This window comes from Kitasatospora sp. NPDC048715 (assembly GCF_043198905.1).
Lineage (GTDB): Bacteria > Actinomycetota > Actinomycetes > Streptomycetales > Streptomycetaceae > Kitasatospora > Kitasatospora lactacystinica.
The window spans coordinates 20,266-250,951 of record NZ_JBICVH010000019.1 but is presented as its reverse complement, the minus strand read 5'-3'; the positions used below and the strand labels follow the sequence as shown (position 1 = coordinate 250,951).

Annotated in this window: 170 protein-coding genes and 2 riboswitches (1 of these 172 cut by a window edge); of the genes, 70 read left to right on the top strand and 100 right to left on the bottom strand. The window is 74.4% G+C overall.

The window, feature by feature from the left end:
* On the bottom strand, positions 1 to 380 hold the 5' portion of the coding sequence (locus tag ACGFSC_RS32265; protein ID WP_359911405.1) for a GNAT family N-acetyltransferase. The gene continues 166 nt to the left of window position 1, outside the view; only the first 380 of its 546 coding nucleotides appear in the window; the start codon lies at positions 378 to 380; the stop codon falls past the left edge of the window.
* 208 nt (positions 381 to 588) lie between these two features.
* On the opposite strand from ACGFSC_RS32265, the gene ACGFSC_RS32260 reads away from it, so the two are divergent.
* Positions 589 to 1,665: a HEAT repeat domain-containing protein gene (locus ACGFSC_RS32260; protein WP_359911402.1), complete on the top strand. Its 1,077-nt coding sequence runs from the start codon at positions 589 to 591 to the stop codon at positions 1,663 to 1,665.
* An 80-nt stretch (positions 1,666 to 1,745) separates the two neighbouring features.
* On the opposite strand, the gene ACGFSC_RS32255 is transcribed toward ACGFSC_RS32260, so the two are convergent.
* Both ACGFSC_RS32255 and ACGFSC_RS32250 read right to left on the bottom strand, forming a co-directional pair.
* A complete protein-coding gene (locus tag ACGFSC_RS32255; RefSeq protein ID WP_359911399.1) occupies positions 1,746 to 2,252 on the bottom strand; it encodes a hypothetical protein in 507 nt (168 codons plus the stop codon).
* 98 nt (positions 2,253 to 2,350) lie between these two features.
* Positions 2,351 to 3,349 (bottom strand): winged helix-turn-helix domain-containing protein, encoded by a 999-nt coding sequence (locus ACGFSC_RS32250; RefSeq protein WP_359911396.1) that lies wholly within the window; start codon positions 3,347 to 3,349, stop codon positions 2,351 to 2,353.
* A 285-nt stretch (positions 3,350 to 3,634) separates the two neighbouring features.
* Here ACGFSC_RS32250 and ACGFSC_RS32245 point away from each other — a divergent pair, with 285 nt between their 5' ends.
* Together ACGFSC_RS32245 and ACGFSC_RS32240 are read left to right on the top strand one after the other, a co-directional pair.
* Positions 3,635 to 4,177, top strand: a complete 543-nt coding sequence (locus tag ACGFSC_RS32245) for an RICIN domain-containing protein (RefSeq protein ID WP_359911393.1) — start codon at positions 3,635 to 3,637, stop codon at positions 4,175 to 4,177.
* A gap of 326 nt (positions 4,178 to 4,503) precedes the next feature.
* Positions 4,504 to 5,082 (top strand): hypothetical protein, encoded by a 579-nt coding sequence (locus ACGFSC_RS32240; protein ID WP_359911391.1) that lies wholly within the window; start codon positions 4,504 to 4,506, stop codon positions 5,080 to 5,082.
* A 286-nt stretch (positions 5,083 to 5,368) separates the two neighbouring features.
* Here the strand turns inward: ACGFSC_RS32240 and ACGFSC_RS32235 are convergent, their stop codons facing one another.
* Positions 5,369 to 5,839 (bottom strand): DIP1984 family protein, encoded by a 471-nt coding sequence (locus tag ACGFSC_RS32235; protein ID WP_359911388.1) that lies wholly within the window; start codon positions 5,837 to 5,839, stop codon positions 5,369 to 5,371.
* 131 nt (positions 5,840 to 5,970) lie between these two features.
* A complete protein-coding gene (locus tag ACGFSC_RS32230; RefSeq protein ID WP_359911428.1) occupies positions 5,971 to 6,921 on the bottom strand; it encodes a helix-turn-helix domain-containing protein in 951 nt (316 codons plus the stop codon).
* Positions 6,922 to 7,102: 181 nt separating this feature from the next.
* Between ACGFSC_RS32230 and ACGFSC_RS32225 the strand changes: the two genes are divergently transcribed.
* Together ACGFSC_RS32225 and ACGFSC_RS32220 are read left to right on the top strand one after the other, a co-directional pair.
* Positions 7,103 to 8,053 carry an NADP-dependent oxidoreductase gene (locus ACGFSC_RS32225; RefSeq protein ID WP_359911385.1) on the top strand — a complete coding sequence of 317 codons (951 nt, stop codon included), beginning with the start codon at positions 7,103 to 7,105 and terminating at the stop codon, positions 8,051 to 8,053.
* 94 nt (positions 8,054 to 8,147) lie between these two features.
* On the top strand, positions 8,148 to 9,401 hold the full coding sequence (locus ACGFSC_RS32220; RefSeq protein WP_359911383.1) for a threonine/serine exporter family protein: 1,254 nt from the start codon (positions 8,148 to 8,150) through the stop codon (positions 9,399 to 9,401).
* Between the two features lie 42 nt (positions 9,402 to 9,443).
* Here the strand turns inward: ACGFSC_RS32220 and ACGFSC_RS32215 are convergent, their stop codons facing one another.
* Complete coding sequence (locus ACGFSC_RS32215) at positions 9,444 to 10,157, bottom strand: IclR family transcriptional regulator (RefSeq protein ID WP_359911426.1); 714 nt, start codon at positions 10,155 to 10,157, stop codon at positions 9,444 to 9,446.
* Between the two features lie 200 nt (positions 10,158 to 10,357).
* Positions 10,358 to 10,500, bottom strand: a riboswitch (SAM riboswitch).
* A gap of 86 nt (positions 10,501 to 10,586) precedes the next feature.
* Entirely contained in the window at positions 10,587 to 11,660 is a 1,074-nt protein-coding gene (locus tag ACGFSC_RS32210; protein WP_359911380.1) for a hypothetical protein, read from the bottom strand.
* A gap of 260 nt (positions 11,661 to 11,920) precedes the next feature.
* On the opposite strand from ACGFSC_RS32210, the gene ACGFSC_RS32205 reads away from it, so the two are divergent.
* A complete protein-coding gene (locus ACGFSC_RS32205) occupies positions 11,921 to 15,130 on the top strand; it encodes a BTAD domain-containing putative transcriptional regulator (protein ID WP_359911377.1) in 3,210 nt (1,069 codons plus the stop codon).
* A 63-nt stretch (positions 15,131 to 15,193) separates the two neighbouring features.
* Here ACGFSC_RS32205 and ACGFSC_RS32200 read toward each other — a convergent pair whose 3' ends face one another.
* The 18 genes from ACGFSC_RS32200 to ACGFSC_RS32115 form a co-directional block, all read right to left on the bottom strand.
* Positions 15,194 to 15,427, bottom strand: a complete 234-nt coding sequence (locus ACGFSC_RS32200; RefSeq protein WP_359911374.1) for a hypothetical protein — start codon at positions 15,425 to 15,427, stop codon at positions 15,194 to 15,196.
* A gap of 145 nt (positions 15,428 to 15,572) precedes the next feature.
* On the bottom strand, positions 15,573 to 16,421 hold the full coding sequence (ddaH, locus tag ACGFSC_RS32195; RefSeq protein ID WP_359911371.1) for a dimethylargininase: 849 nt from the start codon (positions 16,419 to 16,421) through the stop codon (positions 15,573 to 15,575).
* A 69-nt stretch (positions 16,422 to 16,490) separates the two neighbouring features.
* The gene (locus tag ACGFSC_RS32190) at positions 16,491 to 17,786 is read right to left on the bottom strand and encodes an MFS transporter (RefSeq protein WP_359911369.1); all 1,296 of its coding nucleotides are present in this window, start codon (positions 17,784 to 17,786) and stop codon (positions 16,491 to 16,493) included.
* 6 nt (positions 17,787 to 17,792) lie between these two features.
* Entirely contained in the window at positions 17,793 to 31,133 is a 13,341-nt protein-coding gene (locus ACGFSC_RS32185; RefSeq protein ID WP_392864333.1) for an amino acid adenylation domain-containing protein, read from the bottom strand.
* A gap of 66 nt (positions 31,134 to 31,199) precedes the next feature.
* A complete protein-coding gene (locus tag ACGFSC_RS32180; protein WP_359898259.1) occupies positions 31,200 to 32,195 on the bottom strand; it encodes a TauD/TfdA family dioxygenase in 996 nt (331 codons plus the stop codon).
* 8 nt (positions 32,196 to 32,203) lie between these two features.
* Positions 32,204 to 32,416: an MbtH family protein gene (locus ACGFSC_RS32175; RefSeq protein WP_189922088.1), complete on the bottom strand. Its 213-nt coding sequence runs from the start codon at positions 32,414 to 32,416 to the stop codon at positions 32,204 to 32,206.
* Positions 32,417 to 32,525: 109 nt separating this feature from the next.
* On the bottom strand, positions 32,526 to 33,710 hold the full coding sequence (locus tag ACGFSC_RS32170; protein ID WP_359898260.1) for a cytochrome P450: 1,185 nt from the start codon (positions 33,708 to 33,710) through the stop codon (positions 32,526 to 32,528).
* Positions 33,710 to 34,489, bottom strand: a complete 780-nt coding sequence (locus ACGFSC_RS32165) for a thioesterase domain-containing protein (RefSeq protein WP_359898261.1) — start codon at positions 34,487 to 34,489, stop codon at positions 33,710 to 33,712. Before ACGFSC_RS32165 ends, ACGFSC_RS32170 begins: the two co-directional genes overlap by 1 nt.
* Positions 34,486 to 36,240 carry a non-ribosomal peptide synthetase gene (locus ACGFSC_RS32160; protein WP_359898262.1) on the bottom strand — a complete coding sequence of 585 codons (1,755 nt, stop codon included), beginning with the start codon at positions 36,238 to 36,240 and terminating at the stop codon, positions 34,486 to 34,488. The genes ACGFSC_RS32165 and ACGFSC_RS32160 overlap by 4 nt, the downstream gene beginning before the upstream one ends.
* A 9-nt stretch (positions 36,241 to 36,249) precedes the next feature.
* Positions 36,250 to 40,701, bottom strand: a complete 4,452-nt coding sequence (locus ACGFSC_RS32155) for an amino acid adenylation domain-containing protein (RefSeq protein ID WP_359898263.1) — start codon at positions 40,699 to 40,701, stop codon at positions 36,250 to 36,252.
* A gap of 32 nt (positions 40,702 to 40,733) precedes the next feature.
* Positions 40,734 to 45,473: an amino acid adenylation domain-containing protein gene (locus ACGFSC_RS32150; RefSeq protein WP_359898264.1), complete on the bottom strand. Its 4,740-nt coding sequence runs from the start codon at positions 45,471 to 45,473 to the stop codon at positions 40,734 to 40,736.
* Between the two features lie 144 nt (positions 45,474 to 45,617).
* The gene (locus ACGFSC_RS32145) at positions 45,618 to 46,862 is read right to left on the bottom strand and encodes a glutamate synthase-related protein (protein WP_359898340.1); all 1,245 of its coding nucleotides are present in this window, start codon (positions 46,860 to 46,862) and stop codon (positions 45,618 to 45,620) included.
* 50 nt (positions 46,863 to 46,912) lie between these two features.
* Entirely contained in the window at positions 46,913 to 47,905 is a 993-nt protein-coding gene (locus ACGFSC_RS32140) for an asparagine synthetase A (protein ID WP_359898265.1), read from the bottom strand.
* 162 nt (positions 47,906 to 48,067) lie between these two features.
* A complete protein-coding gene (locus ACGFSC_RS32135; protein WP_359898266.1) occupies positions 48,068 to 49,399 on the bottom strand; it encodes a methylaspartate mutase in 1,332 nt (443 codons plus the stop codon).
* Positions 49,400 to 49,440: 41 nt separating this feature from the next.
* Entirely contained in the window at positions 49,441 to 49,884 is a 444-nt protein-coding gene (locus ACGFSC_RS32130; RefSeq protein WP_359898267.1) for a cobalamin-dependent protein, read from the bottom strand.
* Positions 49,885 to 50,048: 164 nt separating this feature from the next.
* Positions 50,049 to 51,323: a helix-turn-helix domain-containing protein gene (locus ACGFSC_RS32125; protein ID WP_359898268.1), complete on the bottom strand. Its 1,275-nt coding sequence runs from the start codon at positions 51,321 to 51,323 to the stop codon at positions 50,049 to 50,051.
* Between the two features lie 398 nt (positions 51,324 to 51,721).
* Entirely contained in the window at positions 51,722 to 52,156 is a 435-nt protein-coding gene (locus tag ACGFSC_RS32120; protein WP_359898269.1) for a hypothetical protein, read from the bottom strand.
* A 153-nt stretch (positions 52,157 to 52,309) separates the two neighbouring features.
* Positions 52,310 to 53,635, bottom strand: coding sequence for a hypothetical protein (locus tag ACGFSC_RS32115; RefSeq protein WP_359898270.1), 1,326 nt, complete (start codon positions 53,633 to 53,635; stop codon positions 52,310 to 52,312).
* A gap of 396 nt (positions 53,636 to 54,031) precedes the next feature.
* Between ACGFSC_RS32115 and ACGFSC_RS32110 the strand changes: the two genes are divergently transcribed.
* Both ACGFSC_RS32110 and ACGFSC_RS32105 read left to right on the top strand, forming a co-directional pair.
* On the top strand, positions 54,032 to 54,523 hold the full coding sequence (locus ACGFSC_RS32110) for a DUF6325 family protein (RefSeq protein WP_359898271.1): 492 nt from the start codon (positions 54,032 to 54,034) through the stop codon (positions 54,521 to 54,523).
* A gap of 55 nt (positions 54,524 to 54,578) precedes the next feature.
* Positions 54,579 to 54,878 (top strand): SHOCT domain-containing protein, encoded by a 300-nt coding sequence (locus ACGFSC_RS32105; RefSeq protein ID WP_359898272.1) that lies wholly within the window; start codon positions 54,579 to 54,581, stop codon positions 54,876 to 54,878.
* A gap of 61 nt (positions 54,879 to 54,939) precedes the next feature.
* On the opposite strand, the gene ACGFSC_RS32100 is transcribed toward ACGFSC_RS32105, so the two are convergent.
* Positions 54,940 to 55,461, bottom strand: a complete 522-nt coding sequence (locus ACGFSC_RS32100) for a hypothetical protein (protein ID WP_359898273.1) — start codon at positions 55,459 to 55,461, stop codon at positions 54,940 to 54,942.
* A gap of 182 nt (positions 55,462 to 55,643) precedes the next feature.
* Here ACGFSC_RS32100 and ACGFSC_RS32095 point away from each other — a divergent pair, with 182 nt between their 5' ends.
* Both ACGFSC_RS32095 and ACGFSC_RS32090 read left to right on the top strand, forming a co-directional pair.
* Positions 55,644 to 55,997, top strand: a complete 354-nt coding sequence (locus ACGFSC_RS32095) for a hypothetical protein (RefSeq protein ID WP_359898274.1) — start codon at positions 55,644 to 55,646, stop codon at positions 55,995 to 55,997.
* The gene (locus ACGFSC_RS32090; RefSeq protein ID WP_359898275.1) at positions 55,994 to 57,400 is read left to right on the top strand and encodes a DUF2252 domain-containing protein; all 1,407 of its coding nucleotides are present in this window, start codon (positions 55,994 to 55,996) and stop codon (positions 57,398 to 57,400) included. The genes ACGFSC_RS32095 and ACGFSC_RS32090 overlap by 4 nt, the downstream gene beginning before the upstream one ends.
* A 72-nt stretch (positions 57,401 to 57,472) precedes the next feature.
* On the opposite strand, the gene ACGFSC_RS32085 is transcribed toward ACGFSC_RS32090, so the two are convergent.
* The gene (locus tag ACGFSC_RS32085; RefSeq protein WP_359898276.1) at positions 57,473 to 59,098 is read right to left on the bottom strand and encodes an MFS transporter; all 1,626 of its coding nucleotides are present in this window, start codon (positions 59,096 to 59,098) and stop codon (positions 57,473 to 57,475) included.
* 317 nt (positions 59,099 to 59,415) lie between these two features.
* Here ACGFSC_RS32085 and ACGFSC_RS32080 point away from each other — a divergent pair, with 317 nt between their 5' ends.
* Both ACGFSC_RS32080 and ACGFSC_RS32075 read left to right on the top strand, forming a co-directional pair.
* Positions 59,416 to 60,306 carry a YhjD/YihY/BrkB family envelope integrity protein gene (locus tag ACGFSC_RS32080; protein ID WP_359898277.1) on the top strand — a complete coding sequence of 297 codons (891 nt, stop codon included), beginning with the start codon at positions 59,416 to 59,418 and terminating at the stop codon, positions 60,304 to 60,306.
* A 147-nt stretch (positions 60,307 to 60,453) separates the two neighbouring features.
* Positions 60,454 to 63,177, top strand: a complete 2,724-nt coding sequence (locus ACGFSC_RS32075) for a LuxR C-terminal-related transcriptional regulator (protein WP_359898278.1) — start codon at positions 60,454 to 60,456, stop codon at positions 63,175 to 63,177.
* A gap of 33 nt (positions 63,178 to 63,210) precedes the next feature.
* Here ACGFSC_RS32075 and ACGFSC_RS32070 read toward each other — a convergent pair whose 3' ends face one another.
* Positions 63,211 to 64,074: a hypothetical protein gene (locus tag ACGFSC_RS32070; RefSeq protein WP_359898279.1), complete on the bottom strand. Its 864-nt coding sequence runs from the start codon at positions 64,072 to 64,074 to the stop codon at positions 63,211 to 63,213.
* A gap of 307 nt (positions 64,075 to 64,381) precedes the next feature.
* On the opposite strand from ACGFSC_RS32070, the gene ACGFSC_RS32065 reads away from it, so the two are divergent.
* The 4 genes from ACGFSC_RS32065 (at position 64,382) to ACGFSC_RS32050 (ending at position 67,852) form a co-directional block, all read left to right on the top strand.
* A complete protein-coding gene (locus ACGFSC_RS32065) occupies positions 64,382 to 64,777 on the top strand; it encodes an SHOCT domain-containing protein (protein ID WP_359898280.1) in 396 nt (131 codons plus the stop codon).
* A gap of 89 nt (positions 64,778 to 64,866) precedes the next feature.
* Positions 64,867 to 65,538, top strand: a complete 672-nt coding sequence (locus tag ACGFSC_RS32060; protein WP_359898281.1) for a HEAT repeat domain-containing protein — start codon at positions 64,867 to 64,869, stop codon at positions 65,536 to 65,538.
* A 3-nt stretch (positions 65,539 to 65,541) separates the two neighbouring features.
* Positions 65,542 to 66,546: a HEAT repeat domain-containing protein gene (locus tag ACGFSC_RS32055; protein ID WP_359898282.1), complete on the top strand. Its 1,005-nt coding sequence runs from the start codon at positions 65,542 to 65,544 to the stop codon at positions 66,544 to 66,546.
* Positions 66,547 to 66,610: 64 nt separating this feature from the next.
* On the top strand, positions 66,611 to 67,852 hold the full coding sequence (locus ACGFSC_RS32050; RefSeq protein WP_359898283.1) for an MFS transporter: 1,242 nt from the start codon (positions 66,611 to 66,613) through the stop codon (positions 67,850 to 67,852).
* Positions 67,853 to 67,973: 121 nt separating this feature from the next.
* Here the strand turns inward: ACGFSC_RS32050 and ACGFSC_RS32045 are convergent, their stop codons facing one another.
* Both ACGFSC_RS32045 and ACGFSC_RS32040 read right to left on the bottom strand, forming a co-directional pair.
* Positions 67,974 to 68,789 carry a hypothetical protein gene (locus tag ACGFSC_RS32045; RefSeq protein ID WP_359898284.1) on the bottom strand — a complete coding sequence of 272 codons (816 nt, stop codon included), beginning with the start codon at positions 68,787 to 68,789 and terminating at the stop codon, positions 67,974 to 67,976.
* Between the two features lie 281 nt (positions 68,790 to 69,070).
* Positions 69,071 to 70,057 carry a LuxR C-terminal-related transcriptional regulator gene (locus ACGFSC_RS32040; protein WP_359898285.1) on the bottom strand — a complete coding sequence of 329 codons (987 nt, stop codon included), beginning with the start codon at positions 70,055 to 70,057 and terminating at the stop codon, positions 69,071 to 69,073.
* Positions 70,058 to 70,391: 334 nt separating this feature from the next.
* On the opposite strand from ACGFSC_RS32040, the gene ACGFSC_RS32035 reads away from it, so the two are divergent.
* The 5 genes from ACGFSC_RS32035 to ACGFSC_RS32015 all read left to right on the top strand — a co-directional run bounded on the left by ACGFSC_RS32035 (position 70,392) and on the right by ACGFSC_RS32015 (position 81,562).
* Positions 70,392 to 70,628, top strand: a complete 237-nt coding sequence (locus tag ACGFSC_RS32035; protein WP_359898286.1) for a hypothetical protein — start codon at positions 70,392 to 70,394, stop codon at positions 70,626 to 70,628.
* Between the two features lie 15 nt (positions 70,629 to 70,643).
* The gene (locus ACGFSC_RS32030; RefSeq protein ID WP_359898287.1) at positions 70,644 to 70,898 is read left to right on the top strand and encodes a hypothetical protein; all 255 of its coding nucleotides are present in this window, start codon (positions 70,644 to 70,646) and stop codon (positions 70,896 to 70,898) included.
* Positions 70,899 to 71,115: 217 nt separating this feature from the next.
* The gene (locus tag ACGFSC_RS32025; RefSeq protein ID WP_359898288.1) at positions 71,116 to 77,319 is read left to right on the top strand and encodes a DNRLRE domain-containing protein; all 6,204 of its coding nucleotides are present in this window, start codon (positions 71,116 to 71,118) and stop codon (positions 77,317 to 77,319) included.
* A gap of 147 nt (positions 77,320 to 77,466) precedes the next feature.
* Positions 77,467 to 78,021: a hypothetical protein gene (locus tag ACGFSC_RS32020; protein ID WP_359898289.1), complete on the top strand. Its 555-nt coding sequence runs from the start codon at positions 77,467 to 77,469 to the stop codon at positions 78,019 to 78,021.
* Between the two features lie 232 nt (positions 78,022 to 78,253).
* Positions 78,254 to 81,562, top strand: a complete 3,309-nt coding sequence (locus tag ACGFSC_RS32015) for an SdrD B-like domain-containing protein (protein ID WP_359898290.1) — start codon at positions 78,254 to 78,256, stop codon at positions 81,560 to 81,562.
* A gap of 86 nt (positions 81,563 to 81,648) precedes the next feature.
* Here ACGFSC_RS32015 and ACGFSC_RS32010 read toward each other — a convergent pair whose 3' ends face one another.
* Positions 81,649 to 82,125: a hypothetical protein gene (locus tag ACGFSC_RS32010; RefSeq protein ID WP_359898341.1), complete on the bottom strand. Its 477-nt coding sequence runs from the start codon at positions 82,123 to 82,125 to the stop codon at positions 81,649 to 81,651.
* A gap of 433 nt (positions 82,126 to 82,558) precedes the next feature.
* Between ACGFSC_RS32010 and ACGFSC_RS32005 the strand changes: the two genes are divergently transcribed.
* Positions 82,559 to 83,326 (top strand): alpha/beta fold hydrolase, encoded by a 768-nt coding sequence (locus ACGFSC_RS32005; protein WP_359898291.1) that lies wholly within the window; start codon positions 82,559 to 82,561, stop codon positions 83,324 to 83,326.
* A gap of 69 nt (positions 83,327 to 83,395) precedes the next feature.
* On the opposite strand, the gene ACGFSC_RS32000 is transcribed toward ACGFSC_RS32005, so the two are convergent.
* On the bottom strand, positions 83,396 to 83,800 hold the full coding sequence (locus ACGFSC_RS32000) for a cupin (RefSeq protein WP_359898292.1): 405 nt from the start codon (positions 83,798 to 83,800) through the stop codon (positions 83,396 to 83,398).
* Positions 83,797 to 85,266, bottom strand: coding sequence for an MFS transporter (locus ACGFSC_RS31995; protein ID WP_359898293.1), 1,470 nt, complete (start codon positions 85,264 to 85,266; stop codon positions 83,797 to 83,799). Before ACGFSC_RS31995 ends, ACGFSC_RS32000 begins: the two co-directional genes overlap by 4 nt.
* 222 nt (positions 85,267 to 85,488) lie before the next feature.
* Between ACGFSC_RS31995 and ACGFSC_RS31990 the strand changes: the two genes are divergently transcribed.
* Positions 85,489 to 86,109, top strand: a complete 621-nt coding sequence (locus ACGFSC_RS31990) for a TetR/AcrR family transcriptional regulator (RefSeq protein WP_359898342.1) — start codon at positions 85,489 to 85,491, stop codon at positions 86,107 to 86,109.
* 48 nt (positions 86,110 to 86,157) lie between these two features.
* Here ACGFSC_RS31990 and ACGFSC_RS31985 read toward each other — a convergent pair whose 3' ends face one another.
* The 8 genes from ACGFSC_RS31985 to ACGFSC_RS31950 form a co-directional block, all read right to left on the bottom strand.
* On the bottom strand, positions 86,158 to 86,931 hold the full coding sequence (locus ACGFSC_RS31985; RefSeq protein ID WP_359898294.1) for an SDR family NAD(P)-dependent oxidoreductase: 774 nt from the start codon (positions 86,929 to 86,931) through the stop codon (positions 86,158 to 86,160).
* A gap of 128 nt (positions 86,932 to 87,059) precedes the next feature.
* Positions 87,060 to 87,860: a metal-dependent hydrolase gene (locus tag ACGFSC_RS31980; RefSeq protein WP_359898295.1), complete on the bottom strand. Its 801-nt coding sequence runs from the start codon at positions 87,858 to 87,860 to the stop codon at positions 87,060 to 87,062.
* Between the two features lie 186 nt (positions 87,861 to 88,046).
* Positions 88,047 to 88,868, bottom strand: coding sequence for a lipase family protein (locus tag ACGFSC_RS31975; RefSeq protein WP_359898296.1), 822 nt, complete (start codon positions 88,866 to 88,868; stop codon positions 88,047 to 88,049).
* Positions 88,869 to 89,190: 322 nt separating this feature from the next.
* A complete protein-coding gene (locus tag ACGFSC_RS31970) occupies positions 89,191 to 91,626 on the bottom strand; it encodes a tetratricopeptide repeat protein (protein WP_359898297.1) in 2,436 nt (811 codons plus the stop codon).
* A 12-nt stretch (positions 91,627 to 91,638) separates the two neighbouring features.
* The gene (locus tag ACGFSC_RS31965) at positions 91,639 to 92,256 is read right to left on the bottom strand and encodes a DUF6879 family protein (RefSeq protein WP_359898298.1); all 618 of its coding nucleotides are present in this window, start codon (positions 92,254 to 92,256) and stop codon (positions 91,639 to 91,641) included.
* Positions 92,249 to 92,518: a hypothetical protein gene (locus tag ACGFSC_RS31960; protein ID WP_359898299.1), complete on the bottom strand. Its 270-nt coding sequence runs from the start codon at positions 92,516 to 92,518 to the stop codon at positions 92,249 to 92,251. The genes ACGFSC_RS31965 and ACGFSC_RS31960 overlap by 8 nt, the downstream gene beginning before the upstream one ends.
* A gap of 428 nt (positions 92,519 to 92,946) precedes the next feature.
* A complete protein-coding gene (locus tag ACGFSC_RS31955) occupies positions 92,947 to 93,603 on the bottom strand; it encodes a response regulator transcription factor (protein ID WP_359898300.1) in 657 nt (218 codons plus the stop codon).
* The gene (locus ACGFSC_RS31950; protein ID WP_359898301.1) at positions 93,567 to 94,979 is read right to left on the bottom strand and encodes a sensor histidine kinase; all 1,413 of its coding nucleotides are present in this window, start codon (positions 94,977 to 94,979) and stop codon (positions 93,567 to 93,569) included. Before ACGFSC_RS31950 ends, ACGFSC_RS31955 begins: the two co-directional genes overlap by 37 nt.
* A 530-nt stretch (positions 94,980 to 95,509) precedes the next feature.
* On the opposite strand from ACGFSC_RS31950, the gene ACGFSC_RS31945 reads away from it, so the two are divergent.
* Positions 95,510 to 95,749, top strand: coding sequence for a hypothetical protein (locus tag ACGFSC_RS31945; RefSeq protein WP_359898302.1), 240 nt, complete (start codon positions 95,510 to 95,512; stop codon positions 95,747 to 95,749).
* 20 nt (positions 95,750 to 95,769) lie between these two features.
* Here the strand turns inward: ACGFSC_RS31945 and ACGFSC_RS31940 are convergent, their stop codons facing one another.
* Both ACGFSC_RS31940 and ACGFSC_RS31935 read right to left on the bottom strand, forming a co-directional pair.
* Complete coding sequence (locus ACGFSC_RS31940; RefSeq protein WP_359898303.1) at positions 95,770 to 96,309, bottom strand: hypothetical protein; 540 nt, start codon at positions 96,307 to 96,309, stop codon at positions 95,770 to 95,772.
* 122 nt (positions 96,310 to 96,431) lie between these two features.
* Positions 96,432 to 97,010 carry a restriction endonuclease gene (locus tag ACGFSC_RS31935; RefSeq protein ID WP_359898304.1) on the bottom strand — a complete coding sequence of 193 codons (579 nt, stop codon included), beginning with the start codon at positions 97,008 to 97,010 and terminating at the stop codon, positions 96,432 to 96,434.
* A 460-nt stretch (positions 97,011 to 97,470) separates the two neighbouring features.
* Here ACGFSC_RS31935 and ACGFSC_RS31930 point away from each other — a divergent pair, with 460 nt between their 5' ends.
* Positions 97,471 to 97,881, top strand: a complete 411-nt coding sequence (locus ACGFSC_RS31930; protein WP_359898305.1) for a hypothetical protein — start codon at positions 97,471 to 97,473, stop codon at positions 97,879 to 97,881.
* A gap of 72 nt (positions 97,882 to 97,953) precedes the next feature.
* On the opposite strand, the gene ACGFSC_RS31925 is transcribed toward ACGFSC_RS31930, so the two are convergent.
* From ACGFSC_RS31925 to ACGFSC_RS31885, 9 genes are all read right to left on the bottom strand, one after another.
* A complete protein-coding gene (locus tag ACGFSC_RS31925; protein WP_359898306.1) occupies positions 97,954 to 98,394 on the bottom strand; it encodes an SRPBCC family protein in 441 nt (146 codons plus the stop codon).
* Positions 98,395 to 98,565: 171 nt separating this feature from the next.
* Positions 98,566 to 99,477: a DUF5133 domain-containing protein gene (locus ACGFSC_RS31920; RefSeq protein ID WP_359898307.1), complete on the bottom strand. Its 912-nt coding sequence runs from the start codon at positions 99,475 to 99,477 to the stop codon at positions 98,566 to 98,568.
* A gap of 142 nt (positions 99,478 to 99,619) precedes the next feature.
* The gene (locus tag ACGFSC_RS31915; RefSeq protein WP_359898308.1) at positions 99,620 to 99,940 is read right to left on the bottom strand and encodes a hypothetical protein; all 321 of its coding nucleotides are present in this window, start codon (positions 99,938 to 99,940) and stop codon (positions 99,620 to 99,622) included.
* Positions 99,941 to 100,098: 158 nt separating this feature from the next.
* Entirely contained in the window at positions 100,099 to 101,034 is a 936-nt protein-coding gene (locus ACGFSC_RS31910; protein ID WP_392864316.1) for a SigB/SigF/SigG family RNA polymerase sigma factor, read from the bottom strand.
* Between the two features lie 333 nt (positions 101,035 to 101,367).
* Positions 101,368 to 103,059, bottom strand: coding sequence for a multicopper oxidase family protein (locus tag ACGFSC_RS31905; protein ID WP_359898310.1), 1,692 nt, complete (start codon positions 103,057 to 103,059; stop codon positions 101,368 to 101,370).
* An 83-nt stretch (positions 103,060 to 103,142) separates the two neighbouring features.
* On the bottom strand, positions 103,143 to 104,351 hold the full coding sequence (locus ACGFSC_RS31900; protein ID WP_359898311.1) for a sn-glycerol-3-phosphate ABC transporter ATP-binding protein UgpC: 1,209 nt from the start codon (positions 104,349 to 104,351) through the stop codon (positions 103,143 to 103,145).
* Positions 104,352 to 104,450: 99 nt separating this feature from the next.
* The gene (locus ACGFSC_RS31895) at positions 104,451 to 105,284 is read right to left on the bottom strand and encodes a carbohydrate ABC transporter permease (protein ID WP_359898312.1); all 834 of its coding nucleotides are present in this window, start codon (positions 105,282 to 105,284) and stop codon (positions 104,451 to 104,453) included.
* Positions 105,281 to 106,213, bottom strand: coding sequence for a sugar ABC transporter permease (locus ACGFSC_RS31890; protein ID WP_359898313.1), 933 nt, complete (start codon positions 106,211 to 106,213; stop codon positions 105,281 to 105,283). Before ACGFSC_RS31890 ends, ACGFSC_RS31895 begins: the two co-directional genes overlap by 4 nt.
* Positions 106,210 to 107,487, bottom strand: coding sequence for an ABC transporter substrate-binding protein (locus ACGFSC_RS31885; protein WP_359898314.1), 1,278 nt, complete (start codon positions 107,485 to 107,487; stop codon positions 106,210 to 106,212). The genes ACGFSC_RS31890 and ACGFSC_RS31885 overlap by 4 nt, the downstream gene beginning before the upstream one ends.
* 210 nt (positions 107,488 to 107,697) lie before the next feature.
* Between ACGFSC_RS31885 and ACGFSC_RS31880 the strand changes: the two genes are divergently transcribed.
* Entirely contained in the window at positions 107,698 to 108,546 is an 849-nt protein-coding gene (locus ACGFSC_RS31880; protein ID WP_359898315.1) for a universal stress protein, read from the top strand.
* Positions 108,547 to 108,582: 36 nt separating this feature from the next.
* Positions 108,583 to 109,146 carry a YbaK/EbsC family protein gene (locus ACGFSC_RS31875; RefSeq protein ID WP_359898316.1) on the top strand — a complete coding sequence of 188 codons (564 nt, stop codon included), beginning with the start codon at positions 108,583 to 108,585 and terminating at the stop codon, positions 109,144 to 109,146.
* 57 nt (positions 109,147 to 109,203) lie between these two features.
* Here ACGFSC_RS31875 and ACGFSC_RS31870 read toward each other — a convergent pair whose 3' ends face one another.
* Genes ACGFSC_RS31870 through ACGFSC_RS31860 form a run of 3 tightly spaced genes read right to left on the bottom strand, consistent with a single transcriptional unit; the run spans position 109,204 to position 112,168 of the window.
* Positions 109,204 to 110,055, bottom strand: coding sequence for an ABC transporter ATP-binding protein (locus ACGFSC_RS31870; protein WP_359898317.1), 852 nt, complete (start codon positions 110,053 to 110,055; stop codon positions 109,204 to 109,206).
* Positions 110,052 to 111,173 (bottom strand): iron ABC transporter permease, encoded by a 1,122-nt coding sequence (locus ACGFSC_RS31865; protein WP_359898318.1) that lies wholly within the window; start codon positions 111,171 to 111,173, stop codon positions 110,052 to 110,054. The genes ACGFSC_RS31870 and ACGFSC_RS31865 overlap by 4 nt, the downstream gene beginning before the upstream one ends.
* Positions 111,170 to 112,168, bottom strand: a complete 999-nt coding sequence (locus tag ACGFSC_RS31860) for an iron ABC transporter permease (protein WP_359898319.1) — start codon at positions 112,166 to 112,168, stop codon at positions 111,170 to 111,172. Before ACGFSC_RS31860 ends, ACGFSC_RS31865 begins: the two co-directional genes overlap by 4 nt.
* Positions 112,169 to 112,258: 90 nt before the next feature.
* Here ACGFSC_RS31860 and ACGFSC_RS31855 point away from each other — a divergent pair, with 90 nt between their 5' ends.
* Entirely contained in the window at positions 112,259 to 113,218 is a 960-nt protein-coding gene (locus tag ACGFSC_RS31855; protein WP_359898320.1) for an ABC transporter substrate-binding protein, read from the top strand.
* Positions 113,219 to 113,379: 161 nt separating this feature from the next.
* Here ACGFSC_RS31855 and ACGFSC_RS31850 read toward each other — a convergent pair whose 3' ends face one another.
* Positions 113,380 to 113,799: a MarR family transcriptional regulator gene (locus ACGFSC_RS31850; protein WP_359898321.1), complete on the bottom strand. Its 420-nt coding sequence runs from the start codon at positions 113,797 to 113,799 to the stop codon at positions 113,380 to 113,382.
* Positions 113,800 to 113,868: 69 nt separating this feature from the next.
* Between ACGFSC_RS31850 and ACGFSC_RS31845 the strand changes: the two genes are divergently transcribed.
* Positions 113,869 to 114,720, top strand: a complete 852-nt coding sequence (locus tag ACGFSC_RS31845) for an SDR family oxidoreductase (RefSeq protein ID WP_359898322.1) — start codon at positions 113,869 to 113,871, stop codon at positions 114,718 to 114,720.
* 15 nt (positions 114,721 to 114,735) lie between these two features.
* Here the strand turns inward: ACGFSC_RS31845 and ACGFSC_RS31840 are convergent, their stop codons facing one another.
* On the bottom strand, positions 114,736 to 115,506 hold the full coding sequence (locus ACGFSC_RS31840; protein WP_359898323.1) for an adenosylcobinamide amidohydrolase: 771 nt from the start codon (positions 115,504 to 115,506) through the stop codon (positions 114,736 to 114,738).
* A 268-nt stretch (positions 115,507 to 115,774) separates the two neighbouring features.
* Entirely contained in the window at positions 115,775 to 118,090 is a 2,316-nt protein-coding gene (gene metE / locus ACGFSC_RS31835) for a 5-methyltetrahydropteroyltriglutamate--homocysteine S-methyltransferase (RefSeq protein ID WP_359898324.1), read from the bottom strand.
* Between the two features lie 155 nt (positions 118,091 to 118,245).
* A riboswitch (cobalamin riboswitch) is annotated at positions 118,246 to 118,475 on the bottom strand.
* A gap of 115 nt (positions 118,476 to 118,590) precedes the next feature.
* Between metE and cobF the strand changes: the two genes are divergently transcribed.
* The gene (cobF, locus tag ACGFSC_RS31830) at positions 118,591 to 119,349 is read left to right on the top strand and encodes a precorrin-6A synthase (deacetylating) (RefSeq protein WP_359898325.1); all 759 of its coding nucleotides are present in this window, start codon (positions 118,591 to 118,593) and stop codon (positions 119,347 to 119,349) included.
* Positions 119,350 to 119,721: 372 nt separating this feature from the next.
* Here the strand turns inward: cobF and ACGFSC_RS31825 are convergent, their stop codons facing one another.
* The 5 genes from ACGFSC_RS31825 to ACGFSC_RS31805 form a co-directional block, all read right to left on the bottom strand.
* Positions 119,722 to 120,174, bottom strand: coding sequence for a MarR family transcriptional regulator (locus ACGFSC_RS31825; RefSeq protein WP_359898326.1), 453 nt, complete (start codon positions 120,172 to 120,174; stop codon positions 119,722 to 119,724).
* Entirely contained in the window at positions 120,174 to 121,637 is a 1,464-nt protein-coding gene (locus tag ACGFSC_RS31820) for an MFS transporter (RefSeq protein ID WP_359898327.1), read from the bottom strand. Before ACGFSC_RS31820 ends, ACGFSC_RS31825 begins: the two co-directional genes overlap by 1 nt.
* 152 nt (positions 121,638 to 121,789) lie before the next feature.
* A complete protein-coding gene (locus ACGFSC_RS31815; RefSeq protein WP_359898328.1) occupies positions 121,790 to 122,146 on the bottom strand; it encodes a zinc ribbon domain-containing protein YjdM in 357 nt (118 codons plus the stop codon).
* Positions 122,147 to 122,304: 158 nt separating this feature from the next.
* Positions 122,305 to 124,437, bottom strand: coding sequence for an AAA family ATPase (locus tag ACGFSC_RS31810; protein WP_359898329.1), 2,133 nt, complete (start codon positions 124,435 to 124,437; stop codon positions 122,305 to 122,307).
* Between the two features lie 117 nt (positions 124,438 to 124,554).
* Positions 124,555 to 126,174 (bottom strand): ADP-ribosyltransferase domain-containing protein, encoded by a 1,620-nt coding sequence (locus tag ACGFSC_RS31805; protein ID WP_359898330.1) that lies wholly within the window; start codon positions 126,172 to 126,174, stop codon positions 124,555 to 124,557.
* Positions 126,175 to 126,437: 263 nt separating this feature from the next.
* Between ACGFSC_RS31805 and ACGFSC_RS31800 the strand changes: the two genes are divergently transcribed.
* The gene (locus ACGFSC_RS31800; RefSeq protein ID WP_359898331.1) at positions 126,438 to 127,124 is read left to right on the top strand and encodes a macro domain-containing protein; all 687 of its coding nucleotides are present in this window, start codon (positions 126,438 to 126,440) and stop codon (positions 127,122 to 127,124) included.
* Between the two features lie 123 nt (positions 127,125 to 127,247).
* Here ACGFSC_RS31800 and ACGFSC_RS31795 read toward each other — a convergent pair whose 3' ends face one another.
* Positions 127,248 to 127,910 (bottom strand): TetR family transcriptional regulator, encoded by a 663-nt coding sequence (locus ACGFSC_RS31795; RefSeq protein ID WP_359898332.1) that lies wholly within the window; start codon positions 127,908 to 127,910, stop codon positions 127,248 to 127,250.
* A gap of 98 nt (positions 127,911 to 128,008) precedes the next feature.
* On the opposite strand from ACGFSC_RS31795, the gene ACGFSC_RS31790 reads away from it, so the two are divergent.
* From ACGFSC_RS31790 to ACGFSC_RS31770, 5 genes are all read left to right on the top strand, one after another.
* Positions 128,009 to 129,022 carry a zinc-binding dehydrogenase gene (locus ACGFSC_RS31790; RefSeq protein WP_359898333.1) on the top strand — a complete coding sequence of 338 codons (1,014 nt, stop codon included), beginning with the start codon at positions 128,009 to 128,011 and terminating at the stop codon, positions 129,020 to 129,022.
* Positions 129,023 to 129,367: 345 nt separating this feature from the next.
* A complete protein-coding gene (locus tag ACGFSC_RS31785) occupies positions 129,368 to 132,184 on the top strand; it encodes a penicillin acylase family protein (protein ID WP_359898334.1) in 2,817 nt (938 codons plus the stop codon).
* Positions 132,185 to 132,457: 273 nt separating this feature from the next.
* On the top strand, positions 132,458 to 133,009 hold the full coding sequence (locus tag ACGFSC_RS31780; RefSeq protein WP_359898343.1) for a YceI family protein: 552 nt from the start codon (positions 132,458 to 132,460) through the stop codon (positions 133,007 to 133,009).
* A gap of 102 nt (positions 133,010 to 133,111) precedes the next feature.
* On the top strand, positions 133,112 to 134,329 hold the full coding sequence (locus ACGFSC_RS31775) for a pyridoxal-phosphate dependent enzyme (RefSeq protein ID WP_359898335.1): 1,218 nt from the start codon (positions 133,112 to 133,114) through the stop codon (positions 134,327 to 134,329).
* Between the two features lie 140 nt (positions 134,330 to 134,469).
* A complete protein-coding gene (locus ACGFSC_RS31770; RefSeq protein ID WP_380356937.1) occupies positions 134,470 to 135,855 on the top strand; it encodes a hypothetical protein in 1,386 nt (461 codons plus the stop codon).
* A 78-nt stretch (positions 135,856 to 135,933) separates the two neighbouring features.
* On the opposite strand, the gene ACGFSC_RS31765 is transcribed toward ACGFSC_RS31770, so the two are convergent.
* From ACGFSC_RS31765 to ACGFSC_RS31740, 6 genes are all read right to left on the bottom strand, one after another.
* Positions 135,934 to 136,989: an NADP-dependent oxidoreductase gene (locus ACGFSC_RS31765; protein WP_359898336.1), complete on the bottom strand. Its 1,056-nt coding sequence runs from the start codon at positions 136,987 to 136,989 to the stop codon at positions 135,934 to 135,936.
* Positions 136,986 to 138,650 (bottom strand): NAD(P)/FAD-dependent oxidoreductase, encoded by a 1,665-nt coding sequence (locus ACGFSC_RS31760; RefSeq protein WP_359898345.1) that lies wholly within the window; start codon positions 138,648 to 138,650, stop codon positions 136,986 to 136,988. The genes ACGFSC_RS31765 and ACGFSC_RS31760 overlap by 4 nt, the downstream gene beginning before the upstream one ends.
* A 29-nt stretch (positions 138,651 to 138,679) precedes the next feature.
* Positions 138,680 to 140,374 carry an NAD(P)/FAD-dependent oxidoreductase gene (locus ACGFSC_RS31755; RefSeq protein WP_359898337.1) on the bottom strand — a complete coding sequence of 565 codons (1,695 nt, stop codon included), beginning with the start codon at positions 140,372 to 140,374 and terminating at the stop codon, positions 138,680 to 138,682.
* The gene (locus tag ACGFSC_RS31750) at positions 140,361 to 149,606 is read right to left on the bottom strand and encodes a non-ribosomal peptide synthetase/type I polyketide synthase (protein ID WP_359898338.1); all 9,246 of its coding nucleotides are present in this window, start codon (positions 149,604 to 149,606) and stop codon (positions 140,361 to 140,363) included. The genes ACGFSC_RS31755 and ACGFSC_RS31750 overlap by 14 nt, the downstream gene beginning before the upstream one ends.
* A gap of 70 nt (positions 149,607 to 149,676) precedes the next feature.
* The gene (locus ACGFSC_RS31745) at positions 149,677 to 150,534 is read right to left on the bottom strand and encodes a sterol desaturase family protein (RefSeq protein WP_380358803.1); all 858 of its coding nucleotides are present in this window, start codon (positions 150,532 to 150,534) and stop codon (positions 149,677 to 149,679) included.
* 308 nt (positions 150,535 to 150,842) lie between these two features.
* Complete coding sequence (locus ACGFSC_RS31740) at positions 150,843 to 152,276, bottom strand: helix-turn-helix transcriptional regulator (protein WP_359898339.1); 1,434 nt, start codon at positions 152,274 to 152,276, stop codon at positions 150,843 to 150,845.
* Positions 152,277 to 152,633: 357 nt separating this feature from the next.
* On the opposite strand from ACGFSC_RS31740, the gene ACGFSC_RS31735 reads away from it, so the two are divergent.
* Complete coding sequence (locus ACGFSC_RS31735) at positions 152,634 to 155,840, top strand: M28 family peptidase (protein WP_392864304.1); 3,207 nt, start codon at positions 152,634 to 152,636, stop codon at positions 155,838 to 155,840.
* Between the two features lie 108 nt (positions 155,841 to 155,948).
* Here ACGFSC_RS31735 and ACGFSC_RS31730 read toward each other — a convergent pair whose 3' ends face one another.
* Both ACGFSC_RS31730 and ACGFSC_RS31725 read right to left on the bottom strand, forming a co-directional pair.
* Complete coding sequence (locus ACGFSC_RS31730) at positions 155,949 to 156,659, bottom strand: hypothetical protein (protein WP_359915295.1); 711 nt, start codon at positions 156,657 to 156,659, stop codon at positions 155,949 to 155,951.
* Positions 156,660 to 156,838: 179 nt separating this feature from the next.
* Positions 156,839 to 157,486, bottom strand: coding sequence for a hypothetical protein (locus tag ACGFSC_RS31725; RefSeq protein WP_359915293.1), 648 nt, complete (start codon positions 157,484 to 157,486; stop codon positions 156,839 to 156,841).
* A gap of 195 nt (positions 157,487 to 157,681) precedes the next feature.
* Between ACGFSC_RS31725 and ACGFSC_RS31720 the strand changes: the two genes are divergently transcribed.
* Positions 157,682 to 158,920, top strand: a complete 1,239-nt coding sequence (locus tag ACGFSC_RS31720) for a cytochrome P450 (protein WP_359915291.1) — start codon at positions 157,682 to 157,684, stop codon at positions 158,918 to 158,920.
* Positions 158,921 to 158,926: 6 nt separating this feature from the next.
* On the opposite strand, the gene ACGFSC_RS31715 is transcribed toward ACGFSC_RS31720, so the two are convergent.
* Positions 158,927 to 159,385, bottom strand: coding sequence for a MerR family transcriptional regulator (locus ACGFSC_RS31715; protein WP_359915289.1), 459 nt, complete (start codon positions 159,383 to 159,385; stop codon positions 158,927 to 158,929).
* A gap of 175 nt (positions 159,386 to 159,560) precedes the next feature.
* On the opposite strand from ACGFSC_RS31715, the gene ACGFSC_RS31710 reads away from it, so the two are divergent.
* From ACGFSC_RS31710 to ACGFSC_RS31700, 3 genes are all read left to right on the top strand, one after another.
* Positions 159,561 to 160,823 carry an MFS transporter gene (locus ACGFSC_RS31710; RefSeq protein ID WP_359915287.1) on the top strand — a complete coding sequence of 421 codons (1,263 nt, stop codon included), beginning with the start codon at positions 159,561 to 159,563 and terminating at the stop codon, positions 160,821 to 160,823.
* A 43-nt stretch (positions 160,824 to 160,866) separates the two neighbouring features.
* Entirely contained in the window at positions 160,867 to 161,373 is a 507-nt protein-coding gene (locus ACGFSC_RS31705) for a carboxymuconolactone decarboxylase family protein (RefSeq protein WP_359915285.1), read from the top strand.
* Positions 161,374 to 161,558: 185 nt separating this feature from the next.
* Positions 161,559 to 163,484 (top strand): penicillin-binding transpeptidase domain-containing protein, encoded by a 1,926-nt coding sequence (locus ACGFSC_RS31700; protein WP_359915283.1) that lies wholly within the window; start codon positions 161,559 to 161,561, stop codon positions 163,482 to 163,484.
* A 116-nt stretch (positions 163,485 to 163,600) separates the two neighbouring features.
* Here ACGFSC_RS31700 and ACGFSC_RS31695 read toward each other — a convergent pair whose 3' ends face one another.
* A complete protein-coding gene (locus tag ACGFSC_RS31695) occupies positions 163,601 to 163,894 on the bottom strand; it encodes a hypothetical protein (RefSeq protein WP_359915281.1) in 294 nt (97 codons plus the stop codon).
* A 301-nt stretch (positions 163,895 to 164,195) separates the two neighbouring features.
* Here ACGFSC_RS31695 and ACGFSC_RS31690 point away from each other — a divergent pair, with 301 nt between their 5' ends.
* Entirely contained in the window at positions 164,196 to 165,104 is a 909-nt protein-coding gene (locus tag ACGFSC_RS31690; protein WP_359915279.1) for a UTP--glucose-1-phosphate uridylyltransferase, read from the top strand.
* Between the two features lie 76 nt (positions 165,105 to 165,180).
* Here ACGFSC_RS31690 and ACGFSC_RS31685 read toward each other — a convergent pair whose 3' ends face one another.
* On the bottom strand, positions 165,181 to 166,437 hold the full coding sequence (locus ACGFSC_RS31685) for an FAD-dependent monooxygenase (protein ID WP_359914843.1): 1,257 nt from the start codon (positions 166,435 to 166,437) through the stop codon (positions 165,181 to 165,183).
* Positions 166,438 to 166,732: 295 nt separating this feature from the next.
* On the opposite strand from ACGFSC_RS31685, the gene ACGFSC_RS31680 reads away from it, so the two are divergent.
* The 6 genes from ACGFSC_RS31680 to ACGFSC_RS31655 all read left to right on the top strand — a co-directional run bounded on the left by ACGFSC_RS31680 (position 166,733) and on the right by ACGFSC_RS31655 (position 172,075).
* Complete coding sequence (locus ACGFSC_RS31680) at positions 166,733 to 167,068, top strand: hypothetical protein (protein WP_359914846.1); 336 nt, start codon at positions 166,733 to 166,735, stop codon at positions 167,066 to 167,068.
* 158 nt (positions 167,069 to 167,226) lie between these two features.
* Complete coding sequence (locus ACGFSC_RS31675) at positions 167,227 to 168,804, top strand: peptidoglycan-binding protein (protein WP_359914849.1); 1,578 nt, start codon at positions 167,227 to 167,229, stop codon at positions 168,802 to 168,804.
* A 14-nt stretch (positions 168,805 to 168,818) separates the two neighbouring features.
* The gene (locus ACGFSC_RS31670; protein ID WP_359914852.1) at positions 168,819 to 169,274 is read left to right on the top strand and encodes a protease inhibitor I42 family protein; all 456 of its coding nucleotides are present in this window, start codon (positions 168,819 to 168,821) and stop codon (positions 169,272 to 169,274) included.
* Entirely contained in the window at positions 169,271 to 169,675 is a 405-nt protein-coding gene (locus ACGFSC_RS31665; RefSeq protein ID WP_359914855.1) for a hypothetical protein, read from the top strand. Before ACGFSC_RS31670 ends, ACGFSC_RS31665 begins: the two co-directional genes overlap by 4 nt.
* 151 nt (positions 169,676 to 169,826) lie before the next feature.
* Positions 169,827 to 170,657 (top strand): glycerophosphodiester phosphodiesterase, encoded by an 831-nt coding sequence (locus ACGFSC_RS31660; protein ID WP_359914858.1) that lies wholly within the window; start codon positions 169,827 to 169,829, stop codon positions 170,655 to 170,657.
* Positions 170,654 to 172,075 (top strand): MFS transporter, encoded by a 1,422-nt coding sequence (locus ACGFSC_RS31655; RefSeq protein ID WP_359914861.1) that lies wholly within the window; start codon positions 170,654 to 170,656, stop codon positions 172,073 to 172,075. The genes ACGFSC_RS31660 and ACGFSC_RS31655 overlap by 4 nt, the downstream gene beginning before the upstream one ends.
* A gap of 103 nt (positions 172,076 to 172,178) precedes the next feature.
* On the opposite strand, the gene ACGFSC_RS31650 is transcribed toward ACGFSC_RS31655, so the two are convergent.
* The 6 genes from ACGFSC_RS31650 to ACGFSC_RS31625 form a co-directional block, all read right to left on the bottom strand.
* Entirely contained in the window at positions 172,179 to 174,029 is a 1,851-nt protein-coding gene (locus tag ACGFSC_RS31650; protein ID WP_359914864.1) for a trypsin-like serine protease, read from the bottom strand.
* Between the two features lie 93 nt (positions 174,030 to 174,122).
* Positions 174,123 to 175,862 (bottom strand): trypsin-like serine protease, encoded by a 1,740-nt coding sequence (locus ACGFSC_RS31645; protein ID WP_359914867.1) that lies wholly within the window; start codon positions 175,860 to 175,862, stop codon positions 174,123 to 174,125.
* Positions 175,863 to 175,951: 89 nt separating this feature from the next.
* The gene (locus ACGFSC_RS31640) at positions 175,952 to 177,526 is read right to left on the bottom strand and encodes a trypsin-like serine protease (RefSeq protein WP_359914870.1); all 1,575 of its coding nucleotides are present in this window, start codon (positions 177,524 to 177,526) and stop codon (positions 175,952 to 175,954) included.
* Between the two features lie 93 nt (positions 177,527 to 177,619).
* Positions 177,620 to 179,230 (bottom strand): trypsin-like serine protease, encoded by a 1,611-nt coding sequence (locus ACGFSC_RS31635; RefSeq protein WP_359914873.1) that lies wholly within the window; start codon positions 179,228 to 179,230, stop codon positions 177,620 to 177,622.
* Between the two features lie 45 nt (positions 179,231 to 179,275).
* A complete protein-coding gene (locus ACGFSC_RS31630) occupies positions 179,276 to 179,779 on the bottom strand; it encodes a hypothetical protein (protein ID WP_392864297.1) in 504 nt (167 codons plus the stop codon).
* A gap of 47 nt (positions 179,780 to 179,826) precedes the next feature.
* Positions 179,827 to 180,318, bottom strand: a complete 492-nt coding sequence (locus ACGFSC_RS31625) for a hypothetical protein (RefSeq protein ID WP_380358978.1) — start codon at positions 180,316 to 180,318, stop codon at positions 179,827 to 179,829.
* Positions 180,319 to 180,796: 478 nt separating this feature from the next.
* Here ACGFSC_RS31625 and ACGFSC_RS31620 point away from each other — a divergent pair, with 478 nt between their 5' ends.
* A complete protein-coding gene (locus ACGFSC_RS31620; protein ID WP_392864295.1) occupies positions 180,797 to 184,858 on the top strand; it encodes a polymorphic toxin-type HINT domain-containing protein in 4,062 nt (1,353 codons plus the stop codon).
* A gap of 14 nt (positions 184,859 to 184,872) precedes the next feature.
* Complete coding sequence (locus ACGFSC_RS31615) at positions 184,873 to 185,223, top strand: hypothetical protein (RefSeq protein ID WP_392864293.1); 351 nt, start codon at positions 184,873 to 184,875, stop codon at positions 185,221 to 185,223.
* Between the two features lie 377 nt (positions 185,224 to 185,600).
* Here ACGFSC_RS31615 and ACGFSC_RS31610 read toward each other — a convergent pair whose 3' ends face one another.
* Entirely contained in the window at positions 185,601 to 185,966 is a 366-nt protein-coding gene (locus tag ACGFSC_RS31610) for a hypothetical protein (RefSeq protein WP_359904740.1), read from the bottom strand.
* A 313-nt stretch (positions 185,967 to 186,279) separates the two neighbouring features.
* Positions 186,280 to 186,885 (bottom strand): CGNR zinc finger domain-containing protein, encoded by a 606-nt coding sequence (locus tag ACGFSC_RS31605; protein ID WP_359904743.1) that lies wholly within the window; start codon positions 186,883 to 186,885, stop codon positions 186,280 to 186,282.
* Positions 186,886 to 186,970: 85 nt separating this feature from the next.
* Between ACGFSC_RS31605 and ACGFSC_RS31600 the strand changes: the two genes are divergently transcribed.
* Together ACGFSC_RS31600 and ACGFSC_RS31595 are read left to right on the top strand one after the other, a co-directional pair.
* Positions 186,971 to 188,545, top strand: a complete 1,575-nt coding sequence (locus tag ACGFSC_RS31600) for an FAD-dependent monooxygenase (RefSeq protein WP_359904746.1) — start codon at positions 186,971 to 186,973, stop codon at positions 188,543 to 188,545.
* Between the two features lie 278 nt (positions 188,546 to 188,823).
* Positions 188,824 to 190,053 (top strand): serine hydrolase domain-containing protein, encoded by a 1,230-nt coding sequence (locus ACGFSC_RS31595; protein ID WP_359904749.1) that lies wholly within the window; start codon positions 188,824 to 188,826, stop codon positions 190,051 to 190,053.
* Positions 190,054 to 190,159: 106 nt separating this feature from the next.
* Here the strand turns inward: ACGFSC_RS31595 and ACGFSC_RS31590 are convergent, their stop codons facing one another.
* Positions 190,160 to 191,206, bottom strand: a complete 1,047-nt coding sequence (locus ACGFSC_RS31590; protein WP_359904752.1) for an alcohol dehydrogenase catalytic domain-containing protein — start codon at positions 191,204 to 191,206, stop codon at positions 190,160 to 190,162.
* Between the two features lie 292 nt (positions 191,207 to 191,498).
* On the opposite strand from ACGFSC_RS31590, the gene ACGFSC_RS31585 reads away from it, so the two are divergent.
* Positions 191,499 to 192,056, top strand: a complete 558-nt coding sequence (locus ACGFSC_RS31585; protein ID WP_359904754.1) for a DUF6879 family protein — start codon at positions 191,499 to 191,501, stop codon at positions 192,054 to 192,056.
* Positions 192,057 to 192,177: 121 nt separating this feature from the next.
* On the opposite strand, the gene ACGFSC_RS31580 is transcribed toward ACGFSC_RS31585, so the two are convergent.
* From ACGFSC_RS31580 to ACGFSC_RS31565, 4 genes are all read right to left on the bottom strand, one after another.
* Positions 192,178 to 192,876 carry a hypothetical protein gene (locus ACGFSC_RS31580; protein ID WP_359904757.1) on the bottom strand — a complete coding sequence of 233 codons (699 nt, stop codon included), beginning with the start codon at positions 192,874 to 192,876 and terminating at the stop codon, positions 192,178 to 192,180.
* Entirely contained in the window at positions 192,873 to 197,126 is a 4,254-nt protein-coding gene (locus ACGFSC_RS31575) for an NEW3 domain-containing protein (protein ID WP_359904760.1), read from the bottom strand. The genes ACGFSC_RS31580 and ACGFSC_RS31575 overlap by 4 nt, the downstream gene beginning before the upstream one ends.
* A 45-nt stretch (positions 197,127 to 197,171) precedes the next feature.
* Positions 197,172 to 199,616, bottom strand: coding sequence for a discoidin domain-containing protein (locus ACGFSC_RS31570; protein WP_359904762.1), 2,445 nt, complete (start codon positions 199,614 to 199,616; stop codon positions 197,172 to 197,174).
* 244 nt (positions 199,617 to 199,860) lie between these two features.
* Positions 199,861 to 201,063 (bottom strand): LacI family DNA-binding transcriptional regulator, encoded by a 1,203-nt coding sequence (locus ACGFSC_RS31565; RefSeq protein WP_359904765.1) that lies wholly within the window; start codon positions 201,061 to 201,063, stop codon positions 199,861 to 199,863.
* 151 nt (positions 201,064 to 201,214) lie between these two features.
* Between ACGFSC_RS31565 and ACGFSC_RS31560 the strand changes: the two genes are divergently transcribed.
* The 7 genes from ACGFSC_RS31560 (at position 201,215) to manA (ending at position 211,302) form a co-directional block, all read left to right on the top strand.
* The gene (locus ACGFSC_RS31560; RefSeq protein WP_359904768.1) at positions 201,215 to 202,504 is read left to right on the top strand and encodes a sugar ABC transporter substrate-binding protein; all 1,290 of its coding nucleotides are present in this window, start codon (positions 201,215 to 201,217) and stop codon (positions 202,502 to 202,504) included.
* A gap of 231 nt (positions 202,505 to 202,735) precedes the next feature.
* Positions 202,736 to 203,608 (top strand): sugar ABC transporter permease, encoded by an 873-nt coding sequence (locus ACGFSC_RS31555; protein WP_359904771.1) that lies wholly within the window; start codon positions 202,736 to 202,738, stop codon positions 203,606 to 203,608.
* A 6-nt stretch (positions 203,609 to 203,614) separates the two neighbouring features.
* Entirely contained in the window at positions 203,615 to 204,538 is a 924-nt protein-coding gene (locus tag ACGFSC_RS31550) for a carbohydrate ABC transporter permease (protein ID WP_359904774.1), read from the top strand.
* A 58-nt stretch (positions 204,539 to 204,596) separates the two neighbouring features.
* A complete protein-coding gene (locus ACGFSC_RS31545; protein ID WP_359904777.1) occupies positions 204,597 to 205,853 on the top strand; it encodes a glycosyl hydrolase in 1,257 nt (418 codons plus the stop codon).
* A 44-nt stretch (positions 205,854 to 205,897) separates the two neighbouring features.
* Entirely contained in the window at positions 205,898 to 208,939 is a 3,042-nt protein-coding gene (locus ACGFSC_RS31540; protein ID WP_359904779.1) for a glycoside hydrolase family 38 C-terminal domain-containing protein, read from the top strand.
* Between the two features lie 66 nt (positions 208,940 to 209,005).
* Entirely contained in the window at positions 209,006 to 209,938 is a 933-nt protein-coding gene (locus ACGFSC_RS31535) for an ROK family protein (protein ID WP_359904782.1), read from the top strand.
* Between the two features lie 20 nt (positions 209,939 to 209,958).
* Complete coding sequence (manA, locus tag ACGFSC_RS31530) at positions 209,959 to 211,302, top strand: mannose-6-phosphate isomerase, class I (protein ID WP_359904785.1); 1,344 nt, start codon at positions 209,959 to 209,961, stop codon at positions 211,300 to 211,302.
* A 43-nt stretch (positions 211,303 to 211,345) separates the two neighbouring features.
* Here the strand turns inward: manA and ACGFSC_RS31525 are convergent, their stop codons facing one another.
* The 6 genes from ACGFSC_RS31525 to ACGFSC_RS31500 all read right to left on the bottom strand — a co-directional run bounded on the left by ACGFSC_RS31525 (position 211,346) and on the right by ACGFSC_RS31500 (position 216,592).
* On the bottom strand, positions 211,346 to 211,741 hold the full coding sequence (locus ACGFSC_RS31525; RefSeq protein WP_359904788.1) for a DUF2267 domain-containing protein: 396 nt from the start codon (positions 211,739 to 211,741) through the stop codon (positions 211,346 to 211,348).
* A gap of 367 nt (positions 211,742 to 212,108) precedes the next feature.
* A complete protein-coding gene (locus ACGFSC_RS31520) occupies positions 212,109 to 212,735 on the bottom strand; it encodes an acyl-CoA thioesterase (protein WP_392864287.1) in 627 nt (208 codons plus the stop codon).
* A gap of 17 nt (positions 212,736 to 212,752) precedes the next feature.
* The gene (locus ACGFSC_RS31515) at positions 212,753 to 213,058 is read right to left on the bottom strand and encodes a hypothetical protein (RefSeq protein ID WP_359904794.1); all 306 of its coding nucleotides are present in this window, start codon (positions 213,056 to 213,058) and stop codon (positions 212,753 to 212,755) included.
* Between the two features lie 263 nt (positions 213,059 to 213,321).
* Entirely contained in the window at positions 213,322 to 214,284 is a 963-nt protein-coding gene (locus ACGFSC_RS31510; RefSeq protein WP_359904797.1) for a DUF6528 family protein, read from the bottom strand.
* Positions 214,285 to 214,598: 314 nt separating this feature from the next.
* A complete protein-coding gene (locus ACGFSC_RS31505; protein WP_359904800.1) occupies positions 214,599 to 215,987 on the bottom strand; it encodes an FAD-binding oxidoreductase in 1,389 nt (462 codons plus the stop codon).
* Between the two features lie 107 nt (positions 215,988 to 216,094).
* Positions 216,095 to 216,592 carry a flavoprotein gene (locus ACGFSC_RS31500; protein ID WP_359904803.1) on the bottom strand — a complete coding sequence of 166 codons (498 nt, stop codon included), beginning with the start codon at positions 216,590 to 216,592 and terminating at the stop codon, positions 216,095 to 216,097.
* Positions 216,593 to 216,648: 56 nt separating this feature from the next.
* Here ACGFSC_RS31500 and ACGFSC_RS31495 point away from each other — a divergent pair, with 56 nt between their 5' ends.
* Positions 216,649 to 217,278, top strand: coding sequence for an HAD family hydrolase (locus ACGFSC_RS31495; RefSeq protein WP_359904806.1), 630 nt, complete (start codon positions 216,649 to 216,651; stop codon positions 217,276 to 217,278).
* A gap of 100 nt (positions 217,279 to 217,378) precedes the next feature.
* Here the strand turns inward: ACGFSC_RS31495 and ACGFSC_RS31490 are convergent, their stop codons facing one another.
* Positions 217,379 to 218,791, bottom strand: a complete 1,413-nt coding sequence (locus ACGFSC_RS31490; RefSeq protein ID WP_359904808.1) for a hypothetical protein — start codon at positions 218,789 to 218,791, stop codon at positions 217,379 to 217,381.
* Between the two features lie 354 nt (positions 218,792 to 219,145).
* Here ACGFSC_RS31490 and ACGFSC_RS31485 point away from each other — a divergent pair, with 354 nt between their 5' ends.
* The gene (locus tag ACGFSC_RS31485) at positions 219,146 to 219,409 is read left to right on the top strand and encodes a hypothetical protein (RefSeq protein ID WP_359904810.1); all 264 of its coding nucleotides are present in this window, start codon (positions 219,146 to 219,148) and stop codon (positions 219,407 to 219,409) included.
* A 52-nt stretch (positions 219,410 to 219,461) separates the two neighbouring features.
* On the opposite strand, the gene ACGFSC_RS31480 is transcribed toward ACGFSC_RS31485, so the two are convergent.
* Both ACGFSC_RS31480 and ACGFSC_RS31475 read right to left on the bottom strand, forming a co-directional pair.
* On the bottom strand, positions 219,462 to 219,953 hold the full coding sequence (locus tag ACGFSC_RS31480) for a hypothetical protein (RefSeq protein ID WP_359904813.1): 492 nt from the start codon (positions 219,951 to 219,953) through the stop codon (positions 219,462 to 219,464).
* Between the two features lie 208 nt (positions 219,954 to 220,161).
* Entirely contained in the window at positions 220,162 to 221,106 is a 945-nt protein-coding gene (locus ACGFSC_RS31475; RefSeq protein ID WP_359904815.1) for an FAD-dependent oxidoreductase, read from the bottom strand.
* Positions 221,107 to 221,233: 127 nt separating this feature from the next.
* Between ACGFSC_RS31475 and ACGFSC_RS31470 the strand changes: the two genes are divergently transcribed.
* Positions 221,234 to 222,178, top strand: coding sequence for a LysR substrate-binding domain-containing protein (locus tag ACGFSC_RS31470; protein ID WP_359904817.1), 945 nt, complete (start codon positions 221,234 to 221,236; stop codon positions 222,176 to 222,178).
* 136 nt (positions 222,179 to 222,314) lie between these two features.
* Here the strand turns inward: ACGFSC_RS31470 and ACGFSC_RS31465 are convergent, their stop codons facing one another.
* Positions 222,315 to 222,800, bottom strand: coding sequence for a cysteine/serine endopeptidase inhibitor (locus tag ACGFSC_RS31465; protein WP_359904819.1), 486 nt, complete (start codon positions 222,798 to 222,800; stop codon positions 222,315 to 222,317).
* A gap of 274 nt (positions 222,801 to 223,074) precedes the next feature.
* On the opposite strand from ACGFSC_RS31465, the gene ACGFSC_RS31460 reads away from it, so the two are divergent.
* The 3 genes from ACGFSC_RS31460 to ACGFSC_RS31450 all read left to right on the top strand — a co-directional run bounded on the left by ACGFSC_RS31460 (position 223,075) and on the right by ACGFSC_RS31450 (position 224,601).
* Positions 223,075 to 223,266 (top strand): hypothetical protein, encoded by a 192-nt coding sequence (locus ACGFSC_RS31460; protein ID WP_359904821.1) that lies wholly within the window; start codon positions 223,075 to 223,077, stop codon positions 223,264 to 223,266.
* Positions 223,267 to 223,413: 147 nt separating this feature from the next.
* Positions 223,414 to 224,067 (top strand): 4'-phosphopantetheinyl transferase superfamily protein, encoded by a 654-nt coding sequence (locus ACGFSC_RS31455; protein WP_359904823.1) that lies wholly within the window; start codon positions 223,414 to 223,416, stop codon positions 224,065 to 224,067.
* A 150-nt stretch (positions 224,068 to 224,217) separates the two neighbouring features.
* Positions 224,218 to 224,601, top strand: a complete 384-nt coding sequence (locus ACGFSC_RS31450; RefSeq protein ID WP_359904826.1) for a barstar family protein — start codon at positions 224,218 to 224,220, stop codon at positions 224,599 to 224,601.
* Between the two features lie 65 nt (positions 224,602 to 224,666).
* Here the strand turns inward: ACGFSC_RS31450 and ACGFSC_RS31445 are convergent, their stop codons facing one another.
* Positions 224,667 to 225,635: a polysaccharide deacetylase family protein gene (locus ACGFSC_RS31445; RefSeq protein ID WP_359904829.1), complete on the bottom strand. Its 969-nt coding sequence runs from the start codon at positions 225,633 to 225,635 to the stop codon at positions 224,667 to 224,669.
* Positions 225,636 to 225,839: 204 nt separating this feature from the next.
* Between ACGFSC_RS31445 and ACGFSC_RS31440 the strand changes: the two genes are divergently transcribed.
* Together ACGFSC_RS31440 and ACGFSC_RS31435 are read left to right on the top strand one after the other, a co-directional pair.
* Positions 225,840 to 227,537 (top strand): CehA/McbA family metallohydrolase, encoded by a 1,698-nt coding sequence (locus tag ACGFSC_RS31440; RefSeq protein ID WP_359904832.1) that lies wholly within the window; start codon positions 225,840 to 225,842, stop codon positions 227,535 to 227,537.
* 296 nt (positions 227,538 to 227,833) lie between these two features.
* Positions 227,834 to 228,328, top strand: a complete 495-nt coding sequence (locus ACGFSC_RS31435) for an ATP-binding protein (RefSeq protein ID WP_359904835.1) — start codon at positions 227,834 to 227,836, stop codon at positions 228,326 to 228,328.
* A gap of 57 nt (positions 228,329 to 228,385) precedes the next feature.
* On the opposite strand, the gene ACGFSC_RS31430 is transcribed toward ACGFSC_RS31435, so the two are convergent.
* Complete coding sequence (locus ACGFSC_RS31430; RefSeq protein ID WP_380353898.1) at positions 228,386 to 228,844, bottom strand: DinB family protein; 459 nt, start codon at positions 228,842 to 228,844, stop codon at positions 228,386 to 228,388.
* 245 nt (positions 228,845 to 229,089) lie between these two features.
* Here ACGFSC_RS31430 and ACGFSC_RS31425 point away from each other — a divergent pair, with 245 nt between their 5' ends.
* Together ACGFSC_RS31425 and ACGFSC_RS31420 are read left to right on the top strand one after the other, a co-directional pair.
* Positions 229,090 to 229,677 (top strand): carboxymuconolactone decarboxylase family protein, encoded by a 588-nt coding sequence (locus tag ACGFSC_RS31425; protein ID WP_359904837.1) that lies wholly within the window; start codon positions 229,090 to 229,092, stop codon positions 229,675 to 229,677.
* A complete protein-coding gene (locus ACGFSC_RS31420) occupies positions 229,674 to 230,540 on the top strand; it encodes an RNA polymerase sigma-70 factor (protein WP_359904840.1) in 867 nt (288 codons plus the stop codon). Before ACGFSC_RS31425 ends, ACGFSC_RS31420 begins: the two co-directional genes overlap by 4 nt.
* Positions 230,541 to 230,686: the final 146 nt, after the last annotated feature.

Here is a 230,686-nt window from a genome sequence, read left to right as displayed (position 1 = left end):
CCCCACGCCCATTCCATCCGGCGCCGGGTCAGCAGCCTCGCGATTCCACAACGCCGCCAGGCGGGATCCACCGTGACACCGGTCAGGTAGTGGCCGGCCGGGGCACCGTCCCCGACGTGCTCGGGCAGGAACGCCGCGCTCGCGTACCCGACGGCCTCACCGGACACCTTCGCGGTGATCACCAGGCTGCGCTCAGCACACAGCGCCCGCCGGATTCGGTCCGCCCATGCGCCCGCCGAACCACCGCGCGCCCGGGCCTGGATCGCGGCCAGCCCCGGCACATCGTCCCCGGTTGCCTCCGCCACCACCGCGGTCACCGGAGCAGGCCGCTCGGCCGGGTCCGGAGCGTAGGCGGCGAACCGCGCGTCCTGCCCTGCCATGTCGCCTCCCCCGCCACCCGGCCCTCGCCCCGACCCCGGATCCGGCCCCGGCCCCGGCCCCGGCCCCGGCCCACCGGAGCGGAACGCCCGGCCGCCGGGCCGGGCCACGTGCGGGGCCGAGGTACGGGGGGCGGAAGCCGCCGTGCGCGGGGCGGGCGCCGTACGCGAGACTGCCGGGATGAACAGGGACGGGGATACGGCGGAACCGGTGACGGAGCTGGTCGGGCAGGCCCTCGGCGCGCAGGACCGGCACGCGTGCGAGGGACTGCTGCGGCGGGCCGCCGAGGCCGACGGGCGCGGGGCGGTGGCGCGCGCGCTGGACCTGCTCGGTTCGCCTCGGCCGGTGGAACGGGCCCTGGGCTGCGACCTGTTGGGGTTCGCGAGCGACGCGCACGAGGACGTCCGGGCCGGGGCGGCCGACGCCCTGGTCGCCCTGGCCGCGCGGGAGTCCGAGCCCGAAGTCCTCCGCTCGCTGGCCCGGGCCCTGGATCGGACCCAGGACCGGCGGGCCGTGCCCGTCCTGGTGGCCCTGGCCGGGCACCGGGACCCCGAGGTGCGGCAGCGGACGGCCATCGCCCTCGGGGGCTTCGACAGCGGGCTGCCCGACGGGCCGGACGTCCGCGCGCTGATCGCCCTCGCCCGGGACCCGGACCCGGAGGTGCGCAACTGGGCCACGTTCTCGCTCGGCTTCCAGTCCGGGGCCGACACCCCGGCGGTCCGGGCGGCCCTCTGGGAACGAACCCGGGACGCGGGCCCGGACGTCCGCGCGGAGGGCGTCCGCGGTCTGGCGCGGCGGCGCGACCCGCGCGCCACCGCGCCCCTGAGCGAACTGCTGGCGGATCCGGACGGCGCGGAGGTCCTCACCTTCCGGGCGGCGGAGATCCTCGGAGCCCCCGAACTGCTGCCGCTGCTGGAGGACTACGACCCGGACGACCACGGGGTGGCCGAGGCCCTCGCCGCCTGCGATCCGGCACGGAAGGCCCGGCTCGACGAGGCCGCCTGGGCGCTGGTGCGCGCCCTGGAGCGGCTGCGGCCCGAGCTGTCGGCCGCGGTCTGGGCGACCCGCTGCGAACCCGGCCTGACGCTCGGCCTCGGCAGCGGCCCCGACGCGCCGGGCTACGACGCACCGGGCGCCGGCACGCCGGGCCCCGACGCACCCGGCTACGACGTCGGGGCACTGCTCGCACGCGCGGGCCACGATCCGCTGCGGGCGGCCGAACTGGTCTGCGGCGACCACCCGGTGACGCGGTCGGACCGCACGGCCACCGGCCACCGGAAGGATTGAACTCCCCCTAGGGTGAAGGCAGTTGGCGATCAAGTGGAGGTCGGTCCAGCTGCGGCCCGAGGAGCCGGGCCGGCCGCCCGTCAGCAGGCGGAGCAGTCGGGAACAGGGGGAATCGTCGGGAAGGTGTCGTTCCCGAGGAGCCAGTCCGTGAGCCATTCCGCCAGGGTGACGTCCTGCGGGGAGGCGTAGTGGTGGTCGCAGGCGTTCTCGTCCATGCCCCACATGGCGCCCTGCGGGGTACTGAGGTCGAGGCACCACCAGATGACACCGCCGAGGGTCACCAACGGCACCACGCCGGGCGGAAAGCCCGGCTCGGTGGCCCATTTCCGGTAGGCGCGCGCCAGGGACCCTTCGTGGCTGAACCGCCGCTTCGACTCGGTGAGCGAGACGACGCCGCCGTACGGCCCGAAGCCGCCGTCGGCGACCTCGCAGTAGATCCTCCGCAGCAGCGGCGCCATCGGAAACCCGGTGAGGGCCTCGAACTCGTCGGCGGCCTTCGTCGGCGCGGGCAGGGGAAGACCGCGGGCCTCGGCGAACTCGTGGAGGCCGGCGACGATCTCGTCATCGGTCCAGGCGGGAGAAGTCACGGAGGAACCGTAGCGGCATGATCGCCGGTGCGTCCTCGCGGGTCGTCACAGCTCACCGCGGGAGGACGCGGAGGGTCGCGGCCCCGTCCCGGCGGGGTTCAGGGGCGGTCCTGGAGGAGCGCCTCGCCGAGCGGGGTCAGGGCGTGGCGGACGCCGGGGCCGGTGCGTTCGGTGGTGAGCAGGCCTGCGGCCCGCAGGACGGTGGCGTGGTGGCTCGCGGTGGCGGGCGAGGTGCCGGTGCGGCGGGCGAGTTCGGCCGTGCCCGCCGGGTCGGCCGCCGCCCGCAGGGTGCGGGCGCGGGTGGCGCCGAGCAGGGCGACGAGCGCGCCGCCCGGTTCCGCCGCGGCGGCCGGGGCCCAGACCGACCGGTAGGTGCCGAGGTCGCGGGCCAGCGGGTAGTGGAGCACGGGAGGGTGCTCGGGGCCGCGGTTGTCGGTCATCGCCATCGGCTCGGGCCAGAAGAAGGTGGGCGCGAGCACGATGCCGGTGCCCCGCAACCGCAGGTCCGCGTCGACGGGACAGGGCAGTTCCAGCACCGGCGACTCCCACCGGATGTCGGGGTGCAGCGAGCCGAGCAGGCCGTCCAGCCCGGAGTCCGCCGCGAGCAGCGCCCGCGCGGTGCGCTCGGTGTGCGCGGCGGCGAGCAGTTGGGACCAGTACGGGGCGATCGCGACGGAGTGGTACCCGCGCAGGCCGCGGCCGACGAAGGCGCGCCATTCGCGGTCGCCCCGGTGCAGCTCGCGGATCCAGCGGGGCACCCTCGGCCGGATGCGTTCCAGGATCCGCAGGTCCGCCGCCCACAGCCGGCCGGGCAGCGACCAGGTGTGGTCCAGGCTGTCCGCCAGGGTGGTGGCGTCGGCGTGCAGGAAGGCCTCCGGGGCCTGCGCCGCGCCGGCGGCGGTCGCCAGCTCGAACAGGAGCCGCGACTCGGGGCCCAGGAGCGTGCGGGTCCGGCTGCGCCAGCCCTCCAACGCCACCCCGCCCACGCCGCGGGCCTGCACCAGGGACAGGCTCAGGACCGTCTCGGTGAGCGGGTCGGGTGCCCGCGTGATCCGAACCCTGGTCAGGTCGTCGGGGGTGAAGTGGATGCGCAGCAATCCTGCTCCTCGCGTCACGGGGGCTCCCGAGGGTGCGGCCGCGTCCCGGCACCGGCCCCCCGCCGGGCCTCCGCCCCCTGCGGCCTTCCGCCCACCGTAGACGGACGGCTCCGGCTCGCGGTGGCGTTGCCCGGCTCTGACCGGATCTTGGCGTTTCGGCGGACGACGGGCGCCCGGATTCGATGGAACCCGAAGGGTCTTGGGAGCGAGCACAGCGCTTCGTGAGACTGGCCGCCGAGGGCGCCCCGAGGTGGCGCCCCGACTCTGGTGAGGAGTGAAACCGTCATGCGATTCACCCGTCAGTCCGTCGCCCGTTCCCTCGTCGTCCGCTCCCTCGTCGTCCGCTCCCTCGTCGCCACCGGCACGGTGCTCGCCGCCGCCACCACGCTGGCCACCCCCGCCCAGGCCGACCCGGTGCAGCACCGCTACGCCAACGTCTCCGCCTACAACAAGTGCCTCGACATCCGCGGCGGCTCCACCTCCGAGGGCGCGCTGCTCCAGCAGTTCGACTGCAAGCTCGCCTCGAACCAGTCGTTCTGGACGGACACCTACCTCGGCGACCCGTCCACCGACATGAAGGCCGCGAACTCCGGCCTCTGCCTCGAACCGACCGGCATGGACGCCGGCGCCACCATCATCCAGCGCCGCTGCAACTACAGCCAGGGCCAGCGCTGGGAGCACGTCGCCCAGGCCAGCGGGGTGATCGCCATCAAGAACCGGGCGACCGGCCTGTGCCTCGCGGACGCGGGCGCGCCGTCGGGCAGCCGGCGCGAGGTGCGTCAGCAGCCGTGCGACGGCACCACCACGCAGCTCTGGGTGGTGCGCTGAGTCCGGTCGACCACGACCCCGGCCGGGGGCGTTCGGACGTCCGGACGTCCCCGGCCGGGACGGCGGTTCGGGCGCAGACGTGCTCGTAGGAGACGAGCTTCCTGCCGACGACGCTCCCGAAGCCCACCTGATCGGCCGCGGTGCAGGAGGCCGGCGCGAGCCCGACGACCCCTGGAGCGGCGGCATCACGGCGCCGCGGGACAAGCCTCATCGCTTCCCCCCGGTTCACGACTGCTTCGAACCTAAAGTCAACTCCCCTGTGCGGAAACGGGAACGGCATACCGGGATCGCCGAGGCCCGCCCGGCCCGTTGATAGCGTGATCGCCATGACGGAGCTGGAAGAGTCGGAAGAACTGGAAGCGCTGGTCCTGACCCCCGACGAGCGGGCACGGGGAGTCCGGGTCGACCGGGTGATGTTCACCATGGACTGGACCGGCGAGGACCACCCGGGACAGCTGGCGGCATTCGTGGCCGGCCGGGTACGGGCCTTCGGGGCAGAACCGGCGGGCATCGACACCGAGGTGGTCCACCGGGCGGCCGAGGCCGACCCGACACTGCGCCGCGGTGACCTCCCGGTCCGCCAGCTCGACCACCTCGCCGGCGTGCTGGCGGACCTCGGCCGCACGCTCCTGGTGCGGGAGAACGGCACCGACACCTACGAACTGCTGGTCGCGCTGACCGGTGGGCACGAGCCGACCGGGCTGCTGCACGAGGGCCTCCCGGTGCGGGCCTGGGGCTCGGAGCCCGAGGAGACCGTGGTCAGCCTGAACTGCCCGGACTGCTCGCAGATGCTGGTGTGGGAGCTGCCGCCCACCGAGACCCTCGCCGACGAGCACTGCGACTGCGGCGCCGCCTTGTTCGACACCGAAGGCCGCCCGCTGCCCCACGTCACGCTCCACGCCTGAGCCGGGCAGGCGCGCCGCGCAGGACGTCGGGCCCGCCGACTTCCTGCGCGGAGCTGCGATGTGGAATGCCCCGAACCCGCCCTCGCCGCCTCGGACCTGCACGTGGTGATGTGCTGTGTGCTGTGCACGGTTACCTGTACGCGGTGCTGAGCTGCACTGTTGATGGGGAGTCGAACCCCGCGTTGCTCTTCACGCGCCAGGAGTGGGCCGGAATACCGCCGGCCCTCGGTGTGTGCACGCCTCCGAAGCTGCTACCTGCTCCACATCGTCCGAACATGCCGGACCGTCAGTCCAGCAGATCGACCTCCCAGTTCGTGCGCTGGATCCGCACATCGACCTCGCGGATCTCCCGCGCGAGCGCGTCCGCCTGGCCGCGCAGTTCGGCGACCGGGAGCGCGGAGAGCATCATCAGCTCGGACCGGAGCTGCCGGCCGTATCCCCGGTCACCCGTCCCCGCCGCCGCGTCCGCCGCCGCGGTGACCACGGAGTGACGCAACCGCAGGACGTCCCGGCGCGCGAGGGCATCGGTGAGCGTGCCGTCCGGACCCATCTCCACGGTGGCGTTGGTCCGGTTGATCCGCCGGATCAACGTCTCCAGGGCGTCCAGCACCTCGCCGACCTCGGCCAACAGCTGGGCCGCGTCCTCGGCGGGCGTCTCCCCCTCCTGGTGGCGCGCACTGCTGACGATGCGCGCCCGCAGCTGTTCCGTGCGGCGCGTCGCCTCCGCGCGTTCTGCCAGTGCCTCGGCAAGCTTCATTTCCGCACCTCCCCCTCTCTGAGCTCGCACGAGTATACGAGTGCGAACCGGCCCGTCCGCACCTGGTTTTCCGCTCCGCCGGGGCCCTGACCAGCGACAGAGCCGGAGCGGGCAGCCGGGCCGATGGCTGCTCAGGCCTCGCTCGGGGCGGCGGCCCGGCCGCGGAAGGTGGCGCGGTAGGCCTGGGGCGACACCCCGATCGCCGCGTGCAGGTGCTGGCGCAGCGAGGCACCGGTGGCGAAGCCGATCTCGGTGGCGATCCGGTCGACCGGGAGGTCGCTGGTCTCCAGCAGGTGGCGGGCGCGGTGCAGCCGTTGCTGGATCAGCCAGCGGCCGGGGCTGGTGCCGGTCTCCTCCTGGAAGCGGCGGGCGAAGGTGCGCGGGCTCATCCGCGCGTGCGCGGCCAGCTCCCGCAGGGCGAGCGGGCGGTCGAGGCGTTCCAGGGCCCAGGCCTGGGTCGCGGCGGTGCCGTTGGCGCCCTCCGGCGGCACCGGTTGTTCGATGTACTGGGCCTGGCCGCCCTCGCGCCAGGGCGGCACCACGCAGTGCCGGGCGACCTGGTTGGCGACGGCGCTGCCGTGGTCGGAGCGCACCACGTGCAGGCACACGTCGAGGCCGGAGGCGGCGCCCGCCGAGGTGAGGATGTCGCCGTCGTCGACGAACAGCACGTCGGCGTCCAGGGCGACGCGGGGGAACATCCGGCGGAAGGCCGGCGCCAGCGCCCAGTGGGTGGTGGCGGGGCGTCCGTCGAGCAGGCCGGCGGCGGCCAGGGCGAACGCGCCGGTGCAGATGGAGACGATGCGGGTGCCGGGGCGGATCCGGGCGAGGGCCGCGCGCTCGGCCTCCGGCAGGTCGGCGGTGACGCGGTGCAGGGCGTAGGGCGGGATGACGACCGTGTCGGCGCTCTCCAGCGCCTCGGGCCCGTGCCCGACGGTGATCGTGAAGTCGGCGTCGGTGGCGACCGTCCGGTCGTCGGTCGCGGCGCACGTCACCACCTCGTACGCTCCCGGCACGCCGGGGAAGACCCGGTTGGGGATGCCCAGTTCGAAGGGGTACACGCCGTCGAGGGCGAGGACGACCACGCGGTGCGGCGGCCGGTCGCCGGGGAGACCGCGGGCGCCGCGGAGACCAGAGGTGCCGCGGAGACCAGGGGCTCCGGAGCCGCGGTGGCCGCGGGGTGCGATCGCAGACATGGCACGATCCTATCGGTCTTTGGCAATCTTGCCATTTCGCAGGTCAGGGCCCCGGTCGCAGGCTTGGTCCATGACCACGAACACGATGCGAGCCGTCACCCAGACCACCCTCGGCGCCCCGGGCGTCCTCCACGAGGCCGAGGTCGAACGGCCCACGCCCGGCGTCGGCCAGATCCTCGTCGCCGTCCACGCCGCCGGGGTCAACCCCACCGACTGGAAGCACCGCGAGCGCGGCATCTTCCTCGGGCAGCCCCCGTTCACCCTCGGCTGGGACGTCTCCGGGACCGTCGAGGCGGTGGGCCTCGGCGTCTCGCTCTTCGCCCCGGGCGACGAGGTCTTCGGCATGCTGCCCTACCCGTACGGCGCCGGCTCGCACGCCGAGTACGTCACCGGCCCCGCCCGCGCCTTCGCGCCCAAGCCCGCCGCACTGACCCACGTCGAGGCGGGCGCGCTCCCGCTGGTGGCGCTCACCGCCTGGCAGGCCCTCGTCGACACCGCCGGGGTCCGGCCCGGGCAGCGGGTCCTGGTGCACGCGGCGGCCGGCGGCGTGGGACACGTCGCCGTGCAGATCGCCAAGGCGCGCGGCGCGTACGTCATCGGCACCGCGTCCGCCGCCAAGCACGACTTCGCCCGGGCCCTGGGCGCGGACGAGGTGATCGACTACCGCACCGCCGACTTCGTGCAGGAGGCCCGGGACGTCGACGTGGTCCTCGACCCGCTCGGCGGGGAGGACCGGCTGCGCTCCCTGGAGACGCTGCGGCCCGGCGGCGTCCTGGTGTCGATCCTGCCCCACGACCTCGACGGGCTGGCCGAGCGTGCCGCCGAGTTGGGCGTGACGGCGAAGACCCTGCTGGTCGAGCACGACCGGGCCGGGATGGCCGCGATCGCCGCCCTCGCCGAGTCCGGACAGCTGCGCGTGCACGTCTCCGGCACCTACCCGCTCGCCGAGGCCGCCGAGGCCCACGCCGAGGGCGAGACGGGCCGGGTCACGGGGAAGCTGGTGCTCACCGTCCGCCCGTGACAGCGCCCGGCGGTGTCACGGGCGGACGGTGAGCAGAACCGATCAGACCGGGGCAGAGTCGGACCGATTCGGGCGGGATGGGACGATACCTGCCATGCCAAGCAAGTCTCCCCCGGTCCGGGGCATCGACGCCCCGCCCGACCCGCTCCGCCGTCTGCTGCTCGAACTGGGCGAAGCCCTGCTGGGCGGCGGCCTGCCCGTCCATGACGTCGAAGAGGAACTCCACTGGCTGGGGCGGGCGCTGGGGGCGCCGGACGTACGGGTCGCCGCCCTGACCAACGGGCTCTTCGTCGCGCTGGGGCCGGACGACGCCACCCGGTTCCAGCCGGTCGGCACCGCGCTGCGGTTCGAGCAGACGGCCGACGTCCTCCACCTGGTGCACCGGCTGCGGGCGGGCGAGCTCGACGGGCCCCGGGCGCTCGCCGAGCTGGACGGGATCCGGCGGGCGCCGGCCCGCCGGCCCGCGTGGGTGTCGGACCTCGGGGCGCTGCCGGTCGGGGTGGGGGTCTGTCTCTTCCTGCAGCCGGTGGCGGCGAACGTGCTGGCGGCCGGGCTCGGCTCGCTGATCGTCGTGGGGCTGACCGTGCTCGCCCGGCGGCTGCCGTACCTGCGGCCGCTGCTGCCCGTCACCGCCGGTTTCCTGGTCGCGCTGCTGGTCCTCTCGCTCGCCCGGGCCGGGCTGCTGGAGGGCCCGCTGCGGACCATCGTGGCCACGCTGGCGATCCTGCTGCCGGGCGGACTGCTCGTCACCGGGCTGTCGGAGATCGCCGCGGGTGCGTCCAGCGCGGGTACGGCCCGGCTGGTGTCCGGTGCGGTGCAGCTGGCGCTGTTCCTCGCCGGGGTGGCCGCGGCCGCGACGGCGGCCGGCGTGCCGGCCGCCGCGCTGGCCGACGTACAGGTCGCCAGGCCGAGCTGGTGGGTGATCGCGCTGGGGCTGGCGCTCGCGGTGGCGGGCGTGGTGGTCAGCGTGAACACCCCGCCCTCGGCCGTCCCGTGGATCGTCGTGGTGATCGCGGTCAGCGTCACGGTCCAGGTGGTGGTGGGGTCGGCGCACGGCGCGGCGGTCGGCGGCCTGGCCGGCGCGGTCACCGCCGCGGCCGCGGCCACCCTGGTGCACTGGCTGCCGGGCGGTCCGCTCTGGCAGGTGCTCTACCTCCCGGCGTTCTGGATCGTGGTACCGGGCTCCTTCGGCCTGCTGCACACCGCGCAGATCGAGGTCGGGAACGGCGCGCAGTCGGTGCTGACGGCCGTGTCGGCGGTCTTCGGGGTGTCGATCGGCACCCTGATCGGCTCGGTGATCAGCCGGATCCCGCGTCCCTCCCGCGCCGTGCTGCTGCCCCGGGCCTGAGCCCGGGGCAGGCGGGGCCCCCGACGCGGGCGGAGCCCCCGCTCAGGGGTGGCGCAGGGCCTCGGTGAGCCGGTGGGCGGCCTCGACGACGGCCTGGGAGAGGTGGGCGCCGGGGTGCCGGGTGAGGCGTTCGATCGGGCCGGAGACCGTGACGGCGGCGACCACCCGGTTGGACTGGCCGCGGACCGGCGCGGAAACGGAGGCGACCCCGAGTTCGCGCTCGCCGACCGACTGGGCCCAGCCCCGGCGCCGCACCCCGCTCAGCGCGGTGGCGGTGAAGCGGGCGCCCTGCAGTCCGCGGTGGAGCCGTTCGGGCTCCTCCCAGGCGAGCAGGATCTGGGCGGCGGCGCCGACCTTCATGGGGAGGGTGACGCCCACCGGAACGGTGTCGCGCAGGCCGGTGAGGCGCTCGGCCGCGGCCACGCAGATCCGCACCTCGCCCTGCCGGCGGTAGAGCTGGGCGCTCTCGCCGGTGATGTCGCGCAGCTGGGTGAGGACCGAGCCGGCCGCGGCCAGCAGCCGGTCCTCCCCGGCCGCCGTCGCGAGCTCGCCGAGCCGCGGGCCGAGCATGAACCGGCCCTGGGTGTCCCGGCTGACCAGGCGGTGGTGTTCGAGTGCGACGGCCAGCCGGTGGGCGGTGGGCCGCGCCATGCCGGTGGCGGCGACCAGGCCGCCCAGCGTGACGGGGCCGGCCTCCAGGGTGCCGAGGATCGAGGTGACCTTGTCGAGCACGCCGACGCCGCTCGTGTTCTCCATGTGGGGGTACTCCAGTCTCGGGGCCCGGAGCAGCGGACGGTCGCTGCTCACGGCGGCTCCTGGCGGGGAGCCGGGGGGTGTGGTCAGCGAGGACGGGCCGGGGGAAACGGCCGAATGCCTGCGCCGGGCACGAGACGGGTACGCGAAAGCGCCGGGGCGGGAAGCGCCCGGGCGAAGGACAGCACAGAGAGCACCGTGTCTCCTCATCTTTCCCGCGCCACAGTGGCGACAGGCCGGAGTTGGCACTGCCCCCGGACGGCACGGCGCGTACTTCGGACGCCGGGTCGAACGGGGAGTTGCCGGGGCTTCGTAGGGCCGGTCCCTCCACCCCTCTGGATGATTCGCCAGGAACGATACAAGACTTCCCGGGCCGCTCGGCAAGCCCCCCCACCTCCGGCCCCCACCCCCGGCCGCCGCCCGCGGGCCCGCTCAGCGGTGGCGCGGCTCCGACAGGCCGGTGCACGGGGCCCGGTCCGGGCCGCCGGGGGCGGTGGCGTCCCAGGCATTCAGGGCGTCGAGGGCGGCGGCGCGTTCGGAGGCCGTCGGCCGGGTGCCCTCGGGGCCGAGCAGGTAGTCGGCGACCGGGGTGAGCAGCAGGGTCGCGTCGCCGGCCGGGAGCAGCAGGGCCTCGTCCCACCGGTGCCGGATGACGGTGCGGCGCAGCAGGGTGCCGTGGCGCGGCCGGAGCGGGCGGTGGCGGCCGCGGCGGCGGCGCCGTTCGGGGGCGACCTCGGTCTCCAGGACGGTGCGCACGTCCCGCAGGGAGCCGAGCGGCACGTGTTCGGCGGCGAGGTCGAGGAGGGCGGCGGCCTCCGGGGCGAGCCGGTAGGCGGCGACCACCGCGGCGGTCTCGACGGGGTCGAAGGGCTGCCCGGCGAGCTGGGCCACGTCGATCACGTCGCCCGCGAGGAAGGCCCGCCCGAGCCCCTCCTCGGCGAGGGCGATCAGGCATTCCACGTGGTCGTCGGCGGCCAGGTAGGGGCGGACCGGGACGGTGGCGAGGTCGCCGGTGAGCGCGGCGGTGGCGACCCGTACCTGGTACCACGGGTCCAGCAGCGGGTCCTCGCCCGGCCAGCGCAGGGTGACGGCGGTGTGCCGGGGCCGCTCGCCGAACAGGGTGACCTCCACGGACTCCACCGGGTGATCGGTGACCAGCCGGTTGACGGCCTGCCAGAGCGTGGCCTCGGTGGGGCTGACGAGGCCGAGCTCGGCCAGCGGCCGGGGCAGGTCGGGCGGGTAGTAGCCGGCCAGTGGCAGGTCGCGGATCGGACGGACCCCGGTGGCGTCGGCGAGGTCGCGCGCGACGCCCGCGTAGCACTCGGCCCGGTCGCGGGCGCGCTGCAGCTCGGCGCGGGCGTGCCGGCCCATCCGGACGCCGTCCCGGGCGAGCGCGGCGAGCACCAGGTACGGGAGGTGGCGCTCGCCCCGGGCGCGGTGGAGCAGGTCGACCGGTCCGGCGGCCGGGTCGACGTCGAGCAGCCGGTGGAGCAGGTCGGTGTTCATGGGGGTCCGCCTCCGAGAGCCGTGGTGGTCGGCCGGACGGCGGCCGGGCGACCGGGGACGTGGCGGGTCCGGCGGTCGGGGCCGGGCCGACTGCGGGCGCCACACCGTCGATTGTGGTCACGGCCGATCAACGCCGGATCACCACCGGGTCGATGATCCCTCGACATCCGCGGGGTGCCGTGGGTTGATAGGGGCTCATCGAATCGGGGGGCGGCACGTGCGCGGACGGGGGCGAGCACATGAGGCGGGCAGGTGCAGGGATGGATGATTTCCGGTTCTCGGTGCTGGGACTGATGAGAGCGCAGCGCGGCGCGACCGCGCTGAAGGTGGGCAGCCCCCAGCAGCAGGCGATGCTGGCGGTGCTGCTGCTGCGGCCGGGCCACGGCGCGAGCGCCACCGACCTGATCGACGCCCTGTGGGGCGAGGAGCCGCCGGGCACCGCGATGACGACGGTGCGCACGTACGCCTGGCGGTGGCGCAAGGTGCTGCACGGCGAGGAACCGGACGCTCCGACCGTACTGACCTCGGTCGGGGACGGCTACCGGCTGGTGCTGCCCAAGCACGCGGTGGACGCCGCGCAGGCGGAGGAGCTGGCGGCGCAGGCCGAGCGCACGGCGGCCGCCGGGCAGCCGCAGCAGGCACGTGATCTGCTGAACCAGGCACTGGAGTTGTGGCAGGGCGAGCCGCTGGCCGGCATCCCCGGCCCGTTCGCGCAGCGCCAGCGCCAGCGGCTCCAGGAGCTGCGGCTGACCCTGCTGGAGGAGCGGATCGCCCTGGACCTGGCGCTCGGCCGCTACTCCCGGTGCATCCCGGAGCTGACCTCGCTGACCACCGAACACCCGCTGCACGAGCGGGCGTACGGGCTGCTGATGCGCGCGCTGTACCAGGCCGGGCGGCAGGCGGACGCGCTGGCGGTGTTCCGCGGCGCGCGTCAGCTGTTCCTGGCCGAGCTGGGCGTGGCGCCCGGAGCGGAGCTGGACCTGCTGCACCAGCGGATCCTGGAGGGCGACCCGGCGCTGGCCGCCCCGGCGCCGGTCCTGCGGCCGGTGTCCGCCCTGCCCGGGCCGGCCGCGCCCGTGCCCGGCCCGGCGGAGCGGACCGCGCCCGGGGCCGGATCGCCGGAGCCGGCCGGCGGACCCGCGGCGCCGGACGCACCCGCCGCCGCCCCGGCCGGGAACGGCGTGCCGGCCCCCAGACCGGCCCAGCTCCCGCCCGACGCGGCCGACTTCACCGGCCGTACGGTGCTGGTGGAGCGGCTGGGCGGGGCCCTCGGCGCGCCCGGCCAGCAGGCGCTGGCGATCGCGACCGTGGTCGGCATGGGCGGGGTCGGCAAGACCGCGCTGGCCCTGCACGTCGCCCACCGGGTGCGCGAGGCCTACCCGGACGGGCAGCTCTACGTCGACCTGCGGGGCGCCGACGCCACCCCGGCCGACCCGGAGGCGGTGCTCAGCGGCTTCCTGGTGGCGCTCGGCGTGCCGGCCGACGCGGTGCCGGACGGACTGGACGCCCGCTCGGCGCTGTTCCGCTCGGTGGTGGACGGCCGGCGGCTGCTGCTGGTGCTCGACAACGTCCACGACACGGCGCAGATCAGACCGCTGCTGCCGGGCGCGGTCGGCTGCGCCGTGCTCACCACCAGCCGCACCCGGCTGTCCGGACTGCCCGCGACCGTCCAGGCCGACCTGGGCGTCTTCGAACCCGAGGAGGCGCTCGAACTGCTGGGCCGCACCATCGGCGCCGAACGGCTGTCCGCCGAGGCCGAGGCCGCCCGGGAGCTGCTGCTCGTCTGCGGCCACCTCCCGCTCGCGGTGCGGATCGTGGCGGCCAGGCTGGCCGCCCGGCCGAGCTGGACGGTGCAGACGCTGGGCCGCCGGCTGGCGGTCGAGCGCCGCCGGATCGACGAGCTGCGCATCGGCGACCTGGAGGTGGCGGCCGCCTTCGAGCTGAGCTACCGCCAGTTGACGCCCGCCCAGGCCCGGGCGTTCCGGCTGGCCGCCTCGGTGGACGGTCCGGACCTCGGACTGCAGGCCGCGGCCGCCCTGCTGGACCTCGACGAGTACGACGCCGAGGACCTGCTGGAGGCCCTGGTGGACGTGGCGATGATGGAGTCGCCCTTCCCCGGCCGCTACCGCTTCCACGACCTGCTGCGCGCGTTCGCCCGGCGCCGTCCGGACGATCCCGGCGCGGCGGTGGCGGCCCGCGACCGGATGCTCGACCACCTGCTGGCCACCGCGTGCACGGCCTTCCAGCACGCCGTTCCCGGGGATCCGGCGGCCGGCGCGCTGGGGCCCGCCCGCAGCGCGGGCGTTCCGCTGGACGGCCCGGACGGGGCGCGGGCCTGGGCCGAGGCGGAGGGTTCCGGGGCGATCGCGCTGGCCGCCCAGGTGGCGGGCTGGACCGTCGCGGACGACGCCGCGGCCGCCCCACCCACCGCTGCCGACGGCCGTGCGCCGGGGCAGGGGCCTGGGCCCGAGCCGCTGCGCGCCGCGATCGATCTGCTGATCGCGCTCACGCCGTTCGTCCTCGCCCCGCCCAGCCGTCAGCTGGCCACCACCGCACAGGCCCTGGCCGCCGCCGCGGTCCACCGCGCCGACCACCGGGCAGCTGGCCGGGCGCACTTCCTCCGCGGCAACGTCGCCCTGGCCGCCACCCGGCTGGAGGAGGCGGAGGCGGCCTCCCGGCTGGCGGTGGCCGCCTCCCGCTCGGCGGGCGACACGGTGATCCTGCGCCAGGCGCTGAACGACCTCGGCCTGGTCTGCCAGTTCCTCAGCCGCTACGACGAGGCCGTCGGGCACTACGACGAGGCACTGCTGCTGGCCCGCGAACTCGGCCACCGCTCCGGGGCGCTGGTGACGACGGTGAACGCGGCGCTGGCCCGGGTGCGCAGCGGGCGGGCCGCCGAGGCGGTGCCGATCTGCCACGAGGCGCTGGCCGAACTGCGGACCCGGCACGACGATCCGGGCCGGGCGTACACGCTGTACGTGCTGGGGCTGGCGCTGCACGGGCTGGGGCGGCACGAGGAGGCGGTCACCTGGTTCGGCGAGTGCCTGGCGGTGGCCTCGGCGGCCGGTCTGCGGGCCCGGGCGGCGCACGCCCGCTACCGGATGGCGGACAGTCTGCGGTCGCTGGGCCGGACGGACGAGGCGCTGGAGCACGCCGGGCAGTCGCTGGAGCTGTGCGAGGAGCTGGGTGCCGAACGGGACCAGGGCCACGCGCTGGTGGTGCTGGGCCGGACCCTGGCCGACCTCGGGCGGGAGGCCGAGGCGGGCGGCCGGCTGCGGGAGGCGCACCGGATCTTCGTCCGGCTGGGGCTGCCGGAGGCGGCGGAGGTGGCGGGGCTGCTGTCCCCGCGGGAGGGTTCTGCCGCATCGGCCGCGTCGGCTCCGTCGGCCGGATCGGCTCCGTCGGTCCCGTCGGCTCCCTCGGTTCCGAAGGGGCGGCGGGCCGCCGACCGGCTGTCGTCGGGCTGCTGAAGAATCGATCCTGCGCCCGGCTTCGGCGCGCTCAGGAACCTGCGTGCACGGGGCCCGGCACGCTCAGGAACCGGTGCTGTTCCAGTCGCCGGTGCTGCCGTGCCCGGTGCTGGTCGGGGTCGGGGTGGGGACGGCCGTCGGCGTCGCGTCGCCGCTCACCACCGTCGCCGTCCCGGTGCCGGCCGACTCCGCCACGGCGACCGTGGCGGAGAGGCCCGCGCCCAGGGCGACGACCACCCCGAGGCCGACCGTGAACAGCCGCAGGCGGGTACGGGCGGTGGCCGGACGCTGCGTCATCTCTGGTGCTCCCTTGGGTCGCTTCCCCGGGGGGAAGGGGTTCCGTCGTGGTGTGGCACCAGTCTGGCCGGGGGCGGTCAACGGCCGATCTACAGCCGAGCACCGGTGGTCACCACTGATCACCGGTGCCCGGCCGAGCCGCTTCTCAGACCTCCGAACGGAACTCCGAACGAATCTCCGAACGGTTCTCCGAACGAATCTCCAGGGTGCAGCACTTCACGCTGCCGCCGCCCTTGAGCAGCTCGCTGAGGTCCATCCCGATCGGCCGGAAGCCGCGCTCGCGCAGCCGCGCGGCCAGGCCGACGGCCGCCTCCGGCAGCACCACGTGCAGGCCGTCGCTCACCGCGTTGAGGCCGAACACCGCCGCGTCCTCGCCGCCCACCAGCAGCGCGTCCGGGAACAGCCGCCGCAGGACGGCACGGCTGCCGGCCGAGAAGGCCTCCGGGTTGTACATGATCTCGTCGCCGTCGAGCACGGCGAGCGCGGTGTCCAGGTGGTAGTAGCGCGGGTCGACCAGCTCCAGCCCGATCACCGGCCGGCCGAAGAACTCCTGGGCCTCCGCGTGCCCGTCGGCCACGCTGCGAAAGCCCCGCCCGGCCAGCACGGAGCCCGCGGTCAGCAGCAGGTCCCCCTCGCCCTCGTTGACGTGCTCCGGATCGCGCGTCTCGTAGCCCCGGGCGCGGAACCACTCCAGGTAGGCCGGGCCCTCCGCGGCCCGCTCGGCGTTGCGGAAGCGCGCGCCGAGCACCTTGCCGTCCACCACGGTGGCGCCGTTGGCCGCGTAGACCATGTCGGGCAGGCCGGGCAGCGGGTCGATCAGGTCGACCCGGTGGCCGAGCTCGCCGTAGAGGGCGTACAGCCGCTCCCACTGGGCGACGGCGAGGTCGGTGTCCACGGGCTTGGCGGGGTCCATCCACGGGTTGATCGCGTAGCTGACCTCGAAGTGGGTCGGACGGCACATCAGGTAGTGGCGCGGGCGGGCGGTGCGGGTCATCGGGGCCTCCGGGTGAGGGCGGATCGGGAGGTGGCGCGAGGTGGCGCGGGATGGGGCGGGGCGGCGCGGTCAGGCGGCGGGGTCCGACGGCCGGGTCGGGAAGTCGCGCAGGCCGCGCAGCGGGCTGGCCAGCAGCACCCCGCCGGCCGAGAGCAGCACGCCCGCCATCAGCCAGATGGTGCCGCGGGCGCCGATCACCTCGCCGAGCCAGCCGCCGAGCAGGGCTCCCACCGGGATCGCGCTGTAGTTGAGGGTCGCGGAGCTGGCCCTGATCCGGCCGATCATCTCGGGCGGGCAGTAGGCCTGGGAGAAGCTGCCGGCCAGGACGTTGCCCGCCACCACGCCGCAGACCGCGACGGCCCAGGCGAGTGCGCTGACCACGAGCGGCAGCCGCTCGCCCGCCAGCGGCAGCAGCAGGATGAAGGGCGCGACCACCAGCTCGCAGACCAGCAGCCCGCGCGCGGTGCCCAGCCTGCGGGCGATCCGCCCGGCCAGCATCGCACCGGCCAGCCCGCCGACGCTCACCAGCGCGAACACCGCGCCCACCGCGCCCGGTTCGATCCCCACGCTGCGCACCAGGAAGACCGTCTGCACGGCCTGGATGCCGTTCAGTCCCAGGTTGCCGACCGCCGCGAAGCAGGCGAACGTGCGCAGGTAGGGATCGCGCAGCAGGAACCGGACGCCCTCGCCGATCTCGCGCGGGATGCCGCGCCGTTCGGACACCGGCGGGGGGCGCTCCTCCGTCCTGATCCGCCGCAGGCAGAACGCCGACACCAGGTAGGTGAGCGAGTCGGCGAGCATCCCGCTGGCGGCGCCGAAGGCCTGCGCGAGCAGACCGGCCGCGCCCGGGCCGGCGATCTCCGCCGCCGAGGCCCCGGAGCGCAGCTTGACGTTGGCCTCCAGCAGGTCGGCCTTCGCCACCAGGGTGGGCAGCACCGCCCCGTAGGCGGTGGAGAAGAACACCTTCACCGCCCCGGTCAGCAGGGCCACCACCACCAGCTGGGCGAGGGAGAGCGCCCCCAGCCACGCGGACACCGGGACGCTGGCGAAGAGGACGAGCAGCAGCAGGTCGCAGACCAGCATCACCCGCAGCCGGGGCCAGCGGTCCACCCAGGCTCCGGCCGGCAGGCCGAGGAACAGCCAGGGCAGCCAGGCGGCGGCGTTGATCACGCCCACCGCGAAGGGGCCGGCGCCCAGGGTGACCACGGCCACCAGGGACAGCGCCACGCTTCCGACGGCCGTGCCGAGGGTGCTGGTGGTCTCACCGATCCAGAGCCGGCGGAAGTCCCCCTGGGCCCACAGGCCCCACCGGCCGCGCGGCCGCTCCGGCCGCGCCGGTGATTCGATCGGGACGGTGGTGGTCATCGCGGGTCACGCTCCCGGCTTCTGGGTGTGCGGCTTCTCGGTGTGCGGCTTCTCGGTGTGCAGCTTCTCGGTCAGCACGGCGGCGATCCGTGCGAGGGGTTGCGGCCGGGTCAGCTCGCCGTGGGCGCAGGCCAGGCGGTGGCTCTCGATCCGGCCGTCCAGGTACGGCCGCCAGCTCTGCTCGTACGGCCAGTCGGCGGGCTTGCCGGTGGTCGCCCCGAAGAAGACGGCGTCCCCCCGGTAGCGGGCCGGCACGTGCTCGGCCATCAGCTTGCGGTGCCGGTCGAAGACCTCCGGCAGCACGGCCACGGCCTCCCCGAGCACGGCCCGCAGATCGGCGAGTCCCCGGCCGTCCGCCGGGTCGTGGCCGAGCGAGTGCAGCAACTCCGCGAGGGTGTCGGCGGTTTCGACGGGCGGGGCGTCGGCGGTGCGGACCGCCGGGGCGCCGTCGAGCAGGGCCAGCAGGCCGACCTCGGCGCCCTCGGCCCGCAGCCGCACGGCCATCTCCTGCGCGACCACCGCGCCGAAGGACCAGCCCAGCAGGTGGTACGGGCCGTCGGGACGCACCGCGCGGATCTGCCGCACGTAGTCCTCGGCGATCTCGGCGACGCTCGCCGGCGCGTCGCCGCGCAGGCCCCGGGCCTGGAGGCCGTACACCGGCTGCTCGGGGCCGAGGTGGCGCAGCAGCCCGGAGTAGACCCAGCTGATGCCGGCCGCCGGGTGGACGCAGAACAGCGGGGGCCGGTCGCCGCCGGCGCGCAGCGGCAGCAGGACGTCCAGCGCGTCGGGCGCCGGGCCGTGGCCGAGCCGTCGGGCGAGCCCGGCCACGGTGGGTGTCTCGAACAGCGCCCGCATGCCGGGGTCCGTGCCGAGGGCGCCGCGGACCTCGGCGAGCAGCTTCATGGCGAGCAGGGAGTGGCCGCCGAGGTCGAAGAAGTCGTCGTCGATGCCGACGGCCTCCAGGCCGAGCACCTCCGCGAACAGCCCGCACAGGATCGACTCCTGCGGCGTCCGGGCGGCGCGGCCGCCGGCGAGCTGCCCGAAGTCCGGTGCGGGCAGCGCCGTCCGGTCGAGCTTGCCGCTGCCGGTGAGCGGCAGCGCGGCCAGCGGGACGACGGCGGCGGGCAGCATGTAGCCGGGCAGGTGGCCGGCGGCGAAGGCGCGCAGTTCGGCGGGGTCGAGCGGGCCGTCGGCCACCACGTAGGCGACCAGGCGCAGTCCGTCCGCGGCGGGCAGCACGGCGGCGGCGCCGACCCGCGGGTGGAGCGTCAGCACGTGCTCGATCTCGCCGAGTTCGATCCGGAAGCCGCGGATCTTCACCTGGTGGTCGGTGCGGCCGAGGTACTCCAGCTCCCCGTCGCGGGTGCGGCGGGCCAGGTCCCCGGTGCGGTACATGCGCACGCCCGGTTCGAACGGGCAGGCGACGAAGCGTTCCGCCGTCAGGCCGGGGCGGCCCAGGTAGCCGCGGGCCAGGCCCGGGCCGGCCAGGTACAGCTCCCCGGGCACGCCCGCCGGGACGGGGTTGAGGTACTCGTCCAGGAGGTACGCCCGCACCCCGGCGACCGGGCCGCCGAGACCGGGGCGCTCCGCCCCGCCGAGCGGCCGGCCGAGGGCGTAGACGGTGGCCTCGGTCGGGCCGTACAGGTTGTAGGCGGTGGTGCCCGGCGCCGCGCGCAGGCTCGTCCAGAGCTGCTGGCCGACGGCCTCGCCGCCCAGCACCAGGACGGCCGGGGCGGCGCCCTCCAGCAGGCCCTCGGCGAGGAGCTGCTCGGCGTAGGACGGGGTGACGTCCATGGCGCCGATGCCCTCCGCGCGCACGTACCGCACCAGCGCGGCCGGGTCGCGGCGCAGTTCGTCGCCGATCAGGTGCAGCTCGTGCCCGGCGAACAGCCAGAGCAGGCTCTCCAGCGACCCGTCGAAGCAGAGCGAGGCGGTGAGCGCGACGCGCAGTCGGCCGTGCGCGGCCTCGGCGGCGGCGATCGGCCCGGCCCGGTGGACGGCCAGCAGGGCGGCGAGGCTGCTGTGCTGGACGACGACGCCCTTGGGGCGGCCGGTGGAGCCGGAGGTGTAGATCAGGTAGGCGGCGTGGCCGGCCGAGGCGCGCGGGGCCGGGTCGGTGTCCGGCCCGGTGGCCTCGGCGAGGGCCAGCACGGGGGTGCCGGCCAGCGCCTCGGGCCGGGGCCAGCCGTCGTCGGTGAGGACGAGGGCGGGGGCCGCGTCGGCGAGGGTGCGGGCGGTGCGGTCGGCCGGGTGGTCGGCGTCCAGCGGCAGGTAGGCGCCGCCGGCCTTGTGCACGGCGAGCATGGCGACCACCGTCTCCGCCGAGCGCGGCAGGGCGAGGGCGACCACGGACTCGGGTCCGATGCCCCGCCCGATCAGGTGGTGGGCGAGCCGGTTGGCGCGGGCGTTCAGCTCGGCGAAGGTCAGCCGGACCTCGCCGCAGACCAGCGCGACCGCCTCCGGGGTGCGGGCGGCCTGGGCCGCGAAGGCGGCCGGGACCAGCGGGAGTTCGTCCGGCAGGGCGGCGCCGGCCGCCGGGAGCGCGGCGCGCTCCTCGGCCGACAGCAGCTCGATCCGGCCGATCGGCAGCTCGGGCCGGGCGGCCACCGCCGCCAGCAGCCGGCCGAGGCGCACGGCGATCGCCTCGACGGTCTCCCGGTCGAAGAGGTCGGTGGCGAAGTCGATCGCGCACTCCAGGCCGGCGGGTGCGCCGTCCGCGTCGAAGGACTCGCCGAGGCCCACGCTCAGGTCGAACTTGGCGACCGTCCCGGCGGAGGACACCGCCGAGGCGTCCAGGCCGGCCGCGGCGAGCGGCGCCGAGTCGCCCCGGCCCTCCAGCAGCAGCATCACCTGGAAGAGCGGGTGACGGGCCAGCGAGCGGGCCGGGTTCAGCTCCTCCACCAGGCGTTCGAAGGGCACGTCCTGGTGGGCGTGGGCGTCGAGTTGGGTCTCCCGGACGCGGGCCAGCAGCTCGGTGAAGCTCGGATCGTCGGACGTGTCGGTGCGCAGGACCAGGGTGTTGACGAAGAAGCCGACCAGCTCGTCCAGCGCCTCGTCGCCGCGCCCGGCCACCACCGAGCCGATCGGGATGTCGGTGCCCGCGCCGAGGCGGGTGAGCAGCGCGGCGAGGGCCGCCTGCACCGTCATGAACATCGTCACCCGGTGCCGGCGCGACAACTCGCCGAGAGCGCGGTGGAGTTCCGCGCCGTACGGGACGACGACCCGCTCGCCGCGGTGCGAGGCGGCCGCGCGGCGCGGCCGGTCGACGGGCAGCGACAGCTCCTCGGGCAGGCCGGCCAGCGCCTCGCGCCAGTGGCCGAGCTGGCGGGCGAGCAGGCTCTCCCCGTCCTCCTCCCGGCCGAGCAGTTCGCGCTGCCAGAGCGCGTAGTCGGCGTACTGGACGGGCAGCGGCGCCCACTGCGGGGCCGCGCCGCCGGTGCGGGCCGCGTAGGCCGTGGCGAGGTCGCGCAGCAGCGGGCCCATCGACCAGCCGTCCCCGGCGATGTGGTGCAGGACGAGGGCGAGCAGGTGCTCCCCGGGCCCGGCCGGGATGACGTGGGCGCGGACGGGCAGGTCGGCGGCCAGGTCGAAGGGACGGTCCGTGCAGCTCGCCGGCTCGGTGCCGGGCGGCAGCAGCTCGACCCGGACGCGGGCCTGCTCGACGGGCAGGATCCGCTGGTAGGGGGTGCCGTCGAACTCCTCGATCAGGGTGCGCAGGCTCTCGTGCCGGGCGACCACGTCGCCGAGGGCGAGCTCCAGCGCGGCGGCGTCCAGCTCGCCCGCCACGCGCAGGACGAGCGGCAGGTTGTAGAGGGCGCTCGGGCCTTCCATCCGGTCGATGAGCCACAGGCGCTGCTGGGCGAAGGACAGCGGGACGCGCTCCGGGCGTTCGCCCGCCGCGCTCAGTGCCGGTCGCCGCGAGCCGGTGCCGAGGCGGGCGGCCAGCCCGGCCGCGCTCGGCGCCTCGAAGACGTCCCGGATCCCCAACTCGGCACCCAGCGCCGCCCGCACCCGGCTGAGCAGCTTGGTGGCGAGCAGCGAGTGGCCGCCCAGGTCGAAGAAGTCGTCGTCGATACCGACGCCCTCCAGGCCGAGCACCTCAGCGAACAGCCCGCACAGGATCTCCTCCTGCGGGGTGCGCGCCGCCCGGCCGGCCGACAGCGCCCCGAAGTCCGGTTCGGGCAGCGCCCGGTGGTCGACCTTGCCGCTGCCCGTCAGGGGCAGGGTGTCGAGCAGGACGACGGCGGCCGGCACCATGTAGCCGGGCAGCGCCCCGGCGGCGAAGCGCCGCAGTTCGACGGCGAGTTCGGGCGTCTCCCGGCCCGCCGCGCGGTGGCCCACCGCGCAGTGGGCGACCAGGCGCCGGTCGCCGGTGTCGCTCTCCCGGACGGTGACCACGGCCTGGCGGACGGCGGGGTGGCGGGCCAGCACCTGCTCGATCTCGCCGGGTTCGATCCGGAAGCCGCGGATCTTCACCTGGTGGTCGGTGCGGCCGAGGTACTCGAAGCCGCCGTCGCGGGTGCGGCGGGCCAGGTCCCCGGTGCGGTAGAGGCGCGCGCCCGGCTCGAAGGGGCAGGCGACGAAGCGTTCCGCCGTCATTCCCGGCCGCGCCAGGTAGCCGCGGGCCAGGCCGGCGCCCGCGAGGTACAGCTCCCCCGGCACCCCCACCGGGACGGGGTTGAGGTACTCGTCCAGGAGGTACGCCCGCACCCCGGCGATCGGGCCGCCGAGCCCGGGGCGCCGCGCCGCGTCGAACGGCTGGGTCAGCGCGTAGACGGTCGCCTCGGTCGGACCGTAGAAGTTGTGGCCGGCGGTGTCGGGGTGCTCCCGCAGCCGCTGCCACAGCGCCTGGCCGACGGCCTCGCCGCCGAGCAGCAGGAGGCGCGGCGCGGGTGCGTCCAGCAGCCCCTCCTCGATCAGCTGCTCGGTGTAGGACGGGGTGAGGTGCAGGGCGTCGATCCCGGCGGCGGCCGTGTGGCGGACCAGCGCCGCCGGGTCGCGGCGCAGCTCGTCGCCGATCAGGTGCAGCTCGTGCCCGGCGAACATCCAGAGCAGGGGCTCCAGGGAGGCGTCGAAGCAGAGCGAGGCGGTGAGCGCGATCCGCTGCCGGCCGTGGGCCTCCTCGGTGCCCCGGATCAGGGCGGCGCGGTGGGCGGCGAGCAGGGCGGCGACGGCGCCGTGCGGCACCACGACGCCCTTGGGGCGGCCGGTGGAGCCGGAGGTGTAGATGACGTAGGCGGCGTCGCCCGGGTCGAGGGCGCACCACCCCGGGTCGGGCGCGGCGCCCTCGGCGTCCTCGGCCGGCGGGGCGACGTCGGACGGCGGGGCGGCGTCCAGGACGGCCTGGCCGGCCAGCACCTCGGGCAGCGGCCAGCGGTCGTCGGTGAGGACGAGCGCCGGGCGGGCGTCGGCGAGCATGTGGGCGGTGCGCTCGGCCGGGTACTCGGCGTCCAGCGGCAGGTAGGCGCCGCCGGCCTTGTGCACGGCGAGCATGGCGACCACCGTCTCCGCCGAGCGCGGAAGGGCGAGGGCGACCACCGACTCCCGCCCGGCGCCCGCGGCCCGCAGGCGGTGGGCGAGCCGCTCGGCCCGGGTGTCCAGCTCGGCGAAGGTCAGCCGGACCTCGCCGCAGACCAGCGCGACGGCCTCCGGGGTGCGGGCGGCCTGGGCCGCGAAAGCGGCGGGCAGCAGCGGGAGTTCGTCCGGCAGGGCGGCGCCGGCCGCCGGGAGCGCGGCGCGCTCCTCGGCCGACAGCAGCTCGATCCGGCCGATCGGCAGCTCGGGCCGGGCGGCCACCGCCGCCAGCAGCCGGCCGAGGCGCACGGCGACGGCCTCGACGGTCTCCCGGTCGAAGAGGTCGGTGGCGTAGTCGAGGGCGCAGTCGATCCCGGCGGGCTCGCCGTCGGGGCCGAAGGACTCCTCGGCGATCAGGCTGAGGTCGAACTTGGCGGAGCCGTTGCCCGCCGCGAGCGGCTCGACGTGCAGGCCCGCCGTGGCCGGCTCGGCCCGCTCATTGCTCTGGAGCACCAGCATGATCTGGAACAGCGGGTGGCGGGCCAGCGAGCGGGCCGGCCTGAGCTCCTCCACCAGGCGCTCGAACGGCACGTCCTGGTGGGCGTAGGCGCCGAGGGCGGTCTCCCGGGCGCGGCCGAGCAGTTCGGCGAAGCTCGGGTTCCCGGACGTGTCGGTGCGCAGCACCAGGGTGTTGACGAAGAAGCCGACCAGCTCGTCCAGCGCCTCGTCGGAGCGCCCGGCCACCACCGAGCCGATCGGGACGTCGGTGCCCGCGCCGAGGCGGGTGAGCAGCGCGGCGAGGGCCGCCTGCACGGTCATGAACAGGGTGACCCGGTGGGCCCGGGAGAGGGCGACCAGTTCGCGGTGGCACTCGGCGTCCAGGGTGAGCGCCACCCGGTCGCCGCGGTGGGAGGCGACGGGCGGGCGGGGGCGGTCCAGCGGCAGCGTCGCCTCGTCCGGGAGGTCCGCCAGGGTCTCGCGCCAGTGGGCGAGCTGGCGGGCCGCCAGGCTCTCGGGGTCGCTCTCCTCGCCGAGCAGCTCGCGCTGCCAGAGCGCGTAGTCGGCGTACTGGACGGGCAGCGGCGCCCGGCCGGGGGCGGTGCCCTCGGTGCGGGCCGCGTAGGCGCCGGTGAGGTCGCGGACCAGCGGGCCGAGGGACCAGCCGTCGCTGGCGATGTGGTGCAGCGCCAGGACCAGCACGTGCTCCTCGGCCGCGACCCGCAGCAGGGCGGCGCGGACGGGGAGTTCGGTGCGCAGGTCGAAGGCGTGGCGGCACAGCCCGGCCACCGTGGCGGCCACCTCGTCGGCGGGGCAGTCCCGGGTGTCGAGCGGGACCACGGCCTCCCCGGCCGGAAGGACGCGCTGGTAGGGGGTGCCGTCGAACTCCTCGATCAGGGTGCGCAGGCTCTCGTGCCGGGCGACCACGTCGCCGAGGGCGAGCTCCAGCGCGGCGGCGTCCAGCTCCCCCGTCAGGCGCAGCGCCAGCGGCGCGTTGTAGAGGGCGCTCGGGCCTTCCATCCGGTCGATCAGCCACAGGCGCTGCTGGGCGAAGGACAGCGGGACGCGGTCGGGGCGCTCACGGCCCGTACCGAGCGCCGCCCGCTCGGAGCCGGCGCCCAGGCGGGCGGCCAGCCCGGCCGCGCTCGGCGCCTCGAAGACGTCCCGGATGCCCAACTCGGCACCCAGCGCCGCCCGCACCCGGCTGAGCAGCTTGGTGGCCAGCAGCGAGTGGCCGCCGAGGTCGAAGAAGTCGTCGTCGATACCGACGCCCTCCAGGCCGAGCACCTCCGCGAACAGCCCGCACAGGATCTCCTCCTGCGGGGTGCGCGCCGCACGACCGGCCGACAGCGCCCCGAAGTCCGGTGCCGGGAGGGCGGACCGGTCCAGCTTGCCGTTGGCGTTCAGCGGCAGCGCGTCCAGCGGCACGATCGCGGCCGGCAGCATGTAGCCGGGCAGCGTCCGGGCGGCGGTGGCGCGCAGCTCGGCCGGGTCGAGCGGGCCGTCGGCGACCACGTACGCGACCAGGCGCAGCCCGTCCCCGTCGGGCAGGACGGCCGCCTGGAGCACCCGCGGGTGGGCGGTCAGGGCGCGCTCGATCTCGCCCAGTTCGATCCGGAAGCCGCGGATCTTCACCTGGTGGTCGGTGCGGCCGAGGTACTCCAGCTCCCCGTCACGGGTGCGGCGCACCAGGTCCCCGGTGCGGTACATGCGCGCGCCCGGCTCGAACGGGCAGGCCACGAAGCGCTCCGCCGTCAGGCCCGGCCGCGCCAGGTAGCCGCGGGCCAGGCCGGCGCCCGCGAGGTACAGCTCCCCCGGCACCCCCGCCGGGACGGGGTTGAGGTACTCGTCGAGGACGTGGCAGCGGGTGCCGGCGACGGTGCGTCCGAGGACGGGCCGCCCGGTGGCCTCCAGCGGGTGGGTCAGGGCGTCGACGGTGCACTCGGTCGGGCCGTAGAGGTTGTGGGCGGCGGTGCCCGGGGCCTCGCGCAGCCGCGTCCAGAGCGCCTGGCCGACGGCCTCGCCGCCGAGCAGCACCAGGGCCGGCGCGGGCTCCTCCAGCAGGCCCTCCTCGATCAGCTGCTCGGCGTAGGAGGGCGTCACCTCCAGGACGCCGATGCCCTGCCGGCGCGTGTGGCGGACCAGGGCCCGGGCGTCGCGCCGCACGTCGCCGCCGATCAGGTGCAGCTCGTGGCCGGCGACCAGCCACAGCAGGCCGTCCCAGGAGGCGTCGAAGCAGAGCGAGGCGGTGAGCGCGACGCGCTGCCGGGCGACCCCGGCCATCACGCCCGCGCGGTGGGCGGCGAGCAGGGCGGCGATGCCGCCGTGCGGCACCACGACGCCCTTGGGGCGGCCGGTGGAGCCGGAGGTGAAGATGACGTAGGCGGCGTCGGCCGCCGTGGCCCGCGGGGCCGGGTCGGTCTGCGGGCCTTCCGCGCCCTCGGCGAGGTCGAGCGCGGGGTGCCCGTCGAGCACCTCGGGCAGCGGCCAGCGGTCGTCGGTGAGCACCAGCGCCGGGCGGGCCTCGGCCAGCATGTGCGCCGTCCGCTCGGCCGGGTACTCGGCGTCCAGCGGCAGGTGGGCGCCGCCGGCCTTGAGCACCGCGAGGACGGCCACCACCGTCTCGGCCGAGCGCGGCAGGGCCAGCGCCACCACGCGCTCGGGGCCGATGCCCCGGGCGATCAGCGCGTGGGCGAGCCGGTTGGCGCGGGCGTTCAGCTCGGCGAAGGTCAGCGAGAGCTCGCCGCAGACCAGGGCCACCGCGTCCGGGGTGGCCGCGGCCTGTGCCTCGAAGACGGCCGGCACCAGGGGCACCGTCGCGGGCGGCGGGGTGTGGTCGGCCGCCTCCGCGGCGCGCCGCCCGGCGGGCAGGACGTCCAGCTCGGCGACGGACCGCCGGGGGTCGGCGGCGACCTGGCGGAGGACCGACTCCAGGGCGGCGGCCAGCTGTTCGGCGCTCTCGCGGTCGAACAGGTCGGTGGCGTACTCCAGGACGCCGGCCAGCCCCGCGGCGGCGCCCTCGGCGCCCTGCCGCTCGACCAGGCGCAGGGTGAGGTCGAAGGTGGCCGTCCCGAAGTCGACCGGCTCCTCCGTCACCGTCACGCCGGGCAGGTCCGGGCCGTCCTCGGCGGCGCCCGCGAAGGCCAGCATCACCTGGAACAGCGGGTGGCAGGCGGTCGAGCGGGTCGGGTTCAGCTCCTCCACCAGGCGCTCGAAGGGCACGTCCTGGTGGGCGTGGGCGGCCAGGTCGCTCTCCCGGACCCTCGCCAGCAGCTCGGCGAAGCTCGGGCGGCCGGACAGGTCGGTGCGCAGCACCAGGGTGTTGGCGAAGAAGCCGACCAGCTCCTGCACGGCCTCGTCGAGGCGGCCGGCCAGCGGGGTGCCGATGGGCAGGTCGGTGCCCGCGCCGAAGCGGTGCAGCAGGGTGGCGTACGCGGCCCGCAGGACCATGAAGAGGGTCACGCCGTGCTCGGCGGCGAGCGCGGTGAGCCGGGCGTGCAGGTCGGCGTCGAACTCCAGCGGGACGACCGCGCCGCGGTGGGTGGCGACCGGCGGGCGGGGGCGGTCCAGCGGCAGCGGGAGTTCCTCGGGCGCGCCGGCCAGCGCCTCGCGCCAGTGGGCGAGCTGGCGGGAGAGCGGGCTCTCGGGGTCGTCCTCGTCGCCGAGCAGTTCGTGCTGCCAGAGCGCGTAGTCGGCGTACTGGACGGGCAGCGGCTCCCACGGCGGGGCGTCGCCGGCGAGGCGGGCCCGGTAGGCGTCGGTGAGGTCGCGGTAGAGCGGGCCCAGCGAGGCGCCGTCCCCGGCGATGTGGTGGACGACCAGGACCAGCACGTGCTCCTCGGCCCCCTCGGGCCGCAGGTAGGCGTGGACCGGGAGGTCGGTGGCGAGGTCGAAGGTGTGGCCGGCGAGTTCGTCGCTCGGGCGGTCGGTGACGGTGAGCAGGCCGGTCGCGGGGGCGTCGAGGACGCGCTGGTACGGGGTGCCGTCGTGCTCGCCGAAGACGGTGCGCAGGGCCTCGTGCCGGTGCACGACGTCGCCGAGGGCGGCCTCCAGGGCGGCGGGGTCGAGCGGGCCGCGCAGCCGCAGGGCGAGGGTGACGTTGTAGGTGGCCGAGGGGCCGTCGGCCCGGGCCAGGAACCAGAGCCGGCGCTGGGCGAAGGAGAGCGGCACCCGCTCGGGCCGGACGACGGGCCGCAGCGCCGGGCGGGCCGGGGCGGGGGTGCCGGTCGCGCGGTCGGCGAGCCGGTCGGCGAGCCCGGCGACGGTCGGGGCCTGGAAGAGGTCGCCGATGGCGAGTTCGACGCCGAGCTCGGTGCGGGCCCGGCCGACCAGGCGGGTGGCGAGCAGGGAGTGGCCGCCGAGGGCGAAGAAGTCGTCGTCGATGGTGATGTCGTCGATGCCGAGGAGTTCGCCGTAGAGCTCGCAGAGCACCCGTTCGCGCTCGTCGCGGGGGGCGCGCCCGGTGTCGTCGGCGGCGAGGTCGGGGGCGGGCAGGGCGCGGCGGTCGACCTTGCCGTTGGCGTTGAGCGGCAGCGCGTCCAGCAGGACGACCACGGCGGGGACCATGTAGCCGGGCAGCGCGGTGCCGGCGAAGGCGCGCAGCTCGGCCGGGGCGAGCGAGTCCTCGGCGGTGCAGTAGGCGACCAGCCGGGTGTCGCCGGGGCGGTCCTCGCGGGCGATCACGATGACCTGGCGGACGGCGGGGTGGCGGGACAGCGCCGCCTCGATCTCGCCGAGTTCGATCCGGAAGCCGCGCAGCTTGACCTGCCCGTCGATCCGGCCGAGGAACTCCACGGCGCCGTCGGCGCGCAGCCGCACCAGGTCCCCGGTGCGGTACATACGGCCGCCGGGCAGGTACGGGCAGGCGACGAAGCGTTCGGCGGTCAGGCCGGGACGGCCCAGGTAGCCGCGGGCCAGGCCGGCGCCGGCGAGGTACAGCTCGCCGGGGACGCCGGGCGGGACGGGGCGCAGCCGGGCGTCGAGGACGTAGCTGCGCATGTTGTCGAGCGGGCCGCCGATCGGCACCCGGGGGCCGTCGAGGTCGGCGGGGGCGAGCGGGTGGTGGGTGGCGAAGGTGGTGGTCTCGGTGGGGCCGTAGACGTGGGCGAGCAGCAGCCCGGGGCAGGCCTCCAGGACCCGGCGCAGCAGCACCCCGGAGGCGGCCTCGCCGCCGGTGCAGACGACGCGCAGGGCGGCGAAGGTCTCCGGGGCCTGTTCGGCGACGAGGTCGAACAGGGCCTTGGTGAGGAAGACGGCGGTGACGTCGTGGCGGGTGGTGACGGCGTGCAGGGCGGTGGCGTCGAGGGCGCCGGGCGGGGCGACCACGACGGTGCCGCCGGCCAGCAGCGGCGTCCAGATCTCATAGGTGGCGGCGTCGAAGGCGTGCGGGGAGTGCAGCAGGACGCGCTGGTGGCGGCCGTCCTGCCAGCGCCGGTCGGCGGCGAGGTCGAGCACGTCGCGGTGGCGCACGGCGACGCCCTTGGGGCGGCCGGTGGAGCCGGAGGTGTACATCGCGTAGGCGAGCTGGTCCGGGTGGACGGGCACGCCGGGGCGGTGGGCCGGGGCGCCGGCCTCGTCGCCGGGGCGGACCACGGCGGCGCCGTGCGGGAAGCCCGGGTCGGCGCGGTCGGTGAGCAGCACGGGGGCGCCGGTGTCGGCGAGCACGCCGGCCATCCGCTCGGGCGGCAGGCCGGGGTGCATGGGGACGTAGCAGCCGCCGGCCTTGAGGACGGCCAGGGTGGCGACGACGACGTCGGCGGAGCGCTCCATCAGCATCGCGACGGGGGTCTCGGGGCCGACGCCGAGGGCGGTGAGGTGGTGGGCGAGGCGGTTGGCGCGGGTGTCGAGTTCGGCGTAGGTCAGGGTGCCGCCGTCGTGGACGAGGGCGGTGGCGTGCGGGGTGCGGTCGGCCCGGCGCTCGAAGGACTCGACGAGGGTGCCGCTCCACCGGGGGGCGTCGGTGGCGTTCCATTCGACGAGGATGCGGGTGCGCTCCTCGGGGGCGAGCACGTCCAGGGTGGCGATGGGCGCGTGCGGGTCGGCGGCGGCGCCGGCCAGCAGCCTGCCGAGCCGGTCGGCGAGGGCGGTGACGGTGGCGCGGTCGTAGAGGTCGGCGGCGTACTCGATGGAGCCGGTGAGCCCGGCGGGGGCGCCGTCCGGGCCGTGCTGTTCGGCGATGCCGATGTTGAGGTCGAACTTGGCGACGCGCAGGCCGATCGGTTCCGGTGCGCTCTCCAGCCCGGGCAGGTCGGGTGCGGCGTCCTGCCCGTGGTTCTGCAGCACCAGCAGGGTCTGGAACAGCGGGTGGCGGCCGAGCGCGCGGGGCGGGTTGAGCTCCTCGACGAGGCGCTCGAAGGGGAGGTCCTGGTGGGCGAAGGCGTCGAGCTGGGCCTCCCGGACCCGGCCGAGCAGCTCGGCGAAGCTCGGGTCGCCGGACGTGTCGGCCCTCAGCACCAGGGAGTTGACGAAGAAGCCGACCAGGTCGTCCAGGGCCTCGTCGGCGCGCCCGGCGACGCCGGTGCCGAGCGGGATGTCGGTGCCGGCGCCGAGCCGGGTGAACAGGGCGGCCAGGCCGGCCTGGAGGACGGTGAACAGGGTGGTGCGGTGGGTGCGGGCGAGGGTGAGCAGGGCGGTGTGCAGGCCGGCGTCCCAGGCGAGGTCGACGGAGTCGGCGGCGCCGGTGGGGGCGGGCGGTCGGGGGCGGTCGGTCGGCAGCTCCAGTTCCTCCGGCAGGCCCGCCAACGCGGTCCGCCAGTAGTCGAGTTGACGGGCGAGCAGGCTCTCGGGGTCGCGCTCGTCGCCGAGCAGGTCGCGCTGCCAGAGCGCGTAGTCGGCGTACTGGATCGGCAGCGGATCCCACGACGGGGCGCCGCCGGCGAGGCGGGCCCGGTAGGCCTCGGCGAGGTCGCGCAGCAGGGGGCCGAGCGACCAGCCGTCGCCGGCGATGTGGTGGAGCACGACGAGCAGCACGTGCTCGGTCGGGGAGAGGGTGAACACCGTGACCCGGATGGGCAGTTCGCGGCTCAGGTCGAAGGTCTCGGCGGCGGCCGCGTCCCGGTGGGCGGGGTAGTCGGCCGGTGCGCGGTCCAGCACCAGGAAGCGCGGCCGCGCCTCCTCGGCGGGCAGGATCCGCTGCACCGGGACTCCCCCGACCACCGGGAACACCGTGCGGAGGGCCTCGTGCCGGGCGACCACGTCCGCCGTCGCGGCGCGCAGCGCGGCGGTGTCGAGCTCGCCGCGCAGGCGCAGGGCGAACGGCAGGTTGTACAGCGCGGTCGGCCCCTCGATCTGGTCGATCAGCCAGAGACGCTGTTGGGCGTACGAAACCGGGATCACGGTGCTTCCTCTACTCACGTCACGGCACGGCACGGGGTGTTCGGGATGGGGGCGGTCGGTCGGCGGTCAGACGGCGGCCAGGTCCGGGCGGACGCTGGGCCGGCAGTCCAGGACGTCGACCGGCTGTCCCATCGAGACGGCGATCCTGCGGTCGCCTCGGTACGGGTCCCGGCCGTGTGCGCAGAGCACGTTGTCGACCAGCATCACGTCGCCGACCTGCCACCGCTCGCGAACGGTCGCGGCGTGGTACGCCTCGTTGAGGGCGTCGACGTCGGCGCTCCCGAGCGGTTCGGCGTCACCGAATCCGGTGTTGAACGGCAGGCCGTCCGGGCCGAACTCCTCGGTCATCGCCTCGTGGATGTCCGGGTCGAGCGACCACTCGTTCCAGAACGCGAGGTGGTTGAACCAGACCTCCTCACCCGTGCGCGGGTGGTGGATGGTGGCGGGGCGCAGCTGGCTGGTGCGCAGGTTGCCGTCCGGGCGCCACTCGCAGGTGATGCCGTTCTCCCGGCAGTAGGCCTCGACCTCGGCGGGGTCCTCGGTGGCGAAGGCGGTGCGCCAGCCGAGGGAGACGTAGTCCGAGTAGGCGCGGGTGAGCGTCCAGCCGGAGGTCCGCCCCCGCTCGACCAGGTGTGCCGGCAGGTGGTCGAGCACCTTGCGGCAGTCGGCGGTCGGGGTGGCCCCGCCCTCCTCGGGGGCGATCAGGCAGGCGAAGAGCAGCCGGCCGGGGAACGTGAGGGTGTAGCTGTTCTCGTTGTGCATCCGGATCGGCTGGGCCGGCGGCAGGTCGGTCGAGGAGAAGACCCCGTTGCCGTAGTCGCTGCGCGGGGTGGCCTTCTCGCGGTAGGGGGTGCGCTCGGGGATGAGCACGTCGCGCACGGCCGCGACGTCCTCGGTGCTCGCGACCGGCAGGCCGCGCAGGAAGATCGTGCCGTGGCGGTGCAGGGCGTCGGTGAGCTCGGTCTCGTTCTCCCGCAGCCAGTCGCAGGCCTCGCCGAGGTCGGCGGTGCGCGGGGCGTGGGCGAGGGCCGGGCGGCCGGGGTTCAGTTCCCAGGTCGGCATGGCGGCGCTCACTGGTGGGCGAGGGAGGCGACCAGGCTGGCCGGCCTGATGTCGGTCCAGTTGGCCTCGATGTAGTCGAGGCAGCCCTGGCGGGTGTCCTCGCCGTGGACGGTGGTCCAGCCGGCGGGCACGTCGATCCAGACCGGCCAGAGGGAGTGCTGGTTCTCGTCGTTGGCCAGGACCAGGTAGCCGGCGTTGTCGTCCTCGAACGGGTTGCTCATGGTGTCCTCCTTGGGTTGATTCGAAGGTACGGGCGGCCCGGGGCCCGCAACGGCAGGAGGCGAGGCAGGTACGCGGCAGTTCGGTGCGGGTGGCTGCCGGCGCCGGACGTCAGCGCGGGAGGAGGCGGACCGGGAAGCGGTCCAGGCCGAAGTTGATGATCGAGCGGTTGTGGGTGACCGGCCCGGTCGGTTCGATGACGGCGACGCGTTCCAGCATCGCCGTGAACAGGGCGCCGAGTTCGGCCTTGGCCAGCGGTGCGCCGATGCAGTAGTGGGCGCCGAGGCCGAGGGCGAGGTGCTTGTTGGGGCTGCGGTCGAGCAGGATCTCCTCGGGCCGGTCGAAGGCCTCCGGGTCCCGGTTGGCGGACCACACCCAGACGGCGACCCGGTCGCCGCGCCGGATGGTGTGGCCGTCGAGTTCGGTGTCCCGGCTCGCGGTGCGCAGGGTGTGCAGCCCGACCGAGGTCCAGCGCAGGAGTTCGTCCAGGGCCGAGTCCATGCCGACCTCGCCGCGCTGCAGCTTCCGCCACAGTTCCGGGTTCCGGGTGAGGGTGTGCAGGCCCATGGCGGCGGTGTGACGGACCGTCTGGACGCCGCCGACCACGATGTTGTCCAGGTTGAGCACGACGTCCTCGACCGGCAGCAGCTTGCCGCCGACCCGGTAGGTCGCCATCTTGCTGATCAGGTCGTCCTTCGGGTTCGTCCGGCGCAGCATCACCTGGTGCAGCAGGTACGGGATGAGCTGCTGGTGGCCGGCCCGGCGCTCCTCGGGGGTGTTGCCGAGGAACGCGACGTCGCAGACCCGTTCGACCATCTCGCGGTCCTGCTCGGGGACGTCCAGGAGGTCGCACATGACGGACAGCGGGAGGGCGGAGACGGCGTCGACGAGGTCGACCTCGCCCAGTTCGACGGCCTTCTCGACGATCGAGGCGGCGAGGTCGGTGATGCCGCGGGCGGCGCCGCGCACCGGGCCGGGGGCGAAGAACGGGTTGGCGGGGGCGCGCAGTTCGCGGTGCCGGGGCGGGTCGGTGAGGGCCATCATCCGGCCGGAGCCGACCGGGACGTTGCCCTCGCCGGCGCCGAGCAGCGAGCCCTGTTCGGAGCTGTAGAGGGCGGCGTTGCGCAGCACCTCGGCGGAGTGCCGGTAGGAGAGCACCGACCAGACCTGCCCGTCGTCGACGGTGTCGGTGCGGTGGACGGCGGACTCCCGGCGCAGCTCCGCGACCAGCGCGGGGGTGTCGGGGCGGGCCCACAGGTCGGGGTCGGTGAGGTCGACCGCGGTGGTGGTTGGCATCAGTGCTCCGTCGTGGACTGGTGGGCGGCGCCGGGCCGCGCGATGAGGGAGGAGAGCAGGTCGACCGGGCCGGGCCGGTCGACGGTGGCGAGCAGGTGGCCGCCGGGGACGACGTGGTGGCCGGAGCCGCCGCGGGTGTGGGCGGCCCAGCCTTCGAGGCCGCCCACGGCGAGGAGGGGGTCCTCGACGCCGACGACGGTGTGCAGGGCGGAGCCGATCGGCGGGTGGGGCCGGGGCCGGTAGGTGTCGACCACGGCCAGGTCGGTGCGGATGCCGCGCAGCGCGTTCTCCTTCAGGTCGGCGTCGCCCTCGACGAGTTCGCCCATCCCGGCCAGCCGCAGCAGTTCGTCGGCGGTGTACCGGGGGCGGTCCGCCCCGGCCCAGGCGGCGGGCGGCGAGGCGGCGGCGGCGACGACCAGCTCGGGGCGCCGCTCGGCGGGCAGCGCCCGGGCGACCTCGTAGCCGAGCAGGGCGCCGAAGCTCTGCCCGTAGAAGCCGAACCGGCCGGTCAGGTGCGGGGTGAGGGCCTCCAGGACGGCGTCGACCAGCAGGTCGAAGCTCGCGGGCATCGGGTGGCCGAGCCGGCCGCCGCGGGCCGGCGGTCGCAGTGCCCAGACCTCGGCGGCCGGGGCGAGGGCGCGGGCCAGCGGGGTGTAGGCGGTGGCGTCGCCCCCGGCGTGCGGGAAGCAGAACAGCCGGTAGGGGCGGTGGGGTTGGGGCACTGGGACGAACAGCCAGTCCCCCTCGACGCGGGGCCGCACCCGCAGCGCGGTGGTCATGCGCCGGCCGCCCGGGCGCGGGCGGTCAGGGCGGGCCGGGGGGCGGCGGCGCCGGCCGCGGCGGCCTGCCCGACGGTGGCGGTGAAGGCGGCCAGGTCGGCGGAGTCGAGCAGGTGGCGCAGCTGGAGTTCGATGCCGAGCCGGCGGCGCAGCAGGTGGACGACCCGCAGCGCGGCGATCGAGTGGCCGCCGAGCGAGAAGAAGTCGTCGGTGGGCCGGACGCCGGTGACGCCGAGCACGGTGCTCCAGACCTCGGCGACCTGCTCCGCCAGTCCGCCGGTGCCGGCCGCCGCCTCCTGCGCGGGGGCGGCGGGGGCGACGGGGACGGGCAGCGCCGCCAGGTCGACCTTGCCGTTGGGGGTGAGCGGCAGGGCGTCCAGCACGGTGATCACCGAGGGCACCAGGTGGGCGGGCACGGTGGCCCGCAGCCGCTCGGTCAGCTCGGCGGCGGTGACGGCGCCGGTGACGTAGCCGGCCAGGCGCCGGTCGCCGGGGGCGGGCTCGTGGACGGTGACGGCGGCGGCCTGGACGCCCGTCAGCCGGGCCAGGGCGTGCTCGACCTCGCCGAGCTCGATCCGGTAGCCGCGCAGCTTGACCTGGCGGTCCACCCGGCCGACGTACTCCAGCCGGCCGCCCTCGCCGCGCCGGGCCTGGTCGCCGGTGCGGTACATCCGGGCTCCCGGCCCGCCGGACGGGTCGGCGACGAAGCGCTCGGCGGTCAGTGCGGGCCGGCCGACGTAGCCGTGGGCGAGTCCGGGCCCGGCCAGGTACAGCTCGCCGACGACGCCGTCGGGGACGGCGGCGAGCTTCTCGTCCAGCAGGTGCAGGCGCACCCCGGGCAGCGGTTCGCCCAGGTGCGGCCCGGGGCCGCTGATCGGCGCGGTGACGGCGTCGACGGTGCACTCGGTGGGCCCGTACAGGTTGAGCGCGTCGATGCCGCCGTCGGCCAGCTCCCGCCAGGTGCGCTCGGGGACGGGCTCGCCGCCCATGAACAGCCGCGGCACCCGGGCGCTGGCGAGCGGCTCGCGCAGCAGCTCCCAGTGCGAGGGGGTCAGGTCGAGGTCGGTGACGGCGTGCTCGGCCAGCAGGGCGGCGACCCGGGCCGGGTCGGCGCGGTGCTCCTCGCCGATGACCAGGACGGTGTCGCCGCGGCAGATCCGGGCCCACTGCTGGACGGAGGCGTCGAAGGAGACGCTGGCGTTCCAGCCGACCACGCCGGGCTCGGCGCGGTAGGCGCCGGTGGCCTCCAGGGCCTCGACCAGGGCGGCGACGGCGCCGCGCGGCACCTCGACGCCCTTGGGGCGGCCGGTGGAGCCGGAGGTGTGGATGACGTAGGCCGGGTCGAGCGGGTGCGCCCCGGTCGGCAGGTCGGGCCCGTCGGCGGCGGCGTCCGGGCGCAGCACCGGCACGCCCTCGGCGGCCGGGAGGCCGTCGGCGCTGATCAGGGCGGCGAGCCCGGCGTCGGTGGCCATGAAGGCGAGCCGCTCGGCGGGGTAGGCCGGGTCGAGCGGGACGTAGGCGGCGCCGGCCCGCCAGACGGCGAGCAGGGCGACCGGCAGGTCGGCGGTGCGGCCGAGGTGGACGCCGACCCGGTCGCCGCGGCCGACGCCGAGGGCGCGCAGGGCGCGGGCCAGGGCGGCGGTGCGGCGGTCGAGTTCGGCGAAGTCCAGGCGGTCGGCGCCGGCCAGCACGGCGGTGCGCCCGGGGTGGGCGGCGACGGTGGCGCACAGGCGGTCCAGCAGATCGGTCATGACGGGTCCTCAGAGGTCTCGGGCGGCGGCGGCCATGATGTGCAGGGCGGTGGCGTAGGTGTCGATGAACTGCTCGGCGGTGCTGTCGGTGACCAGCGAGCGCTGGTGGTCCACCGCGAGCAGCACCCGCTGGGTGACCGGGTCCTGGATCACCGAGGCGCCGAAGGCGAAGCTGTTGGGTTCGTGGCGCAGGGTCGGCTCGGTGCCGATCCGGCCGTCCACGATGCGGGCCGAGCTGAGCCGGCCGAGGGCGTGGAAGCGCAGGTAGCCGAACTGGCTGTCCAGCGCGGTGTCGGTCATCAGCCGGGCGAGCCGGGCGAAGGGCACCCGGCGGTGCGGCATCATGTCCAGCTCCTCCCGGTGGACCTCGCGGACCAGGGCGAGCAGGTCGCCGGTGGGCTCGCAGCTCAGCGGGACGGTGTTGAGGAACAGCCCGTACACCTCGGTGCCGCCGAGCCGTTCCAGCCGGCCGTTGACGGCCAGGCCGGTGGTGACGCGCGGCTTCCCGGTGACGGCGGCGAGGGCGTGCAGGTGGGCGGCGAGCGCGACCGACTTGACCGGCACGCCGAGCGCGTCGGCGACGGTCCGCAGCTGGTCGGGCGCCTCGGGCAGCACCCGTTCGACGGTGCGCGGCGCCTCGTGCACGGACTCGCTGCCGGGGAACAGCTGGCCGCTGACGCCGGACAGCCGCTCGCGCCAGTAGCCGAGCGAGCGCTCGTCCCCGGCGGCCTGCCGTTCGACGGCCACGAAGTCGCGGAAGGCGGTGCGCGGCGGCGGGGTGGGCGCGCCGAGCGGATCGGCGGCGAGGGCGCCGTGGCGCTCCAGGATCTCGGTGAGCAGCGAGGTGAAGCTCCAGCCGTCGAGGATCGCGTGGTGCTCGGAGACGGTGAGCTGGAAGGCGTCCTCGGCCAGGCGCTGCACGGTGATCCGGAACAGCGGCGGGGCGGTGAGGTCGAAGGGCGTCCACCGGTGGGTGTCGAACACCTCGCGGATCGCGGTGTCCTGGTCCGCTTCGGCCGCGCCGCGCAGGTCGGCGAACTCGACGGGGGCGGGCAGCCGGCCGTGGACGAGCTGCAGCGGTTCGCCGTAGCCGGACAGGTCCAGGCCGGTGCGCAGCACGGCGTGGCGGTCCAGGGCCTCGGCGACGGAGCGGCGGAAGGCCTGCTCGTCGAGGTCGCCGGAGATCCGGTAGGAGTTGACGTTGTGGTAGCTGTCGGTGCCGCCGGCGATCTCCATGTGGAAGACCATGGAGAGCTGCATGGACACCATCGGGTAGGCGTCGACGACGCCGGGCGGCAGGTCGGCGCGGTCCTCCGGGGTGATCAGGGCGAACGGCTCGTGGGCGTCCGGGTCCTCGGTGACGGGCTTCGCCAGCGGCAGCAGGGCGGCGACGGTGGGGGCGTTGAAGACGTCGCGCAGGCTCAGCCCCCAGCCGCGCTCGTGCAGCGCGCCGGCCAGCTGGACGGCCCGGATGGAGTCGCCACCGAGGTGGAAGAAGTCGTCGTGGACGCCGATGCCGTCCACCCCGAGGACCTCCGTCCAGACGGCGGCGAAGGCCTCCTCCTCCGGGGTGCGCGGCTCGACGTGGCGGCCCGCCGCGGCGGCGCTGCGCTGTCCGGGGGCGGGCAGGGCGGCGCGGTCCACCTTGCCGTTGACGGTGAGCGGCAGCGACTCCAGCACGGTGAAGGTCGCCGGGACCATGTACGGGGGCAGCGAGCGGCCGAGGAAGGCGCGGACGTCGGCGGGCTCGCGTCCGGTGACGTACGCGGCGAGGCGGTCCTCGTGCACGGTGACGACGCAGGCGTCGACGTCCGGGTGGGCGGCGAGGGCGTTCTCGATCTCGCCGAGCTCGATCCGGAAGCCGCGCAGCTTGACCTGGAAGTCGGCGCGCCCGATGTACTCCAGTCCGCCGCCGGGCAGCCGCCGGGCGACGTCGCCGGTGCGGTAGAGCCGGGCCCCGGGCGGGCCGTACGGGTCGGCGACGAAGCGCCCGGCGGTGAGGCCGGGGCGGCCCCAGTAGCCGTGGGCGAGGCTGCCGCCGCCGATGTACAGCTCGCCGGCCGCGCCGGGCGGCACCGGCCGCAGCCAGTCGTCCAGGACCTGGGCGCTCAGGTGCGGCATGGGCGTGCCGATCAGGCTGCGTTCGAAGCCCGCGCTGCCGGCCAGGTCGTGGGTGGTGACGTGGACGGTGGTCTCGGTGATGCCGTACAGGTTGCAGAGCCGGGCCGGGGGCGGCGGGTCGAGTTCGAACCAGCGCTGGACGACGGCCGGGTCCAGCGCCTCCCCGCCGAGCATGATCCACTTCAGCGCGGGCAGGGCGCGCGGGCTGCGGCGCAGCACCGGCTCCAGCTGGCGCAGCGCCGAGGGGGTGAGGCAGAGGCGGGTGACGCCCTCCTCCTCCAGCAGCTGGGCGAACTCCTCGGGCGAGCGGCTGGTCACGTACGGGACGACGACCAGGCGGGCGCCGTGCAGCAGGGCGCCCCACATCTCCCACACCGTCCAGTCGAAGGCGTAGCTGTGGAAGAGCGTCCAGGTCTCCTGCGGGCCGAAGCCGAAGTGCCGCTCGCCGTCCGCCATCAGCCGGCTGACGTGCTCGTGGGCGACGGCGACGCCCTTGGGGCGGCCGGTGGAGCCGGAGGTGAAGATGACGTAGGCGACGTCGCCGGGGCGGCCTGCGGCCGGCGGGCGGGTGTCCGGCCGGGCGGCCAGGTCGGCGGCCCCGGCGCTCAGGTCGTAGGCCTGCCAGGGGCCGTCGGGCACCAGGTCCGGGCGGTCGGTGACCACCAGGGCGACGCCGGTGTCGCCGAAGACCAGGGCGGCCCGGTCGGCGGGGGCGGCCAGGTCGACGGGCACGTAGGCGGCGCCGGTCTTGAGCACGCCGAGGACGGTGACCAGGACGTCGGCGGTGCGCTCCAGCAGCATGCCGATCCGGTCGCCGGCGCCGGCGCCGCGGGCGCGCAGGGCGTGCGCGAGGCGGTTGGCCCGGCGGTCCAGTTCGGCGTAGCTCAGGGTGCGGTCGGGGTCGCTGACGGCGGGCCGGTCGGGGTGGGCGTCGGCGGCCCGCTCGAACAGGTGGTGCAGGCAGTGGCCGGGGGTGTCGGTGGCCGTGCCCGCGTCCACGGGGCGGGTGGTCAGCCGCAGCACGGTGGCGTCGGGGTCGTCCAGGGCCGCGGTGAGCAGGGCGTCGTACTCGGCGGCCAGCCGGCGGACGGTCTGCGGGTCGAACAGCTCGCCGCGGTACTCGGCCTCGCCGCGCAGCTCGCCCCCGGCGTCCCCGCCGTCGAACACGGACCAGGTGAGGTCGAACTTGCTGGTGCCGTTGGAGCGCACCCGGCTGCGGGCGGTGGCCGCCGGGCCGAGCGCCAGCGGGCTGCGGTCCTCGCCGTGGGCGCCGAACACCACCTGGACCAGCGGCGGGTGCTGGGCGCTGCGGGCGGCGCCGAGCCGGTCGACGATCTGGTCGAAGGGCAGGTCGAGGTAGCCGTACGCCTCGAAGGCGACGTCCTGGACGTGCTCCAGCAGGTCCCGGAAGCCCAGCGCCGGCGCGAGCCGCAGGCGCAGCGGCAGCAGGTTCACGAAGTAGCCGAGCAGGTGCTCCAGTTCGGGGCGGTCCCGGGTGGTGACGGGGGTGCCGACCACCAGGTCGTCGGCGCCGGTCCAGCGGTTCAGCAGCAGGGCGAAGACGGCCAGCTGGACGGTGAACGGGGTGACGCCCTCCGCCTCGGCCAGCGCGCGGACCCGCGCCGCCGTCCCGGGCGCGAGGCCGAACTCCTCGGTCCGGCCGGCCGCTCCGCGCTCGGCGGGCCGGGGCCGGTCGGTGGGCAGCTCCAGCAGGGCGGGGGCGCCGTCCAGCTGCTGCTTCCAGTAGGTCAGGTGCTCCTCGTAGGAGGTGCCGAGCTCCTCCTCGGCGCAGTCGGCGTACTGCACGGTCAGCTCCGGCAGCCGGGCCTGCCCGCCCCGCACCGCCGCGCCGTACAGCTCGGCGAGCTCGCGTTCGAAGACTTCGGCGGACCAGCCGTCCCAGACGATGTGGTGGACGGTGAACAGCACCGTGGTGCGCTCGTCGGCGAGCCGGAAGGCCTCGGCGCGCAGCAGCGGGCCGGCGGCCAGGTCGAAGGGCTCGGCGCAGCGGGCGGTGAGCAGGTCCTCCAGGCGCTCCTCCTGCCCGGGGCCGCTCAGCGGGCGCAGGTCGGTCACCGCGAGCGGCACGGCGAGGCGGTGGTGCACCTGCTGGCGGGGGCCGTCGGGGTGCAGCGCGAAGGTGGTGCGCAGCGTCTCGTGCCGGGCCGTGACGGCGTCCAGCGCGCGCTGGAGCAGGGCGAGGTCGAGCGGGCCGGTGACGTCGAGGGTCCAGGGGGTGCAGTAGGTGACGGCCCGCGGGTCGAGGCGGTCGAGGAACCAGAGGCCGCGCTGCAGCCCCGAGACGGGCGCGGTGCGCGCCGGGCGGTCGGACGGGCTCACGGCCTCGTTCCCTTCGTGTGCGGTGCGGCCCGTCATCGGGCGGCCAGCCGTTCGGCGATGGCGCTCACGGTCCGGGCCCGGAACACCAGTTGCGGGGGGACGCGGCTGCCGGTCTCCCGGGACAGCCGCATCGCGACCCGGACGGCGGCCAGCGAGTTGCCGCCGATCCGGAAGAAGTTGTCCTCGCGGCCGACCTCGGCGAGGTCGAGGACCTCGCGCATCGCCTCGGCGACCAGGCGTTCGGCCTCGGTCAGCGGGTCGGCGGCCCCGGTCGTGCCGGAGCCGTCGACGGCCCCCGTGGCGTCGGCGGCCCGGCGGCCGGCCGGGGCGGGCAGCGCCTTGCGGTCCACCTTGCCGTTGTGGTTGAGCGGCAGGGCGTCCAGGACGTCGAGGGTCGCGGGCACCATGTGCTCGGGCAGCAGGGCGGCCAGGTGGTCGAGCAGCGCGTCCGGGGCGGGGGCGCCGGCGGCGACGGTCACGTAGGCGGCGAGCCTGCGGTCGCCCGGGGCGGGCTCGTGGACGACGACGGCGGCCTCCCGGACGGCCGGGTGGCGGGTGAGCGCGTCCTCGATCTCGCCGGGCTCGACCCGGAAGCCGCGGATCTTCACCTGGTCGTCGATCCGGCCGGTGACCTCCAGCAGGCCCTCGGCGTTGAGGTGGCCGAGGTCCCCGGTGCGGTAGAGGCGCTCGCCGGGGGCGCCGTACGGGGAGGCGACGAAGCGTTCGGCGGTGAGGCCGGGCCGGCCGAGGTAGCCGTGGGCGAGACCGCCGCCGGTGGCGTACAGCTCGCCGGTCGTGCCGGGCTCGACGGGGCGCAGCCGCTCGTCCAGGACGAGGACGCCCTTGCCGTTCAGCGGGACGCCGATCGGGACGGAGGCACCGGCGGTGTCGGCGGGGCCGACCCGGTGGCAGGTGGTCAGGCCGAGGCTCTCCACCGGGCCGTAGCCGTTGGCCACCGCCAGGCCCGGGTAGGCCTCCAGGGCCTTGGCCACATGGGTGACGGAGGCCCGCTCGCCGGCGGTGAAGGCCAGCTTGAGGCCGTCGTAGGTCTCCGGGAACTCCTCCAGCAGGAAGTTGAACAGGCTGGCGGAGAGCTGGAGCTGGGTGACGCCGTGGCGGCGGGTCAGCTCGGCGATGGTCTGCGGGTCCGGGCGCCGGCCGGGCTGGAGGACGCAGGCACCGCCGAAGCAGAGCGCGCCGTACAGCTCCAGGGCGAAGGCGTCCCAGGAGACCGGCGAGCACTGCAGCCAGACCTCCTCGGGGCCGAAGCGGGCGTAGTCCTGGCCGAGGTAGGTGGTGGTGAGCGCGCGGTGCGGGACGGCGACGCCCTTGGGGCGGCCGGTGGAGCCGGAGGTGAACATCACGCAGGCGAGGTCGGCGCCCCCGACCGGCAGGCCGAGGTCGTGCCCCGCGTACCGGGCGAGTTCGGCGGCCGAGGCGTCCAGGTCCACCTGCCGCCCGACCGGGAAGGGCACGGTGGCGCGCCGGTGGGTGACCACCGTGGCGGCGCCGGTGTCGGCGACCGCGCCGGCCAGCCGCTCGGCCGGGAAGTCCGGGTCGAGCAGGGTGTAGGCGGCGCCGGCCTTGAGGGCCGCCAGCAGGGCGACGACCAGCTCGGGCCCGCGCTCGGCCAGCACCGCGACGGTGTCGCCGCGTCCGATGCCGAGGCCCGTCAGGTGCCGGGCGAGCCGGTTCGCGGCGGCGTTCAACTCGCCGTAGCCGACGGTCCGTTCGCCGGAGATCAGGGCGACGGCCCGCGGGTCGCGGGCGGCCCGCGCCTCGAACAGGGCGTGCACCGGCACCTCGACGGCGGCGGCCAGGGTGCCCAGCCACTCCTCGCACAGGCCGGCCATGGTGTCCGGGGCGAAGAGGTCGCTGTCGTACTCGAAGCGGCCGGTGAAGCCGGCGCCCAGGTCGTCCACCGAGACGGACAGGTCGAAGCGGGAGACCGGGTTGGAGTGCAGGGCCCGGGTGACCTCGTGCCCGCCGACCGTGAACGGCCGGGGGTCCAGCGGGTGCAGCTCCAGCAGCACCTGGCAGAGCGGGTTGCGGTCCTCGGGGCGCTCGTCGAGCACGGCGCCCGCGATGTCGTCGAAGGACACCTCCTGGTGGCGGTAGCCGCCGATCGACACCTCGCGCACGTGCCGGACCAGGTCGCGGAAGGAGGCGCCCTCCTCCAGCTTCAGCCGCAGCGGCAGCAGGTTGACGAAGTAGCCGATCAGGCCGTCGAGTTCGGCCCGGCCGCGGACGTTCACCGGCGAGCCGAGCACCAGGTCGCGCTGCCCGGACCGGCGGTGCAGGGTGAGGGCCAGCCCGGCCAGCAGCACCATGAACGGGGTGGCGTCCTCGCTGCGGGCGAGCGCCCGGACGGCCTCGGCCACCGGGCCGGGCATCGCGAAGCGGTGGAAGGCGCCGCGGAAGGCCTGCTCCTCGGGCCGGGGCCGGTCCGGCACCAGCGCGCCGGCGGTCGGCGCGTCGCTCAACTGCTCGCGCCAGTAGTCCAGTTGCCGCTCGGCGGTGTCGTCCTGGTACTGCCAGGCGGCGTAGTCGCCGTACTGGACGGCGAGCTCCGGCAGCTCGGCGGGCCGGCCCTCGGCCGAGGCGGCGTACAGCTCCTGGAGTTCGGCCTCCAGCACGGCCAGCGAGCCCTCGTCCCAGACGATGTGGTGCAGGAGCAGCAGCAGCGTGGTCGCCCCGTCGGCCCGGAAGACCCGGGCCCGCACCAGCGGCCCCCGCTCCAGGTCGAAGGGCTCCAGCGCGGCCTCGGCGACCAGGGCGTCCACCTGCTCGGCGGTGGTCTCGGTGAGCGTGAACGGAAGCTCCACGAAGGGGTGGACGACCTGGCGCGGACCGTCCTCGGCGAGCTCGAAGGTCGTCCGCAGGCTCTCGTGCCGCTCGACCACCCCGGCCAGTGCCCGCCGCAGCAGCTCGGGGTCGACCGGCCCGGAGAAGCGGAACACCCAGGGCACCACGTAGGTCGGCGCGTCCGGGTTCCACTGGTCGAGGAACCACAGCCCGCGCTGGAACTTGGACAGCGGGGCGTGGGCGGCGCCGGAGCGGACCGGGCCCGGGCGCGCGCCGCCGGACGCGGAGGTCACCGCGGCGGCGAACTCGGCCAGCGTCGGCGCGTCGAAGATGGTGTACGGCGACACCATGCCGAAGACGTCGAAGACCCGGCCCACCACCCGCACGGCCGTCAGCGAATCGCCGCCCAGGTGGAAGAAGTTGTCGTCGGCGCCGACCTCCGGCACCCCGAGCACGTCCGCCCAGACCGCCGCGATCAGCTGCTCGGCGGGGGTGCGCGGCGGGCGGCCGGCCGGCTTGCCCTGCGGCACGGTCCGCGGCTCGGGCAGCGCCCCGCGGTCCACCTTGCCGCCGGCCGTCAGCGGGAAGGCGTCCAGCGCGGTGAGCGTCGCCGGGACCATGTGCTCGGGCAGCCGCTCGGCCAGCCAGGCCCGGGCCTCGGCGTACCCCGGCGCGGCGCCGGTGACGTACGCGGCGAGCCGGCCCTCGTGCGCCACCACGACGCAGCCGGTGACACCGGGGTGACCGGCCAGCACCTGCTCGATCTCGCCCGGCTCGACCCGGAAGCCGCGGATCTTCACCTGGTGGTCGCCGCGGCCGAGGAACTCCAGCGGGCCGTCCTCGGCGGTGCGGCGCACCAGGTCGCCGGTGCGGTACATCCGGGCCCCGCGGGCCCCGTCGGCCGCCGCGAACGGGTCGGCGACGAAGCGGCCGGCGGTGAGGCCGGGACGACCGAGGTAGCCGGAGGCCAGCAGCGGCCCCCCGACGTACAGTTCGCCCGCCTCGCCGGGCGGCACCGGCCGCAGCCGCCCGTCCAGCACGTGGAGGCGGCGCGCGCCGACCCCGGTGCCGATCGGCACCCGGGCGGCGGGCTGCTCCGGCGTGCCGTCGAGCCGGTGGGTGGTGGCGGTGACCACGGTCTCGGTCGGGCCGTAGGCGTTCAGCAGCGGCACCCCGGTCGCCGACCACCAGGCGGCGGCGGTGGCGGGCTCCAGCTTGTCGCTGCCGGAGATCATCAGCCGCAGGGTGCGCGGCACCCGGTCGCCCAGGGCCGCCACCACGTCCTGGAAGTAGCCCGCGGCCAGGTTGGCGACGGTGACGCCCTCGGCGTCCAGCAGGTCCAGCAGCGCGGCCGGGGCCAGGAGCCGCTGCTCCGGCAGGACCAGGCAGGCCCCGGCGGACAGCGCGCCGAGCACCTGCTCGACGGCCACGTCCACGGTCGGACGGGCGAACTGCAGCACCACGTCCCGCTCGGTCAGGCCGAAGGTCTCGACGACACCGGCCAGGTGGCCGGCCAGGGCGGCGAGCGGCACGTGCACGCCCTTGGGGCGGCCGGTGGTGCCGGAGGTGTAGATGACGTAGCCGGCGCCGGCGTTCCCGCCCGCCCCTGCGCCGATCTCGGTGAGCTCCTCGCCGTCCAGGGCGAGATGGGCCCCGGCGTCCTCGGCGATCCAGCGGTTGCGCTCCTCGGGGGCCTCCCCGTCCAGCGGCAGGTAGGTGGCGCCGGCCCGCAGCGCCGCGAGCAGCGCGACCACGTGGTCCAGCCGGTCGCGGCCGGTCACGGCGACCGTCCGGCCGGGGGCGAGCCGGGCGGCCAGGGCGGCGGTCAGGCCGTCCAGCTCCCGGTAGCCGACCGTCCGGCCGCCGGCCCGGACGGCCGGCCGCTCCGGGAAGCGGGCGACGGCGGAGGCGAACGGCGCGAAACCGGGCGCCGTGAATTCGGTGGGGAAACCGCGCGAGGACATCATCCAACCCCAGATCGTGAGAGAAATCGGCGACGAAAGCGACGATAGGGGGAATTCGACGGCCCTATCGGCAGAATGAGCGGAAGGAAATCGGCAGTTTCATCATGCCGCTTTCCAGGCAGGCCAGGGCTACCGGCCGAGGGTGTTTCAGGAATTCTCGGGGGACCAGACGTCCGCCCCGTCCAGGGCCTCGGGGGAATATTTCCCGAGCGAACTGATCAGCAGCCGGAGTTCCAGCGCCAGGCATTCCGCGAAACGGCGCAGACCGGATTCCCGGTCCTCCGCGACGGCGAGCAGCGCCGCCCGTCCGAGGCCCACCGCACGGGCCCCCAGCGCCAGGCTCTTGACCGCCCGGGCGCCTTCCCAGATCCGCCCGGAGACCAGCAGGGAGGGCGGCGGCGCGGCCGCCAGCCGGCGCAGGCACTCCGCGAGCGGCAGGCCGACGTGCGGCAGGAACACCCCCGGCGCCCAGCCGGTGCCGCCCTCGGCGCCGTCCACCACGACGGCGTCCGCCCCGGCCTCGTGCGCCACCCGGGCGGCCTCGGCCACGTCCCGGCCGGGGTAGAGCTTCACCCAGATCCGCACCCGCGGGTAGTTGTTGCGCATCAGCCGGATCTGCTGGCGAAGGATCTCCGCGGTGAAGGTGCCCGGGGTGGCGGCGCGCAGCACCCGGCCGTCGCCGAACAGCGGGTCCAGCCCGAAGCGGTCGCCGAGCGCGGCGGCGGCTTCCGCGTCCAGCACGGTCATCCCGCCCAGACCCGGCTTGGCCCCCTGGCCGACCTTCAACTCGAAGGCCAGCCGGCCGGATTCGAGCAGCGGCAGAGCGGCCGGATCGCTGTGGACGAGGTTCCACACCTCGGCGTCGGCGTCCTCGGTGCTCTGCTGCACGGCCACGCCGCCCAGCCCGTCCGGGAGTTGCTCGCCGTAGGCGCGCAGCCGGCCGAGCAGGGTGCGGTCGGCCGCCTCGCCGAGCCGGCCGTAGCCGTTGACCGGCACCACGTTCTCGCCGATCACCATCGGGATCCCGAGCGCCCCGGCCTGCCGGCTCAGGGCCAGCCCGAGGTCGCCGCCGGCCGCCCGGGTGGAGCCGGTCGCGGACACGTAGACCGGCAGCGCCGAGGCGAACCCGCCGATGGCGGTGGCGAGTTCGACATCCCGGTAGTCGGGTTCGCGGCCGAGGTCGATCAGCTTGGCGAGCCGCTGCGGCAGGAACAGCGGCGGGACGATCCGCAGGGCGTCGAGCGCGTCGTTCGGCGCGGGCTCCCCGGGCCGGCCGGCGCCGAACAGCACCCGCCCGTACTCCTCGGCGGGCGGGAACGCCGCGGCCGCCCCGACGCGGGCCCGCCGCCGGACCTCCTCCTCCGGAAAGCCGGGCGCGGTCAGGTCCTTCACGGCGGCGGCGCCCGCCCCGCTCCGCTCGACGGTGAGCTCGCTGTGCTCCCTCACGGTGACACCACCCCGGCGACCTTGGGGAACGCGCTGGCCTGCCAGACGGCGTCCAGCCCGGCGACGTACCGGGTGAGCCGCTCCACCCCGATGCCGAAGCCCGCGCTGGCCGGCACGCCCTCGCGCACCAGGTCCAGGTACCAGCGGTACTTCTGCGGGTTCTCGCCGGTCTCCCGCATCCGGGTGACGATCTCCGCGTAGTCGTTGGTGCGCTGGCTTCCGCTGCACAGCTCGCCGTAGCCCTCGGGCGCGAGCAGGTCGAAGTTCCGCAGCAGGCCCGGGTCCTCCGGGTGCTCGCGGTCGTAGAAGCCGCGCGAGCCCTTCGGGTAGTCGGTGACGAAGAACGGCCGGTCGCGCCGGTCCGACAGCAATGCCTCGCCCTCCCAGTCGAGTTCGGCGTCCAGGCTCTGCGGGTGGCCGATGCCGCGCAGTTCGGCCACCGCCTCGGCGTGCCGGACGCGGCCGAACGAGCCCTTCAGGAGCTCGGCGAAGGCCTGCGGGTCCCGGCCGAGTTCGGCGAACTCCTTGGGCAGCTCGCGCACCGTGCTGTCGACCATGTGCACCACCAGCTCCTCGGCCAGCTGGACGGCGTCGTCCCGGCTCGCGCCGGCGACCTCCACGTCCAGCTGGTGGAACTCGGCCAGGTGCCGGCTCGTCCCGGCGGTCTCCAGCGGCTCCAGCCGGACGTTCGGGGCGATGCAGAAGATCTTGTCGAAGGCGAGCAGCGAGGCCTGCTTGTACAGGATCGCGCTGGTCATCAGCTTGTAGCGGTGGCCGTAGAAGTCGATGTCCACCTGCTTGGAGCCGCGCGCACCGGGGTCGGTGACCGGGCCGATGATCGGCGGCAGCAGCTCGGTGAAGCCCCGGCCGCGCAGGAACTCGCGCGCGGCGGCGAGCAGTTGCTGCTGGATCCGCAGGGCGCTGCGGGTGGTCGGGGCGGTCAGGTGCCGGCCCGGATCGACCGGGGGCCGGGGCGTGGTGTCGGGCATGGTCGGGGTCCTGTTCTCTCGGGTGGTCCGTGGCCCGCCGTCAAAGGCGCGGGCGGTCGTCGGTGGTGGAGCGGCGGGCGGGCGGGGGTGCTTGAACGACGGGCGGGCGGGGGTGCTGGAGCGGCGGGCGGGCGGGCCGGGCTTCGCGACCCGGCGGGCGGCTCAGCGCGCCACGGGCAGGCCCCGGGCGGCGGACGCAGCCGCGGCGGCGGCCGCGTACTCGGCCCGGCCGTCGTAGCCGCGCCGGACGTGGGAGAGGGCGGCCAGCAGCCCGGCCGAGCCGAGGATCGGCGCCCGGCCGCGCTCGACGAGCCCCGCGATCGGCATCGAGCCGACGCCGGACCAGTGCAGCCGGCCGTCCGGGCCCAGCGAACTGCCCGTTCGCCCGGCGTTGTCGGGGTGCAGGCAGTACGGCACGTCCAGGTAGCCGGCCGCGAACGCCCGCACCAGGGCCCGCCCGACGTCGGCGTCCAGGTCGAGCACCGCGCCGATCAGCGCCCTGGCCTCGGCCTCGATCCCGGTGTCCGGCACGGCGGCGGGTCGTGGCCGGCCCCGCTCCGCCGCGGCGGCCGCGGCCGCGGTCTCCAGCGCCCGGACGTTCTCGGCGACGGTCGGGATGCGGTGCGCCTCGGCCGTGGTCTTGACGATCAGCCGGGCCGCGCCGCCGCGCACCGCGAGCCGCGCCGCGTCCTCCAGCAGCAGCCGCGCGCCGCCGGGCGAGAGCGGGTACACGCCCATGTACGCGTACACCACGAGGTGCCGGTCGACGTCCGCGAGCAGCTCCCCCGCGATCCGGCCGAGCGCGGCCAGCGCCTCCTCGTCCTGGCGGGCGTTGGCCTGCTGGGCGTAGCTGAGCGAGATGCTGCGCAGCCCGTTCTGACGGAAGAACAGCGCCTCCAGCACACTGATGGCGATCAGCAGCGAGGGCGGGCAGAGCTGTCCCATCATGCAGCCGCCGAACGTCTCCAGGTGCGGCTCGGCGCCGAACTCCCGGGCGGAGGCGAGGATTTCGCAGCTGCGCCGCCAGCGCGCCACCGCCTCGTGCAGCGGGGTGCGGCCGTACGGCAGGCAGTAGGAGACCGGTCCGCCCTCGGTGGCGTCCAGGCCGGCCGCCAGCAGCGCCTCGACGATCCGCTCCGGCGCGGCCGAGCCGTGCCGGACCTGCACCGGGAAGACCGCGTCCGCCACCCCGCGCAGCACCTCCCGGGTGACCTCGACCGGGTGGGTGACGATCGGGTAGCCGTTGAGGCCCGCGCCGGCGGCCAGGGCGCGCCGCGCGGCGTCGAGGTCGCCGGTGCGGGTGTAGCTGTCCAGGGTGATGGTGCCGACGGTGACGGCGGCCGCCCCCCGGGTGGCGAGCAGGCCCTCCCGCATCACGGCCGCCCGCGCCATGCCCATCCGGGGCTGGACCACCAGGGCGCCGGCCTCGGCGGCCTGCGCCACGAACGCGCCGAAGCCCGCCCGGGCGGGACCCGCCGCAGCGGGGCCCGTCACCGCGGCATCCGTCGCGGCGGGGCCCGTCACCACAGGATCCGTCACAGCAGGACCCCGGAGCGCAGCCCGCCGACGAACTCGCGGAACCCGGCCACCGCGGCGCCCTCCTCGAAGACCGCGTCGAAGCCGGCCGCCAGCAGCGTCCGCTCGCGGTCGGGGTCGTCGGCCCCGGCGATGCCGAGCTTGCCGCCGATGACGGTCGGGGTGCGCCGCAGTTCCGGGCAGGCGCGGAGGGCCTCGATCACCCGCAGGCCCTCCTGGAAGCCGTGCCCGTTGACGCTGCTGATCACGATCAGGTCCGGTTCGATCCGGCGGCATTCGGAGATCAGCAGCGCGTCCGGGACGCACGCGCCCAGATTCGTCACCCGGTGGCCCGTCTCCTCCAGCAGGAACTGGAGGAAGACCAGGTTCCAGGTGTGCGAATCCGAGGCCGTCGTCGTCACGACGACGTCCAGACCGTTCTGTTCGGCGTTTCCGTGCTCCACGACTCAGCCCTCATCGGTAGAGATCCTCGATGGCGTTCCGGCGCGTTCCCGCGGCGGTCCGGCCCCACGGAGAACGCTAGGAACGATCGGGCCCGGCAAGCGGCAGCTCCTGCGGCATTAAGCGGCAGAATCGGCAGAATCGGCAGCCGTTCGACGCCTCGCGGTCAGCCCGCGACGGCCAGCAGCGGGCCGTCCCCCGCCGGCCCCAGCCGGATCCCGGGCTCCTCCCGGACGAGGCGCCGGCACAGGTTGAGCACCGTGAAGCGCACGCCGTCCCGGGCGGGCACGCTGCGGATCAGCCCGCGCGACAGCAGCTCGTGCACCGTGGCCAGGCAGGCCTGCAGCGTCCAGCCGCTGCGGACCACCGCGTCCTCCCCCGACCAGTCCCCCGGCTCGTCCACGAGCACCTCCAGCAGGGCGCGCTGGCGTTCCGTCAGGCGCCGGATCGCCGGCTCCACCTCGTCCCGCAGGTCACCGCGCGCCCCGAACACCACGGGCGGCGCCGCCAGCGTGAACGGGACGACCGCCAGCCCGGCCACCAGCTGGGAGGTGGACTGCACCAGCGCCCACCCCGCCGCGCGCTCCAGCGCGCCCGGCAGGCCGTCCAGGCGGCGGCAGAGCTCCGCGACGGCGGGCGCCTCGGAGCGCTCCAGGGTGTAGCCGGGGCGCAGCCGGCACAGGTGCGAGAGCAGCAGCCGGACGGCCCCGACCTGCGCCAGCGCCTCCGGTTCGGCGTCGAGCTCGGGGGCCGGGACGGGCAGCGGCGCGAGCGGGATGACCTGTCCCCCGGGCAGCGGCCGGGCCTCCCGGGCGGTGATCAGCACCCGCAGCCCGGGGCAGCGGTGGAACAGCCCGTCCAGCTGCCCGGCGTCCACCCCGCCGTCGGCGCCGTCCAGCACCAGCAGGGCGGGCCGCTCGCCGATGTTCCGGGCGAGGTCGTCCAGCGGCGCGCGCCAGGGGTGCGGGCCGCCGCCGCAGTCCACCCAGCGCACCGACCAGCGGACGGCCAGGTGCAGCCGGCGGGCCACCTCCAGGGCGAGCCGGGTCTTGCCGACCCCGCCCAGGCCCACCAGCGAGACCAGCCGGTCCCCGTGCACGGCGAAGGCGTCCGCCAGCACCTCGGCCTCCATGTCCCGGCCGACGATCGCCCCGCGGGCCACCGGCGGGGCGGCCGGCTCGGCCACCGGCTCGTCCGCGAGCGGGTGCCGGCGGGCGGTCTCCTCGAAGTCCGTCCGGCTGCGGCCCTCCAGCCGCAGCGCGTCCGCCAGCAGCCGGACGGTCTCGTTGCGGGGCCGGCGCACCCGGCCGCTCTCCATGTCCCGGATCGCCCGCACGCTCAGGGTCGCGTGATCGGCCAGGCACTGCTGGGTCAGCCCGACCCGCTCGCGCCGTAGCCGCAGCAGCTCGCCGAAGCCCGCCGCCGTTCTCACCGCTTGCACCGACTGCCCGCCGTCCATGCCTCGTCTGCCCTTCGTGGTCCGGACTCCTCCTGGCGTCGGGACGGTGGCGGCCTCAGCTCCGGGCGCCCGCACGGCCCGTGGTCCGGCCGTACGGGACCCGGCGATCAGGCTGTGGCCTCCGACCGGCTCCCTCCGGTTCCCGATGCTCCTGGCTCGCCGTCTACGCCCGATCAACGGCCGATCACCGGCCCCACCCACGACCTTCACCCGGGCCTCACAGGCCGTCCCGCCGCCCGTCCGGGCCGGACCAGGGCTCCCGGCCGGGACGGCCGCGGCGGGGCGGCACCGATCCTCCCGGTGCGCACGCGAAGGCCCGGACCTCGGCGGATGCCGGGATCCGGGCCGGTGGCGCGGTCAGGGACGGGCCTGCTCGGAGGTCACTCGGCCGCCGCCTTGAGGCCGCCGTGGCACAGCCCCCAGATCACGAGGGCGTCGATCGCGATCAGGACGATCGCCCACGCCGGGTAGTAGGGCAGCCACAGGAAGTTGGCGATCATTCCCAGGCCGGCGAGGGCGACACCGAAGATCCGGGCCCAGAGGGCGCCGCTGAAGACCGCCACGCCCGCCACGACGATCAGGACGCCGATGATGAGGTGGATCCACCCCCAGCCCGCGCTGTTCAGCGAGTACGCGTAGTTGCGGGTGACGACGACCAGGTCGTCCTTGGCGATGGCGGAGATCCCCTCGAAGACCGCCATGAGACCGCCGGTGATCAGCATGACCCCCGCGAAGATGGTCCACCCGGACGCGTATGGGTGGTGCTGGGGCTGGGGGATCTGGCTGCTGCCGACTCCACTGACGCTGCTCGTCATGACGGTGACTCCTTCGATGGCAACCGCCTCGCGGACCGCGGTAGGCGGGAGGGTGGAACAGAAGTCCTACGTTCACGGTAGAACCGGATCCCCGTCCTGTCGTGGCGTCGTACCGGCCGCGGCCGCGGCCCGGACGGCCCTGGTGGAGCCCCGTCAGCCCTCCTCCCGGGGGTTCTCGGCGCCGCCGCCTCCGGAAGCGCCACCCCCTCCGGACGCCCCGCCGCCTCCGGACGCCCCGCCGCCTCCGGGTGCACCGACCCCGCCCCCTCCGGGCGCGTCGACCCCGCCGGGCGCACCGCCCCGTCCCGGGCCGGCGACCCGTCCGGAGGCGGCGAGCAGGGCCAGGACGGCGAGGACCACGAGGAGCACCAGGACGAGCAGCAGCACGGTCAGCACCGTCGGGTGGTTCCAGAGGGCGAACACCAGGGCCACGATCAGCAGCGCCGCGAGGGCGAGCCAGCGGCGGTGGGCGTCGGTCCAGGTTCCGGCCCGTCCGGTGTGCACGCCGTGCGCGCCGCTCCAGCCGGCGACCGAGTCCGCGGCGTGGTCGGCCCCTCCGCGCACGGCCCGCGGCAGCCGTCCCGCCCCGGAGAGGTAGGCGCCGAGCGCGACCACCACGCCCAGGACGATGAGGGTGCGCAGGCTGACCTTCAGGAACCTCAGCAGCGTGTCGAAGACCGCGGCCGCGGCATCCCGGGACTGCACGGCGGGCGGCAGGTGGTCGAGGTAGTAGTGCCGGGCGATCACCAGGGCGATCGCCACCACCAGGCCGGCCCCCGCCGCGCCGAGCGCCGTGGACACCAGGGCCCGGCGCCGGCGCCGGGCCAGCAGGACGCCGACCAGACCGATCACCACGGTGATCACCGGCAGCCAGTTGCCCAGCACGTCCAGCGCGTGCGCGGCCCCGCGGACCTTGGCCAGCTTGTCGGACTGGAACAGCACCAGCTGCTTGTTCACGTCCGGGATCTTCTCGGCCGGTGTCAGACCCGCGGCCACCAGCTGGTCCTTCAGCTGGTCCACGGCCTTCCCGACGTCGAGGGTGACCGTGCCGTCGCTGACTCCGACCGCGCCGCGGCCGTGTCCGGTCAGGGCCTGGACCACGGCCGTGTGGGCGGCGCGGTTCGCCTGGGTCCAGACGGTGTCGAAGGCGTCGCTCCGCACGACCTTGGTCGCCGCCTTGGAGACCACCTGGTCCACCGCGTCGTCGATCTTGGGCCCCAGCGACTTGACGGCGGACGCGGCCCGGGGCGGCAGGCCCTGCGACTGCAGCCAGGAGGCCAGGTCGGAGGCGACCTGCGGGCCGTCCACCTTCACGTCCACCGCCTGGGTGATCCGCTTGACCGCGGCGTCCTGGACCGCGGGGTTCGTGGCCAGCGGCGCGACCGTGCTGACGTACCGGTCGGTGTCCAGTGCGATGTCGTGCACCCAGACGGTGAGCAGCGAGACCGGCACCAGGATGCAGGTCAGCGTGATCAGCACGGCCGAGACGGTGCTCCTGACGATCCGGCCGGCCCGGGAGGGGTGCCGGGGCCCCGCGGTGGCGCCTCCGTTCACCGGCCCGCCCGTCGGGGGCTCGGACGGCTGGGGTTCACTCGGCCCGTTCAACGGCCCTCCCGGCATTGGCTGCGCGGCCACGGCGCCGCTGGACACCATTCACGCCGCAGGGGCCCCCGCCCGGCACCCCGGGCTGGGCCACCCGGACGAGGAGCGCGACGCGGCCGCCCGCCCTCCGGCCGGGGTCCGGGGCGTGGCCGGCACCGGGCTGCCGCCTCACCCCGGGCAGGTGATCCGCCGGCGCGTCGGCGGCCCGTACGGTCGGTACCAGCGCCCGGCCCGCCGGGACGGGCGAGGGACTCCCCCGAAAGGAGCACCGCCATGGCCGAGGACGTCCTCGCCGAGACCGGGCCCATCGACTACGTGGTGGTCGAGTTCCCCGGCAACCGGATGACCGGGGAAGCGCTCCCGCTGCTGGTCGACCTGGTGGACCGGAATGTGATCCGCATCCTGGACTTCGCGTTCGTGCGCAAGGACGCCGACGGCACCGTCACCGGCATGGAGATCGCCGATTTCGACGGCGACGGCCGACTGGACCTGGCCGTCTTCGAGGGCGCCGGGTCGGGACTGCTCGACGCCGGCGACCTGAGCGAGGCCGCCGGGGTCATCGAGCCCGGCAACTCGGCCGGTGTGCTCATCTACGAGAACACCTGGGCCGCCCCGTTCGCCACGGCCCTGCGCCGGGGCGGTGCCCGGGTGGTCGCCAGTGGCCGGGTGCCGATGCCGGAGCTGCTGCACTCGCTGGACGAGCTGGACGGTGCCGGCGGGAGCGACCTGACGGACGCGCCGGGCGGCTCCGACTCCGGGACGTGAACTCGCCGAGACACGAAGCCACTGTGACCTGAAGCCACCGAGAGGAGTACGCGTCATGCCTGGACTGCTGCGCGGTGTCGCGCGCACCGCCGTCGTCGCCGGAACGGCGACCGCCGTGTCCAACCGGGTGTCCCGCCGCCAGGCGGGCCGTTGGGCGCAACAGGAGGTGGTGGCCGAACCCGCGCCGCCGCCCCCGCCGCCGGCTCCCGCCGCACCCGCCGCACCCGCCGCGCCCGCCCCGACGGGGATGGACGCGAAGATCTCCCAGCTGCAGCAGCTGGCGCAGCTGAAGGACCAGGGAGTCCTCACCGAGGAGGAGTTCGCCACGCAGAAGCAGCGGCTGCTGGCCGGCTGACACCGTCGGCACGGCACTGAGCACCGTCGGCACGGCGGCGGCCTCACCCGCCGCGGGTGGTTCAGTGCCCGACGGCGACCTTGGCCGCCACGATGACCAGGCCGAGGAGCAGGTTGACCACCCCCTCGGCGGCGATCTGGCCCGGCGAGGCGCCCGCCCGGCGGGCGCCCAGCGTCGCCCAGGCCACCTGCTGCGCCACGGCGACGCCGAGGGCGAGCCAGGCGTTCTCCCCCGCCCCCAGCCACGGGCTGACCAGCACCGCCAGGGCGGGCAGCGCCGACGCCTCCACCAGCGGCCACTCGTGCCGGCCGACCTCGCGCACCTGGCTCCAGGCGACCTGGCGGCCGGCCTCTCGCTCCCCGGCCACCAGCGCGTAGACGTGCGCGATCCAGAACACGATCCCGGTGATCACCAGCAGCAGGATGAGCGACAGCCGGGGGTGCGGTTCGGTGAGGCTGGAGGCCGCGATCACGGAGGCGGCGAGCATCGAGCCGTACACCGCTCCGGCGTAGTCGGTCCGCTTCCGGATTCCGCCCCGGGCCGGGTCGCGCGGGGCGGGGGTACGACCGCGGGCCGTTGTCACGAAGCCTGCTCCCGTCATCGCCGCGGAGACGGCCGATGGGGTCCGTCGCGGCCATCATCACCCGCACCGCGGGTTCCGGCACGGCCGCGGTCACCCACGCCGGGTGACCCGGGCTCCGGCCACCGCCCCTAGCGTGAGGGAAGGATGTTTCCCTCCCCTCCCCCCGCAAGGAGGCGAGCCCCGTGCTCGGTAGCCACCACCAGGCGTCACGTCCCACCACCACGACCTCACCCGACGAGCTCGGACGCGTCGGATGGATCGTGCTCGGCATCTCGATGCTCATGGCCGGCGCGATCGGCCACGCGCTGTCCGGCATCGCCGCGATCGCCAGGGAACTCCTGCGCCCCGCGCCGCAGCGCGCGCCCACGCCCGCCCGCCCCGTGCACCCCGCCGACCTCGACGTCAAGGAGAAGAGCGGCTGGATCCTCATCAGCCTCCTGTTCGTCCTGACCGGCACGATGGCACACGCCGTCGCGCACGTCGTCGAGACGATCAGACAGGCCACCCACGCGACGCACGGGCAGGTGCGGGCATGACGTCGGCACCGACCGGGGCACCCGGCCGGCCCCCGGGAGCCGACGACGGCGAGCGGGTGGACCCGCCGGCCGCCGACCCGGTCTCGGCGGGGCGGCGGGCCCGCCGGACCGTGCCGCGCTCGGCCCACGGGGCCTGGACCCCCGGGCCGGACCGCGCGGACCCCGTCGACATCCTGGAGGCCCAGGCCGCCACCCGCGTCCCGGAGCTCGTACCGATCCGCTACGGCCGGATGGCGGCCTCCCGGTTCGCCTTCCTGCGCGGCGCGCCCGCCATCATGGCCACGGACCTCGCCGCCGCCCCGAACACCGGCCTCACCGTCCAGCTCTGCGGGGACGCCCACCTGTGCAACTTCGGGCTCTTCGCCTCGCCGGAGCGCGCCCTGCTCTTCGACCTCAACGACTTCGACGAGACCCTGCCCGGCCCCTTCGAGTGGGACGTCAAACGCCTGGCCGCCAGCATCGCCGTGGCCGCGCGCGAGAACGGGGAGTCCGACGGGTCCGCCCGCGCCGTGGCGCTCTCGTCCGCCCGGGCGTACCGGCTCGCCATGCGACGGCTCGCCGGCCTCGGTGAACTCGACGTCTGGTACGAACGGGTGGACACCGCCGAACTCCTGCCGCTGATCCAGGCGTCGAAGTACCGCAAGCGGGTGCGGACCACGATCGCCAAGGCACGCTCGCGCACCAGCCTGCAGGCCCTGGCCAAACTCACCGAGCCCGGCCCGGACGGCGAACCCCGGATCGTCGCCGACCCGCCGCTGCTGGAGCCGATAGACCGCGACGACCTGCCCCGCCTGCAGCAGATCCTCCTGGACTACCGGGACACCCTGCCGGAGGAGCGGGCGGCGCTGCTCGACCGCTTCGAGCTGATCGACGCGGCCCGCAAGGTGGTCGGCGTGGGCAGCGTGGGCACCCGCTGCCACATCGGCCTGTTCCGCGCCCGCGCCACCGGCGAACCGCTGTTCCTCCAGGTGAAGGAGGCCGAACGGTCCGTGCTGGAACCGCACCTCGCGCCCAGCGCCCACCGGCACCAGGGCCGGCGGGTGGTCGCCGGCCAGCGCCGTCTCCAGGCCGTCAGCGACATCTTCCTCGGCTGGGCCACCGGCCCCGCCGGCCGCCACTTCTACTGGCGCCAGCTGCGCGACATGAAGGGCTCCGCCGTCATCGAGGGCATGCCCAAGGACCTGCTGGACGGGTACGCCGAGCTGTGCGGCCGCACCCTCGCCCGCGGACACGCCCGCACCGGGGACCGCGTCGCCATCGCGGCGTACCTCGGTTCCGGCGACGTCTTCGACCGTGCCATCGCCGACTTCGCCCTCACCTACGCCGACCTGACCGGCGCCGACCACGCCGCGCTCACCGCCGCGATCGACAGCGGCCGGATCACCGCCCGGCCCGGGGTGTGAGCCGCCCCCGGAGGGCGGGGCGGCCGGCGTCGGCGTCCACGGGCGAGCCCCGAGCGGGGATCCGGTGCGGCCCTACGCCCCGGCCGTCCCCTCATTCTCGCCCGTCGGCTCGCCCCCGCGCTCCGGCCCGCGCCCGCCCGGCGCCCGCCGGGCGGGCAGGTGACCGGTGAAGGCGAAGCCGGTGAGCGTGATCGCGGCGGCCGCCAGCAGCGACACCTTGAGGCCGTCGAGCTGGGCCGCGCGGTAGGAGTCGACAATGGCGGTCGCCTCCTGCGGCGGGACGGCGGTCTGCGCGAGCGCGGTGGCGAGCTGGTCCGCGGGCACGAAGGTGACGCCCGCCTCGATCCTGATGCCCGCCTGCTGCTTCACGGCGCCGGAGATCTCCGGGTGCCCGGCCACGGCGTTGCCGAACGCCACCGTCAGGGCGCCGATCAGGATGGCGCCGATCAGCGCGGTGCCCAGGGACGAGCCGAGGTTCTGCGCGGTGTACTGCAGCCCGCCGACCTCGCTGCGGTCCTCCTCCCCGACGCTCGACTGCACCACGTTGCCCAGTTGCGAGGCGAGCAGTCCCATGCCGGTCCCCAGGGCGGCCATCGCCAGCGCGAACGACAGGTCGTCGAGCTCCGGCTGCACGGTGCCCACCAGCCACAGTGACGAGGCGAACAGCACCAGCAGCCCGATCCGCACCACCGTCCTCGGCGAGGCGAAGCGGGTGAGCAGCGGGCCGGACATGGAGGCGGCGAGCATCGTGATCGACACCGGCAGCAGCCGCAGACCGGTCTGGAAGGCGTTCTGGCCCTGGACGGCCTGGAGGTAGAGCGGGATGACGAAGAACAGCCCGAGGAGGATCAGGTTCTGGCTGAAGAGCATCAGCAGGCCGGACCTCAGCGGTGGGATGCGGAACAGCGCGAACCTGACCAGCGGATGCTCCCGGCGCAGTTCCCAGGACCGGAACAGCACCAGGAGCACCCCGCCGAGCGCGACGGCGAAGAGCGTCGGCGAGAACCCGAGGACGGTGAACGGCGGATCGCGCGGCTGGAGCCAGCCCCAGGTGCTGCTCTGCAGCACGGCCAGCACCACCAGCCCCAGCCCGGACACCGACAGCAGCACACCGACCAGGTCGATCCGCTCGTGGTGCTCCGGTGGCGGTTGCCGCTCGATCCAGCGCATCAGGAAGAGGATGACCACCACCAGGACGACCTCGCCGGCGAAGACCAGCCGCCACGTCAGGTAGGTGGTCAGCCAGCCGCCGAGCAGCGGCCCCACGGCGATGCCCGCCCCGGACAGGCCGCCGATGACACCGTAGGCGGTCGCGCGGTCCCGTCCCCGGTAGGCGCCGGCCACCAGCGCGGCCAGCGCCGGAAGCACCAGCGCCGCGCCCAGCCCCTCGATCACCGACCAGCCGAGCGCCAGCAGCCCCAGGGTGGGCGCCACTGCCGTGATCCCCGATCCCACGGCGTAGACCACCAGCCCCACTATGAACATCCGGCGGCGCCCGAACATGTCGCCGAGCTTGCCGCCGGTGATCATGAACGCCGCCATCACCAGGGTGTAGAGCGTGATCACCGCCTGGATCGCCGTGACCTCGGTGTCGAAGTCCTCGACCAACTGGCTGATGGACACGTTCATCACCGACGCGTCGAGCACCATCAGGAACTGCGCCATGCCCAGGACGATCAGCGCTCTCCAGCGGTTCACCGTGACTCCTCCCGCCCACCGGCCCACGCGGTTCGTACGCGCCTGCCTCGTACCCTCGCCCCCTCGTGACCGGGTCGCCCGTCGAGGGCGGCGGCCGCGGCCGGTGGTCCCCCGCGGCGCGCCGACGTGCGGCCCGGTCCCACCGGATCGCCGGGTACTCCGGGGCAGGTGGGCGCCGGTGCCCGCGGGTTGCGCCGAACGGCGGACCGCCCGAGGTGCCGCCCGCCGTCCCGTCGCCCAGTCTTGGAGTCCTCGGCGCTCGGCCGACGACGGGCCGCGACGGACCGGGGGCAGGCATCGACCGGAGGGAGCCCGGGGTGGCGGCACAGCGTGGTGAGCCCGGCCGCGCCGCATGGTTCCGCGCCAGGACCGCCTGGCTGAGGGGGCACACGGCCACCCTGCGCGACGTCCCGTTCCTGCGCCGGCTCGCGGCCCAGCTGCTCCACCTCCGGGTCCTGGACATGGCCACCCGCCTCGCGGCCCAGACCTTCCTCACCGCCATCCCGGTGCTGTTCGTGCTGGCCGCCTTCATGCCCCAGGACGTGCGCAACACCGTCTCCGAGTCCCTGCGCACCGTGCTGGGGCTCCAGGGGGCATCGCTCGACGAGATCAAGGGGGCGCTCCACCCCAGCGGCCAGGAGGCCACCACCGACACCTTCGGCGTCATCGGGATCGTGGTGACCCTGCTCTCGGCCACCAGCTGCAGCCGCATCCTGCAGCGCCTGTGCGAGCGGAGCTGGTACCTGCCCCACCTCGCCGGGCGCCTGGCGGCCTGGCGGTGGCTCGCCTGGCTCCTGGTCTGGATGACCGCCCTGATCCTCCAGGGCCAGGTGCGCTCCGGGTTCGGGGCGGGCACCGGCCTCGGGGTCCTGCTCTACCTGGTCACCGCCACGCTGCTCTGGTGGTGGACCCAGCACCTGCTGCTCGGCGGCCGGATCCCCTGGCTCCCGCTGCTGCCCGGGGCGCTGCTGACCGGGGCCGCGCTGACCACGCTCGCCTGGGCGTCGCGGCTCTACGTCCCCCGCTCGCTGAACCGCAGCGTGACCCAGTTCGGCCCGCTCGGCCTGGTCTTCACCCTGCTCAGCTGGCTCATCGTGGTGTTCACGGCCATCACCCTCGGCATCGGCATCGGGTACGTGGTGGCGAGCCAGGGACGGCTGGCCCGGCTCCTGGGGACTCCGGAGCCGGCCCCGGCGGACGAGGACTGAGGGCCGCCGGACGGGACCCGAAGCGGCGGCCGGCCCCCGCCGGCGGGCCGGGAGGCCCCTTTGCCAGGTCGGACGGCGTCGGCCAGGATGGGATCTGTCAGCGATCCGCGCTCACCATGCGCCGTACCCCACCCTGAGGTGAGCACCATGCCCCTCAGCCCAGCCGTCGACTCCCCCGTCCTTCCGGCGGACGCACCTCGACACCGCTCCGCCCGGCCGACCCGGATACCCGGCGGCAACCCCGTGCTCGCGGCCCGCTTCGCCGTCCCCCCGGTTCCGGGGACCTTCGTGCACCGGCCGCGGCTGGCCGAGCGCCTCGGCGACGGTCTCCGGACGTCCCTCCTGCTGGTGAACGCCCCGGCGGGGGCCGGGAAGACCCTGCTCGTCGCCGACTGGCTGGCCACGACGCGGCTGCGCGGTTCCGCGGTCTGGCTCACCGCGGAACGGGAGGACAACGCGCCGGGCGTCTTCTGGGCCTACCTGCTGGAAGCCCTCCGGCACCACGGCGTCGCCCTGCCGGACGACATCGGCACCCCCGCCCGGGCCGACCAGGTCGATCACGCGCTGCTGGCCCGGCTGGCCGCCCACCTGAGCCGCCGCGAGGCTCCCGTGGTCCTCGTCCTCGACGAGTTCGACCAGGTGTCGTCCGCCGAGGTGGCGTCCGGACTCCACTTCCTGCTCGGCCACGCGGGCCAGGGGCTGCGGCTGGTCCTGATCGGCCGCACGGAGCCGCGCCTGCCGCTCCACCGCTACCGCGCCTCCGGCTGCGCCACCGAGATCCGGGCCGCCGACCTGGCCTTCCGCCCGCGGGAGACCGCCGCGCTGATGCGGCGGCACGGCCTCGCCCTCTCCGCCGGAACCGTCCGGACGCTGACCGAGCGGACCGGCGGCTGGGCCGCCGGTCTGCGACTGTCCGCCCTCGCCGCCCAGGGCGCCGCCGACCCCGAGGCGTACCTGAAGGAGTTCGAGGCCTGCCGCAGCACGGTCGCGGACTTCCTGCTCGCCGAGGTCCTCGACACCCAGCCCGCCGAGACCCAGGACCTCCTCCTGCGCACGAGCGTCCTGGACCGGATCCACCCCGAGCTGGCCGACGCCCTGACCGGCCGGCCGGACGGCGCGCGGATCCTCGCCGACCTCGCGCGCGCCGACACCTTCGTCGAACCCGTCGGCCACTCCTGGTACCGCTGCCACCCGCTGTTCGCCGAGATCCTGCGCGTCCAGCTGGCGGCACGCAGCCCGGGGCTGGACCGGGCGCTCCACCGCAGGGCGGCCCGCTGGCTCACCGCGGCCGGGCACCTGACCGACGGGCTGGTGCACGCCGCCGCGGCCGGTGACTGGGAGTTCGCCGCGACGCAGGTCGTCGACCGGCTGGCCATCGGACGGTTGTTCACCGGCCGCGACGCGGACCGGCTCGACCGCCTGTTCGCCGACATGGCGCCCGACGCCCGGGGGCCCGCCCCGGAACTGGTCCGGGCGGCCCGCGCCCTCGCCCGCCACGACGTGGACCGCGGACTCGACCACCTCCGGCGCGCCGAGACGCTGCTGTCCGAACGCGATGCCGGGGACGTTCCGACGGCCCTGCTCAGCGCGGCCCACCTCCGGGTGCTGGCGGGCCGGCTGCTCGGCTCGGCCGACATGGCCCGGGCCGCCGCCGTCGAGGCCGCGCGGCTGGAGGAGGACGTCCCGCCGGGGCTGCTCGGCGAGCACCCGGAACTTCCCGCGCTCCGGCTGGCCGACCTCGGATCCGCGCTGCTCTGGAGGGGCAGCCTCGACGCCGCCGTCGCGGCCCTGTCCGCCGCCACCGAGGCGGCCGACGACCCCACCACGGCCTGTCCGCGCCACGAATCGCTCACCCGACTCGCCCTGATCGACGTGCTGCGGGGCAGGCCGGGGCCGGCGGAGGCCCACCTGCGGAAGGCGGGGGCCGAGGCCGAACGCTCCGGGCTGTCCCCGGAATCCCGCACGGGGGCCGGTCAGCTCGTGCTGGCCGCGCTCGCCGTGGACCGCGACGACCTGCCCACCGCGCGGGCGGCGATCGACCGGGCCGCCCGGTCGGCCGCGGCCGACCACGACCCGGCCGTCACCGCGGGAATCGCCATCGTCCGGGCGAGGACGCTGCTGGCCGAGGGCCGCCCCCGCGCGGCCCTCGACCTCCTCGGCGGGCTCGCGGACGGCGGTCCCGCCACCGACCCCCCGCCACCCTGGGTGCGGGAGGCGGTGGCCGTGGCCGTCTCGGCCGGGCACCTCGCCGAAGGGGACCCGGCCGCCGCGCTGGAGGCGCTGGAGCGCAGTGGCGCGGACGGTCCGGAACACGCCGTCGCCACCGCCCGGGCGCACCTCGCCGCCGGGGAGAACCGAGGCGCCCTGCGGATCCTGGAGGCGGTCCCGGAGCGCGACGGCCACGGGCCCGCGATCACCGTACGGGTCCTGCTGGCCCGGTCCCAGGCGGCCTTCGCCCTCGGCGACGAGGCCGCGGCCCAGCGCCTGCTCGCCCGCGCCCTCGCGGTCGCCCGGCCGGAGCGGCTGCGCCGGCCGTTCCGGGACGCCGGGCCGTGGCTGCGGCACCTGCTGCACACCCGGCCCGAACTGGCGGACTCCCACGGCTGGCTGCCCGCCGACCTCCTGCCCGGCCTCCCGGCCGGGGCGTCCGGGGACACCGCCGCGACCGACGCCCTGGTCGAACCGCTGAGCGACCGCGAACTGGACGTCCTGAGACTGGCGGCACAGATGCTGTCCACGGAGGAGATCGCCGCCGGGCTGTTCCTCTCGGTGAACACCGTCAAGACGCACCTCAAGAGCATCAACCGGAAGCTCTCCGTCACCGGGCGCAACCGGGCCGTACGCCGGGCGCGCGAACTGGACCTGCTCTGACCCCGTGCCGCCCCCGCGGCGGCCGGGCCGCGCCTATCCCGCCCGGGTGCGCCGCTGCCTCCGGGCACGGAACCAGCGCCAGCCGACGGCCACCGCGCTCGCCCCGAGCAGCAGGAGGAACACCGCGAGCCACGCGTGGCCGGCGACCCGGGCCCCGGTGAGCAGCACGAACAGCACCGCGCCCGCGGTCGCCAGGCACGCCAGCACGGTCCGCAGCGCCACCAGGAGCATGCCCGGGCGCAGGATCGACGGGGTCCTCCTCGCCTGGGCCGCCGTGGACGCCGTCAGCCCGAACCGGAGGAGGGCCCGGTCGGCGAGCTCGCCGGTGGCGCGGCAGTACATCTGTCCGCAGGCGGGCACCCACACGAACGGCACCACGGTTCCGACCAGGAGCAGCACGCCCAGGCCGGCCCAGCCGAGCCACTTGCGCACGGCCGAGCGCGCCGGGTCCTCGGGGGTCAACAGGCCGATCAGATAGGCCTGGCGGCGGACGACGGACGGCCAGGAGGCCTTGTCCCGCCCCCCGGTTCCGGCCCGCGCCGCCTTCCGCAGGGCCTCCTGCGCCTGCTCCACCGTCGGATGGACCCCCTGCACCACCAGGATCTGTGCCGCCGCGTCGTCGCCGCGGGGGTCGTGTCCGGCCAGGGCGGCGAGCTCCAGCACCATGCGCAGCTGGGCGAGCAGCGCGGCGACGAACGCGACCGGGAGCAGGAGCAGGAACGGGCCCCCGAGGAAGGAGCCCTCCACGACGGTCCGGCGCACGCCCCGGTCGATGATCTGCTCGGTGGGATCCTGTCGGGCCGTCCCCTCCTGCCCGGGTCCGCGCAGCGCCGCGGCCGTCTCGGCCGCCTGGGGGCCCAGGTAGTCGACCACGAAGGCCGCCAGCCGCTCGGGCATGTGGGAGGGATCCGCCCTGACCGTCCTCAGCAGTCGTCCCACCACGCCGGGCCGTCGTCGCCGCGCACTCTCCGATCCGCCCATCAGCCGCAGAATAACCCCGCCGGTGGGCGGCCGCCCCGGGGCCGGATCACCCGGCCCGGGTGATGCCGGGACGGACCCGCGGCGCGTCCCTGGAGGGTGGAGCACCTCACGGCTTCCCGCCCGGACCCCGACACCCCGGGTGGCCGCTCGGGGCGCACCCGCCCGGCAGACCGCGCCCGCGGCAGCCCGTTCGGGGCACGCCGTCGATGTCAGGAGGCTCGCGGTGGACTACCCACTGCTCGACATCTTCTTCACCACCATGTGGATCTTCCTGTGGATCATGTGGTTCTTCCTGCTGTTCCGCGTCTTCGGGGACCTCTTCCGCGACGACGGCGTGAGCGGCTGGGGCAAGGCCGGCTGGTCCGTGTTCCTGCTCGTCCTGCCCTTCCTCGGCGTGTTCGTGTACCTCATCGCGCGGGGCAAGGGCATGGGGCGGCGCGAGGTCCTGCGGGCGAGCGACGCGGAGCGGGAGTTCCGCGACTACGTCCGGCAGACGGCCGCCGACAGCCCGGCACCCGCCTCCCACGTCGACGACCTGGCCCGGCTCGCGGAGCTCAAGGACAAGGGCGCCATCACCGAGGACGAGTACCGGCGCGCCAAGGCGAAGGTGCTCGCCTGACCGTCCCGGCCCCGCCCGGTTCCTCCCTCCCGGCCGTTTGACCTTGACACGGTGACAAGGTCTTCACTGCTGCCGAGGAGGTGGTCCTGATGGTCGGGGCGGAAGAGGACACGAACACCCTGCGGGCCCTGCGGGGGCTGGCGCACGAGGACTCGTCGGTCCGGTTGCGGGCGGCGATGGCCGTCGGCAGCGACCCGCACCCGCGGTTCGTCGGCGGGCTCGTCGAACGGTGCGCGGTCGAGCCCGAGTTCACCGTGCGCGAGATGCTCACCTGGGCGCTCACCCGGCACGGGGCGGCGGTGACGGTCCCGCTGCTGCTCGACGAGGTGCGCGCGGACGGTGCCCAGGCGCGGAGCCAGGCCCTGCACACCCTCTCCAAGATCGGGGACCGGCGGGCCTGGCCGGCGATCACGCCGGCGCTGCTGGCCGACGCCGACGAGGAGGTGGCCCGCAGCGCCTGGCGGGCCGCGGTCGTGCTCGTGCCCGAGGGTGGGGAGCGCGAGTTGGCCGTAGTCTTGGCCGCTCAGCTCGGACGCGGCGGACGCGAGACGCGGTTGAGCCTCAGCCGGGCGCTGATCGCGCTCGGGGAGGCGATGCTGCCGGCGCTGGACGCCGCGACGGCGGACCCCGACCCCGGGGTGCGCGCCCACGCGCTCGCCACGGAGCGGCTGTGGCGCGACCCGGACGCCGGATTCGAGTTCGCGATCGAGGAGGCGAAGCGCACGGCGGTCCTCGGCGAGGGCCGCCGGGAGGGACGGTAGGCAGTGTTGATCGGCGACGTCGCACGGCGCTCCGGGGTCAGCGCCCGCATGCTCAGGCACTACGAGTCGCTCGGGCTGGTGCGGCCGACGGGCCGTACCGGCTCCGGCTACCGCCGGTACGCCGACGAGGACATCCGGCGGATCTTCCACGTCGAGAGCCTGCGGTCGCTGGGCCTGTCGCTGCGCGACGTCGGGCGGGCGCTCGACGACCCCGGTTTCGCGCCCGCCGAACTCGTCGACGACCTCATCCGCCGCACCCGCGAACGCATCGCGGCGGAGACCGAGTTGCTCACCCGGCTGCGGCGGATCGACGCCGCGGAACCGGCCGGCTGGGAGGAGGTGCTCCAGGTCGTCGCGCTGCTCCAGGCCCTGGAGTCGAAGAGCCCGGGGGCGCGGCAGCGCGCCGCGCTGTCCGCGGGCGAGGACGTCGCGGTGCCGGTGGAGGCGCTGGTCGCGGCCGTGCTGGGCGAGTCGGACCCGAACGTCGCCGGGGCCCTCCGCTGGGCGCTGGCGCAGGCCGGCGGCGCCGGGGCGGCCCTGCTCGCGCAGGGTCTGGGCTCGCCCGCGGCCGAGGTGCGCGAACGTGCCGTGCGGTCCCTCGCCGAGCTGCCGGACGGCACCGCGACCGCGCTGCTGCGGGACGCCCTCGGCGGCCCCGACGCCGTGGTCCGCAGGTACGCGGCGCTGGCGCTCGGCGCCCGTGGCGTCGCCGACGCGGTCCCGACGCTCATCGACATGATCGTCGAGGCGGCGAACGACGCCGACGCGGCCGACACCCTGGGCGAGCTGGCGAACGACCCCGCGGTGGCGGACCGGATCGCCACCGGGCTGGTCGACCGGCTCGCCCTCGACGGCGTCGGACCGGACGCCCGCCGGAGGCTGGCCCAGGCGCTCGCGGACGTCCCGGGGAGCACGACGTCGCGCGCCCTCGCGGAGCTGACCCGGGACGAGGACCGTGCGGTCGCGCTGACCGCGACGTACATTCTCAAGCTGCGCGACACGCGGTAGTCGCGACCGCGATCGGGGATCCGATCGGGGCAGGGGTGACCGGGGGTTCGAGGGTGGGGGTGGCGTGACAGGGGCCGGGCGGTTCCGTCGGCAGCGGCGGCTGTTCCTCTCGGTGGCGATCGACACGTTCGGCTCCGGCGTCTTCCTGCCGCTGTCGCTGCTGTTCTTCGTCACCGTCCAGCACTTCCCGGCGGCCGCCGCGGGCACCGCCGTGACGGTCGGGTCGATCGCGTCCTTCGCCGTCGTTCCGCTCTGCGGACGGCTCGTCCAGGCGGCGGGGCCCAAGTCCTGTCTGCTCGTCAGCAACGTCCTGACCGCGCTCGGGTACGGCCTGTTCTTCGCGGCCGGGAACCTGCCCGCCGTGACCGCCGTGAGTTTCCTCGTGACGGCCGCCGACCGCCTCTACGGGGCCGCCTGGCCCACGCTGGTGGCGCGGTTCGCGAAGCCGGCGGAGCTCACCGAGTGGTTCTCCGCGGTCACCGTGCTCAAGACCACCTCGCTGGGGGTCGGCACGCTGGGGGCGACCGCCCTGATGGCGCTCGCCGGCGGAGACGGCCTGCGGGTCGCGCTCGCCCTGAACAGCGCGAGCTCCCTGCTCGCGGCCGTCCTCCTGCTCGGGGTCGCCGTGCCGGCCGCCGAGCGGCCCTCGCGCAGGGCAGCCAGGTCGAACACCCGGGCGGCACTTCGCGACCGGCCCTTCATGTCGCTGGTCGCGTCCCAGACACTGCTGTCGGCGGCCTGGCTGATCCCGACGGTCGCCTTCCCCGTGTACCTGGTGGCGAGCCTCCATCAGGCCGCCTGGTGGCCGACCGTCGTGGTCGCCGTCCGCTACGCCACCGCCACCACCCTGCAGATGCGGATCAGCCGACGGCTCTCCGGCTGGAGCCGCTCGCGGGTCCTGCGCCTGTCGATCGGCGCGGTGGCCGTCGCCATCGCCCTGACCGCGACCGTCTCCACCGCCCCGCACGCCCTCCAGGGCCCGCTCGCCGTCCTGGTGGCGGCGGTCCTGGCCCTGGCCGAACTGGCCTCGAAGCCCACCGCGGCCGCGGCGGCGGTCGCCATGGCCCCCAAGGGCGACGAAGGCCCGTACATGTCCCTGTTCCAGCTGACCTGGACGGTGTCCTACGCGGTCGGGCCGGCCGTCATCGGCCTGGGCCTGCAGAACCCGCCGCTGCTCTGGACCGCACTGGCCCTCTGCGTGGCCGCCGCCGCCCTGGCCCACCGCCTCCGCACCCCACTGCGCCGCCCCGCGGCGCAACTCCCGCACGCCGCACGCGATCTGCGGGAGGAGGCCGAAGTCCCGTAGAGCGGCGCCCGCCCCTTCAACCGTCCTGCCGCAGCGATCGGTCGGAGTCTCCGCACGCCGACTCCCCTACACCGCCCGGGGATCCGCACCGGCAGGCCGACCCTCCGGGGCCCGGCAGGCGTCAGCGCCGTACCGGCAGCTCGTCGACGAGCCCGTAGGCGCGCAGCTGGTACGGGAGCGCGGCCGGGCGGCGCCACTGGAGGTCGAGGCCGCAGGCGCCGAGGACGGCACCGAAGGCGTGCCGCATCGCGTCCTGGACGGCGGTGCGGGCCCGGGCGGCGCGCTCCGCGGCGGGGGTGTCGCCGTCGGCTGCGGCGGACAGCCGGCGGGAGGGGTTCCAGCGGAGGTCGGCGACGCCGGTGGTGTCGTCCCCGTCCTCGACGGCCGGGCACGGCGTGAGGGTGATGCCGGGCGCGTGGAGGTGGTCGGCGACCGGCAGGCCGGCGAGCCCGGCGGTGCGGCGCACCGCGGCGACGACGTCCGCGCCGATGCCGAGGTCCTGCGGGCGGGAGCCGGCCGGGGCCGGGGCGGCGGCGTCCTGGCCGGTGGCCGGAGCGGGTCCGTCGGCCCGGCCGACCCTGGTCTCCCCGTCGAGCCGGCCGGCCACGACCTCGATGCCGAAGGCCGGCAGGAACTCGGCGAGCGCGTTCCGCATGGTGCTGCCGACGACCCGTCGGGCGGCGAACGCCGGCTGCTGGGGCTGTTCCATGGCCGCGGCGGCCGCCAGCCGGGGGCCGGGCTCCCAGTGCAGGGCGATCAGTCCGGCGCAGTCGTCGGAGTCGTCGTGCGGCCGGGCCGGGCGCAGGTGGACGCCGGGCCCGTGTCCGCCGTACCCGACGGGCAGACCGGCCAGCAGGAGCGCCTCGGTGACGCGGTCGACGAGCACCGGGTCGGTCCGGGGCCCGCCCGGGGACGTGCGTTCCGCAGCCGTGTCCACGCCGTCCTCCTCCGGGCCCCGGGCGGCGGCCGACCGCCGGCGCCCCGAGCGTACGGCGTACCCCGACGGCCCGTCGGCGAATCCCGGAACCGGCCGCCGCGACGCGCCCGCCGGGAGGGCGGGCGCACCGGCGGTGTCCGTCCGGTCGGTTCCAGGGGTTGGCCGGCACCGGAGCCGCCCGCACCCGAGCCCCCGCCCGCGGCTGCAACGGACCGGCGCGCCACCACGGCGCCGACGCCCCCGTGACCGGCCCGCGGCGGTCCCGCCCGGCCGGACCGCGGCTACAACCAGCCGCGCCGGGCGGTCTTCAGCCCGGCCTCGAAGCGGCTCGCCGCGTCGAGGCGCTCCATCAGGGCGGCCATCTGCCGCCGGACGGTCCGCACCGAGACGCCGAGCCGCTTGGCCGCCGCGTCGTCCGTGAGCCCGGTGGACAGCAGCCGCAGCAGCTCGCGCTCCCCGGCGGTCAGGCTCAGCGGGGCCACCCCGTCCCGGTCGCCGGCGATCGGGACGGCGGTCTCCCAGGTCTGTTCGAACAGGGCGACCAGGGACGCGACGATCCCCGGCTCGCTGGTGCACAGCGCGCCGGCCCGGGTGTTCTCCGGGTCGATCGGCACCACGGCCGTGCTCCGGTCGAAGACCAGCATCCGCGGCGGCAGCACCGGCGCGGTCCGCACCTCGCCGCCGAGGCCGGCCATCCAGCGGACGTAGTCGAGGGTCTCCGGGGCGTCGTGGATGCTGTCCTGGTAGATGGTGCGCAGGCTGACCCCGCGCCGCAGGGCGTCCTCGTCCAGCGGCCGGGACGCGGCCAGGCTGGCCGCGGACTGGGCGCCGCCGGGCATCACCGCCAGGACCTCGCTGGTCAGCCGGGAGGTCAGCACCTCCAGCTTGTCCTGGATGGCGTCCAAGCCGAGCAGCCGCTCGCGGTCGCCCACCGGGTTGTCGGCCCGTACCTTCGCGTACTCCCCCAGGGCGCGCGCGACGGCGGCCTTGGAGGCGGCGACCTCCTGCTGCCGGCGCGCGAGTTCCTCCTCCTGACGGCGCAGCAGGATCTCCAGTCCGCGCTCCGGGCTGACCGGCCGCAGGGTGCCGGGCCGTTCGCGGGAGGCGCGCAGCAGGGTGAGGTCGGCGAGCCGGTCGAGGGCCGCGCGCACGGCGGCCTCGGGGAGGCCGAGCCGCTCGCAGAGTTCCGCGACCCCGCCCTCGGGGTCGGCGAGCATTTCCCGGTAGACGGCTTCCGCAGTGGCATCCAGCCCCAGCAGTTCCAGCACTTATCGACCCCTGATCCCCGTGGACGGTTCCGTATGCCCGGTCGGCCCGGGGCTGATCATTCCTTCGGCCGGAACGCCCTCGCAAGGGCATGATCCGGTCAACGCCCCGCCCGGGCCTTCGACGCCCTCGGCGGGGCCCGCACAAAGGCGGAATTCGGGCCGCTGCCCGGCACGGTGTTGCAGCATGCTGCCTGTCCTGATCCTGCCCGCGGATTCGCTTCCCGTGACGGGCCGGGGAACGGGAGGATTCCCGGTGCGCGCACTCCCCGTCTTTCCGGACACCCAGAACTGCGGTCTCCCTCAGCGCAGTTCCCGCACAGAACAGGACTCTCCCGTGTCCGTCCGTCCAGTTGCCGCCGTCCTCCTGACCCTCGCCCTCGCCGGCTCCGTCGCGCCGGCCTTCGCCGCCGGTTCGACCGCCCCCGACGCCGCCCCGTCCGCCGCCCAGGGCCCGGGCGGGGGGATCGGCTGGGACGGCCCCGCCGCTCTCTCGATCGGCTGGGACACCCCCTCCACCCGGTCGATCGGCTGGGACGGTCCGTCGGCCGACGCCGCTGTCGGGCAGGTCTGACCTGCCGTGTTCGCGGTGCATCTGACCCTGCCGACCGATGCCGCCGCCCCCTCGGGGGAGGCGGCGGCCGCGGAGGTCCAGGTCGGGCTGTGGGCGTGCGCCGGCCCGGACGACGGTCTGGAGCACGTGCGCGCCCGCGCCGTCGCCGACGGCATCGGCCTGGTGCTCTACGTCCGCGCTCCCGACGAGACGGCGGCTCTGGCCCGGGCGCGGAGCCTGCTGGACCGGGCGCTGGCGCTCACCGGCCGGAACCCGTCCGGCCTCCGGTAGTCCCGCCGACCGACGGGGTCCGCGTCGGCCACCCGTCGTCCCGCCCGAACGGTTTCCGCTGTTCCGGACGGGTTTCCACCGATCCCGCCCGGCCCGGAAATTGGCCGGTTCATTGCTATCGCTTTACCCCGGCATGGCCGACGGGCCGTCGGCGGCCCGGCCGTGCCCCCGTTCTTCCACCCCCCTTCCCTCCCACTGAGAACAATCGAGGAGTTCCATGTCACGCCCCCCGGGCGGATCATCACGGCACCGGTCCGAAGCCGGCTCGCCGCCCCCCTCCACGCAGCGCCGTCGCAACGGCGTGCTGCGCAACACCGCCGTCGCGCTGGCCGTGGTGCTCTCCGTCGAGGCCGCCGCCGTCATCATGACGACCGGTCAGGCCGTGGCCGTCACCACGGAGCAGGCCCCGAAGCCCGCCAAGGCCCTGGGCCCGGCCGAGGCCAAGGACATCGCCACCGCCCACCTCAAGGCCCGGCTGGAGAACCGCCGGATCGAGGTCGTGGACGAGCGCACCGAGTCGACCACCACCTGGATCAACCCGGACGGCACCACCACCCTGGACCTCGCCTCCGGGCCGGTCCGCTACAAGGACGGGTCCGGCAGGCTCCAGCCGATCGACACCGACCTCGCCCGGCAGCCGGACGGCAGCGTCAAGGCCAAGGGCCACCCGCTCAACCTCTCGCTGGCCGGCGCCACCCCGCCCGCCGCCGCGTCGGCGTTCAAGGCTGCCGGCGCCCCGGCCGGGGACCCGAAGGCCCCGACCACCCCGCTGGTCTCGCTGGACAACGGCAACGGCACCGCCATGTCGCTGTCCTGGCGCGGCGCCCTGCCCGAACCCTCGGTGGACGGCGCCAGGGCCCGGTACGCGAACGCGCTCACCGCCACCGACCTGGTCGTCGAGTCCACCCGGACCGGCTTCGAGCAGTTCCTGGAGCTCAAGGACCGCTCGGCGGTGGCCGCCAACGGCAGCGTGACGCTCACCCTGGACGCGGCCGGCCTGCAGGCCCGCCACAACGCGGACAACTCGGTCTCCTTCCTCGACCCGAAGACCGGCGAGGAGAAGGGCCAACTGCCCGCCCCGGTGATGTGGGACGCGCAGGTCGACGAGCGCAGCGGCGACCACACCCGCACCGCGCCGGTCGCGCTGAAGGTCACCCAGAACGGGAACGCGATCGACCTGACGCTGACCCCGGACGCCGCCTTCCTGACCGACCCGAAGACCAAGTACCCGGTCACCATCGACCCGGCGGTCAACATCGGCGTCGGCTTCGACACCTTCGTGCAGCAGGGCTACGCCACCGACGTCTCCTCGCAGACCGAGCTGAAGCTGGGCAACAACGGCTCCGGCCAGGTCGCGCGGTCGTTCCTGCAGTTCCCGATGGCGAAGATCAGCGGGAAGCAGATCACCGGCGGCAAGCTCAACCTGTGGAACTTCCACAGCTGGTCCTGCACCGCGAAGAGCTGGGAGGTCTGGGACACCGGCACGGCCACCACGGCCACCCGCTGGACCGCCCAGCCCGGCTGGAACAAGAAGTGGGCGACCTCCACCGCGACCAAGGGCTACTCCAGCTCCTGCAACGACGGCTGGGTGAACCAGGACATCACCTCGCTGGTCAAGGCCTGGGCCGCCAACGGGAACACCAACAACACCCTGGGCATCCGGGCCACCGACGAGAGCGACCCGTACGGCTGGAAGAAGTTCAACTCCGGCAACGCGACGTCCAACACGCCGTACCTGTCGGTGACCTACAACACCCCGCCGGCCGTCTCCACCCTGATCTCCCCGGCCGACGCCGCGCTCACCGGCGACTCCACCCCGACGCTGTCCGCCAAGGCGACCGACCCCGACGGCGGCAACATAGCCCTCGACTTCGAGCTCTGGGCGTCCAACGGCGCGGCCGCGCTGCAGTCCGGCCGCACCGCCATGGCCGCCTCCGGCTCCACGTTCACCTGGACCCCGGGCACCGCGCTGCCGGCCGGCGCCTACAAGTGGCGCTCCCGCTCCTGGGACGGCACCGCCAACAGCGCCTGGTCCGCCTTCCGCACCCTCACCGTGGACACCACCGCGCCCGGCGCGACCACCGTCTCCTCCGGCGACTTCCCGGCCGGCCAGTGGGCGGGCACCCCGGACGCCAACGGCGACTACAGCGGCACCTTCACCTTCACCCCGCCGAGCAGCGACGTGAAGGACGTCCAGTACAAGCTGGACGGCGGGGCCTGGGTCACCGCGGCCACCACCGGCACGCCGGTCAGCGCCAAGCTCACCTTCAAGGCGGGCGCCCACACCGTCACCGCGCACAGCCGCGACGCCGCGGGCAACGTCTCCGCCGACCGGACCTACGCCTTCTACGCCGGCAAGGGCTCCGCCCTGGTCGCGCCCGGCGCGGGCGAGCGCCCGGCCCGCCGCACCTCGCTGCAGGCCGAGGGCAACAGCACCTACACCGGGGTGCGCTACCAGTACCGCCGCGGCGAGACGGACGCCTGGAAGGACGTCCCGGTCGCCAACGTCACCACCACCGCCGGCCAGCCGGTGACCGCCTGGCCCCATCCCGCCCCCGGCGGCAAGCCGGCCGCGCTGACCTGGAACATCACCGACACCCTGGCCGAGAACGGCCCGGTCGACGTCCGCGCGGTGTTCACCGACGGCACCGCCACCGACGCCACCGAGCCGAACACCGTCACGGTGGACCGCAACGCGGGCACCGCGCCGGAGACCAAGGTCGGCCCGGGCTCGGTGAACACCCTCACCGGTGACCTCACCCTGTCCGAGACCGACGCCGAGGCCTTCGGCCTGCACGCCGAGCGCTCCTTCTCCTCCCGCCGACCCGCCAACGGCTCGGCCCAGGAGGGCCAGGCGGCGATCTTCGGCCCGCAGTGGAGCTCCGGCACCACCGCCGAGATCACCGACGCCGACTACTCCTACGTCCGCAAGACCTCGGCGACCTCCCTCTCGGTGGTCTCCGCGGACGGCTCCGAGGTCGGCTTCACCGCCACCGGCGCCGGCGGCTGGAAGCCCGAGCCCGGGGCCGAGAACCTCACCCTGACCGGCGCGTTCACCGCTGCCTTCACCCTGAAGGACACCGAGGGCATCACGGTCACCTTCGCCAAGGTCGACCCGGCCGCCACCACCTGGCAGGCCTCCGGCTCCTCGCTGCCCAGCGACAACTCCACCACCTCGGTGGTCTCGGAGAAGGTCGTCTCCGGCGGAAAGACCCTGGCCCGCCCGAAGTACGTCGTCGCGCCCTCCTCGGCGACCGCCTCCGCCAACTGCGCCGCCGTGCCGTCCACGGCCGGCTGCCGGGTGCTGGAGTACGTCTACGCCGACACCACCACCGCCACCGCGTCCGCCCCGGGCGACACGGCCGGCCAGGTGAAGCAGATCCGCCTGTGGTCCACCGACCCCGGCGCCGCCACCGCCACCCCCGTCGTCGTCTCGCAGTACGCCTACGACGACCAGGGCCGGCTGCGCGAGGTGTGGGACCCGCGGACCAGCCCGGCGCTGAAGACCGCGTACGGCTACGACGCGGCCGGCCGGGTCACCACCGTGACCGACCCCGGCGAGCTGCCGTGGACCCTGGAGTACGGCAAGGCCGGCAACGCCGCCACCGCCGGCGACGGCATGCTGCTCGCCGCCTCCCGTCCCACCCTCAAGCAGGGCAGCAAGGACGTCACCGACGGCACCGCCACCACCTCGGTGGTCTACGACGTCCCGCTGAGCGGCGCCAACGCGCCGTACCCGCTGGCGCCGTCCGACGTCGCCGCGTGGGGCCAGACCGACGCCCCGACCGACGCCACCGCCGTGCTGCCGCCCGACGCCGTCCCGGCCACCCACGACGGCAAGGCGCTCGGCACCGCCGGCTACAACCGCGCCTCGGTGACGTACACCAACGCCTCCGGCCGCGAGGTCAACACCGCCACCCCCGGCGGCGGCATCACCACCACCGAGTACAACGCCTACGGCAGCCCGGTGCGGACCCTCTCCGCGGAGAACCGCATCCTCGCCCTGGCCACCACCGGCAACGACCTCAACAAGCTGCGCGCCCTCGGCATCGCCGGCCGCTCGACGGCCGACCGCGCCCAGGTGCTCTCCTCCACCTCGCTCCACTCGGCCGACGGCAAGCGCCTGCTGGAGCAGTACGACCCGCTGCAGCTGGTCACCCTGGAGCACGACGTGGCCGCCTCCGGCACCTCCCCGGCGCTCGCCGCCGGCGACGAGGTCGCGGCCCGCGCCCACACCGTCAGCGGCTACGACGAGGGCCGCCCGGCGGGCGCCGCGGTCAGCGACATGGCCACCTCGGTGACGGTCGGCGCCCGGATCGACGGCTACGCCGCCGACGCCGACACCCGCACCACCGCCACCGGCTACGACTGGGCCCAGGGCCTGCCCGTCAGGTCCGTCCAGGACCCGGCCGGCCTGAAGATCACCACCTCCACCGGCTACGACGCCAGCGGCCGGGTGACCTCGCAGAGCCGCCCGAACTCCACCGGCTCCGACGCGGCCACCACCGTCACCACCTACTGGACCGGCACCGGGACCGGCGCCTGCGCCGGCCACCCCGAGTGGGCCGACCTGGTCTGCTCGATCGCCCCGGCCGCCCAGATCGCCGGCGGCGGCGGCAACCCGCTGCAGCTGCCGACGACGTCCTTCCAGTACGACCGCTGGGGCAACGTCACGGTCCAGACCGAGACCGCCAACGGCGTCACCCGCACCACCACCCGCAGCTACGACGCGGCCGGCCGCCGGGTGAAGATCTCGGTCACCGGCGGCACCGGCACCGCGGTCGCCGACACCGTGCTCGGCTACGACCCCGCCAACGGCGAGCTGGCCTCCCTCAACAACGGCAGGGCCACCATCACCCTGGGCTACGACAGGCTCGGCCGCCAGGTCTCCTACGACGACGGCGCCGGCAACGTCACCACCACCGAGTACGACAGGCTCGACCGCCCGGTGAAGAAGTCCGACTCGGTGCCGTCCACCGTGACCTACGGCTACGACACCGCCAAGGACCCGCGCGGCCTGCCCACCTCGCTCACCGACTCGGTGGCCGGTACCTTCACCGCCGGCTACGACGTCGAGGGCCGGCTGGTCTCGCAGACCATGCCCGGCGGCAACACCCTCACCAGCAGCTACGACAGCCGGGGCATCCAGACCGGCAAGACCTACACCAACCAGGCGGGCACCGTCCTGCTGGCCGACACCGCCGACTACACCGTCCACGGACAGCAGGCGGGCCGCACCCAGAGCGACGGCAACAGCACCACCAGCGGCTACACCTACGACGCCACCGGCCGCCTCACCAAGGCCGCCGACAGCACCGGCCTGGCCTGCTCCACCCGGACCTACGCGTTCGACAGGAGCAGCAACCGGACCAACCGCACCAGCGTCACCGACGACTGCGACCCGGCCACCGCCGACGCCGTCACCCAGGCCGAGAACCACGGCTACGACACCGCCGACCGCCTCACCGACACCGGCTACGTGTACGACGCCTTCGGCCGCACCACCGCCCTGCCGAAGGGCACCCAGGTCGGCTACTACACCAACGACCTGGTCCGCACCGAGACCCTCGGCGACACCCGCAGGACCTGGGACCTGGACGCCTCCGGCCGCCTCGCGGTCGGCACCACGGAGACCAAGGGCACCGACGGCGCCTGGGCCGTCACCGAGCAGGAGACCAAGCACTTCGACGGCGGCAACGACAGCGCCTCCTGGTCCAAGGACGCGGCCGGCAGGCTGACCCGCAACGTCCTGGACCTGACCGGCCAGCTCACGGCCGCCACCGGCACCGACGGCGGCGCGATCCTGCTGCTGACCAACCTGCACGGCGACGTCTCCGTCCAGATGTCCCCGGACGGCCTGGAGGACCTCGCGGTCTACCACTACGACGAGTACGGCAACACCGTCGACTCCACCGGCTCGACCGCGTACGGCTGGCTCGGCGGGGCGCAGCGCGAGGCGGACAGCCTCTCCGGCCTCACCCTGATGGGCGTGCGCCTGTACGACTCGACCACCGGCCGCTTCCTGCAGACCGACCCGGTCCTGGAGGGCTCGCCGAACGCCTACGGCTACCCGGTCGACCCGATCACCATGGACGACCTGACCGGTCTGAACTGGCGCAAGAAGTGGACCGCCTACTTCAGCCGGGCCGAGGGCAACACCATCGGCACCCTGCTGTACGTCTCCGGCAAGATCGCCCAGGGCATCTCGAAGATCCTGCGCAGGCTCCCGCACATCGTCGCCCGGGCCGCCGGCTACGTCCTGTGGGCGCTGTCCTACCTGATGAAGAGCATCGGCAAGAAGTTCATCAAGGCCGCCAACAAGCGCGGCAGCCACGGCGTGATCTTCACCTTCGGGATCTGGGACTCCAGCTGGTGGGGGGTGCCGGACCGTCCGATCTACCGCGTGAACCCGCGGTACTGAGCCGGGAGGAGGCCTCTCCGACGATCCACTGATGCGGGACAGGTAAGGCCGGGCCCGGGGGTGATCCCCCGGGCCCGGCCGCTTGCGCACATCGATGATCATCCCGGCGTAGGCTCTCGGCTGATCACAGGGGCAGAGAGGGAGACAATGGGCCAGAAGATCATCCGGTTCTCGGACCTGACCGGCCGGCACGCGGAGAACGACCGGGACCTGGTGCGGGTGGTGGTGCTCCAGCACCCCGACCTGACGGACGGTCCGGTCGAGATCGACGCGCTCGCCCGGGAGTTGGGCGAGGTGCGGGAGCTGACGCTCGACCTGGTCACGATCGAGCTGCACCACCCGGACCGGGCGGAGCCGCAGACGGTGGTGATGGAGGCCGAGACCTTCAACCGGCTGGCCTCGGCCGCGCCGATGGCCGAGGTGCTGCGCGGCGCCAGGCCCGCCGCCCGGGCCGCCGCCTCCGCGACGGCCCTCGCCGGCAACCGGGAGCGGGTCAACTACGCCAGCCTGGAACACGCCGGGCGGCCGCACAAGGGCCGCACCACCGACGCGGAGAAGCAGGTCGTCCAGCAGCACCTGGACGAGATCAACGAGCGGCTCGCCGCCGAGGGCGTCCGCACCATCGACCCGGACAACGCCGAGCACGTGACCCGCTACGGCCTGGACACCCTGGCCCGGGAGACCGGCGTGATGTTCGGCTGACCGGCCCGGACGGCCGGGCCCGCCGGGCGCTCCGTCGGGCGGGCCGGTCCGGGCACTCCCCGGACGGCTCCCCGTCGGACCGGTCGCCCGCGGCCCGCCCCATGATCGGCCCCGCCGCCCGTTCCGGCGACCGCGGTGCGGCCGGGCGGGCGACCGCCGAGCAGGTGAATCGCCGCGACCGCCCCTCGTGTCGCCGACCGGCCCGGCACGGCGATCGGCTGGACTGCGCGCTATGCGTATTCCACACCGGACCGGACGGATCGTCTCGGTCCTGGCGCTGGTGGCGGGCTCACTGCTGAGCAGCAGCGTGCTGGCCCCACCGGCCCAGGCCGCGATCTCCTTCACCAAGAGCGTCGACAAGGCGACCGTCTCCCCGGGGGAGAACGTCACCTACACCCTGCGCTACACCTGTTCCATCACCGAGTGCACGGGCGGGAACATCCTCGACACCCTGCCCTCGAACATGCAGTTCCTCGGCTGGACGCCGGACCCGTCCTCGGTGGACGTGGCCGCCTCCACCGTGCCCGCCGCGGGCGCGATGGGCGGCACGATGGACATCCGGCTGAAGGACCTGAGTCCGGGCACCACCGCCACCGTCACGGTGACGATGAAGTACCCGAACTTCACCACCCCGAACGGCGCCACCTCCACCAACTCGGCCACCATGTCGGCCAACGGCGAGCCCTCGCAGACCGCCACCGCCGACACCGCCGTCCAGGTGCAGCCGCAGTACACGGTGACCAAGGGCGTCCAGACCTCCAGCAGTGACGGACGCACCGTCACCTACCAGTTCAGCGCCTGCGCCACCGACAACGTGCCCAACGTCGACCTGGACACCAGCCGGCTGCTGGACACCCTGCCGCCCGGCGCGGTGGTGGACACCGGCCGCTCGCCGGGCTGGTCGCCGGCGGCACCCGGCCCGAACACCTGGGGCTACGACATCGGCCCGTTCGTCTCCGGCAACGGGCGCGGCGGCTGCCGCATCCCCGGCGTCCTGGTCGTCAACTACCCGGAGGCCTCCTTCCCGGACGGAACGACCTCCGAGAACGTCGTGGCCCTGCACGGCGACCCGATCGGGCCGGACCCGGAGCGCCAGCTCGACACCGCGAACGCCACCACCAGCCCGTTCCAGCCGCCGGCCACCGGCGTGGTGGTGACCGCCAGCAAGGTCTGGCGCGACACCACCGTCAACGGCGACCTCAACTCCTTCAGCCTGTCGGCCACCAACACCGCCGGACCGGCCACCAGCCTCACCGTCACCGACCCCGGGGCCGGCAGCACCGACGGCATCTACAACTGGATCTTCCCGCAGTCCCTCCAGCTGGAGCCGTGGAACCCCACCAGCATCCTGCTGACCCTGCAGTACCGCCTCAACGGCGACCCCACCTGGCAGACCTTCACCCCGGGCACCCCGTTCAACGGCTCCGACACCCGCCGGATCACCTTCGAACCGGGCGCGGGCGACCCGGCCAACGACGTGCTCGGCATCCCGGCCGGGCGCTGGCTGGACGGCCTCCGGTTCACCTGGAACGGCCCGATCCCCACCGGCTGGAGCCCGGGCAACGCGGTGCAGCTGGTCACCCAGGTCGCCACCCCCGGCCACGACGGACGCCAGGCCCCCGAGCCGCTGACCAACTGCGTGGACACCACCGCCACCGACGGCACCAACAACGCCTCGGCCAACGCCTGCGCGCAGACCACCATCACCCAGGCCACCAACCTCGGCGCGGCCAAGACCACCGTCGCCGGCGAGCTGTCCGCCCCCGGCGGCCGGGCGACCTTCCAGGTCATCCCGTACAACCGCAGCGCCCGCGACCTGGACCGGCCGCTGGTGCTCTACGACGTGCTGCCGGCCGGCGTCGTCTACATCGACGGCTCGGCCCGGCCCGACCCCAACTACCCGGACGCCAAGGCCCCTTCGTCGATCACCGTGACCCCCGGCCCGGACGGCCGGCAGATCCTGCGGATGGAGTGGCCGGCCGGCGCGCCGGACATGACCTACCTGCACGACCAGCTGGCCTACCGGATGCTCTTCGACGTCCAGGTCGCCAACAGCATCCGCTCCGGTGACCTCACCAACGACGTCTACGTCACCGTGGACCAGCCCACCGCCCCCGTCGCCTGCATGTTCTCCGGCTCCGACAGCGGCAGCACCCCGGACGTGCTCGACCTCAACGGCAACGGCAACACCACCGAGCTGCTCTGCCACGCCTCCTCGCAGATCCGGGTGGACGTGCCGTCGGTGCTGCGCTCGTACAAGGAGGTCAAGGGCGACCTGGACTCCGACTACGTGAGCATCGGCACCGCCACCCCGGGCGGCCAGATCTCGTACCGGATGACCGTGCGCAACGACTCCCCCGACCCGGTCACCGACTTCATCGCCTACGACAGGCTCCCCACCCCGGGCGACAACTACGTGCTCACCCAGGACGCCCCGCGCGGCAGCGCCTGGACCCCGTCGCTCAGCCAGCCGATCACCAGCAGCGACCCGACCGTGGTGATCGAGTACACCACCGACCCCAACCCCTGCGTGGAGCCCGTCGTCGTCAACCGCACCGGCTGCAACAGCGCGGCGGTCTGGAGCACCACCTTCCCCGGCCCCGGGACGGCCACCTGGTTCCGCATCCACCGCCCCGGCACGATGGCCTCCGGCGAGTCCTTCACCCTGACCTGGCCGATGGTCGCCTCCTACGACGCGCCGGAGGGCGAGTACGCCTGGAACAGCTTCGCGTACACCGCCACCGACGCGGCCGGCCGCCAGCTGCTGCCGGCCGAGCCCGCCAAGGTCGGCGTCGCGGTCAAGCGGGTCACACCCTCCAACAACGCGCTGGGCGACTTCGTCTGGCAGGACAAGGACGGCTCCGGCGTCCAGAAGCCCGGTGACACCGGGATCGCCGGGGTCACCGTGCACCTGCTGGACGGCAACGGCCAGCCGGTGCGGGACAAGGACGGCAAGCCGGTCACCGCGGTGACCGACGCCACCGGCCACTACCTGTTCGACAACCTGCCGGACGGCAGCTACGCGGTCCGCTTCGACCTGGCCACCCTGCCCAAGGGCGCCACCGTCACCAAGCAGCACGCCGGCACCGACCCGGCCAAGGACTCGGACGCCGACCCGGCCACCGGCCTCACCCAGACCGTCACCCTCAGCGGCGGACAGCGCGACCTCGACCTCGACATGGGCGTGATCCTCCAGACCACCTCCCCGTCGCCGTCGCCCTCGCCGTCGCCCTCGCCGACCTCCTCCCCGTCGCCGACCTCCTCGCCCTCGCCGACCTCCTCGCCGACGCCGTCGCCGAGCCCGAGCCCGAGTTCGTCGCCGTCCCCCTCGCCGTCGCACTCGCCGTCCCACTCGCCGAGCCCGACGGCCACCGCCACCCACACGCACACCCACGTCCCGAGCCCGTCGGAGAGCGGCGAACTGCCGCACACCGGCGGCTCCTCCCCCGACACCCTCGTCGCGGCACTCGGCGCCATCGCCCTCCTCGGCGGCGGCACCCTCTGCTTCGTCGCCTACCGCCGACCGGGCCGGCACGGCTGACGCCCACCCGGACCCCGCTGAACGCCAGTGGCGCCGCCCCGTCGAGGGCGGCGCCACTGGCGCGTTCGGGAGCGGGCCCGGCGGTCCTAATCCAGTTGGGACAGCGCGTCGGTGACCAGCTTGGTGGCGAAGTCCTCGCCGTTGCCGGAGATCCGGTTGACGTACTCCGCGAGCAGGACGGCCGTCGCCTCCAGGGGGTTCATCTCCTCCTTGGTCCACGGTCCGTACTGGGCGCGCCACAGGTTGGGGCTCAGCCCGGTGCCGGCGGCGATGAGCAGGCCGGCCATGGTGGGGATCACCTCCGGACTGAAGGTCCTCGGCATCATGCGCATGGTGGCCACCAGGCTGGGGATCGCGTGTTCGAGCACGTCCTCCTCGTGCTTCTCGAAGGCCGAGCGCAGCCAGTTCATGTACATGTAGACGAGCGTGCAGGCGCCTTCCACCAGCGCCTCGGCCTCGTCGGGCCCGAAGGACGCGGTGAGCTGCTCGACCATCCGCCGGTGCTCGGGGCCCGTCCCGGACTTGCCTTCGTAGACGGACCTGAGCCGGGAGTCGATCACCATGAGCGCTGCGCTCACATCGCCGACGGGAGCGTGTTCGGGGTCGCAGGACGACACGGGACTCCTTCTGGAACGGCCACGGCCGGGACGGCCGGTCGGTTCGTAGGGTAGGCGACCGATCGGACGGGATCCGCCGGATCCGGCCGGGGCGTCCTCGGGTGACGGTGCGCGAGTGCCGTCCCGGGCGGACCGGGGCGGCACGGCGGCGGTGGGACGGGCCCTGTCCCCCGCCTCCGTCACCCGGCAGCGACGTCTCACCCGTCAAGGTGACACTCCGGCAGCCGAGTTGACGACGACGGGTGGCGGGCGGCCGGCCGCGGTCCGCGACGGCCCCGGGCCCGCGGGCGACACGCCCGGCGTCACACGGCCGTCACGTTCCCGCTGGATACTCGGAAGGCCCACCGCCCGCGCCCCGTACGACGGAGGACCACCGCAGATGACCGCCGGCCCCGACCGCCCCGCCTTCCTCCTGGTCCACGGCGCCTGGCACGGCGCCTGGTGCTGGGACGCGGTGCGCACCGCCCTCGCCGCCGACGGGTGGCGCACCCACACCGTGGACCTGCCCAGCTCCGCCGCCCACCCCGATGCCGCCCGCCCCGACGGCGCCCACCCCGATGCCGCCCGCCCGGCGGGCCTGCTGGAGGACGCCGACGCGATCCGCGACCGCCTGCGGCGGATCGACGGCCCGGTGGTGACGGTCGCCCACTCCTACGGCGGCGCCCCCACCACCGAGGCCATCGCGGGCGCCGCCAACGTGGTGCGGGCGGTCTACCTCGCCGCCTTCCAACTGGACGTCGGCGAAAGCGTGTTCTCCTTCCTCGGGGCTCCCGTTCCGGAGGACGACACGGGCCGCACCCCGCCGAACGCCGACGCCCGCCGCCTGCACTACACCGACGTGCCCGCCGCCGAGGCCGACCGCGCCCTGGCCCGGCTGACCCCGCAGAGCGTCCGGTCCTTCACCCGGCCGGTGACCACGGCGGGCTGGCGCACCGTGCCGTCCAGCTACATCGTGTGCGAGCACGACCGGGCCCTCGAACCGTCACGGCAGCGCGAGCTCGCCGCCCGCGCCGACACCGTCCACCGGCTGCCCAGCGGCCACGCCCCGTTCCTGTCCATGCCCGGGGAGCTCGCCACCCTGCTGGGCCGGATCGCCGGCTCGGCCGCTCCGCAGGGTGCCGACGTCCGGAGTGACGAGGGGCGCTGACGGCGGGCGGGACGACCCGACCGGCTCCGGGCCGCCCCGTCCGCCCCGCCCCACGGTCTTCGACCCGGGTCAGCCGGCTTCCGTGCGCGGCTCCAGCCGGGTGCCGCTGCGGAGGGTGATCGACATCAGGTCGCTGGGGGCGTCGAGCTCCAGCCGGTGCCAGCGGCCCCGGGGCACGATCGCGGCGGTGCCCGCCGCCAGCCGCACCACGGACTCGGCGTCGCCGGGCTCGACGGGGCGGAGGTGGAGGCGCACGGCGCCGGCCAGGCAGCAGACCGCCTCCTCCGCCTCGGGGTGCATCTCCCAGTGGTCGGCGTGGACGTCTGCGTCGCTCTCCACGTGGAAGGTCGCGATCTGCCAGACCCCGGCGTCGCCGGCGGCCATCCGGCGCCCGGCCGCCCGGACGTCGCCGTCGGGGTGGATGTGCAGGGCCGAGGCGAACAGGTCCACGGCCGCGAGCGGAGTGGTCGTCATGAGCGGGTTCCTTCCAGTCGGTTCTCTGCGGGGGTGAGCGGGGCGGGGTGCCCTGGCGCCTGCGGCCGGCGCCGGGGCAGCACAACGATCGCCACCAGCGCGGCGAGGGCGAAGAGCCCGGCGGTGGCGGCCAGTCCGGTGGCGTAGCCGGAGTTGAGGGCCGACGGGTCGGTGGCGCCGCCGGAGCGGTGGGCGGCGACGGTGGCCAGGGCGGCCAGGCCGACGCAGCCGCCGAGCTGGCGGGAGCTGTTGAGCAGGCCGGAGGCCGTCCCGGCCTCGTGGGCGGCCACGCCGGTGGTCCCGGCGGCGGCGACCGGGGCCAGGACCAGCCCGGTGCCGATGCTGGTGACCAGGGACGGGCCGAGGACGTCGGTGAGGAAGCCGCCGTCCGGGCTGATCAGCGAGAACCAGGCCAGGCCCGCGGTGGCCAGCACCGCCCCGGGCACCAGGGCGGCCCGGGGAGTGCGGCGCGCGACGACGCGTGTGGCGAGCACGGTGCCCGCGACCAGTCCGGCCGAGAAGGGCAGGAAGGCGAGGCCGGTGGCGGCGGCGCCCAGGCCCAGCACCTGCTGGAGGTAGAGCGAGACGAAGTAGAAGGCCGTGAACTGCCCGGCGGCGGCCAGGAACACCAGGACGTTGGCACCGGCCACCCAGCGGCTGCGCAGCAGGCCCGGGCGGAGCAGCGGTGCGGAGGTCCTGGCCTCGGTGACGGCGAAGGCGGTCAGCAGCGCGAGCGCGGCGGCGAGCGTCCCCAGGGTGGCCGGGGAGCCCCACCCCCGGACGTCGGTGCGGACGACACCGAACACCAGCAGCCCGACCCCGGCGGTCGCGAGGACGGCGCCGAGCACGTCCGGCCGCTCCCGCCGTACGGGCGGTGCCTGGGCCGTTCCGGTCTCCTCGGCGGGACCGCCGGCCGGCAGCAGCGCGAGCGCCGTCGCCACGATCGGCAGGTTGACCAGCATGACCCAGCGCCAGCTCGCGTACTCGGTCAGCAGTCCGCCCGCCAGCACGCCCAAGGCCCCGCCCGCGGCGTTGGCCGCGCTCCACACGCCGAGCGCGCGCACCCGCCGGGGGCCTTCGGTGAACGTGGTGGTGAGCATCGCGAGCGCGGCCGGGGCCGCCGCCGCCGCGCCCGCGCCCTGTCCGGCGCGGGCGGCGACCAGCTGCCAGGGCGACTGGGCCAGTCCGCCCGCCAGCGAGCAGAGGCCGAACACGGCCAGGCCCAGCAGGAGCAGCCGCCGCCGGCCGTACAGGTCGCAGGCGCGGCCGCCGAGCAGCAGGAGCCCGCCGAAGGTGAGCGCGTAGACGTGCACGACCCAGGAGAGGTCCAGCGGCGCGAATCCCAGGTCGGCCCGGATCGCGGGCAGGGCGACGTTGACCACCGACATGTCCAGGGCGAAGACGAACTGGGCGACCGTCACCGCCGCCAGCACCCGGCCGGGGCGCCCTCGTAAGTTTTTGTACATGTATAGAAAGTAGTCCCGGGCGCCCCCCGCTGTCGAGCCCCGGGTGATGATGGGGGCATGCAGCAGCCCTCCGCCCAGCCGCCCGCAGCCCCGCAGCCTGCCGCCCCGCAGCCTGCCGCCCAGCCGCCCGCCGGATCGCAGCCGACCGGACCGCAGCCCGCCGGGGTGCCCGCCGCCCCGCGGCCCGGCGCGCGGCGCAAGGCCACCGGCCGACCGCCCCGGATCACCCGGGAGGAGGTCGTCACCACGGCGCGCCGGATCGTGGACGAGGAGGGCGTCGAGCGGCTGACCATGCGCCGCCTGGCCACCGAGATCGGCAGCACGCCGATGGCGCTCTACCACCACGTCCGCGACAAGGAGGAGCTGCTCGTCCTGCTGCTGGACGACTACGCCGCGCGGACACTGCGACCGACCGAACCGCCGGCCGACCCGCGCGAACGGGTCGTCACCGCGGCGGCCGCCATCCACGAAGCGCTCGCCGCCTGCCCGTGGATCGTCGAGGTCCTGACCGGGGACAGCGTGATGTCCGCCCACTCGCTGTGGTTCGTCGAGCAGATCGTCGACGGCCTGGTCACCTGCGGCCTCTCACCGGAACGGGCCGTCCAGGGCTACCGCGCGATCTGGTACTACACCGCCGGCGAGATCATGGTCCGCGCCACGGCCACCCGCGGCCGGCCCGCCGACGACCGCCCCACCCACCGCCAGCAGGTCTTCGCCGATCTCGACCCGGAGCGACTCCCCCGCCTGGCCGGGCTCGCGGACCGCTGGGCACCGCTCACCGCCCAGGACACCTACCGGGACGGCCTCGACGCCCTGGTGGACGGCCTGCTCGCGGCCCGCTGAGCGGCTGCGCGGCCTTCCGCGCCCCGGCCGCCCGCCGGGCGGAGCCGGCTACCTCCCGACCAGAGCCCGGACGACGAGGCCGCTGAGCGCGCGGGGCGCCAGCCGCCGGGCGGTCCACATCGCGTGGGTGCCGCGCCCGGGAAAGGCCCACAGCCGGCCCCGTGCCAGGGCGCGGTCCATCGAGTCCAGCACCTTCTCCGGGCTCAACCCCCGGCGTGGACCGATCACTTCAGGGGTCTCCACCCGGATGCGCGACAGCATCGGGGTCTCCACCGCGGGCGGGCATACGCACAGCACCCGGATGCCGTCGCCACGGTGTTCGGCCGCGACGATCTCGGCGAGGAAGTGGACCGCCGCCTTGGCGGCGCCGTAGCCGCCGCCCAGCGGGATGGGCACCCAGCCGCCGATGGAGCCGAAGAGCACGACCTGGCCGCCGCCCCGTGCCGCCATCGCCGGCACCACGGCGCGGACCATGTGGAGCGTGCCGCCGTACACGACGTTCATCAGGCGCAGGGTCTCCGCCGGGTCCTGATCGAGCAGCCGGCCCATCACGCCGACGGCCGCGCAGTGCACCAGCCGCCGGGGCGGGCCCAGCTCGCGGCCGACGTCGCGGACCACGGCGGCGACCGCCGCGTAGTCCGTGACGTCGCAGACGAACGAGCGCACCCCGGGGGCCCGCTCCGACAACGCGTCCAGACCGGCCGCGTCGACGTCGACCGCCGCGACCGCCCAGCCCGCCCGGGCCAGCCGCAGCGCCGCCGCCCGGCCGATCCCGCTGGCGGCACCGGTGACGATCGCCACCTCACCCGGCACGGACGCCATCTGTCACGCTCCCACGGCTGCGAGAAGTACCGGACGCGCCCTCGGCGCCGGAGGCCGAGCCTCCCGAGCAACCATGCCTACCCGGCCGACGGCGCCCCGACTCTCACCCGGCCGGACGACCGTCGGCCTCAGCCGTTGCCGAAGAAGCCGAGCGCCCCCGCCGCGCAGACCCCGCCGGCCCCCATGAACACCGGGGTCAGCACCTTCAGCTCCACCCAGCTGCCGGCCCGGAACCGCATGCCCTTCGGCGGCCCGATCGGGTACCAGCGCCGGCGCCCGATCGGGATCGGCCACAGCACCGGGCAGCCCGAGACGGTCAGCGCGTCACCCAGGCAGTGCACCAGCGCGCCGAGCGCGATCGGCAGCCCGATCCACAGGTACTGCTGCCCCGGCTCCTCGAACAGCCACTGCGAGCCGTTGCCGGGCTTGTCGAGGACCTCCGCGAGCATCCACGCGCTGGCCGCCCCCAGCAGCCACACCAGGACGTCACTGGAGACCCGGGCCTGCCGCCACAGCAGACCCTCGATCGCCAGCACCATGTGCACGAACAGCACCACCAGCACACCCCAGCGGCCGCCGAACACGGCCACCGCCGCGGCGCCCGCCCCGCACAGCACCGCCCAGAGCCAGGTGTGCGTCAGCGTCCGGTGCCCGCCCGAGCGCCTCGGGTCGCCCTTGCCCCGGGTGGCCTTGTACACCGCGTACGAGAGGTTGTCGATCACCTCGCACAGCGCCCGGGACACCGGCCCGAACGCCCGGGATATCGTCGCCGCCTTGTGGTCCAGGTCCGGCGCCAGCGCCGCCCCCGCGCAGATCAGCGCCCCCGCGAGCAGGACCGGCCAGGGCATCGGCTCCCCCATCCCGGCCGCCACCGCGCCCACCCCCAGCCATGCGGCCGCACCCGACAGCGAATGCGCCGGTCCCATCATGTCCGTACACCACCGATCCTCATCAGCTCGGCCCTCACCGCGAGGACCTGACGTCACGGCAGCCTATCCGTCCAAGATCACCGACCCCGCCCCTCGCCCCGGCCCGCCCCTCCCCTTCCTTCCCCCCGATCCGGCCGGGCGGGCCCCACCCGCTCCGCCCCGCCGGACCCTCCGGCGCCCCGCGGATCAGGCCAGGGCCTTCTCCAGCGCGGCGAGGTAGCTGCGCATCATGTGGTCGCGGATGCCCTCGCCGTCCGGCGAGAACGCCGCCGCGCCCAGGCCCTTGGCCCGGTCGGTCAGCCCGGGGACCAGCCCGACCTTCTCCGTGACGCGGCCCGAGGAGTCGATGTGGCGCAGCGCCTCGACATGGGTGAAGGCGGGCTCCGGCGGCAGCTCCGGGACGATGTCGTTGCCGTGCACGAAACGGTAGGTGCGCCCCCGCAGGCCCTTGTCGTACGCGGCGGCGAGCAGCCGGTCGCAGGTCCGGGGCTGGCCGAAGGTGTAGACGCCGTCGGCCGCCAGGCTCGGGTCCTCCAGGTCGAGCCGGGCCGCGACGAGCATGGCGAGGGCGCCGCCGAGGCTGTGGCCGGTGAACCAGACCGTCTGATCGTCGGTCCGCAGATCGGAGACGGCCTTGGCGACGTCCGGGTAGATCGATTCGAGGGCCTCGGCGAAACCGTAGTGGACATAGCCCGTCCGGGCGGGGCCGGGCCAGGGCGGGGTGGTGGCGTCGGTGAGCCAGTCACGGATCTGCGCGGGTTCGGTACCGCGGAACGCGGTGACGATCATGTCGTCGCCGGCCATGGTGTACGCCTGGGTGTCCTGGAGCGGGAACGGCGGGGTGAAGCGCGTCTGGTGGTGACGCACGGCGTCGAAGCCCCAGGCGTGGGCCTGCTCCTCGATCGCGGCCTCGTCCTTGTAGGCGAGTTCCGCGGCCTTCGCCAGCCAGTAGGCGTGCGGGAGGCTGTAGCCGGTGGCCTGCTGGTCGAAGTCGGTGGGTACGGCCATGGGGGGCACTCCTGTCGGGTCGTCGGACGGAACGGCGGATCGGCCCCCAGGCCCCGACCGGCATCCGCCGCCGGGTGCGCACCGCAGCGCCCTGGTGACCAGGAGTGACGCTACCCCGCACACAGTTCGTGAGCGACCGGGCCACACCCCCGCCCCATCCGCCGGGCGCCCGCAGCACCACACCCGCCCAGACCAAGCCCGCCCCGCCCCGCCAAGCACCGGCACAGGGAACCCGCGCTCCCGCGCCCGGATCACCCGCCGAGGCAGCGGCCACGGCAGCGGCCACTGCCGCCGATCCCCCCGCCGCCCACCGCAGTCGCCGTCAGTCCGCTTCCACCGACCGCGCGATCCGCTCCCGCGCCGCGACCGCCCGCGCGTCCTCGTACCCGTCCAGCAGCGCGAGCGCCTGCGTCCGGTGGCGCCGCGCCGCTTCCCCGTCGTCGGCGAGCACGGTCGCCGCCAGAGCGTCGAGGGCCAGTGCCTCGTGCCAGGGGTCGCCGAGTTCGTGGTGGGTGGTGGCGGCCCGGCGGAGGAAGGCGGCGGCCTCGGTGTGACGGTCGAGGTGGCGGTAGGTCTCGCCCGTGCCCTGCCAGGCGAGGGCTTCGCGGCTGCGGTCACCGAGGCGGCGATGGAGGACGGCGGCGCGCTGGTAGGAGTCGAGGGCGTCGGCGGGTTGGCCGTCGGCCCGTTGGGCGTCGCCGAGGGTGAGGAGCCAGAAACCCTCCAGGCGGTGGTCACGGAGGTTCAGGGCGATGTCCAGTGCCGCGTGTGCCGAGGCGAGTGCACCGGCCGGGTCGCCGTCCTCGCGTTGGATGTCGCTCAACAGGCGCAGGGCGTTTCCCTCGCCGCGCTGGTTCTTCAGTGCGCGGTGGGCGGTCAGTGCCTGGCCGACGGCGGCCGCGGCCTCGGGGAGGCGTCCGGCGCGACAGTGGGTGCTGGCGAGGTTGGAGAGTGCGGTGCCCTCCCAGTGGGCCTCGCCCAACTGCCGGAAGGCGGCAAGCGCCTGCTCGAAGTGCCGGGCGGCGTCGTCCAGTTGCCGGCTGTGCAGGTGGACCAGTCCCAGCAGGTTGAGCGAGTGTGCCTCGTTGAGCCGGTCGCCGAGTTCACGCCAGAGCGCCAGGGCACTGCGGTGGCACTCCAGGCTGTCGCCGAGGGAGTTGACCCGGGTGTACGCCATGCCGAGGTCGGTGAGCAGCACGGCGCGGGCCGTGTCGTCGGAGAGGCGTTCGGCGGCTGCCAGCCCGAGCCGGCCCGCCACCGGCCAGTCCGCGCCGGGGGCCGAGGGGGCCTGGGCGTTCCAGAGGACCGCGGCCAGCTGCCAGGTCCGCCGGTCCTCGCCTGCCGCGGAGGCGGTGTGGACGACCTGGAGGAGGTTGGCGCGTTCGCGTTCGGCCCAGTCCACGGCGGCGTTGTAGTCGGCGAAGACCGTCGGCCGGACTCCGTCCGCCGCCTGGTCGAGCGGCAGCCGGGCTTCGGCCGGCCGCAGCCACTGCTGGGCGGCGTCGGCGGTGTGCAGGTACCAGTCGAGTACCCGCCGCAGTGCGGCCCGGCGCTGTGCGGGGGCTTCCTCCTGCTGGGCCTGGTCGGTGGCGTAGGCGCGCAGGAGGTCGTGGAACTGGTAGCGGTCGGGTGCGCCCTGTTCCACGAGGTGGGCGCCGACGAGGGAGTCGAGGAGCTGTCGGGTGCGATTGGGGGTGAGGTGGGCGAGGGCGGCCGCGGCGTGGAGCCCGAAGTCGGGGCCGGGATGGAGCCCGAGGAGCCGGAACAGGCGGGCGACCTGCTCGGGCAGGGCCCGGTAGGACCAGGCGAAGACCGTACGGACGGCGTCGACGTCCTCGTCGTCGCCCACGCTGAGGGCGTCCCAGAGCGCGGATTCGTCGCGGAGGTCGTCGATCAGGTCGTCCAGACCCATGTGGGGCAGGCTGGCCGCGCGTTCGGCCGCGATCCGCAGGGCCAACGGCAGTTGGGCGCAGAGACGGGCCAGTTCGGCGAGCTTCGCGGGGTCGTCCTCGGGCCTGTGCCCGGCGGTGACGGCACGCAGCAGGGCGACGGCCTCCGCCTCGGGCAGGGTCCCCAGGGTGAGCCGACGGGCGCCGTCGCGTACGGCGAGGCCGGACAGACGGCTGCGGCTGGTGACCAGCACGAGGCTTCCGGCGCTGCCGGGCAGGAGTGGCCGGACCTGGTGCGCGCTGGCCGCGTTGTCGAGGACGACCAGGAGACGGCGCTCGGCGAGGAGCGAGCGGTAGAGGGCGGCGGCCGCGTCGGGGTCGGACGGAACGGACTGGGCAGCGACGCCGAGGGAGATCAGGAAACGGTGGAGCGCCTCCTGGGCGGTGACGGGCCGGCCCGGATCGTAGCCGCGGAGGTTGACGTACAACTGGCCGTCGGGGAACCGATGCCGGGCCTGGTGGGCCCAGTGCAGGGCGAGTGCGGTCTTCCCGGCACCGGCGGTCCCGGCGATCACGACGACCGCGGCGGACGTGGTGCCGGCGGAAGCGACGGCATCGGGCGGGTTCCGGTCCTCGCCGGTCAGGGCGGAGTCCAGCTGGTGAAGCTCGTCCGTACGGTTCACGAAACCGCGTACGTCCGCAGGCAGTTGGCGGGGAGTCGGGGCGGCACTCGACCGGTCGGGCCGGCCGTGGAAGTGGATGCCTCCGCTGACGTCCCTGGCCTGGACGACGTCCTGGGCCGAGGACCCGGACACGGTGGAACGCGTGCTTCCCGGGCCGTCGATGCTCCCGCCGTGCTGCTCTGCCACTGCGCTCCGTTCCTATGCGGGTGGGAGGAGGTGTGCCACCTCACGATCGAAGTACACCAGGACGTCTTCGCCCGCCCGGTGGAGATCCGTGATGTAGCTCTCCCACCGGCGGACGAGATCGGGGTCGGTGTATCTGATCGCCCCGACGGGAATTCCTGTTTCCGAATACCGGACCTGATAGAGCGTACGACCACCGAGAATGACGATTTCCGGCAGCTGCCCGGATTCCTCGGAAGCGGCCAGCGTCATGGCGTCGACGATATGGATTCGCTCGCCGCATTCGGCCCTGATCCGCAACGAGTGCAGCTCCCACCGCAGGTACGGCGTCAGCGGCATCTCGACCACCCGCACCCGGTGAAAGCAGGACTGGCGCTCCTCGTCCTCCCGGCCGATCTCGCGCAGCGCCTCGCGTCGGCCTTCCAGGAGGTGCAGCGCCTCGCCCCAGTCGCCTCGACGGGCGGCCTCCCAACTCGGGCTGCCCTGCTCCTCGAAGTGCTGGCGCCGCTCCAGCTTCCAGGAGTCCCGGCCTCGCACCAGCGCGTCCCGCTCGCGGAAGTCGCGCTTGTAGTCGTCCCGGGCGAGAACCTCTCCCCACTCGGCCCTCAGCTCGGGAGCCCGCCGATCAGGCATCCGCGATGTCCGCTTTTGCCGTGCTGAGCATGACGCCCGGAATGACGACGAGCCGCTCACCCGGCCCCAGGGCAACGTCCTCGGGAAGTCGGTCACGGTAGTTGTCGGTGAGGTCCCGGCCGATCACGGCGATGTCACCGTTCGAGAGCTGCCAGATGTCCGGGCATTCGTCCCGGTCCTCGGACGTCCCGAGCTCCTTCGCTGACTTTCCCAGACGCTTCGCCAGAAAAGCGGAAGGATCGGCTTCCCATCCACGAGCCATGCCCGCCCCCTATCGATATTGCTTTCGGCGCAGAACCGCGGGTTTGGTCACCCTACACCTGACGGTGAGCCAGGGGAATATTTAGTACATTCGCTATGTACTTCTAAATGATCACCATCGCAGCACATCGGCACCATTTGCGGCGGTATTCATCCACCCGGGGCGGGAGAAGCGGTCCGCCGCGCATATGCCACTGGCTCATGGACTGCGGCAAATTCTCCTTGGGGAGTCAACAGTTCGTTGCAGCACTGGAGTTCACACACCAACACGCCCAGCCATGCAAGAGATGCCCACCCACCCCATCAGGCCAGGTCGCGGGAGGAACCCTCCCACACCCACGGGGGCCGGCCGGCTCCCGGGGTGACGTCGATCTCGGGGACACCGCGTTCCCCGCACCCACGAGGACCAGCTGGTCGCTGTCCTTGGCCTCAGGGCGTGCGTGTTCCGTTGAGGTAGGCGAGGACGGCGAGGACGCGGCGGTTGTCGTCGTCGGAGGCGCCGAGGTCGAGCTTCGCGAAGATGTTGGAGGTGTGCTTGCTGACCGCGCCCTCGCTGAAGTGCAGCCGTTGGGCGATGGCGGCGTTGGAGCGGCCCTCGGCCATCATCGCGAGGACGTCGCGTTCGCGCGGGGTGAGGAGGGCGAGGGGCTGGTCGTAGGCGTTGCGGGCGAGGAGGCGGGAGATGACCTGGGGGTCCATGACGGTGCCGCCGGCGGCGACGGTGTGGACGGCGTCGACGAACTGGTCGGCCTTGGAGACCCGGTCCTTGAGGAGGTAGCCGACGCCGCCGGTGCCGTCGGCGATCAGTTCCCGGGCGTAGAGCTGTTCGACGTGCTGGGAGAGGACGAGGACCGGCAGGCCGGGCCGTTCGCGGCGGGCGGCGAGCGCGACCTGGAGGCCCTCGTCGGTGTAGGTGGGGGGCAGGCGGACGTCGACCACCGCGATGTCGGGGCGGTGGTCGGCGATCGCGGCGGCCAGTTCGGGTCCGCTCTCCACCGCGGCGACGATCTCGTGCCCGTGGGCACCGAGCAGCAGGGAGAGGCCGTCCCTCAGCAGGACGAGGTCCTCGGCGAGGACAACACGCACGGTAGCTCCATGATCAGCCTGGTCGGACCCCCCGGGGGGCTGGTCAGCGTGAGCGTACCGTCGAACGGGGCGAGCCTGCGCCGGATGCCCTTCAGGCCGCTGCCGCCGTCCGGGTCGGCGCCGCCGCGGCCGTCGTCGGTGACCTCGGCGCGGAGCAGTCCGGCGGCGTGGGTGAGGTGCACGGCGGCGTGCCGGGCGTCGCCGTGCTTGACGGCGTTGGTGAGCGCCTCGCTGACCGCGAAGTAGACCGCCGACTCCACCGGCGCCTCGGCCCGTCCGGGCAGTTCGGTCCGCACCTCGACCTTCAGCGGGACGTCCAGGGCCAGCGCCCGCACGCCTTCGGCGAGTCCGCGTTCGGCGAGGACCGGCGGGTGGATGCCGCGCACCAGGTCGCGCAGTTCCTGGAGCGCCTGGGTGACGTTCTCCTGGGCGTCGGTCACCACCCGCTTGGCCTGCTCCGGATCACGGTCGATCAGTGCCGCCGCCGCGCCCAGGCGCAGGCTCACCGCGACCAGCCGGGCCTGCGCGCCGTCGTGCAGATCCCGTTCGATCCGGCGCAGTTCGGCGGCCTGGGCCTCGGTGGCGTCCAGCCGGATCTCGGTGAGCTGCTCGACCCGCCGGGCGAGCCGGGAGCGTTCGGTGGGCCCGAGCAGGGTGCCGGTCCACCGGCCGTGCAGGCGCAGCGCGGGGCGGGCGAGGGCGAGCCCGGCGACGATCGGTACGGGCCCGAGGAGGCCGAGGAGCAGTGCGGGCAGACCGCCGAACGGCAGGTCGTACGGCAGCGGCGCCTGGACGATCCCGTACAGGCCGGTGCCGACCAGCAGCACGGGTGCGGCCGCGACGGCGCCGCCGACCAGCGGGTCGGCGATCAGCCACAGGGCGTCGCGCCAGGTCGCCGGGTCGGTCCAGAGCCAGCGGACGCGCAGGGCCAGGCCCGCGAGCCAGCGGTTCCTGTGGTAGTCGTGGCCGGTCCAGTACCAGCCGTGGAGCGTGCGTTCCAGGGCCGGGCGCGGCCGGTACGGCGGCGGCACGGGCACCCCTGACCAGTGGCCGGCCGCCCACCGGGCCGCCTCGGCGGCGGAGCGGACCATCCGGGTGGCGGCCGGGAAGAGCGGGAAGATCCCGAGGCAGCCCCAGAGCAGGAAGGACAGCAGGAAGACCGTCGTCAGCGCCGCCCCGACGGGTATCAGCAGTGTCAGGACGGCGAGCCACCCGAGTGCCCGGGCGGCGGCGCGCAGCTCGCGGGCCGCGGCGCCCGGCTCGCGGACGGCGTCGGCCCAGGCGCGGACGGCGTCGGCCCGTTCGCGGGCGTCGCCACCGGGCGGGCGTGCGTCGCCGCCCGGCTCGCGGGCGGCTGGGGTCTGCGGGCTGCTCACGAGTCCTCCGGTCGGGTTCGGTGGTGCGGGTCGTTCATGATCGCAGTCGTCCGCCCGGGCAGCCGCGCCCGCGTCCGGACCCGAGCTCGGCCCCGCATCCGGCTCCGCATCCGCCCCGGTGTCGAACGCTGCTGACCGCGGGTCAGCCGGTGGAACGACCCGCGCGGCAGGGGCAGCTCGCCCCCGTCGACGGCCACCACCGAGCCGAACCGCTTGCGCAGCCCCGACAGCCGCAGTGCCGGGGCCCTCTGCCCCGCACCCGCCGCTTCCCGCACCTCGTCCTCCCCGCGTCGTCACGGCCGCCCAGGGCGTCGGGCGGCACGCGATCAACGCTAGGGACGGCGGGACGACGGCAGAATCCACCTGCACCCCCGCCGGGGGTGGGGCTGGACCCACCCCGCCCCGATGCCTCCACCGCGGGCGGGGGCGCGCCCGGGACGCGCGGAGGGTGGCACAGTGACGGGCTTCCCACCACACACTCCTTCCCCCCGGGCCACAATGGTGAGCCCCAGCACCACCAGGAGGACGTCGTGAGCGACCGGATCCCGTGCGACCGGCAGGGCCAGTGGCGCAAGCAGCGAGGCCTCGGCTCCCGCGGTCCCACCAGGGTGCCCGCCCACCCGCCGATGCCATTGCCGATGCCGTTGCCGGACGGGATCGCGGCTCCTGAGGAATCCGAGCAGCGGCCGTCGGGCAAGGGAACCGGCAGGCTCGGCGAGCCACCCCCGGACGGCCCGACCCCGACCCCGCCCGCCGACCCGCCGCGGTAGCCCGGGCCGCGCACCAGGTGTTACGCGGCCTCGAACTTGACCATCGCGTCGCCGGCCGCGGCGGCCGCGGCGAAGAAGTCCCTCAGCCTGCGGAGGTCGGCGGTCAGAGCGCCGGCCCACGCCTGGGACCACGGGGTGGCGAACCCGAGGGACACGACCTCGGCCGCCACCGCGGTGTCCACGGTCCTCACCAACCCGTCGACGCCCACCGCGTCCAGGAAGCCCGATGCCGTCCGGACCTCATCGGGCCGGAGCACCCACACCTTGATCTCGGTGAACTCGTCGTCACAGTCGGGATCCCCCTCGACGACCACCCGTTCCTCACCACCGAACACCGGCAGTCGGGCTGCCGGGGAGTCCGGGCCCGAGCTGCCGGCCGCCTTCGTCAGCGCGACGTCCATCAGGTACCCGTTGCGCTCCACGCCCAGCACCGCACCGGCCTCGTCCAGCGGCCCGAAGTCGTCGTCGAACCAGCCGGGCACCAGGGCACGGAGCTCCCTCGGCGACAGTTCGTCCAGAACCGCTCCGTCCACCCGCCGCCAGAAGAAGTCCACGCTCATGCCCCGCCCCTTGTCCTGTTCTCTGCGCCAGGTTAGGCGGGCCCTCCGACAGCCGCCGTCGTGGACGACCGGGCGCGGCCCGGGAGCCCGGGCCTACGGGCGCCGGCCGCGGAAGCCGTGGCTCAGGCCCACGGCGGCCTGCCCCGCCCGTCCGCCCACAGGGCGAGCGCCCGCTGGTCGACGGCGCGGATGCCGACCTGGGTGCAGAACGCGGCGGCGGCCTTGGTGAACGAGCCGGTCGTCACCACGGCGGCCAAGTCGCAGTGGTGGACGTCGCGGTAGGTGCCGTTGACCTTCTGGACGTCCTGGGAGCCGACGGAGGTCCGCGGCCCGTACCGCTTGGCCTGGATGAGGATCCGCTGCCCGGCCGGGGTGGTGGCCAGGACGTCCGCCGCGAGGTCGCCGGCCCCGCCGACCACCTTCACCTTCGCGCAGCCGTCCCGGCGGCACAGGTCCGCCAGCGCGTGCTCGAAGGCCTTCGGGGTCATCGCCAAGAACGGCCCGATGTGCCGCAGTTGGGCGGTCCGCGCATCCAACTCCCGCCGCCGGGCCCGCACTCGCGAGCGCAGCACGGCGACACCCGCACCCGCGCCGGCCACCAGCAGCACGGCGACCAGCACGAGGTGCTGGGCAAGCCAGCGGACCACCAGCGAGGCCAGAACGACCGCGACCACCCCCAGCAGCGGCGCGTTCCGCTTCATCCACCGCACCCGGCGGGCGGTCATCGACCGACGTCGCCGGACAGGACTACGGGCCACGGCACTCCCCCTCACGCCACGGTATGCGGACGAGCGTAGAAGCAGCCGTGCCGGTACGCCCGCGATCCGGGCGAACTCCGGTGGCCGGACGGCCGAGTTGACCGAATCCCGGCAACCGACGGCCGAACCCCCGCCGCCCCGGCCTCCCGCGCGTGCGGGCAAGGGCGCTCTCCGACCTGCGGCGCAGTACAGCCTTTGCCATTTCTTGACTATGCTGCGGTGCCGAGGCTGCCGGGTCGGACGGTGCCATGAGGCGTGCCCATCATGCCCATCGCGCCCGTCGCGCCTGTCATGCGTCGTGCCCGTCGTGCCACGCGTCCGGTGGCGAGGGGCAGCCGCGGACCTCCGCTTCGGCCCGCCGCACTGGATGTCGCCGCGTCAACCCCCTGGAAGGCTCAACACCATGACCCGTCTCTCCTGGCTGTCGCGGGCTGCGGCGACCGTGCTGCTCGTCCTGGAGTCGGTGGCGGTGGTGCTGTACTTCGGCATCGCGGTGCCGCTGCTCTACAACGGCATCGGGTTCGAGGACGAGGTGGCGCCGAGGTCGAAGGTGGTGCCGCACCTGCTGGCGCTCGGGGGGTACACGATGGCCGGGATCAACGGGTTGGCGGTGCGCGAGCTCTGGCGTCTGCGGCCCGGTGACGGCAGGGTCCTCGTCGTGGCGATGGCCGGGGTGCAGGTGCTGCTGCTGGGGTATGCGGCGCTGTCGGGCAACTACCTGTTCGCGATCTTCGCGGCGCCGGTGCTGCTGTTGCTGGGGGCGATGGCCGTCTCCGAGTACCGGAGCGGTGCCCGCCGGGCCGCCACGGGGTGACGGGGCCGGCCCGGGGCTTCCGCCGGGCCGGCGGCACCGTCCGGACGGGCAGCGCAGCGAGCCGCGGCCGGCTCAGCCCGGGCCGCTCGGCCCCCGTCCGCGTGCTTCGGCGTACTCCTTGAAGCGTCTCAGGTCCCCCTTCACCCGGTGGTCGACCGCGGCCCTGGCCTCGCCGGCCTTCTCCCCCGGCCGCTCGGGCCGGAGGTCGACGGCGAGGGTGACCCGGGTGTGGCCCGGGTCGAGCCGCCGGAAGGTCACCTTCTCCTTCCGGTCCGTCTCGCCGTCCACGGCCCGCCAGGCGATCAGTTCCTCGGGCTCCTGGTCGACGATCTCGGTGTCGTATTCGCGGGCGACGCCGTCGATGCTGGTGCGCCAGTGGATGTGGCGGTCGTCCAGCCGGGTCACCGAGTCGACGCCCTCCATGAAGCGTGGGAACTCCTCGAACTGCGTCCACTGGTTGTAGGCGGTGTGCAGGGGCACGGCCACGTCCACGGATTCCTTCACCGTGCTCATGAGGACCTCCTCGTAGGCTGCGGCCGGGGCCTTCCCGCCCGTCTGTGCACCTGCCCGTCCGGCACCGGCGCAACCATCCCGCGTCCCGCCACCGTCCCGGCGGTCGGGTCCGACCCGGACCGGCCCGGACCAACCGACCCGGACCAACCGGACCGGCCCGACCGGCCCGCCTCAGGGCGCGGAGCGCGGCCCGTCGCCCTCGGCCAGGTGCCGGGTCACGGTGTCGAGGTCCGTGCCCAGCCGCTGGGCGGCGCCGACGAGCAGGCTCAGCGCGGTGTGCGGGGTCACGTCGAACCGTTCGGCGGTGATGCCGATGGCGAGGCCGGTGGCGTGCCGCCGGTCCAGCAGGTCGGCGACCGCCCTGGACAGGGCGAAGCGGTCGAGGGCGGCCGACGCCTGGAGGGCGAGCACCTCCACCAGGCCGAGGGCCGGGGTGCCCGGCTCGACCGGGGTGCGCAGGTAGGCGCTGAACACGGTGCAGCCGTGCGGGTGGGTGCGCAGGTGGGCGCCGGCCACGGCCCGTACGCCGCAGCGCCGGGCCCGGTCGGCGAACCGGTCCGACCGGCCGGGGTCCAGCCGGACCACGACCTGTCCTTCGCCCTGGCGGCGGAGCCGGGGCAGCGGGCCCGCTTCCGAGCCGCCCTGCGCGCGTTCGAGGGCGAGCAGGTAGGAGGGGGTCGCCGCGAAGGTCTCGACCGAGCCGTCGTCGTGCCAGGTGCTGACGGCGGCGCCCACGCAGTCCGGGACCGTGACCCGGGTCAGCTGCACCACGTCGTGCAGGCTCTGGAGGGGCCCGGACCGGACCCGTTCGTGGGCCGCGAGTTCGCCGAGTTCGGCCAGGAGCGCCGCGCGGGCCCGGTCGTTCGCCGGTGCCCCGGCCGCCGCCGTGGCGACGTCGGCCGGGCCTTGGCGTGCCAGCAGCAGGCGGGCCCTGGCGACCGCGCGGACCGCGTCGGCCTCCCCGGTGTAGATGCCGATCGTGTAGCAGACGTCGCGCAGCCGCTGCCCGGCCTCCGGCGAGCTCGACGGGGACAGGGCCTCGTACTCCGCGACCAGCCGGCCGAGCGCAGCGACATCCACCATGGGCATGAGCACCTCCGTGTGTTTACGGAAAGTATGCGCCGATCACGCAGCGAAACCGCGCTGTCGGTCGCCTCACCCCGGTGGTCGGCCCGCCGACGGCCGCTGACACCCGCCGGAGGCCGTCAGCGGACGTCGGGGGCCGTCAGCGGACGTCGGGGGCCGTCGAGGGTGTCCGGCCGTCGGCACAGGCGCGGAGCACCGCGAAGGCGGTCGCCAGTGTCAGGGCCCAGCAGCCCGCGAGGCCCCAGAGGAAGGGGGTCTTCGACGCCCCCAGTCCGGCGGCCAGGAGTCCCAGCGACAGCAGGGCGAGCCCGAGGACGGTCCGCGGCCGCAGGCCTCGCACCAGGTCCCAGGCCCGGCCGCGCAGGCCGAGCCGGACGGCGCGCAGCCACGGTTCCGGGGCGCGGTCGCGGCGCGGCGGCCTTCCGGTTCCGCGCGGTCGCGCCCGCTCGTGTCCGCCCATGGTGTCCGCCTCCTCGCCGCGCCGTCCCCCGTGGTCCCGCACCGGGTACCCCGGATGCGCGATCGCTAACGCCCCGGCCCCGGCCGCCGCCCGACCGCCCGGCGGCCCGGCGGCCCGACGACAGACCCGAGGCTGCCCCGCAGCGGCCACCCGCCGTCTCAGCCGACGCCCTCGGCCGCTCCGCCGGCTCCGTCGGCCCAGCCGGGGGCGTCGCGGTCCTCCAGTTCCTCGCGCAGCCGGGCCAGGGTGGCGCTGAGCAGTCGGGAGACGTGCATCTGGGAGACGCCGATCCGCTCAGCGATCCGGGACTGGGTCCAGCCGTTCCAGAAGCGGAGTTCGAGGACGGTCTGCTCGCGTACGGGCAGCCGGGCCAGCAGGGGGCGCACCGCGATGCGGAAGTCGGCGAGTTCGATGCCGGGGTCGCAGCCGCCGAGGTGGTCGAGCAGGGCGCTGCCGCTCTCGTCGGTGTCCTGGTCGCGCAGGGCGTCCAGGGAGTTGGGGCGGTAGACGCGGCCCGCCATCAGTCCCTCGGTGGCCTGTTCGACGGTGAGGTCCAGGTCCTCGGCGATCTCCTCGGGGCGGGGCAGTCGGCCGAGTTCCTGTTCGAGGCGGTCCGAGCCGCGGGCGACGCAGAGGTAGAGCTCCTGCGTGCCGCGCGGGACCCGTACCGGCCAGGAGGTGTCGCGGAAGAACCGTTTGATCTCGCCGGTGATGGTGGGGATCGCGTAGGTGAGGAATTCGACGCCGCGCTGCGGGTCGTAGCCGTCGACGGCCTTGATCAGGCCGATCGTGCCGACCTGGAGGATGTCGTCCATGTCCTCGGCGCGGTGGCGGAAGCGGGCCGCGATGAAGCGCACCAGCGGCATGTTGAGCTCGATGATCGTGCCGCGCACGTAGCTGTAGGCGTGGGTCTCGCGGGCCAGCCCGGCCAGCCGTCCGAACAGGGCGTCGCTCAGTTCGCGGGCCTCGGACTTGCCCATCCGGCGCAGTTCGGCCGCCGTCGGTCTTCGCGGCAGGTCGGGGGGCAGGCCCTCGGGCGGGGCCTCCCGGTCGGTCGTTTCCAGGTGGATGGACACGTGATCACTCCTGGGCATCGGGGTGAACGCCCGGCGACGCGTGCGGATCCGCACCTCGTGCGTCGCGGACCTCTTCCCCAGGACCCGTGCCCGGTCTCTTCGAGCGCGGTCCCGGCGGCACCGTCCACGGTGCCGAGCGGCCGGAACGGTCACGGCCGCTGCATCAGTCTTCCTACCCCGGGGAGACGTTTCCGAACTCACGTTCCGGGTGTTCTCCCGCCCGTCTTCCGGGCGGTCACGCAACGGCACGACCCGCGCGGGCGGTCGGGCACGCCTCCCGACCGGTGTCCGCGCTGGTGGTCGGGCGTGCCGCCTCCCGACCGCCGTCCGCCCGGCCGGGAGGCGGCACGCTCAGTGGTCGAGCGGGCGGGGCCGTCCCGGCCAGGCGGGCCGGCCCGGCTCCCGGGGCAGCCGCGGCTGGACGTAGTCGACCAGCTGCATCATGCCGAGGTCCTCGTGCTGGAGCTGGTGGCAGTGCAGGACGGTGCGGCCGGTGAAGTCCTCGTACTTGACCAGGAGGGTGACGGTGTCGCCCGGCTTGCCGCCGAGCAGGTCGACGGTGTCCTGCCAGACCGGCGGGTCGAGCCGTCGGCCGTTGCGGTGGGTGACGAGGACGTGGTTGGTGTGCAGGTGGAAGGGGTGGTGGAAGGCCGGCATGGAGTCGTCGGTGTGCAGGGTCCAGCGTTCGACGGTGCCGAGTTCCAGGGTGTGGTTGACGAACTCGGGGTCGAACAGGCCGTAGGCGGGGTCGCGGGTGAGGTCGCCGCCGGGGTCGGCCGCGGGGGTGGGGTGGCTGCCGAGGACGCGGTAGGCGTTGGGGAACGGCGGGTCGAAGACCTTCGCGTCGACGTGGAAGACCACCTCGCGGTCGCCGCCCGGGTCGGCGAGGTCCTTCTCGTCGAGGAAGGGTTTGCCCTGCGGCAGCGTGGTCGGCAGTTCCATCGGCGGCCGGACGGCCTCCCCCGCCACCTCGATCGTCATCAGCGGCACGGGCACGCCCTTGGCCCGCAGTTCGTACGTCCCGGCCTCGCCGCCCCGGACCAGCACGTCGGCGCGGTTGCCCACGGCCAGGGACACCGTCTCGGCGGCGACCGGCGCGGGGAAGGTCACGCCGTCCATCGCGATCTGATGCATCGTCAGTTTCCGCTCCCCGGAGGTGACCTGGAGCGAGAGGGTGGTGAAGGCGGTCGCCGCGACCAGGCGCCAGCGCTGGACCTCGCCGGGGCGCAGCACGAGGGTGGGGTTGACCGCGCCGTTGACGGTGAAGGTGGGCGGGACGGCGGCCAGGGCGTCGCCGGAGGTGAACTCGGGGACCTTTCCGTCCTTGAGCCGGAGTTCGTTGACGCAGACGACCAGGTCGGCGGCGGCCTTGATCTGCGGCACCTCGTCGACGTCGCCCTCGACGATGATGACCCCGGCCATCCCGCCGGCGATCTGTTCGGCGGTGGCGCCGTGCGCGTGGGGGTGGTACCAGTAGGTCCCCGCCGGGTGGCCGGGCGGGATCTCGACGGTGGTCAGGTACCGCGGCTCGGGGGCGCCGGCCGCGGCCTCGTCGGCGCTGCGCGGCGGGAATTCGCGCAGGACGTTGTCGGCGTTCCCGGAGGGCGAGACGTGCAGGCCGTGGGTGTGCAGGTTGAAGCTGTTCGCGCGGTGCGGCCGGTTGTGCCCGCCGTGGTGCGGCGGATTCGGCGGGTTCGGCGGGTTCGGCGGCAGGCCGTTGACCTGGGTCAGCCAGAGCGTGTCCCCGGCGCGCACCCGCAGGGTGGGCCCCGGGATGGTGCCGTTGTAGGTGCGCGTGGTGACCGTCCCGTAGCCCGGGACGGCGGTGTCCGTGAACCGGACGTCGAGCGCCTGGTCGAGCACCGCCCTCGACCCGTCGGAGGCGGACCGGGAGCTGCGGACGGCCGGCTGCGGGAAGGGGGTCGCGGCCGTCGCGGCCGTCGCGGGCCCGACGAGGATCCCGTCGGAGCCCGCCACGAGGACGGCGACTGCGGGAACGGCCTTGAGTACCGATCGTCGACTGATTCCGACAATTTCTCTCATAGCCGGGCAATCTAGGTCGACTTCCGCGGGCCCCCGGTCAGGCACACCGCGCGCCTGCCGGGGGTTGGGCCTTCCGTGCCACGCTACGAACGCTCCGGATGGGTCAGGTTGGCCCCGTCGCGGGGGTCGAAGACGTGGATGCGCGACGTGTCCACCCACAGCTCCAGCGGGCCGCCCTCGGCGGCGCGGGTGGCCGGGTTCAGCCGGGCCACCACGCGGTGCTCCTGCATGCCGGTGTCGGCCCGGCCCGAGTCGGCGGCGAGTTCGGCCAGTTCGGCAAGTCCACCGAGGCCGGCGAGGCCCTCGGTCGCCGCCGGTCCGCCCGCCTCCGCGAAGTGGACGTAGACGTCCGAGCCGACCGACTCCCGGACCTCGACGGTCACGGTGACGGTGACCCCTCCGGTGTGCCCCTCGGCCAGGGCGGCGTCCTCGAAGTCCTCGGGGCGGATGCCGACGATCAGTTCGCGCGGCGCGTCCGCGCGCTCCAGGGCGCGCCGGGTGCGGTCGTCCAGCGGCAGGTCGCCCAGCGAGGTGCGCAGGACGCCCCGCTCCAGCGCGGCGCCGAGGAAGTTCATCCCGGGCGAGCCGATGAACCCGGCGACGAAGAGGTTCACCGGCTCGTCGTACAGCTGCTGCGGCGAGCCGACCTGCTGGACGACCCCGGAACGCATCACCACCACCCGGTCGCCGAGCGTCATCGCCTCGACCTGGTCGTGGGTGACGTAGACGGTGGTGGTGCCCAGCCGGCGCTGGAGGGCGGCGATCTGGGTGCGCATCTGCACCCGGAGCTTGGCGTCCAGGTTGGACAGCGGCTCGTCCATCAGGAAGACCTTGGGGTCGCGGACGATCGCCCGGCCCATCGCGACCCGCTGGCGCTGCCCGCCGGAGAGGTTGGCGGGCTTGCGGTCGAGGTGCCGGGTGAGGTCCAGGATGCGGGCGGCCTCCTCGACCTTGGCGGCGATGGTCGGCTTGTCGACCTTGGCCAGGCGCAGCGCGAAGCCCATGTTGTCGCGCACGCTCATGTGCGGGTAGAGGGCGTAGCTCTGGAAGACCATCGCGATGTCCCGGTCCTTGGGCGCGCGGTCGTTGACCACCTCCCCGGCGATCCTCAGGGTGCCCTCGGTGATGTCCTCCAGCCCGGCGATCATGTTGAGCGTGGTGGACTTGCCGCAGCCGGAGGGGCCGACCAGGATCACGAACTCGCCGTCGGCGATGGTGAGGTCGACGTCGCGGACGGCGAGGGCGCCGTCCGGGTAGCGCTTGGTGATGCCGTCGAGGACGATCTCGGCCACGATCCGCCTTCCTGGTCCGCCGGGTGGGGCGGGCTCAACCTCGGGAACTCGACAAAGGGACTCGATGCGGGAACTGGATGCGGAAGCTCGATGGGGGTCTCAGCCCTTGACCGCGCCGGCGGTGAGCCCGGCGACGATGCGGCGCTGGAACAGCAGCACGAAGACCACGATCGGGATCGTGATGATCACGGCGGCGGCCGCGATCGAGCCGGTCGGCTGCTCGAACTGGGAGCTCCCGGTGAAGAAGGCGATCGCCGCCGGAACCGTCCGGGCCGAGGTGGTGGAGGTCAGCGAGATCGCGAACAGGAAGTCGTTCCAGCAGAAGATGAAGACCAGGATGCCGGTGGTGAACACGCCGGGTGCCGCCAGCGGCGCGATGACCAGCCGGAACGCCTGCCACGGCGTGGCGCCGTCCACCTTGGCCGCCTTCTCCAGGTCCCAGGGGATCTCCCGGAAGAACGCCGAGAGCGTGTAGATCGCCAGCGGCAGCGAGAAGGTCATGTACGGGATGATCAGCCCGGCCCAGGTGTCGAACAGCCCGAGTGCCCGCTCGATGTCGAACAGCGGCGACACCAGCGAGATCGGCGGGAACATCGCGATCAGCAGCGACACCCCGATGAGCAGCCGCTTGCCGGGGAAGCGCAGCCGGGCCACCGCGTACGCGGCCATGGTGCCGAGCACGACGGCGATGGTGGTGGCGATCACCGCGATGCCGATCGAGTTGATCAGGGCGCGGGTGAACTCGGAGGTCTGGAAGATGCCGCGGTAGTTGGCCAGGGTCCACTGGCGGGGCACGAAGGCGCCGTCGGAGAGGGTGCTCGGCTCCTTGAAGGAGAGCGCCACGATCCACCACACCGGGAAGAGCGCGTAGAGCACGACCACCAGGTTGGCGATGCCCCAGCCGGTCAGGGTCCGGGTGTGCCGGCCGCTCATCGGTGCTCCGGTTCCGCGCCGGGCGCGGCCGCGCCGAACAGCTTGACGAAGACCAGCGCGATGAGGGCCACGCAGACGAAGATCAGCACCGAGATCGCCGAGCCGATGCCCAGGTTGAGCGCGGTGAAGAGGTTGTCGTAGCCGAGGATCGACACCGAGCCGGTGCCGTTGGAACCGCCGGTCAGCACGTAGATGTTGTCGAAGATCCGGAAGGCGTCCAGGGTGCGGAAGAGCAGGGCGACCAGGATCGCCGGCTTCATCAGCGGCAGGATCACCAGTCGCAGCCGCTGCCCGAAGCTCGCGCCGTCGACCATCGCCGCCCGGACCGTCTCGTCCGGGACGAGGGCCAGGCCGGCGAGCAGCAGCAGCGCCATGAACGGGGTGGTCTTCCACACCTCCGCGAGGATGATCAGACCGACGGCCGGCCACTGCTCCGTCAGCGGGGCGCTGCCCTCCGGCAGCAGGGCGGCCAGGTAGCCGGTGCCCGGGGTCCAGGCGTACTGCCAGGAGTAGGCCGCCACCACGGTGACGATCCCGTACGGCACCAGCACCGCGGTGCGCACCGTGCCGCGCCCGAAGAGCGTCCGGTGCATCACCAGCGCGAGCGCCAGGCCGAGCACCAGCTCGACCGCCACCGACACCACGGTGATCAGCACCGTGACGCCGAGCGCCTGCCACCAGAACGGCGAGGTCAGCACCGCGCCGTAGTTGGCGAGCCCGATCCAGTGCGCCTGCTCGGGGAAGCGCAGGTCGTAGCGCTGCAGGGACAGGTAGACGGCGTAGCCGATCGGGTAGGCGGTGACGCCGAGCATCACGATCACCGCGGGGGCGCACAGCAGCAGGCCCAGCCGGCGTTCCTGGCGGGCCCCGCGCGAGGGCCCGGCCGGTTGCGGTGCGGCCGCGGCGGCGGTCTCGGTGGACGGTGTCACGGGATCAGCCCCTTCGAGCCGAGGGCGTCCTGGATCTGCCCGCGGAGGTCGGCCACGTCCTTCTCCGGGTGGATGCCGGCGGGCGGGGAGAGGGTGTGCGAGATGGCGATGGAGACGTTCTGGTAGGCCGGGGTCTGCGGGCGCACGCTGGCGGAGTCGAGGGCGGCCAGCACGTCGGCGGCGAACGGGTAGCTGGCGGTGAGCTCGGCCGTCTCGTACAGGCTGCGCAGCGAGGGCGGCAGGCCGCCCTTCAGCGCGTTGGTGAGCTGGTTGTCCCGGTCGCGCAGGCAGAGGGTGGCCTCGGCGGCGAGGTCGGGGTGCCGGCTGTACGCGCCCACCGCGAGGTCGATCCCGCCGATGGTCACGCTGGCGGGGCGGTCGGCGCTCACCGCGGGGTACGGGGCCCAGCGGAAGTGCGGGAACAGCTCCGGCCGGTTGGCCTTCATCGAGGGGTAGACGAAGGGGTAGTTGAGTTCGAAGGCGGCCGTCCCGGACTCCATCGCGAGCCGGTTCTGGTCCTCCATCTGGTTCGGCAGCGAGGGGTCGGCGGCCACCGACGTCGCCAGGTCGTGCATCACCCCGGCGGCCATGACGGCGGGCGCCCCGAGCGAGGGCGCCTGCGCGTCGGGGGTGAGGATCGTGCCGCCCGCGCTGGTGACCAGCGTGTTGAACCAGACCGTCAGCCCCTCGTACTGGGCGCCCTGGATCTCCACGAAGTGCGGCTTGCCCTCGGCGGCCAGCTGCTGCGCCCGGGAGAGCATCTCCGCCCAGGTCCCGGGCGGGGTCGGCACCAGGTCGTCGCGGTACCAGAGCAGCTGGGTGTTGGAGTTGTACGGCACGGCGTACAGCCGGTCCCGCCAGGTCGCGGTCCGCACGGCCGCGTCGAGGGTGTCGGCGGTGGCCCGCGCGCGCATCTCCCCGGTCCACTCGCGGATCCAGCCGGCCTCGGCGAACTCGGCGGGCCAGGTGACGTCCAGGCCCAGGACGTCCACCTCGGTGTCGTGCGCCGCCATCCGGCGCACCAGCTGCTGGCGCTGGCCGTCGGCGCCGCGGGGCAGCTTGTTGTAGCGGATCGTGTAGCGGCCGCCGGACTGCTGCCCGCAGCGGTCGGCGGCCTGCTGGAGGGCGCCCGAGTCGTCCGGGAAGTTGTACCAGTTCAGGGTGACCGGGCCGCCGCTCCCGCCACCCCCGCAGCCCACCAGGGCGGAGGCGAGCACGGCCAGTCCGGCGGCGGCGCTCGCCCACCGCGAGCGGAACGTGGGGACCCTCGGCATCGTTCTCCCGCGCTGGGACGGACCGGTCCGGCCGACCCTAGCCGGGCTCCCCCGGCCCGCCCCGGCCTGCCGGGCCGCCGGGCCGGGCGACCAGCCGGACGGCGGAACCGGGCCCCGGGCTCCCGGGAGGCGCCGGTCCGGGTCGGCACGGATACTGGCCGCACCGAAACCTCCGGAGGCTGGGACCGCACCGGAACCGAGGAGCACGCCGTGACCGGACCCGTCGTCGTCGGATTCGACGGCTCACCCGAGAGCCTGGCCGCCGCCGCCTGGGCCGCCCGCGAGGCGCAGCGCCGCGGCCTGCGCCTGGACGTCCTCCAGGCCTGGCCCCGGCCGAAGCAGATCGCCCCCGGGAGCAGACCCGGCGACCACCCCGCGCTGGCACAACTCGCCGAACGGGAGAGCGAGTTGCGCACCCTCGCGCCGACGGTGGAGGTCGCCGCCACCTCGGTGGCCGCCGATCCCGTCGAGGCGCTGGAGGCGGCCGCGCACGGGGCCGCCCTGCTGGTGCTCGGCTCGCGCGGGCTGGGCACCCTGCGCGGCTTCCTGGTCGGTTCGGTGAGCCAGGAGGTGCTGCGCCGGGCGGACTGCCCGGTGGTGCTGGTCCGGGCCGGCGGGGACGAACCGGACGGACCGGTGACGGTCGGCCTGGACCTGGCGCACCCGGCGGACGAGGTGCTGGCCTTCGCCTTCGAGGCCGCCGCCCTGCGCTCGGCGTCGCTGCGCGTCCTCCACGTCTGGTCCCCGCCGGCCGGCAGCGAGTACATGTCCTACGGGGCGATCGGTGGCCTGGAGGGCGAGGTCTCCGCCGTCGAGCGCAGCGGGCTCGACGGGGCCCTGGACCCCTGGCGGGCCCGGCACCCGGAGGTGACGGTGACCACCGACCTGATCCGCGGCAAGCCCGCCGTCGACCTGGTGGACGCCGCCGCGACGGCCCGGCTGCTGGTCGTCGGCCGCCGCGTCCGGCGGATGCCGCTGCGCCACCACCACCTCGGCCCGGTGGCGCACGCCGCGATCCACCACGTGCACTGCCCGGTCGCGGTCGTCCCGTACGGCTGACCGGGAGCCGGCCCGGGCGCGCTACAGTCCGGTGCCATGAGTGAGTCCGTACGCCCGCCCTTCGGGAACTTCGCCTCCGCCGTGGCCGCGCTGGAGGCCGGCGCGGAGCTCGCCGCGCCCGTCGCCGACGCGCTGAAGAACTGGGACGACCAGGAGGCCGCCGCCTCGGTGCTCTACGTGGACAGCGATCCGCTGAAGGCGGACACCGCCGTGTTCTGCGCGGCCTACGACACCCCGCCGGAGCTCTCGGCGAACTGTGTGGTGGTGGCCGCCAAGCGCGCCGGGGAGGTGACCCTGGCCGCGTGCCTGGCCCTGGCCACCACCCGGGTGGACGTGAACAGGGCGGTGCGCACCCACCTGGGGGCGCGCAAGGCGTCCTTCGCGCCGATGGACACCGCGGTCGAGCTGACCGGCATGGAGTACGGCGGGATCACCCCCGTCGGCCTGCCCGGCGACTGGCCGCTGCTGATCGACGAGGCGGTGGCCGCGGCCCCGTACGTGCTGGTCGGCAGCGGGCGGCGGCGGGGCAAGCTCATCCTGCCCGGGTGGGCGCTGGCGAAGCTGCCGGGCGCCCGGGTGCTGCCGGGTCTGGCCGGCTGACCGGCCCGGCAGCGCCCGGGCCCGGGGCCGGCGGGGCCGGAGCCGGCGGGCCCGGGGTCAGCGGGTCCGGGGGGCGAGACCGACCGGGCAGACCACCGGGGTGCCGTGCACCGGGTCGGTGAGGATCACGCTCTCCACCCCGTACAGCTCGCGCACCAGCTCCGGGGTGACGATGTCGCGCGGCGCGCCCTGGGCGGCCACCTCGCCGTCGCGCATGGCCACCATGTGGTCGGCGTAGCGGCAGGCGGTGCTGAGGTCGTGCAGGACGAGGACGACGGTGCGGCCGCGCCCGGTCGTCAGGCCGCGCACCATCTCCAGCACCTCCAGGGCGTGGCCCATGTCCAGCGCCGAGGTGGGTTCGTCGAGCATCAGGATGTCGGTGTCCTGGGCGACGGCCATGGCGATCCAGGCGCGCTGGCGCTGGCCGCCGGAGAGGGTGTCCAGCGGGCGGTCGGCCAGCTCGTGCAGGTCGGCGGCGGTGAGCGCGTGCTCGACCGCCTCGGCGTCGGCGGCGGACCACTGCCGCAGCAGGCCCTGGTGCGGCTGGCGGCCGTAGCGGACCAGGTCACGGACGGTCAGCCCGTCCGGGGCGGTGGCGGACTGCGGCAGCAGGCCGATGATCCGGGCGATCGCGCGGGTGGACAGCGAGGTCAGCGGCTTGCCGTCGAGCAGCACGGCGCCGGAGCGCGGGGCGATGGTCCGGGCGAGGCCGCCGAGCAGGGTGGACTTGCCGCAGCCGTTCGGGCCGACGATGACGGTGACCTGCTGCCGCGGCAGTTCGAGGTCGAGCCCGCGGACCACGACGGTGCGGTCGTGGCCGAGGCTGAGCGCGCTGGTCGCCAGCCGGGGCGCTCCGGCAGCAATCCCATCGGTCGCGGCGGGCACGGCGGTCGCGGTACGGGCGGTCATGCGGTCCTCCGGGGACGGGTGGTGAGCAGCAGCCAGAGCAGGTACGGGCCGCCCACGACGGCGGTGACCAGGCCGGCCGGGACCTCGATCGGCGACAGGACGGTGCGGCCGAGCAGGTCGGCGAGCAGGGTGAAGGCGGCTCCGGCGGCGGCCGAGGTGAGCACCGGGACGCAGCGCGGTCCGGCGATCCGGCGGGCCGCCTCGGGCGCGGCGAGCGCGATCATGCCGAGCGGTCCGGCGACGGCCACCGCCAGGCCCGCGCAGACCACGGCGACCACCAGGACGCCGACCCGCAGGCCGCGCACCCGGACGCCCAGCCCGGTGGCGACGGCGTCGGAGAAGCGCAGCAGCGACAGCCGGCGGCCGAGCAGCACCGCGGCGGGCAGGCAGACCAGCAGGCCGAGTTGGAGGAGGCCGACGGCGTCGGCGTCCCGGCTGTTGAGGGTGCCGACCGTCCAGGCGTACGCGGAGTTGGCGGCGTCGATGGCGGCGCGGGAGAGCATCAGGTTGGTCACCGCGCCGAAGACCGCGCCGATGCCGAGGCCGACGACCAGGAAGCGGTAGCCGTTGCGGCCGGCCCCGCCACCGAGGGCGAAGGCGAGCGAGGCGGCGGTGGCGGCGCCCACCAGGGCGGCGGCGGAGGGCAGCAGCTGGGTGGCGACGCCGGTGACGGAGGCGACGGCGAAGGCGGTGGCGCCCTCGTTGAAGCCGACGGTGTCCGGGGTGGCCAGCCGGTTCTGGGCGAGGGTCTGCATCAGGCAGCCCGCGACGCCGAGGGCGGCACCGACGGCCAGTGCGGCCTCGGCGCGGGGCAGCCGCAGCTTCTCCACCAGCAGCACGTCGCGTGCGGTGCCGTCACCGAAGGCGGCGCGCAGGGCGGTCACCGGGTCGAGGTTCGTCTCACCGACGGCCAGGCAGACGGCGGTCACCGCGACCACGACGAGCAGCAGGGCGGCGCCGCCGAGCAGCGGCCGGACCGGGACGAGCACCGAGCGGCCGCCGAGGGCGAGCAGCCGGGTGCCGGGCGGGGTCGGCAGCCGGGTCGCGGCCGGGGGCGTGCCGGGGCTCGCGGCGTTCTTCGCGGCGGCGGCTTTCGCGGTCTTCACGGTGGGGGTCACAGCGCGGGCATTCTGTGCGAGCGGACGACGGCGACCAGGACGGGGGCGCCGCACAGGGCGGTCATCACGCCGAGCGGCATCTCGTACGGGCGGGCCACCAGCCGGGAGGCCACGTCGGCGAGCAGCACGACGGCGGGCCCCAGCAGGGCGGAGACCACGAGCAGTCGGCGCAGGTCCGGGCCGACCAGGGCCCGGGCGGCGAAGGGCACCACCAGGCCGACGAAGGAGACCGGTCCGGCGATCGCGGTGGCGGCGCCGACCAGCAGGGCGACGGCGGTCACCGCGAGGGCGCGGGCCCGGCGGGGCTTGTGGCCGAGGCCGGTGGCGACGTCGTCGCCGAGGCTGAGCGCGGTCAGCGCCGGGCCGGAGAGCAGGGCCAGGACCAGACCGAGCAGCAGCACCGGCAGCACGGCCAGCAGTTGGTCGGTGCCGCGGCCGGCGACCGAGCCGATGGTCCAGAACCGGATCTCGTCGGCGGCCCGGGCGTCGGACAGCAGCAGGACGGAGGAGCCGGCGTTCATCAGTCCGCTCAGCGCCGCGCCGGCGAGCACCAGGCGGACGGGGTCGTCGCCGGCGCCGCGCAGCCGGGCCGCGCCGAGCGCCAGCAGGCAGCCGGCGGCGGCGCCCAGCACGGCGACGTACGGGCCGACGCTCGCGGCGCTGGCGCCGAGCACGATCGCGATCACCACGGCGAAGGAGGCGCCGGTGCTGACGCCGAGCAGGCCGGGCTCGGCCAGCGGGTTGCGGGCGGCGGCCTGCAGCACGGTGCCGGCCACGCCGAGCGCGAGCCCGACCGCGAGGGCCACGGCGGTCCGCGGGACGCGCAGGTGGAAGACGGTGAACCGGGAGTCGGAGTCGCCGTCACCGAGCAGGGTGGCGAACGCCCGTGACGGCCCCACGTCTCCCGCGCCGAGCAGCAGGCTCGCCAGCACGGCGAGCAGCAGTATCGCGCCGGCGGGCAGCAGTCCGCGCAGCAGGAGTGATCGGAATGTCACACCGGGCCTCCCCGTCAGGGCCTTACGTATGGTTAGGCTAACCTCAGAAAAACGGTTCGTCCGTAAACTACCATTCCTCGGAGAACACCCATGCTTGGCACCCGCTTTACCAAGACGCTGCTCGGAACGGCCGTCGTCGGCGCCCTCGCCCTGGGCCTGACCGCGTGCGGCTCCTCGGGTTCCGGCAGCTCCGCGGGTGGCTCCGACTCGTCCTCCACCGCCGCGAAGGGCGGCAAGCGCAGCATCGACACCGCCTTCGGCGCCGTGGAGGTCCCGGCCGAGGCCAAGAAGGTCGTCGCCCTCAACGACACCTCGCTGGACACCGCCCTCGCACTCGGCGTCACCCCGGTGGGCACCAGCGCCAGCCGCGGCGGCACCACTGCCCCCGCCTACCTGAAGGCCGACGCCGTCCCGCTGGTCGCCACGGTCAAGGAGCCCAACATCGAGGCCATCCTCAAGGCCGGCCCCGACCTCATCCTGGCCTCCTCGGGCATCGAGAAGTCCCAGTACGAGAAGCTCTCCGCGGTGGCCCCGACCATCGTCCCCAAGGCCAGCGACTGGCGCTCGGTGCTCGCCGTGTACGGCGACGCCCTCGGCCGCAAGGACGACCTGACCGCCAAGCTGGACGCGCTGGACAAGCGCGCCGCCAAGGCCGGCGAGGGCAAGGCCGGCAGCGCCGTCGTGATGCGCTGGATGCCCAACGGGCCGATCGTGATGAACACCACCAACATGCCCGGCGACCTGCTGAAGAAGGCCGGCGCCGGCACCATGCCGATCGCCGACGGCCTGGGCGCCCAGCCCCACTCGGACCCGCTGTCCCTGGAGAACCTCAACAAGGCCGACGCCGACCGGGTGTTCGTCGCCACCCTGAACGCCGAGGGCGAGAAGGCCCTGGAGACCGCCCGCAAGCAGGAGGCGTTCACCCGCCTCAAGGCCGTCGGCACCAACCAGCTCATGGGCGTCGACGGCCAGGTGTGGAGCAGCAGCTCCGGCCCGATCGCGGCGGAGAAGGTCGTCGAGGACATCGAGAAGGCCTTCGGCGCGAAGTAGTCGCCGCGGCCGGGGAATTACCCCCCCCCCCGAGCATTCCGAAGGGCCGTCGTCGCAGCGCATGCGGTGACGGCCCTTCCGGCGGTTCCTGCCGGCGGCGCGGGCGAGCGGCAACGCGTTGTGAACGGCGGACCCCCGGGCAGTCGCCCGGGGGTCCGCCGTCATGCCTCCAGGACCAGCCGCAGGAGTTCGCGCAGCGCCCCGCGCTGCTCGGCGTCGAGCCGGGCCAGCGGGTCGCCGGCGAAGGGCATGCGGGCGCGCAGATCGGCGGCGACCTCGCGGCCGGCGGCGGTGGCGGCGACGTGCTTGACGCGACGGTCGGCGGGGTCGACGCTGCGCTCGACCAGGCCGCGGGACTCCAGGCGGTCGACGATCACCGTCACATTGGACGGCTCCGCGTGCAGCCGCTCGGCGATCCGGCGCGTCGGGACCGGGGCCTCGGCGGCGAGCAGCGCCTTGGCCTGCAGCGCGGTCAGGTCGTGGGCCGCCGCGGCCGCCTCGGACTCCCGGCCGTAGCGGCGGTTGACGGCCGCGAAGAGTCCGACGATCTCCTGGGTGAGGTCATCCGGTGGGTGGGACATGACCACCAGACTATCCAGGTGCTTGACAAAGTGAAATGTCAGCCCACATAGTTATGGATCATATTGGTTATGATCCATAAGCACTGGGAGTCCAGCGAGATGAGCGACCGGACCGTCCTGATCACCGGCACCTCCTCCGGCATCGGCCTGGCCACCGCCGTCGCCGCCGCCCGCGCCGGCTGGCACGTCATCGCCACCATGCGCAACACCGCCAAGGCCGGCCCGCTGCTGGCGGCCGCCGAGGAGGCCGGGGTCACCGTCGACCTCCGGACGCTCGACGTCACCCACCCCGCGTCGGTCGAGGCCTGCCTGGCCGGCGTCGACCGGCTGGACGCGCTGGTCAACAACGCCGGCGCGGGCCACATCGGCACCCTGGAGCAGGAGAGCGTCGACGACGTCCGCGCCGTCATGGAGGTCAACTTCTTCGGGGTGCTGCACGTCACGAAGGCCGCCCTGCCCCTGCTGCGGGCGAGCAAGGGCCGCGTGCTGACCGTGACCAGCGTCGGCGGCGTGGTCGGCCAGCCCTTCAACGAGGCCTACTGCGCCGCCAAGTTCGCGGTCGAGGGCTACATGGAGTCCCTCGCCCCGGTCGCGGCCACCGCCGGCGTCTCCGTCAGCGTCGTCGAGCCGGGCGCGGTGGCCAGCGAGTTCGTCAGCAACGTGGGCCTGACGGACGACGCGGCCGAACAGGCCGGGCCGTACGCCCCCGCACTGGCCGCCTACCTGGACCGCACCCGCGGCGCCTTCGCCAACGCCCAGGCGGCCGAGGACGTGGCCGCCGGGATCCTCGACCTGCTCGCCGCCGAGCGTCCCGCCTTCCGGATGCTCACCTCCGACGCCGCCCGGGCCTTCGCCGGGGTCAAGCTCAAGGACCTCGACGGCTCGGCCGTCCAGGGCCTCACCTCCGGCTGGGTCGCATAGGGCCCGGCCCGTCGATCACCGGGGCAGGAGGCCCGCGACCGGCACGGTGGCCGGCCGGGTTCCGCGGACGTCCGCGACGCGGCAGCCGGGCACCGCCAGCGGATGCGGCTCCGGCTCCCCGCGGGCCCGGCGCTCGCGGTCGAGCTCGGCACCGGCCCGCACCGCCCGGTACACCGCCCGGGCCAGCCGCGCCCCCCACAGCGAACGCGGGCCGCCGAAGGGGTCGGCGGGGGCGTCGGAGGACGCGGCGCGCACGGCCACGCAGACCGCGTCGGATGGGGTGCCCGAGCAGTCGTAGCCGGCGTCCAGCAGGGCCTGGACCTTGGCCTCGGTCGCGGTGGCCAGCAGGTTGACCAGTCCGGCGTCCGCGACCGCGGCCGGCACCACGGCCAGGATGTTGATCGTGCCGGGCCGGTACTCGGCCGGCGCCGCGGCGGGGTCGGCCGCCCAGAGCGCGACACCGATCCCGGTGGTCACCAGCGCGGTGACACCGCCGTCCTCGGCCCGGGTGCAGTCGTCCACCGGGGCCGCCGTCATCAGCCCGACGCCCGGGCCCGTCAGCCCTTCCGCGGCGGCCAGTTCGGCCAGGTGCTCGGCCGGGTCCATTCGCGCATAGCCGGGCCGCACCTGGGCGTTGAGCACCCACCCGCGGCCCCCGAGCCCGCCGCCGAGCACCGCGCTGCTCACCATCCGCCAGCCGGGACCGGCCCGCCACACCAGCAGGTGGCGGCAGGCGCCGTCCTCGGTCCGTACCGTCCGCCCCACCCGTACCGCACCGTCGTCCACGCCCACTCCCCCTCCACCGGGTACGGCACCCCGGCCCGCCGGACGCGGTCCGTCCGCTCGCAGGTCCGACAGCCGGGGCCGGTCGGGGTGGCCGTTCGCTCGGCTGCGGCGCCGACCGGTCCGGGCGGCGGTTGCGAAGGTATCACCACGCCGGTTCGCGGGATTCGCAGGTTCACGGGGTGCGGATGGATCGATTCCCCAGCGAGCCGGATCACCGACCGGGACCGGGGTGGGCGCGGCAGCCTTGCCGCGCCCACCCCGGCCGCCGTCAGCCGGCCAGTTCCTCGCGCAGCAGGCGGGCGGCGCCGACCAGGCTCTCCAGCGAGGCCCGGGTCTCCGTCCAGCCGCGGGTCTTCAGCCCGCAGTCCGGGTTGACCCAGAGCCGCTCCGCCGGGATCGCCGCCAGGCCCGCGCGCAACAACGAGACGGCTTCGTCGGTACTGGGGACGCGCGGGGAGTGGATGTCCCAGACGCCGGGGCCGACCTCGCGCGGATAGCCCGCCTCGGCCAGCTCGCCGGCCACCTCCATGTGGGAGCGGGTGGCCTCCAGGGAGATGACGTCCGCGTCGAGTTCGTCGATCGCCGTCATGATCGCGCCGAACTCGGCGTAGCACATGTGGGTGTGGATCTGGGTGTCCGCGCGGACGCCGGAGGTGGCGAGGCGGAAGGCCTCGGTGGCCCAGGCCAGGTACGCCGGGCGGGCGGCGGCCCGCAGCGGGAGGGTCTCGCGCAGCGCCGGCTCGTCGACCTGCACGACGGCGGCGCCGGCCGCCTCCAGGTCGACGACCTCGTCGCGCAGGGCGAGGGCCACCTGCCGGGCGGTGTCGGCGAGCGGCTGGTCGTCGCGGACGAAGGACCAGGCGAGCATGGTGACCGGGCCGGTGAGCATGCCCTTGACCGGGCGGTCGGTCAGGCCCTGCGCGTAGCGGAACCAGTCGGTGGTCATCGGGTGCGGACGGGAGATGTCCCCGGCCAGCACCGGCGGGCGCACGTACCGGGTGCCGTACGACTGGACCCAGCCGTGCCGGGTGGCGAGGTAGCCGGTGAGCTGCTCGGCGAAGTACTGGACCATGTCGTTGCGCTCGGGCTCGCCGTGCACCAGGACGTCCAGCCCGGCCTTCTCCTGGTAGGCGACGACCTCGCGGACCTCCGCCTCCATCCGCTCCCGGTAGGCCGGGGCGTCGATCCGACCCGCCGTCAGATCGGCCCGGGCGGTGCGCAGTTCGGCGGTCTGGGGAAAGGAGCCGATGGTGGTGGTCGGCAGCAGCGGCAGCCCGAGCCGGGCGCGCTGGGCCTCGGCCCGCTGCGGGTACGCCTGGGCGCGCCGGGTGTCGTCGGCGGTGACGGCGGCGGCGCGGGCGCGCACCGCCGGGTCGCGGGTGATCGGGGAGTTGGCGCGGGAGGCGAGGTCGGCGCGGTTGGCGGCGAGCTCGGCGGTGATCGCGCCGGTGCCCTCGCGCAGGCCCCGGGCGAGCAGTGCCGCCTCGCCGGCCTTCTGTCGGGCGAAGGCCAGCCAGCGGGCGATCTGCGGGTCGATGTCGCGCTCCGCGGCGGCGTCGATCGGCACGTGCAGCAGCGAGCAGGACGGCGCCACGTCGACGGTGCCGGCGAGGCCGAGCAGGGTCGCCAGGGTCGCCAGTGACTTCTCCAGGTCGTTGATCCAGATGTTGCGCCCGTCGATCACCCCCGCCACCAGCCGCTTGCCGGGCAGGCCGCCGGCGGCGGCGAGGTCCTCCAGGTTGGCGGCGGCCGGGCCGGTGAAGTCCAGCGCCAGGCCCTCGACCGGGGCCTTGGCCAGCACCGGCAGCGCCTCGCCGAGCCGGTCGAAGTAGCTCGCGACCAGCAGCTTGGGCCGCTCGGTGAGACCGCCCAGCTCGCGGTAGGCGCGGGCGGCCGCGTTGAGCTCGGCCGGGGTGCGGTCCTGCACCAGCGCGGGCTCGTCCAGCTGCACCCACGCGGCGCCGGCGGCACGCAACTCGGCCAGCAGCCGGGCGTAGACGGGCAGCAGCCGGTCCAGCAGGGTGATCGGCTGGAAGTCGGCGGCCACCCCGGGCGCCGGCTTGGCGAGCAGCAGGTAGCTGACCGGCCCGACCAGCACCGGCCGGGCGGCGTGGCCGAGCAGCAGCGCCTCGCGCAGCTCGCCGACCGCCTTGGCCGGGTTCGCGGCGAACACCGTGTCCGGGCCCAACTCAGGTACCAGGTAGTGGTAGTTGGTGTCGAACCACTTGGTCATCTCCAACGGGGCGACGTCCTGGTTGCCGCGCGCCATCGCGAAGTACCCGGCCAGCGGGTCGGCGTCGACCGCCTCCCGGTGCCGCGGCGGGATCGCGCCGACCGCCACCGTGGTGTCCAGCACGTGGTCGTAGAGCGAGAAGTCGCCGGTCGGCACCTCCGCGACCCCCGCCTCGACGAGCTGCGCCCAGTTCGTCCGACGCAGGTCGGCGGCGGTCGCCAGCAGCGCCTCGGCCGCGACCGCGCCCCTCCAGTACCCCTCGATCGCCTTCTTCAATTCACGGCCCCGGCCCTGACGGGGGTATCCGTGGGCGGTGGCGACGCTCGCCGCGGCTGCGGACTTCGTGGTCAAGGGACTCTCCTTCGCGAGTCTGGATCCTCAAGTGCCCGGTGACGGCACGAGGACGCGAAGGGATGACGGACCGGACGGACGACCGCACCCGTGCGCGGCTCCGCCCGATGTGGTCGCCGACCCGCCCACGAGGTCACCGGATGGCCGCGCGCGAACGCTCGCGCACGGGCAGTGGCAGGTCTTCGGACTCGCGGGCACACCCACCTCGGCCGAAACCGGGGCGGACACCTACTGGCCGTCGCTTCCCAGACCCGTCCCGGGTCCAGTGCGTATGACGGCGGTCGTTCCCACTCACCGCTGCGGGGCAGTCCCGGATTCCCACCGGGTTCCCTCTTGCGACGCACCTGCCTGGCGGACAGGGCGAACCAGCTGCACCGCCAGCTTAGGGGCAAACCGTCGGCGTCGAGGCGGAAATCTCGCAAGGCGTCCGCGTGGTGAGACGCGGGCTCCGCGCCCGGCCCCGGGCGGCGCACCCGGGGGCGAACGGCAGAATGGCTCCCATGCGGCACATCTTCGTCATCGGCATCGGCGCGGGCGACCCCGACCACCTCACCCTGCAGGCGGTCAAGGCGATCGGTCGCACCGACGTCTTCTTCATCCTCGACAAGAGCGAGGAACGGCAGGACCTGATCGCGCTGCGTCGCCGGATGCTGGCCGACCACGGACGGCCCGGGCACCGCGTGGTCGCGGCGCCGGACGCCGAACGGGACCGCGCCACCCCCGCGTACGCGGCCGCCGTGGACGACTGGCGCGTCCGCCGCGCCGATCTGGTCGAACGGCTGGTCGCCGAGCACCTCGGCCCGGGCGAGAACGGCGCCTTCCTGGTCTGGGGCGACCCCGCCCTCTACGACAGCGTCATCGCCGTGGTGGACGACGTGTCGAACCGGGGCGGCGTGCCCTTCGCGTACGAGGTGGTCCCGGGCATCAGCAGCGTCTCCGCGCTCGCCGCCCGGCACCGCACCACATTGACCCGGGTCGGCCGGCCGGTGCAGATCACCACCGGCCGCCGCCTCGCCGAGGGTTTCCCCGAGGGGGTGGACGACGTGGTGGTGATGCTCGACGGCCGGGCCGCCTTCGCCGGGATCGACCCCGAGGGGCTGGAGATCCACTACGGCGCCTACCTCGGCACCCCCGACGAGGTGCTCGTCTCCGGTCCGCTCGCCGAGGCCGCCCCGCGCATCCGCGAGCTGCGTGAGCGGGCCCGGGAGCGCAAGGGCTGGATCATGGACACCTACCTGCTGCGACGCTCGGACGGCTGACCCGACGCCTGCCGGAAGTCCGACGGCCGGCCGGCACGCCCGGCGCCCGGCGATCCGGGCGTCGCCGACGGCGATGGCGATGGCGATGGCGGAACAGTTCCCGAACAGCCCGCACGATCGGCGTGCGGGCCTGCGGAGAACGGAGACTGACGGACCGTCAAGGGCAGTGGGTCCCGGCGGTCGGCAACACGGCAGCACGGCAGCACGGCAGCACGGCAGCACGGCGGAACGGCGGAACGGCGGAACGGCGGCGGAACGGGAACAGCGGCCCGGACTCATGCGTGCCCGTCTCCGTCCTCGCGGAGAACACGGACCACCCGCGACCGGTGTCCCGACTCCCGGATCCACGCCCGCCGCGTCGGGCGGCAGCCCTCAGTCCAGGAGCTTCGCCACCACCCGGTCGAGCGCGCGGAGGTCCTCCGGCGGCAGCGCGAGCAGCGCGTCCGGCGGCGTGGCGAGGATCCCGGTGGCGAGCGCGGCCTTGGCCTCGCCCTCCTCGGTGAGGTGGACCAGCTTGGAGCGCCGGTCCGCCGGGTTGGTGATGCGCTCGGCGAGCCCGCGCCGCACCAGGTCGTCCACGATGACGCTGGTGTACGGCGGGTCGGCGGTCAGCCGCTCGGCCAGCTCCCGCAGGGTGATCGGGCCGGCGGCGAGCCGGCGCAGCGCCCGGACCCGGCTGAAGCTCATGCCGAGGGCTTCGGCGACGGTCCTGCGGCGGTCGTGGCGCTCCAGCACGAGCGCGTACATCCCCTGCCAGACCCGGGCCGCCGTCGCGGCGTCCGTCCCGCTCCCCTCCGGGTGCCCACCGGTGTCGAGGCGCTCCATCAGGCGTCCACCGTCTCCTTCGTCTCCGTGCTTCCCTCGGCCGCCTCCTCGGCGGCGAGCCGCCGCGCCGTGCGCTCGGCCGTCGCCCGGGCCCAGCGGCCGGAAGTGAGCGTACCGGTGACCAGCACGGCGGCGCCGCAGCCGGCGATGATCCACCATGCCGTCCGGGCCGCCCCGGTGAAGGCCGCCGGGTCCGCGAGGGCGCTGCCGGCCATCAGCGCGCCGGTGACCGCGACGCCCAGGGACTGGCCGACCTGTCGGCTGGTGGAGGCCACCGCCGCCGCCACCCCGGCCTGCGAGCGGGGCATCCCGGAGACGGCGGTGTTGGTGATGGGCGCGTTGACCAGGCCGAAGCCGGTGCCGAAGAGCAGGAAGGCGAGGACCAGCAGCCAGGTCGGCAGGTGCTCGGAGTAGCCGACCGCCTGGAGCACGGCGCTCGCGGTCAGTGCCGCCCCGGCCAGCAGCAGCGGCGTGCGCGGCCCCCGGGCGGCCACCATCCGGCCGGACAGCGGCGCGGTGAGCAGCGACATGACCGCCATCGGCAGCATGAACAGTCCGGCGTGCAGCGGGTCGAGCCCGCGGACGTCCTGGAGGTACAGGGAGGTGAGGAAGAGGAAGCCGCCGAGGCCGGCGAAGGCGGCGACCGCGATGACGGTGGCGCCGGAGAAGGGCGCGGAGCGGAAGAACCGCAGGTCGATCAGCGGGTCGGTGCGCCGGGGTTCGTACCGCAGCAGGCCCAGCAGCGCGCCCAGGGAGGCCGCCGCGCAGCCGAGCACCACGGGCGAGGTCCAGCCGCGCTCCGGCGACTCGATGATCGCGTAGGTGAGGGCGGCGAGCACGACGACGACCAGCAGTTGGCCGACCGGGTCCACCCGGCGGGTGCGGGCCGCCCGCGACTCCGGCACGTAGCGGGTGGTGAGGAAGAGCGCGGCCAGGCCGATCGGGACGTTGATCCAGAAGATCGCCCGCCAGCCGGCCGACTCCACCAGCGCCCCGCCGATGATCGGCCCGGCGGCCATGCTGATGCCCACCACGCCGCTCCAGACGCCGATCGCCCGGGCGCGCTGCCGGGAGTCGGTGAAGGTGTTGCTGATGATCGACATGGCGACGGGGTTGAGCATCGATCCGCCGACCGCCTGGAGCATCCGCGCCGCGATCAGCCAGCCGAGCCCGGGGGCCAGGCTGCACAGCAGGGAGGCCGCGGTGAACACCACCAGTCCGATCCGGAACACCCGGCGGCGGCCGATCCGGTCGGCGGTCGAGCCGGAGAGCATCAGCAGGCTCGCCAGCACCAGGGTGTAGGCGTCGACCGTCCACTGCAGGCCGGACACCGTGGTGTCCAGGTCGCGCCGGACGGCGGGCAGGGCCACGTTCAGGATGGTGTTGTCGAGGCTGACGATCAGCAGGCTCATGCAGCAGATGGCGAGCACGAGCCAGGGCCGCGGTCGAGCGGCATCGGGCATGACGAACGCTCCAGAGTTAGTTGTATTGTTGTAATCATTGTGATGCTACAACTAATCCGGGCGGCGACTCCACCCCCGACCGGCCCTGGACAGCGCGACGGCCGCGCCCCGCCGATCTCCTCGACGGGGCGCGGCCGCTGGGGGCCCGCGGATCAGGCCTTCTTGACCACGCCGGACTTGAGCTGCATGGCGCCGAAGCCCTCGATGCGGCAGTCGATGTCGTGCCCGTCGACGCCGTCCACCAGGCGGATGTTGCGGACCTTGGTGCCGGCCTTGATGCCGGAGACGCTGCCCTTGACCTTCAGCGCCTTGACCACCGTCACGGTGTCGCCGTCGCTCAGCACGTTGCCGACGGCGTCCTTGATCACGCGCTCGCCGGCCGGCACGCCGGCCTGGTCACCGCCGCCGGGCACCCACTCGTGGGCGCACTCGGGGCAGACCATGAGGGCGTTCATCTCATAGGTGTACTCACTGGAGCACTGCGGACACGGGGGAAGGTTGTCGCTCATGTGTTCAGGATATCCAGCTGTCCGGAGCTGGTCCGGGCACGAGTGAGGAGGTCAGCAGGGGTGCCGGCACCGGTCGGCCGCCGCTTCCGATGGGCACGGGGTCATGGCCGGCGGCCGCGTCCGCCCGGCCTTCCCCGCCCGCCTCCGCCGCCGGGCCGTCACCCGCCCAGCGGCGCGGGCAGCGGACGGGAGTGCAGGACGTCCAGCCGGGAGACCGCCCGCGTCACCACCACGTACAGCCGGTGCAGGCCGCGCGCCTCGGCCTCCACGATGGCGGCCGGCTCCAGCACCACCACGTGGTCGTACTCCAGCCCCTTCACCAGCGAGGCCGGCAGCACCGTCACCCGCGCAGTGGTGCCGACCTGTTCGGCCGCCCCGGTCGGGATACCCGCCGCGAGCAGCGCCTCGGCGGCCTCCGCCACCGCGCCGTCCGCCGCGATCACCGCGATCGAGCCCTCGCGCTCCAGCGCGGCCCGCACCGCCGCGACCGCCGCTCCGCCCAGGCCGCCCCCGGCCACCCGCCGCACCGTCAGCTCCCCGTCCTGCCGCAGCGACACGGCCGGCGGCACGTCCACGTCCAGCGCGCCCAGCAGGGTGTTGGCGAGGGCCGTCACGGCGGCCGGGACCCGGAAGCCGGTGGTCAGCGGCACCACCGCGGCCTGCGGCTTGCCCAGGTGGGCGAGCTGCTCGGGCCAGCTTCGGGCGGCCCACGGGGCGGTCGCCTGGGCGAGGTCGCCGAGGACGGTCAGGGAGCCGAAGGCGCTGCGGCGGGCGATCGCCCGGCACTGCATCGGGGAGAGGTCCTGGGCCTCGTCCACCACGACGTGGCCGAAGCCGGCCGGGCGCTCGATCAGGCCGGCCACCTCGTCCAGCAGCATCAGGTCGTGCTCGGACCACTTGGCGCTCTTCGCCGAGCGCGGCGGCCGGCGCCACAGGATCGCCGCCTGCTCCTCGGGGCCGAGCACCCCGTCGGCGGCCTCGGCCAGCAGGGCGGAGTCGCTCAGCAGCGCGGCGACCACGGCCTCCGGGCGCAGATTCGGCCAGGCCGCCTCCAGGAAGGCGGCCACCGGCCCGCAGCGGCCGATCTTCCGCGACCAGGCGCCGGACCGGACGCCGGTCCGCCGCTCGGCCTGGTCCTGGAGCATCGCCACCACCCGGGTGCGCAGGCTCTCCCGTCCGATCGCGTACGGCGGCGCCTGCTCGCGCAGTTCGGCGACCGTCCGTTCCAGCCGCTCCGGGGGCACCCGCCACCGGTAGGAGCCGTCCGGTACGACCAGCGGCTCCGGGCCCGTCGCCCGGATGCGGCCGTACAGCGCCCGGCGCAGCACCGTCGCCATTCGCGCGTCCTGCTTGACCGCGGCGGCCCGCCCGTCGTCCACGGCGGCGACCGGCCGGGTGGCGACCAGGTCCTCGACGGTGCGCTGGGTGACGTCGATCTCGCCGAGCGCGGGGAGCACCTCGGCGATGTAGCGCAGGAAGGTCCGGTTGGGGCCGATGACCAGCAGGCCGCCGCGCTGGATCCGCTGCGGGAAGCTGTACAGCAGGTACGCGGCGCGGTGCAGCCCGACCGCGGTCTTGCCGCTGCCGGGCGCGCCCTGCACGCAGACCGACTCGCTCAGCTCGCCCCGCACCAGCACGTCCTGTTCGGGCTGGATGGTGGCGACGATGTCCCGCATCGGGCCGGTGCGGGGCCGCTCGATCTCGGCGGCCAGAATGCCGCCGGCACCACCCGCGCCACCGTCCGCCGCGCCACCGTCCGCCGCGCCGTCGCCCGCCGCGACGCCCACCGCCGGGCCGTGCCCGCCGTCCGCGCCGAGGGGTTCGTCCTCCAGCCCGGTCAGCTCCTCCGGCGCGCCCAGGCTCCACGGCGCCCAGCCGAACCGGCGGCGCCGCGCGAGCCCGAGCGGGGCGTGGGCGCTCGCCCGGTAGAACGCCCGGGAGACCGGGGCCCGCCAGTCGACCACCAGCGGCGGCACCGTCGGGTCCTCGGAGATCCGCCGGCGGCCCACGTAGTAGTGCTGCCGCCGGTGCTCCCCGGCCTCCGCGGTGTCGGCGAAGTCGAGGCGGCCGAAGAAGGACGGGCTCTCCGGCAGCTCCTTCATCCGCTTGGCGCGGGTGCGCAGGTATCGGCCGAGCGCCTCCGCGCTGGCACCGTCACCGGAGACGTCCTCCGCGGCGACGACCTGGTGGCCCGCGTCCTCGACCTGCCGGGCCATCGCGACCCGGCAGACCTCGACGTAGGCCCGCTCCCGTTCCAGTTCGCCGTCCAGGTTCCGGATTTTCGAGGTCATCGTTCGCGCCCCTTCCCGCACAACGGGCTCGTCCGCCGTTCGGAGTCCAGCATAACTTAACTCAGTAAAAATACTGACTTGGTTGCTGCTCCAGGGGGCGGCTTCGGCCCGGGCGCCTCAGGACACCAGGGGCGCCTCCTCCAGCTCGGTCAGCGTCACGGTGCACAGGCCGCCGCGCTCCGCCCGGACGTCGGTGACCTCCAACTGCGTGCCGGGCAGCAGGATGAACTCCTCCTCGCCGGTGAACGCCGAGAAGTTCCTGATGCCGGCGGCCCGCACCGGACGCACCTCGAACAGCGTCCGCTTGCCCCAGCTGCCCAGGAAGGACCGCGCGACCCCGAGCTCGGAGGTGCAGGAGGAGACGCCCCACCACGTCACCGTCCTCCCGAGCGGGTACTGCCGCCGCAGGTCCAGCGAGACCCCGCGCCACAGCGGCGCGGTGCGGACGGGCAGCCGCGACACCGCCGCGAACAGCAGCCGCAGGTACGGCAGGTAGGGCACCAGCCGGCTGCGGTCCGGCGAGCGCAGCACCGCGTTGATCTCCCGGTAGAACGCGGACTCGCAGGTGTACAGGTACAGCGCGGCGATCTCGTCGGCGGACAGGCCGGTGGCCGCCTCGTCCGCCCGCCGCTTGCCGAAGTCGTGCGACAGCGACACGTGCCGGTCCAGGCCGCGCAGCAGCTCGGCGACCGGCGACACCGCCTCCCGGAAGCCCGTCGGCGGGGTGTCGAACACACCGGTGATCGCCGGCAGGACGAGGCCCTCGTCCTTCACCCCGGCGAGTCGGTCCAGATAGAGCTGGTGCAGCTCCATGGTGGAGGCGATGAAGGCACCCATCCGCTCGGCGACCCCGGCCTCCGCCCCGCCGCCCTGCGCCGACGGCGCGTTCCACCCCGTGCTGGGCAGCCAGTCGACCTCGTCGGCACCGAGCGAGGCCAGGGCGGCGTTCACCGTGGCGAAGTGCTCGCCGTCGCAGAAGATGTCGCCCTGGGCCGCCGGGTTGGCGTGGTCGATGTGGCGGACCTCGACCTCGGGGTACTTCTCCTGCAGCCGCAGCACGACGTTCTTCAGGCTGCGGGCGTGCGCGCCCCACCAGGCGAAGACCACGTAGCGGTCCTCCTCGGCGGCCCGCTGCTTGGCGCGGAGGATCTCCTCGACGATCCGCTCGGCGACCGGCCGCCAGAACCCGGTGTGCTCGTCCGGCCCCATCGCGCCGTCGCTGCTCGCGGTGAGCGCCGCGTTCAGCAGCAGCACGCCCTGGGTGAGCATCGCCTGGAACCACTCCGGCGGCTGGACCGTCTCCTGCTTCTTCAGCAGCGCCCGTATGTCGGCGATCGGCGTCTTCTTGGGGATGCCGTACTTCCACATCGCCGCGGCCTTGATCAGGCAGCGGATGCTGATCACCCGGCCGAACTGGCTGTCCTTCCAGTCGTGGAAGGTGTTGTCGAACATCGCGATGCCGGTGGCGCTCTCCGGCCGCGGGTACGGGTTCTGGCCGAAGACGACGACCTTCCACCGGTGCGGCGCGTGCGGCTTGAGCGCCTGGAAGGTCAGCTCGCGGACCGGGACGACCTCCGGGCCGCGGCCCGGGCCGATGAACGAGGCCGCACCGGGCTGCGCCTCGATCACCGGCTTCAGCAGCGGCAGCCACGGCTCGCCGCCGCCGGTGAAGAGGTCGGCGAGGGCGAGCGGGTCGTTCGGGTCGGGCTGGGTGGCGGGGGTGTCGACAGCGCTCATGGTGGTGCGACTCCGGCTGGTCGGGACCGTACGAATGTCAGACGAACGGCAGGTGATGGACCGTCAGCTTCCCTGGCGGACACCACAGTCCTACCAGCAGGGTCCGACAGTCCGGCCCGCGCCGACCGGCCGCCGACCGGCGCGGGCGAGGTGCCGACGGGGTGCCGACGGGGCCCGGACGGATTGTCAGTGCCGGGCGCTAGCTTCGTCGGTGTCACCAAGGAACCGGCCCACCGGGCACCCCCGACCGACAGGAGCCCAGCATGACCACGGACCGCACCGAGCCGCCGCTCAAGGTGGTGCTGACCGACCTCAACGCGACGGTCGTGGAGTCCTGGCGGGCGGCCTTCGCCGACGTCCCCGGGATCGACATCCGGCACGCCTCGCTGCTCACCGCGAAGGCGGACGCCTGGGTCAGCCCCACCAACTCCCGCGGCCGGATGGACGGCGGGACGGACGCCGCGATCAAGCGCCACCTGGGCGCGGGCATCCAGCTGCGGGTCCAGAAGGCGATCCGCGAGCAGCACGCCGGCAGCCTCCCGGTCGGCAGCGCGGTCTGCGTCCCGTCCGGCGCCGTCAACCCGGCGTTCCTGATATCGGCCCCGACCATGCGGACCTCCTCGCAGAACGTCAGCGAGACCTTGAACGTCGCCCTGGCCTGCGCCGCCGCCTTCCAGGCCGTCCACCGGCAGAACCGGCTGCGACCGGGCTCGATCCGGTCCGTCGCCCTGGTCGGCATGGGCGCCGCGACGGGCAAGGTCCCGCCCCGGGTCTGCGCCAACCTGATGTGGTCCGGCTACACCCTCTTCAACGACCACCACTTCGAGGACGACGACGACCTGCGCGCCACCGTCCTGGCCCAGTTGGACGACCTCGAAAAGGCGCCCGCCACCGAGCGGGTGCGCATCGTGCCGCCCGCACGCCGCGGTTCGCCCGCCCGCCGGGGCTGACCCCACTCCGGAGCGGGCCACCCGCACCGCCGCCCGCCACCCACCGCCGCACGGCCGCCGTGCGGCGGTGCCGACTCCGCCCCGCTCTCCCCCGGCCGCCCGCCCCGCCCGTCCCGCGCGCCCTCAGCCCGCCGTGAGCGCCAGCCGGATCCAGCGCTCGGACTCGGCGACCGCCAGCCCCACGTCGAAGACCTTCGGAGCGGCCGCAGCCTGCACCACCAGCCCCTTGAGCAGCCCCACGAAGGCCAGCGCGAAGGCGCCCGGGTCCACGCCGGGGCGCAGCTCGCCGTCCCGCTGCCCCTGCCCGACCACCTCGGCCGCCCACTCCCGGGTCCGGGCGTCCAGCTCCGCCACCGCGGCGGTCAGCTCCGAGGCCCCGGCGAGCGCCTCCGCGCCCAGCACCACGAAGGCCCGGCCCAGGTCGGTCGGGTTGCGCACGCCCTCCAGACAGCCGCGCGCGAACCCGCACAGCTCGTCCACAGCGCCCGCCCCGCTGCGCTCCGGCGCGGCCGCCGCCATCGCCTCGGCCAGCGCCGCCTCCTGGAGCCGGGCGAGCAGTGCGGCCTTCGACCCGAAGTAGTGGGTGGCCAGGCCCCGGCTGAAGCCCGCCTCCTCCCCCACCCCGGCCAGCGTGACCCCGGTGCTGCCGTGCTCGGCGATCAGCCGGGCGGCGGCGGCGATCAGCGCGGACTCGGCCCGGGCCCGCCGTTCGGCCTGGGTGCGGCGCGCGGGCGCCTCCCGGAGCGTCCCGGGTCCGCCGGTTCGGCCCTCATCGTGCGTAGACATGCCACCATGCTACGGTGAACTTGCTTGTTGGATAACAAGTAACTTCCGGAGCGGCGGACACTCCCCGGCCCGCCGCCCCCGCGAGAAGGGAAGTCCTGATGACCGCCACGATGCTCGCCGGCCGGCTCGACGTCGCCAAGGGCGCCTTCGCCGTGGAGGAGGTCCCCGTCCCGGCGCCCGGTCCGGGCGAGGTGCTGATCAAGGTCGAGGCCGCCGGCGTCTGCCTCTCCGACGTCCACCTGATCGAGGGCATGCTCAAGCCGCTCTTCCTCAAGGGCGACAAGGTCACCCTCGGCCACGAGGTCGCGGGCACCGTGCACACCCTCGGCGAGGGCGTGACCACCGCGGCCGTCGGCGACCGGGTGCTGCTGCAGGCCGGCGAGAACCGCGACGGCGTCGTGCACACCCGCGGCGTGGACTACGACGGCGGCTGGGCCGAGTACGCGCTCGCCACCGCCACCACCCTGGTGCCCATTCCGGACGAACTCCCCTTCGAGCAGGCCTGCTTCATCCCCGACGCGGTCTCCACCCCCTGGGCCGCCATCACCGCCACCGGCGCCGTGCGGCCCGCCGAGGCGGTCGGCGTCTGGGGCGTCGGCGGCCTCGGCGCCCACGGCGTGCAGCTGCTGCGGGCCATCGGCGCCTTCCCGATCGTCGCCGTCGACCCGCTGCCGGCCGCCCGTGAGCGCGCCCTGGCCTTCGGCGCCGACGCGGCCCTCGACCCGACCGACCCCGCGTTCGCCCAGCTGCTGCGCGAGGCCACCGGCGGCCGCCCGCTGTCCGCCGCCTTCGACTTCGCCGGGGTCGCCCCGGTGCGCGAGCAGGCCATGGCCGCCCTGGGCGAGCACGGCCGCCTGGTGCTGGTCGGCCTCACCGACAAGCCGCTGACCGTCACCAACGGCACCCTGGTCAGCTACCTGCGCCAGCAGATCCGCGGCCACTACGGCTCCGAGGGCCAGGACGTCGTCGACCTGGTCAACCTGGTCCGCGGCGGCCGGCTCGACTTCTCCCGCTCGGTGAGCGGCACCTTCCCGCTGGCCGAGGCGGCCCGCGCGGTGGAGGCGCTGGAGCGCAAGGAGGGCAACCCGATCCGCCTGGTGCTCAAGCCCTGACCCGGCCCCGCCGACCCGGCGCCGCACCTCCGGACTGAGCCCGGCGGGTGCGGCGCCGCCTTTCCCCGGCCGCTCCACCGCCGGGACCCGCGGCACCGGGCCCGGCACCGTCGCCGCCACCTCGGCCGGCTCCCGGGACAGCACCGCCCGCACACCCCGACCCCGCGCCTCGATCCCGAAGCCCGGCCTCGCACCTCGACCCCGCAACCCGCAACCCGCAACCCGCAACCCGAACGCCCCAACTCCGCGCCCCCGCACAGAAAATGGCATGCACGCCACTAGCCAACCGGCCAGTAGCACCCCTACCGTCGACTCTTCCGTGAGACTTCGACGGAGGAGTCCGCCTTGCGTTCACGCCAGCGCCCCCGCCCCCGCTCCCTCCGACTCCCGGCCGCCGCCCTCGCCTCGGCCCTGCTCGTCACCGCCGCCCTGACCACCAGCCCCACCGCCACCGCCGCCCCCACCCCGGCGACGACCGCCGCCGCCGACGACTACTGCGGCGGCCACTGCGCCGACATCCTGCCGCCCGGCGAGAACGGCAACGCCACCCTCGCCGACATCCTGCTCAACCGGGCCTTCGGCACCCGCCCCGCGCACACCGACGACCAGCTCGGCCCCTACGCCGCCCTCGCCTCCGGCTACCCCGGCCTGACCGAGGCCAAGCTGCGCGACTTCTTCAACGACGCCTCCTTCGGCGTCCCCGCCGACCAGGTGGCGAGCACCACCAGCCCGCGCCCGGACGTCACCATCGTGCGCGACAAGGCCACCGGCGTCCCGCACATCTCCGGGACCACCCGCTACGGCACCGAGTTCGGCGCGGGCTACGCCGCCGCCCAGGACCGCCTCTGGGTGATGGACCTCTTCCGGCACGTCGGCCGCGGCCAGTTGTCCGGCTTCGCGGGCGGCGCCGCCGCCAACCGCCAGCTGGAGCAGACCTTCTGGCAGGCCGCGCCGTACACCGAGGCGGAGCTGCAGCAGCAGATCGACGCCATCGCCGCCCGCGGCGGCCGGGCCACCCAGGCACTCGCCGACGCCAACGCCTACCTCGACGGCATCAACCAGTACGCCAAGGAGTCCTACAACGCCCGCACCTTCCCCGGCGAGTACGACCTCACCGGGCACATCGACCCGATCACCAACGCCGGCTCGATCGAGCCGTTCAAGCTGACCGACCTGGTGGCCCTCGCCTCCGTGGTCGGCGCGCTGTTCGGCTCCGGCGGCGGAGGCGAACTGGCCTCCGCCCAGGTCAAGTCGGCCGCCGAGGCCCGGTACGGCAAGGACGCCGGGGACGCGGTCTGGAAGTCGCTGCGCGAGGCGGACGACCCGGAGGCCGTCCAGACCCTGCACGACGGGCAGAGCTTCCCGTACGCGACCGTCCCGGACCAGCCGCAGGGCGCGGCGCTGCCGGACCCCGGCTCGGTGGTGCCCGAGCGGGTCGTCTACGACGCCACCGGCTCGGGCAGCTCCGCCACCACCAAGGCGAACGGCGTCCTGCCCGGAAACCTGCTGACCGCCAAGCACGGCATGTCCAACGCCCTGCTGGTCTCCGGCGCGCACACCGACGACGGCCACCCGGTGGCCGTGTTCGGCCCGCAGACCGGCTACTTCGCCCCGCAGCTGCTGATGCTGGAGGAGATCCAGGGCCCCGGGATCAGCGCGCGCGGCGCCGCCTTCGCCGGCCTGAGCTTCTACGTGCAGCTCGGCCGCGGCCAGGACTACGCCTGGAGCGCGACCTCCGCCGGTCAGGACATCACCGACACCTACGCCGTCCCGCTCTGCACCACCGACGGCTCCCCGGTCACCACCGCCGCCAACTCCTACCTGTGGCACGGCCAGTGCCTGCCCTTCGACCGGCTGGAACGCAAGAACGCGTGGAAGCCCACCACCGCCGACTCCACCCCGGCCGGCTCCTACACCCTGGTGATGTACCGCTCCAGGTACGGCCTGGTCAGCGCCCGCGGCACCGTCGGCGGCGCGCCCGTCGCCTTCACCTCGCTGCGCTCCACCTACCGGCACGAGGCCGACTCCATCATCGGCTTCCAGGAGCTGAACGACCCGGGCGCGGTGCAGGGCGCGGCGGGCTTCCAGCGGGCCGCGCAGGACATCAACTACACCTTCAACTGGTTCTACGCCGACTCGCGCGACATCGCGTACTACAACTCCGGCAGCAACCCGGTCCGCGCCCCCGGGGTGGACCCGGGGCTGCCCGTCCAGGCCCAACCCTCCTACGAGTGGGCCGACTTCGACCCGGTCGCCAACACCGCCCGGTACACCCCGGCGGCCGAGCACCCGCAGTCCGTCAACCAGGACTACTACATCTCCTGGAACAACAAGCAGGCGAACGGCTTCACCTCGGCCGGTTTCGGCAACGGCTCGGTGCACCGCGGCAACCTGCTGGACGACCGGGTCAAGTCCCTGCTGAGGAACGGCGGCAGGGCGAGCCGGGTCTCGCTCACCCAGGCCATGGAGAGCGCCGCCCTGGCCGACCTGCGGGCCGAGGACGTGCTGCCCGACCTGATCCGCGTGCTGCGCAGCGCGCCCGTCACCGACCAGGCCGCCCTCACCGCCCTGCAGCAGCTGGAGGCCTGGCTCGCCAACGGCGCCCTGCGGAAGGAGACTTCGGCGGGCAGCCACGGCTACGCGGACGCCACCGCGATCCGGGTGATGGACGCCTGGTGGCCGCTGGTCGCCGAGGGCGTCATGCGGCCCGGCCTCGGTGACCCGCTGTTCGGCGCGCTGACCGGCGCCCTCCAGATCAACGAGTCCCCCTCGGGCGGGCAGACCGGCTCGGCCACCGGCCCGGTGAGCGCCAACGAGGCCATCCCGCACAAGGGTTCGGCCTTCCAGTACGGCTGGTGGAGCTATCTGGACAAGGACCTGCGCGCCGTCCTCGGCGACCAGGTGGCCGGCCCGCTGGCCCGGCCGTTCTGCGGCGGCGGCGACCTCGCGGCCTGCCGGACCGTCCTGCTGAACACCCTGAAGCAGGCCGCCGCCCAGACCTCCGCCCAGGTCTACCCGGGCGACGCGGACTGCTCGGCCGGCGACCAGTGGTGCGCCGACACGATCATCCAGCGACCGCTGGGCGGCGTGACGGACGACAGGACCACCTGGCAGAACCGCCCGACCTACCAGCAGGTGGTCCAGTTCCCGAGCCACCGCTGACCGACGCGGCCGGTGCCCCCGGCGAGGGGCACCGGCCGCCGGTCACTCCGCCGCGCCTCGTCCACCGCGTCGACCATCGCCCGTACGCCACTGTCCATCGCGACCCCCTCGCCCCTTCGCTCCTCCGGTGTACTCCGCGAGCCTTCCCACCCCGCCCCCCACTCAGACCCGACCCGACGCGCGGCCCGCGGGAACTGCCCCTAGCGTGGTCCGGGGACCGCCCGACCACCCCCGGGCCGAGACCCGGGCCCCGCACCAGGAGGCATGCCGACCATGACCGCCAACCTCTCCGAGCTCACCGGCGACTACGTCCTCGATCCCACCCACACCCGGATCGGCTTCGTCGCCCGCCACGCCATGGTGACCAAGGTCCGCGGCGCGTTCCACCGGTTCGAGGGCACCGCCCACCTCGACGGCGGCAACCCGTCCGGTTCCTCCGGCCAGGTGGTGATCAAGGCCGAGAGCATCGACACCGGCGTGGAGCAGCGCGACCAGCACCTGCGCACCAACGACTTCCTGGACGCGCCGAACTTCCCCGACATCACCTTCCGCTCCACCGCGGTCGAGGTGCGCTCCGGCACCGACTACCGGGTCACCGGGGACCTGACCATCAAGGACACCACCCGCCCGGTCACCATCGACTTCGAGTACACCGGCAACGTCGTCGACCCGTACGGCAACCTGCGGGTGGGCCTGGAGGGCTCGGTCACCATCAGCCGCAAGGAGTACGGCGTCACCTGGAACGCGGCGCTGGAGGGCGGCGGCGTCCTGGTCGGCGACAAGGTCGTCCTGGAGTTCGACATCTCGGCGGTCCGCCAGGGCTGACTCCTCCCCCGAACGGCCGGAACCGGTACCGCCACGAACGGGTTCCCGCCGCGGCCCGCCAACCGCCGGACCGCACGGCGGCCGCCCGGCTAGTCTCCTGGCATGTCAGCAGAAGACTCCCTCGCGACCGGCCAGCGCTCCCTCGGCGACCCCGCCCTCGACTACCCGCTCTGGCCGCCGCTCACCGCCGGCTGCCCGCGCACCGGCACCGAGGACGTCTCCTACCCCGTCGAGGTCGACTACGCCTACGACAAGGCCGACCCGGCGGGCCTGTTCGCCCCCGCCCCGGTGCGCGGCGGCCTGGAGCGCTGGGCTCCGCTGCTGCCCCCGCTGCTCGCACCGGGTCTGGGCGAGGGCGCCACCCCGACGGTGGAGATCGAGCCCGGGGTGTACGTCAAGGACGAGTCCCGCAACCCCACGTGGAGCCACAAGGACCGGCTGAACCGCTGCACCACCAGCGCGGCCGTGGGCGTCGGCGCGCCGGGCCTCGCGGTCGCCTCCTCCGGCAACCACGGCGCCTCGGCCGCCGCCTACGCCGCCCGCGCCGGACTGCGCTGCGTGGTGTTCACCGGCCCGGACCTGCCGCCGAACGTCGACGCCTTCCTCAACGCCTACGGCGCGGTGGTGCTCCCGGTGCCGTGGGAGGCCCGCTGGCCGCTGCTGCGCCAGGCGGTCGACCGGCTGGGCCTGCACCCGGTCAGCAACCTGACCACCACCCACACCGGGCACGCGTACGGCCCCGAGGGCTACAAGACCGTCGCGTACGAGATCTTCCAGGACGTCGGCCTGCCGAGCGCGGTGTTCGTCCCGACCGGCTACGGCGAGCTGCTGTTCGGCGTCTGGAAGGGCTTCACCGAGCTGCGCCGGCTGGGCCTGACCGACCGCGTTCCGCGCATCCACTCCTGCGAGACGGCCGCCTCCGGGCCGCTCGCCCTGGCGATCGCCGAGGGCCTGCCGGCCGCCCGGGTGACGGTCGGCCCGAGTGACGCGTACTCGATCGCCTCCCCGGTCAGCGGCTACCGGGGCGTGCTCGCCGTCCGGGAGAGCGGTGGCCGGGCGCTGACCGTGGACGACGCTCAACTCGCTGACGCCCAGCGGGAGCTGGCCCGGGCCGGGCTCTGGACGGAGCTGTCCTCGGCGGCCGGCCTGGCGGGGCTGCGCAGCCTCGGCGAGCCGGACCTCGCCGAGGGCCCGGTGGTCTGCGTGTCGACCTCCAGCGGCTTCAAGGACAAGGGCGTCGGCACCGGTCGGACCGAGCCGGTCGCCCCCGACTGGGAGGCGGTCGCCCGCCGCCTGCGCGCGGCCGGAATCACCGGCTGAGCCCGGTCCTTCACCGCCGCGAGGCCCGCTGTTCGCCCGCCCGCCCACGCTCGTAGGGTCTCCGTAGGGTCGGTGTTCGCCGAGCGCCAGCAGGCTTGCACTCTCCGTCAACTCCCGTCACCTGCCGAAGGGTAGCCACCGTGTCGCGTTCCCTCCGCCGCCTGCTGCCGCTCGCCGTCGCCGTCGCGGCGGTGCCCGTGCTCGCCCTGCCCGCCCTCCCGGCCGGCGCGGTCACGTACGGCACCCCGACGATCACCTTCTCGGCCGGATACCTGTCCGGCGCGGTCGGCGCCACCGGCGACCCGACCGTGACCGTGACGGTCGCCCAGTCCGGCGCCGCGGCCTCGGCGCTGACCGTCGCCGCCTCGGCCACCACCCGCAGCTCCGTGGCCCGCACCGGCGACGTCACGGTGACCGGCACCGGCGGCACCCGCACCCTGGCGGTCGCCGCCCAGGGCGTCGGCTACGCCGACCTCACCGTCAAGGTCACCGGCCTCGGCGGCAAGAGCGCCACCCGCACCCTGCACTACGCGGCCTCCCCCGCCGTGCAGTCCTCCGCCACCAGCCGCTACCTGACCGGCTCCAGCGACGCCTCGGCCGCCGTGGACGCGGGCGGCGGCTACATCGTGGTCGGCGACGACGAGTCCAACACCCTGCGCCTGTACGACCGCGACAACTCCGGTGCGCCGATCCGCACCTGGGACTTCAGCTCGGCCCTCGGCGTCTCCAAGGAGATCGACATCGAGGCCGCCACCCGGGTCGGGAACACCATCTACTGGACCGGCTCGCTGGGCAACAACAAGGACGGCGTGGTCAAGCCCGACCGGCACACCGTCTTCACCACCACCGTCACCGGCTCCGGCGCCGACACCCAGCTGTCCCTGGCCGGCTCCTACGACGGCCTGCGCGACGACCTGATCGGCTGGGACAACGCCCACGGCAAGCGCTACGGCTTCGCGGCCGGCGCCGCCGACGGTCAGGCGCCCAAGCAGATCGACGGGTTCAACGTCGAGGGCCTGGAGTTCGCCCCCGGCAGCACCAGCACCGCCTACATCGGCTTCCGCGCGCCGCTCACCCCGGCCGTCACCGGCGGCCGGGCGCTGCTCGTCCCGGTCACCAACCTCCCGTCCCTGCTGAACGGTTCGGCCGCGCACGCGACCTTCGGCGACCCGGTCGAGCTGGACCTCGGCGGGCTGTCCGTCCGTGACATCCGGCGCAACGACCTCGGCCAGTACCTGATCGTGGCCGGTTCCTGGGCCGCCGAGGACAACTCCGCCCCGTACGCGCTCTACCGCTGGAACGGTCAGCCCGGCTCCGCCCCGACCAAGCTGATCGACCTGCCGACCAGCGACTACGGCGCCTGGGAGGCCCTCCCGAACGTCCCGGACCTGGACGCCCCCGGCGCCCGCGCCCAGCTGATCACCGACGACGGCTCCGCCGACCTCTACAACGACGGCACCGCCGCCAAGGACCTCACCCACCCCGAGTGGAAGAAGTCCCGCAGCACCTGGTTCACCCTGAACTGACCGTCCCGCACCGGCCGCGCGCCGGGGCCCTTCGGCACATCCGCCGAAGGGCCCGCGGGCGTCCTGGAACGAACACGCTCAGAGTTCGACCAGCACCTTCCCCTTGCTCGCCGACCGGTCCCGGTAGAGGCCGCGGTAGGCCGCCGGGATGCTGTCGAACCCCCGGTGCACCGTCTCCTGGTAGGTCAGCTCCCCGCTGCGGACCAGCGCCCCGAGGTCCCGCCGCAGGGCGGCCCAGTTCTCCTCGGTGAACCACTCCAGCGAGAAGATGCCCCGGATCGTGGTGCGCGGGAACATGATCATCGGCAGCAGCCGCGGCCCCGCCCAGTCCCCGCCGACCTGGCTCCCCCACTGCCAGCAGACGGCCACCCGGCTCTCCACCGCGAGCATGCCGAAGACCACGTCGGTCAGCGTCCCGCCGAGGCTGTCGAAGTAGCGGTCGATGCCCCCGGGAGCCAGCTCGGCCAGCTCCTTCTCCAGCCGCTCCGGCGCGTCGCCGTCGCGGTACAGCAGCACCCCGTCGAAGCCCAGCTCCCACAGCCCCGCCGTCTTCTCCGGCGACGCCGTGGTCCCGATCACCCGTGCGCCCCGGTGCTTGGCCAGCTGTCCGACCAGCGAGCCGACCGCCCCGGAGGCGCCGCCGACGAGTACCGTCGCCCCGGGGCGCACGTCCAGGAACTTCTCGACCGTCCCCCAGGCCGTCATCCCGGGCCCGCCCAGGATGCCGAGCGCGGTGGACAGCGGCAGGTCCTCGTCGTAGTCGGCCGGGTCCAGCCGGCGGAAGGCCGGGAAGACCATCGGGAACGTCCCGGTCTGCCAGAGCCTGGGCGCGCCGTTGCTGACCAGGTGGCTGCGCCAGCCGCCGAAGCCCTGCACCAGGTCGCCCGCCGCGAAGCGCGCGGCGGGCCCGGCGTCCAGCACCTCCATGATCGAGTCCGCGCCCATGTGGTCGCCGATCGGCGTGTCCAGCGCGATGCCCTGGAGGTACGGGTCGACCGAGACGTACCGGGTGCGCAGCAGCATCTCGTCCGCCGCGAGCCGGACGTCCAGCTCCTCCACGACCTTCCGGTACATCCGCTCGACGTCCGGCACGCCGTCCACGTGCTCCCCGACGACCCACTTCTCGATCCTCACGAGGTGACTCCAAACTGGCGGTCGGCGGGGCCGACCGGTTCGATGAGCACGGTGGGCAGCGGTGCGCTGTCGTCCACCTCCGCGGTGAAGGGCTTGCCGTCGTCCCGGCAGATGAACTGGACGACGTGCCGGCCGGCCGCCGCCGCCCGGATCAGTCCGCCGGTGGTCGCCCAGACCCCGGAGAGGTAGAAGTTCGCCAGGCCGGGCAGCCCCGGGCCGTTGCGCTTGACCTCCTCCTCCAGCGTCTCGCCGCTCTCCACGAAGGGCTGCCAGCCCAGCACCGTCCCGTTGTAGTTGCCGGTGTAGCGGACCTGGGTGAGCGGGGTGGAGACGTCCTTGACGGCCACCGCCTCCCGGAGCCCGGGGTGGTGGCCGTCCAGGAACTCGACGATGGCGTCGCGCACCCGGCGCTTCTGCCGCTGGTACTCCCGTCCCCGGCCGACCGGCAGGGTGTGCAGTTCCTCGCCGCGCCGCACCCGGGGCTCCTGCTCCGGCCCGGTGCTCAGTTCCCGCCAGGGTTCGATGTCGCAGAAGTAGCTGGCGTACACCACGGTGGTGTCGGCGGGCGACAGTTCCGGGTAGTGGCGGCTGCGGAACTGGACGTTGATGCTCGGGTGCCGGATGCCGGTGAGCCGTTCGGCGACCTCGTCCTCCAGCAGGTAGGTGGTGCACGGGTCCCCGGCCGGGAAGGGCCGGCGCAGGCCGAGGAAGACGGTCACGTAGCCGGGGAAGACCATGCCCGGCTCGGTGATGGTCTGGGTGTACAGCCGGCGGTAGGTGTCGCTCAGGTAGCGGCCCTTGAGCAGGTCCATCATGGTGGTCCGGCCGTCGCAGGCGGCCACCACGATGTCGGCCCGCACCTCCTGGCCGTCGCTCAGCCGCACCCCCACCGCCCGGTCGCCCTCGATCAGGACCTCGGTCACCTTGGTGTTGTACGTGATCTCGCCGCCCAGCCGCAGGTAGCGCTGCTCGATCGAGTTGGCCAGCCCCAGCGAGCCGCCCTCCGGCACCCCCGCCGACTGGCCGGCGTGGCAGGCGAGCTGGAAGTAGTTGGGCAGCACCGGGAAGTTGGGGTGCTTCTCGTACAGGATGAAGTTGAAGGCCTCGCGCAGCAGCGGGCTCCTGAACTTCGCCGAGTAGTCGCTCATCAGCACCGTGATCGAGCGCCGGATCACGTTGAAGTACGGCAGGAAGGAGGCGAGCATCCGCGTCCGCTCCCACCGGCCCATCAGCCCGACCGGCTTGAGGAAGGGGTAACGGGCCAGCGCCAGACGGAACTTGCGCAGCCCCGCGCAGAACTGCCGGATCTGCCGGGCGTCCTCCGGGGCCAGTTCCAGCAGGTGGGCCTCCAGCCGGTCGGGGTCGGAGTAGAAGTAGACCGCCCCGCCGTCCCGGGTGCGCACCACGTTGAAGACGTCGAAGTTGCGCATCCGCTTGCCCTGCAGCGCGCCGAGTTCGAGCCAGATCTGGTGCATCTCGTTGCCCGGGCCGCTGCCCAGCAGCCAGCTGATGCAGCAGTCGAAGGTGAACTCCCCGCGGTCCCAGCCGGTGCAGCAGCCGCCGGGGATCTCGTGCATCTCCAGGATCCGGGTGCGGTAGCCGTTCATCCGCGCGAAGCAGCCGGTGGACAGGCCACCGAGCCCTCCGCCGATGATGACCATGCTCTGCCGGCCGCCGGTCGTCGTCCCGCTCACTCCGCCACTCCCACTTCCGGCGCTCCCACGGTGGCCCGGCCAAGTTGCGGCAGCCGGCCCCACTTGCCCGCGTGCCAGGGTTCCCGGTTGTCGCTCGGCCAGGCCCGGAACGGCCGGCCGAGCTCCTGGCAGAGGTACTGCGCGGCGAACCGTCCGCTGGTGGCGGCCCGGATCAGCCCGCCGAGCGAGGTCCACTGGCCCGCCATGGAGAAGCCGCTCAGCCCGGGCAGCCGCATCCGGTCCCGGTTGACCAGCCGGTTGGCCGCGTCCTCGGCCTCGGAAAAGGCCTGCCAGGCGAGGATGCTGCCGTAGGTGTTGCCGGTGAACCGCTCGGTGGTCACCGGCGACGCCACGTCGACGAGTTCGATCCGCGGGCCGAGCTCGGGGTAGGTCCGCTCCAGGAACTCCCGGACGAACGCGGCGACTTCCTGCTTGCGCGCCCGGTAGGCCCGGCGGTCGCTGCTCCGCAGGTCCTTCCAGGAGCGGTAGTCGCTGAAGTAGGTGCAGTGCAGCACCGACTTGCCGGGCGGGGCGAAGCCGTCCGCATAGGTGGAGCGCAGCTGCACCACCAGGCTGCGCTGGAGCGAGCCGGGCAGCCGCGCACCGTCCTCGGGCGACAGCAGGTAGGTGGTGCTGTGCGGTTCGCCCTCGGGCAGCGGGCCGTCGACGCCGACGAAGGCGGAGACCACGGCCGGGTACAGGTTGCCCGGCTTGTCGAGCAGTTCGCCGTACAGCTTCTCGGTGGCGGGGCTGGAGTACCGGCCCTCCAGCAGCCGGTCGAGCACCGTCGGACCGTCGCAGGCGGCCACCACGTGGTCGGCGAAGTGCCGGGAGCCGTCCTTGAGTTCCACTCCGATCGCGCGCCCGTCCTCGATCAGGATGCGCTCCGCCCGGCAGCGGTAGCCGATCACCCCGCCGAGCGAGGTGTAGCGCTCCTCCACCGAGCGGGCCAGCCCGAGCGAACCGCCTTCCGGGAAACCCGCGTTGCCGTTGTGGGCGGCCGCCAGGGTGTACAGGTACGGCAGCAGCGGGAAGCCCTCGGGCTCCTGGAGGAACATGTTGGGGAAGGCCCGCCGCAGCAGCGGGTCCTGGAACCGCTCGGCGAAGCCGCTCATCGGGGTGGTCGCGGTGCGCCAGAACAGCCGGAACGCGGGCAGGACGGTGCGCAGGGTGCGCAGCCGTTCCGCCGTGGTGCGCAGCGGCGGCGGGGTGAGGTCCCAGGGCAGCTCGATCGCGGCGTAGCGGCGCAGGTCCCGGCAGAAGGCCCGGATCGGCTTGGCGTCGCCGGGCGCGAGGGCCAGCAGGTGGGCCTCCAGCCGGTCCGGGTCGCCGTAGAAGGTGACGGCCCGGCCGTGTTCGTCGACCACCCGGTTGAAGGTGTCGAAGCGGGTCACCGACTTGCCGTCCAGGGCGCCGAGTTCGCTCCAGACCTGGTGCGCCCCGGTGCCCTCGGCGGTGCCGATCAGCCAGTCGATGCAGTAGTCGAACAGGTAGCCGTGCCGGGACCAGGCGGTGCAGCAGCCGCCGGGCAGCACGTGCTTCTCGAAGATCCGGGTCTCCAGGCCGCTCATCTGCGCGTAGCAGCCGGTGGCGAGGCCGGCCAGGCCGGCCCCGATCACGATCACCCGGGGCGGGCCGCCGGCGGCCCGTTCCCTGGTGGACCAGTCCGGCCCGCGGTCAGCCGAGGACATCGGCGGTGCCCCCGGCCAGGATGGCGCCGGCCAGTTCGGCGTTGCGGGCGGCGAAGTCCCCGTCGAGCATCTCGGCGTGGGCGCCGTGTCCGACGTACACCGCGGTGCCCGTGGTGGAGGCGCCGTGCCAGGAGCCCGGTTCGCCGCCCACGTGCACGGAGAGCCGGTCGCTTTCGCAGACCACGTCCAACTGGGCCCTGACGGTTCCCGTGTTGGGCGTCCGGCTGCTGAACTCCAGGTAGTCCCTGGCCTGTTCGATGGTCTCCCGGGCGACGATCCGCGAGCCGGTGTGGCGGTGCAGGTGCTCGTGGAGTTCGCGTTCGAAGACGGCCAGGTGCTCCTCGCCGAGGTCGAAGGCCTCGGTGACCCGGTAGGCGTCCACCAGCAGCACCGAGGCCACCGTGCGTCCGCGCCGCTCCAGCTCCTTGGCCACCTCGAAGGCGAGGTTGCCGCCGAGCGAGTAGCCGAGCAGGACGTACGGCCCGGCGGGGTGCAGTTCCTCGACCAGGTCCGCGTAGCGGGCGGTCTTGTCGTCGCCGGTCAGGTAGTTGAAGGAGGCGATCCGGTGCTCCGGCAGGTGCGCGGCGAGCTGCCGGTAGACCAGCCCGTGGCCGCCGGCCGGCGGGAAGCAGAAGACCGTGCGGTCCTCGGGCGCCGCGGCGTTGAACCAGAGGTAGGGCTCGCCGCCGGCCACCTCACCGGTGATGATCTGCTCGACGGTGCGGGCCATGCCGTGCAGGGTGGTGACCTTGAACAGCAGGCCGACCGGGATGCTGATGTTGAACTCGCTCTGCAGGTGGTGGATCAGCTCGATGAGCCGGATCGAGCTGCCGCCGAGTTCGAAGAAGTCGTGCTGGAGGCCGACTTCGTCCAGGCCGAGCAGGTTCTGCCAGTGCTCGGCGACCCTCGTCTCGTAGAGCGTGACGGGCGGTTCGTGCTGGGCCCCGGCGGTGTCGGCCTTCGGCTCGGGCAGGGCCGCGAGGTCCACCTTGCCGTTCGGGGTGAGCGGCAGGGCGGGCAGTTCGGTGAGGTAGGAGGGGATCATCACGGTGGGCAGGTGCTCGGCCAGGTGGCGGCGCAGTTCGCGGCGGTCCAGCACGGTGCCCTCGGCGGGCACCACGTAGGCGGCGAGGGTGGCCTCGCCCCGGGCGTCCTGGCGGACCGCCACGCAGGCCTGGGCGAGTTCCGGACGGGCGGTGAGGTGGGCCTCGATCTCGCCGAGCTCGATCCGGTGGCCGCGGACCTTGACCTGGTTGTCGATGCGGCCGAGCAGGTGCAGGGTGCCGGCGGTGTCCCAGTGGCCGAGGTCGCCGGTGCGGTAGAGCCGCGCGGGTGCGCCGTCGAGCTCCAGGGTGACGAAGCGCCGGGCGGTCTGCTCCGGGTCGTTGGGGTAGCCGGCCGCGACGCCCGCGCCGCCGATCCACAGCTCGCCGGGCACGCCCACCGGGACGGGCTCGCCGTACGGGTCCAGGACGTACACCGCGCTGTTCGGGAACGGCCGGCCGATCGGCACCATCCGTCCGGGTTCCAGCTGCTCGGTCGCGCCCTCGTAGTAGGTGCTGTCGACGCTGGCCTCGGTCAGCCCGTAGGAGTTGACCAGCCGGGTCCGCGGGCCGCACAGGGCGCGCACCCGCTGGTGCTCGGCGGCCTTCCAGGAGTCGGAGCCGACGATCAGCAGCCGCAGGAAGTCCAGCGTCAGGCCCTCGCGCTCGCAGTGGGCCAGCAGCCCTCGGGCCACGGCGGGCACGAACTCGCCGCCGTCCACGGCCTCCTCGCGCATCACCCGGTACAGCCGGGCGGTGTCGAAGAGCAGCTCGCGGTCGACCAGGACGAGGGTGCCGCCGGTGCTGAGCGCCCGGGCGAAGTCCCCGGAGAAGACGTCGAAGGCGGTGCCGGCCATCTGGAGGTGCACCCGGACCTCGGTGTCCAGCCGGTACTCGGCGCGCCAGCCGGCGGTGACGGCGGCCAGGTTCCGGTGGTCGACCCGGACTCCCTTCGGCCGGCCGGTGGAGCCCGAGGTGTGGATCAGGTAGGCGGGCCGGTCCGGGTCGGCGGCGGGCAGCGGCACGGCGCCCCCCAGGACCGGCCGGTCCAGTTCCTCCAGGGTGACCGGCTCGGCGGGCAGGTCGGCGGGGAGCGGGCGCCGCTGGTCGACCACCACCAGCGCCGCTCCGGCGTCCGCCACCTGGTGGGCGAGCCGGTCGGCCGGGTGCCCGGGGTCGAGCGGCAGGTAGGCGGCGCCGGCCCGCCAGATCCCCAGCAGGGTGGTGATCAGCTCGGGCGACTTCTCCAGGCAGACCGCGACCACCGAGCCCTCGCCGACGCCGAGTTCGCGCAGTCTCACGGCGGTGCGCTGGGCCTGGCGCTCCAGTTCGCCGTAGGTCAGCCGGCGGACGCCGTCCCGGCCGGGCGCGACCACCGCGACGGCCTCGGGCCGTTCGGCGGCGGCCTTGGCGATCAGCTCGGGCACCGGGGTGTCGTGCTCGATCCGGCGCTCGGCGCCGCTGAATCCGGTGAGGAGCTCCCGCCGTTCGGCGTCACCGAGCATCCGCAGCCGTCCGACCGGCTCGTCCTCGGCGGCGCGGGTCATGGCGTCCAGCAGGTTGCGGTAGTGCGCGGCCAGCCGCTGGACGGTGGCGGGCTCGAAGAGGTCCGAGTTGTACTTGAAGACGCAGTGGAAGCAGCCGTCGGCGCGGTCCTCGTAGGCGGACAGCGTGAGGTCGAACTGGCCTTCCTCCTCGGGGAGTTCGATGTACTCCAGACGGTATCCGAAGCGCTCCACGGCGACCTTGTGGGTGAGCAGGATGAACATCGCCTGGAACACCGCGGAGCGGCTCGGGTCGTGCTGGAGGCCCAACTGCTCGACCAGCAGCGGGAAGGGGTACTCCTGGTTGTCCAGCCCGCCGAGCACGCTCTCCCGCACCCGGCCCAGCAGCTCGGCCACGGTCGGCTCCCCGGCCAGGCTCACGTGCAGCGGCAGCGGGTTGACGAAGTAGCCGTAGACGGAGGCGAACTCCTCCTGGGTGCGGCCGGTGACCGGGCTGCCGACCACGATGTCCGGCTGCCCGGACCAGCGGTGCAGCAGCAGGTAGTAGGCGCTGAGCAGCACCATGAACGGGGTGGCGCCGTTGGCCCGGGCCAGCTCGTGCACCCGGGCGGTGAGTTCGGCGTCCAGCTGGAAGAACTCGGAGGCGCCGTTGTGGGTCTGCACGGCCGGGCGCGGCTTGTCGGTGGGCAGGGCCAGCACCGGCATCTCGGCCGGCAGGTGGCCGCGCCAGTAGTCGAGCATCCGCCGCGCCTCGGGCCCGGCCAGGAACCGGTTCTGGCGGTTGAGGAAGTCCAGGTAGCGGGCGGGCACCGGGGGCAGTTCCGGGGTGCGGCCCTGGCGCAGCGCCTCGTAGGCCTCGAACAGCTCCTCGATGAAGGTGAAGGTGGAGATCGCGTCCGAGACGATGTGGTGGACGGCCTTCATCAGCACCCAGCGGTCCGGCCCGCGCCGGAACAGCCTGAGCCGCACCAGCGGGTCCTCGGCGAGGTCGTACGGCCGCCGGTACTCGCGGACGATCAGGTCGTGGATCTCCTCCCACGGCCGGCCCTCGACGTCGAACAGTCCGGTGTCGGCCTCGGCCTCCTCCCGGATCCGCTGGACCGGGCGGCCCTCCTCGGCGGTGAAGGCGGCGCGCAGCTCGGGGTGCCGGGCGACGAGGTGGCGGAAGGCCCCGAACATCAGCTCCGGGTCGAGCTCCGCGCGGACCTCGACGGCGCCGCCGATGTTGTACGCGAAGCCGTCCGGGTGCAGCAGGCGCAGGAACCAGAGCGCCTGCTGGTTGTGGGTGAGCGGGAAGCGGGACTCGTCGGCGTACAGCTCGACCTCGGCCTCGGCCGGGGCGCCGTCGGCGGTGAGCCGCTCGGCCAGGCCCTCGGTGAGCAGGTCGACCAGGTCGCCGACAGTGCCGTTGCTGAGCAGGGCCACCACCGGCAGGGCGACGCCCTGTTCGCCGTGCACCCGGGCGCGCAGTTCCATCGCGAGCAGCGAGTCCAGGCCGTGCGCGCCGAGCCTGGTGTCCGCGTCGATCCGTTCGGCGCCGATCCGCAGCACGGCCGCGGCGGCGGCGGTGAACCGCTCGACGACCAGCTCCCGGCGGGCCTGCGGGTCGGCCGCGCGGTAGGCGTCCAGGAAGCCGCCGGTCTCGACCGGGGCCTGCTCGGCGGCGCTCGCCGCCAGGTCGGCGACCAGCGGCGGCGGCGCCGGGTACCAGGCGAGGAAGGTCGGCCAGTCGACCACGGTGGCGACCAGCAGCTGGGCGCGGTCCTGGCCGAGGACGCGCTCCAGGACGGCCGTTCCGGCGTCCGGCGGCAGCGAGCTCATGCCCCGGGCGTCGCGGTAGTGGGCGACCAGGCCCAGCTCCTCGATCATGCCGGTGGCCCAGGGCCCCCAGTCCAGGCTGAGTCCGGGCAGCCCCTCGGCCCGGCGGTGGTGGGCCAGGGCGTCCAGGAAGGCGTTGCCGGCCGCGTAGTTGGTCTGACCGGCGGTGGTGAGCAGCGAGGCGACGGAGGCGAACAGCACGAAGTGGTCGAGCGGTTCGTCCCGCAGCAGCCGGTGCAGCAGGTGGCCGCCGATCACCTTGGGGGCGTAGCCGGCGTCGAAGGCCGGCCGGTCCATCTGGGCCAGCAGGGTGTCCCTGACCTGTCCGGCGAGGTGGAACACGCCTCGGATCGGCGGGAGTTGGCGCTGCCGGTAGTCGGCGAGCCAGTCGGCGAGGGCGGCCTCGTCGGTGACGTCGATCGGGGCGAGCAGCGGTTCGGCGCCGAGCGCCTGGAGCTCGCGCAGGAAGGCGATCCGCTGCCCGACGGGGGTGTCCGGGTCGGTGTACGCCCACTCGGAGCGCTCGGGCAGGGCGGTGCGGCCGACCAGGATCAGCCGCCGGGCGCCGCGCCGGACGAGGGTGCGGCAGAGCAGCCGGCCGAGGGCGCCGAAGGCTCCGGTGACCAGGTAGCTGCCGTCGGGGCGCAGGACCGGCGGCAGCGGCCGGGTGAGGCCCTCGGCCTGCCGCAGCCGGCTGGTGAGCCGGCCGCCGGACCGCAGGGCGATCTCCTGCTCGTCCCGGGCGGCGAGTTCGGCGAGCAGCGCCTCGGCCTGGTCGGCGGCGTCGACGGCCGGGTCGAGGTCGATCAGGGTGCCGCGCTGGGCGACCAGCTCCTGCTGCCACAGCACCCGGCCGATGCCCCAGGCGGGGGCGCCGAGCGGTTCGACCCGGTCGCCGGGGGCGGCGGGCTGGGTGCCCCGGGTGACGATGTGCAGCCGGCCGTCCGGGCGGGCGGCGGGCAGGGCCTGGGCGAGGGCGATCAGGGAGTAGGCGCCGAGGGTCGCGAGCGGGCCGAGCCGGTCGGCGGTGGTGGCGGCGAGGGCGGGCTGGTCGAGGTTCCAGAGGTGGACGACGGTGGCGAAGCCTGGGTCGAGCTCGGCGAACAGTCGCCGGACGTCCTCGGCGGAGTCGGGCCGCACGGTCGAGTGCCCCTCGCCGTGCCGGTACTCGGCGCCGGGCCGGACCAGGTGGCAGCGGGCGCCCCGGCCGGTGGCCAGGGCGGCCAGCCGCTCGGCGAGGCCGCCCTCGTCGGCGAACAGCACCAGGTCGCCGGGGGGCCCGTCGACGGCCGGCGCGGCGACCTCCACCCAGTCGACCTCGGTGAGCCAGCCGTCGATGGTGGCCAGCCCGACGGAGGCCGGGGCCTGGGCGACGTCGGCGACCCGGAAGCCGGTGACCCGGCCGACCGGGGTGCCGTCCTCGGTGTAGAGCGCGAGGTCGCCGACGAGTTCCTCGCCGCTGTCCCGGGTGACGGTGGCGTGCACCCACAGCGGGCGGTCGCCGATCTCGTCGAGCCGGACCTCGGCGATCGAGACGGGGAGCCGGACGCTGCCGCCCTCGGGCTCCTCCAGCCGGGTGGTGAGCAGGGTCTGGAAGCAGCCGTCCAGCAGCACCGGGTGCAGGTGGTGGTCGGCCGCGTCCGGGCCGAGCTCGGCGGTCGGCCGGATCCGCGCGAGCGCCTCGCGGGGGCCCGCCCACACCTCGGCGATGGCCTGGAAGGCGGGCCCGTAGTCGTAGCCGCGCGCGGCCAGCTGCCGGTAGCAGTCCGGGCCGTCGAGGTGCCGCCCCCGGGCCCGGAGGGCGTCCGCGTCCAGTGCGGGGCCGTAGCCGCGGCGCTGGCCGGTGCGGACCCGGCCGCCGGCGTGCACGGCGGGCTCGCCGCCGGCGGGGGTGGAGGCGATGGTGAAGCGGGCGTCCTCCGGCCCGTAGCCGAGCTGGACGGGGACGGGCTCGGTCTCGGAGAGGAACAGCGCCCGGTTCAGCTCGATCTCGGCCAGCGTCACCTCGGTGCCGCCGGTCAGGGTGCGGACGGCCTGGGCGGCCATCTCCAGGTACCCGGCGGCGGGGAAGACGACCTGGCCCTCGATCCGGTGGTCGGTCAGGTAGGGCAGCCGCTCGGGGTCGAGCGCCACGGTCCAGCCGGGCTGGGCGCTCCCGGTGCGGCGGCCGAGCAGCGGGTGGTCCAGCTGCCCGAGCCGGACCTGCTCGACCGGCTTGGGCTCCACCCAGTACCGGTCGCGCCGCCACGGGTAGGCCGGCAGCGGCACCGGACGGCCCGCCGGGTGCAGCGCGTCCCAGCTCAACTCGACGCCGAGGGTGTGCAGTTCGGCGAGACTGCGGGCGAGGCGCTCGGGCTCGTCCTGCTGCCGGCGGATCGACGGCAGGACGTGCGCCCGCTCCGCGCACTCGCGGATCGCGTGGCCGAGCACCGGGTGCGGGCCGATTTCCAGGAACAGTCCGTGGCCGTCCTCGGCCATCCGCTCGACGGCGGCCCGGAAGCGCACCGGGTTGCGGACGTTCTGCCACCAGTACTCGCCGTCCAGCTCCGGCCCGCGGGCGAGCCCCTCGCGGGCGGTCAGGTAGAGCGGCAGCCGCGCCTCCTGGGGTTTGATGACGGCGAGCGCGGCCACCAGCTCGTCCCGGATCGGGTCCATCCGCACGCTGTGGTACGGGACTTCGACGTCCAGCAGGCGGGCGAAGACGCCCTGCTGCCGCAGCTCCTCGGCCAGCTCGCCCAGCGCCTCGGTGTCCCCGGCCAGGGTCACCGCGGAGGGGCTGTTGATCGCGCCGAGCGAGATCCGGGAGCGGTACGGGCGGATGCGGCGCTCGGCCTCGGCCTCCGGCAGACCGACCGCGAGCATGCTGCCGCTGCCGGCCAGGCGCTGCTGGAGGCGGCTGCGGGCGAGCACCACCCGCACGGCGTCGGCCAGGTCGTACACCCCGGCCTCGTGGAAGGCGGCGACCTCGCCGGTGCTGTGGCCGACCACCGCGTCGGGGCGCAGGCCGTGGCTCCGCCAGAGCGCCGAAAGGCCCACCTGGACGGCGAAGTTGGCGGGCTGGGCGAGCCAGGTCTCGGCCATCCTGGAGTCCGCCTCGTCCCGGCCCAGCTCGGTGAGCAGCGACCAGCCGGCCTGCGCGCGGATCTCCTGGTCGACGGCCTGCACGGCCTCCCGGTAGACCGGCTCGTGCTCGTACAGCCCACGGCCCATGCCCCACCACTGCGGGCCCATGCCGGTGAACACCCAGGCCAGCCGGCGCTGCCGGCGTTCCCGGGCGCGGCCCTGGACCACTCGCGGGTGCTCCTCGCCGCGCGCGTACGCGGCCAGCGCCTCGTCCAGGTCCTCCCGGGTGGAGTAGACCACCCCGAGCCGCTCGGGCAGGTGCTGGCGGCGGTGGGCCAGGGTGTGGCCGAGGTCGGCCAGGGAGGTCCCGCCGGCGAGCTCCTGCCGTACGGCGTCGGCCAGTTCGGGAAGTGCGGCGGTGTCCTTGGTGCTCAGTGGCAGCACCGAGCGGGCCGGCCCGGCCACCGGTGCGGCGGGATCGGGCCGCGGCGGCTCCTCCAGCAGCACGTGGGCGTTGGTGCCGCCGAAGCCGAAGGAGTTGACGCCCGCGCGGGCCGGCCCCCGGTGCTCTGGCCAGTCCACCGGAACGGTCGGGATCTCGAACGGCAGCGCGTCCAGGTCGATGCCGGGGTTGGGCCGCTCCAGGTTGAGGTGCGGCGGGATGCGGCGGTGCTTGATCGCGAGCGCGGTCTTGATCAGCCCGGCGACGCCGGCCGCCGCCTCGGTGTGTCCGATGTTGGTCTTGACCGAGCCGACGTAGCAGCGGTCCCCGGGCCGGCGGCCGATGCCGAGCACCCGGCCGAGGGCGGCGGCCTCGATCGGGTCGCCGACCGGGGTGGAGGTGCCGTGCGCCTCGACGTACTGGAGGCTGCCGGGCACCACCCCGGCCTCGGCGCAGACCCGCTCGATCAGGGTGACCTGGGCGTCCGCGCTGGGGACGGTGATGCCGTTGGTGCGCCCGTCCTGGTTGACGCCGGTGCCGAGGATGACGGCGTGCACCGGATCCCCGTCGCGCAGCGCGTCGGAGAGCCGCTTGAGCACGACCACGCCGACGCCCTCGGCCCGGACGTAGCCGTCGGCGGAGGCGTCGAAGGCGCGCGACCGGCCGTCCGCGGAGAGGAAGCCGCCCTTGGTCTCGGCGATCGTGTACTGCGGCGCCATGTGCAGCAACGCCCCGCCGGCCAGGGCGAGTTCGGTCTCACCACGGAGCAGGCTCTGGCAGGCGAGGTGGACCGCGACCAGCGAGGAGCTGCACGCGGTGTCGATCGAGACGCTGGGCCCGCGGAAGTCGAAGCAGTGCGAGATCCGGTTGGACACCATCGTCATCATGGTGCCGGTGGCGGTGTGCGCCGCGATGGTGCCGAAGTCGAGGTCGGCGAACTGGAGGATCTTCCAGTCGAGGGTGAAGGCGCCCATGTAGACGCCGACCTCGCGGCCGGCCAGTTCGCCGGGGCGCAGGCCGCCGTCCTCCAGGGCCTCCCAGCTGACCTCCAGGAGCTTGCGCTGCTGCGGGTCCATGTGTTCGGCCTCGCGCGGGCTGATCCCGAAGAAGTCCGGGTCGAAGGTGTCGAAGCCGTCGATGTAGCCGCCCCGGCCACCGATCAGCCGCCCCGGCTTGGCCCGGTCCCTGCTGCCCAGGGTGCCGGTGTCGTAGCGGTCGGCGGGCGTCTCTGCGAGACAGTCCCGGCCCTCGATCAGGTTGCTCCAGTAGGACCGGTGGTCGTTGGCGTGTCCTGGCAGGCGGCAGCCGATACCGGTGATCGCGATGCGTTCGCGGGGCACGGCGAAGGGCGAGGAGGTCATGGTCCAATCCGGGGGTGATGGCGTGGCGCCGGGGACACGGGCAAGTGGGGGCGGCCGCTCGGGCCGGGGTTCAGACGGACTGCTCGGTGGTCTTCGCCCGGCGCCAGGGGTGCAGCAGCGTGGCACCGAGCTCCCCGGTGGTGGGGAACGCGGCCGGGTCGGTGAGGCCGACGGCCTTCGGCACCCTGCCGGGCCGCCAGGTGAAGCTCCCGAACACGTGGTCCCAGAGCGAGAGGTCGGAGGCGTAGTGGCCGGCTTCGGCGAGGTCGGTGCTGTGGTGCAGGCGGTGGAGTTCCGGCCCGGCCAGGACGTGGCCGAGCGGGCCGATTCGGACTTCGATGTTGGCGTGGACGAAATACCCCTGAGCCAGGACGAATATTCCGACCACGAACACTGAATCCGGCGAGAATCCGATCAGCGCCAGCGACAGTTGGACCACGGACTGTGCGACGAGCACGTCCAGGAAATGATTCACGCCGTTGTTCGCGACGTTCACCTTGTCCGGGACGTGGTGCACCCCGTGCAGCCGCCAGAGCCACCGGTTGCGGTGGGACCAGCGGTGCACGAGGTAGTCGCCGAGCGAGCCGACCAGCAGCGCGAGCGGGATCTCCACCGCGAACGGCAGCGCCGGGTGGGCCGGGCCGAGCACCTCAACCAGCGTCGCCACCAGCCCCTGGGCCAGCGCTCCGCCGACCATGCTCAGCACGAAGTAGACGCTGTACCAGCCGAGTTCGCGTCGGCTCGGATGCCAGTCGATCCGGTACGGGATCACCCGTTCCAGGACCGCCAGGTATCCGAGGACGGCGACCAGGAAGAGCGGGGAGACCCGGTCCGGCGCCCAGTGGAAGTGCAGGGTCGCGACGGCCGTGCACAGCACACCCAGGAGCAGCAGCGGGTGGGCGAGCCGGCGGGCAATGGCTGACAGCACGCGCCCCCCGTTCTTCGCGGACTAACGACTGGAAACGTCAGAGACTCTAGCGGCAGACTCGCGCCGTGACAGTCATTCGACGTGTTAACTCCATGAATGACCCGATCGGCGGACTATACGCTCACGAAGTTGACGTTCGTACGGCGTGAAGGGGGCGCATTTTCGAGAAGGCGTGGGAATTGGCGGCGTGCGACCGCATCCGTCCAGGTCGGCGGGCGCTGGTGTGCGCCCCTTCCGCGCCACCCCGCGCGGCCACCTGATCCAGCCAAACGGGCGACCGTCGCCACGGCCCCCGGAGCACCGCCCGATCAGGAGCGGGCCGGCTCCGCCAACCGGTGCGCGGCACGGGGCGCGTGCGCCGCGAGACGGTCGCGCAGACCGCGCAGCTCGTACTCGACCAGCGCGGGCAGGGCGGTCACGCCGGTCGCCTCCAGGGCGGGGCCGAGCAGTTCGACGGCCGTCGCCGGGTCGTGCGCGCAGACGTGGCAGTCGGCCGCCCGGACGATGAAGAGCAGTCGACTGGAGGGCAGTTGGTCCGGACCCAGCAGGCCGAGGGCGGTCTCGGTGGCGTCCAGCGCGCGGCGGGCCAGCCGGGGGTCGTCGGTGGCGGCGGCCAGGTCGCGCAGCGCGGCGGCCGCGGCGGACTCGACCCGCATCCGCATCGAGGCGATCGAGAGCCAGGGCACGTCGACCTCGTCCTCCGCGCCGATGTGGTCCAGGTGCGCCCGCGCCAGCCCGATCTGCCGGACGGTCGCCCGCACGTCACCGGTGAGCGCGTACGCCCGGGCCCGGCTGATCCGGCCCATCGCGCCGGCCCAGTGCCGGTCCGGAGCGACCCGTTCGATCTCGCGGGCGTAGCCGAGCGCCGCGACCGGGTCGCCGTCCAGCCGGGCCAGGACGCTCATGTCGCTGAGCGTGCCGACCTGGGTGGCCCGGTCCACGGCCAGCCCGGCCCAGGTGAGGGCGCGGTCGTAGCAGGCCATCGCGGTGGCGTTGCGACCGTCCTGCATCCGCAGCGCACCGGCCGCGTGGGCGTGCTCGGCGGCCAGCCGGACCAGCGGACCGCGCTGCGCGGCGGGGGCGCCGGCGAGCCGGGCGAGCACCGCGTGCAGGGTGCGCTCCACGGCGGCGGCCAGGCCCGGCCGGTCGCCGGTCTCGCCGGAGCGCAGGTGGGCGGCGAGCAGCCCGGTCAGGGCATGCGCGGTGACGTCGTCCAGCGGGCGCCCGGCGGCCGGGTCGGCCAGGCCCTCCGGGGCACAGAACTCGGCGTGCAGGGCGACGAGTTCTCCGGCCTCGGGGACCGCGCAGCCCTCGGCGCCGTGCAGCGGGCAGAGCAGGCCGTAGTCCGGCAGTCGCAGCGGAGCGGGGGCTGGGGGCGGGACGGGCGCGCCGGGCGCCGCCCCGCCCGGCAGCGGAGGTCGGAGCAGAGCGGGTGAGAAGGCGTCCAGCACGCACAGCTCGGCGCTCTCGGCGCGCTGGCACGCGGCGCTCAACTCGCCTTCCGCGCCGAGGAGCTCGTCGATCCGGTCGGCGACCCGGGGGGTGACCCGGCGGGCGCCGTGCTCGATCTTGCTGACCGCGGTGTGGTCGTAGCCGATCCCGGCGCCGAGCTGCGCCTGGGTGAGTCCGGCCCGGCGCCGCCAGTGCCGCAACCGGGCGCCGAACTCGCGCCAGGCGTCCTGCCCCCGGCCGGTCGGCGGTGCCGGCACCGCCGCCGCGGGGACCACACGGTTGCGCTGCACGGCTGCCTCCCCGGGCGGGTCGTCCTCGGCCGGTCGCAGGGACTGCCGACGGTTCCAGTGATTCCGACGACTCCGATGACGAGGACGGTACTCGATCGCCACCGGCTCCGTACATGAGGTGGTCTCAACCACTTGAAGGAAAGCCCAGCTTGACGCAAAGCCGGACCTGCGGGCTTGACGGAATTTGCCAACCCCTTGCCTCGCACGCACCAGGCATTGACCCGGGCATGACGTCGTGTGAGGGTTCGGGCACCCGAGCGCGGACGGCCCGCACGGCCGTCCCCCCGATGCGGCCCCCTGCGGTGTGCCACCGGCCTGCCGTCCGCGGTCGAGGACCCCCACACGCGAGGAGCCCCGATGCAACGCAGGATTTCCGCGGGAAGGTTGCTGACCGCGGCGACCGCCCTGACCGTGCTGGCCGGCATGATCGCCGCCACCGCGGGGCCGGCCACCGCCGCACCCGCCCCCTCCCCGGCGCCGCCGAGCGCCCTGGCCGCCGCCGTCAACGCCGCCGACGCGGCTGCGAACGCGGGATTGGACGGGCTGGCCAAGGGCCCGGGCGAGACGTACGAGCGCAAGGCCGTCACGCCCTGGCTCGGCGGCCTGTACTCCGTCTCGTACGAGCGCAGTTACCACGGCCTGCCGGTGGTCGGCGGCGACGCGGTCGTCCTCGCCGACTCCCGGGGCACGGTCCGCGCCCTGCAGTCCGCCGCCACCGGCCCCGTCGGCGGCTCGACCACCCCGCAGGTCAGCGCGGCGGACGCGGAGAGGACCGCCCGTACGAAGCTGGCCACCGTGGACTCGGTGGACTCCCGCCGCCTGGTCGTGCGGGTCAAGGACGGCACCGGCCGGCTCGCCTGGGAGACCGTCCTCAAGGGCCGCACCGCGTCGGCGCCCAGCACGCTGCACGTCTTCGTGGACGCGGCCACCGGCGAGGTGCTCGACAGCTACGACGACGTGCGCGCCGGCACCGTCAACAGCAAGTGGAACGGACCCGCCCCGGTCAGCATCAGCACCACGAGCTCGGGCGGCTCCTACTCGCTGCGCGATCCCAACCGGCCCGGCCTGTCGTGTTCCGACTACGGCACCGGGCAGGTCTTCTCCAAGTCGAGCGACTCCTGGGGCAACGGCAGCCCGTCCAGCAAGGAGACCGGCTGCGGCGACGCGATGTTCGCGGCCCAGAAGGAATGGGACATGCTCCGCGACTGGCTGGGGCGCAACGGCCACAACGGCAACGGCGGCAGCTGGCCCGTCAAGGTCGGCCTCAGTGACGTCAACGCCTACTGGGACGGCAGCACGATATCCATCGGCCACAGCCAGGCCAACGAGTGGATCGCCGCGATCGACGTGGTCGGCCACGAGTTCGGCCACGGCATCGACCAGTACACCCCCGGCGGCGCCAACAACGAGTCCGGCCTGGGCGAGGCCACCGGCGACATCATGGGCGCCCTCACCGAGGCCTACGCCAACGAGCCCTCGCCGTACGACTCCCCGGACTACACCGTCGGCGAGATGATCAACCTGGTCGGCAACGGCCCGATCCGCAACATGTACAACCCCTCCCTGGTCGGCAACAACCCCAACTGCTACTCGGCGTCCATCCCGAACACCGAGGAGCACGCCGCGGCCGGCCCGCTGAACCACTGGTTCTACCTCCTCGCCGAGGGCTCCAACCCCGGCGGCGGCAAGCCCACCAGCCCCACCTGCAACAACTCCTCCGTCACCGGCATCGGCATCAAGGACGCCGGCCGGGTCTTCTACGGCGGCATGCTCCTCAAGACCAGCGGCATGACCTACAAGCGCTACCGCACCACCACCCTGACCGCCGCCAAGAGCATCGACCCGACCTGCACCTTCTTCAACCGCGCCAAGGCCGCCTGGGACGCCGTCAGCGTCCCCGCCCAGACCGGCGACCCCACCTGCACGCCGTCCGGCAACAGCGACTTCTCGCTCTCCCTCGGCCCGGCCTCCGGCTCCGTCCAGCCCGGCGCCTCCACCACGGCCACGGTGAGCACCGCGGTGACCTCCGGCACCGCCCAGACCGTCGCCCTGACCGCCTCCGGCCTGCCGTCCGGCGTCACCGCGAGCTTCAACCCCTCCTCGGTCCAGGCCGGCTCCTCCGCCGCCCTCACCCTGAACGCCTCCGCGACGGCCGTGGCCGGGAGCTACCAGATCACCGTCACCGGCACCGCCGGCACCACCACCCACACCGCCCAGTACAGCCTCACCGTCGGCGGCGGGGGCAACCCCGGCGGTCCCGCGCCCGACATCGACGTCGCCAAGATCCAGGCCCACCTGTCCCAGCTGAACAGCATCGCGAGCCAGAACGGCGGCCACCGCCGGGCGGGCAGCGCCGGGCACAGCCAGTCGCTGGCGTACATCAAGGGCAAGCTCCAGGCGGCCGGTTACAGCGTCACCGAGCAGACCTGCACCTCCTGCACCTACCAGTCCAACAACCTGATCGCCGACTGGCCCGGCGGCCCGGCCGACCAGGTCACCATGTTCGGCGCCCACCTGGACAGCGTCTCGGCCGGCCCCGGAATCAACGACAACGGCTCCGGCTCGGCCACCCTGCTGGAGAACGCGCTCGTGCTCGCCCAGCAGAACCCCGGCCTGACCCGGCACGTGCGGTTCGCCTGGTGGACCGGTGAGGAGCAGGGCCTGCAGGGCTCGCAGTCCTACGTCGGCCAGCTGGGCTCCGCCCAGCGCTCCGCGATCAAGGCGTACTACAACTTCGACATGATCGCCTCGACCAACGCCGGCTACTTCATCAACAACATCAACTCCGCGGCCTCCGCACCGATGAAGGCCTACTGGGACTCGCTGAACCTCAAGCCGGAGGAGAACGTCGAGGGCCAGGGCCGCTCGGACGACTACTCCTTCCAGCAGGCCGGCATCCCGACCTCCGGCTACGCGGCCGGCGCCAGCGACACCAAGACCTCGGCGCAGGCGGCCAAGTGGGGCGGCACGGCGGGCCGGTCCTACGACTCCTGCTACCACTCCTCCTGCGACACCACCGCCAACATCGACGCGACGGTGCTGAACCGCAGCGCCGACGGCGTGGCGTACACCATCTGGAAGACCTCGGCCGGCGGCACCACGCCCACCAACGACTTCTCCGTCTCGGTGAACCCCACCACCGCCACCGTCAAGCCCGGTGAGACCACCACCGCGACGGTCGCCACCTCGACCACCTCCGGCTCGGCCCAGACGGTCAACCTGACCGCCTCGGGCGCACCGACCGGCGTGACGGTCTCCTTCAACCCGTCCTCGGTGCAGTCCGGCGGCTCGGCGACGCTCACCGTCGCCACCTCCGCCTCGACCCCCACCGGCACCTACAACATCACCCTGACCGGGACCGGCTCGGCCACCCACAGCACCAGCTTCTCCCTGGTGGTGGGCAGCGACTCGCCCAACCCCGGCGGCACCTGGACCGCCGGCACCACCTACCAGGCCGGCGACATCGTGACCTACAACGGCGTCAGCTACCGCTGCCTCCAGGGCCACACCGCCCAGGTCGGCTGGGAGCCGCCGATCGTGCCCGCCCTCTGGCAGCAGGTGTGACCGGGACGCCCTGACACCCGGTGAAGCCGCTGCGCCGCGGTCCGTCGAGGGGGACGGACCGCGGCGCAGCCGTGCGCCCGGGCCGCCGGGGTCCCGGCCCGGGCCGTCTCAGCCCGGGTGGAAGGCGACCCGGACGGTCTCGTTGAAGGGGACGATCAGGCCGCTGCCCGTCTCCCAGGTCCAGGTGCGCGGAATCAGGAACATCCGGCCACCGGATTGGGCCAGCAGGCGCAGGCCCTCGTAGCGGTAGCGGAACCGCTCCCCCGGCTCCACGCCCGGCAGCGCCGTCTCCCGCACCCCGGACCATCCCAGGTGGAGGTGCTCCGGGGTGTCCAGGACCACCGCCGGACGCCGGTAGAGGTGCCGGGCCAGCTGCTCCGCGTCGGCCGTGCCCTTCTGCTGGGCGTAGCCGCCGACCGCCCAGAACGCGCAGAGCACGACGATCGCCACGCTGATCCCCAGCGCCGCCCGCTCACCGGTCAGCGGGTACGGCGCGCCGGTGCCGCGCACGTACAGCAGCCGGGCCAGGACCGCGAGCAGCAGTCCGCCGCCGATCAGCAGCGGGGTGCCCATCGGGCCGGCGTCGAACACCTCGAAGCCGGCCAGGAAGCCGAGCAGCAGCAGCGGGACGACCAGTACGGCGACGGCCGAACAGGCCCGTCGCACCGTCCGGGCGCCGACCGTGCCGGCCTCGGCGGCCCTGGTCGCGACGTGGTAGCCGAGCGCGCCGACCAGCGCCCCGCACAGGGCGACCCCGGCCGGCACGTAGAGCGCGGGGGAACTGCGGAGCAGCAGGTCCTGAGTGGCGAAGCCGATCATGCCGGCGTCGATGCCGAAGTAGCCGTAGAGCGAACTGGTGTAGGCGTAGCCGAAGAAGAAGAGCAGCGCGGTGAGGAGGGTGGTCGGGGCGACCCAGGTGGCGAGCTTGGCGATCCAGTCCGACCAGGAGCGCGAGGACGGCCGCTCCGGCTCTCCCGGGGGTGCCTCCTCGGCAGGGCTCAGGGGGTGCTCCCGGAGCCGGTGGGGGCACCGGTGTACGGGCTCGACCCGCCGGTGGGGGTCGAGCCGTTGGTCCCGCCATAGCTGGGGGTCCCGCCGTTGCCGGTGGTGGCCCCGTCGTCGGGGCTGATGACCTCCACCGAACCCACGGCCTCGATCCGCTTGGTGGAGTCGTCGGCCGTCACCGTGAGGCAGATGTTCCGGCTCTTGGTGCCGGGCTTCCACGGCGGGAGCCGGAACTCGACCCGCTCGGTCTGCCCGTTGGTCACCTGGACCTGCTGCGAGGCGGGGGTGGCGTACTCCGTGCTGCCGCAGTCGGACACCTTGCTGATCACGGCCGTGAAGCCGGTCGTGGTGCTCGACGGGAAGGACAGGCTGATCCGGGCGGTGCGGTCGCTGCCCTGGACGTTCGCCGAGGGCTCGCCGGCGTTCCGGAAGCCGCCCTGGTCCCCCTCGTCCTTGGTCCGCTGGTCGTCCGGCTGCCCCGAGGCGCTGTTCTGGCCGGTCTGCCCGGCCTGGGGGGCACCGGCCGACCCGGAGCCGCCACCGCCGCCGCAGGCCGCGAGGGCCGGGAGGAGCAGGGCCGTCGCCAGCCACCGGGCCGCTCGGCGGGTCCGGCCGCCTCCGAAGTGCCGGGTCCCGGGCATGCGTTCTCCCATCCGCGCAACGAGCAGGGGCCGGTCGGCCCGGTCGCACGCTAGCCGTGCGCGGACGTCCCGGCGGGCCCCCGCGCCGCCCCGGGCCGGGGCCGCCACCCGTTCGGCGCAACCCGGGCGGGCCCGCCCTGGCATAGAGTCGGGCCGCAACGGACGCACCGTCAGCCGAACGGAAGGACCCGCCCCGTGAGCACGGACACCCGCCCGGTACCGGAGCTGGCCGCCGAGGCCGTCGAGCAGTGGCGGGCCGAGGAGGCCGAGCTCGTCGAGCTGCTGGCCCGGACGCGGCGCGGCGTCGGCGGCATCGCCGCGTTCCGGCTCGGCCCGACGCCGACCGTCCTGGTCACCGACCCGGCCGCCGTGCAGCACGTCCTGGGCCACCACCCGGACCGGTACGTCAAGCGCTCGCACCGCGCCCGGATGCTGGTCGGGGACGGCGTGCTGTCCGCCGCCGGCGACGCCTGGAAGCGTCAACGGCGGCTGCTGCAGTCCCAGTTCACCGGCACCGGGATGCGCCGCTACGAACACCGGATCGCCGCGGCGGCGCGCCGCACCGCCGAGCGCTGGGAGGGGTACCGGCGCACCGGGGAGACCTTCGACGTCGGCGAGGAGATGCGCGGCTTCGCCCTGGACACCGTCTGGCGGGCGCTCACCGGGCAGCCGCTGGACGACCGGACCGACGGCGAACTCCGGGCGGTGGAACGGGTGGTGGCCGCCATGCCGACGCTGCCGACCAACGCGGCGGACGCCCGGGACGCGGTCGCCGCGGACCTCGCCCGGATCGACGCGGTGGCGCACGCGGCGATCGACGCGGCCCGCTCGGCCGACCCGGCCGAGGAACCCGGGGTGCTGCGGATGCTGGTCGAGGCGGGCGAGCGGCACCCCGAGTACACCGACCGGCTGATCCGGGACGAGCTGGTCACCCTGCTCGTCGCCGGCCACGAGACCACGGCCACCACGCTCACCTGGCTCTTCCTGCTGCTCGACCGCCACCCCGAGGCCCGGACGGCCGATCCGCAGGCGCTGGTGAGCGAGACGCTGCGGCTCTACCCCTCCGCCTGGCTCCTCCCCCGGCATGCCCTGGAGGACGACGTCATCGCCGGGCACCGCATCGCCGCCGGGACGGACGTGCTGGTCTGCCCGTACCTCACCCACCGGGACCCGGAACTGTGGCCCGACCCGGAGCGCTTCGACCCCGCCCGCTTCGCCACCGACGCCGACCGGCCCGGGCAGCTCGGCGCCTACTTCCCGTTCGGCCTCGGCGCCCGCGCCTGCCTGGGCACCCGGTTCGCGCTGCGCGAGACCACGGCGCTGCTGGAACTCCTGCTGCCGATGGGGCCGTTGATGTTCCGTTCGCGGCCGGCGGGGGCGGCGTACAGCATCACCGTACGGCCGGACGGGCCGACGCCGGCGGTGCTGGGCTGAGGCCTCCTACGGCGCGGAGCCGTCCGGCAGCCCAGGTAAGAAGCCGTCGGCGAGCTCCTCGCCCGCCAGGGCGGCGTCCACCCGGGCGCTGATGTGGGCCCGGGTGGTCGGGCAGTCGAGCGGGCGGTCCCGGCTGCACAGCAGCATGTGGGTGAGGACGGCCGCGGCGTGCTCCAGCCGGCGGGCGCGGGCGAGCATCCCGTCCCGCTGGGCGTGCAGCAGCGCCCTGCGCTCGGCCGCCTGCTCGCTGGCCAGTACGGCGGCGGTCCCGCCGACCGGGATCATCCCGTCCACGTGCCAGAGTTGGACCAGGGCGAGGCGTTCCAGCGCCTCCCGGTCGTAGTAGCGGACCCGGCCTCGGCGCGCGGCGGGGGCCACCAGGCCGCACTCCTCGTAGTAGCGCAGGGCCGGCACCGAGAGGCCGAAGGCCGTCGCGACCTCGGTGATCGAGTGGAGCTCCGCCATCTGCCGCCTCCTCCGTCGGGGGTGGGCCCCGACCGAATCATGCCCGGACCGGATCGCGTTCGGGCCGGGTCGTGTTCGGACCGGATCGTGTTCGGGCCGGGTTGCGCTCAAGTGCGCTTGAGCGAGAAAGCTTAGGCAAGCCTAACCTCTTGCCGAAGCGAAGGGCCCTCCCCTCATGCCGCCCACCGATGCGCCCGCCACCACCGCGCCGGCCACCGCCGTACCCGCGCCCGCCGTACCCGCGCCCGGCACACCCCGGACCTCCGGAGCCCTGCTCGTGCTCGGCTTCGTCCTGCTCAGCCTCAACACCCGGGTCGCGTTCGGGCAGATCGGGCCGCTCGCGCCGGTCGCCGGGTGGGGACCGGGCACCGTGACGCTGCTCGCGCTGCTGCCGCCGCTGTGCATGGGCCTGTTCGCCCCGCTCGGCGCCCTGGCCCGGCAGCGGCTCGGCGAGGAGCGCGGACTGTTCTGGGCGAGCGTGCTGCTGCTGGTCGGAGCGGCGCTGCGGACGGCGGGCCTGCCCGGGCTGTACGCGGGCACGGTGCTGGTCGCGGTCGCGGTGGCGGTGGTGAACGTGCTGATCCCGGTGTTCGTCCGGGCCCGCTTCGCACCCCGGCGGATCGGCACCATGACGGGCGTCTACGCGCTGTCCATGGGCGCCGGTTCGGCGGTCGTCGCCGCGCTGGTCGCGCCGGTCGCGGACGCCTGGTCCTGGCAGGCCGCGATCGCGATCGCCGTCGTCCCGGCGGCCCTGGCGGCGGCCGGCCTGGTGCCGCAGCTGCGGGTCGCACGGGAGCTGCTGGCCGCACCGGAGCCGGCCGGGCCCGCCGCACCCGTCGGACGCCGACGGGTCGGGCGGACGGCGCTCGGCTGGAGCCTGACGGCCTTCTTCGGCGTCCAGACCCTGGTCTTCTACGCGACGCTGGCCTGGCTGCCCACCCTCCTGGTCGACGCGGGACTGAGCCGGACCGCCGCCGGCACCGACCAGGCCGTGCTGATCCTCGGCCTCGCCGTCGGCGGGTTCCTCGCCCCGACCCTGGCCGCCGCCCGGACCGACCAACGGCCGCACATCGTGGGCGTGGTGGCCGTCTGCGTCCTCGGTCTGCTCGGCCTGGTGCTCGCCCCGGCCGGTGGCGCCCCGCTCTGGGCCGCCGTCCTCGGCATCGGCATGGGCGGCGGACAGGCGCTCGCCGCCGTCCTGTTCGCCCGCCGGGGCACCGACCCGGAACACGTCGCCGCGCTCTCCACCATGGCCCAGACCTGGGGCTACCTGCTCGCCGCCACCGGCCCCGCGCTCGCGTCGGCGCTGCGCACCGCGAGCGGCACGTGGACCGCACCGTTGCTCGCGATGGCCGGCCTGCTGGTGACCGGCTGCGTCCTCGGACTGCGGGCGGGACGGGCTGTCACAAACCCGCGCCGGGATCCGTCGGACAGGTGACCGCACGGTCCACCCACCCGCTCGGAAGAAGAGGAACGCCACCATGAACACCCGCCCGATCACCGCCGAGGTCCCGCTGCGCCCGCGCATGGCCCAGGACCCGGTGGAGCTCGTCCCCGAGATCTCCGAGGTCTCGGCCGCGCTGTTCAAGGCCACCGGCAACGGGTCCGTCCCCCGGAGCACCATCAGCCTGGTCCAGCTGCGGGCCGGCCAGCTCGCCGGCAGCACCTACCTGACCGTCCTGCACACCGGATTCCTCCGCGCGGCCGGCGAGTCCGAGGAGCGGATCGCCTCGGTCGCCGGCTGGCCGGACTCGCCCTGGTTCACCGCCCCCGAGCGCGCGGCGCTCGCCCTGGTCGAGGCCGTCCTCCGGCCCAGCCCGCACGGCGAGCGGGTGTCGGACGCGCTGTACGCCGAGGTCGCCGGGCACTACGACGACAAGGCGCTGACCACGCTCATGCTCGCCATCGGCCAGGTCAACTTCTTCACCGCCATCGCCCTGGTCGCCAAGCCCGTCCCCGGCCGGTCCTTCACCGACCCCTGGGCCTGACCGGCTTGCACCCCTGCGGCCCGCCCGGCCGATCACCGGGCGGGCCGTTCCGGTCGACCGATCACCCGTCCCGGCATAGGCTGATCCGCGCCCGAACGGACTTTCGTCCGGTCGGGCCGAGGCGGGCCGACACACCGGAGGGGGCGTGCCCGCAGCACACGAAGGATCACAGGGGGGACGGCGCCATGTCCGGGGAGCGGAAGAACGACCAGCACGACGAGTACGACCGACATGACCAGTACGACGAGGACGACGGCCACAGCGGGCACAGCGGGCACGACGGGCACAGCGGGCAAAGCGGGCACGCCGGAGTCCACGGGCACGACGGGCTTCACGGGCACGACGGGCTCCAGCCGCAGGACGGCTACGGCGCCCACCGGGAGTACGACGAACTCGCCGACGACGACGTCCGGTACGAGCCGTTCGACGAGGACGAGGGACAGGACGACGGCGGGGCCCCGCGCGGATCGACCGCGCGCCGGGTCGTGATGGTGGCGGCCGGCGGGGTCTTCGCCGCCCTGCTGGCGGTCGGCGGCTACGGCGCCTACAACGTGCTGAACGCCGTGACGGACAACGGCCCGTCCGGCGGCCACCAGGGCCCCGGCGCCGTGTCGAAGGCCCCGCAGGACCCGCCGACCGCCGAGCAGGCCGAGGCGGCGGCCAAGGAGTTCCTGGCCGCCTGGAGCCGCGGCGACATCGCGGCCGCCGCCGGTCTGACCGACCGGCCGGAGACCGCCCGCGCCGCGCTGACCGCCTTCCAGGAGCAGGTGGGCCCCCGCTCGCTCGCCCTGACCGGGACGGGCCGCTCCCAGGCCGACTCCCCGAGCGAACCGGCCCTGGGCTTCCGGGTGAAGGCGGAGTTCGAGGGCACCCCGGACGCCTGGGAGTACGACGGCGTGCTGAGCGTCGTCCGCTCCCAGGACGGCCGGCCCGTGGTGCGCTGGAAGCCGTCCGTGATCCACCCGCAGCTCGCCCAGGGCGGGACCATCGCGGTGAAGGCACTGCCCAACGCCGTCTCCAAGCCCACCGACCGCAAGGGCCGGCCGCTCGACACCTTCCCGTCGCTGCGCGCCGTCCTCCCCCAGATCGCCCCGCCGGACGGCGCCGCCACCGTCACCGGCCGGGCCGTGGTGCTCTCGGGCCCGGGCGGCGGCGGCAGCGAGCCGGAGCAGTTGTTCGTGCTGACCCCGCCGAGCGCCCCGCAGGTCAAGCTCACCCTGGACGCCGACCTGCAGCAGGTGGCCGAGGAGGCGGTCAAGCAGCAGTCGGCGAACGGCAATCCGGCCTCCCTGGTGGCCGTCCAGCCGAGCACCGGGAACATCCTGGCGATGGCGTACGCCCCGCAGGGCGGCTTCAACCGCGCGATCGCGGGCGGCCAGGCGCCCGGCTCGACGATGAAGGTGATCACCGCGGCCGCCCTGCTGGAGGCCGGGGTCGGCCCGGACACCGCGGTGCCCTGCAAGGCCACCACCTACTCGCCGCGCGCCTGGCACAACGACGAGCCCGGCGACCTCCCGTCCTACACGCTCGCCGACGACTTCTCCCACTCCTGCAACACCGGCTTCATCGACAAGGGACTGGAGAAGCTCCAGCCCGGCACCCTGGGCGCGGTGGCCCGCGACCAGTTCGGCCTCGGGCTGGAGTGGCACATCGGCGTCCCGAGCCGGGACGCCACCGTCCCGGCGCCCGGCAACAAGGACGAGGCCGCGGCCTCGTACATCGGCCAGGGCCGGATCCAGGCCAACTCGCTGGCGATGGCCTCGGTCGCCGCCACCGTGCAGAGCGGGACGTTCCGCCAGCCCGTGCTGCGCGAGGACGCCAAACGGGCGACGGCACCCGGCAAGCTCCCGGCCGACGTCGCCAGGGACCTGCGCGCCATGATGGCGAAGACCGCCACCCAGGGCACCGCCCGTACCCCGATGGCCGGCCTGTCCGGCCAGATCGGTGCCAAGACCGGCACCGTCGAGGCCGGCGGCCAGGCCAACAACAGCTGGTTCATCGCCTACCGCGGCGACCTCGCCGTCGCCGCCGAGGTCGAGGGCGGCGGGCACGGCTTCAGCGCGGCGGGCGTGGCCGCGGCCCAGGTGCTGAAGGCGGGCGGCAAGGGCTGAGCCGACCGCCCCCGGCCGCCGGCCGGGGCGGCACGGCCGGCGCGCACCGCCCGCGTGCGCGCCGGGGCGCGTGCGCGGGGGTGGATTGGAGCAAGTGCTGTGGCGCGGAACGTTGTTCAGGCGGTGCCTTCGCCGTGGATCAGGCGGAGGTCCGGCACGCCGGGGAACGGAGGGGTGTGCTCCGCCTCCCGTTCGGCGATCAGGTCGGCCAGCATCCGGGCGCCCATCGCGCGGAACCCGGCCTTGCGCTCCTCGTCGGCCTCCTCCTCGCCCGGATAGAGGATGGCGTGGACGGCCCCGTGCTCGTCGTCCCAGGTGTAGCTGCGGTACGGCGGCGGGCCGGGCTCGCCCGTCCCTTCGGCTTCGCCCGTCCCTCCGGTCTCGCACGTCGTTCCGGTCTCGTCCGTCATGGGAACCTCCGGTGGTCTTCCTCGGGTGGTCTTCCGGTATGGGCAACGATGCGGGAGCAAAAAGGGCCCGGCCCCGCCGCGGCCGTCCGCCGTCCGCCGTGCGGGCGAGGCGGTGCGCGGCGGTGCGGGACGCGGCGGGCACACGCGGGCACGCACGGCCGCCGGTGAATCCGGACAGCTTCCGCGGGGCCAACTTCCGTATGCCGACCGTCTACTTAACGGCACGTCAGCGCTTGATAGCGTCGACCGGGACGCCGCGTCACCACGGCGCCGCACCTCCCACGAAACGAGAGAGCGCCACATGGCCCCCAGGACGATCCGCCGAGCCGTCATCCCCGCCGCCGGCCTCGGCTCCCGCCTCCTGCCGCTGACCAAGGCCACGCCGAAGGAGATGCTGCCCGTCGGCGACAAGCCGGTCATCGAGCACACCGTGCGCGAGCTGATCGAGAGCGGCATCACCGACATCACCATCGTCGTGAACGGCGACAAGGGCCTGATCCAGGAGCACTTCCGCCCCAACCCCGTCCTGGTCGAGCAGTTGCGCCGGGACGGCAAGGCGGCCTTCGCGGCGGCGGTCGAGGAGGTCGGCGAGCTGTCCCGCAAGGGCCACATCAGCTACCTCTACCAGCACGGCCCGTACGGCAACGGCACCCCGGTGCTCAACGCCGCCCGGCACTTCGGCGACGAGCCCTGCCTGGTGCTCTGGCCCGACGACGTCTTCGTGGCCGAGGTCCCCCGCGCGCAGCAGCTGATCCGGGCGTACGAGCAGACCAACGCGCCGGTGCTCGCGCTGATGCCGATGGCTCCCGAGGACTCCTACCGCTACGGCGTGCCGGTGGTGAAGGAGGACCTCGGCGGCGGCTCGCTGCGGATCACCGGTCTGGTCGAGAAGCCGAAGCCGGCCGACGCGCCCTCCTCGTACGCGGCGATCGGCGGCTACGTCATCACCCCCGGCATCGTCGACGAGTTGCGCGAACTGACGCTCCGCTGGCACGAGAAGCCCGAGGACGAGGTCTACCTGACCGACGCCATCAACGCCTACGCGGCGCGGCGCGCGGTCTACGGGCAGGTCATCGCCGGCACCTGGTACGACACCGGCAACCCCGCCGCCTACCTGCGCGCCCAGTTCGCCGCTGCGCTCGCCAACCCCGAGTACGGCCCCGATCTGCGCCGGCTCGCCGCGGAGCTCTCCCCGGCCGTCGCCGGCTAGGCGGTACCGCCCGCGCCCGGCGGGGCTCCGCCCACCGACCGGTGGGCGGAGCCCCGCCGGCCGGCGGTCCGGCCGGTCAGTAGTCCGGCAGGTCGAAGTCGAGCGCCGCCCGGAAGGCCGCCTCCAGCTTCGGATCGGACTGCCCGAGGTTCGTGACGGCCTCGGACCGGGCCTTCCGGTCCCCGGTCACGTCGAGGATCGCCTGGTTGGCGGCCACGTGGTCGCGCAGCCGCCGCTCGTACGCGGGGTAGGCCGCGCGGTGGTCGCCGTCGGCCGCGCGCAGTTCGCCAGCCAGGACGTAGGCGGCGGTCAGCGCCACGCTGGTGCCCTGGCCGGTGGCCGGGGAGCAGCAGTAGCCGGCGTCGCCGAGCAGGACGACGCGGTCGTTGGACCAGCGGTCCATCCGGATCTGGGCGACGACGTCGTAGTGGAAGGCGTCGGACTCCCGCATCGCCTCCAGGAAGCGCGGCAGCTCCCAGCGCGCGTGGGCGGAGCGCTCGGCCACCAACTGCCGCTGGCGGGCCGGGTCGCGCGGGAGCATGTCGTCGATCGGCTCGTCGCTGTGGAAGCCGACGAAGACGCGCAGTTCGCTGTTGCCGCGGACGGTCATCGCCATGCAGAACCAGTTCGGGTCGTCGCCGTCCCGGTGGGCGATCTCCCAGCGGTCGAGACCGAGGTGGTTGGGCGCGCTCCAGCCGGCGACGAAGGTGTTGATGGGGTGGAGGTAGTCCGCCTCGGGGCCGAAGACGAGGCGCCGGGTGTTCGAGTGCAGGCCGTCGGCGCCGACGACCAGGTCGAAGGAGCGCTCGGTGCCGCCGCGGAACCGGACGTCGACGCCTTCCGGGTGCTGCGCCAGGGTGGCGATCGAGTCGTCGAAGCGGTACTCGACGCCGGGCCCGGCGGTCCCGGCGGTCCCGTCACCCGCGGCGGTCCCGTCACCCGCGGCGCCACCGTCCGCTCCGGCGATCAGCTCGGCGAGTTCGTCGCGCAGGATCTCCACGTCCGGGCCGCCGATCGGCCCGCCGGTGGCCGTCCACTCGGTGGTGCTGCGCAGCTCGCGGCCGTCCGCGTCGACCACGGACATCCCGCGCAGCCCGGTCCGGCGGGCCCGGACCTCCTCCAGCAGCCCCATCCGCTCGACCACCGTCAGGGCGGCGCCGCGGATGTCCACCGCCTGCCCGCCGCCGCGCAGCGAGGGGGCCCGCTCCACGACCGTGACGCGGAAGCCGTAGCGGTTCAGCCAGTGGGCGAGCGCGGTGCCGGCGATCCCGGCGCCGGAGACCAGGACCGAGGTGGGGCGGGTGCCGGAGTGCGGCCGGATGCTGTTGGACATGGTGACCTCCCGTGGGTTGCTCCGTTTCAACACCAGCGTGGTCCGGGGCACTTGCACCGCGCGGACAGGACGCGGACGCGGCGCTGTCACCGCTGACAGGACACCGGCGGCGCGCTGACAGGACGGCGCCCGCTCAAGCCTCGGCGGGGCGCCGTGACCGATCGGTGGACGGTGTGTCATGAATCTGCAACAGCGCCCCCACCAGGCCCGATACGAATTGCCCGGGCACCGGACGGCCCGTATGGTGCTCGGACGCCGTCGCGCGGACGGCTCGGGGGACGCACGAGGGGGAACCATGGCGCAGGGGTCGGGGTACGCGATCCAGGCCGGCGGGGCCGAGGGCCAGGCGAAGGCGCTGGACAAGGCGTCCGGGGACGAGGGCACGATCGGGACGGCGATCAGCGATCCGGTGTGCTACACCGCTGACGTGTTCGGGGGTGAGGACGTCGATCCGGCGTACCAGAACTTCAGCAGCTCCTGGCAGGCGCAGAGCGCGACGATCAAGAGCGCGCTGAGCGAGCTGGCGGGCAAGGTCCGCGGTTCCTCGGCCGGCTACCAGTCGGCCGACGGCGCCGTGGTGAAGGACCTCGTGGCGGCCTCGGGCAGCGGCGGGTACCGGCCCTTCGGCTGAGTCCGGCACACGGGCCGCGGCCGAACACGCGGCTGTACGCGTGTCCGCACGCGCGGCCGAACGCGCGGCTGTACGCGCAGCCCGGCGGCCGACGAGGAGCCGACGGGCAGCGGCAGGAACCACACCACGGGCAACGGGAACGGGGCGAACGAGCCGCCATGGCAGGCGAATCCACCACGCAGCGCTGCAAGGCGCTGAGCGACCGGTTGAAGGACGTCCGCGAGGCGGACAGCAAGAACGGGCTGATCTCCGCGATCAAGGGAGCCCTCGCGGTCCACGCGCCGGTCGGGGACCCGGGCACCATCGAGGCCACCGGCAACCGCTACAAGAACGCGGCCGCCGACTCGAACCAGCTCCACCAGGACGTCCTGGCGGTCGCCACCGCCGGGCTGCCGGACGTCTGGACCGGTTCCACGGGGGCGAAGGCCGCCGAGGTGGTGGCCGCCGCGGCCCGCGCCGTCGACGAGCAGACCAGCGCGCTCCACAACGGCGGGATAGCCCTGCTCCGCCTCGCGGACGCGCTGCGCAACGCCCAGGGCCAGGACAGCGCCGCGCGGTCCGCGCTCCAGCAGGTGCTGGGCTCGCTGGGCAGTGAGGACGGCTGGTTCGACGACTGGTTCGAGGGCGACGACGAGGAGGCGGCGCGCAAGAAGGCGCAGCAGGCCGCCGTGCCCCAGGTCGACGCGATGCTGAGCGCAGCCAAGCGCGCCGACGAGGCCGCCCGTGCGGCGGCCCGCGACCTGAACAAGCTGGCCTCCGAGGCCCGCGCGGGCAAGATGAAGACCGGCGCGGTCACCGCCGCCGACAAGCTCGTGCTGGCCGAGACCTCCGGTCCGGACGGTCCGACCGAGCTGAACGAGCTGTTGACCGCCAACGACATGAAGCGGTCCGGCGAGTACCTGGACAAGATGAACGAGAAGGACCGGGCGGACTTCGAGAAGCTGCTCGCCGACTCCAAGTCCCCGCAGGAGCGCGCGTATCTGATGAAGGCGCTGGCGGCCGGTCACAACATGGACGAGATCCGCGCGTTCCAGGGCAAGATCCACGGCAAGGACCCGGAGTGGCTCCGGACGCACCTGACGCCCGTCCACACCGAGGACGACGACACCACCAGCGGCGGGACCAACGACGACGGTTCCAACAAGAACACGGACGAGGTCACCTTCGACGGCGCCCGCTGGCAGCAGGCGAACACCGAGGGCACCTGCGTCGCCTCCTCCACCGTCACCGCCCGGGCGATGGTCGACCCGCTCTACGCGCTGGACCTGACCGGCGGGCCGACCGGCCAGGAGGACGACCCGGCGGCTTTCCAGCAGCGGCTGCTGGCCGAGCAGCACCGGGTGCACCAGGAGGGCGACGGCGGCGACAACTGGGACGGCATGGGGGCGGACGGCAAGGAGAAGGTGCTGGAGAAGGAGGTCAGCCCGCACACCGGCGCCGACTTCGACTACAAGAAGATGCCGAACCCCGACGACCGGCGCGAGCTCCTGCCGGACATCGAGAAGGCGGTCGCCGACGGCAAGCCAGTGCCGGTCGGGGTGGAGGGCTACGACAAGGACGGCAAGCGGTCGGGCCACGCCATGATGATCGTCGGCCAGGAGGGCAACATGCTGCAGATCTACAACCCGTGGGGCACCACCACCTGGGTCAGCGAGGACGACTTCGTCAACGGCCGCATGGGCGGCGCCTCGGACAACCGGCTGCCCACCGCCTACGCCGTCCACCTGCCGAAGTGACCGGGACGGTACGGGTGTTCACGAGGATGCCGGTCCGGGCGGCGGCGCTGGCGGCCGTCCTGGCGGCCGGGCTGTCGGCCTGCGGGCAGGACACGAGGGCCGCGCGGAACGGGCCGGAGCGCGGCCGGGTGCTCGGCGCGCAGGAGCGCTCGGTCGACCTCGCCGTCGGCGAGCGCTTCACGGTCGCCGTCCCGGACAACACCTCGGCCGGCGACCGCTGGAGCGTCGTGGACCCGAGGCCGGACGCCGCCGTCGCCGCCCTGGCCGACGAGCGGCTCGACCTCCCGGAGAAGTCGAAGACCTCGGACGGCGTCGGCGGCACCCGCTTCTACACTTTCGAGGCCAAGGGCCGCGGGACCACCGCCGTCACCCTCCTCAACTGCTTCCGCAGCTACTGCAACCTGCCCGCCCCCAGCGACGAGAACAGGAAACTGGTCGTGCGCAACACCTACACGGTGACGGTCCGATGAGCCCCGACGACCGCTTCCGCCCCAGGACGGACGACGAGCTGCGGCAGCTCGACGTGTCCGCCATGCTCCGCTACGGCCTGGCCTTCGCCGGCCCGCACCGGGCCGCGCTGTTCGGCGAGGGCGCCATCGCGGCCGCGCTGGCCGCCGACCGGCTGGGGGTGCTCCCCCGGTCGCTCGCCTTCCTCGCCGAGGTGGTGCGCAGCGGCGGCGCCCGCTACGCCGCCGACCTCCCCGAGCCGCTCCCCGGGACGGAACCGGCCCGGCTCGCCCGCGACTGGCTGGGTTCGGCGGCCACCACCGTCACCACCGTCGACGGCGACCAGTTGCTCGCCCGCTGGCTGGAGGCCGTCGCGGAGATCCTGGGACTGCGCCGGGACGTCCGCGGCGGAGCGGGGGGCTGAGGGGCGGCCCGGCCCGGGGCCGGTCCTGCGGATCGGGGGTGAAACGGAGCGTTACTGCTTGACAGGGTGCGTAATACTGTAACGCGGTACGCCCGCGGACCACGGCCGCGCGGCCCCGCCGGGTCCCTGTCCCCGCAGCTCGGAGCAGCACATGCACCCCTTCCTCGACCACCCCGGGCCGCTCGCCTTCGCGCACCGGGGCGGTGACCTCGGGCGCCCCGAGAACTCGTTCGCCGCCTTCGAGGCCGCCGTCGCGCTCGGGTACCGCTACCTGGAGACGGATGTTCACGCCACCGCCGACGGCGTGCTGGTGGCCTTCCACGACTCACGCCTCGACCGGGTCACCGACCGCGCCGGGGCGGTGGCGGAGCTGCCCTGGGAGGCCGTCAGGCGGGCCCGGATCGGCGGGACCGAGCCGGTGCCGCTGCTGGAGGACCTGCTCGGCGCGTTCCCCGGGGCCCGCTTCAACATCGACGTCAAGGCGGCGCCGGCCGTCGGTCCGCTGGTCGAGGCGATCCGCCGGACCGACGCCTGGGACCGGGTCTGCGTCGGCGGCTTCTCCGACACCCGGCTGGCCGCCGTCCGCGCCGCCGGCGGTCCCCGGCTGGCCACCTCGCTCGGCCCCCGCGAGGTCGCCCGGCTGCGGCTGCGTTCGCTGGCCGAATCGTTCCTGCCGTCCGCCGGTCCGGGGCCGCTGTCCCGGCGCCGGGGGGCGCCGTTCGCCGGGCTGTGCGCCCAGGTGCCGGAGCGTCACCGGGGCGTCCGGGTGGTCGACCGGGCCTTCGTCCGCGCCGCCCACCGGCTCGGGCTCCAGGTGCACGTCTGGACTGTGGATGATCCCACACGGATCAGGTCTCTCCTCGACCTGGGCGTGGATGGCATCATGGCCGATCGCATCGACGTCCTGCGGGACGTCCTCGGCGAGCGCGGCTGCTGGACGGACGGCAGTACCGGCTCCAGCACGGTGATGGGAACCCCATGAGCACCACGAACTCGGCGACGCACCTGCCGGACGACCCACCGACCGATCCCGCCGCCGGCCCCGCGGCCGCCGACGACGACGGACGGGCCCTGCGCCGGATACAGTTCGGCTGGTACGTCAACGACTGGGCCAACGCCGCCTTCTCGGCCACCGTCCTGACAGTGTTCCTCGGCCCGTACCTGACCTCCGTCGCCAAGGACGCCGCCGACGCGGCCGGCAATGTGCACCCGCTCGGCCTGACGATCCGTGCAGGATCGTTCTTCCCCTACACGGTCTCCTTCTCCGTGCTGCTCTCGGTCGCGGTGATGCTGTTCACCGGCACGGTCGCCGACCGCACCGGACGGCACAAGGAACTGATGTGCGGCTTCGCGTACCTCGGCTCGCTCGCCACGATGGGGATGTTCCTCCTCCAGGGCGACCGCTACCTGCTCGGCGGCGCGCTGCTGGTGGTCGCCAACATCTCGTACGCGGTCTCGGTCGCGCTCTCCTACGCCTACCTGCCCGGCCTGGCCTCCCCCGACGAACGCGACAAGGTCTCCTCCAAGGGCTGGGCCTACGGCTACGCGGGCGGCGGACTGCTGCTGATCGCCAACCTGGCGCTCTTCCAGGGCCACGACGCGTTCGGCCTGGACTCCGGCACCGCCGTGCGGATCTGCCTCGCCTCGGCCGGCCTGTGGTGGGCGCTCTTCACCGTCGTCCCGATGCTGCGGCTGCCCTCCCGGGCCGGCATCGCCCCCAGCCCCACCGCCGCCCCGGCCGAGGACGGCGAGCCCGCCGGCGGCAGCCTGCGCCAACTCGCCGACACCCTGCGCGGCATGCGCAAGCACCCGCTCACGCTGCTCTACCTCGCCGCCTTCCTCTGCTACAACGACGGCATCCAGACCGTCGTCTCCCAGGCCTCGCTCTACGGCAGCGAGGAACTCGGCATGGAGCAGACCTCGCTGGTCACCGCCGTCCTCCTGGTCCAGGTCGTGGCGATCGGCGGCGCCCTGCTGCTCGGCCGGATCGCCCACCGGTACGGCGCCAAGCGGACCATCCTCGGCTCGCTGGTCGGCTGGGTCGTCACGCTGGCCCTGGGCTACTTCATGCCCGCCCACCAGCCCGCCTGGTTCTACGTCCTGGCCTGCATGATCGGCCTGGTGCTCGGCGGCAGCCAGGCGCTCTCGCGCTCCCTGTTCTCCCACCTCGTCCCGCCGGGCAAGGAGGCCGAGTACTTCAGCTTCTACAAGGTCAGCGACCGCGGCACCAGCTGGATGGGCCCGCTGGTCTTCGGCCTCGCCTACCAGATCACCGGCAGCTACCGCTCGGCGATCATCTCGCTGCTGATCTTCTTCGTCATCGGTTTCGTCGTCCTGCTGAAGGTGCCGGTCCGCCGCGCCATCGAGGCCGTCGGCAACCCGGTGCCCGAACGGCTCTGACGGCGCCTCCGACGGCTCGCACGACGGCCCGGGCCCGGCCGCTCCCCCGACGGATCGGGGGAAGGGCCGGGCCCGGAGTGCTTCCGGCGCTCGGTGCCGCGCGTCAGCCGGTGATCATCGTCCTGCCTTCGATCGTCGTCCAGCCGCCCCAACCGCCCGGGACCGGGTCGGCCTTGTAGGTGACGTGGTTCAGGGCGCCGTTCTGCCCGGTGGCGAAGAGGTCCAGCACGCCCGCCGTGGCGTTGAACGTCACGGTCGGGAAGCGGCCGGTGGTGAACTTCCAGTCCCCGACGGAGGTCCAGTCGCGCCACCGCTTGTCGTCGGGCTGCCACTCGGCCCGGGCGAGGACACCGTCACCGCCGACCACGAACAGCTTGAAACCGCCGGTGGCGGGGTCGAAGACCACCGACGGCGAGCCCGCGAACTGCCGGCCGGGGATCTCGTACCAGCCGCTCCACTTCGTCATGCCCGGCGTGTAGTACGCGTGCGCGACGACCCCGCTGGTCCGGGTGGCGAAGACCTCCACGGTCCTGGTGACCGGGTTGTAGGCGGACGTGGGACTGCCGGAGAACGTCCAGCCGGAGTCCTGGGCGTACCAGTCGCGCCAGCCCTGGCCGTCCGACTTCCAGTAGGTCTGCTTGAGCACGCCGTCGCTGTTGATCGCGGACAGCTCGATGCCACCGGTGGAGGGGTTGTACACGGCGCTCGGGCTGCTCACGAACTCCCCGTTGCCGCGGAGGTCGGTCCAGCCGCTCCACCCCGTCGTGCCCTGGGTGTAGTACGAGTGCGCGACGAGCCCGGTGGTCCGGGTGGCGAAGACCTCCGCGGTCCTCGTCGCCGGGTTGTAGACGGCGGTGGGGCTGCCGGTGAACCTCGGGCCGCGGTCCTGGAAGTACCACTCGCGCCAGCCCTGGCCGTCCGGCATCCAGTAGGTCTGGGACAGCACGCCGTCCGTGCCGATCGCGAACAGCTCGGTGCCGCCGGTGGAGGGGTTGTACAGCGCGGTGGGAACGCTCGCGAACTCCCAGTCGCCACCGACCTGCGCCCAGCCGCTCCAGGTCGTGCCGTCCGGGCTGGTGGAGAACACCACGTGGTGGTTGCTGTCGACGGCGAAGACCGTGGAGATCTTCCGGACCGGGTCGTAGACCGAGCTGCGGGCGGCCGGGTTGGCCGTGACGGTGTCCCACCAGCCGCCGCGGACCTGGTCGATCCACCCGCCGAGGTCGTCGACGCGGGAGGAGTACGCGCCGGTGCGGGTCTCGGTGGCGGGCACGCCCAGGCAGCCGCCCTGCCAGGAGCGGGAGGCCACGGCCACCAGCTCGGCCCTGCCGTTGACCTGGCGGATCGCCGGGGCGCCCGTGTCGCCCTTGCAGACCGCCGCGCCGCCGGTACCGGTGGTGCCGATGCCCGTCGGGCTCACGGTGTCGAGGCTGAACGCGCCGCTGTGCAGCTTGTTCGTGATCCACTCGGCCTTGGTCCGGCCGTACCCGGGCACCCGCAGCGTCTCCCCGGCGCTGGGGGCGGTGGTGGCGACCGCGATCGGGGCGATGTCGGTGACGGGCTTGGCCAGCCGGGCGAGGACCAGGTCACGGTCCTGGCGCGGCGCCAGCTCCACGACCTCCGTCACCGTGCCCGCGCCGGTCGTCAGGTCGGTGCGGCCGATGGTGGCGGTGGTCTTCCACTTGGGCGCGCCCGCCGCGAGGGCCTGCGGCTGCGCCGGGTCGTCGGAGAAGCAGGAGGCCGCGGTGGCCACCCAGTAGCGGTCCACCAGCACGCCGGTGCAGGCGCGCACGTTGTCGCCGATCACCAGGCGCGCGGTGTAGGCGTAGGTGCCGTCGGCGGCCGGGTCGCCGACCACGGCGACGGCCGGGGTGAAGGTGCTCAGCGTGCCGGCGGCAGCGGCCGCGACCAGCACGCCGGCCCGCCAGGAGCGGACCTGGGACTTGCGGGACATGAGGGATCTCCCTGGAACGTTCGGGAAGGAGGGCACGCCGCAGGTGCGCGGGGTGCGCAGGAGGTTCACCGGCCGCGGACGGCACGGCGGGGATCAGACCGAGGGGCCGCCGCGGAAGCGGGCCCAGGTGGGGCCCGCCGGATCGAAGGACCACAGGGTGTTGCCGGAGTCCCGGACGTAGGTGACCGGGTGCTTGGTGACCGGGTCGAGCACGGTGTGCGGGACGGAGTCCCCGGCCAGGGTGCGGGCGAACGGCGTCAGCGTGCCGGTGGAGAAGTCCAGCGCGTTCAGCTTGTAGTCCGGGCCGTTGACGTACACCACGGTCCGCTTGCCGGCCTCGTCGGCGAACGCGACCGGGTCGGTGGCGGCCACCGGGCCGTGGTCGCGCCAGCCGGGACCCCACGGATCGGCGGACCACAGGTGGTGGGCGGTGTCGCGGACGAACGTGGTGAAGTGCCCGGTGGCGGGGTCCACGACCGTCGAGGGGACGGCGTCCGGGGCCATCGCCGTGCCGGACGTGGTCAGGGGGAACTCGACCCGGCCGGCGCTGCGGCGGTCGATGTAGTTCAGCCGGTTGTTCGGCCCGTTGAAGAAGACCACGACGTGGCCGTCGTTCGGGTTGACCACCGGCACCGGGTCGGTGGCGGCCAGGCCGCCGTAGTCGTACCAGCCCTCGCCCTGCGGGTCCACCGACCACAGGTGGTAGGCGGTGTCCCGGACGAAGGTGACCAGGTGCTTGGTGGTCGGGTCCACGACCGTGCGCGGCACCGCGTCGGGGGCCAGCGCCGTCCCGGCCGGGGTCAGGACGAAGGGGGTCCAGTGCTTGGTGGTGCGGTCGTAGGACCAGAGCTTGTTGTCCGGCCCGTTGACGTACACCATCACATGGCTGTCGGCCGGGTCGGCGGCCGGGGTGGCGATCGCCGTGGGGCGCGCGGCAGCGTAGCCGCCCAGGTCGGACCAGCCCTCGCCCAACGGGTCGTACGACCACAGGTGGTTGCTGCTGTCCTGGACGAAGGTCAGCGGATGGTTGGTGGCCGGGTCGACCACCGTGAACGGCGACGCCTTCACCACGGTCCCCGAGGGGGTGGAGTTCCTGGTCCTGGTGATCCACGGACCGAGGTCGTCCACCCGGGAGGCGTACGCGCCGGTGCGGGTCTCGGCGGCGGGCACGCCCAGGCAGCCGCCCTGCCAGGAGCGGGAGGCCACGGCGACCAGCTCGGCCCTGCCGTTGACCTCGCGGACCACCGGGGCGCCGGTGTCGCCCTTGCAGACCGCCGCACCGCCCGTCCCCGTGATGCCGACGCCGGTCGCGCTCACCGTGTCGAGGCTGAACGCCCCGGTGTGCGCCTTGTCCGGGACCCACTCGGCCTTGGTGCGCCCGAAGCCGGACACCCGCAGCGACTGCCCGGCCGTCGGCGCGGCGGTGCCCACGTCCAGCGGCGTGACGCCGTCGACGGGCGAGGCGAGGCGGGCCATCACCAGGTCACGGCCCTCGGCCTTCACCAGCTCGACCACCTGGGCCGACTTCGCGCCGATGGTGGCGGTGGTGTTCCACTTCGGCGCGCCGTCGGCGAGCGTCTGCGGCTGCGCCGGGTCGTCGGCGAAGCACGACGCCGCACTGAGCAGCCAGTACTGGTCGATCAGCGCGCCGGTGCAGCCGCGCAGGTGGTCGCCGACGACGATCCGCGCGGCGGTGGCGGAGGCGCTGTCGGCCGCCGTGTCGCCGGAGACGGCACCGGCCGGGGCGAAGGTGGTCAGCGTGCCGGCGGCGGCCGCCGCCACGGCGGCCAGCACACCCGCCCGCCGGGAGCGGAACTGGGACTTGCGGGACATGCGGACTTTCCCTTCGAGCGGGCCTGCGGGGACCCGCGGGGGCGGTCGGTCTCGTGCCGACGGCCCCCGCGGGGCGGGTGCGGGGCGGGTCAGCCGGTGGTGGCGGCGATGCCCTGGATGGCGCTGCTGTCGACCTTGTAGAAGGTGGTCCAGCTGCCGTCGGCCTTCTTGTCGGCGGTCCAGATCGCGTCGTCGGTGCCGAGGGCGAACAGCCGGATGGTGTCGCCGATGGTGGTGGTGGCGACCTGCTTGACGCCCAGAACGCCGGGCACCTGGTCGAAGGTGGTCCAGGGGCCGTTGGCGGTGCTGTCGGTGGTCCAGATCTGCTGGTCGCCGCCGACGGCGAACAGGCGCACCGTGCTGCCGATCGTGGTGGCGGCGATGTGCCGGATGGAGCTGCTGGCGATCTGCTCGAAGGTGGTCCACGTCCCGGCGGTGTAGTCGCCGGTGGTGATCCAGATCGTGTCGTCGCCGCCGATCGCGAACAGGCGCACGGTGTTGCCGACGGCGGTGGCGGTCACCTGCTTGATGGAGCTGCTGGGCAGGGCCTCGAACCCGGTCCAGGTGCCGGTGGTGTAGTTGCCCGCGGCGGTGTAGATGCGCTGGTCGCCGCCGATCGCGTACAGCCGGACCGTGTCGCCCATGGCGACGGCGGTCACCTGCCGCATGCCGCTGTTGTTCGGCACGGGCTGGAGCGGGCTCCAAGTGTTGGTGGTGCTGTTCTTCGCGGCGGTCCAGATCCGCTGGTCGCCGCCGATCGTGAACAGGCGCACCGTGTCGCCCATCGTGACCGCGCTGACCTGACGCGTGCCGATGCTGTCCGGCACCGCCTCGAAGGTGCCCCACACGTTCGTGGTGTACGCGCCCTCGTTGGTCCAGATCTTGCTGTCCCCGCCGAGTGCGAACAGCTCGCTGGCCGGACGGGAGGCCTTCACCTGCTTGACCCAGGCGCCGAGGTCGTCGACCCGGGAGCTGTAGGCGCCGGTGCGGGTCTCGGTGGCCGGGGTGCCCAGGCAGCCGCCCTGCCAGGACCGGGAGGCCACGGCCACCAGCTCGGCCTTTCCGTTGACCTCGCGGATCGCCGGGGCACCGGTGTCGCCCTTGCAGACCGCCGCACCACCGGTACCGGTGGTGCCGATGCCCGTCGGAGCCACGGAGTCGAGGCTGAAGACACCGGAGTGGAGCTTGCCCGGCACCCACTCGTCCTTGGTCCGGCCGAAACCGGGAACGCGCAGCGACTGCCCGGCCGTCGGAGCCGTGGTCGCCAGCGGCAGCACCGCGACACCGTCCACCGCCGTGGCCAGACGCGCCATCACCAGGTCACGGTCCGAACGCGGCACCAACTCGGCCACCTGCGCCGACTTCGCGCCCACCGTCACGGTCGTCTTCCACTTCGGCGCACCCGCGGCGAGCGCCTGCGGCTGCGCCGGGTCGTCGGAGAAGCACGACGCGGCCGTGACCACCCAGTAGTGGTCGACCAGCGCACCCGTGCAGCCGCGCAGGTTGTCACCGATCACCAGCCGCGCGGTGGAGGCGTAGGAACCGTCGGCGGCCGTGTCGCCGACCACGGCGCCGGCCGGCGTGAAGCTGCTCAGCGTGCCGGCGGCGGCGGCCGCGACCAGCACACCCGCCCGACGGGCGCGGACCTGGGAGTTGCGGGACATCAGGAATTCCCCCTGAGGAGTACGAGAAGTGGGTGCCCCGCCGGACCGGCGGCCGGATGGCGGCCGGCCCGGCGGGACGTGGTTCGGGCCGGGTCAGCCGGTGGTGGCGGCGGTGATCGCCTTGACACCGGTGATGCCGCCGGGGACCTCGCCCCACGGGGTCCACCGGCCGGCGTTGTAGTCGGCGTCGCGGTTGTAGACCTTGTCGTCCTCGTTGATGGCCACGACGTGGACGACGTTGCCCTCGGCGCTGCTGCTGATCGCCTTCAGGTGGTTGTCGCTGACCTTGGTCCAGGCGGGGTCCCAGCGGCCGGCGTCGAAGTTGCCGTTGGTGCTGAAGAGGGAGCCGTCCGAGCCGATGATCTGCAGGTCGACGATGTTGCCGCGGGCAGCCGCCGTGATGCCCTTGACGCCGGCGGCATCACCTGGAATGACACCCCACGGGGTCCAGCTGCCGTCGGGCCGGTTGTCGCGGGTGTAGACCTTGTCGTCCTCGTTGATGACGAAGACGTGGACGACGCCGTCGGCGGTGGTGGCGCTGGTGATCGCCTTCAGGTTGTTGACGCTGACCAGCTCCCAGGAGCCGACCCACCGGCCGGCCGTGTAATCGGCCTGGGTGCTGTACAGGGAGCCGTCGACGCCGATGATCTGCAGGCTGACGGTGTTGCCCCGGGCGGTCGCGGTGACGCCCTTGACCCCGACCGCACCGCCCGGGACCTCGCCCCACGGGGTCCAGTAGCCGCCGACCTTGCCGTCACGCGTGTAGACCTTGCCGTCCGAGCCGACGACGAAGACGTGCACGGTGTCACCGGTCGCCACCGAGTCCACGGCGGAGAGGGCGCCGCTCGGGACGGGCGACCACTTGCCGAGCCAGCTGCCCGCCTTGTAGTCGGCCACGGTGTCCCACAGCTTGGTGTCCGAACCGATGACCTGCACGTGCAGGCCGGCCGTCACCTCCGTCGTACGGAAGCGCACCTCCTGCACCCAGGCGCCGATGTCGTCGACCCGGGAGCTGTACGCGCCGGTGCGGGTCTCGGTGGCCGGAGTGCCCAGGCAGCCGCCCTGCCACGAGCGCGAGGCCACGGCCACCAGCTCGGCCTTACCGTTGACCTCACGGATCGCCGGGGCACCGGTGTCGCCCTTGCAGACCGCAGCACCACCGGTACCGGTCGTGCCGATGCCCGTCGCGGCCACGGAGTCGAGGCTGAAGACACCGGAGTGGAGCTTGCCCGGCACCCACTCGTCCTTGGTCCGGCCGAAACCGGGAACACGCAGCGACTGCCCGGCCGTCGGAGCCGTGGTCGCCAGCGGCAGCGGGGCGATGCCGTCGACGGGCGTGGCCAGGCGGGCCATCACCAGGTCACGGTCCGTGCGCGGCACCAGCTCGGCCACCTGGGCCGACTTCGCGCCGACCGTCACGGCGGTGGTCCACTTCGGCGCACCGGCCGCCAGGGCCTGAGGCTGCGCCGGGTCGTCGGAGAAGCAGGAGGCGGCGGTCAGCACCCAGTAGCGGTCCACCAGCGCGCCGGTGCAGCCGCGCAGGTTGTCACCGACGACGATCCGGGCGGTGGCGGCGTAGGAACCGTCGGCGGCCGTGTCACCGACCACGGCCTGGGCCGGGGCGAAGGTGCTCAGTGTGCCGGCGGCCACGGCCGCGACCAGCACACCCGCCCGCAGGTTGCGGGACGAGGAGTTGCGAAGCATGAGGTGTTCTTCCCAACGTGAAGGGCGGATGCGGGGCGGTGGCGGTCAGCCGGTGACGGTCAGCTCGACGAGGGCGGCCTTGTCGCCGCCGGTGCCTTCGCCGACTCCCTGGAAGCCGTTCGTGGGGACGTCGACGGTCTGGGTGGTGGTGCCGACGGTGAGGCCGGCGCGGACCGCGCGGCCGCCGCTGGTCTGGATGAAGAAGACGTCGGGCAGCTGGAGGGAGAGGGTTCCCGTCGTGCCGGTGACGGTGAAGCAGATCTGGTTGTCCGGGTTGCCCGGGGCCAGGGTCCCGATCTGGATCTGGTTGGGCTTGCCGCAGTCGGCGAGCAGGATGTGGCCGTCGCCGCGCAGCAGCTTCACCTTGGTGATGGCGGCGGCGCCGGGGTAGGAGAAGTCCTCGACGGCCGGCGGCGCGGCGGAGTTGTCGGCGGGGGTGGTGTCGGCGGCGGCGATCGCGGTGGCGCCGCCGAGGGCCGCGGCGGTCACCGCGGCGGTGGCCAGCCAGCGGCGGGCGGTCCTCCGGGTGCGGGAGGGGTTGTCTGTCACCTGGGGCTCCATCGGGAAGGTGGACGGGGAGCGGGGGCGGGCGCGGGTCAGCCGGTGACGCGAAGTTCGAGCAGGGTGGTGGGCTTGCCGCTGCCGTTGCCGCTGCCGATCCCGACCGGGACGGCGGTGCCCTTGGCGATGTCGATGCTCTGGGAGGCGCCCTCGCTGGTGAGCTTGGCGTTGACCGAGTAGTCGTCGGTGCGGATCCGGAACACGTTGGGCACCTCGACGGCGAGGTAGCCGGTGGTGCCGGTGGCGCGGAAGCAGATCTGGTTGCCCTTGTCGTTGGGCAGGTCCCAGCTGAGCACGCTGATCTGGTCGTCGACGGCGCAGTCGGACAGCACGATGTGGCCGTCGCCGCGCAGCAGCTTCACGTTGGGGTACGGGGCCGGGCCGGGGTGGACGAAGTCCTCGACGGCCACCGGCGCGGCCGAGTTGTCCGCCGGGGTGCCGTCGGCGGAGGCGATCGCCGTGAGGCCGAGCGTGGCGGCCGCGGCGACGGCGCCGCCAACGAGCCAGCGGGACATGCGCTTTGACATGAGTATTCCTCTTCGTTCGTTTGATGTTGCCCTGGTCGACAGATCGCCGGAATGGGACGAAGACCCCGGATGGAAGGCGAACCGACATGATGCGATGAAGCGTCATGAATGGCGGGAACAAGGGTTGGAGGCCACTTGACCACCCCTGTGACCATCGGCGGAAACCGCCCCATCGAACCAGATCGACTGAGCCCGCGCCAAGACCCTTTTTGCAGCTCAGGCAGGCAAGTTGTCACGATTTGGAATGCATTTGATCACATGCTGACGGTGCGACACCTTTGCCGAATTATGAACCCACTGAGGCACTTTGACTCCTTGACCTCTCTTCAACTCTTTGACTTCGTGAGCGTTCTGTTGGACCGTCATTTATCGTGGGGATCTGCCACGGCCGGGATTCGGCCGATGTCGACAGTGGAGGTTTCCCGTGCGCCCATCGATATCCCGCTCACGACGGCGAGGGAGGGGAGGGCCGCCGCTGTTGGGCAGGCTCTCCCTGAGCCTGCTGCCACTGGCCCTCACGGCCGGACTGGTCGGGGCCGGCGTGCCGAGCGCCGCCGCAGGGACGGTCGGCGGAGAGGTCCAGCCGAGCGACCGCCAACGCGCCGTTCAGGCGTGGCTCAACAGCGGCCCCCGGCTCCACGCACTCGCCGAGGCCGCGCTCACGGGCTCCGACCAGGACGTGAAGCGCTTCCTGGACACCGAGTTCGCCGCGGCGCAGAACGCGGACGACCTGCTCACCGCCACGCAGATCTCCAGCGTCGGCGGGCCGAAGGTCCGCGAGGCCGCCGACAAGGCCATCGACGGGACGGCCGCGGACCGACGCGCCTTCCTGGAGAGCGGCTGGCAGGCGGCGCTCGACGCGGACCGACGGCTGTGGATCACCCGGATCACCGACCCCGCGATGGGCGCCGGACGGAGTCTCCAGGCCGCGGGCGACGCCGCGCTGCGCAGCAACACCAGTGACGACCTGCAGCGCTTCCTGACCGAGGGCCAGTTCCCGGCGAAGGACGCCGACGACCGGGTCAAGCTGGTCCAGATCCTCAGCTCCGGTGGCCCCAACGTCCAGGCCGCGGCGCGTCTCGCGCTGAACGGCACGATCCAGGACGTGCGCGACTTCCTCGCCGTCGGCCGGTACATCGCGCAGAGCCGTGACCAGGAGCGCGCGAGCATCGCGCAGCTGGCGCAGCAGGCCAAGGACGCGAGCGCCCAGGCGGCCCAGGAGACGGCCGCGGCCATCGAGGCCAAGGACACGGCGGTCCACGAGGCGCAGAAGGCCATGGAGGCCGCCGCGCGGGCCGCGTCCGAGACCCAGCAGGCCGGCAACGACGCGGCCAAGGCCACCGCCGCCGCGAACGACGCCGCCAGTGCGGCCGACCGCGCGGGTGCCGCGGCGAAGACGGCGATGGCTGCCGCCCGCGCGGCCAACGCGGGTGCGCGCGCGGCCGCCTACGCGGCGTCCAACGCGGCCGCCGCGGCGGCCGGGGCCCAGCGCGCCGCGGCGAACGCGCGGACGGCGGCTGCCGCGGCGGCCGGTGACGCGACCAAGGCGCACGAGGCACGGGTGGCGGCGGACGCCGCCGACGCCGCGTCCAAGATCGCCGCGGACGCGAACGCCACGCTCGTCAAGGCGAACGAGGCCGCCAAGAGCAGCAAGGACGCGGCGGGTGCCGCGCTCAGTGCCAAGGGCAACGCGGATGCCGCGGCGGGTTCGGCCGAGCAGGCCGGTGCCTACGCGGACAGCGCCGGCGGGCAGTCCGCCAAGGCCAAGCAGGCCGCGGCGGCGACGCGCCGCTCGGCCGCCGAGGCCGGCCGTGCCGCCGCCGCCTCCCAGCAGCTGGCGGCCGAGGCCGTCACGAAGGCCGACGCGGCCGCGGCGCTCCTGAAGTCCGCGGGCGAGCACGCCGCCGCAGCGGCGCAGGCCGCGAGGGACGCCGCCGACCACGCCGGTCAGAGCAGCAACGCCGCGCAGGAGTCCACCGACCACGCGAACGCCGCCTCCGGCTTCGCCGCGGACGCCCAGACCGCGGTCGACAAGGCCAACGAGATCCAGGACCTGGCCCGCCGCACCGAGGCCGAGGACCTGACCAACCGCACCGCGGCCGCCGTGGAGAAGGCCCGCAAGGCCAAGGCCGACCAGGCGGACAAGCAGGCGCAGACCGACCAGGCCGCCCAGGACGTCCAGAAGGCCAAGGCCGAGGCCGACCGCCTGGCCCAGCTGGCCAACCAGCCCGGCGCCACCCCGGCGCAGGTCGCCACCGACGGCCGCAAGCTCGCCCTCGTCTCCCGCAAGATGTCGAGCACCTGGGGATCGGCGGCGGCCGACGCGGCTCTCACCGGCAACGACGCCGCCGTGTTCTCCTACCTCAAGGCCGGCCGCAAGCAGGCCGAGGAGCACGACGCCCGCGACCGAGCCACCAAGATCTACGGGGACTCGGAGAGCGACGCGGTCCGCACCGCCGCCTACACCGCGCTCCAGGGCACCACGGACCAGGTCAACGCCTTCCTGGCCAGTGGTCAGTTCGATGCCGCGGCGCCGGAGAACCGGCTGACGATCACCCGCATCAGCGACAGCACCGGCCCGGCCGTCAAGGCCGCCGCCGACGCCGCGCTGCGGGTCAACACCCCGGCCGCGCTGCGGGACTTCCTCGGCAAGGGCCTGGCCGACGCGCAGGCCGCCGACGACCGCCTCGTCGCCACCCGGCTGGAGGACGCCCCGGACACCGAGCCCGAGCTCAAGGCCGCGGCCAAGGTGGCGCTCGAAGGCCCAGTCCAGGACCTGCGCACCTTCGTGGCCCAGGGCCAGTACACCGCCCAGCAGAAGGACCGGCTCACCGCCGTCCACGTCGCCGACGTCAAGGGCCTGATCGCCGAGGCCACCGCCGCCGCCGCGACCGCCCAGAAGAACGCGGCCACGGCCCAGGCCGCCGCCGCCATCGCCCGCAACGCCTCCGCCGAGGCCAACGGCTACGCCGCCCAGGCCCAGGCCTCGGCCAACACCGCCGCCGACTACGTCACCAAGGCCCAGGCCGCCGCCGACGCCGCCCAGGCCGACGCCGCCAGGGCCGCAGCGGCCGCCAAGAGCGCGAGCGCCGCCAAGGCCTCCGCCAACCGCGACGCCGCCAAGGCCGTCTACTCCGCCAACCAGGCCGAGCGCTCCGCCCGGCAGGCTCGCTGGTCGGCGGCCGAAGCCAACGAGTCCGCGAGCGCCGCCCGCAGCTCCGCCGAGGCGGCCGGTCAGGACGCGACGGCCGCCCAGACCGCCGCCGACAACGCCCACGCGACCTACGAGACGCGGCGGGACGCCGAGGAGAAGGCCCGGCTGGCCAGGCTGGAGGCGGAGCGCAAGGAGGCCGAGAAGCAGGCCCAGGCCGCGAAGGAGAAGCAGGACTCGATCGCGGCGATCGAGGAGGAGATCAAGAAGGCGAAGGAGGACAGCGAGAACGTCAGCTACCTCTACCACCTCTTCTCCGAGAGCATCCACCTCACCCTCGACGTCATCGGCGGCGCGGGCGGCGTCATCGCCCCCGGCCTCGCCGACATCGCCGACCTCGTCAACTGCGCCTACTACGCGGTCGAGGGCCGAACCACCGACGCGGTCACGTCCTGCATCGGAGCGATCCCCTTCATCGGTGACGGTGCCGCCGTCGCCAAGCTCGCCCAGTGGGCCAAGAAGTTCGGCTCCTGGGGCGAGAAGGCCGTCGAGTTCATCAAGAAGCTCGTCACCCGTCTTCCTCCGCCGACCTGCCCGCTGAACAGCTTCCCGGCCGGTACCCGCGTCCTGATGGCCGACGGTTCCACCCGCGCCATCGAGACCGTCCAGGTCGGCGACGAGGTCCTCGCCACCGACCCCACCACCGGAGTCGCCGGTCCCCGTCGGGTGTCGGCCACCATCTACACCCCGGACGACCGCGACTTCACCGACATCTCCCTGGGCGCCGGGCAGTCCCTGACCAGCACCGGCCACCACCCCTTCTGGTCCGAGAACCGGAAGTCCTGGACCGACGCCGCCGACCTCAGGACCGGCGACGAACTGCGCGACCCCGCCGGACAGCCCCGGCGCATCGAGGACGTCCGGAACTGGAACACCCTCCAGCCCGCCTACAACCTCACCGTCGACGACCTCCACACGTACTACGTGCTGGCCGGCGACCTGCCGGTCCTGGTCCACAACACGACGAACTACTGCCCGAAGCGTCTCGCCCTCGGTCTCAGCGAAACCCAGGACGGCAAGGACCTGATGAGCCCGTTCACCAAGCTCACCAAGTCCGAGTCGTTCATGACCTTCCCCGACGGCACGGACTGGAAGCAGACCGTCCGTGACGCGCTCGCCCCGGGGAAGGACACCGCAATCGTCTTCAACCTCACCGGCTTCGGGAAGGATCTGGCACGGGAGTGGGCCGCGGCACAGGAGGGGATGGCGGTTCCCGTGCAGCCCTTCACGGGCTGGGAGCTGGCCATGATCAAGGCTGCGCCGAAGGAGGTACGGGATCGCGTGAAGTGGTACCTGGACGGTGTAGAGACGACGAGCCCCTTCGACTGAGACGAGCCCTTCGCATGACCAACGGGATGACGTTCCTGGCAGGAATCGACGATCTGCCCCTGCGGACCGGGCGGGCCTTCCGCCCCTGGTCCTACTCGGTGTCGCACCGCTGCCTGGTGCTGCGGACCTGGGAGGACGACACGAAGCCGGCCCTGGAACTGGAGTTCAAGAACGTCTTGGCGATGAAGCTCCGACGGAGCTTCGACCCGCTGCACGTGTCCGAGGTCGTCGACGGGGTCCCCGAGATCGACGAATTCGCGGACATCTCGGACGAGGACCGCGAGTTCTTCCGGACCCTGCTGTTGTCCGGCGGCACCCACCAGGGGTTCGTCGTGTGCAGCCGCATGCAGCTCGTGAGCCTGTGACACGACTCCGTTGATCCCGAGGCGTGAGGGCGTCCTGCCGGTTCCGTCCGGCAGGACGCCCTTCCCCTCGGCCGTCGGCCCCCTCCGAATCCGGAGGGGGCCGACGCGTTTCCGACCCCGTCCAGCAGCGCCTCGACGCGCGGGCGGGCGGGTTCACGAGGCCTCTCCTCTCGCGGCCGCGGCCGCCGCCGGAAGTCCCGGGTGCGGTCCGGGCGGCGTGGCGACCGCGATCCCGTCCAGGGCACCACGCGGAGCCCGGGGCGGTCGTCGGTGCGCAGGAGGAGAGGCGGCCGGGAACCTGCTTCCGACGGCGTATCACCGTCCCTGAGGGAACCCCGAGGAGGCTTCCGGTGACACCCGCCCGCCCGGCGTCGGCGTCAGCAGCCGATGGAGCGCATGGTGACGCTGGTGAAGTGGGTGCCCGAGGGGGCGTAGAGGGTGATGGCGCGGGACTTGCCCTTGCCGCCGGCCCAGTCGCTGTCGACGCGGCCGCCGTTGGAGAGGTTGCCGCGCACGTACGGACAGCGGCCGTCCGCCTTGGTGTCGTGCACCGTGCCGACGACCTTGGTGTTGTAGTTGCACCACTTGCCGTTCGCGTAGCCCTCGCCGGAGCTGACGCTCCAGTTCTGGGTGCACGAGTCGGCGGGCGGCGCGGCGTGGGCGCCGCTGGCCGGGAGGAGCAGGGCGGCGAGGGTCAGAGCGGCGACGGCGGCTCCGGGGACGGCGAGACGGCGCTTGGACATGGCGGTACCTCCACACGGGTGCACGGTGGACATCCGGGCCGGGGCGTCGGGCGGCGCGCGGCGCACGACACGCGCGGCACGTCCGGCCGCCCGCCCGGCGGTTCGTCGAGCGTGACGTAGTCGAACAACCCTCGTCAACCTGGGAGTTGGGGGGTGGAGGCGGCATGGTGTCCCTGGGGTACCGGGGCGGCCCGGGCGACCCAAGGGGTACGTCCCGCACCATGGGGGTGGGGTCGCCGGCCCGGATCGGTGTACGAACCCAGTGCGGGGGTTCGGCCGCGGCAAGGGCGGGGAACGGCCTCCTCCCCCGCCTTCAGGCCCGGTCCTCCCGCTGCGCGCGGTGGGCGGCGACGCGGACGCGGGTGGCGCAGCGCGGGGTGCAGTAGCGCTGCGGGGTGCGGCGGCCGGTGTCGATGAAGAAGCGTTCGCAGCCCGGGGCGGCGCAGCGGCCCCAGGCGCAGCCGCCGCGTTCGCCGAGCCACAGGCCGAGGGCGAGGGCGGCGGTGGAGAGCAGCCAGTGGGTGAGGCCGGCGTCGGCGGGGGCGCGGGTGTGCAGGGACCAGGGTCGGCCGGGGAGGCGGACCAGGCGGGGCCGGGCCGGGTGGCGGTCGAGCAGGGCGTTGATCAGTTCGGCCGCCCGGTCCGGGTCGTCCGTGTCGAGGACGGCGATCACCTCGGCGGTGGCCTCGCGCAGTTCGCGGGCGTCGGCGCCGGTGAGCCGGAAGGGCGGGCCGCCGTGGCGGTCCAGGAGGGCCTGGAGTTCGGCGGCGCCCGCGCCGGGGTCCTCGCGGACGGTGTTCGCGAGTTCGGTGAGGAAGTGGAGACCGCGGGGGTTGCCGGCGTCGGTGTCCTGGGGCTTGGGCCCGGACTTGGACTCGGACTCGGGCTCGGGCGGGGGCGGGGAGTCGGAGCGGGCCATGGGTCGCCTCGGAATCTCGAAGGGTTGCCGTCCGGACCATGGTAACTTCAAAAACACCCATTAGGCGTTACCGAGGAGTGGTGGCATGCAATTCCCGGAGACCACGTCCGTGCTCGTCGTCGGCGCGGGCCCGGTCGGCCTGACCCTGTCCGTCCTGCTGTCCGGCCACGGCGTGCCGCACCTGCTCGTCGAGGCGCGCCCCGGCACCTCGCGCCACCCCAAGGCCCGCGGGGTGTCGGCCCGTTCGATGGAGGTCTTCCGGCGGTGCGGCCTGGAGGAGGAGATCCGGCGGGCCGGGCTCCCGGCCTCCCAGGTGTTCTTCTACCGGGGCCGCAACCTGGTCGACCCGGACTACGTCCGCACCGGCCTGACCGGCGGCCCGGCGGAGAGCGCCGAGCGCACCCCCTCCCCGGGGCTGATCTGCTCGCAGGACGCCCTGGAGGCCGTCCTGCTGCGGCGCGCCCGCCGACTCGCCCCGGACGGCGTCCGGTTCGCCACCCGCCTGCTCTCCTTCACCCAACGGGACGGGCACGTCCACGCCCTGCTGGAGGACCGCGACTCCGGCGAGCGCCGCACGGTCCGCGCCGACCGGCTGGTCGGCTGCGACGGCGCGTCGAGCACCGTCCGCGCGGCGGCCGGGATCGCGATGGCGGGGCCGACCGGCCTCGGCCACTACCTGAGCGTCCGCTTCGAGGCTCCGCTCGGCGAGGTCGTCGCCGACCGCGCCAGCGCCTCGTACTTCCTCACCGAATCGGGCCGCGGCGGCTTCCTCGCCGTCGACAACGACCGGCAGTGGATCTACCAGCACCCGTACGATCCCGAACGCGAGGACGCCGCCGCCCTGGCGGCCGACCACCGGGCGCTCGCCCGGCTGGTCCGGGACGCCGCCGGGCTGCCCGAGCTGGCGGTCACCGTCCGGGACACCATGACCTGGCGGATGGACGCCCGCCTCGCCGACACCTACCGCCGCGCGCGGGTGCTGCTCGCGGGCGACGCCGCCCATGTGGTGCCGCCGACCGGCGGGCACGGCATGAACACCGGCATCGGCGACGCCGACAACCTCGCCTGGAAGCTCGCGGCGGTCACCGCCGGGACGGCCGGCGAGGCGCTGCTGGACACCTACGAGGCCGAACGCCGCCCGGTGGCCCGGCAGGTCGTCGACATCTCGCTCGCCAACTCCCGCGCCCGGGCCGGCTACCGGATCGACGACGAACTGCTGCTCACCGCCGCCTACCGCTCGACGGCGGTCCTCGCCGACCCGGCCGACCCCGCGCTCCCGCCCCTGGACCCCGGCCTCGCCGGCCTCGAACACCCCGACGGCACACCCGGCACCCGCCTGCCCCACCTGCGGCTCGCCGGCCCGCCCGGGGCCGCGTCCACCCTGGACCTGGTCGGGCCGGGCTTCACCCTCCTCACGGCCACCGGGGACGCGGCCTGGCGCCGGCAGGCGGCCACCGCCGCGGCGGCGGGACTGCCGGTCACCGTGCACGCACTGCCGGCACCCGGCCGGCCCGGGCCCGCCGGCCTCCCGCCCACCGGCGCCCTCCTCGTCCGCCCGGACGGCCACATCGCCTGGCGGGCGCCGCACCCTCCCGCCGAGGACGGGCGGCTGCTCGCCGTCCTGCGACGGGTGCTGTCGACGGCGGGCGCGGGGACATAGCGGATGACGATTTTCTGACGGACGGTCATAATCTTTCGGCCACAGGGGGGAAACGGCGCGGTCCTCCCCGTCGTCCTGCCCATTCCGTTCCTGCTCCGACCCCGGCCCCGGACCTCCACGCGGGGTGAAGTACGCCTGCAGGACGGTGACTTCGGGCTCACCCCGACCCCGGGGAGGATGCCGGGCGGCACCTCCGGTGGATGCCCGGACAGGAAGCCCACCGGCAGACTCGGCGCGAGGGGGCGCCGACGCGCGCCCGACAGGGGAGGGACGCAGGCATGACGCCACATCCGCGCACATCGAGGGCCGGTATCCGTTCGGCCGCCGCACTCCTGGCCGTCACCGCGCTGCTCGGCGCCGGCGCCACGACGGGCTTCGCCGCGCCCTCCGCCGGACTGCCGGTCGTGATCCAATCCGCCGACGAGGAAGGGGAGTTCCTGCCGGAGGGCGCCGATTCCACCGCGCTGCGCACCACGCTGCGGGGCATCGTCGACGCCGGCTCCTCGGCCGCCGTAGGAGAGGTCCGCCAGGACGGGCGGACCGTCTGGCGCGGGCGCGCCGGGGTGGCCGACCCGGTCACCGGAGCGGCGGTGCCCGCGCACGCCCGGTTCAGGATCGGCAGCGTCACCAAGACCTTCGTCGCCACCGTCGTGCTCCAGCTCTCCGCCGAGCGGCGCCTCGGCCTGGACGACCCGGTCGACGCCCGCCTACCCGGCGCGGTGCCGAACGGCGCGGCCATCACAGTCCGCCAACTGCTCGACCACACCAGCGGGTTGTACAACTACACCGAAGCGCCCGGCATGGATCCCCAGGACGAGGACCAGTACCGCAGCTGGCTGGCCGGACCGCGCTGGCACACCTACCGGCCGGCCGACCTGCTCGCGCTCGCCAACGGCCGTGCCCCGTACTTCCCCCCGGGGCAGGGCTGGCACTACTCCAACACCAACTACCTGCTCGCCGGCCTGCTCATCGAGAAGGTCACCGGCCGCCCCTGGCAGCGGGAGGTCGAGCAGCGGATCCTCCGGCCACTGGGACTGCACGACACCACCATGCCCGGCCTGTCGCCGCTGCTGCCCGGCCCCCACGCCCACGGCTACGTGAAGCTCTCGACCGGGCCGGTGGACGTCACCGAGCTCAACCCGTCCGTCATGGGCGCCGCCGGACAGGGCATCTCCAGCGCCGCCGACCTCAACCGGTTCATCGCCGCCCTCCTGGACGGCCGGCTGCTGCGCCCCGCCGAACTCGCCGAGATGACCAGGACGGCGGACGCCGGGCCGGGACGCGGCTACGGGCTGGGGCTGGCCCGCTTCGACACCCCGTGCGGCGTCTTCTGGGGCCACAGCGGAGACCTCCCCGGCTACTCGACGATGGCCGCCGGCACGGCCGACGGCCGACGCCAACTCGCGCTCTCCCACAACCCGTTCGACCGCTCCGACCCGCGCGCCGCCAAGACCGCCGTCACGGCCTTCCTCACCACGGCCGCCTGCGGGACCGCCCCCGGGCGGTGATCCGCGGCCCGGGCGGTGATCCGCGGCCCGGGCGCGGCAACCCGGGGCGCAGCAACCAGGGCGCCAGCGGGCCGGGGCACGGCAACCAGGGCGCGGCGGCCGGGGATCAGCGCCCGGTGGTGACGACCATGCGGAAGCGGGCCCGACCGCCGGCCATCCTGGCCACCGCAGCCGCGGTCTCCTCCAGCGGCACCTCCTCGATCCACGCCCGTACGCCGGTCCGGGCGGCGAAGCGCAGGGTGTCCTCGGTGTCGACGGCGGTGCCCGAGGAGTGGCCGTAGACCCTCCGGTCCCCGGTGATCAGCTGCAGCGGGCTGATCGAGAGGGCGTCGGCGGAGACGCCGACGACGACGAGCTCGCCGCGCCGACCGAGCCCGTCGACGACGGCGGACATGGCGTCGGCGTTGGTGACCGTGGACAGGACCACCTTCGCGCCGCCGAGCGACCGCAGGGCCCCGGCGACGTCGCCGGCGGTGCTGTCGATGTACTGCTCGGCGCCGAGCTCGTGCGCCAGCGGCTGCTTCTCCGCGCCGCGGGCGATGGCCACCGTACGGAAACCCATCGCGCGGGCGAACTGCACCCCCAGATGGCCGAGCCCGCCCAGGCCCAGGACCGCGACCGTGTCCCCGGGCCCGGCGGCGGAGCGGCGCAGGGCGTTGAAGACGGTGATCCCGGCGCAGGCCAGCGGGGCCGCCTCGGCGGCGGTCAGCCCGTCGGGGATCGCGGCCAGGGCCATGGCCGGGACGACGACACTGTCGGCGTATCCGCCGGGGTAGGCCGCCCCGGGGACCTGCAGCTCGGGACAGTGGATGCCGTCACCCGAACGGCAGGCGTCACAACGGCCGCAGCTGCCGCCGTACCAGCCGACGGCGACCCGGTCACCGACCTTCCAGCCCTCCACCCCCTCGCCGAGGGCGTCGATGCGGCCCGCGATCTCGTGACCGGGGGTGACCGGGAACGTCGTGCCCGGCAGGGCGCCACCGGCGATCAGGAGGTCGGAGTGGCAGACGCCGCACGCCTCGACGGCGACGCGCACCGCCCCGCGCCCCGGATCGCGGACCGGCACCTCGGACAGTTCGGGCGCCGCCCCCGGGGCTGCGACCAGCACGGCGCGCTGCAGGCCGTCGGAGGAGGTGGACGAGGTGGCAGCCATGGTGGAGAACCCTTCCGTACGGAGTCGAAGGTCGAAAGGCCGAAGGCCGGAAGTCAGAGGCCGGAAGTCGGAGGCCGAAGCCAGGCGGCAGGCGGCGGGCGTCAGGCGTCACCCGCCTCGGCACTCCCACCAGCTTCGTCCCTCCGCCGCCATTTGTCCGCGCACGCCCGCCGCGCCGACTCCCCGGCCCGGTGGGCGTCATCGGGCGAAAGGCCGCATCGTCGGTGCCCCGGCGGCAAGAATGTGGTCCGCGTCCCGCTGGGAACGGCCCCGACCCCGAGGAAGGCTTGTGATGACGCAGAGCGCACCCGACTTCGCCGAGCTGCTGAGGGGCGCCACGCGCTCCGCCGTGCACCTGGAGATGCGCGACACCTACTCGGTCGGCGAGGAGGTCGAGCCCTTCGACCGCTTCAGAAGGACCGGCGAGGTGGACAACGACCCGAACACATCGTTCTGGCCGACGTGGATCCCCCTGGTGGAGGATGCCGTCTCCCGGGGTGTCGTCCTGCGCCGCGCCCGGATCGTCTCGGAGCCGGTGACCGACTACATCAGGTACGAGCACGCCGTCACCCCCGTCAACCTCGCGGCCGGCGAACAGGTCCGGTGGCTTCCCCGGAGCCGGGCATCGACCATCGCCCTCCCGGGCAACGACTTCTGGCTGATCGACCGGCGACTGGTGCTCTTCCACTGGTTCACGGGCGACGGCGACTGGGCGGGCCACGCCTTCACGGAGGACCGGGCCGCGGTGGACCTCTGCTCCGCGGCCTTCGAGGCCGTCTGGGCGGCGGGCGTCCCCCACGAGAAGTTCACCGTCGAGAGGTTCGCCGTCGAGAGGTTCGCCGTCGAGTAGTTCACTGTTGAGAGGTTCACCGTCGAGAGGTTCACCGTCGAGAGGTTCGCCGTCCGACGCCACGGGCACCGGACGCCTGCCGCGCCTCTCTCCGAGGCGCGGCGGGCGAGGTGCGCGGGTCTCAGTGCCGGTGGTGGTTGTCGGGTTGGGCGGGGTCGCCGGGGTGTTCCAGGCCTTCGACCAGGGTGAGGCGTCGGGCGCGTGCGTGGTCGAGCCAGCGGACGAAGGCGGCGCGGCGGGCGGCGTCGCGGAGGGTCGGGGCGGGGTCGGGGGGCTCCGGGGGCGTGGTCACGGTGAGCAGGGCGGCTTTCCAGGGGCCGGAGGTGACCCATGTGCCGGGCGGGGCGGCGCGGAGGGCTTCGGCGAGGGCGGTCGGGAGGGTGTCCGGGTCGGCCTCCAGTTCGCCGTCGGGGAGGGCGAGGTGCCAGCGCTCCGCCGGTGGGCGGGTGGTCATGGTGCGGTAGTGGGCGATGTCGGCGGGTGAGGGTTCGACGTCGGCGGTGACGGCCGCGTAGACGGCGCGGACGGCCGGGTTGCCCTCGAAGGCGGCCGCCGTGATGGAGCCGATCTCGACGGCGGCCTGCTGGTCGAGGCGGGCGGGGCCGTCGGGGGCCACGGGCAGCCGGCGTTCGGCGGCGACCGCCTCGCACAGCGCCTCGGTCAGCAGGACCTGGGCGACCCATCGGGTGAGCTGGCGGTCCTCCGAACTGCCGGGCTGCGGCAGGGCGGTGGCGCGCGGGCCGTTCCGCAGGGCGGCGAGGCGCTGGTCGAGTGCCGTCCGCGGGAGCGGGCGTCCGTCGAGCAGGCCGAGCGTGGTCATGCCTCCACCACCAGGGCGACGGTCGGGGCGTACTGGCAGCGGCCGAACCACATGACCTTGGCGAGGGCCCAGTACGAGCCCGGGTCGGTGGATTCGGGGACGGTGACGGGGAAGTCGACGGTCGTGGCGGTGCCGGCGGGGGCGGTGAAGCCGCGGACGGGGTCGGCGACGGCCTCCCAGGTGCCCCACGGGGAGACGAGCTGGAGTTCGCCGCGGATCTCGCCGCGCGTGCGGTTGGTGAGGACGAGGGAAAGGGTGGCCCGGCCGCCGGGGGCCACGCGCAGGGTCTCGGTGGAGACCTCGACGTCCAGCCCGGTGTCGCGGCCGGTGGTGGCCTTGGTGCCCTGGGCGATCGTCCAGTCCTCGGGAGTGTCGCCGGGTGCGGGGAGCAGGCCGGGCAGTTCGCCGACGGCGATGGTCACCACGTCCTCGATCCGCTGGCCGTCGTGCTCGATGCGGACGGCGGCGAAGTACAGCCCGGGCTCGGCCCCGGCCGGCGGGGTGACGGTGACCGGGAAGCGCAGGTGCCCGCCGGCCTCCAGCCGGTACGGGCGGCTGCCGGGGCCGGTCGTCCAGCCCTCGGGCGGCAGCACGACGGCCGTGCCCTCGACGGCGGCATCGCGGAGCTGGGAGGAGAGCGCGACCGACAGCGTCACCGGCTCCCCCGCCGTTCGCAGCAGCCCGGGCGAGGCGCCGACGGACACCGGCAGGTAGCCGAGCGGGGCCGGGCCCCGGTTGTGGAGCCAGTAGCGGGCGTGGACGGGTTGGGCGGGTTCCGCGGTGGGGCCGAGGTCCGTCGCGGCCGCGGGGGCGGTGACGGCCGGGGTCGCGAGCAGGGTGGCGATCTGCGAACCGGCGAGGTCGAGAGCGGAGTCGCCGGAGGGAAGCGGTCGTTCCAGCAGGTCCGCGGCCCGGATCTCGCCGAGGCCGAGCGCGCCGCCGATCCGCGCCGTGCGCCCGAGGCCGGTGGATTCGACGAGCCGGACGGTCAGTTCGCGCCCGAGTGGCGACGTCGAGCCGTGCGCGATCGGGTTGCCGGCCGGTTTGAGCGTCCCGAGCAGCACCTCGCGCTGCGGCTCGACCCGCAGCCAGGACAGGGTGGCGGGCAGCGGCCCGTCCTGCGCCGGGGCGATCCGGGCGTACAGCGGGTGGTTGAACTCCTGGCCCTGGGCGGGCAGTGTGCGGTCCCGCCAGTCGCCGTCCCCTCCCACCAGCGCGTATTTGAACTCGTGCGTCCAGTGCTGGAGTTGGAAGGACGTGCCGTCGGGCAGGGTGCGCCGGGGCGGGTCGATCCAGACGCCCGAGGGCCAGCCGGTGCAGGAGCGCATCAGCGACAGGTGCAGGGCGCCGGTGGTGTCGACGGCGAAGCCGGGCAGACCGAAGCTCAGCAACGCGACGGTGTGGTCGGCCAGTTGCTCCTGGACCGGGGACGGGCAGACGGCGGTGATCCGGGCGTCGGCCAGGTCGTCGACCAGCGCCGCCACGTCGGAGACGACGAGCGCCGGCAGCGCCCGCAGGTCGCGCAGGTCGGCGTCCGGCCGCCAGACCTCGGCGAGCGGGGTCACCGCGGGCACCCACACCGCGCCGTGCGCCTTCAGGACGGCGGCGTACTCCTCCCCCGCCAGCGAGATCAACTCCCGGGCGGCATCGTTGGCTTCCGGCCCACCGACGACGATCCGGAAGTCCGGCAGGTTGGAGTCCACCTCCAGCCAGCCGTACCGCGCCCAGTCCGCCCCCGAGGTGGTGGCGGTGACCCCGACCCGGGCGAGCGCGACCACCAGCGGACGGGCGTCGGCGGCGTCGTCCAGCGCGGGGACGACGACCTCCGCCACCCCGAGGGCGCGCGAGCCGGCCGGCGCACCCAGTGCGTCGGTGAGGTCGACGCGCGCGGTGGCGCCGAGCCCGAACCAGGTGTTGGCGGGGTTGTCCAGGGTCCACGGCGCCTCCGCCGAGTCCACGTCCGGCATCGCGAAGCCGCGCCCGACGACCGCGCCCGCGACCTCGCTGACCGGCAGGCCGCCGGGGACGTCCACCGGGAAGCGCAGCCGCAGCAGCCGGTCGGCGCCGGAGTGGTCCACCACCCGGGTGCGGCAGTCCACCCGGTCGAGGCCGCGCCAGAGCGTGACGGTCTGCTCGTACCGGACGGAGTCGACCGTGCCCTCGATCACGAGGCGCTCGCCGAGCGGCCCGGTCTCCCGGCGGACGGACGCCTCGCCGTCGCCCGAGCCGACGACCGGACCGCTGGGCACCAGGTGCCAGGGGCCCTCGCCGAAGTCGGGGTGCTGCGGGTACTCCTCGTACACCCCCAGCTCGTTGCCGATCCGGCCCTCCTGGATCAACTCCCTTCGGTTCGGCAGGTCGTGGACCGAGGTGAGGCCGCCGCCGCGTGCCGGGTCGGCGGTGACGCGGTACCGGTCGCCCTCGATCACGAAGCCGTCGGCCGCCGTCCACGGCTGCTCCGCCTCGCCCTCCACCAGTCGCCAGGTGCGCCAGCCGAGCGCGGGCACCTCGGCGGCCAGGAAGCGCAGCGCCCCCCGGTCGACGGCGCTCGGCACGGGCTCGCCCCGGTCGTCGAGGACTCGCACCGACCGCATGCCGTCCGGCAGTTCGACCGTGACGAGGTCGGTCCGGTCGAAGGAGAGCGTGTTGGTCACCACGATCGCCGAGCCCGCGCCCGCGGTGGGCCCCGCGCTCGCGATGGGCCCCGCGCCCGCCATGGGTCCCGCGCCCGCCGTGGGTCCCGCCCCCGCCGTGCAGATCCGCCCCGCGAGAGCGTCCAGCGCCGCGTCGCGTACGCCGGACGCCAGGTCGTACGCCTCCCGCCAGCCACCGAGCAGGTCCAGGTACACCTGGTCGGACTCGGAGCCGGTGATCGCGTCGTGGTGGGCGCCGTAGGCGAGTTGGCGCCAGACCTTGTCGAGCGCGGCGGCCGGGTAGCGGCCGAGGCCGTGCACGGAGGCGAGCGTGGCGAGCTTCTCCGCGTCCACGGCCGCGACCTCGCCGGCTCGTTGGGCCTGCTTGGTGTCGATGTAGGAGACGTCCTTGCCGGTGTACACCGGGTTCATGTCGCGGGTCTGCGGGCTGGGCCGCCGTCCGGTGGCGGCGAGTTCGGCGCGGACGGCGTCGAGGAAGTCGCGCGGGACGGCGCAGACGAACCGGGGCCAGAGGTACTTGGCGGCCCAGGAGCGGTGGATCTCGGTGACCCACTTGTTCGGCGGGGTATAGTCCGTCCCGACCGGCAGCAGCAGGTTCTTCGTCGCCCCGACGGGCTTGAGCTTGCGGTACAGCTCGTAGACGGCCTGTTCGGCGGTGGCGAGGTCCGGGGAGGAGTCCATCCACCAGCCGGCCGAGTAGTGGTGCGGCATGTAGTGGGTGAGCACGCCCTCGCCGCCGGGGGCGATCCACTCGAACTCGCTCGGGAACTGCATCACCCGGGCGTCGTCCTTGGCCTCCCGGAAGTTCTTCTGGATCGGGCCCCACTGGTGGAAGGGGCCGCGCGCCCAGGCGCTGCCGGTGAGGCCGGCCGCGGCGAGGTGGCCGGGGAACTGCGGGTCGTGCCCGAACACGTCGAGCTGCCAGGCGGTCCGCGGGTCGCCGCCGAGGATGTCACGCTGGTAGCCGATGCCGTGGACGATGTTGCGGATGGTGGTCTCCGCGCCGGTGAGGTTGGTGTTCGGCTCGTTGTAGGTGCCGCCGACGAGTTCGACCTGGCCGCGTTCCAGCAGCAGCCGCAGCGTCTCGCGGCGCTCTGGGTGCTGGTCGAAGTACGGCTTCAGGTAGTCGACTTCGGCGAGCACGAACTTGTACACCGGGTCCCGCAGGGCGAGGTCCAGGTGCGCGTCGACGAGGGCGAAGCCGTTGCGCTCCCACAGCGGCCGGGTGGTGGCGTCGGCGGAGAGCAGTTCCCACGGGGAGGTGTAGGCGGCCTGGGTGTTCCACCAGACCGGGTCGTAGTGGAAGTGCGAGACCAGGAACATCGTCCAGCCGGGCTCGGCGACGTCCACGCTCGCCTCCGCGACGGCTTCCGAGGCCCGCACGGTGACGGGCAGCCGCTCGCCGGGCGAGGCCCCGCCGATCTCCAGCGGGACCTCGACCAGGCCCGTGCCGGTCGCCTCGCCGCGGACGCCCGGGCCGCTGACCGTGATCCGGGCGGCCGGGCCCTCCAGCGTCACCCGCAGCACTTGGCGCGGGGCGTCCTCGGGACCGACGAACAGATCGGTGCTCTCGACGGCGGTGATGGTGACCGGCACGGGGGTGCTTCCTTTCCTCTGACAGGGCAGCGCGGGCCAGCGGGGCTACGCGCCCCAGGCCTCGAACTCGTAGATGCGGGCGGCCGGATCGCCGTTCTGGGTCGGCGTGTTGACCACCAGCCGGACGTACCGGGCGGTGGTGTTCACCGGGTGGGTGGTGGTGCCGGCCGTGTTCCCGGTGACGTCGGCGACGGTCGTCCAGGGGTCGTTCGCGCCCGAGCGGACCTGGACGGCGAAGTCACGGGTGTTGTACGAGGCGCTCTCGCCGCCCGCCGCCGCGTGCTTGACCACGAACTTCGACAGCTGCTTCGCCGAACCGAGGTCCACCTCCAGCCACTTGGCGGAGGTCAGCGCGCACCACTTGTCGCCGGTCCCGCCGCCGACGCTGCCGTTGACGGCCTTGGCCGGGCCCTCGTTGGCGTTGCACTGGCCGGAGGCGGTGGCCGGGCGGTTGAGCGCCAGGTTGACGGAGGTCGGCGGGGTGCCGTTCCAGCTGACGGTCGTGGAGGCGGCAGCGGAGCGCCTGTAGGTGGTGGACACCGCCTCGACGTCCAGTGTGGTGGCGTTCTCGTTGCCGGCCCGGTCGAGCCGCCCGACGAAGTACGCGTCGTTGGGCGTGGCGCCGAGGAAGCTGCGGCTGCCGTCCGCGTTGCGCCGGTAGACCTCGTAGTGGTGGACGTTGCCGCCGGGCGCCGCCGTCCAGGACAGCCGCAGGGACTGGCTGGAACCGGCCGTCACGTCGCTCGCACCGAGCACGGTGAGGCCGGCCGGGGCCGCCGGGGTCTCCACCGCACCGTCGTAGAGGGCGATCTGTCCGACCCGGAGGTCGTACGCCGGGTCGCTGCCCTCGACCCGCAGGGCGATCTGGGCGACGGTGCGGCCCGCGTACGGGGAGAGGTCGAGGGTGTGCCGTTCCCAGCCGCTGCCGGTGTTGGCGCCGACGTCGACCGTGGTGAAGCTGCTCGGCGAGTCCGTGAACGACACGGCGGCCTTGAGCTTCGTGGGCCCGGCGGCCGGGGTCTTGACCACCAGGTCCAGCCTGGTGCTCGCGGCGACCGGCAGCTTGGCCTGGTACAGCCGGACGGTGTTGGCGGCGTCGAGCTTTCCGCTCAACCGCAGTGAGGAGCCGCCCTGGTAGGCGTCGGTGAAGTCGACGGACGGGGTGAGCCTGCTGCCGGTCGACTCCACCACCCAGCGGTAGGTGGGCGGGACGTCCTGGAGCGAGAGGTTGTTCCAGCCGCCGGTGGCGACCCGGGTGCCGGCCGCATTGTAGAAGTCGCCCTGCCCGGTGCCGAAGTTGGTGACGAACGGCTTGGCGGTGATCGGCGAGGATTCGGCGACGTAGCCGGCCAGCCCGGGCCAGCCCGCCGAGAGGTCGATCCGGGACGGGTCGTTGTTGGCGCCGACCCAGTAGCGGGCGTCCTTGGCGTAGAAGTCGGCGCGGTCGGTGGCGGACTTCCAGGTCCACTCCGGGCGGTAGAGGCCGAGCGAGGTGGTGTGCGGCTGCCCGGACGGGAAGAGGGTGTTCCAGTCCACGCCGGTGTTGTAGCCGTTGGCCTCGGTGTCGATGCCGGAGTAGAGCTCGTACTCGCTGCGGCCGAGCTGCCGGGCCAGCGCCCGGGAGGAGTTCAGGCCGCTCGCCGACCAGCCGAAGTTCAGGAACATCGAGTCCGAGGTGCGCTTGGAACCCTCTTGCAGGAAGGGCGAGTTGGCGGAGGTGAGGGCGTTCTGCCAGTTGACGGAGCCGGAGGTGGTCATCGCGTCGTACCACATGAACTCGGTGCCGCTCTGCGCCTTGGTGTACTGCATCAGGTTGCGCACTTCGCCCGCCAGCGCCGAATCGCCGCCGCCTGTCTCCTGGTTGATGAACCAGCCGTCGAAGCCGTAGTACTGCGCGGCCTGGACGAGCTTGTCGGCGACGGGGTAGCGGCTGCCGGACTTCTGGACGAAGTCGCGCACCCACTGGAGCTGGCCGCCGTACGCGCCGGGCGGGAAGAAGACCGTGCCGTACACCTTGACGCCGTTGCGGTGGGCGGCGTCGATCACGGTCGGGTTGGGGGCGAGGATCAGGCCCTCGCCGGCCGAACCGCCCCAGAACACCAGCTTGTCGACGTACTGCCAGTAGCCGAAGGCGTAGTAGTTGGGATCGGCGGAACCCTGCGAGGGGTTGTTGGAGGTGGGACCGAAGGAGACCAGGGAGGCGATCTTCCCCTCGCCGGCACGGGCGTTGGGGTTGGCCCGCAGCGCCGGGTCGCCGGTGCGCGGCTGGAGCGGGACGCGGGAGCGGTTGAAGCGGGCATCCGGGTCGGTGGCCGGGTCCCAGGTCAGGATGCTGTTGGGGTACCAGTACGAGGCGAAGGGCTGGGTGCCCGAGCCGACGGTGACGGCGGGCGCCGCTGCGGGTATCGGGTCGGCCCGGGCCGCGGGGACGGCGGTCAGCGCGGCCGTCGCGAGGGCGGCGCCGAGCAGCAGGGGGAGGCGTCGTGACATGCGGTGGCTCCGATCGAGCGGAGGAGGGTGGGGGCGGGCCCGCCGTCGCGGACGGGCCCGACTGCATGCGGGCGTGCCGGTGCTGGATCGAGTGGGGGTCGCGCCGCCGCCGGGCTTCCTCGGCGCACGGAAGCGCACGGGAAGGTACGGGAACGTACGGGCGCGGCGGGGAGCGGGACGGGCGGCGGAAGCCGGACGGAGTGCGGCGGAGCGCGCCGAGCGGAGCCCGCTCGGCGCTGCGAGGCTAAACCGGTTCAGAACCGCTGTCAACGATGCGCGCAGCATCCACCCGGCCGGGGGAACCCGCGACGGAACCGGCGGGCGAACCGGCCGCAGAACCGGAAGGCGGACCGGCGGGCGAAGCGGCGACAGGACCGGCGGGCCCGGCGGGCGAAGCGCCGGAGGAGGCCTCCGGGGGGCCGGCCGGCACGGCCCCCGGCGGCGAGGTGGACTCCCGCACGGTCAGCCGCGGCGTGGGCATCTGGAGGTCCCGCCCCGGCCCGGCCTCGTCCAGTGCCGCCAGCAGGCTGCGCGCGACCTGCTCCCCGAGCGCGAAGGTGTCCCGGCTGAGCGCGGTCAGCGGCGGGTGGACGATCCGGGCGAGCACCGAGTCGTCGAAGGAGACGATGGACAGCTCGCCGGGCACCGCGACGCCCATCTCCCCCGCCACGCCGAGCCCGGCGACGGCCATCACGTCGCTGTCGTAGACGATCGCGGTGGGCCGCCTGGCCCGGGACAGCAGGGTCCGGGTGGCGGCCGCGCCCTCGGCGTCGCTGAAGTCGGTGGGCACCGACACCGCCTCCTCCAGCCCGAGCCGGCGCGAGGCGTCGCGCAGTGCGCGGATCCGCCGCTGGGTGTGCTGGAAGTGCGGCAGCCCGGCGAGGTGGGCGATCCGGCGGTGCCCGATGGCGGCCAGGTAGTCGACGATCGAGAGCATCGCCTCCCGGTCGTCGGCCCAGATCCGCAGCTGGTTGCCGCCCTTGCCGGGCCCGCCCAGCACCACCGCGGGCAGCCCGAGTTCGTCGAGGACCGGCAGCCGCGGGTCCTTGACCTGCAGGTCGACCACGATGAAGCCGTCCACCCGGTGCTCGGAGGCCCAGCCCCGGTAGACCTCGATCTCGGCGGCGGTGTCCTCGACCACCATCAGGTGCAGCGCGACCGCCCTGGCCGAGAGCACCGCCTGGAGCCCGGACAGCAGTTGGCTGAAGAACGGCTCGACGCCGATGGTGCGGGCCGGCCGGGCGATCACCAGGCCGACGGCGTCGGCCCGGGCTCCGCCGAGGGCGCGCGCGGCGCTGTGCGGGCGCCAGTTCATCTCCTCGGCGACACCCAGGATCCGGGCCCTGGTCGCCTCGCTGACGCCGGGGCGGCCGTTGAGCGCGAAGGACACCGCGCCCTTGGAGACACCGGCCCGGCGGGCGATGTCGGCGATCGTCGGTCTGCCCACTGAACCCGACTCCTTCTCTTGACATCCAAGTTTAGGCGGGAGCATAGTCCCTGGCATAGCTAGACCGGTTTAGTTAGTCAGGTTGCGGAATCCGGCACAACCCCCGAGCTCGGCACGATCCCCCACCCACCCCCAGGACCGGGAGACCCTCATGCGAAGAATCTGGGCGGCACTGACCACGACCGCGCTCGCCACCGCCGCGCTCACCGGCTGCGGACTCGGCTCCGGCGACACCAAGGACAGCGACGCGGTGGCGAGTGCGGCCGCCACCGGCGAGGTCAAGGGCAAGGTCTCGCTCCAGACCTGGGCGCTCAAGCCGAAGTTCACCGACTACATGCAGGGCGTGATCGACGGCTTCAAGAAGAAGTACCCGGGCGTCGAGGTCGACTGGCTGGACCAGCCCGGCGAGGGCTACTCCGACAAGGTGCTCAGCCAGGCCGCCGCCGGCAGCCTGCCCGACGTGGTCAACCTCCCGCCGGACTTCGCCTTCCCGCTGGCGAAGAAGGACGTCCTGCTGGACGTCGCCAAGGCCGACCCGAAGCTCGCCGAGGAGTACGTCCCCGGCGGCGTCGACGCCTACCGGTTCAACGGGTACCAGGGCACCTTCGGCTACCCCTGGTACCTCAACACCGATGTGAACTACTGGAGTTCGGAGCTCCTGACGAAGAACGGCCTGGACCCGCAGAAGCCCCCGGCCAGTCTGGACGAGCTGATCGCCCAGGCCCGGACGATGAAGGAGAAGTCCGGCGGCCAGACCTATCTGATGAGCCGCAAGCCGGGCATCGGGGACCTGTACAACATCGGCGTGAAGATCATGTCCGACGACGGCAAGTCCTTCACCTTCAACACCCCCGAGGCCGCCGCACTGCTCGACAAGTACCGCGACGCCTTCAAGGAGGGCCTGATGCCGAACGGAGTGCTGACCGACACCTACGCCGGCAACTCCAAGCTCTTCAGCTCCGGCACGGTGGCCTGGACCACCGGCGGCGGCAACTACATCACCAGCCTCGCCACCGACAACCCGACCCTCGCCCCGAAGGTCGTCTCCTCCCCCGCGATGGCCACCCCTCCGCTGTACGTCCAGGGCCTGTCCATCCCGAAGAACACCAAGAACCCGGCCGCCGCCGTGGCCCTCGCCCGCTGGGTGACCAGCCCCGAGAACCAGGCCGCCTTCGCCCACCTGACCAGCGTCTTCCCGTCCACCAAGGCCTCCGCGAACGACCCGTTCTTCAGCAGGAGCGACGGCACCAACGCGGGCGACGCCAAGGTGATCGCCTTCACCTCGCTCGCCAAGGCCAAGCTGATCCAGCCCGTCGAGGTGGACGACGCGATGGGCACCGTCATCAAGCAGCAGTTCGCGCTGGCCATCAGCGGCGACACCAGCTCCAAGCAGGCGCTGGACACCGCCGTCGAGCAGTGCAACAAGCTGCTCAAGGGCTGACCCCACCGGGCCCCACCGGGCCCCGCCCGAACCCCACCGGGCCCCGCCCGAACCCCGCCGGGCCCGCTGCGCCGCACCGGCACACCCTCCCGCGCGGCACCACCTCCCCGCGCCGGCACACCCTCCCTGCGGCGCCCCGCCCCCTCGTACCGGCGACCAGCGGCGGGCTCCCCCGCGCCCGCCGCTCCCGGGAACCGCCCGCACCACCCCCAGGCCCCAGGAAGGCACGGCATGACCCACCGGCGTTGGTTCACCCCCTGGCTGCTCGCCGGGCCCGCGATAGTCTGGCTGGCCGTCTTCAACCTCTGGCCGGCCGTCAACACGGTGATCCTGTCCTTCACCAACGCCAAGCCCCTGGGCGGCGGGCGGTTCACCGGACTGGAGAACTTCGGCCGGCTGCTGGACGACGAGCAGCTCGCCGACGCCCTGCTCAACAGCATCGTGTTCATGCTGGTCTGCCTGCCCCTGCTGACCGTCCTGCCGCTGCTGCTCGCCCTGCTGGTGCAGCGCAGGATCCCCGGCATCACGTTCTTCCGCACCGCCTTCTACACCCCGGTGATCGCCTCCGCCGTCGTGGTGGCGCTGATCTGGGGCTGGGTGCTGGACGAACGGGGCCTGGCCAACGGTCTGCTGCAGCAGGCCGGGCTGGCCGGCTCCCCGGTCGCCTTCCTGACCGACCGCTGGCTGCTGCTGTTCAGCGCGATCGCCCTGACCGTCTGGAAGGGCCTCGGCTACTACATGGTCATCTACCTGTCCGCGCTCGCCAACGTCCCGCGCGAGCTGCACGAGGCCGCGGCCGTGGACGGCGCCGGCCCGCTGCACCGGTTCTGGCACGTCACCCTGCCCGGGGTGCGCCCGACCATGATCCTGATCTCGGCGCTGATCTCGGTGAGCTCGCTGCGCGTCTTCTCCGAGCTGTACGTGCTCTCCAACGGCCTGGGCGGCCCCGGCGGCCGGGACATGTCGGTGGTGATGCTGATCCAGATGTACAGCCGCGGCTTCAACGGGCACCTGGGCTACGCCTCGGCGCTCAGCCTGCTGCTGTTCGTCGTCACCCTCGGCCCGATGCTGTTCCTGATGCGGCTGAACCGGAAGGCGGCCTGACCCCCCATGACCACCGTCCGCACGCCCCGGTCCCACGACGCGACCACCGAGCCCGCCGGCCCCACCGGCCCCACCGGGCCCGCCAGGCGCTCCCGGGGCTTCAACACCCCCTCCACCGCGCAGACCGCCGCCCGCTACCTGCTCCTGGTGCTGGTCCTGCTGCTGGTCATCGGCCCCTTCCTGTGGCAGCTGTCCACCTCCCTCAAGGGCCCCGCCGAGGACGTCTACACCCGCACCCCGAGCTTCCTGCCCGACCAGCCCACCCTGGGCAACTACGGCAAGGTCGCCGACGTCATCCCGGTGTGGACCTACGCGCTCAACTCGGTGATCGTCGCCGTGGTCTGCATCACCGGCAACGTGGTCGGCTGCACCCTGGCCGGCTACGCGCTCGCCCGGCTTCGCTTCCGCGGGGCGAAGCTCGTCCTCGGCCTCTTCCTCGCCACCCTGATCCTGCCCGGCGAGGTCACCATCGTCTCCCAGTACGTGCTGGTGCGCGGTCTCGGCCTGGCCGACAGCCTGGCCGGGGTCGCGCTGCCCGGCTCGATCGCGATGCTCAACGTGCTGCTGATGCGCACCGCCTTCGCCGCCGTCCCGGCCGAACTCGACCAGGCCGCGCTGGTGGACGGCGCCAACGTCTGGCAGCGGCTGTGGCACATCGGTCTGCCGAACGTGCGCGGGATGCTCAGCGTGATCGTGATCTTCACCTTCATCGGCGCGTGGGACGACTTCCTGTGGCCGCTGATCGTGCTCAACGACCCGCAGAAGTACACCCTCACCGTCGGGCTCCAGTACCTCAACGGCACCTTCTCCGCCAACCCCCGGCTGATCGCGGCCGGCACCATGATCGCCTTCCTGCCGATCGTCGTGGTGTTCGGCGTCTGCCAGCGCTTCTTCTTCAAGGGCGTCGAGGAGGGAGCCGTCAAGGGATAGCCCGCCCCAGGGATGGCCCACCGTCCGTACGCCCCGAACCCGTTGAGGAAGCTCTCCGATGGCCACCGCCCCCCGCTTCGGCGTCAACTACACCCCCAGCGCCGGCTGGTTCCACCACTGGCTCGACTTCGACCTCGACGCCGTGCGCGCCGACTTCGACTCCATCGCCGCCCTCGGCCTGGACCACGTCCGGGTCTTCCCGCTCTGGCCGGTCTTCCAGCCCAACCGCACCCTGATCCGTCCGCGCGCCGTCGAGCAGCTGACGGCCCTGGTGGACGCGGCCGGCGAGCGCGGACTGGACGTCGCCGTGGACGGCCTGCAGGGCCACCTGTCCAGCTTCGACTTCCTCCCGTCCTGGACGCGGACCTGGCACCGGCGCAACATCTTCACCGACCCCGAGGTGCTCGACGGCCAGGCCGCCTACCTGCGCACCCTCGCCGGGGCGCTGCACGAGCGGCCCAACTTCCTCGGAATGACGCTCGGCAACGAGATCAACCAGTTCTCCGGCGCCCCGCACCCCGACCCGGACCGGGCCACCCCCGCCGAGGCGGAGGCCTGGCTGCGCCGGATGCTCGACGCCTGCGAGCAGGGCGCCCCCGGCCGGCTGCACCTGCACGCCTCGTACGACGCGGCCTGGTACCTGGACGAGCACCCGTTCACGCCCTGGCACTCGGCCCGGATCGGCGCCGCGACGGCCGTGCACTCCTGGGTGTTCAACGGCACCGCCCAGCGCTACGGCGCGCACTCCACCGCCACCGCGCAGCACGCCGCGTACCTGGTCGAGCTGTCCAAGGCCTGGGCGGACGACCCGGCCCGCCCGGTCTGGCTGCAGGAGGTCGGCGCGCCCGCCCCGCACATCACGGCCGAGGACGCCGCGCGCTTCACCGGCGCCACCGTGGAGGCCGTCCTGGACTGCCCGGACGTGTGGGGCGTCACCTGGTGGTGCTCGCACGACGTGGACCGCTCGCTCGCCGACTTCCCCGAACTGGAGTACAGCCTCGGCCTGTTGACCACCGACCGGAGGGTCAAGCCGGCCGGTGCCCGGCTCGCCGAGGCAGCCGCCGAGGCCCGCCGGTCCTGGCAGCCGCCGAAGCCGCGCAGCACCGCCGTGGTGGTCGCCACCGGCGACGAGGTCACCTCGCCCGGCCGCTCGGTCTGCGGCCCCGGCGGTTCGGCGTACGAGGCGTTCATGCGCCTCGCCGAGGCGGGCGCCCGCCCGACCGCGGTCCTCGCCGAGCGCGCCGAGGACCGCGTCCACCTCGCCGCGCGCGGCATCACCGAGGTGGTCCACCCCTGCGACGTACGTTCTCTCTGACCGCGACCCAGCCCGCAACCCAGCCCGCAACGGAGCCCGCTGACATGCACGATGACCGCACCCTGGTCGAGTCCCGCCTCAAGCGCGTCCTGGACGAGCGCATTCGCCCGGCCGTGTACCCCGAGTCCGTCCCGCTGGAGGTCGGCATCTGGACGGCCCCCGGCGAGCCCGTCCCGGTCGCCGAGGGCCTGGCCGCTCCGCGCACCCCGATCGCGGTGGGCGACGCCTGGGGCGCGCCCTGGGGCACCAGCTGGATCACCGTGACCGGTACCGTCCCCGAGGCCTGGGCCGGGCGCACCGTCGAGGCGCTGATCGACCTCGGTTTCGACGCCAACATGCCCGGCTTCCAGTGCGAGGGCCTGGTCTACCGCCCGGACGGCTCCCCGGTGAAGGGCCTCAACCCGCAGAACCAGTGGGTGCGGATCGCCGCCCCGGCGGCCGGCGGCGAACAGGTGCTGCTGCACGTCGAGGCCGCCTCCAACCCCGTCATCCTGGACTACCACCCGTTCCTGCCCACCGAGTTGGGCGACAAGGAGACGTCCGGCGACCAGCCGCAGTACAAGCTGGCCCGGATGGACCTGGCCGTCTTCGACGAGACGGTCTGGCAGCTGGTGCTGGACCTGGAGGTGCTCGGCGAGCTGATGGCCGAGCTGCCGGTGGAGGGCGCCCGCCGCTGGGACATCCTGCGCGCGGTCGAGCGGGCGCTCGACGCCGTCGACCTCCAGGACGTCAACGGCACTGCCGCGGCCGCCCGTTCGCAGCTCGAAGCGGTGCTGGCCGCGCCCGCCGTGCCCTCCGCGCACCGGATCAGCGCGATCGGTCACGCGCACATCGACTCGGCCTGGCTCTGGCCGCTGCGCGAGACCGTCCGCAAGGTGGCCCGCACCACCGCCAACATGACGGCGCTGCTGGAGGACGAGCCGGACTTCCGCTACACCATGTCCCAGGCCCAGCAGTTCGCCTGGATCAAGGAGCACCGCCCCGAGGTGTACGCGCGGGTGCGGAAGGCCGTCGCCGAGGGCCGGTTCGTCCCGGCGGGCGGCATGTGGGTGGAGTCCGACACCAACATGCCGAGCTCGGAGGCGATGGCCCGGCAGTTCGTGCACGGCAAGCGGTTCTTCCTGGACGAGTTCGGGGTGGAGAACCACGAGGCCTGGCTGCCGGACACCTTCGGCTTCACCGGCGGCCTGCCGCAGATCATCCGCAACGCCGGCTCCAAGTGGCTGCTGACGCAGAAGATCTCGTGGAGCCAGATCAACAAGTTCCCGCACCACACCTTCCTCTGGGAGGGCATCGACGGGACCAGGATCTTCACCCACTTCCCGCCGGTGGACACCTACAACTGCTCGATGAAGGGCAGCGAGATCGCCCACGCGGCGAAGAACTTCAAGGACAAGGGCGTCGCCCGGCACTCGCTCGCCCCGACCGGCTGGGGCGACGGCGGCGGCGGCACGACGCGCGAGATGGTCGCCAAGGCGGCCCGGATGAACGACCTGGAGGGCTCGGCCACCGTCCGCTGGGAGAACCCCGCCGAGTTCTTCGCCAAGGCGGAGGCCGAGTACCCGAACCCGCCGGTCTGGGTCGGCGAGCTCTACCTGGAGCTGCACCGGGCCACCCTGACCAGCCAGGCGAAGACCAAGCAGGGCAACCGGCGCAGCGAGAACCTGCTGCGCGAGGCCGAACTCTGGTGCGCCACCGCCACCTTGCGCACCGGCGCGGCTTACCCGTACGAGCAGCTGGACCGGATCTGGAAGACCGTGCTGCTGCACCAGTTCCACGACATCCTGCCCGGCTCGTCCATCGCCTGGGTGCACCGCGAGGCCGAGGCGACGTACGCGGCGCTGGCCGGCGAGCTGGAGGGGCTGATCGGCGCGGCCCAGCAGGCACTGGCCGGGGCGCCCTCGGGCGGGCGCGAGCTGGTGTTCAACGCGGCGCCGCACGCCCGCTCGGCGGTGCCGGGCGGCGGGGCCGGCGCCACCGCCCCGCCGAGCGGCACCTGCGAGGCCGTCGAGCGCGCCGAGGGCGGCTTCACGCTGCGCAACGGCCTGCTGGAGGTCGTCGTGGACGCGGACGGGCTGATCGCCTCGGTGGTCGAGCTCGCGACCGGCCGGGAGACCGTCGCCCCCGGCAGCCGGGCCAACCTGCTCCAGCTGCACCCCGACTTCCCCAACATGTGGGACGCCTGGGACGTGGACCAGTTCTACCGCAACACCGTCACCGACCTGACCGGCGTGGACTCGCTCACCGCCACCGCGTCCCCCGCCGCGACCTCGGCGCGGATCACCCGCTCCTTCGGCTCCTCCACCGTCGTCCAGACCCTCACCCTGCCGGCCGGCGAACAGCGCGTGGACATCGACACCGAGGTCGACTGGCACGAGACCGAGAAGTTCCTCAAGACCGCCTTCCCGCTCGACGTCCACACCGAGCGCTACGCCGCCGAGACCCAGTTCGGCCACCTCTACCGGCCCACCCACACCAACACCAGCTGGGACGCCGCCAAGTTCGAGGCGTGCAACCACCGCTTCGTCCACTTCGACGAGCCCGGCTGGGGCGTCGCCCTGGTCACCGCCTCCACCTACGGCCACGACGTCACCCGCACCGTGCGCCCCGACGACGGCGGCACCACGACCACGGTCCGCTTCTCGCTGCTGCGCGCCCCGCGCTTCCCCGACCCGAGGACCGACCAGGGCCTGCACCGCTTCCGGCACGCCCTGGTGCCCGGCGCGGCGATCGGCGACGCCGTCCGCGAGGGCTACCGGATCGGCCTGCCCGAGCGGCGGGTCACCGGCAGCGCCGAGCAGGTCGCGCCGCTGGTGGAGCTGGACAACGACGCCCTGGTGGTGAGCGCCGTCAAGCTCGCCGACGACCGCAGCGGGGACCTGATCGTCCGGGTCTACGAGGCCGGCGGCGGCCGCGCCCGGGGCAGGCTGACCACCTCCTTCCCGCTGGCCGGCGCCGTCCCCTGCGACCTGCTGGAGCGGCCCTGGGACGGCACCCGCGGCGAGGTGTCCGTCGAGGACGGCGCGGTGCGCCTCGCGCTGCGCCCGTTCGAGCTGGTCACCCTGCGGCTGCGGGCGACGGCCTGACGTCTACGCTGTTCGGCGCCCCGGCCCCTCGGCCGGGGCGCCGCCCCCTACTTCCTGGAGCCCACCGTGCCGCTCACCCCGCTGTTCGCCGCCCTCGACATCGGCGGCACCAAGATCGCCGGGGCACTGGTCGACGCCGACGGACGGCTGCGGCACCGGCTCCAGCTGCCCACCCCGGCCGCCGAGCCGGGCGCGGCCGTGCTCGCCGTGGTGCACCGGGTGCTGGACGAACTCTCCGGCACGGCCGACTGGGCCGCCGTGACGGCCGTCGGGATCGGCAGCGCCGGCCCGGTCGACCTCGCCGACGGCACCGTCAGCCCGGTCAACATCCCCGGCTGGCGCGGTTTCCCGCTGGTCGCCGAGGTCGCCGCGCACCCCGCGGTGGCAGCGCGCACACTGCCCGTCCGCCTCGCCGGGGACGGCGTCGCGATGGCCGCCGCCGAGCACTGGCAGGGCGCGGCCCGGGGTGCCGGCAACGCGCTCTGCCTGGTGGTGTCGACCGGGGTCGGCGCCGGACTGGTCCTCGACGGCGCGGTCCGCCCCGGCCCCAGCGGCAACGCCGGCCACCTCGGGCACATCACCGTCGACCTGGACGGCGAACCCTGCCCGTGCGGCTCGCGCGGCTGTCTGGAGGGCCTCGCCAGCGGCACCGCCATCGCCCGCCGGGCACTCGCCCAGGGCTGGCAGCCGGTGGACGGCGACCGGACGGCCCGCGCCGTCGCCGCCTCCGCCGCCGCGGGCGACCCCGTCGCGCTCGCCTCCTTCGACCGCGCCGCCCAGGCGCTGGCCGCCGGGATCGCCGCCACGGCCGCCCTGGTGGACCTCTCCCGGGTCGTCGTCGGCGGCGGCGTGGCCGGCGCCGGGGACGTGCTGTTCACCCCGCTCGCCCGCCACCTGGACCGCTACGCCGCCCTCTCGTACATCCGCGGCCTGGACGTGCGCCGCGCCGAACTCGGCACCGACGCCGGGCTGATCGGCGCGGCCGCCCTCTGCCGCTGAGCCTCCCCGGAGCCGACCGCATGCCGCCGACCGCCCTTCCGCCACCCGCTTCGCCTCGGCCCGCTCTCCCGCCGTTCGCCCTCCTGCGCAACCCCGTCCGCCGCTACGCCTGGGGCTCGCCCACCGCGATCCCCGCGCTCACCGGCCTCGCGCCCGACGGCGGCCCGCAGGCCGAACTCTGGCTGGGCGCCCACCCGTCGGCGCCGTCCCTGCTGTCCGGCCTCGGCGGCGACAGCGCCGGTGCCGGTGCCGGTGTCGGTGTCGGTGTCGGTGTCGGTGTCGGTGTCGGAGAGCAGCCGCTGGACCGGCTGATCGCGGCCGACCCGGAAGGCCTGCTCGGACCGGACACCGTACGGCGGTTCGGCCCGGAGCTGCCGTTCCTGTTCAAGGTGCTGGCCGCCGACCGGGCGCTCTCCCTCCAGGTGCACCCCACCCGCGCCCAGGCCGAGGCAGGGTACGCGGCGGAGCAGGCCCGGGGCATCCCGGCGGACGCGCCGGAGCGGGTGTTCAAGGACCGCGGGCACAAGCCCGAACTCATCTGCGCACTCGGCGACTTCGAGGCCCTCTGCGGCTTCCGGCCCATCGCCGCCACCGCCCGGCTGCTGGACGCGCTCGGTGTGCTGTCCCCCTGGGCCGCCGCCCTGCGCGCCCGGCCCGCCGAGGCCGTGCTGCCCGAGCTGCTGCGCTCCGGGCCGCGCGCCTCCGGCGGCGAACTCGCCGCCGTCACCGAGGCCCTGCGCCGCACGGCGGCCGCCGGTGGACCGTACGGCGCGAGCTGCGCCGCGTACGCCCGCCTCGCCGAGGAGTACCCCGGTGACCGGGGACTGCTCGCCGCGCTGCTGCTCAACCACGTCCGGCTCGCGGCCGGGCAGGCGCTGTTCCTGGACGCCGGGGTTCCGCACGCCTACCTGCATGGCGTGGGCGTGGAGTTGATGGCCAACTCGGACAACGTGCTGCGCTGCGGGCTCACCCCCAAGCACGTCGACGTGGACGGTCTGCTGGCGGTCACGTCCTTCCGGCCCGGGGAGCCGGAGGTGCTGGTGCCGCGCCGGCTCGGGGACGACTCCGGCTCCGGCTCCGGCCCGAGTGGTGGAACAGGCACCGGAACCGGCGTCGAGGAGGTCTTCCCCTCCCCCGCCGAGGAGTTCAGGCTCTCCCGCCTGCGCCCCGGCCCGGCCGCCGCCCGGATCGACCTCCCCACCCCGCAGATCCTGCTCTGCGTCTCCGGGCAGGCCCGGCTGCGAACGCCCGGCGGTGCCGAACTCCCCCTTGCGGCGGGCGCGTCGGCCTACCTGCGCCCCGGCGCCGGGCCGGTCGAACTGACCGGCCCGGGCGCGGAGCTGTTCCGGGCCACCACGGGGTAGCGGCACCCGAGGGCCGCCCGGCCGGGAGCCCGAGAGACCCGCCCTAAGCCGGTGCCGGGTGGCCGAACAGCAGGTCGTAGCCGTCCGGGAGTTGCTCGATCACCTGGTCCAGCAACTCCCCGGGGACCAGGTCGGCGACCGTGCTGAGCACGGCCCCGATGTCCCACTGCACCGTCGCCGGGGTCGCCCCGTCGATCCACCCCACCACGGCCTGCACGAAGCGGTCGGCGGTCAGCGGCTCGGCCGCGGGCACGGCGTCGCGCAGCAGCGAGGCGTAGCCGACGGGCAGCGCATCGGCGAGTTCGATCCGCGCGGACCCCACCAGGTGCTCACCGAGCAGGGCCAGTACGACCCGGGCGGCGTGATCCGCCTCGGCCTCGCCCCGGTACTCGCCGCGCTCCACGACGCGGGCGAGGAAGTCCTCCCAGGAGATGGTCATCGCGTCCTCCTTCCGGTCGGCGGGCTCCGGCCGGACCGGCGGCCTGCTCACCCCGGGCCAGGAGGGGGATCGCAGCCCGTGACCACCGTGGGACGTACCGGTGCCCGTGCTGCTCAGCGTAACTCGCCCCGGCGCCTTCGGAACCGGCCTTCCGCCGTGGACCCGCGGAACCGTGCCTGCGGACGGCCGGGACACCCGGCCGCCGGGGCTCCGGAACGCTCCGGAACGCTAAGGGGCGCAGGGGAGGGCCAGAGGACGCGGGGAGGGCCTGGGACGCGGGGAGGAGCCGGGACGCCGTGCGGTGGGGATGGCCGGCCCCGGCGGATCGGCGCCGTCGTCGATCACGCCGCCGGCCCGCGGCGGGGGCTCACCCCGCCGAGGCGTGGCACCGCCTGCGCGGCCGTCGGGAGGGCGCCATCGCACCGGCGGCCGCGCCGCCCGGTACGCGCTGCGCCGGGGTCGTCGCGGTCACCGCCGCCGCGGCCACCGTCGTGGCGGCACCCACCACCGCCGGGGCCGTCACCGTCGCCGGGGCCGTCACCGTGGTCGCCGCGGTCACCGTCGTGGCCGCCAGGGCCGCCTGGGCGCGGGCCGCGTCCGCCATAAACGCCGAGAGAAAGATCCGCTCGGCCGGGCTCAGCGCCCGCGAGCGGCCGGATTCGCGGTCCCGCGCGACCACCACGGTCCGCGCCCGCATAAAGGTGAGCCGATCCCGGCAGACATTCACCTCGACCTGCACCGAACTGCGCCCCAGCCGTTCCACGGTGAGTCGCACCGACAGCGGCTCGGGCCGGTGGTGCAACTGCTCCAGGTAGTCGATCTCGTGCCTCGCGATAATGAATCCGGAGGCGAACAGCGATTCCCTCACCGCGGTTTCGTGGTGACGGAACAGGTCGTAAATCCCCTCCTGGACGTAGCCGACCAGACGGGCGTTGTTGATGTGCCCGTTCTCGTCGACGTCGCTCCACCGGGTCGGGCAGGACAGCACGTGCACGCCCGGCTGCACCGCGTTCACGGCCGGGTCAGCCCGGCACCGGCGGGGAGCAGCGCGCGCTGCAACCTGGCGTAGTAGCCGGAGTGTTCGGCCGCCATCCGGGCCGCGGTCCACCCTTCTTCGGCGGCCTCGGCGGCGGCCTGGACGACGAGGCTGTCCAGCACCGCGTCGACCGCGCGGCACAGATCGTGAACGGCGGCGAGCCGCTCGGTCACATCGGCCCCGCTTCCGGCGTTCCGGGACGGGAAGGCGGCCAGTGATTCCATCGCGAGCTGGAGATCGTCCACTCCGTCCGGCCGGTTTTCCGCAGGGAAATTCCGCATGTTTTTCTCCATGACTCATTCGGCCGTTACGGCCCAGTAGCTAGCGTTCGATTGCACCGGATCGGTGTCGACCCCCCGACCCCAAGACGCTATCCCAGCCGACCGGGGGCGACGGATGGTTTGCGGACCGCGACGGGAAACTGACCCCCATCGGAGTAGTTTGTCGGTGTACACAATATGCCCCATCAGCCGAATGCCGTCCGCATTTCGGGTGGTATCTCCGACGCGCGCCCCGAGATCGGCGCCCCGCAGTCCAAAGTCTGCTACCAGCCACTCCACCACCTCGCCTTGTACAGGTGCGTGCCGCGCAGCGACCGCGCCCCGTCGGGCCGGTGCAGGGTGATCACCGAGGTGCACCAGTCGCACGGAGCGGCGTGCTCGGGCGCCACCGTGAGCAGCCGGCCGGTGCCGGGCTCGTCACCGACGCTCTTGACGTCCCGCTCGGCGGCCGGATCGGCCAGGTGCACGGCGGTGAAGCGGTCGGCGGCCGGGTCGAAGCGCCACAGGCCGGCCGTCGTGGTCACCCAGAACTGCCCCGGAGCCGCCAGGACACCCGCCAGGTCGTGCCCGCCGTGCCCCGGCAACGGGCTGCTGCGCACCGCGGCGAGAGTGGGCGCGGCCGGGGTACCGCCCACCCTCAGCGCGTTCAGCGACGTGTCGCCGAGCACCCAGAGCAGGCCGCTCCGCCCGTCCCAGTGCACCCCGTGCGCGCCGGGCAGCGGGAACTCCGCGTACGCGGCGGCCCGCGGGCCCTGCGAGGCCGCGTACAGCCGCACCCAGCCGCCCGTGCTCGCCGCCACCGCCACGTTGCCGTCCGGCAGCAGCTCGATGCTGTGCGGGTTGACTGACGTCCCCAGGTCCGCCGCCCAGTGGACGCGGCCCACGGTGGTCTCCACGACGGCGGCCAGCCCGCCGGAGGCCGTCGTCAGCAGGTAGCGGCGCCCCTGCCGGACACGGGACTTCGCCTCGTCCGGGTTCGTCCAGCTGCGCGCGGGCGTCAGATCCGCCAACTCCGGTGCCCGGTCGGCACTCCAGCCCCAGACCACCGGCAGCCGGTCCGGCCCGCGGTAGGCCATCAGCTCCTCGGCGCTCTGCAGCACCAGCACGCTCCGCGAGGCCTGGTCGACGACCGCCACCTGTCGGCCCGGCGACCTGGCCCACGCGCCGCTCCCGGGCACGCAGAGCAGCAGGGCGACCGCAAGGGCCGGCAGGGTTCTCCTCAGCACGCCTTCACCGTCGGTGCTGCGGGCCGACTCCGCTCGGCGGCACGTCCGAACGGGCCATCGACGCGGCGGCCGCGGGCCGGGCGACGCCGTCGGCGGATCCGGCTCGTTCACTGTCATCCGCACATCCTGGCCGGGCGACGGCACCGGTGGCCGGCGCCACACGGTCCGGCACGCCGGGCCGTCAACCGGGCGCTGACCGCGCTCCTCAGCGCCCGGTCGACGGGCCGGTGTTCGGCGGCCCGTGCGGCGGCGCCCCGGTGTCCGGCGGCTCGGCGCCCGGGGTCCCGACGTCCGGCGGCTGGTCGTCCGACGGCTCAGCGCCCGGCGACCACGTCCGCGACCCGGGCGATCGGCGAGGTGGTGGCCCGCCCGTCCGCCTCCTGCCGGTCGGCGGCGTGGTACGCGGCGTACATCGCGTGCACGCCCAGCCAGCGCAGCGGCTCCGGCTCCCAACGCCGTACGGTGTGGCCGACCCACGGCAGCCGGGTCAGCTCGGTGTCCCGGCCGAGCACCAGGTCCCGCAGGGTGCGGCCGGCCAGGTTGGTGGTGGTCACCCCGCTGCCGACGTACCCGCCCGCCCAGCCGAGCCCGCTCACCCGGTCCAGCTCGACGGTGGCGCACCAGTCCCGGGGCACGCCGAGCACGCCCGCCCAGGCGTGGTCGATCCGGGCCTGCGCGGCGGCCGGGAAGAACCGGTCGAGGATCCGGCGCAGCTGGCGCACCGTCTCCACCTGGGTGCTGCCGTCCGAGTCCGTCCGCGAGCCGAACCGGTACGGCACTCCCCGCCCGCCGAGCGCGATCCGGTCGTCGGCGGTGCGCTGGGCGTACATGTACGCGTGCGCGAAGTCGCCCAGCAGCTCCCGGCCCTGCCAGCCGGCCTCCGCCCAGAACCCGGCCGGCAGCGGCTCGGTGGCGACCATCGCGGAGTTCATCGGCAGCCAGGTGCGCTTCTCACCGCGCAGCCCGGCGGTGAACCCCTCGGTGGCGCGCAGCACATGGTCGGCGGTGACGGTCCCGCGCGGGGTGACGGCGCGGGGCTTGCGGTAGCCGGAGCCGGGCAGGATCGCGGTGACCGCCGTACCCTCGTACACCTCGACGCCCAACTCCCGTACGGTGCGCGCGAGTCCGCGGGCCAGTCGGGCGGGCTGGATGCGGGCGCCGTACCGGGTCCAGCAGCCGCCGAGGGTGCCGGCGACGTCGATCCGCTCCCTCGCCTCCTTCTCGCCGAGCAGCTCGACGCGTCCCTCGCCGTAGGCCCGCTCGCCCTCGACATGGGCCCGGAGGCGCTCCAACTGCGGCTTGCTGCGGGCGACTTCGAGGACCCCTCCGCGGACGACGTCCGCCTCGATCCCCTCGGCCTCCGCTACGCCGACGACCTCCCCGACCGCCTCGTCCATCACCCGCTGCATCGCCGCCGCGCGCTGCTGCCCGTACTTCCTGGCGAACGCGCCGCGGCCCGCGAAGCCGTTGTACAGCCAGCCGCCGTTGCGCCCGGAGGCGCCGTAGCCGCAGAAGCGCCGTTCGAGGACGGCGATCCGCAGGCCGGGGTCGGCCTTCTTCAGGTAGTAGGCGGTCCACAGTCCGGTGTACCCGCCGCCGACGACGCACACGTCGACGTCCCGGTCCCCCGGCAGCCCGGGACCCGCCCCGGGCACTCCGTCCGCCGCGTACCAGAACGACACCCCGCCGTTGACCGCCGCCACCGGAAACCTCCCACACCCTCGCCGACCTGCCCGGACGCTACCTCCGCGGGTCCGCCGCGGGCCACCCCTCACAGTGCAAGGATCGCCGCCGCCGATCAGCCACCCTGTCAGTCCCGCAGCAGGTCCAGGGCGCGCGTCCAGCTGTACGATCCCGGCGTGAAGTCCGCGATCCGCACCCCCATCCGCCGCAGCTTCGCCAGGCTCTCCCGGTAGGCCGGGTGCGCCGCCTGAGCCGCGCTCAGGCAGGGCTGCACGGCGACCGGGACGCCCCAGCCGTACGACTCGCAGAGGATGCCGAGGGCGAGGGTGTCCGAGATGCCCAGGGCCCACTTGTTGATCGAGTTGAAGGTGGCCGGGGCGACGACGATCGCGTCCGGGTCCGGCAGCGGCCGCGGCTCCCCCGGCCTGCGCCAGGCCGAACGGATCGGGTACCCCGTCCGCGCGGCGATCGCGTCGGCGTCGACGAGCGCCATGGCGTTCGGCGTCGCCACCACCCCGACGTCCCAGTTCCGCTCCTGCGCGGCGGAGATCAGCTCCCCCACCCCGCCCGCGACCCCCGCCGCGCACACCACGACGTACAGCACCGGCTTCCTGTCCTCGGACACCCTCGGAATCCCCACGCTCGACCCACCTGCGGACCCCAGAACAGTAAGCTGCCCGCATGGTCCGCTCCGTGGTGTTCGACATCGGCGAAACCCTGGTCTCCGACACCCGCTACTGGGTCGGCTGGGCCCGCTGGCTCGGCGTGCCGACCCACACGATGTCCGCCCTCGTCGGCGCGGTGGTGGCCCGGGGCCGGGACAACTCCGACGCCGTCCGCGTCCTGCGCCCCGGTGTCGACATCGCCGCCGAGTGGCGCGCCCGGGAGGCCGCCGGCCACGGCGAGCACCTCGACGAGACGGACCTCTACCCCGACGTGCGGCCCGCCCTCCACCGCTTGCGCGACGCCGGCCTCTGGGTCGGCATCGCGGGCAACCAGAACGCGCCGGTCACCGGCCTGCTGACCGGGCTCACGCTCCCGGCGGACGCCATCGCCACCTCGGCGGACTGGGGCACCGCCAAGCCCTCCCCGGAGTTCTTCGACCGCGTGCTCGCCTGGGCCCCCGGCGACCCGCACGAGATCCTCTACGTCGGTGACCACCCCGCCAACGACATCACCCCGGCCCGGGCGGCGGGCCTGCGAACCGCCCACCTCCGCCGGGGCCACATCGGCCTCACGACCCGGGCCCCCGAGGCGGACTGGACGGTCGACTCGCTGACCGCCCTCGCCGACCTCCTCACGGGGCGGTAGCGGCCACGGGCCTCCCGCGGCCGTCGCACGCCACGTCCGAACCGGTCCGCACCGGGCCCGTCCCCTCGCGATGGCGGAGGCGGGCCCGTCCCCATGAGCCTCAGGCCAGGATCCGGACGGGCGGGGCGATGGAGGGCGGGGAGCACCGGGGCGTGGTGGCGCAGACGGTGAGCGGTCTCGGGTGGGGGCCGTCGAGGATCCGGACGGACCAGAGCACCGGGTAACTTCCGCCGCAGATAGAGCAGTTCGGGCGGGGCGGGGCCGCCGGCACCGGAGGCACGCCGGGCGGCATCGGGGGCACGCCGGGCGGCGGGGTCGGCGGGACGAGTGGCTGGGTCGGCGGGACGAGCGGGGGCGGCGGGGTGCCGGCCCACCCGGGGAGGTCCGGGGCGAGGGCCTGGAAGTCGTGGCCGCACTCGGAGCAGGTGTCGAGGACGGACTCGGTGCGCATGTCGCCGCAGCTCGGGCAGAAGGTGACCGGCTGCTCGTCGGCGGCGGTGCTCTCGCAGCGCACGCAGACGAAGTCGGGGTCGATCCTGGACCGTTGGAAGATCGACCCGAAGATCAGGAAGGGATTGGGCTCGCCGTCCTTCTCGTACGTCGTCTGCACGACGGAGGCGATCAGCTTGAGGCGGTTCTTGCGCTGCCGCAGCCGCTTGAGGTCCAGGTTCACCACCTTGGTCTGCCGGCAGGCGCGGCAGGTGCAGAGCGTGCGGACGGGCAGCCGCGAGCGGATGCCGAACTGGCGGTGCAGGAAGTCGAAGGCCGGGCGGTCCGCCTCGGTGACGGCCACCTCCACCGAGCCGAACCCGCCCGCACTGAGCCGGCCTTCCACCACGGCCGCCAACCGCGCGACGTCGGCCGCCAGCTGGTCCGGCACGCCCTCCGGCCGGCTGCCGATCATCACCGGGATCGCCAGCAGGGTTCGGGCGGTGGCCATGTCCATCGTGAGGTAGCCGGCCGGGGAGCGGAACACGATCCGCTCGATGCCCTCCCACAGCGCCGGGCCGGTGGAGCGGCGCCCGCCGGAGAGCCGCTCGGTGACGAGGGCGGCGACCCCGCCGACGAGGCGCTGCCCGGTCTCGTGGTGCCGGGCCAGCGTGTCGGCCCGGGGCCCGCCGGCCCACCACCGGGGCTGCGGGAAGCCCGCCCCGGCCGCCGGATCCAGGCCGGTGAGGGCCCGGTCGAGGGCGCCCAGCGTGACCTGGAAGGCGGCCACGTACGGGTCCTGGACACCCAGGGCGATCACCGAGACCGCCCGGTCCGAGAGGTGCAGGGACACCGCGGTGCGGTCGCCGTCGGCGGGTGCCATGTGGAGACGGGCCGTCACCGGCACCTGGTCGGGCAGCAGCATCGCCGAGCGGACGGCGGAGCCGCGCCGGGCCTCCACCACGGTGGCCATCTCCGAGGTGATCTGGAAGCCGAGCGAGCGCAGCGCGTCCACGGCGGCGACCCGGACGCGCCCGGTGTCGGCGTGCACACGGCGTTCGGCGTCGAGCGTGATCGAGGCCAAGGTTCCTCCGGAGGAAGGGAATTGGTGAGCGGAGGCGGGAGCGGAGCGATCCCGGCGCGCAACCGTAGCGAAAACACCGCGACGGGGTCCCCCGCTACGTGCACGTATTGACCGGACACCCGGCCGGACCTGCCCGCATGCCCGGCCCGGTGCAGCCGTCTCCCGACACCCGTACCGCCCCCTTGACCGCGGCGTTCCCGGTCGCGCTCGCCGACGACGCCGAGGCGGTTCTCGCCCTCATGCCCGCTTCGCGGCTCCGGCCCGCCGGCCCGTTCCCGGTCGTCGTCGAGGGCGAGCGGGCGACCGTCCCCGGGCGTCTCTACGCCGGTCGGCGAGTACGTCCTGGAGATCCTGGTGGACATCCGGGACGAGCTGCGCCCGCTCGCCGTGCCGGGCTCCCCCGGACGGCTCGCCTACGGGCGGTTCCTCGTCGACAACCCCGCCTTCTTCGCCCGCACGCAACGGCGGGTGGTGAGCTACTGGAGCTGCTGCCACCGCAGTACCCCCCGCGACTTCCGGGCCTATCCGGGCTCCACGGTCCTCGACCTCCTGCGGTCCGCCGCCTCCGACCGGGCGGGCCGCCCCTGGCCGGACCTCACGCCCTCGGGCACGGGGTGAGGTGGCGCGTCCCCGTCCTTCTCCCGGCGGACGGGGAGGCCGTGCCTACGACTCAGGGCGCGGCGTAGCGGGTGACGTTGGTGATCCGGCAGCTGACCTTGCCCGAAACCTGCGCCGTTCCCGGGGCCTTCTGCACGGCGGCCTGGTTCGGGGCGAGGTTGCTGGTCGCGGCGGCGCCCTCGGCGACGCGCGTGCCGGAGGTGTCGGTGAACTCCAGCTGCACGATGTAGTTGCTGCTCTTGCCGCTGTGGTTGGTGATCCTGACCTCGGCCTCGGGCATCTTCAGCACGTCGTTGATCGTGCACTTGGTGATCTCGGCGTCCTTGGCGGCGTCACCACCGCCGACCGGGGCCGCGGCCGGCGGTGCGGCCGCGGGGGCGGTGTCGCTTGCGGCGGGTGCCGCCGGGGCGGGGACACTCCCCGTGGTCGCGGCGACGACGGGAGCGGTGCTCCTGCTGCTGCTGGTGCTGAGGCTGGGATCGCAGGCCGCCAGGCCGAGAACGGTGGCGCCGGCGGCGAGCAGGGTGAGGGCGGTGCGACGCATTGGTTCCTCTGGGGCGTGGTGCGGGCAATGGGAGCGACCGTAGCGAGCCCGCACTGTTCGGTGCGGACCGTGTGATGGATCTGTGACCGGTCCGGGACCTACCCGTCGGTCAGGACCGAACAGGGCGGAGGAAGTCCGCAAATGCTTTCGAGCCCACGGTCGTTGACGAACCATCAGATCTTGCTTTGACCCCAAGGCCCGGCTCGCCTCAGTGCGGCTCCACCAGGGCCGCCGCGGCGTCGGCGCAACCCCAGCTGAGGGTGACGCCGGCGCCGCCGTGGCCGTAGTTGTGGACGACCCGGCCGCCCGGGTCGGCTTCGAGGCGGGGGCCGCCGTGGCGGGCGGGGCGCAGGCCGACGGCGTGGGCGAGGACGCGGGCGTCGCGGAGTTGCGGGATGCGGGCCGTGCAGCGGGCGAGGATGGCCTCGGCGGTGGCCGGGTCGGGTGCGGTGTTCCAGTCGTCCGGCTGGAAGGTGCCGCCGAGGACGACATCGGTGCTGCGGGGGTGGATGTAGGTGTAGCCGGCCGGGTCGTCCTGGATGCGGGTCGAGCTGGGCAGTCCGGGGTTGTGGACCAGGACGAGCTGACCGCGCACCGGGTGCACGGCCGGGTCGTCGCAGAGCTTCCGGGCGCCGAGCCCGGTGGCGTTGACCACCACGGGGGCCCGGTCCAGGGCCTGGTCGAGGGCATCGAGGCGGCGGTGGACGAGTTCGCCGCCGTTGTCGGTGAACCGGCCGAACAGCCAGGGCAGGTAGAGCGGCATCTCGACGGCGGGGGCGGTGAACGACCAGCCGTCCGCGCACTCCGGTCCTCGTTCGGCGGCCGTCAGCCGGCGCAGGTCGGGGACGGCGTCGCCCCACCAGGGCAGGCCTTCCGACTGCCGCTCGTGCTCCAGCATCCGGGTGCTGCGCATCGAGACGCCGGGTACGCCGTCCGCGGCCTGGCGGGCGAACTCGGCGAAGGCGGTCGCGGACCAGTCCGCCACCCGGCTGTCGGTGCCCGTGGCGACGGGGAACCAGACGGCCGCGGCCACCGCCGAGGTCGTCGACAGCAGGCCGTCGGCCGTCACCACGACGACCCGAAGTCCCTTCTCCTGCAGGCGGATCGCTGTGGTGAGCCCGATGATTCCGCTTCCGACCACGACGACGTCCATCGCGAACCCCTCCGTCCGAGGGCCGCCGACCCGATGTCGGCGGCCGCGTCCAGGTAAGCCGGTCGCGCCCGGTCCCGTCCAAGACCAGTTCTGTCCCCGGACGATAAGGCGCGCTTATCATCGCCGGATGGACAGGCGGACGGATCTGCGGACGGATCTCCGGATGGATCTGCGCCGGATGCGCTACTTCTCCGTACTGGCCGAGGAGTTGAACTTCACCCGGGCCGCCGGCCGGCTGCGGATCGCGCAGCCGGCGCTGAGCCAGCAGGTCAAGGCGCTGGAGCGGCAGCTGGGCGTGGAGCTGGTGGAACGCACCGGCAAGGGATGCGCGCTGACCCCGGTCGGGCGGGCGGTCGCGGAGGAGGCCCGGCGGGTGCTGCGGGAGGTGGCAGCGGCCGAGGAGCGGCTGGCGGCGGTGGTCCAGGGGCGGGAGGGGCGACTGCGGGTGGCGTACACCCGCTCCGCCCGGGGCGGGGTCTGCGACGCCCTGGTGACGGAGTTCCGCAACCGCTACCCCCGGCTGGACATCGCCCTGCAGACCGGCTGGACCTCGCACAACGTGGCCGAGCTGCTGGCCGGGCGGCTGGACGCGGCGTTCGTCCGGCCGCCCTTGGACGTCCCAGGGCTCGACTGCCGGATCATCGCCGAGGAGGAGCTGCTGCTCGCCGTGCCGGCGGGCCATCCGCTCGCCCGCACCCGGGCCCGGATCGGCCGGCACCGGATCGCGGACGAGCCGGTGGTGCTGTGGCCGAGGGAGAACGGGCCCGGGATGCACGCGTTGATCACCGAGCAGCTGTGGCCGGGCCGCTCGCCCCGGATCGTGCGGGAGGAGCCGGACGACGAGCAGTTGCTGCTGGCGGTGGCGGCGGGGTACGGCATCGCGCCGATCCCGGAGGGCCGGGCCCGGGTGTTCCGGATCCCCGGCGTCTGCCTGCGTCGGCTCACCGCCCCGGTGCCGACGGTCACCCTGGGGCTGGCCCACGATCCCCGGACGGCGCCGCCGGCCGTCCAGTTGCTGCTCGCGATGGCCCCGTCCCGTCCGACGCCGGGAGGGAGACCCGAACGGCCGTGATCCCGAACTCTGGGACTGCGGGAGCCGGGCCAACCAGTATTGGTGGCAAAGCATCTGATGGCTCGTCGACTTCCGGCGGCCCCGGTGCCCGCCCCCGCAACCGGGCGGGGGCGGGCACCGTCGTCGGAGGGCCGGTTCAGCCGATGGTGGAGCCGGTGATCGGGGCGGAGAGCTCGACGGTCTTGCCGTTCAGGCCGGTCTTGACGAACTGCCAGCTCAGGCCGGTGATGACGCCCTTGTCCAGCGGGGCCAGCTTGGCGAAGGCGGGCTGGCTGAGGTCGATGTGGGTGGAGTCGCAGGAGGGACACTGGTCCTTCACCGGGACGGTGATGGTCTTGCCCTGGTAGCTGACCTTGACCGAAATGCCCTTGCAGACCGGGTCGTTGTTGGGGTTGGCGGTGGTCCACCAGGTGTGCGAGACGGCGACCAGCATCTGGGTGGCGGCGTTGATCTGGGTGCCGCAGGCACCGTAGCCGGCGTCGTTGTAGTAGGTGGCCTTGCCGGTCATGGGCTTGTTGATCGGTATCGCGGCGCTGGCGGAGCCCGCGGTGAGGGCGATCAGGGCGGCTGCGGCGAGCGGGGCGCCCGCGAGGATCCTGAGGTTCTTGCCGATGGCGCGCATGGTTCGTTCCCTCCGGTTGCGGTGCAGGGCGTGGTCTGGCATGGGCATGACATGCGGAACTCGACACATTCGCACGACAGTTCACCAACCGAATGTCCGCCCTTGTGGAGGAAACGTATGCGCCCGCCCGCAAGGTGGTCCAGACCTCCACGATGTTGGCATGAACACAAGGCAAGCATCTTTACCAATACGGCCGAAGGGGCGAAGATGCGTGACCGCCCCGCCACGGACGGTGTTGACAGAACGTCACCCGCGTCCCCCGGAGGCCCCTCAGATGCGCACCTCGCTCGTCGCCCTGCTCCTCGGCACCGTCCTGCTCCCGACCACCGCGCCCGTCGCCGCCGGTGCGGCGCCCCGCGAGGTGAACCAGGGCTACAGCATCCCCGTCGCCGGCGTGACCGACCTCGGCGCGCTGCCCGTCCTCGGCAGCCTCGGGCTGGACTTCGCCCGCCTGCTCGGGCAGTAGCAACCCGGGCGGCGGCCGCCGCCTTCGAGCAGCCGGGCAGCCGGGCCGCCCGGCGATGGTCCCCGATCCCCCACCAAGATCCCCCCACCCGGGTTACCCTCGTCCCGCGCGGCGGCCCGGCCGCGCAGCCGACCGAGGGGGGAACGGATGATCGGGGACCTGCTGCCGGACGTCGTGGTGACCGAGGTGGCCTACGACGACCCGCCGGAGGCCCGGCTGGAGCCCGAGGAGGAGCCGGCCGTCGCCCGGGCCGTCGACAAGCGGCGCCGCGAGTTCACCACCGTCCGGCACTGCGCCCGGACCGCCCTCGCCCGGCTCGGCGTCCCGTACCGGCCGCTGGTCCCGGGCCTGCGCGGCGCACCGAGCTGGCCGGACGGCGTGGTCGGCAGCCTCACCCACTGCGACGGGTTCCGCGCGGCGGCCGTCGCCCGGGCCGGCACCCTCGCCTCCGTCGGCATCGACGCCGAGCCCGCGCTGCCGCTGCCGGAGGGCGTCGAGGAGACCGTCGCGCTGCCGGTCGAGCGGCAGCGGCTCGCCAAGCTGGCGGCCGAGCACCCGGGCGTCCCGTGGGACCGCATCCTGTTCAGCGCCAAGGAGTCGGTCTACAAGGCCTGGTTCCCGCTGACCCTGCTGTTCCTGGACTTCGACGAGGCCGAGCTGGACCTCTCCCCCGACGGCACCTTCACCGCCCGGCTGCTGGTCCCGGGCCCGGTGGTCGGCGGCCGCCGGATCGACGGCTTCGACGGGCGCTGGGCGGTCCGGGACGGGCTGCTCGCCACCGCGATCGCCGTCTCCCCCTGACGTCGCGCCGGGGTCGCGCCGGGAGACGCCACGGTCGCCCGGGCGTCTCCCGGGCGTCTCCTGCGCATCTCCTGGGCATCTCCCGAGCGGCCCCAGGCGTATCCCGGGCGGCCTCCTGAACCGCCGTCGGCGCGGCATATCCTCGACCCCGTGACGGTGACCTATGTGATCGACGGCAACGAGATCAAGACCCTGGACGACTTCTGGGACGTGGTCGGGCGGACCATCGGCGAGGACGGCTACTTCGGCCGCAACCTCGACGCCTTCGCCGACTGCCTGCGCGGCGGTTACGGCACGCCCGAGGACGGCGACTGGGTCATCGAGTGGCGCCGTCACGAGGTCTCCCGCCGCAACCTCGGCTACCCGGAGACGGTCCGCCGGCTGGAGCTGCGGCTGGCCCACGCCCACCCCACCAACCGGGCGCGCATCACCGCCGAGCTGGAAGCCGCCCGGGCGGGCCGGGGGCCGACGGTCTTCGACTGGCTGGTCCGGATCATCGAGGAGGAGCACCCGGGCGGCCTGCGCCTGGTCTGAGCCGCCCGCCCCGAGGCGCACGGCCCGCGGTGCGCGGCCCGCGGTGCGTACCCCGGCCCGCCCGGCTACAGCACCTCCGAGAGCCGGACGAAGCGCCGCCCCGCCGCCAGCAGTCCCGGCAGCGCCGCCGCCACCCCGGGGGCCGTGCCGCCGCCCGGGTGGTTCAGGTGGCCGATCACGATCGCGCCGGGCGGGGCGGAGGCGACCTCCTGCCGCACCTCGGCGGCCGGCAGCGTCGCCCCGCCGTCCCCGTTCACGGTGAAGCCCGCCACGCGCTGGCCCAGGTCGGCGACCACCCGGGTGGCGACGTCGTCGTAGTGCGCGGTGCCGGAGCGGAAGAACCGGGGCGGGTGCCCGAGCAGCTCCGTGAGCTTCCGGGCGTTGCCCGCCACCTCGTCGTACACCTCGCCGACGTCGCCCGTGCCGGCGATGCCGTAGGCGGAGCGGCCGGTGACCGAGAGCGGGCGGTGGACGGTGCCGTGGTTGCCGATCTCGAACAGCGGGTCGGCGGCGAGCTGCTCGAACTCGTCCGGGTTGGCGTCGATCCAGCGGGCGTTCAGGAAGAGCGTGGCCGGCACGCCGTGCGCCCGCAGGGCGTCGATCAGGTCGGCGTCGTAGCCGTTGCCGCGGGGGCCGCCACAGGCGTCGAAGGTGAGCGCCGTGGCGCTCTCGCCCTCCGGCAGCTCGGTGATCACCCCGGACACCTCCAGGCCCCACTCGCTCGGGGCCAGCGCGCCGTACCGCTCGACCGTCTCGGCCCGGGTCGGCTCGTGCGGGGGCTGCTTCGCGGGTTCCGACGCGGAGGTCGGCGCGGGTGTCGGCGCCGGCGTCGGATCCGGCCCGGGTGTCGACGCGGCGGCGGCCTCGGCGGGCCCGCCGGACGCCGTCACGAGCGGCGCAGCGGGCCCGGCAGACCCGGCGGGCCCGGCGGGCGGTATCGCGGAGGGCGAGCCGGTGCCCGACGTCCGGCCACCGCACCCCGCCAACGCGCCTCCGGCCACCACCATGAGCAGCGCCCGCCGGCTCACCGCCATGCCCGTCTCCCATCCGCGCGATTTCTCATATAAACCGATGACATGACTATGAACCGACCAATCGTCACTCCCCGCAACTCGCCCCGGCCCCCGCCAGGCCCCTCTTCACCGAGCCGCCCCGCCCCCGTGGGCCCCGACTCACCCCCGGTTCACCCGCCGGGGTAGGCACGCGAGCGACCCGCCCGCCCCGATCCGGAGGCCTCGATGCCGACCGACCCCAGCACCCCGCGCCCCGACCAGCCGACCTCCCGGCCCACCGACCCGCCGGCCCCGCAAGCGACGCCGCAACCGACCTCGCAGCCGGCCGCCCCGCCCACCGACCCGCCGGCCCCGCAGTCGGCCGCCGGGCCCGCCCGCCGTGACCTGCTCCGCACCGGACTGGCCACCGGCGCCGCCACCGCCCTCGGCCTCGCCGCCGCCACCGGCCGGGCGGACGCCGCCCCCGCCGACGGCCCCGGCGCCACTCCCCCCGACCGCACCCTCACCCTCACCGGCCACCTGCCCACCGGCGCCCCCGACTTCGTGTACCTCCCGGTCGAGGTCCCCGAGGGCGTCCGCGAGCTGGCCGTCTCCTACGGCTACGACAAGCCCCCGGTCCCGGCCGGCACCCCCGGCAACTCCTGCGACATCGGCCTCTTCGACGAGCGCGGCACCGACCTCGGCGGCCCCGGCTTCCGCGGCTGGTCCGGCGGCTTCCGCACCGCGTTCAGCCTCTCCCGCGGCGCCGCGACCCCCGGCTACCTCCCCGGCCCGATCAACCCCGGTACCTGGCACGTGGTCCTCGGCCCCTACCAGGTCGCCCCGCAGGGCCTGGAGTACCACGTCGAGGTCACCCTCCGGTTCGGCCCGCCCGGACCGCGGTTCACCCCGCACTACCCGGCGGAGCGGGCCCGCGGCCGCGGCCGGGCCTGGTACCGGGGCGACTGCCACCTGCACACCGTCCACTCCGACGGGCGGCGCAAGCCCGAGGAGGTGGCGGCCGGGGCGCGCGCGGCCGGCCTGGACTTCATCGTCTCGACCGACCACAACACCAGCGCCTCGCACGCCGTCTGGGGCCCGCTGGCCGGCCCCGACCTGCTGATCCTGCCGGGCGAGGAGATCACCACCCGCAACGGCCACTGGCTGGCCCTCGGCCTGGAGCCCGGCCAGTTCGTCGACTGGCGCTACCGCTCGCGCGACGAGGAGTACCCCCGCTTCGTCCGCCAGGTCCACCGGGCCGGCGGCCTGGTCGTGCCCGCGCACCCGTACTGCCCGTACGTCGCCTGCCAGTGGAAGTTCGGCTACGAGGAGGCCGACGCCGTCGAGGTGTGGAACGGCCCGTGGACGTACGACGACGAGTCGGCGGTGGACACCTGGGACGGCCGGCTCGCCGTCGCCCTGCGCGAGGGCCGCTCCTGGCTGCCCGCCCTGGGCAACAGCGACGCCCACAGCGAACCGCAGGTCATCGGCTCCCCCCACACCGTGGTGCTGGCCGAGGACCTCACCCGGGACGCGATCCTCGACGGGCTGCGCGCCGGACGCAGCTGGCTGGCCGAATCCTCGGCCGTCGAGGTGGACTTCACCGTGACCGGGCACGGCCGCCGGGTGGGCATCGGCGAGGAGCTGACCGTCCCGGCCGACGCCCCGCTGGACGTCCGGCTCACCGTCTCCGGCGTGCCCGGCGGGACGGTCCGCCTCCTCACCGACGAGGGGCAGATGCACCAGGAGTCGCTGCCCGCCGACGGCGCCGGCACCGTGGTCTGGCGCACCACCGCCTCGCTCGCCGCCTACGTCCGGGCCGAGGTGCGCCACCCGAAGGCGGACGGCACCCCGGGCAGGGGCAACGCGATGGGCCCGGACCTGCCCTGGGGCCCGATGGCGGCGCTCACCAACCCGATCGTGCTGCGCACCGGCGACCGGTAGGGGCCCTCGGCGGGCGCCCCGGCCGCCCGCCGGACCGTCACCGACCGACCACCGCCCCGCCACCGCCCGCTCGCCCACCGGTCCCCGATCGATCGGCGAGCACCCCTCCGACCCGCCCAGGAACCGGATGGGGGACGACTCGGGCCACCCGTTTGGACTAGGTTGATCCCCGAAACGCATCAGTCGTAGGGACGAGGCGGTCGGTTGTCCGGATATGGGCCGACCAGCTCCTTCGCACTCCGACCGCCCCGCCCCGGCTACCCGCCCGTCCCCGGCCCGCGAAGGGATCAGCAGCTGTGAACCGTACGACCGTAGGTGGGCCGGAGCTCGGGGGCGGCCTGGGCGCCGGGGGCGTCCTCGTCCTCGTCGACCCGGCCGGGGCCGGGGACAGCCCGGTCGCGGAGCTGCTCGCCCGGGAGCTGAACCCGAGCGTCCACCTGCGGACGGACGACTTCCTGCGGGTCATCCGCAGCGGCCAGCTCCCGCCCCACCTGCCCGAGGCCGGGCGCCAGAACGCCACCGCCCTGGCCGCGGCCGCCCAGGCCGCCTTCGCCTACGCCACCCGCGGCTACCAGGTCGTGGTGGAGGCCCCCGCCGTCCCGGCCACCCTCGACACCTTCCGCCGCGAGAGCCGCGCCACCGGCGCCGCCCTCCACTACGTCGTCCTCCGGCCCGGCCCGGCGCCCGAGGACGGCGCCCACAGCCTCGACACCACCGCCCTCACCCCCGAGGCCACCGCCGACTCCGTCCTCACCGCCCTCACCCGCCGCACCCACCTCCTCGGCTGGTAGGCCTCGGCCGGTCGGCCTCGACAGGTGCCCGGGGCCGTCGGTGGCCGCCGCCCCGCCCTACGCCCCCACCACGCCGTCGATCGCCTCGCGCAGGAAGTCGGCGTGCCCGTTGTGCCGGGCGTACTCGTGGATCAGGTGGAGCATCACCAGCCGCAGCGACACCTCGGCGTCCCACCGGGCCTGGTAGCCGGTGACGTCGAGGGAGTCGGCGGCGAGCTCGATGCGGCGGGAGTGCTCGACCTCGGCCTGCCAGGCGGCGAAGGCCTCGGCGCGGGTGGCGCCGGCGGGGTCGTACGCGGCCTGGTAGTCGCCGTCCCCGGACCAGACCAGCGGCAGGTCCTCGCCGTCGATCACCCGGCGGAACCAGGCGCGCTCGACCTCCGCCATGTGCCGGACCAGCCCGAGCAGGCTGAGCGTGGAGGGCGGGCTGGAGCGCAGGCGCAGCTGCTCGTCGGTCAGGCCCTCGCACTTCAGGGCGAGGGTCGCCCGGTGGAAGTCGAGGAAGCCGCGCAGCATCTCGCGCTCGCCGCCGGTCAGCGGCGGGGCGGGGCGGTCGTCGGGGATGTTCACGGTGTCGTTCTCCTCGCGGTGGTCGGAAATCCTCGCGGACTGTAGCGAACCGTCCGGCCCGTCCGAAGGTCATTTTTTTCCGTGCCCCGCACCCGGCTGTCACATCCGTGCGCCCTGCGGTGTCTTCATGCCCGGCAACACGGCAACACCACGACACGGCAACCGCCGAACCACCGACCCGGGAGGACACCATGGCACTGCGACTGCCGAAGGCCCAGCTGCCCGCCGAGCTGAGCGAGAACATGATCAAGGGTTTCGGGGCCGCCCTCGAACCCGTCGAGGCGATCTGGCACAACCCCGGCGTCGCCACCGCGAACCTGGACTTCTCCCGCCGGATCGCCGAGTGGGACGCGCTCGACGAGAGCCTCAAGTCCTTCGCCCACATGGCGGTGGCCGCGCAGGTCGGCTGCGGCTGGTGCCTGGACGTCGGCTACTTCCAGGCGCAGAACCGGGGCCTGGACCTCGCCAAGGCGAGCCAGGTGCCGAACTGGCGGGCCGCAGAGGTGTTCACGGCGCTGGAGCGCGAGGTGATGGAGTACGCCGAGGCCATGACCGTGACCCCGCCGGCCGTCACCGACGAACTGTACGACCGCCTGCTGGACCGGCTCGGCGCGGCGGCCATGGTCGAACTCACCGCCTACGTCGCCTTCGTCAACATGGCCACCAGGAACAACACCGCGAACGGCGTCCGCTCCCAGGGCTTCTCCGACGCCTGCGGGATCCCGCTGGCCCGGCGCACCGCCGTCGTCGACGACCCGGCCGGGGCGTCGCCGGCATGACCGAGGACCCCTTCGTCACCCACCGCGGCCTGCTCTTCACCGTCGCCTACGAGCTGCTCGGCTCCGCCGCCGACGCCGAGGACGTGCTGCAGGAGTCCTGGCTGCGGTGGGCCGGGGTCGACCGCGGGCAGGTGCACGACCCGCGTTCGTACCTCATCCGGATCGTCACCCGCCAGGGCCTCAACCGGCTGCGGACACTGTCCCGCCGACGCGAGCAGTACGTCGGCGAGTGGCTGCCGGAGCCGCTGCTCACCAGCCCCGACGTCGCCGAGGACGTGGAACTCGCCGAGAGCGTCTCGTTCGCGATGCTGACCGTCCTGGAGACCCTCGGGCCGACGGAACGGGCGGTGTTCGTGCTCCGCGAGGTCTTCGAGCTGCCGTACGAGGAGATCGCCGAGGCCCTCGGCAAGACCTCGGCCGCCGTACGGCAGGTCGCCCGGCGGGCCCGCGGGCACGTGGCCGCCCGGCGGCCCCGGGTGCGGGTGAGCCGCGACGAGCAGCAGCGGGTGGTGGAACGGTTCCTGGCGACCCTGCGCACCGGGCGGCTGCAGGACCTGATGGAGGTGCTGGCGCCGGACGTCGTCCTGATCGCCGACGGCGGCGGGATCGCGGCGGCCGTGACGGCCCCGGTGCACGGGGCCGAGGCGGTGGCGGCGCTGCTCGCGCGCACCGGGCGGCTGCCGATCGCCTTCGAGACCACCACGGTGTGGCTCAACGGCGCGCCGGCCGGGCGGATCGACATCGGCGGCGAGCCCTCGGTGGTGAGCCTCGCGGTGGAGGACGGCCGGATCACCCGCGTCTACATCGTGCGCAACCCGCGGAAGCTGACCCGGATCGACGCACCGGCCGACCTCGCCCGGTGACCGCCCCCGGTCGCGGGGGGGGGGGGGGGGGGCCCCCGCCGCCCCCCCCCCCCCCCCCCCCCCCCCCCCCCCCCCCCCCCCACCACCCACCCCCCCCCCCCCCCCCCCAACCCCCCCCCCCCCCCCCCCCCCACAACCCCAAAAAC

Excerpts from the sequence above, each read along its gene's own strand:
- ACGFSC_RS31805 (WP_359898330.1), bottom strand. The coding sequence starts at position 126,174 with ATGAGCGCTGTCGACACCCCCGCCACCCAGCCCGACCCGAACGACCCG.
- ACGFSC_RS32245 (WP_359911393.1), top strand. The coding sequence starts at position 3,635 with ATGCGATTCACCCGTCAGTCCGTCGCCCGTTCCCTCGTCGTCCGCTCC.
- ACGFSC_RS31495 (WP_359904806.1), top strand. The coding sequence starts at position 216,649 with ATGGTCCGCTCCGTGGTGTTCGACATCGGCGAAACCCTGGTCTCCGAC.
- ACGFSC_RS31825 (WP_359898326.1), bottom strand. The coding sequence starts at position 120,174 with ATGGAGCGCCTCGACACCGGTGGGCACCCGGAGGGGAGCGGGACGGAC.
- ACGFSC_RS31960 (WP_359898299.1), bottom strand. The coding sequence starts at position 92,518 with ATGGCTCGTGGATGGGAAGCCGATCCTTCCGCTTTTCTGGCGAAGCGT.
- ACGFSC_RS31715 (WP_359915289.1), bottom strand. The coding sequence starts at position 159,385 with ATGGCGGAGCTCCACTCGATCACCGAGGTCGCGACGGCCTTCGGCCTC.
- ACGFSC_RS31885 (WP_359898314.1), bottom strand. The coding sequence starts at position 107,487 with ATGCCGAGGGTCCCCACGTTCCGCTCGCGGTGGGCGAGCGCCGCCGCC.
- ACGFSC_RS32220 (WP_359911383.1), top strand. The coding sequence starts at position 8,148 with ATGCCAAGCAAGTCTCCCCCGGTCCGGGGCATCGACGCCCCGCCCGAC.
- ACGFSC_RS31660 (WP_359914858.1), top strand. The coding sequence starts at position 169,827 with ATGCACCCCTTCCTCGACCACCCCGGGCCGCTCGCCTTCGCGCACCGG.
- ACGFSC_RS31605 (WP_359904743.1), bottom strand. The coding sequence starts at position 186,885 with ATGGCCCGCTCCGACTCCCCGCCCCCGCCCGAGCCCGAGTCCGAGTCC.
- ACGFSC_RS31475 (WP_359904815.1), bottom strand. The coding sequence starts at position 221,106 with ATGGACGTCGTCGTGGTCGGAAGCGGAATCATCGGGCTCACCACAGCG.
- ACGFSC_RS31895 (WP_359898312.1), bottom strand. The coding sequence starts at position 105,284 with ATGAGCGGCCGGCACACCCGGACCCTGACCGGCTGGGGCATCGCCAAC.
- ACGFSC_RS31690 (WP_359915279.1), top strand. The coding sequence starts at position 164,196 with ATGGCCCCCAGGACGATCCGCCGAGCCGTCATCCCCGCCGCCGGCCTC.
- ACGFSC_RS31760 (WP_359898345.1), bottom strand. The coding sequence starts at position 138,650 with ATGGTCATCATCGGCGGAGGGCTCGGTGGCCTGTCCACCGGCTGCTTC.
- ACGFSC_RS32160 (WP_359898262.1), bottom strand. The coding sequence starts at position 36,240 with ATGACCGATCTGCTGGACCGCCTGTGCGCCACCGTCGCCGCCCACCCC.
- ACGFSC_RS32210 (WP_359911380.1), bottom strand. The coding sequence starts at position 11,660 with ATGAACACCGACCTGCTCCACCGGCTGCTCGACGTCGACCCGGCCGCC.
- ACGFSC_RS31430 (WP_380353898.1), bottom strand. The coding sequence starts at position 228,844 with ATGCTGCGCGGCTTCCTCGACTTCCACCGGGCGACCCTCGCCCTGAAG.
- ACGFSC_RS31875 (WP_359898316.1), top strand. The coding sequence starts at position 108,583 with ATGAGTGAGTCCGTACGCCCGCCCTTCGGGAACTTCGCCTCCGCCGTG.
- ACGFSC_RS31995 (WP_359898293.1), bottom strand. The coding sequence starts at position 85,266 with ATGTACAAAAACTTACGAGGGCGCCCCGGCCGGGTGCTGGCGGCGGTG.
- ACGFSC_RS31615 (WP_392864293.1), top strand. The coding sequence starts at position 184,873 with ATGACCAACGGGATGACGTTCCTGGCAGGAATCGACGATCTGCCCCTG.
- ACGFSC_RS31610 (WP_359904740.1), bottom strand. The coding sequence starts at position 185,966 with ATGTCCAAGCGCCGTCTCGCCGTCCCCGGAGCCGCCGTCGCCGCTCTG.
- ACGFSC_RS31540 (WP_359904779.1), top strand. The coding sequence starts at position 205,898 with ATGCACGATGACCGCACCCTGGTCGAGTCCCGCCTCAAGCGCGTCCTG.
- ACGFSC_RS32180 (WP_359898259.1), bottom strand. The coding sequence starts at position 32,195 with ATGCCGACCTGGGAACTGAACCCCGGCCGCCCGGCCCTCGCCCACGCC.
- ACGFSC_RS32165 (WP_359898261.1), bottom strand. The coding sequence starts at position 34,489 with ATGACCACCGCGCTGCGGGTGCGGCCCCGCGTCGAGGGGGACTGGCTG.
- ACGFSC_RS31730 (WP_359915295.1), bottom strand. The coding sequence starts at position 156,659 with ATGATCGGCTTCGCCACTCAGGACCTGCTGCTCCGCAGTTCCCCCGCG.
- ACGFSC_RS32025 (WP_359898288.1), top strand. The coding sequence starts at position 71,116 with ATGTCACGCCCCCCGGGCGGATCATCACGGCACCGGTCCGAAGCCGGC.
- ACGFSC_RS31420 (WP_359904840.1), top strand. The coding sequence starts at position 229,674 with ATGACCGAGGACCCCTTCGTCACCCACCGCGGCCTGCTCTTCACCGTC.
- ACGFSC_RS31635 (WP_359914873.1), bottom strand. The coding sequence starts at position 179,230 with ATGCTTCGCAACTCCTCGTCCCGCAACCTGCGGGCGGGTGTGCTGGTC.
- ACGFSC_RS32235 (WP_359911388.1), bottom strand. The coding sequence starts at position 5,839 with ATGAAGCTTGCCGAGGCACTGGCAGAACGCGCGGAGGCGACGCGCCGC.
- ACGFSC_RS31800 (WP_359898331.1), top strand. The coding sequence starts at position 126,438 with ATGACCACGGACCGCACCGAGCCGCCGCTCAAGGTGGTGCTGACCGAC.
- ACGFSC_RS31655 (WP_359914861.1), top strand. The coding sequence starts at position 170,654 with ATGAGCACCACGAACTCGGCGACGCACCTGCCGGACGACCCACCGACC.
- ACGFSC_RS31815 (WP_359898328.1), bottom strand. The coding sequence starts at position 122,146 with ATGAGCGACAACCTTCCCCCGTGTCCGCAGTGCTCCAGTGAGTACACC.
- ACGFSC_RS31750 (WP_359898338.1), bottom strand. The coding sequence starts at position 149,606 with ATGACCTCCTCGCCCTTCGCCGTGCCCCGCGAACGCATCGCGATCACC.
- ACGFSC_RS31790 (WP_359898333.1), top strand. The coding sequence starts at position 128,009 with ATGACCGCCACGATGCTCGCCGGCCGGCTCGACGTCGCCAAGGGCGCC.
- ACGFSC_RS31795 (WP_359898332.1), bottom strand. The coding sequence starts at position 127,910 with ATGTCTACGCACGATGAGGGCCGAACCGGCGGACCCGGGACGCTCCGG.
- ACGFSC_RS31525 (WP_359904788.1), bottom strand. The coding sequence starts at position 211,741 with ATGACCATCTCCTGGGAGGACTTCCTCGCCCGCGTCGTGGAGCGCGGC.
- ACGFSC_RS31560 (WP_359904768.1), top strand. The coding sequence starts at position 201,215 with ATGCGAAGAATCTGGGCGGCACTGACCACGACCGCGCTCGCCACCGCC.
- ACGFSC_RS31455 (WP_359904823.1), top strand. The coding sequence starts at position 223,414 with ATGATCGGGGACCTGCTGCCGGACGTCGTGGTGACCGAGGTGGCCTAC.
- ACGFSC_RS31925 (WP_359898306.1), bottom strand. The coding sequence starts at position 98,394 with ATGAGCACGGTGAAGGAATCCGTGGACGTGGCCGTGCCCCTGCACACC.
- ACGFSC_RS31870 (WP_359898317.1), bottom strand. The coding sequence starts at position 110,055 with ATGACCGCCCGTACCGCGACCGCCGTGCCCGCCGCGACCGATGGGATT.
- ACGFSC_RS32240 (WP_359911391.1), top strand. The coding sequence starts at position 4,504 with ATGACGGAGCTGGAAGAGTCGGAAGAACTGGAAGCGCTGGTCCTGACC.
- ACGFSC_RS31465 (WP_359904819.1), bottom strand. The coding sequence starts at position 222,800 with ATGCGCGCCATCGGCAAGAACCTCAGGATCCTCGCGGGCGCCCCGCTC.
- ACGFSC_RS32010 (WP_359898341.1), bottom strand. The coding sequence starts at position 82,125 with ATGGTGATCGACTCCCGGCTCAGGTCCGTCTACGAAGGCAAGTCCGGG.
- ACGFSC_RS31775 (WP_359898335.1), top strand. The coding sequence starts at position 133,112 with ATGTCAGCAGAAGACTCCCTCGCGACCGGCCAGCGCTCCCTCGGCGAC.
- ACGFSC_RS31705 (WP_359915285.1), top strand. The coding sequence starts at position 160,867 with ATGAACACCCGCCCGATCACCGCCGAGGTCCCGCTGCGCCCGCGCATG.
- ACGFSC_RS31975 (WP_359898296.1), bottom strand. The coding sequence starts at position 88,868 with ATGGCCGTACCCACCGACTTCGACCAGCAGGCCACCGGCTACAGCCTC.
- ACGFSC_RS31965 (WP_359898298.1), bottom strand. The coding sequence starts at position 92,256 with ATGCCTGATCGGCGGGCTCCCGAGCTGAGGGCCGAGTGGGGAGAGGTT.
- ACGFSC_RS31600 (WP_359904746.1), top strand. The coding sequence starts at position 186,971 with ATGCAATTCCCGGAGACCACGTCCGTGCTCGTCGTCGGCGCGGGCCCG.
- ACGFSC_RS31985 (WP_359898294.1), bottom strand. The coding sequence starts at position 86,931 with ATGGCGTCCGTGCCGGGTGAGGTGGCGATCGTCACCGGTGCCGCCAGC.
- ACGFSC_RS31445 (WP_359904829.1), bottom strand. The coding sequence starts at position 225,635 with ATGGCGGTGAGCCGGCGGGCGCTGCTCATGGTGGTGGCCGGAGGCGCG.
- ACGFSC_RS31725 (WP_359915293.1), bottom strand. The coding sequence starts at position 157,486 with ATGCCCGGGACCCGGCACTTCGGAGGCGGCCGGACCCGCCGAGCGGCC.
- ACGFSC_RS32105 (WP_359898272.1), top strand. The coding sequence starts at position 54,579 with ATGCCTGGACTGCTGCGCGGTGTCGCGCGCACCGCCGTCGTCGCCGGA.
- ACGFSC_RS31910 (WP_392864316.1), bottom strand. The coding sequence starts at position 101,034 with ATGCCCAGGAGTGATCACGTGTCCATCCACCTGGAAACGACCGACCGG.
- ACGFSC_RS31685 (WP_359914843.1), bottom strand. The coding sequence starts at position 166,437 with ATGTCCAACAGCATCCGGCCGCACTCCGGCACCCGCCCCACCTCGGTC.
- ACGFSC_RS31440 (WP_359904832.1), top strand. The coding sequence starts at position 225,840 with ATGCCGACCGACCCCAGCACCCCGCGCCCCGACCAGCCGACCTCCCGG.
- ACGFSC_RS32060 (WP_359898281.1), top strand. The coding sequence starts at position 64,867 with ATGGTCGGGGCGGAAGAGGACACGAACACCCTGCGGGCCCTGCGGGGG.
- ACGFSC_RS31855 (WP_359898320.1), top strand. The coding sequence starts at position 112,259 with ATGCTTGGCACCCGCTTTACCAAGACGCTGCTCGGAACGGCCGTCGTC.
- ACGFSC_RS32200 (WP_359911374.1), bottom strand. The coding sequence starts at position 15,427 with ATGACGCAGCGTCCGGCCACCGCCCGTACCCGCCTGCGGCTGTTCACG.
- ACGFSC_RS31640 (WP_359914870.1), bottom strand. The coding sequence starts at position 177,526 with ATGTCCCGCAACTCCCAGGTCCGCGCCCGTCGGGCGGGTGTGCTGGTC.
- ACGFSC_RS31845 (WP_359898322.1), top strand. The coding sequence starts at position 113,869 with ATGATCCATAAGCACTGGGAGTCCAGCGAGATGAGCGACCGGACCGTC.
- ACGFSC_RS31460 (WP_359904821.1), top strand. The coding sequence starts at position 223,075 with ATGCGCACCTCGCTCGTCGCCCTGCTCCTCGGCACCGTCCTGCTCCCG.
- ACGFSC_RS32120 (WP_359898269.1), bottom strand. The coding sequence starts at position 52,156 with ATGACGAGCAGCGTCAGTGGAGTCGGCAGCAGCCAGATCCCCCAGCCC.
- ACGFSC_RS32170 (WP_359898260.1), bottom strand. The coding sequence starts at position 33,710 with ATGCCAACCACCACCGCGGTCGACCTCACCGACCCCGACCTGTGGGCC.
- ACGFSC_RS32215 (WP_359911426.1), bottom strand. The coding sequence starts at position 10,157 with ATGGAGAACACGAGCGGCGTCGGCGTGCTCGACAAGGTCACCTCGATC.
- ACGFSC_RS31905 (WP_359898310.1), bottom strand. The coding sequence starts at position 103,059 with ATGAGAGAAATTGTCGGAATCAGTCGACGATCGGTACTCAAGGCCGTT.
- ACGFSC_RS31570 (WP_359904762.1), bottom strand. The coding sequence starts at position 199,616 with ATGTCACGACGCCTCCCCCTGCTGCTCGGCGCCGCCCTCGCGACGGCC.
- ACGFSC_RS31515 (WP_359904794.1), bottom strand. The coding sequence starts at position 213,058 with ATGCGGAATTTCCCTGCGGAAAACCGGCCGGACGGAGTGGACGATCTC.
- ACGFSC_RS31755 (WP_359898337.1), bottom strand. The coding sequence starts at position 140,374 with ATGTCCTCGGCTGACCGCGGGCCGGACTGGTCCACCAGGGAACGGGCC.
- ACGFSC_RS31425 (WP_359904837.1), top strand. The coding sequence starts at position 229,090 with ATGGCACTGCGACTGCCGAAGGCCCAGCTGCCCGCCGAGCTGAGCGAG.
- ACGFSC_RS31470 (WP_359904817.1), top strand. The coding sequence starts at position 221,234 with ATGGACAGGCGGACGGATCTGCGGACGGATCTCCGGATGGATCTGCGC.
- ACGFSC_RS31590 (WP_359904752.1), bottom strand. The coding sequence starts at position 191,206 with ATGGCTGCCACCTCGTCCACCTCCTCCGACGGCCTGCAGCGCGCCGTG.
- ACGFSC_RS31555 (WP_359904771.1), top strand. The coding sequence starts at position 202,736 with ATGACCCACCGGCGTTGGTTCACCCCCTGGCTGCTCGCCGGGCCCGCG.
- ACGFSC_RS31625 (WP_380358978.1), bottom strand. The coding sequence starts at position 180,318 with ATGTCAAAGCGCATGTCCCGCTGGCTCGTTGGCGGCGCCGTCGCCGCG.
- ACGFSC_RS31735 (WP_392864304.1), top strand. The coding sequence starts at position 152,634 with ATGCAACGCAGGATTTCCGCGGGAAGGTTGCTGACCGCGGCGACCGCC.
- ACGFSC_RS32110 (WP_359898271.1), top strand. The coding sequence starts at position 54,032 with ATGGCCGAGGACGTCCTCGCCGAGACCGGGCCCATCGACTACGTGGTG.
- ACGFSC_RS32070 (WP_359898279.1), bottom strand. The coding sequence starts at position 64,074 with ATGCCCGAGCGGCTGGCGGCCTTCGTGGTCGACTACCTGGGCCCCCAG.
- ACGFSC_RS32205 (WP_359911377.1), top strand. The coding sequence starts at position 11,921 with ATGGATGATTTCCGGTTCTCGGTGCTGGGACTGATGAGAGCGCAGCGC.
- ACGFSC_RS32020 (WP_359898289.1), top strand. The coding sequence starts at position 77,467 with ATGGGCCAGAAGATCATCCGGTTCTCGGACCTGACCGGCCGGCACGCG.
- ACGFSC_RS32140 (WP_359898265.1), bottom strand. The coding sequence starts at position 47,905 with ATGCCCGACACCACGCCCCGGCCCCCGGTCGATCCGGGCCGGCACCTG.
- ACGFSC_RS31935 (WP_359898304.1), bottom strand. The coding sequence starts at position 97,010 with ATGAAGCGGAACGCGCCGCTGCTGGGGGTGGTCGCGGTCGTTCTGGCC.
- ACGFSC_RS31810 (WP_359898329.1), bottom strand. The coding sequence starts at position 124,437 with ATGACCTCGAAAATCCGGAACCTGGACGGCGAACTGGAACGGGAGCGG.
- ACGFSC_RS32190 (WP_359911369.1), bottom strand. The coding sequence starts at position 17,786 with ATGACCACCACCGTCCCGATCGAATCACCGGCGCGGCCGGAGCGGCCG.
- ACGFSC_RS31695 (WP_359915281.1), bottom strand. The coding sequence starts at position 163,894 with ATGACGGACGAGACCGGAACGACGTGCGAGACCGGAGGGACGGGCGAA.
- ACGFSC_RS32075 (WP_359898278.1), top strand. The coding sequence starts at position 60,454 with ATGCCCCTCAGCCCAGCCGTCGACTCCCCCGTCCTTCCGGCGGACGCA.
- ACGFSC_RS31920 (WP_359898307.1), bottom strand. The coding sequence starts at position 99,477 with ATGGTGGATGTCGCTGCGCTCGGCCGGCTGGTCGCGGAGTACGAGGCC.
- ACGFSC_RS32000 (WP_359898292.1), bottom strand. The coding sequence starts at position 83,800 with ATGACGACCACTCCGCTCGCGGCCGTGGACCTGTTCGCCTCGGCCCTG.
- manA (WP_359904785.1), top strand. The coding sequence starts at position 209,959 with ATGCCGCCGACCGCCCTTCCGCCACCCGCTTCGCCTCGGCCCGCTCTC.
- ACGFSC_RS31675 (WP_359914849.1), top strand. The coding sequence starts at position 167,227 with ATGGCAGGCGAATCCACCACGCAGCGCTGCAAGGCGCTGAGCGACCGG.
- ACGFSC_RS32090 (WP_359898275.1), top strand. The coding sequence starts at position 55,994 with ATGACGTCGGCACCGACCGGGGCACCCGGCCGGCCCCCGGGAGCCGAC.
- ACGFSC_RS32150 (WP_359898264.1), bottom strand. The coding sequence starts at position 45,473 with ATGATGTCCTCGCGCGGTTTCCCCACCGAATTCACGGCGCCCGGTTTC.
- ACGFSC_RS31940 (WP_359898303.1), bottom strand. The coding sequence starts at position 96,309 with ATGAGCGTGGACTTCTTCTGGCGGCGGGTGGACGGAGCGGTTCTGGAC.
- ACGFSC_RS32225 (WP_359911385.1), top strand. The coding sequence starts at position 7,103 with ATGACCACGAACACGATGCGAGCCGTCACCCAGACCACCCTCGGCGCC.
- ACGFSC_RS31850 (WP_359898321.1), bottom strand. The coding sequence starts at position 113,799 with ATGTCCCACCCACCGGATGACCTCACCCAGGAGATCGTCGGACTCTTC.
- ACGFSC_RS31700 (WP_359915283.1), top strand. The coding sequence starts at position 161,559 with ATGTCCGGGGAGCGGAAGAACGACCAGCACGACGAGTACGACCGACAT.
- ACGFSC_RS32005 (WP_359898291.1), top strand. The coding sequence starts at position 82,559 with ATGACCGCCGGCCCCGACCGCCCCGCCTTCCTCCTGGTCCACGGCGCC.
- ACGFSC_RS32175 (WP_189922088.1), bottom strand. The coding sequence starts at position 32,416 with ATGAGCAACCCGTTCGAGGACGACAACGCCGGCTACCTGGTCCTGGCC.
- ACGFSC_RS32015 (WP_359898290.1), top strand. The coding sequence starts at position 78,254 with ATGCGTATTCCACACCGGACCGGACGGATCGTCTCGGTCCTGGCGCTG.
- ACGFSC_RS31665 (WP_359914855.1), top strand. The coding sequence starts at position 169,271 with ATGAGCCCCGACGACCGCTTCCGCCCCAGGACGGACGACGAGCTGCGG.
- ACGFSC_RS31545 (WP_359904777.1), top strand. The coding sequence starts at position 204,597 with ATGGCCACCGCCCCCCGCTTCGGCGTCAACTACACCCCCAGCGCCGGC.
- ACGFSC_RS31820 (WP_359898327.1), bottom strand. The coding sequence starts at position 121,637 with ATGCCCGATGCCGCTCGACCGCGGCCCTGGCTCGTGCTCGCCATCTGC.
- ACGFSC_RS31930 (WP_359898305.1), top strand. The coding sequence starts at position 97,471 with ATGACCCGTCTCTCCTGGCTGTCGCGGGCTGCGGCGACCGTGCTGCTC.
- ACGFSC_RS31650 (WP_359914864.1), bottom strand. The coding sequence starts at position 174,029 with ATGTCCCGCAAGTCCCAGGTCCGCTCCTGGCGGGCCGGCGTGCTGGTC.
- ACGFSC_RS31680 (WP_359914846.1), top strand. The coding sequence starts at position 166,733 with ATGGCGCAGGGGTCGGGGTACGCGATCCAGGCCGGCGGGGCCGAGGGC.
- ddaH (WP_359911371.1), bottom strand. The coding sequence starts at position 16,421 with ATGACCCGCACCGCCCGCCCGCGCCACTACCTGATGTGCCGTCCGACC.
- ACGFSC_RS31595 (WP_359904749.1), top strand. The coding sequence starts at position 188,824 with ATGACGCCACATCCGCGCACATCGAGGGCCGGTATCCGTTCGGCCGCC.
- cobF (WP_359898325.1), top strand. The coding sequence starts at position 118,591 with ATGCGGCACATCTTCGTCATCGGCATCGGCGCGGGCGACCCCGACCAC.
- ACGFSC_RS31645 (WP_359914867.1), bottom strand. The coding sequence starts at position 175,862 with ATGTCCCGCAAGTCCCAGTTCCGCTCCCGGCGGGCGGGTGTGCTGGCC.
- ACGFSC_RS31480 (WP_359904813.1), bottom strand. The coding sequence starts at position 219,953 with ATGCGTCGCACCGCCCTCACCCTGCTCGCCGCCGGCGCCACCGTTCTC.
- ACGFSC_RS31915 (WP_359898308.1), bottom strand. The coding sequence starts at position 99,940 with ATGGGCGGACACGAGCGGGCGCGACCGCGCGGAACCGGAAGGCCGCCG.
- ACGFSC_RS31580 (WP_359904757.1), bottom strand. The coding sequence starts at position 192,876 with ATGACCACGCTCGGCCTGCTCGACGGACGCCCGCTCCCGCGGACGGCA.
- ACGFSC_RS31710 (WP_359915287.1), top strand. The coding sequence starts at position 159,561 with ATGCCGCCCACCGATGCGCCCGCCACCACCGCGCCGGCCACCGCCGTA.
- ACGFSC_RS31980 (WP_359898295.1), bottom strand. The coding sequence starts at position 87,860 with ATGATGGGACCGGCGCATTCGCTGTCGGGTGCGGCCGCATGGCTGGGG.
- ACGFSC_RS31585 (WP_359904754.1), top strand. The coding sequence starts at position 191,499 with ATGACGCAGAGCGCACCCGACTTCGCCGAGCTGCTGAGGGGCGCCACG.
- ACGFSC_RS31550 (WP_359904774.1), top strand. The coding sequence starts at position 203,615 with ATGACCACCGTCCGCACGCCCCGGTCCCACGACGCGACCACCGAGCCC.
- ACGFSC_RS31780 (WP_359898343.1), top strand. The coding sequence starts at position 132,458 with ATGACCGCCAACCTCTCCGAGCTCACCGGCGACTACGTCCTCGATCCC.